At 76.0% G+C, this 227938-nt stretch carries 212 protein-coding genes, 5 tRNA genes, 1 pseudogene and 1 riboswitch (2 of these 219 running past the window's edge); of the genes and pseudogenes, 128 read left to right on the forward strand and 90 right to left on the reverse strand.

What is annotated here, in order from left to right; genetic code table 11:
* Window positions 1-202: the 5' portion of a hypothetical protein gene (locus tag AC2TDM_RS08115; RefSeq protein WP_484636322.1), read on the reverse strand. 38 nt of this gene lie to the left of the window's left edge; the window shows 202 of its 240 coding nt (coding positions 1-202); its start codon is at window positions 200-202; the stop codon falls past the left edge of the window.
* Between the two features lie 63 nt (window positions 203-265).
* Window positions 266-1594: a hypothetical protein gene (locus AC2TDM_RS08120; protein ID WP_090030829.1), complete on the reverse strand. Its 1329-nt coding sequence runs from the start codon at window positions 1592-1594 to the stop codon at window positions 266-268.
* Between the two features lie 161 nt (window positions 1595-1755).
* Between AC2TDM_RS08120 and AC2TDM_RS08125 the strand changes: the two genes are divergently transcribed.
* A complete protein-coding gene (locus AC2TDM_RS08125) occupies window positions 1756-2574 on the forward strand; it encodes a hemerythrin domain-containing protein (protein WP_484636323.1) in 819 nt (272 codons plus the stop codon).
* A gap of 111 nt (window positions 2575-2685) precedes the next feature.
* Entirely contained in the window at window positions 2686-4590 is a 1905-nt protein-coding gene (locus AC2TDM_RS08130) for an adenylyl cyclase (protein ID WP_484636324.1), read from the forward strand.
* Window positions 4591-4690: 100 nt separating this feature from the next.
* On the opposite strand, the gene AC2TDM_RS08135 is transcribed toward AC2TDM_RS08130, so the two are convergent.
* Together AC2TDM_RS08135 and AC2TDM_RS08140 are read right to left on the reverse strand one after the other, a co-directional pair.
* Window positions 4691-5683 (reverse strand): LacI family DNA-binding transcriptional regulator, encoded by a 993-nt coding sequence (locus AC2TDM_RS08135; RefSeq protein ID WP_484636325.1) that lies wholly within the window; start codon window positions 5681-5683, stop codon window positions 4691-4693.
* Between the two features lie 170 nt (window positions 5684-5853).
* Window positions 5854-6507, reverse strand: coding sequence for an LON peptidase substrate-binding domain-containing protein (locus AC2TDM_RS08140; protein ID WP_484636326.1), 654 nt, complete (start codon window positions 6505-6507; stop codon window positions 5854-5856).
* Window positions 6508-6606: 99 nt separating this feature from the next.
* Between AC2TDM_RS08140 and ligD (AC2TDM_RS08145) the strand changes: the two genes are divergently transcribed.
* Window positions 6607-7575: a non-homologous end-joining DNA ligase gene (gene ligD, locus AC2TDM_RS08145; RefSeq protein WP_484636327.1), complete on the forward strand. Its 969-nt coding sequence runs from the start codon at window positions 6607-6609 to the stop codon at window positions 7573-7575.
* Window positions 7576-7604: 29 nt separating this feature from the next.
* Here ligD (AC2TDM_RS08145) and AC2TDM_RS08150 read toward each other — a convergent pair whose 3' ends face one another.
* On the reverse strand, window positions 7605-8852 hold the full coding sequence (locus AC2TDM_RS08150; protein WP_484636417.1) for a glycosyltransferase: 1248 nt from the start codon (window positions 8850-8852) through the stop codon (window positions 7605-7607).
* 279 nt (window positions 8853-9131) lie between these two features.
* Between AC2TDM_RS08150 and AC2TDM_RS08155 the strand changes: the two genes are divergently transcribed.
* The 3 genes from AC2TDM_RS08155 to AC2TDM_RS08165 all read left to right on the forward strand — a co-directional run bounded on the left by AC2TDM_RS08155 (window position 9132) and on the right by AC2TDM_RS08165 (window position 11778).
* Window positions 9132-9962 (forward strand): UbiA family prenyltransferase, encoded by an 831-nt coding sequence (locus AC2TDM_RS08155; RefSeq protein WP_484636418.1) that lies wholly within the window; start codon window positions 9132-9134, stop codon window positions 9960-9962.
* The gene (locus tag AC2TDM_RS08160; RefSeq protein WP_484636328.1) at window positions 9959-11392 is read left to right on the forward strand and encodes a phytoene desaturase family protein; all 1434 of its coding nucleotides are present in this window, start codon (window positions 9959-9961) and stop codon (window positions 11390-11392) included. Before AC2TDM_RS08155 ends, AC2TDM_RS08160 begins: the two co-directional genes overlap by 4 nt.
* Before the next feature lie 113 nt (window positions 11393-11505).
* Window positions 11506-11778 carry a hypothetical protein gene (locus AC2TDM_RS08165; protein ID WP_090030843.1) on the forward strand — a complete coding sequence of 91 codons (273 nt, stop codon included), beginning with the start codon at window positions 11506-11508 and terminating at the stop codon, window positions 11776-11778.
* A 96-nt stretch (window positions 11779-11874) separates the two neighbouring features.
* Here the strand turns inward: AC2TDM_RS08165 and AC2TDM_RS08170 are convergent.
* The 3 genes from AC2TDM_RS08170 to AC2TDM_RS08180 form a co-directional block, all read right to left on the reverse strand.
* A tRNA-Val gene (locus AC2TDM_RS08170) sits at window positions 11875-11949 on the reverse strand.
* A 24-nt stretch (window positions 11950-11973) separates the two neighbouring features.
* Window positions 11974-12044, reverse strand: a tRNA-Cys gene (locus tag AC2TDM_RS08175).
* A 51-nt stretch (window positions 12045-12095) separates the two neighbouring features.
* Window positions 12096-12167, reverse strand: a tRNA-Gly gene (locus AC2TDM_RS08180).
* A 132-nt stretch (window positions 12168-12299) separates the two neighbouring features.
* On the opposite strand from AC2TDM_RS08180, the gene AC2TDM_RS08185 reads away from it, so the two are divergent.
* Together AC2TDM_RS08185 and AC2TDM_RS08190 are read left to right on the forward strand one after the other, a co-directional pair.
* On the forward strand, window positions 12300-13475 hold the full coding sequence (locus AC2TDM_RS08185) for a chorismate-binding protein (RefSeq protein WP_484636329.1): 1176 nt from the start codon (window positions 12300-12302) through the stop codon (window positions 13473-13475).
* Window positions 13472-14341 (forward strand): aminotransferase class IV, encoded by an 870-nt coding sequence (locus tag AC2TDM_RS08190; protein ID WP_484636330.1) that lies wholly within the window; start codon window positions 13472-13474, stop codon window positions 14339-14341. Before AC2TDM_RS08185 ends, AC2TDM_RS08190 begins: the two co-directional genes overlap by 4 nt.
* Window positions 14342-14406: 65 nt before the next feature.
* On the opposite strand, the gene AC2TDM_RS08195 is transcribed toward AC2TDM_RS08190, so the two are convergent.
* Window positions 14407-14835 (reverse strand): SsgA family sporulation/cell division regulator, encoded by a 429-nt coding sequence (locus AC2TDM_RS08195; protein ID WP_090030850.1) that lies wholly within the window; start codon window positions 14833-14835, stop codon window positions 14407-14409.
* A gap of 363 nt (window positions 14836-15198) precedes the next feature.
* On the opposite strand from AC2TDM_RS08195, the gene AC2TDM_RS08200 reads away from it, so the two are divergent.
* The 10 genes from AC2TDM_RS08200 to AC2TDM_RS08245 all read left to right on the forward strand — a co-directional run bounded on the left by AC2TDM_RS08200 (window position 15199) and on the right by AC2TDM_RS08245 (window position 24617).
* Window positions 15199-15270, forward strand: a tRNA-Val gene (locus AC2TDM_RS08200).
* A gap of 178 nt (window positions 15271-15448) precedes the next feature.
* Window positions 15449-17461, forward strand: coding sequence for a threonine--tRNA ligase (gene thrS / locus AC2TDM_RS08205; protein WP_484636331.1), 2013 nt, complete (start codon window positions 15449-15451; stop codon window positions 17459-17461).
* A gap of 64 nt (window positions 17462-17525) precedes the next feature.
* On the forward strand, window positions 17526-18092 hold the full coding sequence (locus tag AC2TDM_RS08210; RefSeq protein ID WP_484636419.1) for an HIT family protein: 567 nt from the start codon (window positions 17526-17528) through the stop codon (window positions 18090-18092).
* Between the two features lie 5 nt (window positions 18093-18097).
* Window positions 18098-18712 (forward strand): phosphatidylinositol phosphate synthase, encoded by a 615-nt coding sequence (gene pgsA, locus AC2TDM_RS08215; protein ID WP_090030854.1) that lies wholly within the window; start codon window positions 18098-18100, stop codon window positions 18710-18712.
* Window positions 18709-19704: a phosphatidylinositol mannoside acyltransferase gene (locus tag AC2TDM_RS08220; protein ID WP_239079033.1), complete on the forward strand. Its 996-nt coding sequence runs from the start codon at window positions 18709-18711 to the stop codon at window positions 19702-19704. Before pgsA ends, AC2TDM_RS08220 begins: the two co-directional genes overlap by 4 nt.
* Before the next feature lie 29 nt (window positions 19705-19733).
* On the forward strand, window positions 19734-20951 hold the full coding sequence (locus AC2TDM_RS08225) for a glycosyltransferase family 4 protein (protein ID WP_484636420.1): 1218 nt from the start codon (window positions 19734-19736) through the stop codon (window positions 20949-20951).
* Window positions 20948-21643 (forward strand): hypothetical protein, encoded by a 696-nt coding sequence (locus AC2TDM_RS08230; RefSeq protein ID WP_090030856.1) that lies wholly within the window; start codon window positions 20948-20950, stop codon window positions 21641-21643. The genes AC2TDM_RS08225 and AC2TDM_RS08230 overlap by 4 nt, the downstream gene beginning before the upstream one ends.
* 122 nt (window positions 21644-21765) lie before the next feature.
* Window positions 21766-22695 (forward strand): pyridoxal 5'-phosphate synthase lyase subunit PdxS, encoded by a 930-nt coding sequence (gene pdxS, locus AC2TDM_RS08235; RefSeq protein ID WP_090030857.1) that lies wholly within the window; start codon window positions 21766-21768, stop codon window positions 22693-22695.
* On the forward strand, window positions 22692-23273 hold the full coding sequence (locus AC2TDM_RS08240) for an NUDIX hydrolase (protein WP_484636332.1): 582 nt from the start codon (window positions 22692-22694) through the stop codon (window positions 23271-23273). The genes pdxS and AC2TDM_RS08240 overlap by 4 nt, the downstream gene beginning before the upstream one ends.
* 108 nt (window positions 23274-23381) lie before the next feature.
* Window positions 23382-24617 carry a pyridoxal phosphate-dependent aminotransferase gene (locus AC2TDM_RS08245; RefSeq protein WP_484636333.1) on the forward strand — a complete coding sequence of 412 codons (1236 nt, stop codon included), beginning with the start codon at window positions 23382-23384 and terminating at the stop codon, window positions 24615-24617.
* A gap of 26 nt (window positions 24618-24643) precedes the next feature.
* Here the strand turns inward: AC2TDM_RS08245 and AC2TDM_RS08250 are convergent, their stop codons facing one another.
* The gene (locus tag AC2TDM_RS08250) at window positions 24644-25933 is read right to left on the reverse strand and encodes an aminotransferase class V-fold PLP-dependent enzyme (RefSeq protein WP_484636334.1); all 1290 of its coding nucleotides are present in this window, start codon (window positions 25931-25933) and stop codon (window positions 24644-24646) included.
* 32 nt (window positions 25934-25965) lie between these two features.
* On the reverse strand, window positions 25966-26433 hold the full coding sequence (locus tag AC2TDM_RS08255; protein ID WP_090030860.1) for a PPOX class F420-dependent oxidoreductase: 468 nt from the start codon (window positions 26431-26433) through the stop codon (window positions 25966-25968).
* 82 nt (window positions 26434-26515) lie between these two features.
* Here AC2TDM_RS08255 and AC2TDM_RS08260 point away from each other — a divergent pair, with 82 nt between their 5' ends.
* Window positions 26516-27346 (forward strand): DNA-formamidopyrimidine glycosylase family protein, encoded by an 831-nt coding sequence (locus AC2TDM_RS08260; protein WP_484636335.1) that lies wholly within the window; start codon window positions 26516-26518, stop codon window positions 27344-27346.
* Window positions 27347-27348: 2 nt separating this feature from the next.
* Here AC2TDM_RS08260 and AC2TDM_RS08265 read toward each other — a convergent pair whose 3' ends face one another.
* Both AC2TDM_RS08265 and AC2TDM_RS08270 read right to left on the reverse strand, forming a co-directional pair.
* Complete coding sequence (locus AC2TDM_RS08265; RefSeq protein WP_484636336.1) at window positions 27349-28074, reverse strand: alpha/beta fold hydrolase; 726 nt, start codon at window positions 28072-28074, stop codon at window positions 27349-27351.
* A 91-nt stretch (window positions 28075-28165) separates the two neighbouring features.
* Window positions 28166-28582, reverse strand: a complete 417-nt coding sequence (locus tag AC2TDM_RS08270; protein ID WP_484636337.1) for a DUF3253 domain-containing protein — start codon at window positions 28580-28582, stop codon at window positions 28166-28168.
* Between the two features lie 39 nt (window positions 28583-28621).
* Here AC2TDM_RS08270 and pdxT point away from each other — a divergent pair, with 39 nt between their 5' ends.
* From pdxT to AC2TDM_RS08320, 10 genes are all read left to right on the forward strand, one after another.
* Complete coding sequence (gene pdxT, locus AC2TDM_RS08275) at window positions 28622-29272, forward strand: pyridoxal 5'-phosphate synthase glutaminase subunit PdxT (protein ID WP_090030863.1); 651 nt, start codon at window positions 28622-28624, stop codon at window positions 29270-29272.
* A 14-nt stretch (window positions 29273-29286) separates the two neighbouring features.
* Window positions 29287-30045 carry a YebC/PmpR family DNA-binding transcriptional regulator gene (locus AC2TDM_RS08280; protein WP_090030864.1) on the forward strand — a complete coding sequence of 253 codons (759 nt, stop codon included), beginning with the start codon at window positions 29287-29289 and terminating at the stop codon, window positions 30043-30045.
* Window positions 30046-30141: 96 nt separating this feature from the next.
* Window positions 30142-30708, forward strand: a complete 567-nt coding sequence (gene ruvC / locus AC2TDM_RS08285) for a crossover junction endodeoxyribonuclease RuvC (RefSeq protein ID WP_090030985.1) — start codon at window positions 30142-30144, stop codon at window positions 30706-30708.
* A 182-nt stretch (window positions 30709-30890) separates the two neighbouring features.
* Window positions 30891-31505, forward strand: a complete 615-nt coding sequence (ruvA, locus tag AC2TDM_RS08290; protein WP_484636338.1) for a Holliday junction branch migration protein RuvA — start codon at window positions 30891-30893, stop codon at window positions 31503-31505.
* A 58-nt stretch (window positions 31506-31563) separates the two neighbouring features.
* Complete coding sequence (gene ruvB / locus AC2TDM_RS08295; protein WP_090030986.1) at window positions 31564-32607, forward strand: Holliday junction branch migration DNA helicase RuvB; 1044 nt, start codon at window positions 31564-31566, stop codon at window positions 32605-32607.
* Between the two features lie 154 nt (window positions 32608-32761).
* Window positions 32762-33253 carry a preprotein translocase subunit YajC gene (gene yajC, locus AC2TDM_RS08300; protein WP_484636339.1) on the forward strand — a complete coding sequence of 164 codons (492 nt, stop codon included), beginning with the start codon at window positions 32762-32764 and terminating at the stop codon, window positions 33251-33253.
* A 171-nt stretch (window positions 33254-33424) separates the two neighbouring features.
* Window positions 33425-35620, forward strand: coding sequence for a protein translocase subunit SecD (gene secD, locus AC2TDM_RS08305; protein ID WP_484636340.1), 2196 nt, complete (start codon window positions 33425-33427; stop codon window positions 35618-35620).
* Window positions 35620-36786 carry a protein translocase subunit SecF gene (gene secF / locus AC2TDM_RS08310; RefSeq protein ID WP_090030868.1) on the forward strand — a complete coding sequence of 389 codons (1167 nt, stop codon included), beginning with the start codon at window positions 35620-35622 and terminating at the stop codon, window positions 36784-36786. The genes secD and secF overlap by 1 nt, the downstream gene beginning before the upstream one ends.
* On the forward strand, window positions 36783-37316 hold the full coding sequence (locus AC2TDM_RS08315) for an adenine phosphoribosyltransferase (RefSeq protein ID WP_484636341.1): 534 nt from the start codon (window positions 36783-36785) through the stop codon (window positions 37314-37316). The genes secF and AC2TDM_RS08315 overlap by 4 nt, the downstream gene beginning before the upstream one ends.
* Window positions 37317-37423: 107 nt before the next feature.
* Window positions 37424-39778: a RelA/SpoT family protein gene (locus tag AC2TDM_RS08320; RefSeq protein ID WP_484636342.1), complete on the forward strand. Its 2355-nt coding sequence runs from the start codon at window positions 37424-37426 to the stop codon at window positions 39776-39778.
* A 14-nt stretch (window positions 39779-39792) separates the two neighbouring features.
* Here AC2TDM_RS08320 and AC2TDM_RS08325 read toward each other — a convergent pair whose 3' ends face one another.
* From AC2TDM_RS08325 to AC2TDM_RS08335, 3 genes are all read right to left on the reverse strand, one after another.
* Entirely contained in the window at window positions 39793-40431 is a 639-nt protein-coding gene (locus AC2TDM_RS08325; RefSeq protein ID WP_139224281.1) for a type IV toxin-antitoxin system AbiEi family antitoxin, read from the reverse strand.
* A gap of 91 nt (window positions 40432-40522) precedes the next feature.
* The gene (locus tag AC2TDM_RS08330) at window positions 40523-42430 is read right to left on the reverse strand and encodes a DUF349 domain-containing protein (protein WP_484636343.1); all 1908 of its coding nucleotides are present in this window, start codon (window positions 42428-42430) and stop codon (window positions 40523-40525) included.
* Window positions 42427-43203, reverse strand: a complete 777-nt coding sequence (locus AC2TDM_RS08335) for a peptidylprolyl isomerase (RefSeq protein WP_090030873.1) — start codon at window positions 43201-43203, stop codon at window positions 42427-42429. Before AC2TDM_RS08335 ends, AC2TDM_RS08330 begins: the two co-directional genes overlap by 4 nt.
* Before the next feature lie 121 nt (window positions 43204-43324).
* Between AC2TDM_RS08335 and AC2TDM_RS08340 the strand changes: the two genes are divergently transcribed.
* Together AC2TDM_RS08340 and hisS are read left to right on the forward strand one after the other, a co-directional pair.
* The gene (locus tag AC2TDM_RS08340; RefSeq protein WP_484636344.1) at window positions 43325-44170 is read left to right on the forward strand and encodes an MBL fold metallo-hydrolase; all 846 of its coding nucleotides are present in this window, start codon (window positions 43325-43327) and stop codon (window positions 44168-44170) included.
* Between the two features lie 87 nt (window positions 44171-44257).
* Window positions 44258-45640 (forward strand): histidine--tRNA ligase, encoded by a 1383-nt coding sequence (gene hisS, locus AC2TDM_RS08345; RefSeq protein ID WP_484636345.1) that lies wholly within the window; start codon window positions 44258-44260, stop codon window positions 45638-45640.
* Here hisS and AC2TDM_RS08350 read toward each other — a convergent pair.
* On the reverse strand, window positions 45633-46202 hold the full coding sequence (locus AC2TDM_RS08350; RefSeq protein ID WP_484636346.1) for a TspO/MBR family protein: 570 nt from the start codon (window positions 46200-46202) through the stop codon (window positions 45633-45635). The genes hisS and AC2TDM_RS08350 overlap by 8 nt on opposite strands.
* A 55-nt stretch (window positions 46203-46257) precedes the next feature.
* Here AC2TDM_RS08350 and AC2TDM_RS08355 point away from each other — a divergent pair, with 55 nt between their 5' ends.
* The 3 genes from AC2TDM_RS08355 to AC2TDM_RS08365 all read left to right on the forward strand — a co-directional run bounded on the left by AC2TDM_RS08355 (window position 46258) and on the right by AC2TDM_RS08365 (window position 49602).
* A complete protein-coding gene (locus tag AC2TDM_RS08355; RefSeq protein ID WP_484636347.1) occupies window positions 46258-46881 on the forward strand; it encodes a hypothetical protein in 624 nt (207 codons plus the stop codon).
* A gap of 97 nt (window positions 46882-46978) precedes the next feature.
* Window positions 46979-48820 carry an aspartate--tRNA ligase gene (gene aspS / locus AC2TDM_RS08360; RefSeq protein WP_090030876.1) on the forward strand — a complete coding sequence of 614 codons (1842 nt, stop codon included), beginning with the start codon at window positions 46979-46981 and terminating at the stop codon, window positions 48818-48820.
* Window positions 48817-49602: a GNAT family N-acetyltransferase gene (locus AC2TDM_RS08365; RefSeq protein ID WP_484636348.1), complete on the forward strand. Its 786-nt coding sequence runs from the start codon at window positions 48817-48819 to the stop codon at window positions 49600-49602. The genes aspS and AC2TDM_RS08365 overlap by 4 nt, the downstream gene beginning before the upstream one ends.
* A gap of 28 nt (window positions 49603-49630) precedes the next feature.
* Here the strand turns inward: AC2TDM_RS08365 and AC2TDM_RS08370 are convergent, their stop codons facing one another.
* A complete protein-coding gene (locus AC2TDM_RS08370) occupies window positions 49631-51874 on the reverse strand; it encodes an MMPL family transporter (protein ID WP_484636349.1) in 2244 nt (747 codons plus the stop codon).
* 88 nt (window positions 51875-51962) lie between these two features.
* On the opposite strand from AC2TDM_RS08370, the gene AC2TDM_RS08375 reads away from it, so the two are divergent.
* The 21 genes from AC2TDM_RS08375 (at window position 51963) to AC2TDM_RS08475 (ending at window position 76201) form a co-directional block, all read left to right on the forward strand.
* Complete coding sequence (locus tag AC2TDM_RS08375; protein WP_484636350.1) at window positions 51963-53390, forward strand: replication-associated recombination protein A; 1428 nt, start codon at window positions 51963-51965, stop codon at window positions 53388-53390.
* Between the two features lie 206 nt (window positions 53391-53596).
* Window positions 53597-54223, forward strand: coding sequence for a 30S ribosomal protein S4 (gene rpsD / locus AC2TDM_RS08380; protein ID WP_090030879.1), 627 nt, complete (start codon window positions 53597-53599; stop codon window positions 54221-54223).
* 143 nt (window positions 54224-54366) lie between these two features.
* Window positions 54367-54807: a DUF948 domain-containing protein gene (locus tag AC2TDM_RS08385; protein WP_484636351.1), complete on the forward strand. Its 441-nt coding sequence runs from the start codon at window positions 54367-54369 to the stop codon at window positions 54805-54807.
* A complete protein-coding gene (locus tag AC2TDM_RS08390) occupies window positions 54804-55163 on the forward strand; it encodes a hypothetical protein (RefSeq protein WP_484636352.1) in 360 nt (119 codons plus the stop codon). Before AC2TDM_RS08385 ends, AC2TDM_RS08390 begins: the two co-directional genes overlap by 4 nt.
* A 111-nt stretch (window positions 55164-55274) precedes the next feature.
* Window positions 55275-57989, forward strand: coding sequence for an alanine--tRNA ligase (gene alaS, locus AC2TDM_RS08395; protein WP_484636353.1), 2715 nt, complete (start codon window positions 55275-55277; stop codon window positions 57987-57989).
* A 104-nt stretch (window positions 57990-58093) separates the two neighbouring features.
* Entirely contained in the window at window positions 58094-58639 is a 546-nt protein-coding gene (gene ruvX, locus AC2TDM_RS08400; RefSeq protein ID WP_425319170.1) for a Holliday junction resolvase RuvX, read from the forward strand.
* Window positions 58602-59771 carry an endolytic transglycosylase MltG gene (mltG, locus tag AC2TDM_RS08405; protein WP_484636354.1) on the forward strand — a complete coding sequence of 390 codons (1170 nt, stop codon included), beginning with the start codon at window positions 58602-58604 and terminating at the stop codon, window positions 59769-59771. Before ruvX ends, mltG begins: the two co-directional genes overlap by 38 nt.
* 10 nt (window positions 59772-59781) lie before the next feature.
* The gene (locus tag AC2TDM_RS08410; protein WP_484636355.1) at window positions 59782-60663 is read left to right on the forward strand and encodes a shikimate dehydrogenase; all 882 of its coding nucleotides are present in this window, start codon (window positions 59782-59784) and stop codon (window positions 60661-60663) included.
* Window positions 60664-60766: 103 nt separating this feature from the next.
* Window positions 60767-62440, forward strand: coding sequence for a GspE/PulE family protein (locus AC2TDM_RS08415; protein ID WP_484636356.1), 1674 nt, complete (start codon window positions 60767-60769; stop codon window positions 62438-62440).
* A 149-nt stretch (window positions 62441-62589) separates the two neighbouring features.
* Window positions 62590-63879: a type IV pilus twitching motility protein PilT gene (locus AC2TDM_RS08420; RefSeq protein ID WP_239078832.1), complete on the forward strand. Its 1290-nt coding sequence runs from the start codon at window positions 62590-62592 to the stop codon at window positions 63877-63879.
* Complete coding sequence (locus tag AC2TDM_RS08425; protein ID WP_090030885.1) at window positions 63879-65117, forward strand: type II secretion system F family protein; 1239 nt, start codon at window positions 63879-63881, stop codon at window positions 65115-65117. Before AC2TDM_RS08420 ends, AC2TDM_RS08425 begins: the two co-directional genes overlap by 1 nt.
* A 167-nt stretch (window positions 65118-65284) precedes the next feature.
* Entirely contained in the window at window positions 65285-65746 is a 462-nt protein-coding gene (locus AC2TDM_RS08430; RefSeq protein ID WP_090030886.1) for a type IV pilin protein, read from the forward strand.
* Between the two features lie 112 nt (window positions 65747-65858).
* On the forward strand, window positions 65859-67655 hold the full coding sequence (locus AC2TDM_RS08435; protein WP_484636357.1) for an Ig-like domain-containing protein: 1797 nt from the start codon (window positions 65859-65861) through the stop codon (window positions 67653-67655).
* The gene (locus AC2TDM_RS08440) at window positions 67652-68341 is read left to right on the forward strand and encodes a prepilin-type N-terminal cleavage/methylation domain-containing protein (protein ID WP_175499241.1); all 690 of its coding nucleotides are present in this window, start codon (window positions 67652-67654) and stop codon (window positions 68339-68341) included. Before AC2TDM_RS08435 ends, AC2TDM_RS08440 begins: the two co-directional genes overlap by 4 nt.
* A gap of 83 nt (window positions 68342-68424) precedes the next feature.
* Window positions 68425-70080 carry an RICIN domain-containing protein gene (locus AC2TDM_RS08445; protein ID WP_090030889.1) on the forward strand — a complete coding sequence of 552 codons (1656 nt, stop codon included), beginning with the start codon at window positions 68425-68427 and terminating at the stop codon, window positions 70078-70080.
* 4 nt (window positions 70081-70084) lie between these two features.
* Window positions 70085-70906, forward strand: a complete 822-nt coding sequence (locus AC2TDM_RS08450; protein WP_308439511.1) for a prepilin peptidase — start codon at window positions 70085-70087, stop codon at window positions 70904-70906.
* A 104-nt stretch (window positions 70907-71010) separates the two neighbouring features.
* Complete coding sequence (gene pilM, locus AC2TDM_RS08455) at window positions 71011-72084, forward strand: type IV pilus assembly protein PilM (protein WP_090030891.1); 1074 nt, start codon at window positions 71011-71013, stop codon at window positions 72082-72084.
* On the forward strand, window positions 72081-72866 hold the full coding sequence (locus AC2TDM_RS08460; protein ID WP_090030892.1) for a hypothetical protein: 786 nt from the start codon (window positions 72081-72083) through the stop codon (window positions 72864-72866). The genes pilM and AC2TDM_RS08460 overlap by 4 nt, the downstream gene beginning before the upstream one ends.
* Window position 72867: 1 nt before the next feature.
* Window positions 72868-73737 (forward strand): hypothetical protein, encoded by an 870-nt coding sequence (locus AC2TDM_RS08465; protein ID WP_090030893.1) that lies wholly within the window; start codon window positions 72868-72870, stop codon window positions 73735-73737.
* A 79-nt stretch (window positions 73738-73816) separates the two neighbouring features.
* Entirely contained in the window at window positions 73817-75007 is a 1191-nt protein-coding gene (gene aroC, locus AC2TDM_RS08470) for a chorismate synthase (protein WP_090030894.1), read from the forward strand.
* Window positions 75008-75010: 3 nt separating this feature from the next.
* Entirely contained in the window at window positions 75011-76201 is a 1191-nt protein-coding gene (locus tag AC2TDM_RS08475; RefSeq protein WP_090030895.1) for a hypothetical protein, read from the forward strand.
* 8 nt (window positions 76202-76209) lie between these two features.
* On the opposite strand, the gene aroB is transcribed toward AC2TDM_RS08475, so the two are convergent.
* The 4 genes from aroB to AC2TDM_RS08495 all read right to left on the reverse strand — a co-directional run bounded on the left by aroB (window position 76210) and on the right by AC2TDM_RS08495 (window position 79644).
* Window positions 76210-77406, reverse strand: a complete 1197-nt coding sequence (gene aroB / locus AC2TDM_RS08480; protein ID WP_090030896.1) for a 3-dehydroquinate synthase — start codon at window positions 77404-77406, stop codon at window positions 76210-76212.
* Window positions 77403-78029: a shikimate kinase gene (locus AC2TDM_RS08485; RefSeq protein WP_239078831.1), complete on the reverse strand. Its 627-nt coding sequence runs from the start codon at window positions 78027-78029 to the stop codon at window positions 77403-77405. The genes aroB and AC2TDM_RS08485 overlap by 4 nt, the downstream gene beginning before the upstream one ends.
* A 119-nt stretch (window positions 78030-78148) precedes the next feature.
* Window positions 78149-79081 (reverse strand): type I 3-dehydroquinate dehydratase, encoded by a 933-nt coding sequence (aroD, locus tag AC2TDM_RS08490; RefSeq protein ID WP_175499243.1) that lies wholly within the window; start codon window positions 79079-79081, stop codon window positions 78149-78151.
* Window positions 79078-79644, reverse strand: coding sequence for a shikimate kinase (locus AC2TDM_RS08495; protein ID WP_175499245.1), 567 nt, complete (start codon window positions 79642-79644; stop codon window positions 79078-79080). The genes aroD and AC2TDM_RS08495 overlap by 4 nt, the downstream gene beginning before the upstream one ends.
* A gap of 114 nt (window positions 79645-79758) precedes the next feature.
* Here AC2TDM_RS08495 and AC2TDM_RS08500 point away from each other — a divergent pair, with 114 nt between their 5' ends.
* From AC2TDM_RS08500 to nusB, 4 genes are all read left to right on the forward strand, one after another.
* Window positions 79759-80394 (forward strand): hypothetical protein, encoded by a 636-nt coding sequence (locus AC2TDM_RS08500; RefSeq protein WP_090030899.1) that lies wholly within the window; start codon window positions 79759-79761, stop codon window positions 80392-80394.
* A gap of 31 nt (window positions 80395-80425) precedes the next feature.
* Window positions 80426-80899: a hypothetical protein gene (locus AC2TDM_RS08505; protein WP_239078830.1), complete on the forward strand. Its 474-nt coding sequence runs from the start codon at window positions 80426-80428 to the stop codon at window positions 80897-80899.
* A 187-nt stretch (window positions 80900-81086) separates the two neighbouring features.
* Complete coding sequence (efp, locus tag AC2TDM_RS08510; RefSeq protein ID WP_090030900.1) at window positions 81087-81650, forward strand: elongation factor P; 564 nt, start codon at window positions 81087-81089, stop codon at window positions 81648-81650.
* A gap of 1 nt (window position 81651) precedes the next feature.
* Entirely contained in the window at window positions 81652-82068 is a 417-nt protein-coding gene (nusB, locus tag AC2TDM_RS08515) for a transcription antitermination factor NusB (RefSeq protein WP_484636358.1), read from the forward strand.
* On the opposite strand, the gene AC2TDM_RS08520 is transcribed toward nusB, so the two are convergent.
* Window positions 82016-83860 carry an EAL domain-containing protein gene (locus AC2TDM_RS08520; protein ID WP_484636359.1) on the reverse strand — a complete coding sequence of 615 codons (1845 nt, stop codon included), beginning with the start codon at window positions 83858-83860 and terminating at the stop codon, window positions 82016-82018. The two genes, nusB and AC2TDM_RS08520, sit on opposite strands and share 53 nt — an antisense overlap.
* A gap of 157 nt (window positions 83861-84017) precedes the next feature.
* Here AC2TDM_RS08520 and pyrR point away from each other — a divergent pair, with 157 nt between their 5' ends.
* The 23 genes from pyrR (at window position 84018) to AC2TDM_RS08635 (ending at window position 108780) form a co-directional block, all read left to right on the forward strand.
* Window positions 84018-84650: a bifunctional pyr operon transcriptional regulator/uracil phosphoribosyltransferase PyrR gene (pyrR, locus tag AC2TDM_RS08525; RefSeq protein WP_484636360.1), complete on the forward strand. Its 633-nt coding sequence runs from the start codon at window positions 84018-84020 to the stop codon at window positions 84648-84650.
* Window positions 84647-85735, forward strand: coding sequence for an aspartate carbamoyltransferase catalytic subunit (locus tag AC2TDM_RS08530; protein ID WP_484636361.1), 1089 nt, complete (start codon window positions 84647-84649; stop codon window positions 85733-85735). The genes pyrR and AC2TDM_RS08530 overlap by 4 nt, the downstream gene beginning before the upstream one ends.
* The gene (locus AC2TDM_RS08535) at window positions 85732-87069 is read left to right on the forward strand and encodes a dihydroorotase (protein ID WP_484636362.1); all 1338 of its coding nucleotides are present in this window, start codon (window positions 85732-85734) and stop codon (window positions 87067-87069) included. Before AC2TDM_RS08530 ends, AC2TDM_RS08535 begins: the two co-directional genes overlap by 4 nt.
* The gene (locus AC2TDM_RS08540; protein WP_175499247.1) at window positions 87066-87677 is read left to right on the forward strand and encodes a PH-like domain-containing protein; all 612 of its coding nucleotides are present in this window, start codon (window positions 87066-87068) and stop codon (window positions 87675-87677) included. Before AC2TDM_RS08535 ends, AC2TDM_RS08540 begins: the two co-directional genes overlap by 4 nt.
* Window positions 87674-88924, forward strand: coding sequence for a glutamine-hydrolyzing carbamoyl-phosphate synthase small subunit (carA, locus tag AC2TDM_RS08545; RefSeq protein WP_090030905.1), 1251 nt, complete (start codon window positions 87674-87676; stop codon window positions 88922-88924). Before AC2TDM_RS08540 ends, carA begins: the two co-directional genes overlap by 4 nt.
* Window positions 88924-92325, forward strand: a complete 3402-nt coding sequence (carB, locus tag AC2TDM_RS08550) for a carbamoyl-phosphate synthase large subunit (RefSeq protein ID WP_484636363.1) — start codon at window positions 88924-88926, stop codon at window positions 92323-92325. The genes carA and carB overlap by 1 nt, the downstream gene beginning before the upstream one ends.
* 41 nt (window positions 92326-92366) lie before the next feature.
* Window positions 92367-93242, forward strand: coding sequence for an orotidine-5'-phosphate decarboxylase (pyrF, locus tag AC2TDM_RS08555; RefSeq protein WP_484636421.1), 876 nt, complete (start codon window positions 92367-92369; stop codon window positions 93240-93242).
* A gap of 166 nt (window positions 93243-93408) precedes the next feature.
* Complete coding sequence (gene mihF / locus AC2TDM_RS08560; protein ID WP_090030907.1) at window positions 93409-93720, forward strand: integration host factor, actinobacterial type; 312 nt, start codon at window positions 93409-93411, stop codon at window positions 93718-93720.
* A 111-nt stretch (window positions 93721-93831) separates the two neighbouring features.
* Complete coding sequence (gene gmk / locus AC2TDM_RS08565; RefSeq protein ID WP_175499249.1) at window positions 93832-94458, forward strand: guanylate kinase; 627 nt, start codon at window positions 93832-93834, stop codon at window positions 94456-94458.
* Window positions 94459-94498: 40 nt separating this feature from the next.
* Complete coding sequence (rpoZ, locus tag AC2TDM_RS08570) at window positions 94499-94798, forward strand: DNA-directed RNA polymerase subunit omega (protein ID WP_090030908.1); 300 nt, start codon at window positions 94499-94501, stop codon at window positions 94796-94798.
* Window positions 94799-94847: 49 nt separating this feature from the next.
* The gene (gene coaBC / locus AC2TDM_RS08575) at window positions 94848-96065 is read left to right on the forward strand and encodes a bifunctional phosphopantothenoylcysteine decarboxylase/phosphopantothenate--cysteine ligase CoaBC (protein WP_484634393.1); all 1218 of its coding nucleotides are present in this window, start codon (window positions 94848-94850) and stop codon (window positions 96063-96065) included.
* Between the two features lie 10 nt (window positions 96066-96075).
* Entirely contained in the window at window positions 96076-97281 is a 1206-nt protein-coding gene (gene metK, locus AC2TDM_RS08580) for a methionine adenosyltransferase (RefSeq protein ID WP_484634394.1), read from the forward strand.
* Window positions 97282-97387: 106 nt separating this feature from the next.
* Window positions 97388-99541, forward strand: a complete 2154-nt coding sequence (locus AC2TDM_RS08585) for a primosomal protein N' (RefSeq protein ID WP_090030998.1) — start codon at window positions 97388-97390, stop codon at window positions 99539-99541.
* 84 nt (window positions 99542-99625) lie between these two features.
* Window positions 99626-100588 (forward strand): methionyl-tRNA formyltransferase, encoded by a 963-nt coding sequence (gene fmt / locus AC2TDM_RS08590; protein ID WP_090030910.1) that lies wholly within the window; start codon window positions 99626-99628, stop codon window positions 100586-100588.
* A complete protein-coding gene (locus tag AC2TDM_RS08595) occupies window positions 100585-102222 on the forward strand; it encodes an RsmB/NOP family class I SAM-dependent RNA methyltransferase (protein WP_090030911.1) in 1638 nt (545 codons plus the stop codon). The genes fmt and AC2TDM_RS08595 overlap by 4 nt, the downstream gene beginning before the upstream one ends.
* A gap of 17 nt (window positions 102223-102239) precedes the next feature.
* Window positions 102240-102896 (forward strand): ribulose-phosphate 3-epimerase, encoded by a 657-nt coding sequence (gene rpe, locus AC2TDM_RS08600; RefSeq protein WP_090030912.1) that lies wholly within the window; start codon window positions 102240-102242, stop codon window positions 102894-102896.
* A 67-nt stretch (window positions 102897-102963) separates the two neighbouring features.
* Window positions 102964-103096: riboswitch (FMN riboswitch) on the forward strand.
* Between the two features lie 210 nt (window positions 103097-103306).
* Complete coding sequence (ribD, locus tag AC2TDM_RS08605) at window positions 103307-104377, forward strand: bifunctional diaminohydroxyphosphoribosylaminopyrimidine deaminase/5-amino-6-(5-phosphoribosylamino)uracil reductase RibD (RefSeq protein ID WP_090030999.1); 1071 nt, start codon at window positions 103307-103309, stop codon at window positions 104375-104377.
* Entirely contained in the window at window positions 104377-105042 is a 666-nt protein-coding gene (locus tag AC2TDM_RS08610) for a riboflavin synthase (protein ID WP_090030913.1), read from the forward strand. Before ribD ends, AC2TDM_RS08610 begins: the two co-directional genes overlap by 1 nt.
* Window positions 105043-105173: 131 nt before the next feature.
* The gene (gene ribA, locus AC2TDM_RS08615; RefSeq protein ID WP_484636422.1) at window positions 105174-106499 is read left to right on the forward strand and encodes a GTP cyclohydrolase II; all 1326 of its coding nucleotides are present in this window, start codon (window positions 105174-105176) and stop codon (window positions 106497-106499) included.
* On the forward strand, window positions 106496-106978 hold the full coding sequence (ribH, locus tag AC2TDM_RS08620) for a 6,7-dimethyl-8-ribityllumazine synthase (RefSeq protein ID WP_484634395.1): 483 nt from the start codon (window positions 106496-106498) through the stop codon (window positions 106976-106978). Before ribA ends, ribH begins: the two co-directional genes overlap by 4 nt.
* Before the next feature lie 108 nt (window positions 106979-107086).
* Entirely contained in the window at window positions 107087-107350 is a 264-nt protein-coding gene (locus tag AC2TDM_RS08625; RefSeq protein WP_090030915.1) for a phosphoribosyl-ATP diphosphatase, read from the forward strand.
* Between the two features lie 74 nt (window positions 107351-107424).
* The gene (gene hisG / locus AC2TDM_RS08630) at window positions 107425-108279 is read left to right on the forward strand and encodes an ATP phosphoribosyltransferase (protein ID WP_090030916.1); all 855 of its coding nucleotides are present in this window, start codon (window positions 107425-107427) and stop codon (window positions 108277-108279) included.
* Between the two features lie 6 nt (window positions 108280-108285).
* The gene (locus AC2TDM_RS08635; protein ID WP_239078828.1) at window positions 108286-108780 is read left to right on the forward strand and encodes a PH domain-containing protein; all 495 of its coding nucleotides are present in this window, start codon (window positions 108286-108288) and stop codon (window positions 108778-108780) included.
* 8 nt (window positions 108781-108788) lie between these two features.
* Here AC2TDM_RS08635 and AC2TDM_RS08640 read toward each other — a convergent pair whose 3' ends face one another.
* Complete coding sequence (locus AC2TDM_RS08640) at window positions 108789-109931, reverse strand: DUF3866 family protein (RefSeq protein WP_090031002.1); 1143 nt, start codon at window positions 109929-109931, stop codon at window positions 108789-108791.
* A gap of 84 nt (window positions 109932-110015) precedes the next feature.
* On the opposite strand from AC2TDM_RS08640, the gene AC2TDM_RS08645 reads away from it, so the two are divergent.
* The 3 genes from AC2TDM_RS08645 to AC2TDM_RS08655 all read left to right on the forward strand — a co-directional run bounded on the left by AC2TDM_RS08645 (window position 110016) and on the right by AC2TDM_RS08655 (window position 113017).
* Window positions 110016-110918 carry an alcohol dehydrogenase catalytic domain-containing protein gene (locus AC2TDM_RS08645; protein ID WP_090031003.1) on the forward strand — a complete coding sequence of 301 codons (903 nt, stop codon included), beginning with the start codon at window positions 110016-110018 and terminating at the stop codon, window positions 110916-110918.
* Between the two features lie 90 nt (window positions 110919-111008).
* Complete coding sequence (locus AC2TDM_RS08650; RefSeq protein WP_090030917.1) at window positions 111009-112475, forward strand: hypothetical protein; 1467 nt, start codon at window positions 111009-111011, stop codon at window positions 112473-112475.
* Between the two features lie 77 nt (window positions 112476-112552).
* Entirely contained in the window at window positions 112553-113017 is a 465-nt protein-coding gene (locus AC2TDM_RS08655; protein ID WP_090030918.1) for a DUF3817 domain-containing protein, read from the forward strand.
* A gap of 79 nt (window positions 113018-113096) precedes the next feature.
* Here the strand turns inward: AC2TDM_RS08655 and AC2TDM_RS08660 are convergent, their stop codons facing one another.
* The 4 genes from AC2TDM_RS08660 to AC2TDM_RS08675 all read right to left on the reverse strand — a co-directional run bounded on the left by AC2TDM_RS08660 (window position 113097) and on the right by AC2TDM_RS08675 (window position 116912).
* Complete coding sequence (locus AC2TDM_RS08660) at window positions 113097-113582, reverse strand: GNAT family N-acetyltransferase (protein ID WP_484634396.1); 486 nt, start codon at window positions 113580-113582, stop codon at window positions 113097-113099.
* 313 nt (window positions 113583-113895) lie between these two features.
* Window positions 113896-115113 (reverse strand): spore photoproduct lyase family protein, encoded by a 1218-nt coding sequence (locus AC2TDM_RS08665; RefSeq protein ID WP_484634397.1) that lies wholly within the window; start codon window positions 115111-115113, stop codon window positions 113896-113898.
* 222 nt (window positions 115114-115335) lie between these two features.
* The gene (locus tag AC2TDM_RS08670) at window positions 115336-116763 is read right to left on the reverse strand and encodes an outer membrane protein assembly factor BamB family protein (protein WP_484634398.1); all 1428 of its coding nucleotides are present in this window, start codon (window positions 116761-116763) and stop codon (window positions 115336-115338) included.
* Window positions 116760-116912: a hypothetical protein gene (locus AC2TDM_RS08675; RefSeq protein ID WP_484634399.1), complete on the reverse strand. Its 153-nt coding sequence runs from the start codon at window positions 116910-116912 to the stop codon at window positions 116760-116762. The genes AC2TDM_RS08670 and AC2TDM_RS08675 overlap by 4 nt, the downstream gene beginning before the upstream one ends.
* A gap of 172 nt (window positions 116913-117084) precedes the next feature.
* Here AC2TDM_RS08675 and AC2TDM_RS08680 point away from each other — a divergent pair, with 172 nt between their 5' ends.
* The 9 genes from AC2TDM_RS08680 to lnt all read left to right on the forward strand — a co-directional run bounded on the left by AC2TDM_RS08680 (window position 117085) and on the right by lnt (window position 128537).
* Entirely contained in the window at window positions 117085-118185 is a 1101-nt protein-coding gene (locus AC2TDM_RS08680) for a helix-turn-helix transcriptional regulator (protein WP_484634400.1), read from the forward strand.
* Window positions 118178-119236: a helix-turn-helix transcriptional regulator gene (locus AC2TDM_RS08685; protein WP_484634401.1), complete on the forward strand. Its 1059-nt coding sequence runs from the start codon at window positions 118178-118180 to the stop codon at window positions 119234-119236. The genes AC2TDM_RS08680 and AC2TDM_RS08685 overlap by 8 nt, the downstream gene beginning before the upstream one ends.
* Window positions 119237-119246: 10 nt before the next feature.
* Window positions 119247-119576: a hypothetical protein gene (locus AC2TDM_RS08690; protein ID WP_484634402.1), complete on the forward strand. Its 330-nt coding sequence runs from the start codon at window positions 119247-119249 to the stop codon at window positions 119574-119576.
* A 158-nt stretch (window positions 119577-119734) separates the two neighbouring features.
* A complete protein-coding gene (gene tatA, locus AC2TDM_RS08695) occupies window positions 119735-120049 on the forward strand; it encodes a Sec-independent protein translocase subunit TatA (RefSeq protein ID WP_090030923.1) in 315 nt (104 codons plus the stop codon).
* Window positions 120050-120103: 54 nt separating this feature from the next.
* Window positions 120104-120889, forward strand: a complete 786-nt coding sequence (gene tatC, locus AC2TDM_RS08700) for a twin-arginine translocase subunit TatC (RefSeq protein ID WP_484634403.1) — start codon at window positions 120104-120106, stop codon at window positions 120887-120889.
* Between the two features lie 28 nt (window positions 120890-120917).
* Entirely contained in the window at window positions 120918-121883 is a 966-nt protein-coding gene (locus tag AC2TDM_RS08705; RefSeq protein ID WP_484634404.1) for a diacylglycerol/lipid kinase family protein, read from the forward strand.
* Between the two features lie 87 nt (window positions 121884-121970).
* A complete protein-coding gene (locus AC2TDM_RS08710; protein WP_484634405.1) occupies window positions 121971-124943 on the forward strand; it encodes a DEAD/DEAH box helicase in 2973 nt (990 codons plus the stop codon).
* A gap of 46 nt (window positions 124944-124989) precedes the next feature.
* The gene (locus AC2TDM_RS08715) at window positions 124990-126630 is read left to right on the forward strand and encodes an amidohydrolase (protein WP_484634406.1); all 1641 of its coding nucleotides are present in this window, start codon (window positions 124990-124992) and stop codon (window positions 126628-126630) included.
* A 344-nt stretch (window positions 126631-126974) separates the two neighbouring features.
* Window positions 126975-128537 carry an apolipoprotein N-acyltransferase gene (gene lnt / locus AC2TDM_RS08720; protein ID WP_484634407.1) on the forward strand — a complete coding sequence of 521 codons (1563 nt, stop codon included), beginning with the start codon at window positions 126975-126977 and terminating at the stop codon, window positions 128535-128537.
* A 103-nt stretch (window positions 128538-128640) separates the two neighbouring features.
* Here the strand turns inward: lnt and AC2TDM_RS08725 are convergent, their stop codons facing one another.
* From AC2TDM_RS08725 to AC2TDM_RS08740, 4 genes are all read right to left on the reverse strand, one after another.
* The gene (locus AC2TDM_RS08725) at window positions 128641-128985 is read right to left on the reverse strand and encodes an RNA polymerase-binding protein RbpA (protein WP_090030927.1); all 345 of its coding nucleotides are present in this window, start codon (window positions 128983-128985) and stop codon (window positions 128641-128643) included.
* Between the two features lie 197 nt (window positions 128986-129182).
* Complete coding sequence (locus AC2TDM_RS08730) at window positions 129183-129668, reverse strand: heme-degrading domain-containing protein (protein ID WP_484634408.1); 486 nt, start codon at window positions 129666-129668, stop codon at window positions 129183-129185.
* Between the two features lie 146 nt (window positions 129669-129814).
* Window positions 129815-130966 (reverse strand): glutathione-independent formaldehyde dehydrogenase, encoded by a 1152-nt coding sequence (locus tag AC2TDM_RS08735; RefSeq protein ID WP_484634409.1) that lies wholly within the window; start codon window positions 130964-130966, stop codon window positions 129815-129817.
* 111 nt (window positions 130967-131077) lie between these two features.
* Entirely contained in the window at window positions 131078-131686 is a 609-nt protein-coding gene (locus AC2TDM_RS08740) for a PH domain-containing protein (protein ID WP_090030930.1), read from the reverse strand.
* Between AC2TDM_RS08740 and AC2TDM_RS08745 the strand changes: the two genes are divergently transcribed.
* The 3 genes from AC2TDM_RS08745 (at window position 131612) to AC2TDM_RS08755 (ending at window position 133433) form a co-directional block, all read left to right on the forward strand.
* Complete coding sequence (locus tag AC2TDM_RS08745; protein WP_425319168.1) at window positions 131612-132031, forward strand: GNAT family N-acetyltransferase; 420 nt, start codon at window positions 131612-131614, stop codon at window positions 132029-132031. The genes AC2TDM_RS08740 and AC2TDM_RS08745 overlap by 75 nt on opposite strands.
* A gap of 129 nt (window positions 132032-132160) precedes the next feature.
* Entirely contained in the window at window positions 132161-132751 is a 591-nt protein-coding gene (locus AC2TDM_RS08750) for a GAF domain-containing protein (protein WP_090030931.1), read from the forward strand.
* Between the two features lie 145 nt (window positions 132752-132896).
* A complete protein-coding gene (locus tag AC2TDM_RS08755; protein ID WP_484634410.1) occupies window positions 132897-133433 on the forward strand; it encodes a septum formation family protein in 537 nt (178 codons plus the stop codon).
* 45 nt (window positions 133434-133478) lie between these two features.
* Here the strand turns inward: AC2TDM_RS08755 and AC2TDM_RS08760 are convergent, their stop codons facing one another.
* Window positions 133479-134360, reverse strand: coding sequence for an aminoglycoside phosphotransferase family protein (locus AC2TDM_RS08760; RefSeq protein ID WP_484634411.1), 882 nt, complete (start codon window positions 134358-134360; stop codon window positions 133479-133481).
* 149 nt (window positions 134361-134509) lie between these two features.
* Between AC2TDM_RS08760 and AC2TDM_RS08765 the strand changes: the two genes are divergently transcribed.
* The gene (locus AC2TDM_RS08765) at window positions 134510-137782 is read left to right on the forward strand and encodes an efflux RND transporter permease subunit (RefSeq protein WP_484634412.1); all 3273 of its coding nucleotides are present in this window, start codon (window positions 134510-134512) and stop codon (window positions 137780-137782) included.
* 80 nt (window positions 137783-137862) lie between these two features.
* On the opposite strand, the gene AC2TDM_RS08770 is transcribed toward AC2TDM_RS08765, so the two are convergent.
* The 4 genes from AC2TDM_RS08770 to AC2TDM_RS08785 all read right to left on the reverse strand — a co-directional run bounded on the left by AC2TDM_RS08770 (window position 137863) and on the right by AC2TDM_RS08785 (window position 141888).
* A complete protein-coding gene (locus tag AC2TDM_RS08770) occupies window positions 137863-138543 on the reverse strand; it encodes a hypothetical protein (protein ID WP_484634413.1) in 681 nt (226 codons plus the stop codon).
* Complete coding sequence (locus tag AC2TDM_RS08775) at window positions 138540-139022, reverse strand: hypothetical protein (protein WP_484634414.1); 483 nt, start codon at window positions 139020-139022, stop codon at window positions 138540-138542. The genes AC2TDM_RS08770 and AC2TDM_RS08775 overlap by 4 nt, the downstream gene beginning before the upstream one ends.
* A complete protein-coding gene (locus AC2TDM_RS08780; RefSeq protein ID WP_484634415.1) occupies window positions 139019-141520 on the reverse strand; it encodes a molybdopterin oxidoreductase family protein in 2502 nt (833 codons plus the stop codon). The genes AC2TDM_RS08775 and AC2TDM_RS08780 overlap by 4 nt, the downstream gene beginning before the upstream one ends.
* Before the next feature lie 164 nt (window positions 141521-141684).
* A complete protein-coding gene (locus tag AC2TDM_RS08785) occupies window positions 141685-141888 on the reverse strand; it encodes a hypothetical protein (protein WP_484634416.1) in 204 nt (67 codons plus the stop codon).
* A 335-nt stretch (window positions 141889-142223) separates the two neighbouring features.
* Between AC2TDM_RS08785 and AC2TDM_RS08790 the strand changes: the two genes are divergently transcribed.
* Window positions 142224-143936, forward strand: a complete 1713-nt coding sequence (locus AC2TDM_RS08790) for an HNH endonuclease signature motif containing protein (protein WP_484634417.1) — start codon at window positions 142224-142226, stop codon at window positions 143934-143936.
* Window positions 143937-144045: 109 nt separating this feature from the next.
* Here the strand turns inward: AC2TDM_RS08790 and AC2TDM_RS08795 are convergent, their stop codons facing one another.
* The 12 genes from AC2TDM_RS08795 to clsA form a co-directional block, all read right to left on the reverse strand.
* Window positions 144046-144447 (reverse strand): hypothetical protein, encoded by a 402-nt coding sequence (locus AC2TDM_RS08795; protein WP_090033855.1) that lies wholly within the window; start codon window positions 144445-144447, stop codon window positions 144046-144048.
* A 198-nt stretch (window positions 144448-144645) separates the two neighbouring features.
* Complete coding sequence (locus AC2TDM_RS08800; protein ID WP_090033856.1) at window positions 144646-145077, reverse strand: VOC family protein; 432 nt, start codon at window positions 145075-145077, stop codon at window positions 144646-144648.
* Complete coding sequence (locus AC2TDM_RS08805; protein ID WP_175499553.1) at window positions 145074-145214, reverse strand: hypothetical protein; 141 nt, start codon at window positions 145212-145214, stop codon at window positions 145074-145076. Before AC2TDM_RS08805 ends, AC2TDM_RS08800 begins: the two co-directional genes overlap by 4 nt.
* A gap of 96 nt (window positions 145215-145310) precedes the next feature.
* Window positions 145311-145976, reverse strand: a complete 666-nt coding sequence (locus AC2TDM_RS08810; protein ID WP_484634418.1) for an MBL fold metallo-hydrolase — start codon at window positions 145974-145976, stop codon at window positions 145311-145313.
* A 138-nt stretch (window positions 145977-146114) separates the two neighbouring features.
* On the reverse strand, window positions 146115-146696 hold the full coding sequence (locus AC2TDM_RS08815) for a MerR family transcriptional regulator (RefSeq protein ID WP_484634419.1): 582 nt from the start codon (window positions 146694-146696) through the stop codon (window positions 146115-146117).
* A 179-nt stretch (window positions 146697-146875) separates the two neighbouring features.
* Window positions 146876-147373 carry a bifunctional nuclease family protein gene (locus AC2TDM_RS08820; protein WP_090033979.1) on the reverse strand — a complete coding sequence of 166 codons (498 nt, stop codon included), beginning with the start codon at window positions 147371-147373 and terminating at the stop codon, window positions 146876-146878.
* A 127-nt stretch (window positions 147374-147500) separates the two neighbouring features.
* A complete protein-coding gene (ftsR, locus tag AC2TDM_RS08825) occupies window positions 147501-148166 on the reverse strand; it encodes a transcriptional regulator FtsR (protein ID WP_090033861.1) in 666 nt (221 codons plus the stop codon).
* Between the two features lie 224 nt (window positions 148167-148390).
* On the reverse strand, window positions 148391-148849 hold the full coding sequence (locus AC2TDM_RS08830; RefSeq protein ID WP_484636423.1) for an FHA domain-containing protein: 459 nt from the start codon (window positions 148847-148849) through the stop codon (window positions 148391-148393).
* Window positions 148850-149104: 255 nt separating this feature from the next.
* A complete protein-coding gene (locus AC2TDM_RS08835; RefSeq protein ID WP_090033864.1) occupies window positions 149105-149902 on the reverse strand; it encodes a DUF881 domain-containing protein in 798 nt (265 codons plus the stop codon).
* Complete coding sequence (locus tag AC2TDM_RS08840) at window positions 149899-150231, reverse strand: small basic family protein (RefSeq protein WP_090033865.1); 333 nt, start codon at window positions 150229-150231, stop codon at window positions 149899-149901. Before AC2TDM_RS08840 ends, AC2TDM_RS08835 begins: the two co-directional genes overlap by 4 nt.
* Window positions 150228-151181, reverse strand: a complete 954-nt coding sequence (locus AC2TDM_RS08845) for a DUF881 domain-containing protein (protein ID WP_090033866.1) — start codon at window positions 151179-151181, stop codon at window positions 150228-150230. Before AC2TDM_RS08845 ends, AC2TDM_RS08840 begins: the two co-directional genes overlap by 4 nt.
* A gap of 46 nt (window positions 151182-151227) precedes the next feature.
* A complete protein-coding gene (clsA, locus tag AC2TDM_RS08850; protein ID WP_090033982.1) occupies window positions 151228-151848 on the reverse strand; it encodes a cardiolipin synthase ClsA in 621 nt (206 codons plus the stop codon).
* A gap of 408 nt (window positions 151849-152256) precedes the next feature.
* Here clsA and AC2TDM_RS08855 point away from each other — a divergent pair, with 408 nt between their 5' ends.
* A complete protein-coding gene (locus AC2TDM_RS08855; protein ID WP_373308469.1) occupies window positions 152257-154143 on the forward strand; it encodes a DEAD/DEAH box helicase in 1887 nt (628 codons plus the stop codon).
* A gap of 96 nt (window positions 154144-154239) precedes the next feature.
* Here the strand turns inward: AC2TDM_RS08855 and AC2TDM_RS08860 are convergent, their stop codons facing one another.
* The gene (locus AC2TDM_RS08860; RefSeq protein WP_090033984.1) at window positions 154240-155334 is read right to left on the reverse strand and encodes a threonine aldolase family protein; all 1095 of its coding nucleotides are present in this window, start codon (window positions 155332-155334) and stop codon (window positions 154240-154242) included.
* A 125-nt stretch (window positions 155335-155459) separates the two neighbouring features.
* Between AC2TDM_RS08860 and AC2TDM_RS08865 the strand changes: the two genes are divergently transcribed.
* Window positions 155460-156005 carry a DUF6328 family protein gene (locus AC2TDM_RS08865; RefSeq protein WP_239079039.1) on the forward strand — a complete coding sequence of 182 codons (546 nt, stop codon included), beginning with the start codon at window positions 155460-155462 and terminating at the stop codon, window positions 156003-156005.
* Here the strand turns inward: AC2TDM_RS08865 and AC2TDM_RS08870 are convergent.
* The 3 genes from AC2TDM_RS08870 to ku form a co-directional block, all read right to left on the reverse strand.
* Window positions 155962-156417 (reverse strand): Fur family transcriptional regulator, encoded by a 456-nt coding sequence (locus tag AC2TDM_RS08870; RefSeq protein ID WP_090033869.1) that lies wholly within the window; start codon window positions 156415-156417, stop codon window positions 155962-155964. The two genes, AC2TDM_RS08865 and AC2TDM_RS08870, sit on opposite strands and share 44 nt — an antisense overlap.
* 95 nt (window positions 156418-156512) lie before the next feature.
* A complete protein-coding gene (locus AC2TDM_RS08875; protein WP_308439555.1) occupies window positions 156513-157550 on the reverse strand; it encodes a PHP domain-containing protein in 1038 nt (345 codons plus the stop codon).
* 126 nt (window positions 157551-157676) lie between these two features.
* Window positions 157677-158816 carry a non-homologous end joining protein Ku gene (gene ku / locus AC2TDM_RS08880; protein WP_090033871.1) on the reverse strand — a complete coding sequence of 380 codons (1140 nt, stop codon included), beginning with the start codon at window positions 158814-158816 and terminating at the stop codon, window positions 157677-157679.
* Between the two features lie 105 nt (window positions 158817-158921).
* Here ku and ligD (AC2TDM_RS08885) point away from each other — a divergent pair, with 105 nt between their 5' ends.
* The 4 genes from ligD (AC2TDM_RS08885) (at window position 158922) to AC2TDM_RS08900 (ending at window position 162742) form a co-directional block, all read left to right on the forward strand.
* Complete coding sequence (gene ligD / locus AC2TDM_RS08885; protein ID WP_090033988.1) at window positions 158922-159872, forward strand: non-homologous end-joining DNA ligase; 951 nt, start codon at window positions 158922-158924, stop codon at window positions 159870-159872.
* A complete protein-coding gene (gene ligD / locus AC2TDM_RS08890; RefSeq protein ID WP_090033989.1) occupies window positions 159869-160882 on the forward strand; it encodes a non-homologous end-joining DNA ligase LigD in 1014 nt (337 codons plus the stop codon). The genes ligD (AC2TDM_RS08885) and ligD (AC2TDM_RS08890) overlap by 4 nt, the downstream gene beginning before the upstream one ends.
* A 119-nt stretch (window positions 160883-161001) precedes the next feature.
* Window positions 161002-161577, forward strand: coding sequence for a Dps family protein (locus AC2TDM_RS08895; RefSeq protein WP_090033872.1), 576 nt, complete (start codon window positions 161002-161004; stop codon window positions 161575-161577).
* Between the two features lie 31 nt (window positions 161578-161608).
* Window positions 161609-162742 (forward strand): App1 family protein phosphatidate phosphatase, encoded by a 1134-nt coding sequence (locus AC2TDM_RS08900; protein ID WP_090033874.1) that lies wholly within the window; start codon window positions 161609-161611, stop codon window positions 162740-162742.
* Window positions 162743-162759: 17 nt separating this feature from the next.
* On the opposite strand, the gene AC2TDM_RS08905 is transcribed toward AC2TDM_RS08900, so the two are convergent.
* Window positions 162760-162957 (reverse strand): hypothetical protein, encoded by a 198-nt coding sequence (locus AC2TDM_RS08905; RefSeq protein ID WP_090033875.1) that lies wholly within the window; start codon window positions 162955-162957, stop codon window positions 162760-162762.
* 101 nt (window positions 162958-163058) lie between these two features.
* On the opposite strand from AC2TDM_RS08905, the gene mqo reads away from it, so the two are divergent.
* Together mqo and AC2TDM_RS08915 are read left to right on the forward strand one after the other, a co-directional pair.
* Window positions 163059-164594 carry a malate dehydrogenase (quinone) gene (mqo, locus tag AC2TDM_RS08910; RefSeq protein WP_484634420.1) on the forward strand — a complete coding sequence of 512 codons (1536 nt, stop codon included), beginning with the start codon at window positions 163059-163061 and terminating at the stop codon, window positions 164592-164594.
* Window positions 164595-164605: 11 nt separating this feature from the next.
* Complete coding sequence (locus tag AC2TDM_RS08915; RefSeq protein ID WP_308439554.1) at window positions 164606-164902, forward strand: hypothetical protein; 297 nt, start codon at window positions 164606-164608, stop codon at window positions 164900-164902.
* 49 nt (window positions 164903-164951) lie between these two features.
* Here AC2TDM_RS08915 and AC2TDM_RS08920 read toward each other — a convergent pair whose 3' ends face one another.
* Entirely contained in the window at window positions 164952-165233 is a 282-nt protein-coding gene (locus AC2TDM_RS08920; protein WP_090033878.1) for a DUF2277 domain-containing protein, read from the reverse strand.
* Between the two features lie 74 nt (window positions 165234-165307).
* Window positions 165308-166078, reverse strand: a complete 771-nt coding sequence (locus AC2TDM_RS08925) for an HAD-IIB family hydrolase (RefSeq protein WP_090033880.1) — start codon at window positions 166076-166078, stop codon at window positions 165308-165310.
* Window positions 166079-166371: 293 nt separating this feature from the next.
* Between AC2TDM_RS08925 and AC2TDM_RS08930 the strand changes: the two genes are divergently transcribed.
* The 3 genes from AC2TDM_RS08930 (at window position 166372) to AC2TDM_RS08940 (ending at window position 170171) form a co-directional block, all read left to right on the forward strand.
* Complete coding sequence (locus AC2TDM_RS08930) at window positions 166372-168609, forward strand: glycoside hydrolase domain-containing protein (RefSeq protein WP_090033881.1); 2238 nt, start codon at window positions 166372-166374, stop codon at window positions 168607-168609.
* Between the two features lie 103 nt (window positions 168610-168712).
* Window positions 168713-170047, forward strand: a complete 1335-nt coding sequence (locus tag AC2TDM_RS08935; RefSeq protein ID WP_484634421.1) for a glycosyltransferase — start codon at window positions 168713-168715, stop codon at window positions 170045-170047.
* Window positions 170048-170094: 47 nt separating this feature from the next.
* Window positions 170095-170171: transfer RNA gene (locus tag AC2TDM_RS08940), tRNA-Pro, on the forward strand.
* Window positions 170172-170212: 41 nt separating this feature from the next.
* On the opposite strand, the gene AC2TDM_RS08945 is transcribed toward AC2TDM_RS08940, so the two are convergent.
* The 4 genes from AC2TDM_RS08945 to AC2TDM_RS08960 all read right to left on the reverse strand — a co-directional run bounded on the left by AC2TDM_RS08945 (window position 170213) and on the right by AC2TDM_RS08960 (window position 174675).
* Window positions 170213-170494: a site-specific integrase gene (locus AC2TDM_RS08945; RefSeq protein WP_090033885.1), complete on the reverse strand. Its 282-nt coding sequence runs from the start codon at window positions 170492-170494 to the stop codon at window positions 170213-170215.
* A gap of 88 nt (window positions 170495-170582) precedes the next feature.
* Complete coding sequence (locus AC2TDM_RS08950; protein ID WP_139224459.1) at window positions 170583-172484, reverse strand: hypothetical protein; 1902 nt, start codon at window positions 172482-172484, stop codon at window positions 170583-170585.
* Window positions 172485-172747: 263 nt separating this feature from the next.
* Complete coding sequence (locus AC2TDM_RS08955; protein ID WP_139224460.1) at window positions 172748-173668, reverse strand: PIN domain-containing protein; 921 nt, start codon at window positions 173666-173668, stop codon at window positions 172748-172750.
* Window positions 173665-174675 carry a ParA family protein gene (locus tag AC2TDM_RS08960; RefSeq protein WP_090033890.1) on the reverse strand — a complete coding sequence of 337 codons (1011 nt, stop codon included), beginning with the start codon at window positions 174673-174675 and terminating at the stop codon, window positions 173665-173667. The genes AC2TDM_RS08955 and AC2TDM_RS08960 overlap by 4 nt, the downstream gene beginning before the upstream one ends.
* 637 nt (window positions 174676-175312) lie before the next feature.
* Here AC2TDM_RS08960 and AC2TDM_RS08965 point away from each other — a divergent pair.
* The 3 genes from AC2TDM_RS08965 to AC2TDM_RS08975 all read left to right on the forward strand — a co-directional run bounded on the left by AC2TDM_RS08965 (window position 175313) and on the right by AC2TDM_RS08975 (window position 177882).
* Window positions 175313-175582, forward strand: a complete 270-nt coding sequence (locus tag AC2TDM_RS08965) for a hypothetical protein (protein ID WP_090033891.1) — start codon at window positions 175313-175315, stop codon at window positions 175580-175582.
* 171 nt (window positions 175583-175753) lie between these two features.
* The gene (locus tag AC2TDM_RS08970) at window positions 175754-176773 is read left to right on the forward strand and encodes a glutamate--cysteine ligase (RefSeq protein WP_239078863.1); all 1020 of its coding nucleotides are present in this window, start codon (window positions 175754-175756) and stop codon (window positions 176771-176773) included.
* Window positions 176774-176895: 122 nt separating this feature from the next.
* Window positions 176896-177882: a M20/M25/M40 family metallo-hydrolase gene (locus tag AC2TDM_RS08975; RefSeq protein ID WP_090033892.1), complete on the forward strand. Its 987-nt coding sequence runs from the start codon at window positions 176896-176898 to the stop codon at window positions 177880-177882.
* 1 nt (window position 177883) lies between these two features.
* Here AC2TDM_RS08975 and AC2TDM_RS08980 read toward each other — a convergent pair whose 3' ends face one another.
* Window positions 177884-179143, reverse strand: a complete 1260-nt coding sequence (locus AC2TDM_RS08980) for a BaiN/RdsA family NAD(P)/FAD-dependent oxidoreductase (protein WP_090033894.1) — start codon at window positions 179141-179143, stop codon at window positions 177884-177886.
* A gap of 9 nt (window positions 179144-179152) precedes the next feature.
* The gene (locus AC2TDM_RS08985; RefSeq protein WP_139224461.1) at window positions 179153-179299 is read right to left on the reverse strand and encodes a chromosome partitioning protein; all 147 of its coding nucleotides are present in this window, start codon (window positions 179297-179299) and stop codon (window positions 179153-179155) included.
* A 144-nt stretch (window positions 179300-179443) separates the two neighbouring features.
* Here AC2TDM_RS08985 and AC2TDM_RS08990 point away from each other — a divergent pair, with 144 nt between their 5' ends.
* The 4 genes from AC2TDM_RS08990 to AC2TDM_RS09005 are packed head-to-tail and all read left to right on the forward strand — an operon-like array spanning window position 179444 to window position 182497.
* Complete coding sequence (locus tag AC2TDM_RS08990) at window positions 179444-180406, forward strand: universal stress protein (protein ID WP_175499556.1); 963 nt, start codon at window positions 179444-179446, stop codon at window positions 180404-180406.
* A gap of 34 nt (window positions 180407-180440) precedes the next feature.
* Window positions 180441-181160, forward strand: coding sequence for an MSMEG_4193 family putative phosphomutase (locus tag AC2TDM_RS08995; protein ID WP_090033897.1), 720 nt, complete (start codon window positions 180441-180443; stop codon window positions 181158-181160).
* Between the two features lie 9 nt (window positions 181161-181169).
* A complete protein-coding gene (locus tag AC2TDM_RS09000; RefSeq protein WP_090033899.1) occupies window positions 181170-181718 on the forward strand; it encodes a DUF3090 domain-containing protein in 549 nt (182 codons plus the stop codon).
* On the forward strand, window positions 181715-182497 hold the full coding sequence (locus AC2TDM_RS09005) for an SCO1664 family protein (protein ID WP_090033900.1): 783 nt from the start codon (window positions 181715-181717) through the stop codon (window positions 182495-182497). Before AC2TDM_RS09000 ends, AC2TDM_RS09005 begins: the two co-directional genes overlap by 4 nt.
* Before the next feature lie 31 nt (window positions 182498-182528).
* On the opposite strand, the gene AC2TDM_RS09010 is transcribed toward AC2TDM_RS09005, so the two are convergent.
* Entirely contained in the window at window positions 182529-184583 is a 2055-nt protein-coding gene (locus AC2TDM_RS09010; RefSeq protein ID WP_090033902.1) for a vWA domain-containing protein, read from the reverse strand.
* Window positions 184584-184594: 11 nt separating this feature from the next.
* Window positions 184595-185980 (reverse strand): magnesium chelatase ATPase subunit I, encoded by a 1386-nt coding sequence (locus AC2TDM_RS09015; RefSeq protein ID WP_484634422.1) that lies wholly within the window; start codon window positions 185978-185980, stop codon window positions 184595-184597.
* A gap of 158 nt (window positions 185981-186138) precedes the next feature.
* Between AC2TDM_RS09015 and AC2TDM_RS09020 the strand changes: the two genes are divergently transcribed.
* Both AC2TDM_RS09020 and AC2TDM_RS09025 read left to right on the forward strand, forming a co-directional pair.
* The gene (locus tag AC2TDM_RS09020; RefSeq protein ID WP_090033905.1) at window positions 186139-187692 is read left to right on the forward strand and encodes a GAF domain-containing protein; all 1554 of its coding nucleotides are present in this window, start codon (window positions 186139-186141) and stop codon (window positions 187690-187692) included.
* 58 nt (window positions 187693-187750) lie between these two features.
* Window positions 187751-188089, forward strand: a complete 339-nt coding sequence (locus tag AC2TDM_RS09025; RefSeq protein ID WP_090033907.1) for an STAS domain-containing protein — start codon at window positions 187751-187753, stop codon at window positions 188087-188089.
* A 31-nt stretch (window positions 188090-188120) separates the two neighbouring features.
* Here the strand turns inward: AC2TDM_RS09025 and AC2TDM_RS09030 are convergent, their stop codons facing one another.
* Window positions 188121-188948, reverse strand: a complete 828-nt coding sequence (locus AC2TDM_RS09030; protein ID WP_090033908.1) for an alpha/beta fold hydrolase — start codon at window positions 188946-188948, stop codon at window positions 188121-188123.
* Between the two features lie 39 nt (window positions 188949-188987).
* Window positions 188988-189410 carry an isoamylase early set domain-containing protein gene (locus AC2TDM_RS09035; RefSeq protein WP_239078865.1) on the reverse strand — a complete coding sequence of 141 codons (423 nt, stop codon included), beginning with the start codon at window positions 189408-189410 and terminating at the stop codon, window positions 188988-188990.
* Window positions 189411-189520: 110 nt separating this feature from the next.
* Between AC2TDM_RS09035 and AC2TDM_RS09040 the strand changes: the two genes are divergently transcribed.
* Entirely contained in the window at window positions 189521-190834 is a 1314-nt protein-coding gene (locus tag AC2TDM_RS09040) for a malectin domain-containing carbohydrate-binding protein (RefSeq protein WP_090033910.1), read from the forward strand.
* Window positions 190835-190858: 24 nt separating this feature from the next.
* On the opposite strand, the gene AC2TDM_RS09045 is transcribed toward AC2TDM_RS09040, so the two are convergent.
* Both AC2TDM_RS09045 and AC2TDM_RS09050 read right to left on the reverse strand, forming a co-directional pair.
* Window positions 190859-191440, reverse strand: coding sequence for a DUF885 domain-containing protein (locus AC2TDM_RS09045; RefSeq protein ID WP_203708870.1), 582 nt, complete (start codon window positions 191438-191440; stop codon window positions 190859-190861).
* 85 nt (window positions 191441-191525) lie between these two features.
* Window positions 191526-192602: pseudogene (locus tag AC2TDM_RS09050) on the reverse strand (DUF885 family protein); the annotation flags it as partial.
* Between the two features lie 120 nt (window positions 192603-192722).
* Between AC2TDM_RS09050 and AC2TDM_RS09055 the strand changes: the two are divergent.
* Entirely contained in the window at window positions 192723-193598 is an 876-nt protein-coding gene (locus AC2TDM_RS09055; protein WP_090033912.1) for a hypothetical protein, read from the forward strand.
* Window positions 193599-193660: 62 nt separating this feature from the next.
* Here AC2TDM_RS09055 and AC2TDM_RS09060 read toward each other — a convergent pair whose 3' ends face one another.
* From AC2TDM_RS09060 to AC2TDM_RS09110, 11 genes are all read right to left on the reverse strand, one after another.
* Complete coding sequence (locus AC2TDM_RS09060; protein ID WP_484634423.1) at window positions 193661-194062, reverse strand: hypothetical protein; 402 nt, start codon at window positions 194060-194062, stop codon at window positions 193661-193663.
* A 69-nt stretch (window positions 194063-194131) separates the two neighbouring features.
* Window positions 194132-195616 (reverse strand): ribosome biogenesis GTPase Der, encoded by a 1485-nt coding sequence (der, locus tag AC2TDM_RS09065; protein ID WP_090033914.1) that lies wholly within the window; start codon window positions 195614-195616, stop codon window positions 194132-194134.
* 183 nt (window positions 195617-195799) lie between these two features.
* Window positions 195800-196540: a lysophospholipid acyltransferase family protein gene (locus tag AC2TDM_RS09070; RefSeq protein ID WP_484634424.1), complete on the reverse strand. Its 741-nt coding sequence runs from the start codon at window positions 196538-196540 to the stop codon at window positions 195800-195802.
* Window positions 196537-197310 carry a (d)CMP kinase gene (gene cmk / locus AC2TDM_RS09075; protein ID WP_484634425.1) on the reverse strand — a complete coding sequence of 258 codons (774 nt, stop codon included), beginning with the start codon at window positions 197308-197310 and terminating at the stop codon, window positions 196537-196539. The genes AC2TDM_RS09070 and cmk overlap by 4 nt, the downstream gene beginning before the upstream one ends.
* Window positions 197307-198452: a prephenate dehydrogenase gene (locus AC2TDM_RS09080; protein ID WP_239078867.1), complete on the reverse strand. Its 1146-nt coding sequence runs from the start codon at window positions 198450-198452 to the stop codon at window positions 197307-197309. The genes cmk and AC2TDM_RS09080 overlap by 4 nt, the downstream gene beginning before the upstream one ends.
* Window positions 198449-199183, reverse strand: a complete 735-nt coding sequence (locus tag AC2TDM_RS09085) for a pseudouridine synthase (RefSeq protein WP_373308431.1) — start codon at window positions 199181-199183, stop codon at window positions 198449-198451. Before AC2TDM_RS09085 ends, AC2TDM_RS09080 begins: the two co-directional genes overlap by 4 nt.
* A gap of 724 nt (window positions 199184-199907) precedes the next feature.
* Window positions 199908-200678, reverse strand: coding sequence for an SMC-Scp complex subunit ScpB (gene scpB / locus AC2TDM_RS09090; protein WP_484634426.1), 771 nt, complete (start codon window positions 200676-200678; stop codon window positions 199908-199910).
* Complete coding sequence (locus tag AC2TDM_RS09095) at window positions 200675-201556, reverse strand: segregation and condensation protein A (RefSeq protein WP_484634427.1); 882 nt, start codon at window positions 201554-201556, stop codon at window positions 200675-200677. Before AC2TDM_RS09095 ends, scpB begins: the two co-directional genes overlap by 4 nt.
* A complete protein-coding gene (locus tag AC2TDM_RS09100) occupies window positions 201540-202424 on the reverse strand; it encodes a ParA family protein (protein WP_090033921.1) in 885 nt (294 codons plus the stop codon). The genes AC2TDM_RS09095 and AC2TDM_RS09100 overlap by 17 nt, the downstream gene beginning before the upstream one ends.
* Window positions 202425-202474: 50 nt before the next feature.
* Window positions 202475-203443 (reverse strand): site-specific tyrosine recombinase XerD, encoded by a 969-nt coding sequence (locus AC2TDM_RS09105; protein WP_484636424.1) that lies wholly within the window; start codon window positions 203441-203443, stop codon window positions 202475-202477.
* Window positions 203440-204417, reverse strand: coding sequence for a heme o synthase (locus tag AC2TDM_RS09110; protein WP_373308435.1), 978 nt, complete (start codon window positions 204415-204417; stop codon window positions 203440-203442). Before AC2TDM_RS09110 ends, AC2TDM_RS09105 begins: the two co-directional genes overlap by 4 nt.
* 518 nt (window positions 204418-204935) lie before the next feature.
* Between AC2TDM_RS09110 and tkt the strand changes: the two genes are divergently transcribed.
* The 5 genes from tkt to pgl all read left to right on the forward strand — a co-directional run bounded on the left by tkt (window position 204936) and on the right by pgl (window position 211745).
* Complete coding sequence (gene tkt / locus AC2TDM_RS09115) at window positions 204936-207107, forward strand: transketolase (protein WP_090033923.1); 2172 nt, start codon at window positions 204936-204938, stop codon at window positions 207105-207107.
* Window positions 207108-207286: 179 nt separating this feature from the next.
* Window positions 207287-208492: a transaldolase gene (gene tal, locus AC2TDM_RS09120; protein ID WP_090033925.1), complete on the forward strand. Its 1206-nt coding sequence runs from the start codon at window positions 207287-207289 to the stop codon at window positions 208490-208492.
* The gene (zwf, locus tag AC2TDM_RS09125; RefSeq protein ID WP_090033926.1) at window positions 208489-210030 is read left to right on the forward strand and encodes a glucose-6-phosphate dehydrogenase; all 1542 of its coding nucleotides are present in this window, start codon (window positions 208489-208491) and stop codon (window positions 210028-210030) included. The genes tal and zwf overlap by 4 nt, the downstream gene beginning before the upstream one ends.
* Window positions 210027-210944: a glucose-6-phosphate dehydrogenase assembly protein OpcA gene (locus AC2TDM_RS09130; RefSeq protein ID WP_090033999.1), complete on the forward strand. Its 918-nt coding sequence runs from the start codon at window positions 210027-210029 to the stop codon at window positions 210942-210944. Before zwf ends, AC2TDM_RS09130 begins: the two co-directional genes overlap by 4 nt.
* 12 nt (window positions 210945-210956) lie before the next feature.
* A complete protein-coding gene (gene pgl / locus AC2TDM_RS09135; RefSeq protein WP_090033927.1) occupies window positions 210957-211745 on the forward strand; it encodes a 6-phosphogluconolactonase in 789 nt (262 codons plus the stop codon).
* Window positions 211746-211836: 91 nt separating this feature from the next.
* Here the strand turns inward: pgl and AC2TDM_RS09140 are convergent, their stop codons facing one another.
* The 10 genes from AC2TDM_RS09140 to uvrA form a co-directional block, all read right to left on the reverse strand.
* On the reverse strand, window positions 211837-212184 hold the full coding sequence (locus tag AC2TDM_RS09140; RefSeq protein WP_090033929.1) for an RNA polymerase-binding protein RbpA: 348 nt from the start codon (window positions 212182-212184) through the stop codon (window positions 211837-211839).
* A gap of 10 nt (window positions 212185-212194) precedes the next feature.
* Window positions 212195-212437: a preprotein translocase subunit SecG gene (gene secG, locus AC2TDM_RS09145; RefSeq protein WP_090033931.1), complete on the reverse strand. Its 243-nt coding sequence runs from the start codon at window positions 212435-212437 to the stop codon at window positions 212195-212197.
* A gap of 124 nt (window positions 212438-212561) precedes the next feature.
* Complete coding sequence (gene tpiA, locus AC2TDM_RS09150; protein ID WP_090033932.1) at window positions 212562-213350, reverse strand: triose-phosphate isomerase; 789 nt, start codon at window positions 213348-213350, stop codon at window positions 212562-212564.
* Window positions 213351-213353: 3 nt separating this feature from the next.
* Window positions 213354-214553: a phosphoglycerate kinase gene (locus tag AC2TDM_RS09155; RefSeq protein WP_090033934.1), complete on the reverse strand. Its 1200-nt coding sequence runs from the start codon at window positions 214551-214553 to the stop codon at window positions 213354-213356.
* A 196-nt stretch (window positions 214554-214749) separates the two neighbouring features.
* Window positions 214750-215754, reverse strand: a complete 1005-nt coding sequence (gene gap / locus AC2TDM_RS09160; RefSeq protein ID WP_090033938.1) for a type I glyceraldehyde-3-phosphate dehydrogenase — start codon at window positions 215752-215754, stop codon at window positions 214750-214752.
* A 287-nt stretch (window positions 215755-216041) separates the two neighbouring features.
* Complete coding sequence (gene whiA, locus AC2TDM_RS09165) at window positions 216042-217022, reverse strand: DNA-binding protein WhiA (RefSeq protein ID WP_090033939.1); 981 nt, start codon at window positions 217020-217022, stop codon at window positions 216042-216044.
* A 109-nt stretch (window positions 217023-217131) separates the two neighbouring features.
* Complete coding sequence (locus AC2TDM_RS09170; RefSeq protein WP_373308432.1) at window positions 217132-218124, reverse strand: gluconeogenesis factor YvcK family protein; 993 nt, start codon at window positions 218122-218124, stop codon at window positions 217132-217134.
* 8 nt (window positions 218125-218132) lie between these two features.
* The gene (gene rapZ / locus AC2TDM_RS09175; RefSeq protein WP_090033943.1) at window positions 218133-219101 is read right to left on the reverse strand and encodes an RNase adapter RapZ; all 969 of its coding nucleotides are present in this window, start codon (window positions 219099-219101) and stop codon (window positions 218133-218135) included.
* Window positions 219098-221236 (reverse strand): excinuclease ABC subunit UvrC, encoded by a 2139-nt coding sequence (gene uvrC / locus AC2TDM_RS09180; RefSeq protein ID WP_484634428.1) that lies wholly within the window; start codon window positions 221234-221236, stop codon window positions 219098-219100. The genes rapZ and uvrC overlap by 4 nt, the downstream gene beginning before the upstream one ends.
* 3 nt (window positions 221237-221239) lie before the next feature.
* Window positions 221240-224101, reverse strand: coding sequence for an excinuclease ABC subunit UvrA (gene uvrA / locus AC2TDM_RS09185; RefSeq protein ID WP_090033946.1), 2862 nt, complete (start codon window positions 224099-224101; stop codon window positions 221240-221242).
* 122 nt (window positions 224102-224223) lie between these two features.
* Here uvrA and AC2TDM_RS09190 point away from each other — a divergent pair, with 122 nt between their 5' ends.
* Window positions 224224-226185, forward strand: coding sequence for a glycoside hydrolase family 15 protein (locus tag AC2TDM_RS09190; protein WP_090033948.1), 1962 nt, complete (start codon window positions 224224-224226; stop codon window positions 226183-226185).
* Window positions 226182-226919 (forward strand): MBL fold metallo-hydrolase, encoded by a 738-nt coding sequence (locus AC2TDM_RS09195; RefSeq protein ID WP_239078868.1) that lies wholly within the window; start codon window positions 226182-226184, stop codon window positions 226917-226919. The genes AC2TDM_RS09190 and AC2TDM_RS09195 overlap by 4 nt, the downstream gene beginning before the upstream one ends.
* 24 nt (window positions 226920-226943) lie before the next feature.
* Here AC2TDM_RS09195 and AC2TDM_RS09200 read toward each other — a convergent pair whose 3' ends face one another.
* Window positions 226944-227938, reverse strand: the 3' portion of a protein-coding gene (locus tag AC2TDM_RS09200) for an acyl-CoA dehydrogenase family protein (protein WP_090033949.1). 244 nt of this gene lie beyond the right edge of the window; only the last 995 of its 1239 coding nucleotides appear in the window; its start codon lies beyond the right edge, outside the window — the gene reads right to left on this strand; it ends in the stop codon at window positions 226944-226946.

Here is a 227938-nt window from a genome sequence, read left to right on the forward strand (position 1 = left end):
GCTGCTGCCGCACGTGCGCCAGGAGCAGCGCCACCACCGGGACGACGAGCCCCGGTGCGGCCCACGCGACCTCCCCGGTGAGGACGAGCGCGGCATCGGCGGCGGTGCCGCCCGTGAGCGCGCCGAGGGTGAGCACGGGCGCGACGCGTGCCCGGGCCCCGGTGAGGGGCGCGGCGACGCCCGTCGTCACGTCCGTCGTCACGCCCGGCCCATCGGCGGCGGTCAGGGCCCGCCGAGCGGTCGGCGTCCGGGCGACCCGGTCGGCTCAGTCGGTCGGGCCCACGACGTCACGCAGCTGGGGGACGCTGAGCGGGGAGGTGCTGGCCCCGGCGCGCAGCGCGGTGGCCAGCGTCCCGGGGCTCGAGCGCAGCTCCGCCAGCGCGGCGCGCACGTCGGGGTCCCCGAGCAGGACGTCCGCCAGCAGCCACAGGCCCGTGCCCGTCCCGGTGTCGGCGCCGGCCGCCTCGGCCAGCTCGGTGAGGGGACGCATCGCCAGGGCGGCGGGCTCGTCGAGCAGGAGCGCCGCGACGCGGGCCGTCGCGGGGGCGCCGGGGGCGGTGGCCGCCTCGCGCAGCACCGCACGGGCGGTCTCGGCCTCGGGCTCCTCGCGCCCGCGCAGGTGCGCGGCCAGGACGAGGACGAGGTCCTTGCCCTGGTCCCCGGTGCGACCGCCGGCCAGCCCGGCGACGGCGGCGCGGACGAGGTCCGGCAGCGCCGCTGCGGGGGGCCGGGCACCGAGCACGACGAGGTGCGCCGGCCCCGGCGTGCCGTCGGCGAGGGCGCGCAGCGCCAGGTCCCACCAGCCCGGGCGCGTGGAGGGGTGGTCGTGGCAGGCGCGCGCGGCCACCGCCGCCGGGACGTCGTGCACGGGCGTGCCGAGCTCGACCGGCGTGAGGACGCCGTGCAGCACGTCGGGGTCCAGCCGGCCGTCCAGCGCGTCGACGACGGCGGCGAGGACGGGGGTCCCGCCCGCCACCTGCTCCCGCGCGCCGCGCACGATGCCGGGCACGTCTGCGACGTCGGCGAGCTCCAGCGCAGCGGTGAGCTGCTGCAGGGTGTAGTCGGCGGTGCTGGTGCGCGCGGCGTCGACCGTGAGCGCGACCTGGATGCGCTCGCGCAGCCGCCGCGCGGTGCCGGGGTCGCGCGCCTCACCGGCCAGGTCGCGCGTCATCTGGGCGTGCTGGGGGCGCAGCGTCGGCGCGTCGAGCAGCGAGACGGCGGTCGCGCCGACGAGGAGCGCGTCGCGGTGCTCCGTGTTCATGACCCACCGCACCAGCGGCGCGGGCACGGGGTCGGCGTGCTTGAGCAGGTAGGTCAGCGCGCCGGGGTCCGCCCGCTCGAGCAGGGCGGCCGCGAGGGACGAGCGCCGCGAGCGGACCAGCGCGGCGTGGACGGGCAGGGCGCGGTCGTAGGGCACCGCCGTGATGTCGACGGCGTCGACGACCTCGCGCACGCGGGCCGGGTCCGCGGCGGCGTGCACCTGCCACACGGCGGTGGCGACCGCCCCCGGGAGGTGCTCGCCCAGCGCGGACCACGTCTCCGTGTCCGTGTCCGGGTCGGCGAGCAGCAGGGCGACGAGCGGGTGGTTGTCCACCGGCCCAGTGTGCCGGAGGGTGTGCCGGAGGGCGTGCCGACCGGGCGCGTCGGGCGCGGCCCGGCACGTCGGCGTACCGACGCGACGTGCCCTGGCGCCGGTGGACCGGCGCCGCGCTCGGCACGGTCCAGAGGTGGGCGGACCCCGGGAGGAGACCCACCATGGCCGGACCCGACCCGCACGTCGGCACGCAGACCAGCACGCCCAGCAGCACGCCCAGCAGCACGCACGTCCACCCGCACGTGCCCGTCCCCGACGTCCCGCCACCGGCGGGCACGTCGATCGGCGAGCAGTCCCTCGCCGCGCTCGGCGGTCGGCTCAGCGTGCTCGCGCGGCAGCGCGCGGACCACGAGCACCTCGACGCGCTGCTCGCGGAGCTCGACGCGACCGACAGCCGGGCGCAGGAGGACGTGCTGCGGCGGCTGTACCGCCTCGTCTTCCCGCACGCCTTCGCCGAGGAGTCGGTGCTGTGGCCCGTCGTGCGGCGGGCGCTGCCCGACGGGGACGCGATCACCCTCGACGTGGAGCGGGAGCACCAGGAGGTCAACGAGCTGGTGACCCGTCTGGAGTCCCTCCCGCCGGGGCACCCGGAGCGCCCCGCCGTCCTGGGCCGGCTCGCCGCGGTGCTGCGCGAGGACGTGCGTGACGAGGAGGACGTCCTGTTCCCGCGGCTGCAGTCCGTCACCGACCGGCGCGAGCTGCGCCGGCTGGGCCTGCTGTGGGAGGTCGTCCGCCGCGTCGCGCCGACCCGGGCGCACCCCCTGGTCGCGCGGCGCCCGCCCGGCAACGTCCTGGCCGCCCTGCCCCTGGCTCTCGTCGACCGGACGCGCGACGTCGTCGACCTGCTGGTCCAGCGCGGACCGCGGGCCTGGGCGCCCGTGCTCGGCACGGCGGGAGCCGGTCTGGCGCGGCTCGGGCACCTCGTCGAGCACCTGCCGCCCCTGCGCCGCGGCGACGACCCCTCGACGCACCGGGGCTGACCGCTGGTCGTGACACAGGCCTGACGAGCCCGTAGTGTCAGCTGCTGGTGACACGAGTCACCGCCGGCCGGTCCCCGGCCGAGCCGTCCTCGATGGAGAGGGTCGCCCCGCATGCCGCTCACCACCCCACCGCCTCGCCGACGCCTGCCGCGCGTCCTGGCCGCCGCCGGCGCCGTCGCCGTGCTCGGTCTGCCCGCGCTGACCACGCCGGTCGCGGCGGCCCCTGCCCGCCCCGCCCCCGTCGACCTCGGCGCGCGCGTGGTGGTCCTCGACCCCTCGATGCCCGTGCAGCAGATCGAGGACACGGTCAACACGATCGCCGCCCAGCAGGTCGACGCCGAGATGGGCACGGCCCGCTGGAGCGTGCTGCTGCGCCCCGGCACCTACGGCTCGGCCGCCGACCCGCTGCAGCTGCGCGTCGGCTACTACACGGAGGTCGCCGGCCTCGGCGCCTCGCCGGGCGACGTCGTCGTCCACGGCAAGATCGAGAGCTACAACCGCTGCCTCGGCGACGGCGGCACGACGAACTGCATCGCCCTCAACACGTTCTGGCGCACGCTGTCGAACCTCACGCTGCGGATCGACGGCGGCGGCCAGGACGGGTGCCGGCAGAGCGCGAACTTCTGGGCCGTCTCGCAGGCGGTGTCGGTCCGGCGGCTGGACGTGCAGGGCTCCGTGCCGTTCTCGCTCATGGACTACTGCACCGCCGGCCCGCAGTACGCGTCGGGCGGCTTCATCGCCGACTCCCGCTTCGGTGCCGTGGTCAACGGGTCGCAGCAGCAGTGGCTCACGCGCGACAGCGTCGTGGGGTCCTGGTCGAACGGCGTGTGGAACCAGGTGTTCTCGGGCGTCGAGGGCGCGCCCTCCGACGAGGACTTCCCGACGCCGCCCTACACCACCCTCGACACGACGCCCGTGAGCCGGGAGAAGCCGTACCTCTTCGTCGACGGCCCCGGCCGCTACGCCGTGCGCGTCCCGGCGGCGCAGACCGCCAGCCGTGGCGTCACGTGGGCCGACGGCACCACGCCGGGCCGGACGGTGCCGCTGACGGACTTCTTCGTCGCGCGGCCCGGAGACTCGGTCCAGCGCATCAACGCGGCGCTCGCCTCCGGCAAGCACCTGCTGCTGACGCCGGGCGTCTACGACGTCGACCGGTCGATCCGCGTGACCCGTCCCGGCACGGTGGTGCTGGGGATGGGGCACGCCACGCTCACCGCCGTCGGCGGGTCGGTGCCGCTGACGGTGTCCGACGTGCCGGGCATCGTGGTCGCCGGCGTGACCGTCGACGCGGGCACGGTCGAGTCGCCCGTCCTGCTGCAGGTCGGCGCGACGCACCCCGGGGTCGGCCACGGCAGGTTCTCCGACGCGGACCGCGCCGCCGACCCGATCACGCTGTCCGACGTCTACTTCCGCGTCGGCGGCCCGCACGTCGGGCGCACGGACACGGCGCTGCGCATCGACGCGGACCACGTCCTCGTCGACCACACGTGGGTGTGGCGTGCCGACCACGGGGTCGAGGGCTTCACCGCCGGCGTGAACGGCGACACCGACCGCTGGCGCACCAACACCGGCCGCACCGGCGTCGTGGTCACGGGCGACGACGTCACGGCGACGGGGCTGTTCGTCGAGCACTTCCAGCAGCGCAACCTCGTGTGGGAGGGGGAGCACGGGCAGGTGGTGCTCTTCCAGAACGAGCTGCCCTACGACCCGCCGACGCAGGCGGACTGGCAGCAGCCCGACGGCACGCTCGGCTGGCCCGGGTACACCGTCGCGCCGGACGTCACGCAGCACCGGCTGTGGGGCGGCGGGGTGTACGTGTTCAACCAGAACGACCCGTCGATCGTCACGGAGGACGGGTTCTCCGTGCCGGACGCGCCGGGGGTCGTGCTCGAGCACGTCATGACGGTCCACCTCGGCGCCGGCACGGTCGAGCACGTCGTCAACGGCGTGGGCGCGCGCTCCGACGCCGGCACCACCGGGGTCCCGAGCTACGTGGTGCGGTACCCGGCCCCGTGAGGCGCGGCGCGCCGGCGGCCCCTGCCGCCGGCGCGCCGACCACGTCCGCCTCGCCCGCCCGGCTCGCCCTGCCCGGCCCGGCCCGCCCGGCCCGACCCGGCTAGCTCGACCCCCGCACGACGAGGCGCACCGACGTGGGCGGGTGCGGCGGCACGGCGCGCCCGTCGAGCGTCGCGAGCGTGACGGCGGCCAGGTGGTCCGCCTCCACCTCGATCTCCTGCTGGACCGTGCTCAGCGGCGGCACGGCCAGGCGCGCGGCGGGCTCGTCGTCGACGCCCACGACGGCCACGTCCTCCGGCACCCGGGCGCCGACGGCGCGCAGCCCGGCCAGGACCGCGAGGGCGACCTCGTCGTTGTAGGCGAGCACGCCGTCCACCCCCGCCGCCGCCCAGACCCGGCACACCTCCGCGGCGGCGTCGGGGTCGGGCGGGACCTCCGCGACGAGCGGGTGGGCCGCGCCGACCGCCGCGCACGCCGCGCGCACGCCCGCCAGGCGCTGCGCGGCGAACCCGGCCAGGCGCTCGTCGGCGGGTGCCGCGTACGCCAGCCGGCTGCGCCCGCGTCCCAGCAGGTGCTCGGCCTGCAGCCGCCCGATGCCCTCCTGCGCGCCGGCGTAGGCGGCGGGGTCCGGGGCGGGGTCGCGGCCGTCCCGCCCGACGAGCGCGCCGACCGGGGTGATGCCCGCCCGACGCATGGCGTCGAGCTCGGCCGGGTCAAAAGGCGCCAGCCCCACGACCGCCCGCGGCGACACGTGCCGCCACAGGTCCGCGAGCGGCCGACGCCCCCGCCCGTGGTGCACGAGCACGGACAGCCCGCGCTCGGCGAGGTCGGTGGTGAGGCGGTCGAGGAGCGCGTCGACGACCGGCCCGATCGGCCAGTGCGGCAGCACGACGACGACGAGGTCGCTGCGGCCGCGGCGCAGGGTCCGGGCGGCCGCCGAGGGGGCGTAGCCGAGGCGCTCGGCCGCCTCGAGGACGCGGGCGCGGGTCGCGGCGGAGATCGTCGTGCCGGGCGTGCCGTTGAGGACGTAGCTGACGGTCGTGCGGGAGACCCCGCTCGCGCGCGCGACGTCCGCGCTCGTCACCACCGCCACCGCGCCCCGCCTCCCGTCGTGCGTCGTCCGTCCCTCACGGGGGCGGACGTGCACCCGCCCGCTCCCGTCCTGTGGCGCCGAGGGTAGTGCGGGCGCCCGGGGCGGCGGCGTCCGTCCCGGCCGTGGTGCCCGGTCGTCGTGCCAGGCCCTCGGGCCGTCAGCGCTGGTCGTCAGCGCGGGTCGTCCTCGTCGCCCTCGCCGTCGTCGAGCCACCCGGCCTCGAGCGTCGGCAGCACCGCCCGCGTCTCCTCCACCAGCCGCGCCAGCAGCGCCGCCGCCGTCGTCGAGCGCAGGAGCGCGAGGGTGTCGAGCGCGCCGAGCGGCGCGATGCCCGCGAGCTGCCACATCCGGGCGGCGGGGTCGTCGGCGAGCGCCACGTCCGCGGGCCACCGCAGCTCCACGAACTCCGCGGCCCGCACGAGCGTCTCGCGCACCACCCGCTCGGCCTCCGCCAGCGCGGCGGGGTCCTCGGGCACGAGCGCCGGCAGCATGCGGACCTCCGCGCGCGGGTAGGGGTCGTCGTCGAGCCAGCGCACCACCTCGAACCGCTCGGTGCCGCGGGCGACGAGGACGACGAGGCCCTCGCCGACCTCCACCTGCACGATCCTCGCCACCGTGCCGGTGCCGAACCGGACGTCCCCGCCGCCGACCTCCGAGCCGCGCTCGATGAGCACGACGCCGAACTCGCGCTCGTCGGCACCGAGCACGTCCGACAGGAGGGCGACGTAGCGCGGCTCGAAGACCCGCAGCGGCAGCGGCATCCCCGGCAGCAGGACGGAGCCGAGCGGGAAGACGGGGAGCACGCGGGTGGGCTCGTCGGGCACGACCCGATCCTGCCCCGTCCTCGCACGCGTGTCCTCGGACGCGTGTCGCCGGGCGCGGTCCCCGGTGCGCGGGCGGGGACGGCTGCGCTTGGATGGGGCATGGCCAGCACCCGGACGCCGGCGGTCGAGCTCGAGGTCGGCGGGCGCACGGTCCGCCTGTCCAGCCCGGACCGCGTGATGTTCCCCGCGACGGGCGCGACGAAGCTCGACCTGGCGCGGTACTACCTCGCGGTGGGCGACGGCATCGTCGCCGCGCTGCGGGAGCGCCCCTGCATGCTGCACCGGTTCCCGGACGGGCTGGCGGGGGAGAAGGTCCACCAGAAGCGCCTCCCCGCCGGCGCGCCGCCGTGGATGGAGACGGTCGAGGTCTTCTTCCCGCGGTACCGCCGCACCGCCGACGAGCTGTGCGTCACCGAGCTCGCGCACGTGCTGTGGGCCGTGCAGATGTCGACGGTGGAGTTCCACCCCTGGAACAGCCGCCGCGCGGACACCGAGAGCCCGGACGAGTGGCGGATCGACCTCGACCCCATGCCGGACTGCCCCTTCGACCGCGTGCAGCGGGTGGCGGGGGTCGTCCACGAGGTGCTCGACGACCTCGGGGCGGTCGGTTGGCCCAAGACGTCGGGCGGCAACGGGCTGCACGTCTACGTGCGCGTCCGCCCCGATCACGGGTTCGCCGACGTGCGCCGGGCGGCCCTCGCCTTCGCGCGCGAGGTCGAGCGGCGGGCGCCCGACGACGTGACGACGACGTGGTGGCGCAAGGACCGCGACCCGGCGCTCGTGTTCGTCGACTACAACCAGAACGCGCGCGACCACACGATCGCCTCCGCGTACTCCGTGCGCGGCACGCCCACCGCGACGGTGTCCACGCCCCTGCGGTGGGACGAGGTCGACGACGTCGACCCCCGGGACTGCACCATCGCGACCGTCCCTGCGCGCTACGCCGCCCTCGGCGACCTGCACGCCGGCATGGACGACGCCGTCTTCGACCTCGCGCCCCTGCTCGCGTGGGCCGAGCGCGACGAGGCGGCCGGGGCGCCGGAGCCGCCGGCACCGGACGTCGCCTGAGCCGGCGCCTGAGCCGGCGCCGCCCGCCGTCAGAGCGCGGTGAGCACGTCCAGCGCGGCGGCCAACCCGTCCTCCTGCCGGACGAGCCGTCCGACCTCCGCGGCCGCCTCGCGTCGACCGAGCGCATCGGCGACCGCGGGCAGGAGCGTCGCCGCCGACAGCCGACGCAGCGGCACGGGCGCCGCGGCGATACCGCGCCGGTGCAGCCGCGCCGCCCAGAAGGGCTGGTCCGCCGTGACGGGCACGACCACCGAGGGCACGCCGGCCCGGGCGACGGCGTGCGTGGTGCCCGCCCCGCCGTGGTGGACGACGAGCGCGGCCCCCGGCAGCACGCTCCCGAAGGGCGCGGCCGGCGCCGCCAGCACGTCGGGCCCGCGGAGGTCGTCGGGCAGCGCGAGGCCGCCCCACCCGGTGAGCAGCAGCGCGCGCAGCCCGTGGGCGCGGGCGGCGGTGATGACGCCGCGCGCCCGGTGCTCGGCACGGTCGCGGGCACGGTCGCGGGCACGGTCGCGGGCGCGCTGCTCGCCCCTCCGCCCGGCGGCGCCCGCCGCCATGGAGCCGAACGACGCGACGAGGTGCCCCCCACCCGCGACGAAGGCCGCCACCGCCGGGTCGACGTCGGCGGACGCGTCGTCGTGCCAGTGCCCCGTGAGGTGGACGCGCGCCGGCCAGTCCCGCGGCCGCGGCAGGAGCTGCGGGCTGACGGCCATGAGCGTCGCCCGGGACGGCGTGCGCCGGGCCGGTCGGCTCCCCGTCGGGAGCTGCGCCGCCGCCCGCGCCACCTCGGCGTCGAAGACCCGGGCCGCAGCACGCGGCACCGCGTAGGTCGCCCGGTTCCAGCGTCCGAGCTCGCGGGTCGCGGTCGGGCCCCCGGCGGCGGGCAGCTCGGCCGACGGCGTCGCGACCGGCGCGAGCTCCACCAGCACCCGCGGGACGCCCAGCGCGTCGGCCGCCAGGGGCGCGGTGAGCACGAGGGCGTGATGCACGACGACGTCGGGCGCGAACGCCACCGTCTCGCGTACGGCGGCGGACAGCATCCCCGCCATCGCCGGCCGCACCTCGTCGCGCAGGTGCCGGGCGAGCGCCCACGGCGTGGCACCGGGCGCGGGCAGCACCCGCCGCGCGTCGAGGTCGAAGCGCACGACGTCCAGCCCGTCCGGCACGTCGGCACCGGTGGGCACCGCGAGCCGCACCTCGTGCGCGCGTGAGGCCACGTACCGAGCGAGGGCGACGAACGGCTCCACGTCGCCGCGCGTCCCGGCTGTCAGCAGCATCATGCGCACGCGACCAGTGTGCGCTGAGGGGACCGGGTCCCCGTGCGCTGGCGGCGCGCTCCGCGCCGCGGCTATGTTCGCCGTGCCCGCGGGGCCCCGACGGGTCGCTCACCTGCGGCGGGGGTCCGGCGGACCCCGTGACGACGACGATCTCGAGGAGCCACGGCATGCGACCGCGTCGTACGTGCCCGGTTCCCTCGTGCGGCGGGCACGGCGATCGCTGAGCGGGCCGGGCGCACCGCGGGCGCCACCGCCCGCGGGCCCGGGGCGGTCGTGGCCCGGCTGGTGCACATCTCGCGGCCGGTCCTCTGGATCAACACGATCGGCGGCGGCGTCGTCGGGATGTGGCTGACGGGCACGTTCCTGGACCTGCGGGCCGTGCCGGTGCTGCTGTGGCTCGCCCTGCCGTTCAACCTGCTCATCTACGGCGTCAACGACGTGTACGACCAGGAGACGGACGCGGCCAACCCGCGCAAGGGGTCGCTGGAGGGCGCGCGGATCGAGCCCTCGGAGGTGCGGCTCATCGCCTGGGGCGTGGCCGCGACGAACCTGCCGTTCCTCGCCTGGTTCGTGCTCGCGCTGCCCTGGCAGGCCACCGCGGTCGCCCTGCTCTACGCCGGCGTCTTCGTCTACTACTCCGCCGAGCCGCTGCGCTTCAAGGCCCGGCCGTTCCTCGACTCCCTCAGCAACGCGGCGTACGCCCTGCCGCTGGTCCTCGTCCCGGCGGCGCTCGACGAGACGCCCGTCTGGCCCGCGGCGCTCGGCCTCATGGCCTGGAGCGTGGCGAAGCACCCGTTCGACGCCGTGCAGGACATCGTCGAGGACCGTGAGGCCGGCATCACGACGACCGCGGTGCGCCTCGGCCCCCGCGGCACCGCGCTGTGGAGCGGCGCGTGGTGGACGCTGTCGTCGGTCCTGTTCGCCCTCGTCAGCGTGCCCGTGGCGGTGGTGAACCTCCTCATCGCCGGCACCCTCGTCGTGCGGCTGCTGCGGGACCCCACGCCCGCGACGGGGCACCGCCTGTACCCGGCGTCGGTGGCGTTCCCCTACGTCGCGGGGGCGTTCGCCGGCGTGCTGCTCACCGTCGCGATCTTCCTCGGGCGCTGGCCGTGAGCCGCGTCGTCGTCCTCGGCGGCGGGCTGGGCGGGCTCGCCGCCGCCGCCCTGCTGGGCCGGGCCGGCCACCGGGTCACGCTGCTCGAGGCCTCCGACGCGCTGGGCGGCAAGAGCCGCCGCCTCGAGCTGGGCGGCGCCCGCGTCGACACCGGCCCGTCGCTGGTGACGTTCCCCGCGGTGTGGGACGAGCTGCTGCGCCGGCTCGACGACGGCCACGGGTCCGCCGAGCGCGTCGGCGGGCTGGACCTCGTCCGCATGCCGGAGGTCGGCCGGTACCACCACCGGGGCGACGTGACGGACCTGCCCGTCGCACCCGACCACCCCTGGTACCCCGCGTGGCGCCGGTTCAGCGACCTGCACTCCCCGCTGGCCGATGACGTGTCGGCGCTCCTGCTCGCCGACCCGCTCGACCGGGCGTCGCTGCCGGCCCTGCGGCGCCTGCTCGACGTGTACGGCCGGCGCCTGACGACGGCCGCCTACCTCGACGGCCTGCCGTGGCTGCCCGCCGGGCTCCGCGACGTCCTCGCCATCCACACGCTCAACGCCGGCGTCTCCCCGGCCCGCACGCCCGCCCTCTACGCGAGCATGCCCGCGATCATGGCCGCGACGGGGGTCTGGGTGCCCCGCGGCGGGGTGCACGAGGTGGTGCTGGCGCTCGCGCGCCTGGCCGAGGCCGCCGGCGTGGAGGTCCGCCTGGGCGAGCCCGTCACCCGCGTCGAGCGCGGGCTGGTCACCACGGTGACGGCGCGGCACCGGGCCGACCTCGTCGTCAGCGGCCTCGACGCCGACCGGCTGGCGACGCTCACGGCCGGGGGGCCGCCGCTCGCCGTCCTCCGGCGCCCGCGGCGACGCCGTCGCCCGCTCTCGTGCTCCGCGGTCGCCGTCTACGGCGCGCTCCGCGAGGAGCTGCCGGCCGGGCTGCCCGCGCACAGCGTCGTCCTGCCCACGCGGCCGGAGGCGCTGTACCGCAGCCTCGAGGCGGGCGACGAGCCGGCCGACACCATGGTGTTCGTCAACCACTACCGCGCCGGCCAGGTGTACCCGAACCGGCGCAGCACCCTCGGCGTCCTGCTGACCGCGCCGGCCGACGGGGGCCGGTACACGATCGAGCACCCCTTCGTGCGCCGCGAGGTGGACCGGGTGTCCGCCGCCCTGGGGCTGTCGACCCCCCTCACCGACCACCTCGAGGACGCCGTCGTCCTCGACCCGCAGCACTACGGCGCCGCCGGCGAGCCCCACGGCGCGCTGTACGGCGCCGCGCGCCCGCCGTGGCAGAGCGGACCGTTCCACCGCCCCGCCTACCGCGACCCCCTGCGCCCCTGGCTCTGGCGCGTCGGCGCCTCGGTGCACCCGGGCGGCGGCATCCCGGCCGTCCTCGGCGGCGCGATGATCGCGGTCCGACGCCTGCTCCGCTCGGCCCCCGCCTGAGCCGCCCTCCCACGTCGGCAGCCCGTGCCCTCGACACGTCCCCCGTCACCCGGCACGCTGGGGACCGCACCGCGACAGCGGCCGCCTCCTGCAGACCGACGAGAGGCCTCACCATGACGAGCACGGAAGCAGCCACGATCGTGTCGGGGGTGCCGTACGGCATCACCGTCGTCGGAGGACGGGCGCCCACCGCGCTGACCGACTTCGTCGGCCCCGTGAGCATCGAGGTGAGGGGTGCGACGGGGAGCCACGAGGTGCACGGCACCGGGGTCGCCCACGACGGCGGCGTGGTCCGGCTCTACCAGAAGGACCACGCCGGCACCGGCAAGGACGTCCGGGTCTGGAGCATCTCGTCCGGTGCCGACGGCTTCGTCGCCGTCGGCTGAGACGGGGAGGGACGTCACGTCCCGTTCCCGCAGCGACCGGCACGACGACGCAGGCCCGACCGGAGCGATCCGGTCGGGCCTGCGTCGTCGTGCGGGTGGTGGGCGATACTGGGATCGAACCAGTGACCTCTTCCGTGTCAGGGAAGCGCGCTACCGCTGCGCCAATCGCCCGGGGGTGGTGCTCGTCGTGCTGCGAGGTGGAGACGGGATTCGAACCCGTGTAAACGGCTTTGCAGGCCGGTGCCTCGCCTCTCGGCCACTCCACCCTGAGACCGCAGTCCACAGCGACCCGCAGGGGTCGATGGGGAGAGCCTCCGAGCGGACGACGGGATTCGAACCCGCGACCCTCACCTTGGCAAGGTGATGCTCTACCACTGAGCCACGTCCGCACAGCACGTCCGCCGGTCTTCACCGGCTTGCCGTGTGCGGGGATGACTCTAACCGCATCGCGGGGTGGAGTCCAAACCCGCTCCGGGGCGGCCGCCGGCGCCGCCGGGCCACCTGCTCGGTACGGTCGGCGCATGGCCCACGCCCGCGTCGTCCCTGGTGCCGGCCCCGTCGCGGGCGCGCGGGCGGGCCGGCCGGGGGAGGGGGAGGCGTCCTTCGGCGGCCTCGTCGCCCGGCGTGTCGTGGAGCACGTCGACGTGACGGCGCGTCCCGAGGACCTGGTGATCCCGGGGGTCTGGGCTCTCGTCGGGACGTTCGAGGGCGCGGTGCACGCGTGGCGGTTCGACGAGGTCGTCGAGCGGTCGCCGGCCTCCGGCCCGTCGGCGGCCGCGCCGGGCGTGCGCCTGCCCTGGCGCGGTCCCGGGCCGGACGCGTGGACCTCCTCGCTCGACGAGACCGCGTACCGCCACGCCGTCGAGCGGGTGCGCCACCACGTCCGCACGGGCCGGGTCTACCAGGCCAACCTCTGCCGGGTCCTGCGGGCGCCCCTGCCGGCGCCGTACGAGGGCACCGCACCGGACGCCGCCGCCCTCGCGGGCGTGCTGGCCGCCGGCAACCCCGCCCCCTACGCCGGGTGGGTGCACGTCCCGCGGGCGGCGTGCGGCCCGGACGACCCCGGCGCCTGGGTCGTGACCGCGTCGCCGGAGCTGTTCCTGCGCGTCGAGGGCGACGGCGTCACCTCCGCGCCCATCAAGGGCACGGCCGCGACCGCCGCCGGCCTGAGCGACAAGGACCGCGCCGAGAACGTCATGATCACCGACCTCGTCCGCAACGACCTGCAGCGGGTCTGCCGACCAGGGACGGTCGCGGTCGACGGCCTCCTGCGCGTCGAGCGGCACCCGGGCCTGGTGCACCTCGTGTCGACGGTGACGGGCCGGCTCGACCCGGCGCTCACGGCCGCCGGCCGCCTCTGGGGACCGCTGCTGGCGGCGGCCTACCCCCCGGGCTCGGTCTCCGGCGCACCCAAGCGCAGCGCGCTGGACGTCATCGCCGAGCTCGAACCCGTGCCGCGCGGCCCGTACTGCGGCGCGGTGGGCTGGGTGCGGGTGGGGGAGGACGGCGCGGTCCGCGCCGAGCTCGCCGTGGGCATCCGGACGTTCTGGTGGACGCCCGACGACGGCGGCACCCTCCGCTTCGGCACGGGCGCGGGCATCACCTGGGGGAGCGACCCGGCCGCCGAGTGGGCCGAGACCGAGCTCAAGGCGGCCCGGCTGGTCGCGCTGGCCTCCGGTGCCAGGATGGCCCTGTGAGCGTCGTCGTGTGGTCCGCCGGCCGGCTCGTCGACCCGGCGGCGCCGCTGCTCACGCCCGTCGACCACGGAGTGACGGTGGGCGACGGCGTGTTCGAGACGTGCGCGGTGCGCCACGGGCAGGTCTTCGCGCTCACGCGGCACCTGCGGCGGCTCGCGCTCTCGGCGGCGGGCCTCGGCCTGCCCGTGCCCGACGAGGCGGAGGTGCGGGCCGGCGTGGCCGCCGTCCTCGCGGCGGCGCCCGACGCCGGGCGGCTGCGCATCACCGTGACGGCCGGACCCTCGCCGCTGGGGCCGGCGCGTGCCCCCGACGACGAGATCGCGCCGACGCTGCTCGTCGCCGCCGCCCCTGCCGGGCACGGCGGGGCCACGACCGCCCGCGCGGTGACCGTCCCGTGGGTGCGCAACGAGCGCAGCTCCATCGCCGGCCTGAAGACCACGTCCTACGCGGAGCAGGTGGCGATCCTGCGGCACGCGCGGGCCGAGGGCGCCGACGAGGCGCTCGTCGCCAACACGGTGGGCGACCTGTGCGAGGGCGCGGCGTCGAACGTCTTCGTCGCGCGGGGCGGGGAGGTCCTCACGCCGCCGCTGAGCAGCGGGTGCCTCGCGGGCGTCACGCGCGACCTCGTGCTCGAGTGGTCGGCGGACGCGGGGCTGCCGGTGCGGGCGGCGGCGCCGGGGGAGCTGCGGTACGACGCGGTGGTCCACGAGGTGCTGACGGGGACGGCGGCGCTGGCGCTGTCGGGGTCGGTCCGCGGCCTGACGCCGGTCGTGGAGCTCGACGGCACGCCCGTCGAGCCCGGGGACGCCTTCGAGGCCGTGCGCGCGCTGTACGTGCGCCGGTCGGCGGAGGACCTGGACCCGTAGGCGGCGTCGTGCTGCCGCGCCGGGGACGCCCGGGCGGGCGGGCGGGAGCGGCCGGGGCGCGTCCGTCAGGCGGTGAGCAGCGCCGCGATGAGGGCGGAGATCTCCGACTCCATGCGCTCGCCCTCGCGGCCGAGCGGGACGAGCCGCTCCGTGGCGTCGAGGAACCGCAGGATGGGCTCCGTGGGGGCGGCCAGGAGGGCGCTGCCCTCGACGCCGCTGAGCGAGACGAGCGTGAACTCCGGGTCCTCGTCGCGCCAGACCTGGACGTCGCCGTTGCCGGCGGGGGCCTCGGCGGAGGCGTGGACGCCCTGCGCGAGCAGCTCGCGGCCCAGGAGCCACGTCGACATGGAGGCGGCGCCGGTGAAGACGGCGCGGACGGTGTACGGGTCGGAGGCGCGGAACGACAGCTCCGTCGCCACCGGCACCACGCTCGCGTCGGACCCGATGAGCTGCATCGCGACCACCTCGACGACGTCGAACGCCGGGTTCGTCATCGCGGTCCTCCTGTCTCGCACGGGCTCTGGAGTGCCCATCATGGCAGCCGGGGGGTCCCGGCGTCCGTGTGACCTGCCCCCGTTCACCCGGTAGGACCTGTCGAGGACCTGTCGGGGTGGTCTGCGCCACCGGGGGGTGACGCCCGCGTGACGCGGAGGGGCGGACGGGCGGTGTGGCCGCCCGTCGCACCCATCGGGTGGGCCGGGACGGGACTGAGGTGTCCCGGGCGGTGCGCCGGGTGTCGTCGGGCGGTGCGGGCGGGGGGTGGGCCGGGCGTCGGCGGGCGGCTTAGGAGTTCGCCCGGATGTCGGCTAGAGTTCCGGACCGACGCACCCCGCGGGGGCGTCCCGGGTCCCGGGTCCGGGCGATTGGCTCAGTGGTAGAGCGCCTCGTTCACACCGAGGAGGTCACTGGTTCGAACCCAGTATCGCCCACCGCACCGGCGCAGGGCCGGCACCGTCACGGTGCCGGCCCTCCGTCGTTCTCCGGCGCGTGACCGGGTGCGCGGCCGGGCGCACACGGGTGTGTGCGTGTGCCGACCGGGTGAGGCCCCGCCGGTAGCATCGGGGCCGGTCCGCCGCCCGGGTGGACCGCGCAGAGGAGGCAGCACCGGTGCCCGAGCCCATCACCCTCACCGTCGACGGCACGGCCACCACGGTGGAGCCGGGGACGACGGGCACCGACCTGTTCGGGTCGCGCAAGGACGTCGTCGTCGTCCGCGTCGACGGGGAGCTGCGCGACCTGCACCGCGAGCTGCCGGCGGGTGCCGTCGTCGAGGCCGTCACCATCGGGTCCCCCGAAGGTCTCGAGGTGCTACGCCACTCCGCCGCGCACGTGCTCGCCCAGGCCGTGCAGGAGGTGAACCCGGCGGCGCGCCTCGGCATCGGCCCGCCCATCACCGACGGCTTCTACTACGACTTCGACGTCGAGACCCCCTTCACGCCGGAGGACCTGCGCGCCCTGGAGAAGGTCATGGCGCGCATCGTCAAGGAGGGCCAGACCTTCCGCCGCGTCGACGTCACGGAGGACGAGGCGCGCGCGCTGGAGAAGGAGGAGCCCTACAAGCTCGAGCTCATCGGCCTCAAGGGCGCGGCGGGCGACGAGGACGGCGCGTCGGTGGAGGTCGGCCTCGGCGGGCTGACCGTCTACCAGAACGTCCGCGGGGCCGGCCGCGAGAGCGAGCAGGTCGTCTGGCAGGACCTGTGCCGCGGGCCGCACGTGCCCAGCACCCGGGTCCTGGGCAACGGCTTCCAGCTCACCCGCTCGGCCGCGGCGTACTGGCGGGGCAGCGAGAAGAACCCGCAGCTCCAGCGCGTCTACGGCACCGCCTGGCCGACGAAGGACGAGCTCAAGGCCCACCTCGACCGGCTGGCCGAGGCCGAGCGCCGCGACCACCGCCGGCTGGGCACCGAGCTCGACCTGTTCTCCTTCCCCGACGAGATCGGCTCCGGCCTCGCGGTCTTCCACCCGCGCGGCGGGATCGTGCGCATGGAGATGGAGGAGTACTCCCGGCGCCGGCACGTCCAGGCGGGCTACTCCTTCGTCAACACCCCGCACATCACGAAGGAGCACCTGTTCCAGGTGTCGGGGCACCTCGACTGGTACGCCGAGGGCATGTACCCGCCCATGAAGCTCGACGAGGAGCGCGACGCCGACGGCACCGTGCGCAAGCAGGGGCAGAACTACTACCTCAAGCCCATGAACTGCCCCATGCACAACCTCGTCTTCGCCGCGCGGGGGCGCTCGTACCGCGAGCTGCCGCTGCGGCTGTTCGAGTTCGGGACGGTGTACCGGTACGAGAAGTCGGGCGTCGTGCACGGCATGACCCGCGCGCGCGGCTTCACCCAGGACGACGCGCACATCTACTGCACCCGCGAGCAGATGGCCGGTGAGCTCACGAGCCTGCTGACCTTCGTCCTCGACCTGCTCAAGGACTACGGCCTCGAGGACTTCTACCTCGAGCTGTCCACCCGCAACCCCGAGAAGTCGGTGGGGTCCGACGAGGCGTGGGAGGAGGCGACGGAGACGCTGCGCTCCGTCGCGGAGGCGTCGGGCCTGCAGCTCGTGCCGGACCCCGGCGGCGCCGCGTTCTACGGCCCGAAGATCTCCGTGCAGGCCAAGGACGCCATCGGCCGGACCTGGCAGATGTCGACGATCCAGCTCGACTTCAACCTGCCCGAGCGGTTCGAGCTCGAGTACACCGCCCCCGACGGCACCCGGCAGCGGCCCGTCATGATCCACCGCGCGCTGTTCGGCTCCATCGAGCGGTTCTTCGCCGTGCTGACCGAGCACTACGCCGGCGCGTTCCCCGCCTGGCTCGCGCCGGTCCAGGTGCTGGCCATCCCCGTCGCGGAGCCCTTCGAGGGCTACCTCGCGGAGCTCGTCGAGCGCCTGCGCGCCGAGGGGATCCGCGCCGAGGTCGACCGCTCGGACGACCGGTTCGGCAAGAAGATCCGCAACGCCGCCAAGGAGAAGGTGCCGTTCGTGCTCATCGCCGGCGGCGAGGACGTCGAGGCCGGCGCCGTGTCGTTCCGCTTCCGGGACGGGCGCCAGGAGAACGGCGTGCCCGTCGACGAGGCGGTCGCGCGCGTGCTGGCCGCCGTGCGGGACCGGGTCCAGGTCTGACGTGACGGGGACGGGCGCGCAGGGGGCGGCGGACGGAGAGACGGACGGACGGGCGGGCGGACAGGTGGACGGGGACGGCGGCGACGTCGTCGTCGAGCGGCCGGAGGACCGGCCCGGCGTGCCCGACGGGTTCGGCCGGCTCTGGGTGCCGCACCGGATGGCCTACATCGGCGGGGAGGGCAAGCCCGAGGACGACGCCGCCGGCTCCGGCTGCCCGTTCTGCCGGGTGCCGAGCCTGCCCGACGAGGAGGGGCTCGTCGTCGCGCGGGGCGAGGTCGCGTTCGTCGTCCTCAACCTCTACCCGTACAACAGCGGTCACCTGCTCGTCTGCCCCGACCGGCATGTCGCCGACTACACCGACCTGACGCCGGAGGAGATCGACGAGGTGGCCCGGCTGACCCAGACGGCGATGCGAGTCGTGCGCGCGGTGTCGCACCCGGCCGGCTTCAACCTCGGCATGAACCAGGGCGACGTCGCGGGCGCCGGCATCGCCGCGCACCTGCACCAGCACGTCGTGCCGCGCTGGGCCGGGGACGCGAACTTCCTGCCCATCGTCGGCCGCAGCCGCGCCCTGCCCGAGCTGCTCGCCGACACCCGCGACCGGCTCGCCGCCGCCTGGCCCCGGGGCTGACCGCCGTGCTCGACCGTCTGCGCGGCCTCATGACCGCGCTGTTCACGCCGCTGGCCCGCACGCTGCTCCGCGCGGGCGTGTCGCCGGACGCCGTCACCGTGACCGGCACGCTGGTCGTCGTCGTCACCGCGCTCGTCGCGTTCCCCACCGGCCATCTCCTGCTCGGGGCCGTCGTCATCGGCGTCTTCGTCCTCACCGACTCCCTCGACGGGGTGATGGCGCGCCTGCAGGGCCGCTCCGGACCCTGGGGGGCGTTCCTCGACTCGACGCTCGACCGGTTCGGCGACGGCGCCATCTTCGCCGGGCTGCTGCTGTGGGCCCTGGGCCGCGACGACGACGCCACCGCCGTGGCGGCCCTCGCGTGCCTCGTGCTCGGCTCGGTCGTGCCCTACGCGCGGGCGCGCGCCGAGGGCCTGGGCATGACGGCGGCCGTCGGCATCGCCGAGCGGGCGGACCGGCTCCTGGTGACGCTGCTGGCCACGGCCCTGGTCGGGCTCGGGCTGCCGCACGCGGTGCTGACGGTCGTGCTCGCCCTGCTCGCGGTGGCCTCGGCCGTGACCGTCGGCCAGCGCATGGCGACCGTGCGCCGGCAGGCCGTCGGGACGGCGGGGCGGCGGTGAGCCGGCCGCGGCTGCCCGTCGGTCGCGCGTTCGCGCTCGCGTGGCGGTGGGCGGGCCGCGTGCCGGGACCGGTGCTGCGCGGGGTGTGCGCGCTCGTCGCCGACGTCACCTGGCTGCGCCACGGCGCCGGGGTGCGGCGGCTGGAGGCCAACCTCGCGCGGGTGCGGCCCGACCTGGACGGGCCCGCGGTCCGGCGGCTGAGCCGGCGCGGCATGCGGTCCTACCTGCGCTACTACGGGGAGGCCTTCGCGGTCGCCGCCTGGCCGGCCGACGTCCTCGCCGCGCGCGTCCGCGCGGAGGGGCGCGAGCACCTCCAGCGCCACCTCGACGCCGGCCGGTCCCCGGTCCTGGCGCTGGGGCACATGGGCAACTGGGACCTCGCGGGCGCGTGGGCCACGACGCACCTGGCGCCGGTGACGACCGTCGCGGAGCGGCTGGAGCCCGAGGAGGTCTTCACCGAGTTCCTGCGCTTCCGCGAGGGCCTCGGCATGCAGATCCTGCCGCTGACGGGCGGGGAGGACGTCTTCCGCGGGCTGGTGCGGGCGGTGCGGTCACCGGGCCGGGTGGTGCCGCTCCTCGCCGACCGGGACCTCACCGCGCGGGGCGTCGAGGTGCGGCTCGCCGGCCGGCCCGCCCGGGTCGCGGCCGGCCCGGCCGCGCTGGCGCTCGGCACGGGCGCGCCCCTGCACGCGGTGGTGCTGCACTACGAGCGGCTGCACGGCGCGCGCCGCCGCGCCGCCCGGTCGCCGTGGGGTCTCGTCGTCCGGTTCTCCCCGGAGCTGCCGGTGCCGACCGGGATGCCCCGCGCGGCCGCCGTCGCCGTGCTCACGCAGACCTGGGTCGACGTGCTCGAGGCGGGCGTGCGGGAGCACCCCGAGGACTGGCACATGCTGCAGCGGGTCTTCGTCGAGGACCTCGACCCCGCGCGCGACGCGGCGGTCCGCGCGACGACGGTACCGACGCCGGCGCCGACGACGGCGGTCGGGCCGTGAGCGTCGCGGACCGGGCGCCGGTGCGGCCGTTGCGCGTCGGGATCGTCTGCCCGTACTCCTTCGACGTGCCCGGGGGGGTCCAGTTCCACGTCCGCGACCTGGCGGAGGCCCTGCTCGCGCGCGGCCACGAGGTGTCGGTGCTGGCGCCCGCCGACGAGGACACCCCCGTCCCGCCCTGGATGGTGGCGGCCGGGCGCGCGGTCCCGGTCCGGTACAACGGGTCGGTCGCGCGCCTCACGTTCGGCCCCGTGACCGCGGCCCGCGTCCGCCGATGGGTGGGGTCGGGGGAGTTCGACGTGCTGCACCTGCACGAGCCCGTGACCCCGAGCCTGTCGCTGCTGGCGCTGTGGATCGCGGACGGGCCCGTCGTGGCGACGTTCCACACCGCGCTGCAGCGGTCCCGGTCGCTGCAGATGGCCTACCCGCTCGTGCGCCAGTCGCTGGAGAAGATCTCGGCCCGCGTCGCCGTGTCCGAGGACGCGCGGCGCACCCTCGTCGAGCACCTGGGCGGCGACGCGGTCGTCATCCCCAACGGCGTCTGGACGGGCACCTTCGCCGCCGCGCGGCCCGACCCGCGCTGGACCGGCACGCCCGAGCGGCCCACGGTGGCGTTCCTCGGCCGGCTCGACGAGCCCCGCAAGGGCCTGGGCGTGCTCCTCGCGGCGGTGCCGCGCGTGCTCGCGGCGCACCCCGGCGCGCGGTTCCTCGTCGCCGGCCGGGGGGAGACGGACGCCGACGACGTCCGGGAGCTGCTCGGCGACGCGGCGGCTGCGGTCGAGCTGCTCGGCGGCGTCAGCGACGAGGAGAAGGCGGCCCTCCTGTCCTCCGTCGACGTGTACTGCGCGCCGCAGACGGGCGGGGAGAGCTTCGGCATCGTCCTCGTCGAGGCGATGGCCGCGGGGGCGACGGTCGTCGCCAGCGACCTCGGCGCCTTCTCGCGCGTGCTCGACGACGGTGCCGCCGGGGTCCTGTTCCGCACGGGCGACGCCGACGACCTCGGGGCGACGCTCGTGCGGGTGCTCGGGGACCCGGCGCTGCGGGACCGCGTCCGCGAGGCCGCGGACCGGACGGTGCCGCGCTACGACTGGTCCGTGGTGACCGACCGGGTCCTGGCGGTGTACGAGATGGTCGTCGAGGGCCGGGACGCACCCGTGGGGGAGGACCCGGCCTCACTGCGGGGGGCGCGCCTGCGCCGGCTCACCCGCACCTGGGGCGAGGAGCGCGTGCGGCTGCGGGGTGACGCGTGACGACGGACGTGGGCGTGATCGTCCTCGGGGTGGGCGCCCTGCTGGTGTGGGTCGTGTGGGTCGCCGCGTCGCGGCTCGACCGGCTCCACCGCAAGGTCGGCGCCTCGCGCGCGGTGCTGGACACCCAGCTCGTCCGGCGCGCCACGGCCGCCGCCGAGCTGGCGACGTCCGGGCTGCTCGACCCGGTGAGCTCGGTGCTCGTCGGCGAGGCGGCGCTGGCGGCGCTGGCCTGCGGCGGGACCGACGCCGAGACGGAGGTCGTGCTACCGGAGGAGCTGCGTGCGCTGCTGGTCGAGGCCGGTACCCCGCCGCCGGCCGGTCCCCGGCCGCTGCGGCCGACGAGCGGCGCGCCGCGCCTCCCGCTGCGCGAGGAGCGCGCCCGGGAGCGCGCCCGCGCCGAGAGCGAGCTGACGAACACGCTGCGCACCGTGCTCGACGAGCCCGAGGAGGTCGCCGCGCTGCGGGCGGAGCCCGGCGGGGACGAGCTGCTCGACGACCTCGCGGCCGCCTGGTACCGGGTGCAGCTCGCGCGGCGGTTCCACAACGAGGCCGTCGCGCAGACGCAGCGGCTGCGGCGCGGCGTGCTCGTGCGGGCGCTGCGCCTGGCCGGGCACGCGCCGATGCCCCGGACGCTGGAGCTCGACGACTCCTGGCCGGCGGCCTTCGCCGACCCGTCGCCGGCGGCGCGCTGACGCCGGACGACCGCGCGCGGGGGACCTGAGACGTCGCCCCGGCGCCCGCGGGGCCGGGCCTACCATGGGCGCATCCACCACCGCCGCGCCGGCGACCCCGGCCTGGACCAGCGAGGCATGCCGTGACCGAGAACGCCCAGCCCACCGTCCCCGCCGCCGAGTCCTCGGCCCGTGCCGTCGGCACCGCGCGGGTCAAGCGGGGCATGGCGGAGATGCTCAAGGGCGGCGTCATCATGGACGTCGTCACCGCCGAGCAGGCCCGGATCGCCGAGGACGCCGGTGCCGTGGCGGTCATGGCGCTCGAGCGCGTGCCGGCCGACATCCGCGCGCAGGGCGGCGTCGCCCGCATGAGCGACCCGGACCTCATCGACTCGATCATCGCCGAGGTCTCCATCCCCGTGATGGCCAAGGCGCGCATCGGCCACTTCGTCGAGGCGCAGGTGCTGCAGTCGCTCGGCGTGGACTACATCGACGAGTCCGAGGTCCTGACGCCGGCGGACTACGCGCACCACATCGACAAGTGGGCGTTCACGGCGCCCTTCGTCTGCGGCGCGACGAACCTCGGCGAGGCGCTGCGGCGCATCACCGAGGGCGCGGCCATGATCCGCTCGAAGGGTGAGGCGGGCACCGGCGACGTCTCCAACGCCACGACGCACATGCGCACGATCCGCGCGGAGATCCGCCGCCTGACCTCGCTCCCGGAGGACGAGCTGTTCGTCGCCGCTAAGGAGCTGCAGGCGCCGTACGAGCTCGTCAAGGAGGTGGCCGAGGCCGGCAAGCTCCCCGTCGTGCTCTTCACCGCCGGCGGCATCGCCACCCCCGCCGACGCCGCGATGATGATGCAGCTCGGCGCCGAGGGCGTCTTCGTCGGCTCGGGCATCTTCAAGTCCGGCAACCCGGCCCAGCGCGCCGCCGCGATCGTCAAGGCCACGACCTTCCACGACGACCCCGACGTCATCGCCAAGGTCTCGCGCGGGCTCGGCGAGGCGATGGTCGGCATCAACGTCGAGGACGTCCCGGAGCCCCACCGCCTGGCCGAGCGCGGCTGGTGAGCGACGCGCCCTCCGGCGCGCGCAGCCACCTCGAGGGCGGCGGCCCAGTGCACGGCCCCGGCAGCCACTGGCAGCCGGGGCCGGACGGCGTCCTGCGGCGGCGCGCCGCGCGCGTGATCCTCGTCGACGCCCAGGACCGGGTCCTGCTCCTGCGCGGGCACGACGTCGACCAGCCCGAGCGGTCGTGGTGGTTCACCGTCGGCGGCGGGCTGGACCCCGACGAGAGCAGCCGGGCCGCGGCCGTGCGGGAGGTCCGGGAGGAGACGGGCCTCGTCGTCGACGACGCCGACCTCGTCGGGCCGGTGCTCACGCGGTCGGCCGTGTTCGACTTCGCCGCCGCCCACCTGTGGCAGGACGAGGAGTTCTTCCTCGCCCGCGTCGACGACGCCGCCGCGCTCAGCCGCGAGGGCTGGACCGCGATGGAGCTGGACGTCATCGACGAGGTGCGGTGGTGGGACCTCGACGACCTCGCGCGGGTCGAGATCGAGGTGTTCCCGGCGGACCTCGTCGCGCTCGTGCGGCCGCTGCTGGCGGGCTGGGACGGGGTGACACGGCACCTGGGGCTCGTCGAGGAGTAGGGCCCGCCGTCGCGGCCGGGTGTGACGGCCTGGTGTGACGTACGGGTGTGACGTCGTCGTCGTACCGGGTGGTAACACCGACCGGCGGCGCGGCGCTAGGGTCCGGTCGTGCCCACGACGTCCCGCGCCGCCGCCGCCGTCCCGCGCTCGGGGATCCGCCTGCTCATGGAGCTCGCGCTGCGCGACCCCGGCGCGATCCACCTCGAGATCGGCGAGCCGGACCTGCGCACGCCGGCGCACGTCGTCGAGGCGGCCGCGGCCGCGGCGCGGGCCGGGCACACCGGCTACACCTCGTCCGTCGGCACCGACGCGGTGCGGGCGGTGCTCGCGGACGTCGTGACGCGGTCCACGGGACGGAGCACGTCCGCCGACGAGGTCGTCGTCACGCACGGCGCCATGAACGGGCTCGCGCTGGCGTTCGCGGCGCTGCTCAGCCCGGGCGAGACGCTGCTCCTGCCCGACCCCGAGTTCCCGAACTGGCGCATGGCCGCCGTCGCGGCGGGACTGGACGTCGCCACCTACCCGTGCCTGCCCGAGCACGGGTTCGTGCCGCGGCCCGAGGACGTCGAGGCGGCCCTCACGCCGACGACCCGCGCGATCCTGCTGAACTCGCCGAACAACCCGACCGGGGCGGTCTACCCGCGCGAGGTCGTCGAGGCGTTCGTCGACCTCGCCCGTCGGCACGACCTGTGGCTGCTGTCCGACGAGTGCTACGACGCGATCACGTTCGACGCGGAGCACGTCAGCCCGCTGTCCCTCGACACGGACGGCCGCGTGGTGGTGTTCCGGACGATGTCGAAGACCTACGCGATGACCGGCTGGCGGCTGGGCTACGCGGTCGTGCCCGACGGCCACGCGCTCGACCTCATGGGTCACCTCGCGGAGGCCACCGTCGCGTGCCCGTCGAGCGTCTCCCAGCAGGCCGCGGTCGCCGCGGTGACGGGCCCGCAGGACGCGGTGGCCGACGCCGTGGCGTCCTACCGCTCCCGGCGTGACGCCGCCGTGGACCTGCTGACGCGGCGCGGGATCGCGTGCGTCCGTCCCGACGGCGCGTTCTACCTCATGGTCGACGTGGGTGTCGCCGACACGGACGCGTTCGCGCTGCGGCTCCTGCGCGAGCGGCACGTCGCGGTGGCGCCGGGCGCGACCTTCGGGTCCGCGGCCGCCGGCATGGTCAGGGTGAGCCTGGCCGCCGCCCCGGCCGACCTCCTGGAGGGGCTCGGGCGGCTCGCCGACCAGGTCGACGCGGACCGGGCGGCGGGGGTGGCGCGGGTCGCTCCCGTCGCAGACGCGGCCGGGGGACGGGTCGGCGTCGGCGCTCCCGTCACCGCTCCCGTCGGCTGAGCCGGCGGCTGACCGCGCCGGTCACGTCACCGTCGCGCGCCGGGACCAGCGCTCGTCGAGGTGCTCGCCGGCGGCGAGCACGGCCGCCAGCTCCCGCGCCGCGACCAGCATCTCCGCGTGGGTGAGGTAGGGCGCGCCACGCCGAGCCGGACGACGTCCGGCTCGCGGAAGTCGCCGACGACCCCGCGCGCGACGAGGGCCTGGACGACCCCGTAGGCGTCCGGGTGCCGTACGCCGACCTGCGAGCCGCGGCGGTCGTCGTCGTCGGGGGACACGAACGCCGCGCCCGGGACCAGTGCCGCCACGCAGCGGCGCAGGAAGCGCGTGAGGGACAGCGACCGGGCGCGGACCGCCTCCACCGGGACGCCGTCGAACGCGCGCAGCGCCGCCTCGAGCGCCAGCAGCGACAGGACGGGCGGCGTGCCGATGCGCAGCCGGGCGGCACCGTCGACCGGTTCGTGGTCCGGCGCCATGGCGAACGGGCGGGCGTGCGAGTGCCAGCCCGGGACGACGTTGCGGACGTGCGGCAGATGGCGGGCGGCGGCGTAGACGTACGCCGGGGCCCCGGGCCCGCCGTTGAGGTACTTGTAGCCGCACCCCACGGCCAGGTCGACCCCGTGGTCGTCGAGGTCGACCGGCACGGCCCCCGCCGAGTGGCACAGGTCCCACAGCGCGAGGGCGCCGGCGTCGTGGGCGGCGCGGGTCAGCCCCGGCAGGTCCCACAGCCGGCCCGTGCGGTAGTCGACGTGCGAGAGGGACACCACCGCGACGCGACGGCCCGTGGCGGCCAGGTCGGCCAGGGTGCGCGGGACCTCGTCGGGGTCGGCGAGGACCACGTCCCACCCGACCTGGTCCGCGACCCCGCGCGTGACGTACAGGTCCGTGGGGAACGAGCCCGGGTCGGTGACGACGACGTCCGCCCCGGGTCGCAGCGCCGCGGCGGCGTGCAGCGCCTGGTGCAGCCGGACGGTCGTGGAGTCGCCGGCGACGACCTGCCCGGGTGCGGCGCCGACGAGGCGCCCGATCGCGTCGCCGACGCGCGTCGGGGCCTCCCACCAGCCGTGCGTGTTCCACGAGGCGACGAGGTCGCGGCCCCACTGCACGCGCACGGCGTCCGTCACCGCCTCGGCGACGCCGACCGGCAGCGCCCCCAGCGAGTTGCCGTCGAGGTAGACGACGTCCTCGGGCAGGTCGAACCGGCGACGTAGGTCGGTGGCCGCATGGGCGAGGTCCAGCGCGACGGCCCGCGCGGCGAGGGTGTCGCCCGTGCCGCTACCCGTGTGAAGGACGTCCGGACCGGGGGGAGCGGTGCTCATGGCCGTCGACCCTACGGGGCGGTGCGCTGCCCTCAGGCCTCGGCGAGGCGCGCCGGGAACCCGCCGGTCGCGACGGGTCCCCAGCGCGTGGGCGTCACGCGGAGGAGGACCTTGCCCTGCGCGACCATGGCCCGGCGGTACTCGTCCCAGTCGGGGTGCTCGCCGGCGATGACGCGGAAGTAGTCGACGAGGGGCTCGAGCGCCTCGGGCAGGTCGAGCACCTCGGCCTCCCCGTCGACCTGCACCCACGCGCCGCCGAAGTCGTCGGAGAGCACCAGCAGGCTCACCTGCGGGTCGCGGCGCGCGTTGTGCACCTTGGCCCGCTCGGGATACGTGGACACGACGAACCGGCCCTGCTCGTCCACGCCGGCCGTGACGGGCGACGCCTGCGGCGACCCGTCGCGCCGGCGGGTCATGAGGACGACGTGGTGCCTGCCGCGGGCGAAGTCGAGGAGGCCCTCGCGGTCGACGGTGGTGGAGGTCGCGATCGTGCGTGCCATGGCGAGGAGGCTACGTCGGCGGCACCATCGCGGCACGGACCGGCCGGGCCTGGGCGGACGAGGACGAGGACGAGGAGGCGCGGTGCCGGAGGGGGACAGCGTGCACCGGCTGGCCCGGCGGCTGGACCGCGCGCTGCGCGGTCAGCCCGTCGTGCGCTCGGACCTGCGGGTGCCGCAGCTGGCGACGACGGTGCTCGCGGGGACGACCGTCCTCGAGCACGCCACGCACGGCAAGCACCTGCTCACCCGGTTCGACGACGGCCGCACGCTGCACAGCCACCTGCACATGGACGGGGAATGGACCGTGACGGCCCCGGGGAAGCGGCTGCCGACGCGGGTCGCGCACGAGGTCCGCCTCGTGCTCGTGCTCGGCACCGGCGCCACCGCGTGGGGGCTGCGCCTGCACGACCTGCGCGTCGTGCCGACCGCGCGTGAGCCCGACCTCGTCGGGCACCTCGGGCCGGACCCGCTGCGCGACGACTGGGACGCGGAGGAGGCCGTGCGGCGCCTGGGTGCCGACCCCGCGCGTCCCCTCGCGGCCGCCCTGCTCGACCAGCGGCTCGTCGCCGGGCTCGGGAACCTGTGGGCGAACGAGCTCGCCTTCCTCATCGGGGCGAGCCCGTGGACGCCCGTCGGCGAGGTCGACCTGCCGGCGCTCGTCGACCGCGCCGCCCGAGCCCTACGCCGGTCGGCCACCGTGCCCGGCGCGTACCAGGTCACGGTGCCGCCCGTGCTGCCGGGCCGTCCGCGGCGCGGCGAGGAGCACTGGGTCGCGGGGCGCGCCGGCCGGTCCTGCCTGCGCTGCGGCACGACCGTCCGCGTCGTGGCCGAGCGTCCCGGCGACCCCGAGCGCCGGCGGACCTGGTGGTGCCCGACGTGCCAGCCGGGACCGGGCCCCGAGCCGGGCCGCTGAGGTCAGGGCGCGCCGGCCCGCGTGCGTGCGGCCCCTCCCACCGCCGCCACGACCGCGGCCGCCAGGTCCTCGGGCCGGGAGAGCTGCGGCCAGTGGCCCGTCGGCAGCTCGACCACCTCGACGTCGTGCACGCGACCCAGCTCGGCGACGTACGGGTGCCCCTCCGCGACGAGGGCGCGCAGCACGGGCTCGGGCATCGTGCAGCTGATGACGGTGACGGGGACGTCGTACCGTCGCTCGTCGTGCAGCCGTTGCGGGCCGGCCGCCACGAGCGGCGGCACCGTGAGGGCGGCGCCCTCCAACCGGTCGCGGAGCTCGGGCGTCAGGCCCTCGAGCTCCTCGGGGCCGAACGCGTCCCACCCGGGGAACGGCACCACGCCGTCCACCACGGGCAGCTCCGCGTTGACGACGTCCCCGTCGCCGAGCGGCCCGCTGTCGACGTAGACCACCCGCGCGGCGCGGTCCGGGCGGGCGTCCGCGACGGCGTGGGCCACCGCGCCGCCGCCGCTGTGCCCGACGACCACCACGGGTCCGGGCAGCGTGTCGACGAGTGCGACCACGTCGGCGGCCTGGTCGGCCAGGGTGGTGGCCGCCACCTCGGCCGCCGGTCGGCCGGTGCCCAGCGGTGTGACGGGGTGGGGCGTGTGACCGGCGGCGGCCAGCGCCGCGGTGACGGGCGCCCACGAGGACGCCTCCAACCAGAACCCGGGGATCAGCACGACGTCCATGCGGCGACCGTAGGACGAGGCACCGACACGCGACAGGCACCCGTCCGGGAACCCGTGGGCGGATCCGCCCAGAGACCCGTCCAGCGACCGCTCAGACGCGGCGGATCCGGATCGGGCCGCGGGCCGTCGACGGGTCGACCACCGCACCACCCTGCGTGATCTCGACCTCGCCGGCGGCGACGAGCCGCCGGGCCGCCTGCCGTGCCGGCTCCATGAGGTCGCGCCAGTCGTCGCCGCCGACGCGCCGGGCCGCCTCCGACGGGCAGATGGTCGCCCCGCGGGCACGCGCCGCGAGCAGGGCGCGCACCGCGTCCTCGAGCGCCGCGTCCTGCGGCGTCAGCCCGTGCGAGCGGCAGGCCGCGGAGCAGTAGCGGACCTGCTCCCAGTCGCGCTCCCACTTCTTGCGCCACGTGATCGTGCGGCCGCAGACGGCGCAGGGCCGCGTCGGCAGATCCGCGCGTGCCGGAGTCCGTGCCGGCGTCCGTGCCGCCTTCGTCGCGTGCGCCACGCCCACCTCCACCGACCCGCCCGAACATAGGATGACCCGGTGCCCCAGGACCCCTCCAGCGTCGCACCGACCGCCTCAGCACGCCCGCGGATCGGGGTGCTGGCGCTGCAGGGCGACGTGCGCGAGCACCTGCACGCCCTCGAGGCGGTGGGCGCGCAGGGCGTGCCCGTGCGCCGCGAGCGGGAGCTGGCGTCCGTCGACGGCCTCGTCCTGCCGGGCGGGGAGTCGACGACGATGGACAAGCTCCTGCGCGCCTTCGACCTCGCCGAGCCCGTGCGGGCCCGCATCGCCGACGGCATGCCGGCCTACGGGTCCTGCGCGGGGATGATCCTGCTCGCGGACCGTGTGCTGGGCGGGATCGAGGGGCAGCGCACCCTCGGCGGCATGGACGTCACGGTCCGCCGCAACGCCTTCGGCCGGCAGGTGGACTCCTTCGAGACGGACCTGACGATCGAGGGCATCGACGACTCCCACGACGACCCGCTGCACGCCGTGTTCATCCGTGCGCCCTGGGTCGAGGAGGTCGGGCCGTCGGCCCAGGTCCTCGGCCGCGTCGAGGGCGGGCCGGCCGCCGGTAGGATCGTCGCGGTACGCCAGGGCCCCCTGCTCGTCACCTCGTTCCACCCGGAGGTCACGGGCGACACGCGGGTGCACCGGCTGTTCGTCCAGATCGTCGGCGAGAGCCGCTGAAGGGGTAGCGAGTCATGTCCGGTCACTCCAAGTGGGCCACGACCAAGCACAAGAAGGCCGTGGTCGACGCCAAGCGCGCGAAGTCGTTCGCCAAGCTCATCAAGAACATCGAGGTCGCGGCCCGCACGGGCGGCGGTGACCTGTCGGGCAACCCCACGCTCGTCGACGCGGTGCAGAAGGCGAAGAAGTCCTCCGTTCCGAACGACAACATCGACCGCGCCATCAAGCGCGGGTCCGGCCAGGAGGCCGGCGGCGCGGACTACCAGGGCATCACGTACGAGGGGTACGGCCCCGGCGGCATCGCGGTCCTCGTCGAGTGCCTCACCGACAACCGCAACCGCGCCGCCTCCGACGTGCGCGTCGCCTTCACCCGCAACGGCGGCCAGATGGCCGACCCGGGCTCGGTGGCGTACCTCTTCTCCCGCAAGGGCGTCGTCGTCGTGCCCAAGGAGGGCACGGACGAGGACGCCGTGATGGAGGCGGTCCTCGACGCGGGCGGCGAGGAGGTCAACGACCTCGGCGACTCCTTCGAGGTGCTGACGGAGGCCACGGACCTCGTCCCGGTGCGCACCGCGCTGCAGGAGGCCGGCATCGAGTACGACTCCGCCGACGTCGTCTTCCACCCGGCCACGCAGATCGAGGTCGACGCCGAGGGCGCGCGGAAGATCCTGCGGCTCATCGACGCGCTCGAGGACTCCGACGACGTGCAGAACGTCTACGCCAACTTCGACGCCTCCGACGAGGTGCTGGCGGAGCTCGACGAGGACGACTGACCCCAGCACGCGCCCGGTCGACGACCTGACCGCTCCCGCGGCGGGCCGCGGCGCGCCCCACGTCCCCACGGCGCCCGTGCTGCGAGCATGGGCGCCGTGCGCGTCCTCGGAGTCGACCCCGGCCTCACCCGGTGCGGGCTCGGCGTCGTCGACGGGCTCCCCGGCCGCCGGCTCGCGGTGGTCGCGGTCGGCGTCGCGACGTCCCCGCCGGACGCGGACATCGACCAGCGGCTGCTGCGGATCGAGCGGTCCGTCGAGGAGTGGCTCGAGGAGCACGCGCCCGACACCGTCGCCATCGAGCGCGTGTTCGCCAACCACCAGGTGTCGACGGTGATGGGCACCGCGCAGGTAGCCGGCCTGGCCATGGTCGCGGCCGCCCGGCGGCGCATCCCCGTCGCGCTGCACACCCCCAGCGAGGTCAAGGCCGCGGTCACGGGCAACGGGCGCGCGGACAAGGCGCAGGTGCAGACGATGGTGACCCGCCTCCTGCGGCTCGACGAACGCCCCCGCCCGGCCGACGCCGCGGACGCGCTGGCCCTCGCGATCTGCCACCTCTGGCGTCCCGCGGGCGCGGTCGGTGCGCCGCAGCGGCCCCCGTCGTCGCTCACCGCGGCGCAGCGCGCCTGGGCGGCCGCCGAGCAGGCGGCCCGCCGGCGCGCCTGAACCACCGCGCGGCGGTGGTCCGGGGCCTCGTCGCCCGCGGGCGCCGCCCAGCACGGTGCTTCCGCGCCGTCCCCAGCACCGCGTGGCGTTCGTACGCGTGTTCGTCGTCCTGTGGCACGCTGTGCGCCGGTGGCGCGGTGCGGCGCCGGCCGGACGAGGGGTCGACAGAGGGGCGGGACGGCGTGATCGCGTCGGTGCACGGGACGGTGCTGGCGGTGCGGCTGGACGCCGCGGTCATCGAGGTGGGGGGCGTCGGCATGCTCGTGCAGGCGACGCCCGCGACGCTCGCTGGCCTGCGTGTGGGGTGCACGGCACGGCTGCACACGTCGCTCGTCGTGCGGGAGGACTCACTGACGCTGTTCGGGTTCGCCGAGGCGGACGAGCGCGAGGTCTTCGAGGTCGTGCAGACCGTCTCCGGGGTCGGGCCGCGCCTGGCCCTGGCGATGCTGGCCGTGCACACGCCGGAGGGGCTGCGGCGCGCGGTGGCGGACGAGGACCTCACGGCCCTCATGCGGGTACCGGGCATCGGACGCAAGGGCGCGCAGCGCATCGTCCTCGAGCTGGCGGACCGCCTGGGCGCGCCGACGGGGGCGACCACGGGCGTGCCCGCCCCGCCGGCGGGTCCTGACGGGCGCGACCAGGTGGTCGAGGCGCTCGTCGGGCTGGGCTGGAACGCGAAGGCCGCCGGCGATGCGGTCGCCGCCGTGCTCGAGGGCAGCGAGGGCCCGGTGGCCCCGGAGGAGGTGGCCGGGCTCCTGCGGGGTGCGCTGCGGCTGCTCGGCGGCCAGCGTGGCTGACGGGCGCGGGCTGGCGGACGACGGGCCCGGCGCGCTCGAGGACGGTCTCCCGCGCGGTCTGCTCGACGACGCGCCCGCGGCGCCCTCGCTCGTGCGACCGGGCGCGGACGACCTCGAGCGCGCCGCCGAGGCGGCGCTGCGGCCGCGGCGGCTGGACGAGTTCGTGGGGCAGCGGGTCGTGCGCGACCAGCTCTCCCTCGTGCTGCAGGCAGCGCGGCAGCGGGACCGCGCGCCGGACCACGTGCTGCTGTCGGGCCCGCCCGGCCTGGGCAAGACGACGCTGGCGATGATCATCGCGGCCGAGCTCGGCACGTCGCTGCGCATCACGAGCGGGCCGGCCATCCAGCACGCCGGCGACCTGGCGGCGGTCCTGTCCTCCCTCGAGGAGGGCGAGGTGCTGTTCCTCGACGAGATCCACCGCCTCGCGCGGCCGGCCGAGGAGCTGCTCTACGTCGCCATGGAGGACTTCCGCGTGGACGTGGTCGTCGGGAAGGGCGCGGGCGCCAGCGCGATCCCGCTGGCCCTGCCGCCCTTCACGGTCGTCGGTGCCACGACGCGCGCGGGCCTGCTGCCGGCGCCCCTGCGGGACCGCTTCGGCTTCACGGGCCACCTCGACTTCTACGACGCCGGCGAGCTCGAGCAGGTCCTCACGCGGTCGGCAGGCCTGCTGGGGGTGGTCCTGGCACCCGAGGCCGCGGCGGAGATCGCCGGCCGCAGCCGGGGCACGCCCCGCATCGCCAACCGGCTGCTGCGGCGCGTGCGCGACTGGGCCGAGGTGCGCGGGGACGGCTCGCTGGACCTCGCGGCGGCGCGCGCGGCGCTGGCGGTCTTCGAGGTCGACGAGCGCGGGCTGGACCGGCTGGACCGCTCGGTGCTGGAGGCGCTGTGCCTGCGGTTCGGCGGGGGGCCGGTCGGGCTCACGACGCTGGCCGTCGCGGTGGGGGAGGAGCCGGAGACGGTGGAGACCGTCGCCGAGCCGTTCCTCGTCCGGGAGGGCCTCGTCGGCCGCACCCCGCGGGGCCGGGTGGCTCTCGCCCCGGCCTGGACGCACCTCGGCCTGCCGGTCCCGCCGTCGGCGGGCGGCGACACGCTCTTCGGCTGAGCATCCGGTGCCCGCGCACCCCTCGACGTGGCGGTGACGGGCGTGCGTCGTCGTCGTCGGGGGAACCGGGCGCGGCGCCGGGTCGTTGGGAGCGCGGGTCCGCAGCGCCTAGACTGCGGGCCGACCACGTCGACCCTGATCGGAGCACCACCTCGTGGAACTGATCCTCCTGGCCGTCCTCATGGGCGGTGTGCTGTGGTTCATGAGCCGCGGCACCCGCAAGCAGCAGAAGGAGGCGGCGAACTTCCGGTCCAACCTGGCGCCGGGCGACGAGGTCATGACCGGGTCGGGCTTCTTCGGCACGGTCGTCGCCGTCGAGGACGACGTCATCACGCTCGAGTCCACGCCCGGCCAGGAGTCGCGCTGGCTGCGCGCCGCGATCGCCAAGCGCGTCGACCCGCCGGTCGCCACGGACGACGCCGACGAGTACGAGGACGAGTACGACGACGACGAGTACGACGACGCCGACGCGACGGACCCGGTGCTCGACGGCGCGACGGGGGGCCGCCGCACCGGCGGAGCCACCGCGGCCACGCCGCCCCCGCCCCCGGGCACGCTCGGTGGCACGGTCGGTGGCACGGTCGGGGGCACGCTCGGCGGCACCGCCGGCACCACGCCCACCGGGGGCGACGACACCCGCCGCTGATCGACCCGGGCGCCCCTCGGGGCGCCCGCCGGTCGGCACCGCTCACGTGGCTGCCGCGCCGGACCGAGAGAGAGACAGACCACCGTCCGGCCGACCACCGGCCGGAACCCTCCGGTGTCCACCGGAGCCCTCCCGCCGCCTCGTGCGGCGGCGCACGAGAGAAGAACTCCGTTGGCCCCTCCCCGTCGTCGGCGCCGCCCGGCCCGCACCCTCGTCACCCTCGCGGTGCTGGTCGTGGCCCTGCTCGGCACCGTCCTGGCCGGTTCCCGCTGGTCGGACGCCACGCTCACGCCGCAGCTCGCGCTCGATCTCGAGGGCGGTACGCAGATCATCCTGCAGCCGGTCACCACCGACGGATCGGAGGTGACCTCGGAGGACATCCAGCAGGCCATCGGCGTCATCCGGCAGCGCGTCGACGCGTCCGGCGTGGCGGAGGCGGAGATCACCAGCCAGGGCAGCAACAACATCGTCGTGGCCCTCCCGGGGCGTCCCGACGACGCGACGCTCGACCTGGTGAAGACCTCCGCGCAGATGCAGTTCCGGCCGGTCCTCACCTACGGCGCCCCGACGCCGGTGACGGCGACGGAGACCCCTGCGGCGACGCCGACGCCCGGGTCGTCCGTGGACGCCGGCGACGGCACGGCCGAGGGGACCGACCCGGCGGCGACCGAGGGTGCCGCGACCGAGGGTGCCGCGCCGGAGGGTGCCGCGACGGAGGGTGCCGCGACGGAAGGTGCGGGCGCGCCCGTCGTCGAGACGACGCAGGCCGCCGAGGGCACGACGCTGTCCTCCGAGGCCGTCGCCACGGCGACCGAGCCCGCGCCGGACCCGGCGGCGACCGACCCCGCGACCGACCCCGCGACCGACCCTGCCGCTTCCGACCCCGCGGTCGACCCGTCGGCGGCGGCCACCCCGCCCGCGACGGACGCCGGCCCGACCTCGCCCAGCGACGCCGCCTTCTACCTGACCCCCGAGGTCCAGGCCGCCTACGAGGCGCTCGACTGCACGCTGCCTGAGAACCTCACGGGCGGCGTCAACGGCGCCGCCGACGCCGCGGTCGTCACCTGTGCCCAGGACGGCACGGTGAAGTACGTGCTCGGCCCCGTCGAGGTCGAGGGCACGGAGATCGACTCCGCCAGCTCGGGCCTGCGCACGACCAGCACCGGCGCGACGACGAACGAGTGGGTCGTCACCCTCGACTTCACGGGTCAGGGGACGCGGGAGTTCGCGGCGACGACGGAGCGCCTCGTCTCGCTGACCCCGCCGCAGAACCAGTTCGCCATCGTGCTCGACGGCCTCGTCGTGCAGGCGCCCTCGATCAACGAGCCCATCCCCAACGGGCAGGCCGAGATCTCCGGCGGTTTCACCCGCGAGAGCGCGGCGACGCTGGCCAACCAGCTCAACTTCGGCGCCCTGCCGCTGACCTTCGAGGTGCAGAGCCAGGAGCAGATCTCGGCCACGCTCGGTTCCGAGCAGCTGCAGCGCGGCCTGCTCGCCGGTCTCATCGGCCTCGTGCTCGTCGTCGTGTACTCCCTCGTGCAGTACCGGGCGCTGGGCCTGCTGACGGTCGGGTCCCTCGTCGTCGCCGCGGTCCTCACCTACGGGGTCATCACCCTGCTGTCGTGGACGCAGGGCTACCGCCTGTCGCTCCCGGGCGTCGCCGGTCTCATCGTGGCGATCGGCATCACGGCCGACTCCTTCATCGTCTACTTCGAGCGCATCCGCGACGAGCTGCGCGAGGGCCGCACCCTCGAGGCCGCCGTGGACCGCGCGTGGGACCGCGCCAAGCGCACGATCCTCGCCTCCGACGCGGTGAACTTCCTCGCCGCCGTCGTGCTCTACCTGCTCGCGGTGGGCGGCGTCCGCGGCTTCGCCTTCACGCTCGGCCTCACGACGCTCATCGACCTGCTCGTCGTGTTCGTCTTCACGCACCCGGCGCTCGTGCTCATGAGCCGGCTGCGCTTCTTCTCCTCGGGGCACCCGCTGTCGGGGCTGGACCCGCGGCGCCTCGGAGCCCCCGGGCCGCGCTACGCGGGCCGCGGGCGGGTGGTCCGCCCCGCCGTCGGCGTGCCGGACGACGCCTCCTCCCTGGGCGACGAGCGCGCCCCCGTCGCGGCGGGCGCCCGCCGCGGCGGCGCCACCGCGGTGAGCGCGGAGGGCCTGACGATCGCGCAGCGTCGCGCCGCGCAGCGGGCCGCGCAGCAGGCGGCGACCGACGACGACGGCCCGTCGACGAGCACGTCGACGACGAGCACGGCAGCGTCCAGCACCTCGGCGCCGGGCACCTCGACGGGGACGGCGGCGCAGGACGCGGCGACGCAGGACACGGGCCTGACCGGCCGCGACGAGCAGGGGAGCACCCGCTGATGGCCATCGACCTCGCCCGGTGGGGCAACGACCTGTACGCGGGCCGGCGCTCCTACGACATCGTCGGGCGGCGCAGGTACTTCTTCGGCGCGAGCCTGCTGCTGTCGGTCGTGTCGGCCGTGCTGCTCGTGGCCCCCGGCCTCAACCCCGGCATCGAGTTCCGCGGCGGCTCGGAGTTCGTGGTCACCGGGCCCGCCTCGCTGGAGCAGCAGACGGCGATCGACGCGGTGCAGGGGATCTCCCCCGAGGAGTCCCCGCGGGTGACGACGATCGGCGGCGACTCCCTCCGGGTGCAGACCGCCCGCCTGTCGGACACCGAGGTCGCGGAGGTGCGCGACGCCCTGGCGGAGGCCTACGACGTCACGGCGGACGACGTCACCAGCTCCTTCATCGGTCCGACCTGGGGCCAGGACGTGTCCCAGCGCGCGATCATCGGCATCGTCGTGTTCCTCGCGCTCGTGTCGCTGGTCATGACGGCGTACTTCCGCAACTGGCGGATGGCGGTCGCGGCGCTCGTCGCGCTGTTCCACGACCTGCTCATCACCGTCGGGATCTACGCGGCGGTCGGCTGGGAGGTCACGCCGGCCACGGTCATCGGGTTCCTCACGATCCTCGGGTACTCCATCTACGACACCGTCGTCGTCTTCGACAAGGTGCGCGAGAACACCGCGGACACGCTCGACCAGTCCCGGTACACCTACGGGGAGAAGGCGAACCTCGCGGTGAACCAGACCCTCGTGCGCTCCATCAACACGTCGGTGGTCGCGCTGCTGCCGGTGGCGGCGATCCTCTTCGTCGGCGCGTTCATCCTCGGCGCCGGGACGCTCCGCGACATCGCGCTCGCGCTCTTCGTCGGCATGCTCGTCGGCACGTACTCGTCGATCTTCCTCGCCACGCCGCTGGAGGTGGCTCTGCGGGAACGGGAGCCGCAGCAGCAGCGTCAGCGCGAGCGCGTGCTGGCGGCGCGTGCCGCCGCGTCGGGTGCACGCCCCGAGGGTGCGACGGTCCCGACCACGTCCGCGGACCCGTCCGCGTCCGCGACCGACGGGTCCGACGCGCTGCCCGTGGGTCGCAGCGCGCGTCCGGTGGCGCCGACCGTGGGGGCCCTGCGTCCCGGTCAGCACCGGGGGACCACGGCCCAGCCTCGCCGCAAGGGCCGCCGGTGACGGCGGAACCGGCTCTCGTCGCCCGCGTCGAGGCGCTCGTCCGCCTCGTCCCGGACTTCCCGCAGCCGGGGGTGCTGTTCCGCGACATCACGCCGCTGCTGGCCGACGCCGCGACCTTCGCCGACGTCGTGGCCGCGATGGCGGCGGCGGCCGGCGAGGTCGACCTCGTCGCCGGCATGGAGGCGCGCGGCTTCCTGCTCGCCGCACCGCTCGCGACGGCCCTCGGCGCGGGGCTCGTCCCGGTGCGCAAGGCCGGCAAGCTGCCGGGGCCCTCGCTCGCCGAGACCTACGACCTCGAGTACGGGACGGCGACCCTGGAGGTGCACCCCGACACGGTGCCCGCCGGCGCCCGGGTCCTCGTGGTCGACGACGTCCTCGCCACCGGGGGGACGGCCGCGGCGACCGTCCGGCTGCTCGAGCGCGCCGGTGCCGACGTCGTGGGTCTCAGCGTGCTCGTCGAGCTGACGGCCCTGGGCGGACGCGCCCGGCTGGGCGGGCACCGGGTGGACGCCCTGCTGACGCCCGCCTGACCGGGCGGTCGTAGACTCACGCGGACGGGCGGCGCCGCGCCGGCCCGGGCGCCGACGGCGTGGACCCCGCGCGGCACGAGCGGTCGCGGACGAGGGGAGGGACGCCGGTGGTCGAGGACCTGCGCACGACCGGGACGGTCGCGGGCGCCGCGGCGGGGTCGTCGTCGGGCTCGTCGTCCGGGGCGGCGGGCGGCGACGGTGCCGGCGTACCCTCGCGCGTCCGGTCCCGCCTCGGCCGCCTGACCGCCCGCGGCGCGACGTACCCCGCGCTCGAGCCGGTCCTGCAGGCCGTGCGCACCAACCACCCGAAGGCGGACCTGTCCGTCGTCGAGCGTGCCTACGTCGTCGCCGAGCGGGCGCACCGCGGCCAGCTGCGCAAGAGCGGCGATCCCTACATCACGCACCCCGTCGCCGTGGCGACGATCCTGGCCGAGCTCGGGATGACGCCCTCGACCCTGGCCGCCGCCCTCCTGCACGACACGGTCGAGGACACGGAGTACTCGCTCGACCAGCTCCGCCGGGAGTTCGGCCCCGAGGTCGCCATGCTCGTCGACGGGGTGACCAAGCTCGACAAGGTCACCTACGGCGACGCGGCGCAGGCCGAGACCGTGCGCAAGATGGTCGTCGCGATGTCGCGCGACATCCGCGTGCTCGTCATCAAGCTCGCCGACCGCCTGCACAACGCCCGCACGTGGAAGTTCGTCGCCTCGTCCTCGGCGGAGCGCAAGGCGCGCGAGACGCTCGAGATCTACGCGCCCCTCGCGCACCGCCTCGGGATGAACACCATCAAGTGGGAGCTCGAGGACCTGTCCTTCGCCACGCTCTACCCCAAGGTGTACGACGAGATCGTGCACCTCGTCGCCGAGCGGGCGCCCGCGCGCGAGGAGTACCTCGGGACCGTCCGCGAGCAGGTGTCCGCGGACCTGCGCGCCGCGAAGATCCGGGCGACGGTCACGGGCCGGCCCAAGCACTACTACTCGATCTACCAGAAGATGATCGTCCGGGGGCGCGACTTCACGGACATCTACGACCTCGTCGGCGTGCGCGTCCTGGTGGACACGCTGCGCGACTGCTACGCGGCGCTCGGTGCGCTGCACGCACGGTGGAACCCGGTCCCCGGCCGGTTCAAGGACTACATCGCGATGCCCAAGTTCAACCTGTACCAGTCGTTGCACACGACCGTCATCGGGCCCGAGGGCAAGCCCGTCGAGATCCAGATCCGCACGCACGACATGCACCGCCGCGCGGAGTACGGCGTGGCCGCGCACTGGAAGTACAAGGAGAACGCCAAGAGCGGCCAGGACGAGCCGGCCGGCAACGACATGACGTGGCTGCGTCAGCTCGTCGACTGGCAGAAGGAGACGGCCGACCCCACGGAGTTCCTCGACTCCCTGCGGTTCGAGATCGCCGGCTCCGAGGTCTACGTCTTCACGCCCAAGGGCGACGTCATGGCGCTGCCCTCGGGGTCGACCCCCGTGGACTTCGCCTACGCGGTGCACACCCAGGTGGGCCACCGGACGATGGGCGCCCGCGTCAACGGTCGCCTCGTGCCGCTGGACTCGGCGCTGGAGAACGGCGACGTCGTCGAGGTCTTCACGTCCAAGTCCGAGACGGCCGGCCCGTCCCGTGACTGGCTGGGCTTCGTCAAGAGCCCCCGGGCGCGCAACAAGATCCGTCAGTGGTTCTCCAAGGAGCGCCGCGAGGAGGCCATCGAGCTCGGCAAGGACGGCATCGCCAAGGCGATGCGCAAGCAGAACCTGCCGATCCAGCGGCTCCTGTCGCACGAGTCGCTCGTCGCGCTCGCCGCCGAGATGCGCTACCCCGACGTGGCGGCCCTCTACGCCGCCATCGGCGAGGGCCAGGTCTCCGCGGTCAGCGTCGTGCAGCGCCTCGTGCACTCCCTCGGCGGGGAGACGGCGAACGAGGAGGACCTCGCCGAGGCGACGCGGCCCGGGACGCAGACGCGGCGGGTGCGCACCGGCGACCCGGGGGTCGTCGTCAAGGGCGTCGGGGACGTCTGGGTCAAGCTGGCCAAGTGCTGCACGCCCGTCCCGGGCGACGACATCGTCGGGTTCGTCACGCGCGGCGCCGGCGTCAGCGTGCACCGGTCGGACTGCGTGAACGTGAACGCGCTGCGGTCCGAGCCGGAGCGGCTGGTGGACGTGGCGTGGAGCCAGCACGGGTCGGGGGTGTTCCTCGTCCAGATCCAGGTCGAGGCCCTGGACCGTGCGCGCCTGCTGTCCGACGTCACCCGCGTCCTGTCGGACCACCACGTCAACATCCTGTCGGCGTCGGTCTCGACGTCGCGCGAGCGGCTGGCGCTGTCCCGCTTCGTCTTCGAGATGGCCGAGCCCTCCCACCTGGCCTCCGTGCTCGCCGCGGTCCGCAAGGTCGAGGGCGTCTTCGACGTCTACCGCATCACGGGGTCCCGCGCCGCCGAGGAGCCCGCCATCCGCGCCTGACGACCGGTCGCGGGTCACCGGTCGGCACCGTCCGCCAGGTGGGCGGCGAGGACGGCGCGCGCCTGGCGGACGCCGCGGCCGCCGGGCCGGTCGCCGAGCCGCGCGAGGACCGCGCCGAGGTCGACGCCCGCGCGGGCGAGCGCGCTGAGCAGCCGGTGCACCGCCGGTGCGGTGCACGTGCGCGCCACGTCGAGCGCCGTGCGGGCCGGGGTCGTCACGGGCACGCCGGCCACCGTCACGACGTCCTCGGGCCGCAGCTCCGCCTCGTGCCCGACCACCCCCGCCCGCGCCCGCGGCCGCGCGGTGCCGGTCGGCACGAGCACCTCGAGCGGCACCGCCGCCGGACCGCCGGCGTGCACCCATGCCGCAGATGCGCGCCCCACCACGCCGCGCGGCGGCACGAGGTGCGCCACGGCCCGGGCCCGCACCACCGGCAGGTGCGCCACGGCGGGCGCCGCCGTCACCTCGTCCCGGACGACGACGAGGGCCCCGGAGCGCACGAGCGTGGCGAGCGCCGCCCGTCCGCCCACGTGCTCGGGGCCCACGAGCCCCGGCAGGCCGCGCCGCGCGTCCGCCCACGACAGGGCGCCGTCGCGACGAGCGCAGGACGCGGGGGCGGCGGGACCGGTCGGGCGGCCGGGCGAGGAGGGCACGACGGCAGCCTGCCGTCCCACCGGGCCGACGACGGCGACGGCCCCCGTGCCTGTGGACACGGGGGCCGTCGCAGTGGCCGGGGACGGGTCGTCAGCCCCGGGCGTCCCGGGCCGCGCGCTCGACCTGCTCGAGCCAGGACCGGCGCGCGTCCAGTGCCGCCTGCGCCTCGCGGACCTTGCGCGCGTCGCCCTTGGCCTGCGCCGCCGCGAGCTCGTCCTCGAGGCCGGCGATGGCGGCCTCGAGCTGCGCCGCCGCCCCCTCCGCGCGGGCGCGCGTCTCGGGGTTCGTCCGGCGCCACTGCGACTGCTCCGCCTCGCGCACCGCCGTCTCGACGGCCCGCAGCCGCCCCTCGACGCGCTGGAGGTCGCCGCGGGGCACCTTGCCGGCCGCCTCCCAGCGCTCCTGGACCGACCGCAGCGCCGACTTCGCGGCGTTGAGGTCGCGCACCGGGACGAGCGCCTCGGCCTCGACGAGCAGCGCCTCCTTGACCTGCAGGTTGCCGCGGAACTCCTCGTCGGTCTGCGCGTTCTGCGCGTCCCGGGCGGCGAAGAACGCGTCCTGGGCGGCGCGGAAGCGGGCCCACAGCGCGTCGTCGTCGGAGCGGCTGGCGCGGCCGGCCGCCTTCCAGCGGGTCATGAGGTCGCGGTACGCGGCGGCCGTGGCGCCCCAGTCCGTGCTCGAGCTCAGGCGCTCGGCCTCGGAGACCAGGCCCTCCTTCGCCGTCTTCGCCGACGTGTTGCGCTGCTCGAGCTCGGCGAAGAAGTGGCGCCGCTCGCGGTCGAACGCCGTGCGGGCGTGGGAGAACCGCTTCCAGAGCTGCTCCTCCGTCGCGCGGTCCAGCCGGGCGCCCCCGCGCTGGCTCTCCTTCCAGCGGTCGAGGAGCTGGCGCAGCTGCTCGCCAGCCGGACGCCACTGCATGCGCGAGGGGTCGGTGGCGGCGATCTTCTCGGCCGCCTCGACGATGGCCGTGCGGGCCTCCAGCGCCGCGGCGCGGGCGGCGGCGCGCTCGGCCTCGACGGTGGCGCGCCGCGCGGAGGCCAGCTCACGCAGCGGGGCGAGCCGGGCCCGCAGGGCGTCGAGGTGACCCACGGCCGACGGCTCGGCGAGGTCCTCGGTGATGCCCGCGAGCTGGGCGTCGATCTCCTTGACCGGCAGGTCCGTGCCCGCGATCCGCGCCTCGACGAGGGTCAGCTTGGCGACGAGGTCCAGGTAGCGGCGGACGTAGAGCGCGAGCGCGTCCTCGGCCGACCCCTCGAACTGCCCCACGGCCCGCTCGCCCTCGCCCTCGCGGACGTACACGGTGCCGTCGGCGTCGACGCGGCCGAACGCGGCCGCCTCGATCGCCAGCTGCGGGTCAACCGGCGGAGCGACCGGCGCGGCCGCCGCGGCGGGCGCCGGGCGCGGGGCCCCCGGACGCGGCGGACGGGGCCGCACGCCGCCGGGCGTCGGCCGCGGGCCGGGCGCGGGGCGCCGTGGGGCCGGTGCGGGGGCACCGGCGGCGGGCGCCTCCGACGTCCCCTCGTCGACGGTCCCGGCGGCCTCGGGCTCGGCGGCGTCGAGCGCGGTCCCCGCGTCGAGCGCCGTCCCGCCGTCGGTCGCGGTCTCGCCCTCGGTCGCGGTCTCGGTCCCGGCGTCGGGCGCGGTCCCGCCCGCAGGAGCGGTCTCGACCTCGGTGGCGGCTGCCGCCTCCGCCGCGGACCCCGCGTCGGGCGCCGGCGCGTCCTCGGCGGCGTCGAGGGTCGCGCTGCCCTCGTCCGTCCCCGTGCTGGCCGGTGCCGTCACCGCGTCCTCGGACCCCGTGGTGGTGCCGGCCTCGACGACGTCGGGCGCCACGCTGTCCGTGACGTCCTCGACGACCTCCTCGGTGGCGTCCCCGGTGGCGTCCCCGGTGACGTCCACGGTCGCGTCGACCGTCACGTCGCTCGAGGCCGCCTCCGGGGCCGTGCCGTCCGCCGCGTCGTCGCGGCCCGTGGGTACGGGGGCAGGGGTCTCGGTCACTGGGTCTCCACCTTCTGGATGATGACGTCGGACACCGGGGACTCGGTCCCCTCCGTGGTGCCCGCGTCGGCGATGGCCTGCACGACGTCCAGACCGGACGTGATGCGGCCGAACACGGTGTAACCACCCGCCGCGTCGGACGGGATCTGCGAGTCCTCGTACACGAGGAAGAACTGGCTGCCCATGGACGCGGCGTCGCCACCGACGCGGGCCATGGCGATGGTGCCGGCCGGGTAGACGTCATCGGCGGGGGCGTTCTCGATCGGGCCCCACGAGTAGCCCGGGCCGCCCGAGCCGGTGGCGGTGGGGTCCCCGCACTGCAGGACGTGGATGCCCGACGTCACGAGGCGGTGGCACCGCGTCCCGTCGAAGAAGCCCTGCTGCGCGAGCGTGACGAAGTTGGCGACGGCCTGGGGCGCCTCGGCCCCGTACAGCTCGACGTCGACGGTGCCCTGCGTCAGCGCGATCGAGCCCGTCCAGGTGCGGTTCTCGGCGAGCGCCGGGTCGGGGACGGCGGCGGACGACGTGGCGCCGGGGTCGGCCGGCGCGCTGGCGGCGGGGTCGGTCGGGACGGTGCCCGGGTCCGCGGTCGTCGCGTCCTCGCGGTTGAGCACGAGGACGGTGGCGACCAGCGCGGCGAGCACGAGGACGCCGACGCCCCCGAGGGCGATGCCCTGCTGCAGCCGCCGACGGCGGGCCTGGGCCGCCGACCGGCGGCGCTGCCACTCCTCGTACCGGCGGCGCTCGTACGCCCGCTCACGCTCCCTGGACACGCACCCTCTCCTCGCGTCGGCGTGCGTCAGCGTCCCGGGGGCCCGGGCCACCCGCACGGGCGAACCGGCGACAGTCTAGGCAGAGGGCGGGGGCCGCACCCCTCCGGGTAGCGTGCGGTGCGTGCCGGGTCTGCGCCTCCTCGAGCTCGTCGCCCCCGTGCTCGGCGCCCGCTGCGTGCTGCTCGTCGCCGAGGACGGGAGCTGCGTCGCGGTGGACGTCGGCGCGGGCGTCGCGGACCGGGTGGCGCGGGTCGTCGCGGACCGGGGCTGGACGCCGCAGGCGGTGCTGGCCACCCACGGGCACGTGGACCACACCTGGGGCGCGGGTGAGCTGTCCCGCACCTGGGACGTGCCCGTCGTCCTGCACGCCGCCGACGCCTACCGGCTCGACGACCCCTTCGGCACCCTGGGCGTCCTCGGGCACGCGGCGCACGCCGGCGACGGCCCGCTCGCCGGCGCCCTGCGCGCCGCGGGCGTCGACCCCGCCGACTACCGCCGCCCGGAGCGCGTGGAGACGTTCGGAACGGCCGGCGGCGTGAGGTCGCCGGTCACCGCGCCCGCCACCGCGCCGGACCTCGCGCTCGCCACCGCGCCGGACCTCGCGCTCGCCTTCGGCGGCGTGCACCTCGTCGCCCGCCACGCGCCGGGTCACACGCAGGGGTCGACGCTCCTGCTGCTCGACGCGCTCGTCGGGCGGGGCGACCGGGTGAACGACGGGGTCGGGGGCGACAGGAGCCCGACGACCGTCCCTGTCGCGCTCACCGGCGACGTCCTCTTCGCGGGGTCCGTGGGCCGCACGGACCTGCCGGGCGGCGACGGGGCGACGATGGCACGCACGCTGCGCGAGGTCGTCGCGACGCTCGACCCGGCGACGCTCGTCGTGCCCGGGCACGGCCCGACGAGCACGGTGGCGGCCGAGCTCGCGACCAACCCCTACCTGGCGCCCTCCCCGGCGCCCCCGCGCTGAGCCCCGGCCGCAGGTCGGCTGCGGACGACGGGTCGCCGGGCCGACGCCGGTCACGGGCGTCGCGGCGCGTCTGCCACGATGTCCGCCATGGCCCGCCCCACCCCTCTGTCCGGCTTCCCCGAGTGGCTCCCGCAGGACCGCGTCGTCGAGCAGCACGTCCTCGCCACCCTGCGCCGGACCTTCGAGCTGCACGGGTTCGCGGGCATCGAGACCCGCGCGGTCGAGCCGCTGGAGCAGCTCCTGCGCAAGGGGGAGACCTCGAAGGAGGTCTACGTGCTGGGCCGGCTGCAGGAGACCGACGCCGACGCCGCCGCGTCGCGGGAGGGCCGCCTCGGCCTGCACTTCGACCTCACCGTCCCCTTCGCGCGGTACGTGCTGGAGAACGCCGGGAAGCTCGCCTTCCCGTTCCGCCGGTACCAGGTGCAGAAGGTGTGGCGCGGGGAGCGTCCCCAGGACGGCCGCTTCCGGGAGTTCGTCCAGGCGGACATCGACGTCGTCGGCGCCGGGTCACTGCCGTACCACTACGAGGTGGAGCTGCCGCTGGTCATCGCGGCGGCGTTCGCGGCGCTCGCCGAGGTCGGCGTGCCGCCCGTGCGCATCCTCGTCAACAACCGCAAGGTCGCCGAGGGCTTCTACCGAGGGCTGGGCCTGGACGACGTCGAGGCCGTCCTGCGCAGCATCGACAAGCTGGACAAGATCGGCCCCGACGCGGTGGCCGCGCTGCTCGTCGCGGAGGCGGGGGCCGACGAGGTGCAGGCGCGCGCGTGCCTGGAGCTCGCGGCGGTGCACGGCTCCGACGCGGGCGTGGTCGACGAGGTGCGCGCGCTGGCGGCCCGGCACGGCGTCGTCTCGGAGCTGCTCGACGAGGGCCTCGCAGAGCTGGGCGCGCTCGTCACCGCCGCGGCCCGGCGCGCACCCGGCGTCGTGGTGGCGGACCTCAAGATCGCGCGCGGGCTCGACTACTACACCGGGTCGGTCTACGAGACGGTGCTCGTCGGCCACGAGGCGCTGGGGTCCGTGTGCTCGGGCGGCCGCTACGACACCCTCGCCTCCGACGGGGCGACGACCTATCCCGGCGTCGGGCTGTCGGTCGGCGTCTCGCGGCTGGTGAGCCGACTGCTGTCGGCCGGGCTGGTGCGCGCGACGCGCGGGGTGCCGACGGCCGTGCTCGTCGCGGTGGCGGAGGAGGAGCAGCGGGAGCGCTCCGAGACCGTGGCGGGCGCGCTGCGCGCCCGCGGCATCCCGGTCGAGGTGGCCCCGAGCGCCGCGAAGTTCGGCAAGCAGATCCGGCACGCCGACCGGAGGGGCATCCCCTTCGTCTGGTTCCCGGGCACCGGGGGCGCCGCCGACGAGGTCAAGGACATCCGCTCGGGGGAGCAGGTCCCCGCGGACGCCGCCGTGTGGTCGCCGCCGGCGGAGGACCTGCACCCGCGCGTGGTGCCGGCCGGTCCGGCGCCTGACGTCAGTTGAGGACGGCGATGCCCGCGTTGAGGGTCGTGGCGTAGGCGACCCACGCCAGGTACGGCACGAGCAGCCAGGCGGCCGGCGTGCTGTGCCGACGGAACGCGGCGATGGTCGCGGCGATGAGCACGGTCAGCGCCACGATGATCGCCAGCGCGACCCACGGCAAGCGGCCGTTGAAGAACACGGGCGTCCACGCGGCGTTGAGGGCGAGCTGCGCGCCGTAGAGCGTCCACGCGCCCTTCGCGTCCGCGAAGCCCGACCGCCGCCACACGAGCCACGCCGCCACGGCCATCGAGACGTACAGGAAGGACCACACCGGCCCGAAGACCTCGTTCGGCGGGTTCCAGGCCACCTTCTGGGCGTCGGCGTACCAGCCGTCGACGGCACCCTGCGTCGAGGCGCCGCCGAGGCCCCCGACGAGGAGGTTGAGGGCGATCAGGCCGCCGAGCACGCCCCACGACCCCGGGCCGGACCGCGCCTCGCCCGAGCGCCCTCTCGCAGGACGGGCGGCGCGGGCACGGGCGGCGAGGGGGACGGCGCGGGCTGGACCGTCGGCGGTGGTGTGCATGCACCGACCGTGGCCCGGGGCGTGCCCGTCGGCAACCGGGGCTAGCCTCGCGCGGGTGGACGCATCCGAGGGTCGCCGGCGGTTCGCCGGGCACATCGCCGGGATGGGCAGCACGTCGGGCGTGCGCGTCGTCGTCGGCCGCTGGCTGCGCACGCCGCTGGGGTCCTTCGCCGACGCGATGGTCGAGGACGCCGCCGGGCGGCGGACCCTCGTCGTGCCGCGGGACGACGTGCGCGAGGTCGTCGCGGGCGTCTACGGGTTCGACGAGGTCGTCCGCACGCCCGTGCGCGTCCGGACGGACCCGGTCCGCCGCACGTGGACCCTCGACGCCGGACCCCTGCAGCTCGCGCTGACCGTGGGGGAGAGGACCGCGCTGGGCACGCTGCTGCGCCTCGTCCCGCCGGCCGTCGCGGCCTCGACGGCGTTCGCGACGGCGGTCGACCCCGTCGCCCGGCGTGTGCTGCCCGGGGTGCGGACGCGCGGCGTGTCCGGCGGGCGCACCGAGTGGTACGGCGCCCTCGACCAGCACGCCCTCGTCGCGCTCGACGGGTCCTGGGAGGGCGTCCCTCTCGGGCGGCTCGCGGACGTCGACCCGCCCGTGCGGTTCGGCTTCTCGTCCACGCCGCGCCGGCCGAGCGTCACGCGCGTCGTCACGACGATCGGCCCGCCGCACCGCTGACCGGCGCGCCCGGGCCGCACCGCCACGCCGATACGATCGACGCCGACGCGTCCCTGCGAGGACGTGCCAGCCCCCCGCACCGACCGAAGGACCTCCCGTGCTGCGCACCCACACCGCCGGCTCCCTGCGCGCCGAGCACATCGGCACCACCGTGACCCTCACCGGGTGGGTGGACCGCCGGCGCGACCACGGGGGCGTGGCCTTCGTCGACCTGCGGGACGCCTCCGGCATCGCGCAGGTCGTGATCCGCGACGAGGCCGTCGCCCACGGGCTGCGCGCGGAGTACGTCCTGCAGGTCACGGGCGAGGTCGGCCGCCGCCCCGCGGGCAACGAGAACCCGCACCTGGCCACGGGCGAGGTCGAGGTGACGGCGACCGAGGTCGTCGTGCTCAACGAGTCGGCCTCGCTCCCGTTCCAGGTGTCGACCGCGCTCGACGAGCCCGTCGGCGAGGAGGCGCGCCTGCGCCACCGCTACCTCGACCTGCGCCGGCCCGCCCCGGCGCGCGCCCTGCGCCTGCGCGCGAAGGCCAACGCCGCCGCCCGCGCGGTGCTGGACGCGCAGGACTTCGTCGAGGTCGAGACGCCGACCCTCACCCGGTCCACGCCGGAGGGCGCCCGCGACTTCGTCGTGCCCGCCCGCCTCGCGCCGGGCTCCTGGTACGCCCTGCCGCAGTCGCCGCAGCTGTTCAAGCAGCTGCTCATGGTGGCCGGCATGGAGCGCTACTACCAGATCGCGCGCTGCTACCGCGACGAGGACTTCCGCGCCGACCGCCAGCCCGAGTTCACGCAGCTCGACGTGGAGATGAGCTTCGTCGACCAGGACGACGTCATCGCGCTCGGCGAGCAGGTGCTCGTCGCGCTGTGGAAGCTCATCGACGTCGAGATCCCGACGCCCATCGCCCGCATGACCTACGCCGACGCGATGGCGCGGTACGGCAGCGACAAGCCCGACCTGCGCTTCGGCCTCGAGCTGACGGACCTCACGTCCTACTTCGCGGGCACGCCCTTCCGCGTCTTCCAGGCGCCCTACGTCGGCGCGGTGGTGCAGCCCGGCGGCGCCGCGACCCCGCGCCGCGGCTTCGACGCGTGGCAGGAGTGGGCCAAGCAGCGCGGGGCCAAGGGCCTGGCGTACGTGACGATCGCCGAGGACGGCACGCTGGCCGGTCCCGTCGCCAAGAACATCACCGAGGAGGAGCGGGCCGGGCTCGCGGCCGCCGTCGGCGCCTCGCCCGGGGACGCGGTGTTCTTCGCCGCCGGGTCGGCGTCCTCGGCCCGGGCGCTGCTCGGCGCCGCGCGCCTCGAGATCGGGCGGCGCGGCGGGCTGCTCGACGAGAGCGCGTGGTCCTTCGTGTGGGTCGTCGACGCGCCGCTGTTCAAGCCCACGGGCGAGGACGACGACGTCGCGGTCGGCGCCGGTGCGTGGACCGCGGTCCACCACGCCTTCACCTCCCCGACCCCGGAGTGGGTCGACCGCTTCGAGGAGTCGCCGGGCGAGGCCCTGGCGTACGCCTACGACATCGTCTGCAACGGCAACGAGATCGGCGGCGGGTCCATCCGTATCCACCGCCGAGACGTCCAGACCCGCGTCTTCGAGGTCATGGGCATCGGCCCGGAGGAGGCGCAGGAGAAGTTCGGCTTCCTGCTCGACGCGTTCGCCTTCGGCGCCCCGCCGCACGGCGGCATCGCCTTCGGCTGGGACCGCATCGTCGCGCTGCTGGCGGGCTCGGAGTCGATCCGCGACGTCATCGCCTTCCCCAAGTCCGGCGGCGGCTACGACCCGCTGACCGGCGCGCCGGCGCCCATCACGGCCCAGCAGCGCAAGGAGGCGGGGGTCGACGCGCGTCCGCCGGCGCCGGGCGGCGGCCGGGCGGGCAGCACGGACGGCAGCACGGACGACAGCACCGACGGCGGGGCGGCGGGCGGCGCCCCGGCGGCGTGAGCGTGCGGTCCGGGACGGGGCCGGACCTGCTCGACGAGGTGCCGGCCGCCTGGCGGGCCGACCCGATGCTCGTGCAGCGCCGCCAGGAGTGGCTCGGCAGCCGGGTGACGGGTGACGACGCCGCGGTGGTGGTGACGTCGCCGGCGCCGCACCGCGTGACGGCGCTGGGCGACCCGGCGGCGGTGGCGGTGCTGGCGCCCGCGGCCCTGGCGGACCTCGCGCCGGGCTCGGTCGCCGTGCTGACGGTCCCGCGCGGGACGGAGCTGCCGGCGGCCGCGCTCGAGCGGGCGGGCGTGGGCCCGTCGTCGACCTGGGACTGGATGCTCACCGACGGTCCGGCGCCCGCACCGCCCGCGCACGTCGCCGTCCGTCCCCTCGACCCGGCCGCCGACGCCGACGCCGTCCGCGCGTGCCTGCAGGAGGCGAACCCGCGCAGCACGGCCGACCCGCTGGCGCCCGGCACGGCCGGCTGGTGGGGCGTCGAGGGGCCCGAGGGCACGCTCGACGCCGTGGTCGGCGCCGAGCGCCGCCCCGGGCCCGGGGCCCGCGAGACGTGGCACCTGCATGGGCTCGGCGTGCGGCCGCACCGGCGCCGGGGCGGCCTGGGCAGCGCGCTCACGGCGGCCGCCACGCGCGACGCCCTCGCCGCGGGCGCCGCGTTCGTCTCGCTGGGCCTGTACGCCGACAACGACGCCGCCCGGCGCGTCTACGAGCGGCTCGGCTTCCGCACGCACGCGCGCTTCGCGAGCCTGCGGCCGGTGCCCGCTCCGGGCTGCGCCTGACGGGCCTCTCGTCGCCCGTCCACCGCCATCAGTCCCGCAGCCCCAGCCGGGCGTGCAGGCGCTGCAGCGGGCGCGGCGCCCACCAGTTCCACCGGTCGAGCAGCGTCATCGTGGCCGGCACCAGCAGCAGCCGCACCACCGTGGCGTCGACGAGCACGGCGACGGCCAGGGCGAAGCCCACCTGCTTGATGACGACGAGCTGCCCCGCGACGAACCCCGCGAAGACGACGACGATGATGGCGGCGGCCGACGTGATGATCCGCCCGGAGCGCTGCAGGCCGCGCCGGACGGCCTCGTCGGTGGGCACGCCCTCGTCGTGCAGCTCCGCGACGCGCGAGAGCAGGAAGACCTCGTAGTCCATCGCCAGCCCGAAGGCGAACGCGATGACCAGCGCCAGCACGTAGGTCTCGACGCCGCCCGTCGGGGTGAAGCCGAGCAGGTCGGCCCCGTGCCCCTCGCCGAAGACCCAGACGAGGACGCCGAGCGACGCCGCGATCGACAGCGCGTTGGTCAGCAGCGCCTTGACCGGGATGACGACGGACCCGGTCATGAGGAACAGCAGCACGAGCGTGGCCAGCGCGACGACGAGCGCGGCCGCCCCCGCCCGCTCGGCCAGCGCCGCCGTGAAGTCCACCTGCGCCGCGGCCTGCCCGAGCGTCCACGTCTCGAAGGGCGCCTCGACGGCGCGCACCTCGCGCACCACCTCGACGGCAGCCGGCCCGCCCGGGTCCGCCGCCTCCGGCCGCACGCCGACGAGCACGAGCGAGCCCGAGGGGACGGGCGGGTCGACGGAGGCGACCCCGGGCAGGTCGGCCAGCCCCTCGGCCCACGGCTGCGCCTCCTCCAGCGTGGCCCGGGCGACGACGGTCACGGCGGGGGAGCTCGACCCCGGGTACTCCTCCGCCAGCGTCTCGACGAAGGTGCGCTGCGTGCTCGACGCGGGCAGCAGCTCGGTGCCGGAGATGCGCAGCTGCAGGCCGAGCACGGGCAGGGCGAGCACGACGAGCAGCGCGAGCGACCCCAGCAGGACGAGCAGGGGCCGGCGCTGCACCCGCCGGGCCAGCGCGGAGAAGCCGCCCTCGTCGCGCTGCACGTCCGAGGCGCGCGCGAGCACGGCACGCAGCACCGGCACGCGCGTGAGCGGCCCGGGCCGCGCCAGCCGCCGCCCCGACAGCGCGAGCAGCGCCGGGACCAGCGTGAGCGCCGTGGCCACGGCGACGACCACCACGGCGACGCCCGCGACGCCGATGGCGCGCAGGATCGTCGGACGGAACAGCAGCAGGCCGCTGATCGCGATCGCGACGGTCAGCGCCGAGAACGCGACCGTGCGACCCGCCGTGGCCATCGTCCGCTCGACCGCCGCGGCGACGAGCGCGTCGTGCCGCCGCCGGCGTCCCGCGCCCGCGGACGCGCCGTCGAGCCGCCGGTGCAGCTCCTCGCGGTACCGCGACACGACGAGCAGCCCGTAGTCGATGGACAGCCCGAGGCCCATGACGGTCACGACGTTGACGACGGAGGCGTCGACGTCGAGCACGTAGGAGAAGGCGAGCAGCGTCCCGAGCCCGCCCGCGATGGCCGCCAGCGCGCCCGCCATGGGCATCGCCGCGGCCAGGAACCCCCCGAAGACGAGGACCATGACGACGAGCGCGACCGGCAGCGCGACGGCCTCGCCCGTGCGCAGGTCCTCCTCGACCTGGTCCGTGATGTCCTCCACCACGAGGCTCGGCCCGCCCACGAGGCCCGTCGCCCCCGGGGCGGCGTCCCCGAGCTGCGCAGGCACCGCCGCGAGCCGGTCGGCGACCGTGTCGAGGGCCGCCTCGCGCCGGTCGTCGGTCAGGCCGGGCTCGAGCTCGACGACGACGAGGAACCCGTCGCCCGCCTGCGACAGCAGGGGTGCGGCCGCCGGGTCCGCCGCCCCGCCGGGCAGCACGAACGGGTCGATGACGCCCGCGACGCCGGGCACCGCCACGAGGCCCTCGCGCACGGGCGCGAGCGCGGCCGCCAGGCCCGGGGCGGCGGGGTCGACGTCCTGCACGACGAGCGTGAGGGAGGCGGCGTCCGGGGACGACGCCGCGAGGACCTCCTCACCCGCCGTGCTCTCGCTGCCCGGCACGCCGGGCGAACCCGTGGAGAGCCGGTCGAAGAGCGTCTCGCCGTGGACGCCGCCGACGGCGAGGGCCGCGGCCAGCGCGGTCAGCACCACCCAGACGACGACCGTCGTGCGCGGGTGGTGGGCGACGGCGCGGCCGAGGCGGGCGAACACGGCGGTCATGCTGCCACGGGGCTGCGCGGCGGGCGCCGGGACGTCGGCGCCGGCTGTCCCGGCGGGGATGTCGGCGGCCCTGCGTAGGCTCGCCCGCGTGGACCTCTTCGACGCGCTGGCGACGAGCGCCGTGGGCGTGCCCGCGCCCTCGGCGGCCGCGCCCCTCGCGGTCCGCATGCGTCCCCGCACGCTCGACGAGGTGGCCGGCCAGGACCACCTGCTCGTCCCCGGCTCGCCGTTGCGCCGGCTCGTGGAGCCCGCGGCGCCGGGCCGGGCGCAGCCCTCGTCGGTGGTGCTGTGGGGTCCGCCGGGCACGGGCAAGACGACGCTGGCCTACCTCGTCGCCGCGACGTCGGGCCGTCGCTTCGTCGAGCTGTCGGCCGTCACCGCGGGCGTCAAGGACGTGCGCGGCGTGGTCGAGGACGCCCGGCGCCGCCTGACCGCGGACGGGTCCGAGACCGTGCTGTTCGTCGACGAGGTGCACCGCTTCACCAAGAGCCAGCAGGACGCGCTGCTGCCCAGCGTCGAGAACCGGTGGGTGACCCTCGTGGCCGCCACGACGGAGAACCCGTCGTTCTCCGTCAACGCCCCGCTGCTGTCGCGGTCGCTGCTGCTGACCCTGCGCCCCCTCGACGACGAGCAGGTCCGTCGGCTCGTGCGCCGGGCCGTGGCCGACGAGCGCGGGCTGGGCGGGGCCGTGGCGCTCACGGACGAGGCGGAGGCCCAGCTGCTGCGCATGGCGGGCGGCGACGCGCGCAAGGCCCTCACGGTGCTGGAGGCCGCCGCCGGCGCGGTCCTGGCCGACGCGCCGGCGCCGGTGACGGAGGCCGACGACGGCCGGGGCGCCGACCGGACCGGCGACGCGCCGCGGCCGGTCGAGGTGGACCTGGCCGCGGTGGAGCGCGCCGTGGACGTGGCCGCCGTGCGCTACGACCGCGACGGCGACCAGCACTACGACGTCATCAGCGCCTTCATCAAGTCGATGCGCGGCTCGGACGTCGACGCCGCGCTGCACTACCTGGCGCGCATGGTCGCCGCGGGGGAGGACCCCCGGTTCATCGCCCGGCGCATCGTCATCGCGGCCTCGGAGGAGGTGGCCATGGCCGACCCGAGCGCCCTGCAGACGGCTGTCGCCGCCGCCCAGGCGGTCCAGCTCATCGGCATGCCGGAGGGGGCCATCGTGCTGGCCCAGGCCGTCGTCCACGTCGCGACCGCGCCCAAGTCGAACGCCTCCTACCAGGGGCTGAACCGCGCGCTGGCGGACGTGCGCGCGGGACGGATCGGACCCGTGCCGCCGCGCCTGCGCGACGCCCACTACGCCGGGGCCCGCGCGCTGGGCCACGGGCAGGGCTACGTCTACGCCCACGACGAGCCGCACGCCGTCGCCCGGCAGACCTACCTGCCCGAGGTGCTCGACGGCGCGCGGTACTACGAGCCGAGCGACCGGGGGTACGAGCGGCAGGTGTCCGACCGCCTCGCGCGCATCCGGCAGATCCTGGCGGGGGGCACCCCGGGCACCGTGTAGTCCCAGGCACCGTGTAGTCTTGACCGGTTCGTGCGGCGGGTCCTGCCCGCCCACGGCCCCTGGGGTCTCAGCCCGCGCACGGTCCCACCTCCCGCCCTCCGTTCCACGTCGGACGGGGACGGGTGTGCGCGCACGGTCGGCCCCACGCCCGCGTCCCTCGGACGGCCGCGGGTGTGACGTCCCACGACAGGAAGAGCAGCACACCCATGAGCAGCGTCACCCGCTCGCGCCGCCAGGTCCGCCTGAGCCGCGCCCTCGGCCTGGCCCTCACGCCGAAGGCCGTCAAGCACTTCGAGAAGCGCCCCTACCCGCCCGGGGAGCACGGCCGCGCGCGTCGTCGCACCGAGTCCGACTACGCCGTCCGGCTGCGCGAGAAGCAGCGCCTGCGCGCGCAGTACGCGCTGCGCGAGAAGCAGCTCGCCCGTGCGTACGAGGCCGCCCGCAAGGCCCCGGGCCTGACCGGTGAGGCGCTCGTCGAGGACCTCGAGACGCGCCTGGACGCCCTGGTGCTGCGCGCCGGCTTCGCCCGCACGATCCTCCAGGCCCGCCAGGTCGTCGTGCACCGCCACGTGCTCGTCGACGGCAAGATCGTCGACCGCCCGTCCTTCCGCGTGACGGAGGGCCAGACCCTCCAGATCAAGCCGAAGAGCCAGACGACGACGCCGTTCCAGGTCGCCGCCGCCGGCGCGCACCGCGACGTGCTGCCGACGCTCCCCGGCTACCTCGACGTCCAGCTCGAGAAGCTCACCGCCACGCTGGTGCGCCGCCCGAAGCGCGCCGAGGTCCCCGTGACCTGCGAGGTCCAGCTCGTCGTCGAGTACTACGCCCGCTGACGCGAGCCGTCCCGGCACCTCCGACGCCCCGTCCGCGCGCTGCGCGGGCGGGGCGTCGTCGTGCGTCCGCCGCCCGGCCGCCGGGTAGGGTCGGTCCGTCGCAGCCTGAGCACCACCACCAGCACCACCAGGAGGAGCACGTCATGTCGGTCGGGGACATCGCAGGCCTGCTGGCGGCGATCGCGTTCGTCGTGCTCGTCGCCATGCTCGGCATGGTCCTCACGAAGGTCGGCCGCGTCGTCGACGGGCTGCGCGACTCCCTGCGCGAGATGACCGACCACGCCCTGCCCGTCATCGACGAGGCCGCGGGCGTCATCGCGTCGACCAACGCCCAGCTCGGCAAGGTCGACACCGTCACGACGTCGGCGGCCCAGGTCTCGGAGAACGTCTCGGCGCTCACCGCGCTCGTCGCGGCGACGGTCGGCACGCCGCTCATCAAGGTCGCCTCCTTCTCGTACGCCGCACGGCGCGCGCTGGCCACGCTGCTCGAGCGCGCAGGTGGCCCTGCCGTCGGTGGGCCCGCCGCCGCGCCGCGACCGGCCGCCGGTGGTGCCACCGCGGCCACTGCGGGGACGCGGTCGTGATCCGCGGCCTGCTGTGGGCCGGGGCCGGCGCCGTGGCGACCGTCGTGGTCGCGCGCCGCACCCGCGCTGCCGTCGACGCCCACGTCCCGCCGGCCGCGCGCGACGTGCTGCGCGACGTCAGCCGCTGGTCCGCGGCCCTCGAGCTGGCTCGCGAGGACTTCGCGGTCGCCCTCGCCGAGCGCGAGGAGGAGCTCAAGGCCCGGCTCCTCGGCGACACGCACGTCGACGCCCTGCGCCGGCAGCGCCGCGACCGGCAGGCCGTCGGCGCCGGGGCGCCCGGGCGGCGCGGTCGCGCCGGCTGGTCCGACGCCCCGACCGACGACCCCGACGACGACGACCGGTACCCCTTCTTCTGACCGTCCCGCGTCGACCGGCCACCGCCACGACGACGCCGCGACGACGCCCCGCCGTCACGCCGACGGCTGATGACGCCCCGCCACGCCCGACCCCTGACGACGAGGACCCCCATGCGCACCGCCGACGTCCGCCAGCGCTGGCTCGACTACTTCGCGAGCAAGGAGCACGCCGTCGTGCCCTCCGTGCCGCTCATCTCGCCCGACCCGTCGATCCTCTTCACGATCGCCGGCATGGTGCCGTTCATCCCCTACATCCTCGGCACCCAGCAGGCACCCTGGCCGCGGGCCGCGAGCGTGCAGAAGTGCATCCGCACGAACGACATCGAGAACGTCGGCCGCACGACCCGGCACGGCACGTTCTTCCAGATGAACGGCAACTTCTCCTTCGGCGACTACTTCAAGCAGGGCGCTGTCGAGCTCGCGTGGGAGCTCATCACGACGCCGGTCGAGCGCGGCGGCTACGGTCTCGACGGCGACCGCATCTGGGTGACGACGTGGGACCAGGACGCCGAGGCGTGGGACGCCCTCGCGAGCGTCGGGGTCGACCCGAAGCACGTCGTGCGGCTACCGCGCGAGCAGATCTTCTGGGACACCGGCCAGCCCGGCCCCGCCGGCCCCTGCGCGGAGTTCCACTACGACCGCGGCCCCGAGTACGGGCCCGAGGCGGTGGGCGGCACCGTCGACCCGGGCGGCGACCGCTACCTCGAGTTCTGGAACCTCGTCTTCGACCAGTACGTCCGCGGCGAGGGGACCGGCAAGGACTACCCGCTCCTGGGGGAGCTCGACCAGAAGGCGATCGACACCGGCGCCGGGCTCGAGCGGCTGGCGTTCCTGCTGCAGGGCAAGCAGAACATCTACGAGATCGACGAGGTCTTCCCCGTCATCGAGCGGGTGCAGGAGATCACGGGCCGTCGCTACGGCGCCGACGAGGAGCAGGACGTGCGCATGCGCGTCGTGGCTGACCACGTGCGCTCGAGCCTCATGCTCGTCGGCGACGGCGTGCGCCCGTCGAACGAGGGCCGCGGGTACGTGCTGCGCCGCCTGCTGCGCCGCACGGTCCGCTCCATGCGCCTCCTCGGCGTCGACGAGGCGGTGCTGCCCTCGCTGCTGCCCGTCAGCCGGGACGCGATGAGCCCGTCCTACCCCGAGGTGGCGACGGACTTCGACCGGATCTCCGGCGTCGTCTACGGGGAGGAGGACGCCTTCCTGCGCACGCTGACCTCCGGCACGACGATCCTCGAGGGCGCCGTGCGGAAGGCTCAGGAGGCGCCGGCGGCGACCGGTCCGCTGCTGTCGGGCGAGCAGGCCTTCGCGCTGCACGACACGTACGGCTTCCCGATCGACCTCACGCTGGAGATGGCCTCCGAGCACGGCGTCGCGGTCGACGAGACCGCGTTCCGCACGCTCATGGCGGAGCAGCGGTCCCGGGCGCGCGCGGACGCGCTCGCGAAGAAGACCGGCCACGCGGACACCTCCGCCTACCGCGACCTGCACGGCGAGCTGTCCGCGGCGGCGGGGGCGGACGGCGCGCCCGTGCGCTTCGTCGGGTACACCGACGCGACCGCGAGCTCCACGGTCGTGGGCCTGCTCGTCGACGGCGTCCCGGCGCCGACCGCGACGGCCCCCGCCGACGTGGAGGTCGTGCTCGACGTGACGCCGTTCTACGCGGAGTCCGGCGGCCAGCTCGCCGACCAGGGCACCATCGCGCTCGAGGGTGGCGCCCTCGTCGAGGTCGACGACGTGCAGGCGCCGATCAAGGGCCTGTCCGTGCACCGCGGGCGGCTGGTCGACGGCACGCTGACGCTCGGCGAGCGCGGTGTGGCCCAGATCGACACGGCCCGCCGCGGCGCGATCGCGCGCGCGCACACGGCCACGCACATGGTCCACAAGGCGCTGCGCGAGGCGCTGGGCGACCAGGCGACGCAGGCGGGGTCCGAGAACGCGCCCAGCCGCGTCCGCTTCGACTTCCGCTCGGGCGCAGCCGTGCCGGCCGGGGCGCTGGCGGAGATCGAGGAGCGGGTCAACAGCCGGCTCCAGGACGACCTCGAGGTCACCGACGCCGTCATGCCGATCGACGAGGCGCGCGCGCTCGGCGCGATGGCGCTCTTCGGCGAGAAGTACGGCAACCGGGTCCGCGTCGTGTCCGTGGGCGGGGACTGGTCGCGCGAGCTCTGCGCGGGCACGCACGTCGGCCGCTCGGGCGAGATCGGGCTGGTGACGCTGCTCGGCGAGTCCTCGATCGGGTCGGGCGTGCGTCGCGTCGACGCGCTCGTCGGGGCGGGTGCCTACGGCTACCAGGCGAAGGAGCGGGCGCTCGTCGGGCAGCTCTCGGGCCTGCTCGGCGCGCGGCCGGACGACCTGGCCGACCGGGTCTCGTCCCTCGTCACGCGGCTGAAGGACGCGGAGAAGGAGCTCGCGGCGCTGCGCCAGGCGCAGGTGCTGGCCCAGGCCGGCGCCCTGGCGGCGGGGGCGGTCGAGGTCGGGGGCCTGCGCGTCGTCACGCACGACGCGGGCGAGGTCTCCGGTGCCGACGACCTGCGCACCCTCGCGCTCGACGTGCGCTCGCGCCTCGGCGAGGCGGCGGGGACGGTCGTGGCCGTGGGCGGCGCCGCGAAGGGCCGGCCCGTGGTCGTCGTGGCGACGAACGCGGCCGCCCGGGCGGCCGGCGTGCGTGCCGGCGCGCTGGTGAAGGTCGCATCAGGCGTGCTCGGCGGCGGCGGTGGCGGCAAGGACGACGTGGCGCAGGGCGGTGGCCAGGACACCTCGGCGCTGCCCGGCGCGCTGGTCGCCGTCGTCGACGCCGTGTCGGCGGGAGCCCGCTCCTGACGCCGACGCCCGCCGGGCCGGGGGAGGGCCTGCCCCGCGCCGCCCGGCTGGCCGTCGACGTCGGCACCGTCCGCGTCGGCCTGGCCGCGTCCGACCCCGACGGCATCGTCGCGACCCCGGTCGCGACGCTGCCGCGGGACGAGCGGGGCGCGGCCGACGTCGCCGCGGTCGTGGCCGAGGTGCGCGAGCGGGGTGCAGAGGTCGTGTACGTCGGGCTGCCGCGCCACCTGAACGGGTCGGAGGGTTCGTCGTCCGGCATGGCGCGCGCGTACGCTGAGGTGTTGGCGAGCGCCGTGGCCCCCGTGGCGGTGCGTCTCGTCGACGAGCGCATGAGCACCGTCTCGGCGCACCGGGCCCTGCGCGAGGCCGGCCGACCGGGCCGGCGGCAGCGGCAGGTGGTCGACCAGGCCGCCGCCGTGGTCATCCTCACGGGGGCCCTCGACACGGAACGTGCGACGGGACGGCGCGCCGGGCAGGCGGTCCGGCCGCGGCAGGGCAGCATCAGGACCGGCAGCACCGGGACGGGGAGCAGCAGCACCAGCACAGCCAGCACGAGCAGGCAGGGGGACGGGCCCGGGGCCCGGAGCAGCGCGGACGACCGGGAGACGCACGGTGGACGACGGCACGCAGGGCACGACGGTACGCAGTGACCCCAGGGACGGCTTCTTCGAGGCGGAGGAGCCGCTCGGGGAGCGGCGCAGCCGTGCCCGCGCGCGGGCGCAGGAGGCGCAGCGGCGCCGGCGTCGGCGGCGCTCGCTCGTGGTGGTCCTCGTCGTGCTGCTGCTCGTCGGCGGTGGCGCCTACGGCGTCTGGACGGTGCTGTCCGACGTCCGCGACGGCGGCACGACGACCGCGGCGGTCGAGGACTACCCGGGTCCCGGCCGTCCGTCGGCGCAGGTGACGATCCCGGAGGGCGCCACCGGTGCGGACATGGGCCAGGTGCTGGCCGACGCCGGCGTGGTCGCCACGTCCCGCGCCTTCTCCACGGCGTACGCGGCGAACCCCGACGCGCAGGGCATCCAGCCCGGCACGTACAACCTCCTGCTCGAGATGCGGGCGACCGACGCCGTCGTCGCCCTGCTCAACCCGGCCAGCCGAGCGACGACACGGGTGACCGTGCCGGAGGGGCTCACGGTGCAGCAGGTGCTCACGCGGGTCTCCGAGATCACGACGATCCCGCTGGCCGACCTGCAGGCCGCCGCCGCCGACCCCGCCGCGATCGGTCTGCCGGCGGAGGCGGGCGGCGCCGTGGAGGGCTGGCTCTTCCCCGCGACCTACGAGGTGGCGCCGGACGCGACCGCCGCCGAGGTCCTCACGCAGATGGTCGGCAAGACGGTCTCGGTGCTCGACGGCCTCGGCGTCGCGGCGACCGACCGGCAGCGGGTCCTCACGATGGCCTCCGTCGCCGAGAAGGAGGTCAGCGACGTCGACGACTACGGCCGAGTGGCCCGGGTCATCCAGAACCGGCTCGACCGCGGCTGGCCGCTGGGCATGGACACGATCAACGCCTACGGCCTGGGCAAGTCGGCGATGGACCTCACGACCGCCGACTTCGAGAGCGACGACCCGTACAACTCCCGCCGGGTGCTCGGGCTGCCGCCGACCCCGATCTCCAACCCCGGCCAGGCCGCGATCGAGGCCGCGATCACGCCCGCCGAGGGTCCGTGGCTGTTCTTCATCACGGTGGACCTGGACACGGGCGAGACGATCTTCACCGACAGCAACGACGAGTTCCTGGCCGGCAAGGCGCAGTACCAGCAGTGGCTCGCCGAGAACAGCTGACGACGCCCGCATGACCGCACCGTCCGCGAACGCCCCCCGCCGGGCCGCGGTCGTCGGCCACCCCGTCGCGCACTCCCTGTCCCCGCTCCTGCACGGGGCGGCGTACGCGGCCCTGGGCCTCGACGGCTGGCGCTACGACCGGCTCGACGTGCTGCCCGAGGACCTGCCGGCGCTGCTGACCTCGCTCGACGACGGCTGGGCCGGCCTGTCCGTGACGATGCCCCACAAGCACGCGCTCCTCGACCTCGTCGACCACGTCGACCCGCTCGCGCGCGTGGTGGGCGCGGCCAACACGGTGCTGCTGCAGCCGGGTCGGACGCGCCCGCAGCTCGTCGCCCTCAACACCGACGTGCACGGGCTCGTGACGGCACTGGCCGAGGGCCTCGGGACGGCTGACCGGGCCGACGGCCGCCGCGGTGTCGTGCTCGGCGGCGGCGCCACCGCCGCGTCGGCCCTGGCCGGGCTGGCGCAGCTCGGCGTCACGGAGGCGGACGTCGTCGTGCGCTCGCCCGGGCGCGCCGGAGCCCTGCTCCGGGCGGCCGAGCGGATGGGGCTGCACCCCCACCTGCGGGCCTGGAGCACGGCGACCGACCTGCTCCCGGCGGCGGACGTCGTCGTCTCGACGCTGCCCGCGCACGGCGCCGACGAGCTGGCCCAGGCCCTGGCGGCCGCCGCGGTCCCGTGCCGGGGGGTGCTGCTCGACTGCGCGTACGACCCGCGGCCGACGGCGCTCGGCACGGCCTGGAGCGCCGTGGGCGGCACCGCCGTGGGCGGGGAGCGCATGCTGCTGCACCAGGCGGTGGAGCAGGTACGGCTCATGACGGGCCGCCCGGCCCCGCTCGCGGTGATGGACGACGCCCTGACGCGTCACCTGGTCGGCACCGGCGCCTGATCTCGGCACCTCCGGCGGCACCGGTCCCTCAGGGACCGGGCCGTGCTGCCGATCGGCCGGACGGGTGGTCCGGAGCGGGCCGCGGGAGCGGCGAGGAGCGGACGTGAAGCAGCTCGGGGAGATCCTTCTCGAGGAAGGCCTCATCACCGAGGAGCAGCTGCTGCGTGCGCTCGACGAGCAGCTCGTGCGCGGCACGTCGCTCGGGCGCTCGCTCGTCGCGCAGGGTGTGCTGTCCGAGGGCGGGCTGACGCGGGCGCTGGCGCTGCAGGTCGGCATGACGTTCGTCGACCTCGACGGCTACCCGGTCGACCGCACGGCGGTGACCCTCGTGCCGGCCGCGCTGTGCCGGCGCTACACCGTGCTGCCGGTGGCGCTCGACGGGCTCTCGCTCGTGCTCGCCACCGCCGACCCCGGCAACGTCCTGGCCGTCGACGACGTCCGCGCGGTGTCCGGCCGTCCCGTCGTCACCGTCGTCGCCACCTACGACGACCTCGTCCGGGCGATCGACCGGTTCTGCCGCGCCGACGACGAGATCGAGGACCTCTCGTCGGCGTTCGAGGAGAGCCAGCGCGACCCGCAGGCCGACCTGTCGACGCTCGGGGACATGGTCGACGACGACGCGCCGATCGTCCGCTACGTCAACCTCCTCGTCACGCAGGCGATCACCGACCGCGCCTCCGACATCCACATCGAGCCGACCGAGCACGACCTGCGGGTGCGGTACCGCATCGACGGGGTGCTGCACGAGACGCAGCGCTCGCCGAAGTCGATCCAGGGCGGCGTCGTCTCGCGCGTGAAGATCATGGCCGACATCGACATCGCCGAGAAGCGCCGCCCCCAGGACGGGCGCATGTCGGTCACGCACCAGGGCCGGACCATCGACCTGCGCGTGGCGACGCTGCCCACCGTCTGGGGCGAGAAGATCGTCCTGCGGATCCTCGACAACTCCACGGCGAGCCTGGACCTGCGCGAGCTGTCCTTCCTCGACGACAACCTGCGGACCTACCGCTCGGCGTACACGAAGCCGTACGGGATGATCCTCGTCACCGGGCCGACCGGGTCCGGCAAGTCGACCACCCTCTACGCCACGCTCAACGCGGTCTCGCGGCCCGAGGTCAACGTCATCACCGTCGAGGACCCCGTGGAGTACCGGCTGCCGGGCATCAGCCAGGTGCAGGTGAACCCCAAGGCCGGCCTGACCTTCGCCGGTGCCCTGCGGTCCATCCTGCGGTCCGACCCGGACATCGTCCTGCTCGGCGAGATCCGCGACCACGAGACCGCGCAGATCGCGGTGGAGGCGGCGCTCACCGGCCACATGGTGCTCTCCACGCTGCACACGAACGACGCGCCGTCCGCCGTCGTCCGGCTCACGGAGATGGGCATCGAGCCCTTCCTCGTCGGGTCGGCGCTCGACGCCGTCGTCGCGCAGCGGCTCGCCCGGCGCCTCTGCGAGCGGTGCAAGGTGCCCTACGAGCCGACCGAGGCCGAGCTCGACGGCGCGCGCTTCCCGTGGTTGCCGGGCGAGCCGGTGCCGCTGCTGCACCGACCCGTCGGCTGCCCTGCGTGCTCCCGCACCGGGTACCGCGGGCGCATCGCGCTGCACGAGGTGATGACCGTCTCCGAGCGGATCGAGCTGCTGGCGGTGGCCCGCGCCTCGTCGGCGGAGATCACCGCCGCGGCGATGGCGGAGGGCATGCGGCCGCTGCGCGAGGACGGCTGGGAGAAGGTCGTGCGGGGGCTGACCTCGCTCGAGGAGATCCTGCGCGTCGTCGCCTGAGGCGTCCTCGGTGGGCCGGACGGTGACATCCCGACGGTGACACCCCGACGGCTCAGGAGCGCCCGCGCCGGGCCGATGGGCCGGGGGACGCGTGCCGGGCCGCCGGTCGCGCACCGCCGCGGTGCGGCACCAGGCCAGGAGGAGATGCCGTGAGCGACCACCGCGACGACGCCCCGTTCGCGACCTGGAGCCCGCTGCCGGACCGGCCCCCGGCGGCCGCGACCTCGTCCGCCGTGCCCGCCCTCGCCCCGGCACCCGTGCCGACCGTGCCGGCCCTCGTGCCCACCCTCTCCCCGACGCCCGCGGGCGTCCCCGGCGGGCGTGTCGCGCTCGGGCAGGGGAGCGCCGAGGACGACGTGCCCGTCGAGGCCGTCCTGCGCGAGACGGTCCGCCGGGGGGGCTCCGACCTGCACCTCACGGCCGGCGCACCGCCGATGATCCGCCTGTCGGGGGACCTGCAGCCCCTGGAGGGCTACGGGCCGCTGCGGCCGGAGGGCCTGCGGCGGAGCCTCTTCGGCCTGCTGACCCAGCGGCAGCGCGAGACGTTCGAGGCCGACCTCGAGCTCGACCTGTCCCACCAGGTGCGCGACCTGGCCCGGTTCCGGCTCAACCTCTTCCAGCAGCGCGAGTCCGTCGGGGCGGTGTTCCGGCTCATCCCCTTCGAGGTGACGCCGCTCGAGGCGCTGGGCGTGCCGGCCGTCGTCGGCACCTTCGCCGGCCTGCCGCGCGGGCTCGTGCTCGTCACCGGGCCCACCGGCTCGGGCAAGTCCACGACGCTGGCCGCGGTCGTCGACCTGGCCAACCGCACGCGCGAGGACCACATCATGACGGTGGAGGACCCCATCGAGTTCCTCCACCGGCACAAGCGCTGCCTGGTCAACCAGCGCGAGGTCGGCACGGACACCCACTCCTTCGCCGCGGCGCTCAAGCACGTGCTGCGCCAGGACCCCGACATCATCCTCGTCGGCGAGCTGCGCGACCTCGAGACGATCCAGGTGGCGCTGACCGCCGCCGAGACCGGCCACCTCGTGCTCGCGACCCTCCACACCCAGGACGCCGCGCAGACGGTCGACCGCATCGTCGACGTGTTCCCGACGGCCCAGCAGGCGCAGGTGCGCACGCAGCTCGCCGGCGCCCTCCAGGGCGTGGTCAGCCAGACGCTGTGCCGCCGCGCCGACCACCCGGGCCGCGCCGTGGCGACCGAGGTCATGGTCGCCACCCCCGCCATCCGCAACCTCATCCGCGAGGGCAAGACCCACCAGATCTACTCCGCGCTCCAGGCCGGCGCGCAGCAGGGGATGCACACCATGGACCAGCACCTCGCCCAGCTCGTCCGGGCGGGCACCATCACGTACGAGACGGGCCTGGCCGCGTGCCACCACGTCGAGGACTACGGGCGCCTGACCGGCCGCACCTCCGCGCCGCTGGTCGGCGCCTGATGGCCGCGCCGGCGGGTGGGACCCGCACCTTCGCCTACACCGTCCGCGACGCCCGCGGGAAGCTCGTCAAGGGCCGGGTCGACGCCCCGAACCAGGTGGTCGTCGCGACCCGGCTGCGGGAGATGGGCCTCGCGGCGGTCTCCGTCGAGGAGGTCCGCACCGGCGGCCTGCACGCGGAGCTCCACCTGCCGGGGCTCGGGGACCGCATCCGGCTGAAGGACGTCGCGGTGCTGTCGCGGCAGCTCGCCACCATGATCAGCGCCGGCCTGTCGCTCCTGCGCGCCCTCAGCATCCTCGCCGAGCAGACCGAGTCCCGGCCGCTGGCCAAGGTCGTCGCGCAGGTGCGGGCCGACGTCGAGGCGGGGGTGGCGCTGTCGACGGCGCTCGGCCGCCGCCCGGCGGTCTTCCCGCCGCTCATGGTCAACATGGTGCGGGCGGGGGAGGTCGGCGGGTTCCTCGACCGGTCCCTGCAGTCCGTCGCCGCGACCTTCGAGCGAGACCTGACGCTGCGCGCCAAGGTCCGCTCGGCGATGACGTACCCGGCCGTGGTGCTCGCGATCGCCGTGCTCGCCGTCGTCGGCATGCTGCTGTTCATCGTCCCCGTGTTCGCGGGGATCTTCTCCTCCCTCGGCGGGGAGCTGCCGGTCGTCACGCAGGCGCTGGTCGGGCTGTCCGGGGTCGTGAAGGTGGGAGCCGCCCCGGGTGCCGTCGTCGCCGGTCTGGGGGCGGCCTGGTACCACCGGCACCGCCACGACCGCGCCGTGCGGGACCGGGTGGAGCCCCTCGTCCTGCGGGTGCCGGTGTTCGGGCTGCTCACGCGCAAGATCGCGATCGCGCGGTTCTGCCGCAACCTCGGCGTCATGCTCGCCAGCGGCGTGCCGCTGCTGCAGGCGCTGGAGATCGTGGGGGAGACGAGCGGCAACGTCGTCGTCGAGCGTGCCGCCCGCGCCGTGCAGGACTCCGTCCGCAGCGGGCGCACGCTCGCCGGGCCGCTGTCGCAGCACCGGGTGTTCCCGCCGATGGTCGTCCAGATGATCGCGGTCGGCGAGGACACCGGTGCCCTCGACACGATGCTGGAGAAGGTCGCCGACTTCTACGACGCGGAGGTCGAGACGACGACGGAACAGCTCACGAGCCTCATCGAGCCGATCATGATCGTCGTCATGGGCGGCCTCATCGGCGGCATGATCGTCGCCCTCTACATGCCCATCTTCGGCGTCTTCGACCTCGTCGGCTGAGCGTCGCCGGCGCGCGGCCGCGGTGGCGGCTGGACGGCGGGTGAACGCGTCCGCTTCCGGGCGGAATGCCTCAGGTCCGTCGCCCCCGCGCCGATGGGGACGGTGGGCGCGCGCACAGCCGTCGCCCACCGACCCAGGCCAGGCACGCTCAAGAATCGAGGACGGGCATGATCGCTCGCGTTCGCAGGTCTCTGGACGAGAAGGACAAGGGCTTCACGCTCATCGAGCTCCTCGTCGTCGTCATCATCATCGGCATCCTCTCGGCCATTGCCATCCCGGTGTTCATGAACCAGCGCAAGAAGGCCGTCGACGCCGCGATCAAGGGCGACCTCAAGAACGTCGCCACCGTGATCGAGAGCTACTACACCGACAACGGCAAGTACCCGACCGCCCTCAACGTCAGCGGCACCACCGTCACGCTGACGGACGGCGCGGCCACGGGCGCCATCACCGACACCGCCCGGATCAGCCAGGGCAACGGCCTGAACTCCTACGCCGTGTCGACGACGACGGGCGGCTTCTGCTTCCGCGTCACCAACGCCTCCAGCACCGAGCCGACGAACGGCTTCTTCTACGCCAGCTCGGCCGGCGGCGTCATGGCCAAGGGCACCTCCGCCTGCCCGGCCTGATGCGCCCGGCCTGATCGGTCGCACCACCCGCGCGGCACGGGCTCCGGACCACACCGGGGCCCGTGCCGCGTCCGGCACACCCGACGACACCACCAGCGAGAGGCAGGTGCCCGTGCGCGACGACCCCGCCCCGGCACCCGTGCCGGGAGCGCCCCGCAGCACGCGCGACGAGGGCTTCAGCCTCGTCGAGGTCGTCGTCGCCCTCGCCCTCCTCGCCGTCGTCGCGACGGCGGCGCTGCAGCTCTTCGTCAACGGCACCCGCACGGCCCGCCACCAGGCGCAGGGGCTGACGGCGGTCACCGTCGCCAACGACGGCATGGAGGCCGCCCTCGCGGTGGCCCCGCTCGAGGTGTCGGGCGTCTCGGGCCTCGTCCGGGGCCGGACGCAGGCGGCGGTCACCGCGGCGGTCACCGCGGCCCAGTCGCTCGGGGTCGAGGGGCTCGGCGCGGGCTACCCCGTGTGGGACCCGGCCGCCACGGCGTCCTCCGTGCCGGCCGTCCCCGTGTCCCGCACGACGGTCGTCGAGGGCCTGACCTACACCGTGCGCACGCTCGTCGCCGCGTGCTACCGGCCGACCGCGGTGGCGTCCGCCGCCTGCGGCGCCGTCGCCGGGCAGACCGCCGACCCCGTGACGCAGCCCGCGGGCACCACGCGGCTGCTGCGCGTCACGGTCGTCGTGAGCTGGGACCCGGTCGGCGGGACGTGCACCGCGAGCGCGCCCTGCCGCTACCAGACCTCGTCCCTCGTCGACGGCCACGCCGACCTGCCGTGGAACGACATCACGCGGCCCATCGCCGTCGACGACCAGGCCGCGGCCGACCTCGGCACGTCGGTCGTGCTGGACGTGCTGGGCAACGACCTCATCGGACCCGTGAGCAACAACCCCGTGACGTCGCTGATGATGGCCGCCGGCAGCGGGACCGTGGCGCTGCAGGCCGACGGGAAGGTCAAGTACACCGCGCCGACGAACGCCGCCGGTGTCATGACCTTCACCTACGTCCTGCGGGACCAGGCCGGCCGGCTGTCGAACACCGGCACGGGCCGGGTGTCGGTGCGTCCGCGGGCCGTGGCCGACTCTGCCTCGACCGTGCAGGCGACCGCCGTGACGATCCCGGTGACGGCCAACGACGTCGCGACGCCCGCCTCCGTGCAGGTGGTCTCCGGCCCGACGGGCGGGACCGCGACGGTCCAGGGGACGTCGGTCGTGCTCACGCCGCCCGGGACCACCGGCACCGTGACGTTCCAGTACACGGTGACCGACACGGCGGGGCTCGTCTCCGCCCCCGCCACCGTCACCGTCGCCGTGACCGCGTACCCCGAGCCGCTGGTGCAGGACCTGACGATCGACGCGCCAGCCGGCTCGCCCGCCGCGGACCTGGCCCTGGTGACGCGCACGGGCAACCCTGCGGGTTACCTGTTCGAGGTCCTGTCGATGACCGTGCCGACCGGGCAGCTGACCGTCGGCGGCGCCCCGGCGACCTCCGGCGCGATCGGCACGGCGGTCGGCTTCACGCCGTCGACGACCGCGGTGGGTACCTCGACCTTCACCTACCGCGTGAGGACGCCCGACGGCGTCCGCGTGTCGCAGACCAGGACGGTGACGCTCCGCGTGCTGCCCGCGCCCGCGCCGGACACGTTCACGGTGCCGGTCGGGTCCACGTCCCTGCTGGGCGTCGGGACCAACGACGTCCCGAACGCCTACGACACCGTGGTGACGCTCGCCGGCGCGTCGGCCCCGTCGTGCGGGACCTTCGCCGCGTCGCAGCCGAACCCGTCCGCCGGCCGCATCGCGTTCACGGCGCCGGCTACGACCGCGACCTGCACCTTCACCTACACGGCCAAGGGTGCGGGGACCACCGGTGCGCTCGTCTCCCCGCCGGTCACCGTCACCGTCCAGGTGGGCTCGTGACGGCGGGGCCGGGCGCCCGCCGGCGGGCACGGGCGGCCCGGGACCGCGGGAGGAGACCCGACGCCGGGCTGACCCTCGTCGAGGCGGTCGTCGCCATGGCGGTGTTCGCGATCGTCCTCGCCGTGGCGATGTCGGCCACCGTGTCGATGACCCGCGAGACCGTGCGGACGGAGGTGCTCGGGACCGCGCAGGACACCGCCCGGGTCGCCTTCCAGCGGCTCGACCACCAGGTGCGCTACGCGGAGGCGCTCAACCTGCCCGGCCCAGGGACGGGCGGTGCGGTCTACGTCGAGCTGCGCGTCAGCGCTGCCGCGTCGGTCACCGGGCAGGCCCAGTGCTCCCAGTGGCGCTACGACCCGGCGGCCGGCACGCTCGCCCGCCGCACCTGGACCGACACGACGAACCCGGTGGTCCCCGGCTGGCACGTCGTCGCGACGAAGGTGCTGCGACCCGCCGGAGCGTCCGCCACCTACCCGTTCACCGTCCGTCTCGCGTCCGGCGCCCTCGTGCACCAGGTGCTCGACGTCGCGCTGACCGTCGGCGACCCCCGCGTCGGCGTCGAGGTCGCGACCGCCTCGTCGTTCGTCGCCCGCAACAGCTCCCCGACGTCGCTGTCGAACACCGACGCCAACGGCGACGGGAGCAGCGACCTCGCCGTCTGCCTCTCGGCCGTCGGGCGGCCATGACCGCCCCCACGTCCGCCTCCACGCCCGCCACCACTGCCGTCTCCGCTGCCGCCACCACGAGCCCGTCCCAGGAGGACCCGCGCATGCCCCGCCCCCCGCGCCCGCGCCGCACCGGCGTCCTGCGCCCGGTCGCCCGTGCGCTGGCGCTCCGCCGGGAGGCCCTCGTCGGACGGGGCGCGCCGCCGGACGCCGGCGTGGCGATGCTCAGCGCCCTGCTCGTCATCCTCCTCATGACGGCCCTCAGCGTCGTCGTCATGGGCGTCGTCCTGCAGGCCGCGCTGCCGGGCCAGTACCAGCGCAAGTCCACACGCAGCGTGTTCGCCGCGGAGGCCGGGATCGAGGCGGCCGTGAGCCGCATCCGGTCCGCCGGGAGCGCGGCGGACTTCACGGGGACCGTGTACGGCGACCTCGCGCAGCTGCCGTGCTCCGTGCAGGGGACGGTGGCCGCCGCCGTGCCCGGGACGTCGGCGGGGGCCGGTGCCGCCGGCGCAGCGGGCCTCGGGTACACCGCCTCGATCGCGTACTACAAGGACGACCCGGCGGGCCGGGACGCGGCGTGGCTGGCGGCGAACGCCATGCCGTGCGCCGCGGGCGGCGGGGTCGCGACCCAGCCGCGCTACGCGCGCATCGCCTCCGCGGGCGTCGTCCCGGGCGGGCCCCTGCTCGAGGCGGGGGAGGGCGACCGCACGATCGTCTCGGTCTACCGCTTCCGCACGACGAACACGAACGTGGCCGGTGGCCGCATCTGGACGCTCGGCCACAGCTACTGCCTGCGCGCGACGTCGGACACCGCCGGCTCGGCGGTGACGTACGCCGCGGCGGACACCTGCGGCGCCGACGACGTCCGCGAGCTGTGGATCTGGGACAGCACGTACGGCATCAAGCTCGCCGTCACCACGTCGCCGGGCCAGACGCCGCTGTGCGTCACCGGGCCGCCGACCGCCTCGTCGCCCACCGTCGACGCCCTGCTGCAGCCGTGCCGCAGCGACGCCGGACGGTGGAACCAGCTCTGGAGCTGGCAGGGCGGCGCGCGGTGGCAGGGGGAGAACCAGGCCATCACGAACTACTCGGCGTACTGCCTGTCCGCCGGCACGACGTCGACGACGATCGCGGACCTGCGCGACCGGCGCCTGAGCATCGGCACGTCGTGCGCCTCGAACGCCGAGTGGGGCTCGTTCGACCCCGACCCCGCCGTCGGCCCCGGTGCCGCGAGCGTCAGCACCCGCCAGGTGGTCAGCTACCTCGAGTTCGGGCGCTGCTTCGACGTCACCAACGAGCAGGTCGGCTTCGCGTACATGATCGTCTACCCGTGCAAGCAGGACCCCAGCGGCGGCAGCCTGCTCAAGTGGAACCACAAGTGGTACTACGAGGAGCCCGTCGCGCCCGCGGTGTCGCGCACGCAGCAGATCTCCGTCCTGCGGGACAACAGCACGGCCCAGCGCTACTGCCTGCAGACCCCGGCGCCGGGCTCCGGCTCGTCGTACCCGACCCTCACGTCCGCCTGCAGCGCCACGGCCGCCGACCAGCAGTGGACCCGCTTCGCCGACACCGGCGACTACCGGACCAGCTGGACCTTCGTCGACCATCTCGGCCGCTGCATCGACCTGGGAGAGCGCGGCGCGACGAGCTGGTCGCGACTCGTCGTCACCTCGTGCACGGGCGGCCCCGGCCAGAAGTGGAACGCCCTGCCGGAGCAGATCAGCGCCACCCTCGGCAACTACCTCGAGCCGGCCGGGTGATCGCGTGAGCGCACTGGTGCCCGCCGCCGACCCGTCCGTCCCGCAGGCCGTCCTCGTCCCGGCCGTCGCGCTGCTGGGGCTGCTCGTCGGGTCCTTCCTCAACGTCGTCGTCTGGCGGGTGCCACGCGGCCTGTCGGTCGTGCGGCCGCCCAGCGCGTGCCCCGGGTGCGGTGCGCCCGTGCGCCCGCGCGACAACGTGCCGGTCGTGTCGTGGCTGCTCCTGCGCGGCCGGTGCCGGGACTGCCGACGGCCCGTCTCCGTGCGGTACCCGCTCGTCGAGGCGGGGACGGCGGTGGCGTTCGGGGCCGTCGCGGCCTGGGTCGGCGCGTCCTGGGCGCTGCCCGCGCTCCTGCACCTCGCGGCGGTGAGCATCGTCCTCGCGCTGGTCGACCTCGACCTGCACCGCCTGCCCGATGCGATCGTCGGGCCGGCGTCCGTCGTCGGCGTCGTGCTCGTCGCCCTGGCGTGCCTCGCCCCCGGCGGGCAGGGCGACCTCGCCCCGCTCGTGCGGGGCCTCGTGGGCGCCGCGGTGCTCCTCGGCCTCTACCTCGTCATCTGGCTCGTCGCGCCCGGTGGCATGGGGCTCGGCGACGTCAAGCTCGCGGGCGTGCTGGGCCTGCACCTCGCGTGGGCCGGCTGGGGCGCGCTCGTCGTCGGGGGGTTCGCGGCGTTCGTGCTGGGCGGTGCCTTCGGGGCGCTGCTGCTGCTGTCGCGCCGCGCGGACCGCCGCACGGGCATCCCGTTCGGGCCGTGGATGCTCGCGGGCGCCTGGGTCGGCCTCGTCGCCGGGCCGTCGCTGTGGTCGGGGTACCTCGGCCTGCTCTGAGTCCTCACACCCGCCGCCGGACCGCCGATGGTCCGGACGGCGGCGCCCCGCCCGCACGCAGGCGCGGGCCGCCGAACCCTCCCCGGACGGACGGAAGGACCACCGTGGCCAGCAGGCACGTCATCGGCCTCGACATCGGCACCACCGCCGTGCGCGCGGCCGAGGTCGCGCCCGCGGGGTCCTCGCGACGTCCGCGACCCACGCTCGTCCGCTACGGCGAGCACCGGCTGCCGGCGGGCGCCGTGCGCGAGGGCGAGGTCGTCGACGCCCTCGTCGTCTCGCAGGCGCTGCGCGAGCTGTGGTCCCGCACGGGCTTCAGCCACAAGGACGTCGTCATCGGCGTCGGCAACCAGCGCGTCGTCGTGCGCGAGCTCGACCTGCCGTGGCTGCCGCTCGCCCAGCTCAAGGCGTCCCTGCCGCTCCAGGTGCAGGAGCTGCTGCCCGTCGGGGCGGCCGACGCGATCCTCGACTTCCACCCCACCGACGAGACGGAGGGGGAGACCGGCCGGACGGTGCACGGGATGCTCGTGGCCGCCCAGCGCGACACCGTCTCCGCCAACCTGCGCGCCGTCGAGGACGCGGGGCTCCGGCCGACGATGGTCGACCTCAACGCGTTCGCGCTCCTGCGGGCCCTGGCGCGCGGCGAGCACGCCGAGCGCACCGTCGCCCTCGTGGACGTCGGTGCGCGGCTGACGAACGTCGTCGTCGCGACCGGCGGACGTCCCCGCCTCGTCCGCGTCATCCCCTCCGGCGGCCAGCACGTCACCGATGCGGTGGCGGCGGCGCTCGAGGTGCCGCCGGCCGAGGCCGAGGTCGCCAAGCGTCGCCTCGGCACGGGCGCCGGGGCGGTCCCCGGGGCGGTGCCGCCCGAGCTGGCCGCCGCCGCCGAGGCGGTCGACCGCACGTGCCGGGCCCTCGTCGAGTCCGTGCGCAACACGCTCGTCTACTACGCCGGCCAGCACACCGGCGCACGCGTCGAGCTCGTCGTGCTCACCGGCGGCGGGGTGCACCTGGCCGGTCTCGGGCAGCTCCTGTCGAGCACGACGCGGCTGCCCGCGGTGCTCGGCGACGCGCTCGCGGGGTACGACCTCGGCCGTGCGGTGGACCGGACGGCCCTCGACGGCGCCGGCTCGCTCGTCGCCCTGCCCGTCGGGCTGGCGTCGGGGGTGGCGGCATGACGACGACCCCGACGAGCCCGACGGCCTCCGCCCAGGCCGGGGTCCCGCTCGCCCCGGCGCCCTCGGGGGCCGGTCGCCCCGGCGCGCGGTTCGGGGGGCTCGGCGTGCGACGGGGCACCGCGGCCGCCACCGTGCTCGGCGGTCCCGTCCAGGTGGACCTCCTGCCCGCCGACATCCGTGCCGGGCGTGCCCTCGCCGTCGTCAAGCGCCGGCTGCTGGGCGGCGTCGCGTGCGTCGTCGTGCTCGTCGCCGCGGGGTACGCGGGCGCGATCACGACGCAGGCGCGCGCCGACGCCGAGCTCACCGAGGTGGCCGCGCAGGCCGCGGAGCTCACCCGGCAGGCCGAGGGCTACGCGCAGGTGCCGCAGGTGCTCGGCGAGGTCGCGCAGGTCGAGCAGGCCCGTGCCGCCGCGACCTCGACGGAGGTGCTCTGGCAGCCCTACGTCGACGCGATCGCCGCCGTGCTCCCGGCGGGCACCAGCATCGCCACCCTCACCGCGAGCGGGCCCGACCCCCTGGGCCTGACCCCGCCCGCCGCCGCGACCCCGCTGCAGGCCGCCGGGATCGGCAGCATCGCGCTCTCGCTGGAGTCGCGCACCGTCCCGGCCGTCGCGGACCTGCAGGACGCCCTCGACGCCCTGCCGGGTCTCGACGGCGTCTGGTTCTCCGGCGTGACCCGGACGAGCACCGACGCCGCCGGCGACCACTACACCGTCACCGTGACGGCCCAGCTGACGGGCGACGCGCTCGCCGGCCGGTACGCCGGGCAGCAGGAGGGCTGACATGACCACGTCCCGCACGTCCTCGTGGGTGCTCGGCACCGCGCTGCTGGTGGCCGCGCTCCTCGCCGCGTCGTGGCTGCTGCTCGTCGGGCCCGTCCTGACGTCGGCCGCCGAGGTGCGCACCCAGGCGCAGGACGCCCGGGCCGCCAACGACGTGCAGCGCGCCCGCATCGCCCAGCTCGGGGAGCAGTTCGCGCGGCTGGGGGAGTACCAGGGGCAGCTCGCGGCCCTGCGCGCGCAGGTGCCCGACGACGCCGGCCTCGCCGACTACCTGCGCCAGGTCGACGACCTCGCCTCCGCCGCGGGCGTCACCCTCACCTCGGCCGGTCCCGGCACGCCCGTCCTCGTGGGCACGGGCGCCGCCGCCGGGACGACGACGAGCGCCCCCGCAGCCGCGACGGCCACGACCGACGGCACGGCCTCCACGACGACGGGCGCGGCGACCGCCACGACGACGACCACGGCGACCACGGCGACCACGACCGCGACCACGACCGCGACCGCGACCGCGACGACGACGGCGGCGGCCGTCACGGCGCCGCCCGGGACGGTCGCGGTCCCGCTGACCCTGAGCGTCATCGGGGCCTACGCCGACGCCCTCGCCTTCGTCGACGACCTCCAGCGCGACGAGCGCCGGCTCACCGTCGTCAGCTCGGTGACGGCCACCGCGGTGACCGACGCACCCGCCGCCGGCGGCCGCCCGGCCACCACGGTCGGCGACGTCGAGCTCACCCTCGGGGCCACCGTCTGGGCGCTGCCCGCGACGACGGGCACGGGGACCTCACCGGCCCCGGCGTCCGGTGCCGCGTCGTCCACCGACGCCCTCCCGCCGGCGGTGCCGGGCAAGAACCCGCTCGTCCCGCTCGGCTGAGACGCGCCACCGGCACCACCCCGTCCGCAGCCCGGGCTCGTGGGACGACCGTGCCGGACCGCGTGGGAGGATCGGCCCCATGCTGCGCTGGTTGACCTCCGGGGAGTCGCACGGACCGGCCCTCGTCGGGCTGATCGAGGGCGTCCCCGCCGGGGTGGCGCTGCGGACCGACGACGTCCGCGCCGCCCTCGCCCGCCGCCGCCTCGGCTACGGCCGGGGCGCGCGGATGTCCTTCGAGCAGGACGAGGTCCGCATCCTGGCCGGGCTGCGGCACGGCCTCACGCAGGGTGGCCCCCTGGCGGTGGAGATCGGCAACACCGAGTGGCCCAAGTGGGTCGACGTCATGGCCGCGGACCCGGTGGACGACCCCGCGCTGCTGCAGCGGGCGCGCAACGCGCCGCTGACGCGTCCGCGCCCCGGTCACGCCGACCTCGTCGGCATGCGCAAGTACGGGTTCGACGACGCGCGCCCCGTCCTCGAGCGGGCGTCCGCCCGCGAGACGGCGACCCGCGTGGCCCTCGGCACCGTGGCGGCGGCGCTCCTCGAGCAGGCCGCCGGCGTCCGCCTCGTGTCGCACGTCGTGGCGATCGGCCCGGTCGCCGTGCCGGAGGACGCCCCGCTCCCGCTGCCCGACGACGTCGCCCGGCTCGACGCCGACCCCGTGCGCTGCGCGGACCCGGCCACGTCGGCCGCGATGGTCGCCGAGATCGACGACTGCCACAAGGCGGGGGACACCCTCGGTGGTGTGGTCGAGGTGCTCGCCTACGGCGTGCCCTCCGGGCTGGGGTCCTACGTGCAGGGCGACCGCCGGTTGGACGCCCGGCTCGCGGCGGCGCTCATGGGCATCCAGGCCATCAAGGGCGTGGAGGTCGGCGACGGCTTCCGCACGGCTGCCCGCCGCGGCTCGGCCGCCCACGACGAGATCGAGCCCGGCCCCGACGGCCGCATCCGCCGCACGAGCAACCGCGCCGGCGGCGTCGAGGGCGGGATGTCCAACGGCGAGGTCCTGCGGGTACGGGCCGCTATGAAGCCGATCTCGACCGTGCCGCGGGCGCTGCGGACCATCGACACCGCCACGGGCGAGGTCGCGGCGGCGCAGCACCAGCGCTCGGACGTGTGCGCCGTCCCGCCCGCCGCGGTCGTGGCCGAGGCCATGGTGGCCCTGGTCCTGGCCGACGCCCTGCTGGAGAAGACCGGCGGGGACTCGGTGCCGGAGGTCCGGCGCAACCTCGAGGCCTACCTCGAGGCCGTGCCCGCCACCCTGCGCTGAGCGGTGCCGCAGCCGCCGGCACGGGTGCGGTCGGGGCTGCTGCTCGCCCTGCTGCCCGTGGCCTGCGGGCTGCTCGCCTCGCTCACCGCGGCCCGGTCGGGGGCCCAGGACCAGCCGGAGTTCGTCGCCGCGGGGCTGCGGCTGCTCGCTGACGGGCGCTGGGACGTCTACGACGACCCCTGGTATCAGATCGGTCCGCTGCACCTGCTGCTGGTCGGTCTCGTCGCCCGCGTCGCGGGTGCCGTCGGCGCCGACCCCGTCGTGGTGTCGGTCGGGGCCGCGTGGGCGGCGCTGACCGTCCTGGCGGTCCTCGTCGCGCGGCTGCTGGTGCACCGGGCGTCGCCCGTGTCGCGCGCGGGTGCCGCCGGGGTCGCCGCCGGCGGGGTGGTCGTCGCCGTGGTCGCCACCGCGCGACCCGTGACCCTCGCGCACCCGGAGGAGCTCGCGATCGCCCTCCTGTGGTGCCTGTCCGCCGCCGCCGCCCGTGACCGCCGGGTGGTCGCGGCGGCCGTGCTCGTCGTGGTCGCGGCCGCGCTGAAGCCGACCGGGGCGCTGGGCGCGGCGGTCCTCCTGCAGCTGCCCGCCCGGACCCTCCTCGTCGCGGGCGTCGCGACCGCGGCCGGCAGTTTCGCCACCTACGCGCCCTTCGTCCTGCTGGGCACCTTCCGCATGCTGCACCAGGAGTGGGCGGTGACGCCGTGGACGCTCCCGTGGCTCCTGGACCCGGCCGCCACGCACGCGGGCTGGGTCGTCCGGCTGGCGCAGGCGGGGGCGGTGGTGGTCGCCGTGGGCGTGACGGCCGTCGTCCTGCGTCCGCCGCCGGCAGCCCTGGTCGCGGTGCTCGTCGCGGTCCGGCTGCTCCTCGACCCGGTCTACCTCGTCTACTACGCGGCACCCCTGCTGCTCGTCGTCGTGCTCGCGGCGCACGAGCGCCCCACCCCCAGGCTCGGCCGCCACCGCCTGCTCGTCGCGGTGCCGTTGGTGCTGGTCGTCCTCGCCCACGCCGCGGCCGAGCCGCGCACGGTCCTCCGGTACGCCGTCGTGCTGACGGTCCTCGCCGCGGTGGTCGCGGTGTGGCGACCCCGCCGCCGGGCCGGGCAGGTGCCGGCGACACCCCAGGCCTCCGTCGACCGGGAGGCGCGCCCCGAGCGGACGCTCACCCCGTCCGGCACGGGGCAGGCGCCTCCCGGCTGACCGTCGGTCTAGAGGGCGATGGCACGGCCCGGCGCCGGCGCGCCCTCCGCGACCTCGGCGTACGCCGCGACGAGCAGGGTCGGGTCGGGCCCCTCGAGGCGGGTCGGCTTGCCGACGTCCTCGAGCACGACGAAGCGCAGCAGGTCGCCCCGTGTCTTCTTGTCGCGCCGCATGGCGGCGACCAGCTGCTCCCAGCGGTCGCCCCGGTACGTCGTCGGCAGCCCGACGGCGCGGAGCACGCGACGGTGGCGCTCGACGACCGCCTCGTCGAGCCGGCCGGCCAGCCGCGCGAGCTCGGCGACGAACACCATCCCGACGGAGACGGCCGCCCCGTGCCGCCACTGGTAGCGCTCCACGTGCTCCACGGCGTGCCCGAACGTGTGCCCGTAGTTGAGGATCTCGCGCAGCCCCGCCTCCCGGAGGTCCTCCCCGACGACGCGCGCCTTCACGCGGACGGCGCGCTCGACGAGCTCGGCCAGCACCGGGGACGCCGCGGCCCGCTCCGGGTCGGTGATCTCCGCCGCGTGCTGCTCGACGAGGTCGAGGATGACCGGGTCGGCGATGAAGCCGCACTTGATGACCTCGGCGAGCCCGGCCACGAGGTCGTTGCGGGGCAGGCTCGCCAGGGCGGCGAGGTCGGCCAGCACCCCGGCGGGCGGGTGGAAGGCGCCGACGAGGTTCTTGCCCTCCGTCGTGTTGATCCCCGTCTTGCCGCCGACGGCCGCGTCGACCATGCCGAGCAGCGTCGTCGGCACCTGGACCACGCGGATGCCACGCAGCCACGTCGCGGCCACGAAGCCCGCCAGGTCCGTCGTCGCCCCGCCGCCGAGCCCGACGACGACGTCGGAGCGGGTGACGTCCGCCTGGCCGAGCACGCCCCAGAGGAAGGCCGCGACCTGCGCGGTCTTCTGCGCCTCCGCGTCCGGCACCTCCGCCAGGAGCACCGTGCGGCCCGTCCGGGCGAGGTCGTCGCGCACCGCCTCTGCCGTCGTGGCCATCGCGGTCGGGTGCACGACGAGGACCGTGCGCGCGTCGGGCCCCACGAGCCCGTCGAGTGCACCGAGGAGGTGCCGCCCGATGACGACGTCGTAGGGCGCCTGCCCGGCGACGGTCACGCGCACGGGTGCGTCGCCCGCGCCGGGCTCGGTGGCGGGCTCGGTAGCGGGCTCGGTGGCGGGCTCGGTGGCGGGGACCTGCTCGGTCATGGGGAGTCCTCCGGGGTGCTGACGGTGGCCGTGCCGTCGGCAGGTCTGTCGTGGGGCTGGTCGTGCGGTCGGTCGTGGAACTGGTCGTGGGGGACGCCGTCGGGGACGGTGTGGGGGCCGTCGCTCTGGACGGCCTGCTCGACGAGGGCGGCGACCTCCGCGGGCGTACGGCCGTCGGTGACGACCCGGTGGGTCGCGAGGGCGGTGTAGACGGGACGACGGCTCTCCGCGATCTCCGTCCACCGCGCCCGCGCGTCACCGGCAAGCAGGGGCCGCGTCGTGTCGCCGAGCACCCGGTCGGCGACGGCGTCCGCGCCGACGTCGAGGAACACGACGGCACCACCCGCACCGGCGTACCGCTCGAGCGCCGCCCGGCTGCGCGGGTGCAGCACGGCTCCGCCGCCGAGGGCCAGGACGCCGGCGTGCTCCGCGAGCGCCCGCCCGACCGCGGCGTGCTCGAGCGCGCGGAACGCCTCCTCGCCGCTCTCGGCGAAGACCTCCGCCACCGTCCTGCCGGCCGCCACCTCGACGTCCCGGTCGCTGTCGCGCAGCGTGACGCCCCAGCGCCGGGCCAGCTCCGTCCCGACCGACGTCTTGCCCGAGCCCATGGGACCGCACAGCACGACGAGCGGACCCGCAGGCCGCGCACGCCCTCCCGTGCCCGGCTCGGTGCCCGGCTCGGTGCCCGGATCGGTGCCCGGATCGGTGCCCGGTCCGGCCGTCGGACGGGTCGTCGGACCGGTCACCGGGCACGCCCCGGCGCGTGGTCGGCCCCGGCCACGACGCCCTCGTCGTCCGCGCCGTGCACGACCGCCAGCGCCGCCCGCAGCGGCGCCACCGCGACCTGGCCCGGGGCCGACGCGCGTCCCACCCGGCCGAACGTCGCGCACGACCCGAACACCCCGCCGCCGAGCCGCGTCAGGACCCCGAGCGGACCCATCGCCATGGTCACCAGGGGCCGGTCCGTGCGCAGCGACGCCGCCCGCGTCGCCCCGAGCAGCGCGAGCACGTCCTCCGGGGCCTGCGGCATCACGGCGATCTTGAGGACGTCCGCACCGGTGGCGCCCAGCGCGAGGAGGCGCTCGGTGAGCACGTCCTGCGGCGGCGTCGACCGCACCTCGTGCCGGGAGGCGACCACGGGGACGCCGGCGTGCCGCGCGGCGGCGACCACGCGCGCGACCGCGTCCGCCCCCCGTGCGCCCTCGACGTCCACCGCGTCGGCGAGACCCTCCGCCACCGCCGCCTCCAGCGCGGCGGCCCAGGTCGTGTCGTCCGGGTCGGCCGCACCGCCCTCGGCCGCGGTCCGCACGGTCACGAGCAGCGGGAGACCCTCCAGGGCGGCGACGAGCGCGCGCCCGGCCGCCACCACCTCCCGCGGCGCCAGCCCCGCCCGGAGGTGGTCCACGCGCCACTCGACGAGGTCGGGGTGCGCGCCCCGGGCGGCCCGCGCCTCCTCGACCAGCCCGGCGGTGTCGGCGGCCGTGAGCGGGACGACGACCTTCGGCCGCCCCGCACCGAGCTCGACCGTGCCCACCCGCACGACGCGGACGCGGGGGGCGTCGGACTCGCCCGATGACGTGACCGACGGTGTGACCGACGATGTGCCCGACGGCGTGAGGGGCGGCGCGGCGGACGGCGCGCCCGTGGGCGTCGCGGGGGACGGGACCGTGCTCACAGCACCCCATCCTGGGGCCCGGCCGCCGAGGGGGGCGTCGTCGCCCACCTGGCGAGCGCCGCGAGCACGGCCTCCGCGACGACCTCCGGGTCCTCGGCGGAGGCGTCGACCCCGAGGTCCGCCACGTCGGCCAGGACCGCGGTGCGCTCGGCGTGCAGCGCCCGCCAGCGGGCCCGCGTCGCCCCGAGCGCGACCGCGCCCGGCGCGTTGAGGCCTGCGCGCCGCGCGGAGGCCGCCGCGTCCAGCTCGAGGTGCACGACGACCGGCGCCCCGGCTCCCGTGGCGACGAGCTCCGCCCGCGTCGCGGGGTGCAGGACGGCGCCCGACCCGAGCGCGACGACCGCGTCGAGCGCCAGCGCCGGGGCGACGACCGTCCGCTCGCGCGACCGCAGCACCTCCTCGCCGTCCTCGACGAGCTGCTCGGTCACGGACCTGCCCGTCGCGGCGACGAGGGCCTCGTCCGTGTCCACCAGCGTCCGCCCGACCCGCGTCGCCACCGCGCGCGCGACGGCCGCGACGGGCACGCCCGGCGGGCCGACGAGGACGAGCGGGGGGCGGTTCACGGCGCGATCGTCGCACGGGGCACCGACACGGCCGTACCGGGGAGCACCCGCTCGCAACGGGCCGGACAGGTCCGCAGGCTTGTGCTGACGCGTACAAGGCTGCAGCATGGGGCCGTGCTCGTCCTCACGATCGACCAGAAGGGCAGCCGCCGCACGGGCGACCGCGTGGAGGAGCTCCTGGCGCGGCTGGCCGACGTCCCCGCCGTGCGTCCGTTCGAGCGCACGGTGGGCGACGAGGTGCAGGCCGTCGTCGCGGACGCGTCGACGGCCGTCCGCACCGCCCTCGACGTGCTGCGCGGGGGCGGCTGGAGCGTGGGGATCGGCGCCGGGGGCGTGGAGGTCCTGGCGAGCTCGTCGAGGGCCTCGTCGGGCCGCGCCTTCGTGCACGCCCGTGACGCGGTGACGGCGGCCAAGGGCCGCCAGCGGCCGGTCGCCCTGGCCGTGCGGGGCGACGACCCGACCGCGGCCGAGGACGCCGAGGCCGTGCTCGTCCTGCTCGGGGCCCTGCGGGCCCGGCGCAGCGACGCCGGCTGGCAGGCCGTCGACGCCCTCCTCACCGACGGGCCGGGGCAGGACCGCGTCGCGCGACGGCTGGGCGTCACGCAGCAGGCCGTCAGCCAGCGCCTGCGCGCCGCGCTGTGGGCGGAGGAGCAGGCCGCGCTGCCGACGGCCGCCCGGCTCCTCGAGCGCGCGCAGGGCGGTACGGGCCACCAGGACGAGGGCCCCGGGGACGCCGCGGGCCGCGGTTGACAGCCGGCCCGGTGCCGACGACCGTCGGCGCGTGACCCCCGCCCTGCCGTCGGCCGCGCCCCTCGCCGTCACCCTCGTCGTGGTCGGGGCGCTCGTCCTGTCCGTCGTCGGCGGCTGGCTCTTCACCGTCGGGATGCTGCGAGCGGCGTCCCGCACGGGCCTGCGGTCGCCGCGCACGGGTCCGCAGGCGCTCCCCGAGGACCCCGAGGAGCGCGCGCGCCGCATCGAGGCGCAGGCCGCGGACGCCCCCGACGGACCGCGCGCGAGGACCGTGCTGCGCGGCGGCACCTGGATCGGCGTGCTGGAGCGGCTGGCCGTCACCGGCTCGCTGCTGCTCGGCCAGCCCGAGGGCGTCGCGGTCGTCGTCGCCGTCAAGGGCCTGGGCCGCTACCCGGAGCTGCAGCAGAACCCCGTGGCGTCCGAGCGGTTCGTCATCGGCACGCTGGCCTCGCTCGTCTGGTCCGCCGCCGTCGGCATCGGCGTGCGGGCGCTGCTCGTCGGCTGAGGCACGGCGTCGGCGGAGGCACCGCTACGATGGTCGGCGGTCTGCCGCGCCGCGGGCCCGCCGACCGGCTCTCACCGGTCCCGACCGTGCCCGCGGGCCCGGCCCGCGCGCGGCACCGGACGACCGCCGGCCGGAGGCGGGGCACCGGGATGGCACCGAGGCGACGAGACGACGGAGAGCGACGACTGTGGCGACGACGAACGACCTGAAGAACGGCACCGTGCTGAAGATCGACGGCCAGCTCTGGACCGTCGTGGAGTTCCAGCACGTGAAGCCCGGCAAGGGTGGTGCGTTCGTGCGCACCAAGCTCAAGAACGTCCTGTCCGGCAAGGTCGTGGACCGCACGTTCAACGCCGGCCTGAAGGTCGAGACGGCCAACGTCGACAAGCGCGACATGCAGTACCTGTACAAGGACGGCACGGACTACGTCTTCATGGACACCGTGACGTACGACCAGCTGCCGGTCGCCGAGGCCACGGTGGGCGACGCCGCGAACTTCCTGCTCGAGAACCAGAGCGTCATGGTCGCCACCAACGAGGGCGTCCCGCTCTACGTGGAGCTGCCGCCGTCGGTCGTCCTCGAGATCACCTACACGGAGCCGGGCCTGCAGGGCGACCGCTCCACCGGCGGCACGAAGCCCGCCACCCTCGAGACGGGCTACGAGATCCAGGTGCCCCTGTTCCTCGAGGCCAGCACGAAGGTCAAGGTGGACACCCGTGACGGGAGCTACCTCGGCCGCGTGAACGACTGACGTGGCGGCCCGCAGCAAGGCGCGGCGCCGGGCGCTGGACATCCTCTTCGAGGCGGACCAGCGCGGCGTCGCGCCCGCGGACCTGCTCGCGCAGCGCATCGTCGACCCGGGCCGCGAGACGGCGGTCCCGCAGTACTCGGTGGACCTCGTCGAGGGCGTCGTCGCGCACCGCGAGCGCATCGACGAGCTGCTCGCGACCTACGCGCACGGCTGGACGATCGAGCGCATGCCCTCGGTGGACCGGGCGGCGCTGCGCCTCGGCGCGTGGGAGATCCTCTGGAACGACGACGTGCCGGACGCCGTCGCGATGGACGAGGCGGTCGCGCTCGTGGCCGCGCTGTCCACGGACGAGTCGCCGTCCTTCGTCAACGGGCTGCTCGCGCGCCTGTCGGAGCTGAAGCCGACGCTGCTGCCCTGACGTGGGCGGCCCACCGGCGGCGGTGGGGCTCCGGCAGCTCGACCACGGCCCGCGCCGGCGGCTCGGGGGACGGGCGGCCGAGCAGGTAGCCCTGCACGTGGTCCACGCCGAGCCCCGCGAGGGCCGCGAGCTGGTCCGGCGTCTCGACGCCCTCGGCGACGACCGCGAGGTCGTGCGCACGCGCCAGCTCGACGACCGCCGCCAGCACCGCCCGCCCGCGCCCCGTGCCCAGCGCCTGCACGAAGCTCCGGTCGATCTTGAGCTCGTCGACGGGCAGGTCGACGAGCCGTGCGAGCGAGCTGAAGCCCGTCCCGAAGTCGTCGAGGGAGATGCGCGCGCCCCGGGCGCGCAGGGCCACCAGCGCCGGCAGCACCTCCTCGGTGACGAGGAGCGCGCCCTCGGTGATCTCCAGCGTGAGCGCCGACCACGGGCGTGCGCCCCAGGACTGCTCCACCGTCGCGACGAAGCCCGGGTCGGTCAGCTGCTGCGGCGCGACGTTGACGGAGACCGCCAGGCCGTGCCGGTCGTGCACGAGCCCCGCCTGGCGCAGCATGTCCGCCCCGATGGGCACGATGAGGCCCGACTCCTCGGCCAGGGGCAGCCACGCCGCGGGCGACAGGACCTCGTCGCCGCGCTCCCAGCGCGCCAGCGCCTCCACCCCGGCCACGGCCAGCGTCCGCACGTCGACGATGGGCTGCAGGTGGGCGACGAACCGCTGGTCCGCGACCCCGGCGAGCATCGCCGCGCGCCGCCGGTGCTCCCCGGCGCGCCGCTCCTCCATCGCCGCGTCGAAGGCGAGCCAGCCGGCGCCGGTGGCACGGGCCTCCTCCAGCGCCGCCTCCGCGCGCTGCAGCAGGGGGACCGGCCGCCGCTCGCCCGCCGACCGCGACGCCAGCCCGGCCGACAGCCGCACCGCCACCCCCGTGCCGCCGGGCAGCTCCCCGGCGACCCGCTCGGCGAGGTCCGCGAGGCTCCCGGCCGCGTCGACCCCGTGGTCGCGCCGGGTGTCGTGCGCGGTGTCGTGCGCGGTGTCGTGCGCGATGTCTTGCCCGGCCTCGCGCCCGGCCTCGCGCCCGGCCTCGTGCCCGGCCTCGTGCCCGGCCCCGCGCCCGGCCTCGTCGCCCCCGGGGAGCACCACGAACTGGTCGGCACCCAGCCGGGCGACGAACGCGCCGCCCGCCGCGCGCCGGAGGTGCCCCGCCACGTCGCGCAGCACGGCGTCGCCCGTCGCGTGGCCGTGCACGTCGTTGACCGCCCGGAACGTGTCCACGTCGACCAGCAGCAGCGCGTCGTCGGTGGCGGGGTCGAGCCGCGCGTCCAGCGCCATGCGGTTCGCGAGGCCCGTCAGCGGGTCGGTGCGGACGGTGCGGTCGAGACGCTCGCGCAGCCACGCCCGCTCGACGAGCGCGTCGACGACGAGACCCACCTCCTGCACGAACGCCGCCCCCCGCACGTCCAGCGGCGGCGCGCCCGGTGCGACGGCGACGTGCGCCTCGGCGCGGTCCTCCGCCGGCCGGTGCAGCCGCACCTCGACGTCGTCCCTCCAGAGCGCGGCGCGCACCAGGTCCGTGGCCCGCTCGACGACGGCGTCCGCGTCCGCGTCCTGGACCTGGAGCAGCGCGGCGCGCGCCGCCTCGTGCCCGGCCGTGCGCTCCACCTCGTCCCCCGCCTGCCGGGCCCGTCGCCGCGCGAGCACGCGGGGCAGCAGGGCGGGGAGCACGCCGAGCAGCACGCCGGCGGCGACGAGGCCGAGCGCGGCGCTCCAGCCCTGGTCGACGGCGAGGGTGTGCACGTCCCCCCGATCGGCAGCCGCGCCGCCGGGATGACCGGTCCGGACGCGTGCCCGTGGCGTGGACGCCTGCCGCCGGGCCCGGGACGGACGGGTAGGGTCGGCCCGACACCTGCCCGGTCCTTCAAGACCGTCCCGTGAGGCGGACAAGGAGATGCGGATGCGTGCTGGACCTGCTGTGCCCCCGGACCTGCCCCCCGATGTGCCGCTCGACCACCCCGACGACGAGTCCGGCGTCCCCGGACCCGCCGCCGTCGAGGTCCTCGGCGCCGCCGACGTCGGTCGCGCGCTGACCCGGATCGCCCACGAGATCCTCGAGCGCAACCGGGGCGCCGCCGACCTCGTCCTGCTGGGGATCCCCACCCGGGGGCTCCCGCTGGCGCGCCGGCTCGCCGAGCGCATCGCCGCGGTCGAGCCGGGCACCGATCCCGCCGCGCTCGTCGGGTCGCTGGACGTGACGATGCACCGCGACGACCTGGCCCAGCACCCGACCCGGCCGATCGGGTCGACGGAGCTGCCGCCGGGCGGCGTCGACGGCCGCGTGGTGGTGCTCGTCGACGACGTGCTCTTCTCCGGCCGGACCATCCGGGCCGCGCTGGACGCGCTGAGCGACCTGGGCCGGCCGCGCGCCGTGCAGCTGGCGGCCCTCGTCGACCGGGGTCACCGGGAGCTGCCGATCCGCGCGGACTACGTGGGCAAGAACCTCCCGACGGCCGCCTCCGAGCGGGTGCGCGTCCTGCTGGCGGGCACCGACGGCCGCGACGCCGTCCTCATCGAGGGAGGTGCCCGGTGAGGCACCTGCTCTCCGCCGCGGACCTCACGCGCGACGAGGCGGTGCGCATCCTCGACACCGCCGCACAGATGGCCGCCACCCAGGCGCGCGAGATCAAGAAGCTGCCCACGCTGCGCGGGCGCACGGTCGTCAACCTCTTCTTCGAGGACTCGACGCGGACGCGGCTGTCGTTCGAGACGGCGGCCAAGCGGCTGTCGGCGGACGTCATCACCTTCTCCGCCAAGGGGTCGAGCGTCTCCAAGGGCGAGTCGCTGAAGGACACCGCCCTCACCCTGCAGGCCATGGGAGCCGACGCCGTCGTCATCCGGCACGCCGCGTCCGGCGCCCCGCACACGCTCGCCTCGGCCGGCTGGACGAGCGGCGCCGTGGTGAACGCCGGCGACGGGATGCACCAGCACCCGACGCAGGCGCTGCTGGACGCGTACACGCTGCGGCGGCACCTCGTCGGCGACGGCGGGCGCGCCGACGCGACCGGGCGGGACCTGGCCGGGTGCCGCGTCGTCCTCGTCGGGGACGTGCTGCACAGCCGGGTCGCGCGCTCGAACGTGCAGCTCCTGCACACGCTGGGCGCGGAGGTGACCCTCGTCGCGCCCCCGACGCTCGTGCCGGTCGGGGTCGGCGCGTGGCCCGCCCGCGTGGGCTACCACCTCGACGAGGTCCTCGCGGACGTGCAGCCCGACGCGGTGATGATGCTGCGCGTGCAGCGGGAGCGGATGTCGTCCGCGGGCGGCGGGTTCTTCCCCAGCCCCCTGGAGTACAGCCGGCGGTACGGCCTCGACGCCCGGCGCCTGGCGGCGCTGCCGGACCACGCGGTCGTCCTGCACCCGGGGCCGATGAACCGGGGGCTGGAGATCACGGCCGACGCGGCGGACTCCCCGCGCGCGGTGATCGTCGAGCAGGTGGCCAACGGCGTCGCGGTCCGCATGGCGGTGCTGTACCTGCTGCTGGCGGGCACGACGACGGGGACGACGACGGGTACGACGACGGGTACGACGACGGGTACGACGACGGCTGCCGGCACGGGCGGGCCCGCCGCGGGCGCCCCCGCAGGCGTGTCGGTGGCGGGCGAGAGGGTGGACGCATGAGCACGAGGTACCTGCTGCGGGGCGTGTCGCCGCTGGGCGGGGCCGTCACGGACGTCCTCCTGGCCGACGGCGTCGTCGCCCAGGTCGGCGACCTCGGGGCGGCGGCCGACGAGGGGACCGTCGTCGTGGACGGCACCGGCACGGACGGCGTGCCGATGGTGCTGCTCCCGGGCCTCGTCGACCTGCACACGCACCTGCGCGAGCCGGGCCGCGAGGACACGGAGACCGTCGCCAGCGGCACCCGGGCCGCGGCGCTCGGCGGCTTCACGGCGGTCCACGCGATGGCCAACACGACCCCGGTGCAGGACACGGCCGGCGTGGTCGAGCAGGTGTGGCGGCTCGGCCGCGACGCGCGCTGGTGCGACGTGCACCCCGTGGGCGCCGTGACGGTCGGGCTGGCGGGGGAGCGGCTGGCGGAGCTGGGCGCGATGGCGGACAGCGCCGCGCGCGTGCGCGTCTTCTCCGACGACGGCCGCTGCGTCGACGACCCCGTCGTCATGCGGCGCGCCCTGGAGTACGTCAAGGCGTTCGACGGGGTCGTCGCGCAGCACGCGCAGGAGCCGCGCCTCACGGAGGGCGCGCAGATGCACGAGGGGGTCGTCTCGGCGGAGCTGGGGCTGACCGGGTGGCCCGCCGTCGCGGAGGAGGCCGTCGTCGCGCGGGACGTGCTGCTCGCCGAGCACGTCGGCTCCCGGCTGCACGTGTGCCACCTGTCCACCGCCGGCTCGGTGGAGATCGTGCGCTGGGCCAAGTCGCGCGGCATCGACGTCACCGCCGAGGTGACGCCGCACCACCTGCTCCTCACGGACGAGAGCGCGCGCGGCTACGACCCGGTCTTCAAGGTCAACCCGCCCCTGCGCACGCAGGCCGACGTCGACGCCGTGCGCGCCGGGCTGGCCGACGGGACGATCGACGTCGTCGCCACCGACCACGCCCCGCACGCCCGCGAGGACAAGGACTGCGAGTGGGCCGCGGCGCTGCCCGGCATGACGGGGCTGGAGACCGTGCTGTCCGTCGTGCAGGAGACGATGGTGGACACCGGCCGGCTGACGTGGGCGGACGTGGCCCGGGTGCTGTCGGAGGCCCCGGCGCGCATCGGCCGGGTGCCCGACCAGGGCCGTCCGGTCGCGGTCGGGGAGCCGGCGAACCTCGTGCTCGTCGACCCCGCGGCGCGGCGCGTGGTCGTCGCCGCCGAGCAGGTCACCGCCAGCGCGAACACGCCGCTGGCGGGCCGCACGCTGCCGGGGCGGGTCGTCGCGACCTTCCTGCGGGGGCAGCCGACGGTCCTCGACGGGGCCCCCGTCGCCGCCACGGCGGACGGGCACCGCGCGTGACGCGGGCCGTCGTCGCGGTCGCGCTGCTGCTGCTCGCGCTGCTCGCGCTCCGGATGATGCGTGCCGGGTGGAAGGCGCGGGCCGCCCGCACCGCCGCGCTCGGCATCGACCCCGTGGCCCCGCCGGCGGACCTCGGCGCGGTCCGGGTCCCGCCGGTGCCGGCCGTCTACGTCTCCACGACCCGGGCCGAGGAGTGGCTCGAGCGCGTCGTGGCGCACGGCCTCGGCGTGCGCAGCCCCGCCGAGGTGTCCGTGCACGACGCGGGCGTCCTCGTCGAGCGCCGGGGCGCCCCGGACCTCTTCCTGCCGCGCGGCCGCCTCACCGCCGTCGGGGCCGGGCCCGCGATCGCCGGCAAGGCGGTCGGCGGCGACGGGCTGCTCCTGCTCGACTGGCGGGGCGACGACACCGGCGTGGCGCCCCTGCTGCGGTCCGGCCTGCGGCTGCGACGACGGGCCGACCAGTCCACGGTCGTCGCCGCGGTCGAGGCGCTGCTGGCGCCCTCGACGGCGGACCCGGCCACCTCGACCGCCGCCCCGCCGGCACCACCCACCGACCCCACCCGCGCGGCCCCGCCCGCGCCGGACGACCACCGGGAGGACCCCCGATGACCGACGCGCTGCTCGTCCTCGAGGACGGCCGCACCTTCCGCGGCGACGCCTACGGCGCCACCGGCGCGACCGTGGGGGAGATCGTCTTCAACACCGGCATGACGGGCTACCAGGAGACGCTGACCGACCCCTCGTACCACCGGCAGATCGTCGTCATGACGGCGCCGCACGTCGGCAACACGGGCGTGAACGACGAGGACCCCGAGTCGGGCCGCATCTGGGTGGCCGGGTACGTCGTGCGCGACCCCACCCGCCGCCCCTCGAGCTGGCGCTCGCGCCGCACGCTGGACGCGGAGCTGGCGGGCCAGGGCGTCGTCGGGATCAGCGGCATCGACACCCGCGCGCTCACCCGGCACCTGCGCGAGCGCGGGGTCATGCGCGCGGGCGTGTTCTCCGGCGAGGCACTCGTCGCGCCCGACGGCGGGCGGGTCGAGGCGAGCGAGCTGCTGGCCCGGGTGCTGGCCGCGCCGGCGATGGCCGGGGCCGACCTCGCGGCGGAGGTCAGCACGCAGGGCGCGTACGTGGTGGAACCCCTGGGCGCGGACGGCGGACCGGCCGACGAGCCCGTCGCGACCGTGGCGGCCCTCGACCTGGGCATCAAGTCGATGACCCCGCACCGCCTGGCCGAGCGGGGCGTCCGGGTGCACGTGCTGCCGGCGACCTCCTCCCTCGAGGACGTCCTCGCGGTCGCGCCCGACGGCGTCTTCTTCTCCAACGGCCCGGGGGACCCGAGCGCCGCGGTGCACGAGGTCGAGGTCCTGCGCGGGGTCCTCGACCGCCGCATCCCGTTCTTCGGCATCTGCTACGGCAACCAGCTCTTCGGGCGCGCGCTCGGCTTCGGCACCTACAAGCTGGGCTACGGGCACCGCGGCGTGAACCAGCCCGTCATGGACCGCACCACCGGCAAGGTGGAGATCACCGCGCACAACCACGGCTTCGCGGTCGACGCGCCCCTCGACGCCGAGACCCTCGCCCCGCACGGCGACGGGCGCTACGGGCGGGTCCGCGTCAGCCACGTCGACCTCAACGACGACGTCGTCGAGGGGCTCGAGGCGCTCGACCTGCCGGCCTTCTCGGTGCAGTACCACCCGGAGGCGGCGGCGGGCCCGCACGACGCGGCCTACCTGTTCGACCGCTTCGTCGACCTCATGGCGCGCGCCCGCGCCGGTGGAGGCCCGACCGGCGACGAGGTCGCCCACCACCCCCGCCCCGACGCCCCCACCGCCGACACGAAGGGTGACGCCTGATGCCGCGGCGCACTGACATCTCCAGCGTCCTGGTCATCGGGTCCGGCCCGATCGTCATCGGCCAGGCCGCCGAGTTCGACTACTCCGGCACGCAGGCCTGCCGCGTGCTGAAGGAGGAGGGCCTGCGGGTCGTCCTGGTCAACTCGAACCCGGCCACGATCATGACCGACCCGGAGTTCGCCGACGCCACCTACGTCGAGCCCATCACCACCGAGACGCTCACCGCGATCATCGCCAAGGAGCGCCCGGACGCGCTCCTGCCGACGCTCGGCGGGCAGACCGCGCTCAACGCCGCGATCGCGCTCGACGCCGCGGGCGTCCTCGAGCAGTACGGCGTCGAGCTCATCGGCGCCAACATCCCCGCGATCCAGAAGGGCGAGGACCGCGAGCAGTTCAAGCAGGTCGTCGCGGTGTGCGGCGGCGAGAGCGCGCGCTCCGCGATCGCGCACCGGATCGAGGAGGCGCTGGCCGCCGTCGAGGACCTCGGCTACCCCGTGGTCGTGCGCCCGTCCTTCACCATGGGCGGCCTCGGCTCCGGCATCGCCTACGACGAGACCGACCTGCGCCGCATCGTCGGGCAGGGCCTGCACTACTCGCCGACCACCGAGGTGCTCCTGGAGGAGTCCATCCTCGGCTGGAAGGAGTACGAGCTCGAGCTCATGCGCGACCGGAACGACAACGTCGTGGTCGTGTGCTCGATCGAGAACGTCGACCCCGTCGGCGTGCACACGGGCGACTCCGTGACGGTCGCACCGGCCCTGACCCTCACCGACCGCGAGTACCAGCGCATGCGCGACATCGGCATCGCGGTCATCCGCGAGGTCGGGGTGGACACGGGCGGCTGCAACATCCAGTTCGCGGTCGACCCGGCCACGGGCCGGATCATCGTCATCGAGATGAACCCGCGCGTGTCGCGCTCGTCGGCCCTCGCCTCGAAGGCGACCGGCTTCCCGATCGCCAAGATCGCCGCGCGCCTGGCGGTGGGCTACACGCTCGACGAGATCCCCAACGACATCACGGGCTCCACGCCGGCGTCGTTCGAGCCGACGCTGGACTACGTCGTCGTCAAGGTGCCGCGGTTCGCCTTCGAGAAGTTCCCGGCGGCCGACGACACGCTGACCACCACGATGAAGTCCGTCGGCGAGGCCATGGCCCTCGGCCGCAACTTCACCGAGGCGCTCGGCAAGGCGATGCGGTCCATCGACCGCAAGGGCGCGACGTTCCACTGGGCGGGCCGCCCGGTCTCCGGGGACGAGCTGTCGGCGCTGGTGGAGTCCATCGCGGTCCCCACCGAGCACCGCCTCCTCGACGTGCAGCAGGTGCTGCGTGCCGGGGTCGACGTGGAGACCGTCCACGAGCGGACCGGGATCGACCCCTGGTTCCTCGACCAGGTGGCTCTCGTCAACGAGGTCGCCGAGGCCACGGCCGCCGCTGACGCCCTCACCCGCGACGTCCTGGCCCGCGCCAAGCGGCACGGCCTGTCCGACGCGCAGATCGCCCAGCTCCGCGGCACCACCGAGGACTCCGTACGGGCCGCGCGGCACGGCGTGGGCCTCCTGCCCGTGTACAAGACGGTCGACACCTGCGCGGCGGAGTTCGCCGCCCGCACGCCGTACCACTACTCCACCTACGACGAGGAGACGGAGGTCGTCCCGCGCGAGCGGCCGGCGGTCCTCATCCTCGGGTCCGGCCCGAACCGCATCGGCCAGGGCATCGAGTTCGACTACTCCTGCGTCCACGCGGCGCTGGCGCTCAAGGGCGAGTACGAGACCGTCATGGTCAACTGCAACCCCGAGACGGTGTCCACCGACTACGACACGGCCGACCGGCTCTACTTCGAGCCGCTGACCTTCGAGGACGTCCTCGAGGTCTACACGGCCGAGCTCGCCGCCGGACCGGTGGCCGGGCTCATCGTCACGCTCGGCGGGCAGACGCCGCTGTCCCTGGCGCACCGCCTGGCCGACGCGGGGCTGCCGATCCTCGGCACCCCACCCGCCGCGATCGACGCCGCCGAGGACCGCGGCGCCTTCGGCCGGGTCCTGGCCGCGGCGGGCCTGCCCGCGCCGGCCTTCGGGACGGCGACGACCCTGGCCGGGGCGCGGGAGACCGCGCGCGGCATCGGCTACCCCGTGCTCGTGCGGCCCAGCTACGTGCTGGGCGGCCGCGGCATGGAGATCGTCTACGACGAGCAGCAGCTGTCGGAGTACGTGCAGCGCGCGCTGGACGAGCTGGCCGACGGCGGCCGCGCCGGGACGCTCCCGCCGCTGCTCATCGACCGGTTCCTCGACGACGCCATCGAGATCGACGTCGACGCCCTGTTCGACGGGGAGGAGCTCTTCCTCGGCGGCGTCATGGAGCACATCGAGGAGGCCGGCATCCACTCCGGCGACTCCGCGTGCACGCTGCCGCCCGTCACGATCTCGGCGGGGGAGATCGAGCGCATCCGCCTGTCGACGGAGGCGATCGCCCGCGGCGTGGGCGTGCGGGGGCTGCTCAACATCCAGTTCGCGCTGGTCTCGGACGTGCTCTACGTGCTCGAGGCCAACCCGCGCGCGTCCCGGACCGTGCCGTTCGTCGCCAAGGCGACGGGGGTGCCCCTCGCCCGGGCCGCGGCGCTCGTCATGGCGGGCCACACCATCGCCGACCTGCGGGCCTCCGGCGTGCTGCCGACGACCGACGCGCGCGTGCTCGACCTCGGCGCGCCCATCGCGGTGAAGGAGGCCGTGCTGCCCTTCAAGCGGTTCCGCACCGCGGACGGCACGGTGGTCGACACCGTGCTCGGCCCCGAGATGCGCTCGACGGGCGAGGTCATGGGCTTCGACGTCGACTTCCCGACGGCCTTCGCCAAGTCGCAGGAGGCCGCCTTCGGGGGGCTGCCCCGCGGCGGGCGGGCCTTCATCTCCGTCGCCGACCGGGACAAGCGCTCCATCGTCTTCCCGGCGGCGAAGCTGGCGGAGCTCGGGTTCGAGATCCTCGCGACCGAGGGCACGGCGACCGTGCTGTCCCGCAGCGGCATCCGGTCGACCGTGGTGCGCAAGCACTCGTCGGGACGTGGGCCGGCGGGGGAGCCGACCATCGTCGACCTCGTCGTGTCCGGCGACGTGGACCTCGTCGTCAACACGCCCTCCGGCCAGGGCGCGCGCGCCGACGGCTACGAGATCCGCGCCGCGACGACCGCTGCCGACACCTGCATCATCACGACCGTGCAGCAGCTCGGCGCCGCGGTGCAGGCCATCTCGGCGCGGCGCTCCGGGCCGCCCGCGGTGCGCAGCCTCCAGGAGCACGCCGCCGACGCCCGCGCACGCCGCGAGGGCCGTGCCGACGCCGGCCAGGCGGGTGCCGGTCGGCACCACGACGGCACCGGTCCGGCGGCGGAGCTGGCGGAGGTGGGCCGCTCGTGACCCCGACGCGCCCGCGCTTCGGCGCCCGCCTCGCGGCGGCGATGTCGGCGCACGGGCCGCTGTGCGTCGGCATCGACCCGCACCCCGCGCTGCTGGCGGCGTGGGGGCTGCCCGACGACGCCGACGGCCTGCGGCGGTTCGCGCTGACGACGCTCGAGGCCGTCGCGGGCCGGGTCGCGGCGGTCAAGCCGCAGTCGGCGCTGTTCGAGCGGCACGGCTCGCGGGGCGTGGCGGTGCTCGAGGAGGTCGTCGCGGCCGGCCGCGGCACGGGCACGCTCGTCGTCGTGGACGCCAAGCGCGGGGACATCGGCTCCACGATGGCGGCGTACGCGGACGCGTACCTGCGGGACGGGTCGCCGCTGGCCGGCGACGCGCTCACCGTCTCCCCGTTCCTCGGCGTCAGGTCGCTGGCGCCGGCGGTGGAGGCGGCGGCCGCGACGGGGCGGGGGCTGTTCGTCCTCGCCCTCACGTCGAACCCGGAGGGCGCCTCCGTGCAGCACGCCGTCGCACCCGACGGGCGCAGCGTCGCTGCGGGGGTGGCGGCGTACGCGGCCACCCGGAACGCCGCCGAGCTCGCCGCGGCGACGGCCGACGACGGGCGCGCCGGCGCGCCGCGGGTGGACGGTCGGGACGGCGTCGTCGCGCTCGGGTCCGTGGGGCTCGTCGTGGGCGCGACGGTCGGCGACGCGGCGGCCCGGACCGGCGTCGACCTCGCCGCGGTGCGGGGGCCGCTCCTCGCCCCGGGCGTCGGGGCGCAGGGCGCCGGTCCGGCCGAGCTGGCGGCGGTGTTCGCGGGTGCCCGCGGGGCCGTGCTGGCCTCGTCGTCGCGGGGGGTGCTGGCCGCGGGCCCGGCGGTGCCGGCGCTGCGGGAGGCCGCCGCGCGGGCCGCGGGGGAGGCGGCAGCCGCGCTGGCCTAGGCGGCACGCGGTGGGCCCGTCGGGGGACGGGCACCCACCGTCCGGGTGGTGCATGCGCCATGACCTGCGGTTGCGTTGTGCTGGGCAGTCCGGATCGCTACGTTCGTCCCACACGACCCGCAGCACCCCCGCGGATCGCCGGCCCGACGACGAGAAGGTGACGCGAGTGGCTCTCCCTCCGCTGACTCCCGAGCAGCGCGCCGATGCGCTGAAGAAGGCTGCCGCCGCCCGGCAGCAGCGAGCCGAGGTCAAGAACCGGCTGAAGTACTCCCAGGGCGCCCTCTCCGAGGTCATCGCCCAGGGGCAGCAGGACGAGACGATCGGCAAGATCAAGGTCCTCGCGCTCCTCGAGTCCCTGCCGGGTGTCGGCAAGGTCAAGGCGCGTGCGATCATCTCCGAGATCGGCATCTCCGAGACCCGGCGCGTCCGCGGCCTCGGCCCGCACCAGGTGAAGGCGCTCGTCGACCGCTTCGGCTGACGGAGGGCCGGCGCCCCGGCGCCACCCGACCGGGCACGCGGCGGGGCGGTCGGCACCGGTGCCGACCGCCCCGCCGGTCCGTCCGGCCACGACCCCGAGAGGCAGCACAGCGTGCACAGCGACACCCCGGCCCCGACGACGACGGCCGGGGAGACGGGCGCCGGCGGTCCCGCCCGCCTCACCGTGCTGGCCGGCCCGACCGCCGTCGGCAAGGGCACGGTCTCGGCCGACGTGCGCGAGCGCTACCCCGACGTGTGGCTCTCGGTCTCCGCGACGACGCGGCAGCCGCGTCCGGGTGAGGTCGACGGCGTGCACTACCACTTCGTCGGGCCCGAGCGGTTCGACGACATGGTCGCCGCGGGGGAGCTCCTCGAGTGGGCGGTCGTGCACGGGCGCAACCGGTACGGCACGCCCCGCCGGGCCGTCGAGGAGCAGCTCGCGGCCGGGCGGCCCGCGCTCCTCGAGATCGACCTGCAGGGCGCGCGCCAGGTCCGGGCGACGATGCCGGGCGCGCGCTTCGTGTTCCTCGCCCCGCCGTCGTGGGAGGAGCTCGAGCGACGCCTCGTCGGACGCGGGACGGAGGGTCCCGAGGAGCGCGAGCGCCGGCTGGCGACGGCCCGGGTGGAGCTCGCCGCGGAGCCCGAGTTCGACGTCGTCATCGTCAACGACGACGTGCACCGCGCGACCGACGAGCTCGTGCGGGTCATGGGCATCGAGCCGGCGCCGGCCGACCGGTAGGATCAGCGGGAACCCCTCCGTCGATCACCGGGAGACCACCGTGTCCGGAACCGTCGCCGCCCCCACGGGCATCACCGACCCCCCCATCGACCGCCTGCTCGAGCGTGCGGACTCCAAGTACGCCCTCGTCCTGTACGCGGCCCAGCGCGCGCGGCAGATCAACGCCTACTACGCCCAGCTCAACGAGGGCCTGCTGGAGTACGTCGGCCCGCTCGTCGACGTGCGTCCCCAGGAGAAGCCGCTGTCCATCGCCATGCGCGAGATCGACGGCGGCCTGCTGAGCATCGAGCCCACCGAGGGCACCCCCGTGGAGCCGGCCCCGGAGCAGGACCGGTTCTGACGCGACGCCGACGCAGGTCGAGGAGCAGGGAGAGGGGTCCGGGGCGCCCGTGCACGTCGTCCTCGGCGTCGGCGGCGGCATCGCCGCCTACAAGGCCGTCCTGCTGCTGCGCCTCCTGAAGGAGGCGGGCCACGACGTCCGCGTCGTGCCCACCCGCACGGCGCTGGAGTTCGTCGGGCGGCCGACGTGGGAGGCGTTGTCCGGCCGGCCCGTGACGGCCGACCTCCTCGACGACGTCGACCAGGTGGCGCACGTGGCGGTCGGCCGCGACGCGGAGCTCGTCGTCGTGGCGCCGGCGACGGCCGACCTGCTCTCCCGCGCCGCCACCGGCCGCGCGGACGACCTGCTCACCGCGACGCTGCTCGTCGCGCGGTGCCCGGTGCTCCTCGCCCCGGCCATGCACACGGAGATGTGGGAGCACCCCTCGGTCGTCGCCAACGTGGCCACCCTGCGGGCCCGCGGCGTGCACGTCCTCGATCCCGCCTCCGGGCGGCTGACGGGCGCCGACACCGGTCCGGGCCGTCTGCCGGAGCCCGCTGACATCGCGGCGGCTGCCCTGGCACTCGTCGCGCCGCCGGACCTCGCCGGCCGGCACGTCGTCGTGTCCGCGGGCGGCACGCGGGAGCCCGTCGACCCCGTGCGCTTCCTCGGCAACCGGTCGTCGGGCAAGCAGGGCGTCGCCCTGGCGCGCCGGGCGGCCGCCCGCGGCGCGCGCGTCACGCTCGTGGCGGCGCACCTGCAGGTCGCGCCGCCGACGGGCGTGGAGGTCGTGCCCGTGGGGACGGCGGAGGAGCTGCGCGCGGCCGTGCGTTCCGCCGCGGCGGACGCGGACGCCGTCGTCATGGCGGCCGCGGTCGCCGACTTCCGGCCCGTCGCGCCCGCCGCGGCGAAGATCAAGAAGGACCCGGCGGCGACCGCGGCCCCGGTCATCCCCCTCGAGCAGACCGTCGACGTCCTCGCCGAGCTCGTCGCGGACCCGCCGCGGCCGGGGCAGCGCGTGGTCGGCTTCGCGGCCGAGACCGGCGACGAGCGCGGGTCCGTCCTCGAGCACGGCCGGGCGAAGGCCCGCCGCAAGGGGGCCGACCTCCTGGTGCTCAACGCGGTCGGCGCCGGCGTCGGGTTCGGCACCGACGACAACGCCGTCACGCTCCTGGACCGCGGGGGCGAGGTGGTGGGCACGGCCTCGGGCAGCAAGGACGCCGTGGCCGACGCCGTGTGGGACGCGGTCGTCCCGCTGCTGCGCGAGGGGCCCGCCGCCCGCGGCTAGGGTGGCCCCCATGCCCGCCGTCACGCGCCTGTTCACCTCGGAGTCCGTCACCGAGGGGCACCCCGACAAGATCTGCGACCAGATCTCGGACGCGATCCTCGACGCGATGCTCGAGCAGGACCCGGCGGCCCGCGTCGCCGTCGAGACGATGGTGACGACCGGCCTCGTGCACGTCGCCGGCGAGGTCACCACGAGCGCCTACGTCGAGATCCCGCAGGTGGTCCGCGAGGTGGTCACCGGCATCGGCTACACGTCCTCAGACATCGGCTTCGACGGCAAGAGCTGCGGGGTCTCGGTGTCCATCGGGCAGCAGTCGCCGGACATCGCGGCGGGCGTGGACAAGGCGATCGAGCTGCGCGAGGACGCATCCGACGACGACCCGCTCGACCAGCAGGGCGCCGGCGACCAGGGCCTCATGTTCGGGTTCGCCTGCGACGACACGCCCTCCCTCATGCCCCTGCCGGTCTGGCTCGCGCACCGGCTGTCGGAGCGGCTGGCGGGGGTGCGCAAGGAGGGCGTCGTGCCCGGCCTGCGGCCCGACGGCAAGACGCAGGTGACCATCGGCTACGAGGGCGACCGTGCGGTCAGCCTCGACACGGTCGTCGTGTCGACCCAGCACGAGCCCGGCGTCCGCCTCGACGACGAGCTGCGGCCGGCGGTGCGGGACCTCGTCCTCGCCCCGGTCCTCGAGGCGGCCGGCCTGGACCTCGACACCGCCGGGCTGCGGCTGCTCGTCAACCCGACCGGGCAGTTCGTCGTCGGCGGGCCGCAGGGCGACGCCGGCCTGACCGGGCGCAAGATCATCGTCGACACCTACGGCGGGTACGCGCGCCACGGCGGTGGCGCCTTCTCGGGCAAGGACCCCTCGAAGGTGGACCGGTCCGCCGCGTACGCCATGCGCTGGGTCGCCAAGAACGTCGTCGCCGCGGGGCTGGCTCGGCGTTGCGAGGTGCAGGTCGCGTACGCCATCGGCAAGGCGCACCCGGTGGGGCTGTACGTGGAGACCTTCGGCACGGGCACGGTCCCCGACGAGGTCCTCACCGGCGCCATCCGCGAGGTCTTCGACCTGCGCCCGGCCGCGATCGTCCGGGACCTGGACCTGCTGCGCCCCGTCTACCGCCGCACGGCCGCCTACGGCCACTTCGGTCGGGAGCACGCCGACTTCACGTGGGAGCGCACGGACCGGGTCGACGACCTGCGCGCCGCGGTCGGCTGACCGTCCGCGCCGGCGTGTCGGCGCCGCGTGGTGGGATCACGCGGTGAACCAGCCGGTCCCGGAGCCCGCCACGGCCGAGCGGCGCACCCCGGCCGGGCAGCCGGCCGTGGTCGAGCAGCCGGCCCTGCCCGGCCTGCCCGCCGCGCGCCGCCGGCGGCGCCCCTCGGCCGGTCCCGTGCCCGTCGCCGAGGTCCTGCCGGTGGCGCGCGTGGTCGTGGACCTCGCTCCGGCGCACCTCGACCGCGCGTTCGAGTACGCGGTGCCGGCCGCGCTCGACGACGTCGCCGGCCCTGGCGTGCGCGTGCGCGTGCGGTTCGGCGGGCAGGACGTCGACGGGTTCCTGCTCGAGCGTGTCGGCGAGGCCGAGCACGCGGGGGAGCTGGCTCCGCTGCGGCGCGTCGTGTCCGCCGAGCCCGTGCTGACGCCGGAGGTGCTGCGCCTGGCCCGGGCGGTCGCCGACCGGTACGCCGGCACGCTCCCGGACGTTCTCCGGCTGGCCGTCCCGGCGCGGCACGCGCGCACCGAGGGGGAGGTGCCCGACGAGGACGGCCCGACGGCAGACGGACCCGGCGACCCCGCGCCGACCGCCGGGCCCCTGCCGCCCCTGCCGCCCCTGCCGGCCTGGGAGGCGTACCGCGGCGGGCCCGCGTTCTGCCGTCACGTGCACGCCGGGGGCGCGCCGCGCGCCGTGTGGACAGCGCTGCCCGGCGGCCCGGGCGAGGACTGGCCCTCGGCCGTCGCGCAGGCCGTCGCCGCGTGCCGGGCGGGTGGCCGCACGGCCCTCGTCGTCGTCCCCGACGCCCGCGACGTCGACCGCGTGCTGGCCGCGCTCGACCATGAGCGCCCCGACGCCGCGGGCGACGTCGTCCGGCTGGTCGCCGACGACGGTCCGGCCGCCCGCTACCGGGCGTTCCTCGCCGCCCGGCGCGGTCGGGCCGGCGTCGTCGTGGGGACGCGGGCGTCGGCGTTCGCGCCGCTGCCCGACCTGGGCCTCGCCGTCGTGTGGGACGACGGCGACGGCCTGCACGCCGAACCCCGCGCGCCCTACCCGCACGTCCGCGAGGTGCTCGCCCTGCGCAGCGAGCTCGAGGGCGCCGCCCTGCTCGTCGGGTCGATGGGCCGCAGCGTCGAGGCGCAGGCCCTCGTCGCCGCGGGCTGGGCCCACGAGGTCGCGGCCGACCGGCCGACCGTCCGCCGCCGCACGCCACGGGTGCAGGCGCTGACGTCCGCCGAGCTGGCCCGGGAAGGGCCTGCCGCCGCCGCTCGCCTGCCGACGCCGGCCTGGCGCACGCTGCGCGACGCCCTCGCGCGCGGTCCGGTGCTGGTGGGCGTGCCGCGCGCCGGCTACGTCCCGGCCGTCGCGTGCGCCCGCTGCCGCGCGCTGGCCCGGTGCACGGCCTGCCACGGCCCGCTCGGGCTCGACGGCCCCGACGGCACCCCCGCGTGCCGGTGGTGCGGCCGCCTGGCCACGGACTGGCGCTGCGGCACGTGCGGGCACGACGTCCTGCGCTCGGTCCGCGTGGGCTCGGAGCGCACCGCGGAGGAGCTCGGCCGGGCGTTCCCCGGCGTGCCCGTGCGCGTCTCCGGGGCGCGGTCCGCGGGCGGGGTGCTCGCCCGCGTGCCCGACCGGCCGGCCCTCGTCGTCAGCACCCCCGGCGCGGAGCCCGTCGCCGACGGCGGGTACGCGGCGGCGGTGCTCCTCGACGCGGCCGTGCTCACCTCGTGGCCCGGGCTGCGGTCCGCGGAGGAGGCGGTCCGCCGCTGGCTCTCGGCGGCCGCGCTGGTCCGGCCGGCGTCGGCCGGCGGGGTCGTGCAGCTCGTGGGCGACGCCGCCGAGCGCCCGACGCAGGCGCTCGTGCGCTGGGACCCGGCCGGTCTGGCGGCGCGTGAGCTCGACGAGCGCAGCGCCCTCGCGCTGCCCCCGGCCGTGCGGACCGCGCTCGTGGAGGGCTCGCGCGACGCCGTCGCGGCGGTGCTCGCGCGGCTGGCGCTCCCCGCCTCGGCGGAGGTGCTGGGCCCGGTGCCGGTGACGCCCGCGGAGGACCGGCACCCCGACGTGCGCGCGGGCGGCGCGTCCGCCACGGCCGCGGGCGGGCTCCTGGACGACTGGGTCGACGGGTCCGTCCGCGCGCTCGTGCGCGTCCCGCGCGGTGACGGCCCCGCGCTGACGCGGACCGTGGCCGCGTCGCTCGCCGTGCGCAGCGCCCGGCGCGAGAGCGGCACGGTCCGCGTGCAGGTGGACGCAGCGGAGGTGCTCTGAGGCCGGCCGCGCGCACGCACGGCGCCGCCCGGACCACGCCCCCGCCCGCGGACGCTCCGGCCGCGGCACCTAGGATCGGGTCCCATGCGCCTGCTCTTCGCCGGGACCCCGGAGCCCGCGGTCCCGTCCCTGCGGGCGCTGCTCGCCTCGCACCACGAGGTGGTGGCGGTGCTCACCCGGCCCGACGCCCCGGCCGGCCGCGGCCGCACCCTGCGGCCCAGCCCGGTCCGCGAGGTCGCGGACGAGGCGGGCGTGCCCGTGCTGACCCCGCGCCGCCTGCGCGACCCGGGGGTGGCGGAGGAGCTCGCGGCGCTGGCCGTCGACGCGGCGCCCGTCGTCGCGTACGGCGCCCTCGTCCCGCCGGACCTGCTGGACGTGCCCCGCTACGGCTGGGTCAACCTGCACTTCTCCGTCCTGCCCGCCTGGCGCGGCGCCGCCCCCGTGCAGCGCGCGGTGCTGGCGGGCGACGAGGTCACCGGCGCGACCACCTTCCGCCTCGACGAGGGGCTCGACACCGGCCCCGTGCTCGGGACCCTGACGGAGACGGTGCGGCCGCGGGACACCAGTGGCGACCTGCTGGAGCGCCTCGCCGTGGCGGGGGCCGACCTCCTGGTCCGCACCCTCGACGCCCTCGAGGCCGGCGTGCTCGTCCCGCAGCCCCAGCCGGGCGAGGGCGTCAGCCACGCGCCCAAGCTCGAGGTGGCCGACGCCGCGGTGCGGTGGGACCGACCCGCCCTCGCGGTGGACCGCCAGGTGCGGGCGTGCACCCCGGCACCCGGCGCGTGGACGGTGCTGCCCGACGGCACCCGGCTCCGTCTCGGCCCGGTGCGGCCGCGGCCGGAGGTGACCGACCTGGCGCCGGGCGAGCTGCGCTCGGGGCGGCGCGAGGTCCTCGTCGGGACCGCCGCCGGCGCCGTGGAGCTGGGCACGGTCGCCCCGGCCGGACGTAGGCCCATGGCCGCCGCGGACTGGGCCCGCGGGGCGCGCCTCGGCGCGGACGGCCCCGTCCGGCTCGGTGCCGGTACGGCCGTCGGGGCCGACGCGTGAGCCCCGCCGACGACCGCCGGCGCCCTCCGCGCCGCGAGCCGGGTGGCGGCCACGGCGACGCCCGTCGCGACGACGGACGACGCGACGACACCCGTCGCGACGCCCCGCGACGCGACGACGCACGCCGCGACGCGGCCGGACGTCAGCGCGGCGCCGCCCGCGCCGAGGGCCGGGGCCACCGCTCCGCCGCCGCCCCCGGTGAGCGCCGCCGCACCACCGACCCCGCCCGCGACGCGGCGTTCGACGTCCTGCGCGCGGTGGACGGCTCGGACTCCTACGCCAACCTCGTGCTCCCGCCGCTGCTCGCCGAGCGCGGCCTGCACGGGCGGGACGCCGCGTTCGCCACCGAGCTCGCCTACGGCACCCTGCGCCTGCGCGGGCGGTACGACGCGGTGCTGGCGCTGGCGTCGGGGCGCGACCCCGGCGCCCTGGACGCGCCGCTGCTCGACGTCCTGCGGCTGGGCGCCCACCAGGTGCTCGGGATGCGGGTGCCCCCGCACGCCGCGGTGTCCGAGACCGTCGGCCTCGCCCGCGCACGGGTCGGGGCCGGTCCCGCGCAGCTCGTGAACGCGGTGCTGCGGCGCGTGACCGAGGCCGGGCCCGAGGAGTGGACCACGCGCGTCGCGCAGGCCGCCGACCCCACCGGTGACGACACCGTCGCCCGGCTCGCCGTCACCGAGAGCCACCCCGCGTGGGTCGTGCGGGCGCTGCGCGAGGCGCTCGTCGGGCACGGCCGCCGTGCGGAGGAGCTGCCCGACCTGCTGGCGGCGGACAACGTCGCGCCGCGCGTGACCCTCGTCGCGCGGCCCGGCCTCGTCGCACGTCAGGAGCTGCTCGACGAGCTGCCGCACGCACGCGCCGCCGCCCTCACCCCGTCGGCCGTCGTGCTCGACGGCGGGGACCCCGCGGACGTCCGGGCCGTGGCCGACGGCCGCGCCGGGGTGCAGGACGAGGGCAGCCAGCTCGTCGCGCTGGCCCTCCTCGCGGCAGGTGTCGAGGGGACCGACGCGCGCTGGCTCGACCTGTGCGCGGGACCCGGCGGCAAGGCGGCGCTGCTGGCCGCCGCGGCGGCCGGACGCGGCGCGCGGCTCGTCGCCACCGAGGTCCAGCCCCACCGCACCCGGCTGGTGGAGCGGGCGCTGCGGGCCGTGCCGCGTCGGGCCGTCGAGGCGGTGCGGACCGGTGACGGCCGCGCGGTCGGGGCCGACGAGCCGGGCGCGTTCGACCGCGTCCTGGTCGACGCCCCGTGCACGGGCCTCGGGGCGCTGCGGCGGCGGCCGGAGTCGCGCTGGCGCCGCACGCCCGCCGACGTCGCGGGCCTCGGCACGCTGCAGCGCGAGCTCCTGTCGTCCGCGCTGGACGCCGTGCGACCCGGCGGCGTCGTGGCCTACGTGACGTGCTCGCCGCACCTGGCCGAGACATCCCTCGTCGTGCGCGACGTCGTCCGCGCCCGGGCGCGCGCCGGGGTGGTCGTCACCCCGCTCGACGCGCGCGCCGTGGTCCGCGGCCTGGCGCCGGACGTGGACCTCGGCGACGACCGGACGCCCGGCGGGGAGCCGCGGCTCGACGTCCAGCTCTGGCCGCACGTGCACGGCACGGACGCGATGTACCTGGCGCTGCTGCGCCGGGACTAACGCCCTAGCCTGGTCGGGTGCCCGCCCCGCAGATCCACCCCAGCATCCTGTCCGCCGACTTCGCGAACCTCGAGCGCGACCTGCAGGCGATCGCGACCGCCGACGCCGCGCACGTCGACGTCATGGACCTGCACTTCGTGCCCAACCTGACGCTCGGGCTGCCCGTCGTGCAGCGCCTCGCCGAGGTCTCGCCGGTGCCGCTGGACGTGCACCTCATGATCGAGGACGCCGACCGGTGGGCGCCGACGTACGCCGAGGCCGGGGCGGCGTCGGTGACGTTCCACGCGGAGGCGACGCAGGCGCCCGTGCGGCTGGCGCGCGAGCTGCGCTCCGGCGGCACGCGGGCGTGCGTGGCGCTGCGGCCGGCGAGCCCGGTCGAGCCGTTCCTCGACCTCCTCGGCGAGGTGGACATGGTCCTCGTCATGACCGTCGAGCCCGGGTTCGGGGGCCAGTCCTTCATCGAGGGCACGCTGCCGAAGATCCGACGGCTGCGCGCGGCCGTCGACGCGGCGGGCACGGGCACGCGGATCCAGGTCGACGGCGGGGTGTCCCGCACGACGATCGCGCGGATCGCCGAGGCCGGGGCGGACGTCTTCGTCGCCGGGTCCGCCGTCTACGGCGCCGACGACGTGGCCGCGGAGATCGCCGAGCTGCGCCGGCTCGCCGCCGGCTGAGGGCTCGCCGGGCGGCGGGTCGACCGAGGGGCCCCACACGGCCGCTGTGGCATGATGCCGGTCAAGCACACGTGCTCCGGGGTCGGTGCAAGTCCGAGCCGGCGGTGACAGTCCGCGACCCGCACGGTCCTCGTGACCGGGCGGTTGACCTGGTGGAACTCCAGGACCGACGGTGAGAGTCCGGATGGGAGGAGCCGTGGCGGTGCGCGGGACCCCTGGGTCCCGGGTGCCGTGGCTGCGTGCACCCTGCCCGCGGCCGTCCCCGGAGCCCACTCGAGGCGAGGGGAGCGGGACGCATGACCGCCAGTGAGGCCGGGTCCGGCACGACCGGCGCCGGCGCGCCGCGCACGGGCGCCCTGCCCGTGGTGCCCGCACCCGAGCGGCTCGTGCAGCCCGCCGAGCTGGTCGCGATGCGCCGCGCCTTCGCCCTGGCGCGCGGCGGCCCCGCCGGCGGGCCGAACCCGCAGGTCGGATGCGTGCTGCTGGCCCCCGACGGCAGGACGCTGGGGGAGGGGCGGCACGAGGGCGCCGGGACCGCGCACGCCGAGGTCGCCGCGCTGGCCGACGCCGCCGCGCGCGGGGCCGACGTCCGCGGCGCCACCGCCGTCGTCTCCCTCGAGCCCTGCGACCACACCGGGCGCACGGGCCCCTGCTCCCTCGCCCTGCTGACCGCCGGGATCGGCCGGGTCGTCTTCGCGGTGAGCGACCCGAACCCCGTCGCGGCCGGCGGCGCGGCGCGCCTGCGCGCGGCCGGCGTGGACGTCGTCGGGGACGTGCTGCACGACGAGGGCGTCGCCGTGCTGGGCGACTGGTGGCCGGGCACGGCGCGCCAGCGGCCCGTCGTCACCCTCAAGCTCGCCACCACGCTCGACGGCCGCGTCGCGGCGGCCGACGGCACGAGCCGCTGGATCACCTCCGACGTCGCGCGGGCCCACGCCCACGAGCTGCGTGGACGCGTCGGCGCGGTGGTCGTCGGGACGGGCACGGCGCTCACCGACGACCCGTCGCTGACCGCCCGCAGCGCCGACGGGACCCTGCACCGCGCCCAGCCGCTGCGCGTGGTCGTCGGGCACCGGGAGGTACCGGCCGACGCGCGCCTGCGCGGCCCGGGCGGCGAGCTCGTGCACCTGCGCACCCACGACCCGCACGCGGTCCTCGACGCGCTGGCGGCCCGCGGCGTCACGCACGTCCTCGTCGAGGGGGGACCGACGCTCGCCGCCGCGTTCCTCGTCGCGGGCGTCGTCGACGAGGTGCAGGCCTACGTCGCCCCCGTCCTGCTGGGCGCCGGTCGGCAGGCGCTCGCCGACGTGGGCATCACCACGATCGCCGACGCGTTACGCCTCGAGCCGGTGAGCGTGCGCCCGCTCGGGTCCGACGTCCTCGTCGTGGCCGTGCCGCGCGCAGCCGCACCGGCACCCGCACCCGCGCGAGCGCCGGACGCGTCCGGCGCCCCCTCGTCCCGCACCACCCAGGAGGTCTGATGTTCACCGGCATCATCGAGGAGGTCGGCCGCGTCGTCGCCCTCGAGCACCCGGGCGCCGACGCAGACGCACGCACGGCGGGCACGACGACGGGCACGACGACGGGCACCGCCGAGCCCGACGCCCGCCTGCGCGTGCACGGCCCGCTCGTCGTCTCCGACGCCCACCTCGGCGACTCCATCGCCGTGTCGGGGGTGTGCCTGACCGTCACGGAGCTGCCGGGCGACGGCACCTTCGTCGCCGACGTCATGCCCGAGACGCTGCGGCGCAGCGCGCTGGGCGGGCTCACGCCCGGCGCGCCCGTCAACCTCGAGCGGGCCCTGGCCGCCGGGGGCCGGTACGGCGGGCACGTCGTGCAGGGCCACGTCGACGGCGTGGGCCGCATCCTGTCGCGCACGCCCGGACCGCGCTGGGACGAGGTCGAGATCGGCCTGCCGGACGGCCTGTCCCGGTACGTCGCCGAGAAGGGCTCCATCGCCGTCTCGGGGGTCAGCCTCACCGTCACCCACGTGCGCGACGACGCCTTCGGCGTCTCGCTCATCCCGACGACGCTCGCCGGCACGACGCTGGGCGGGCTCGCGCCGGGGGACGCCGTCAACCTCGAGGTCGACGCCCTGGCCAAGTACGTGGAGCGGCTGCTGGCCGCGACGGGGGCGCTGCGGTGAGCGCCCGCACGGAGCACGTCACCGAGCCCACCACCGAGCCCACCACCGAGCCCACCACCGAGCCCACCACCGAGCCCACCACCGGACCGACCAGCGGGCCCGACCGGCAGCTCGGCACGGTCGAGGAGGCGCTGGAGGCGCTGCGGGCGGGCCGGCCCGTCCTCGTCGCCGACTCGCACGACCGCGAGGACGAGGTCGACGTCGTCCTGGCGGCGCAGTCCGCCGCGACCGACTGGGTCGCCTGGACGATCCGGCACTCGTCGGGCTACCTGTGCGCGCCCATGACCGCCGGACGGGCGGACGCCCTGGACCTGCCGCTCATGGTCCCGCACAGCCAGGACCCGCGCCGCACGGCCTACACGGTCACGGTGGACGCGGCGACGGGTGTCGGCACCGGCATCTCCGCCGCGGACCGGGCCCGCACGCTGCACGTCCTCGCCGACCGGGCCTCGGGCCCGGCCGACCTCATCCGCCCCGGGCACGTCCTGCCGCTGCGCGCCGTGCCCGGCGGCGTCCTGCACCGCCCCGGCCACACCGAGGCCGCCGTCGACCTCTGCCGCCTCGCGGGACTGGAGCCCGTCGGTGCCATCGCCGAGCTGGTCAACGACGACGGGTCGATGATGCGCCTGGGCGACGCGACCGGGCTGGCCGCGCGCGAGGGCCTCGTCGTCGTGACGATCGAGGCGCTCGTGCGGTGGCGCCGGGAGCACGGCGACGAGCCGACGGCCGACCTCGGGGGCCCGGGTCCGCTGCAGCCGCGCGTGCACGCCACGCACACCGCCTGGCTGCCCACCCGGCACGGGGAGTTCCGCATCCACGGCTACCGCGACCTGCGCACGGGCGACGAGCACGTCGCCCTCGTGCCCGTCACCGGGCTGGCCGACGAGCCGGTCGTGCGCGTGCACTCGGAGTGCCTCACCGGCGACGCGTTCGGCTCGGCCCGGTGCGACTGCGGCCCCCAGCTGCAGGCGGCGCTGGAGCTGGCCGCCCGAGACGGCGGGGCGGTCGTCTACCTGCGCGGTCACGAGGGCCGCGGCATCGGCCTGCTGGCCAAGGTCGCGGCGTACGCCCTCCAGGACGCGGGCCGCGACACCGTCGAGGCGAACCTCGACCTCGGCTTCCCGGCCGACCGGCGCGAGTACGGCGCGGCGGCCGCGATCCTGGCGGACCTCGGCGTCTCGCGGCTCACGCTGCTGACCAACAACCCCGCCAAGGTGGCGGGGCTGCGCGCCCACGGGCTGGACGTCGCGCAGGTGCGTGGCCTCGAGGTCGGTCGCACGCCCCAGAACGCGGCCTATCTGGCGACGAAGGCCCACCAGATGGGCCACCTCCTGCACCTCGACGACCTGGCGCCCGACGGCGGGGCCCTGCACGTCGAGCCCGTGCGCGCCGCCGCCACCCACCCCGGTGCCGACACCACCGACCACCCGATCGACCCCCTGGAGGAGCTGGCATGAGCGGCGCGGGAGCACCGGACCTGACCGTCGACGGGAGCGGGCTGCGCGTCGCCGTGCTCGCCTCGAGCTGGCACACCGTCGTCATGGACGGCCTCGTCGGGGGAGCGCAGCGCGCGCTCGACGAGGCGGGCGTGACGGACGTGACCCTCGTGCGCGTGCCCGGCTCGTTCGAGCTGTCCGTGGCCGCGTCGCACGCGGCGGAGCAGGGCTTCGACGCGATCGTCGCGCTCGGCGTCATCATCCGCGGCGGGACCCCGCACTTCGACTACGTCTGCCAGGCCGCGACCGTCGGGCTGACCGACGTCGCCGTGCGGACGCGGGTGCCCGTCGGGTTCGGCGTGCTGACCTGCGACATCGAGGCACAGGCGCTCGCCCGCGCGGGCCTGCCGGGCTCGCACGAGGACAAGGGGCACGAGGCCGCCACGGCGGCGGTGGCGACGGCGGTCGCGCTGCGGCAGCTCACGCCCCGTCCCGCCTGAGGCCGCCGGCCCGACCGGGCGCGAGGAGGGCGCGGGCAGGGCGCGCGTGGGCGTCCACGCCCAGCACCCCGCGTCAGGGCGCGTCGCCCGCCCGTCTAGAGTCGCCGCGTGAAGACGTTCGAGGAGCTGTTCGCGGAGCTGGCCGAGAAGGCCGCGACCCGGCCGGAGGGGTCCGGCACGGTCGCCGAGCTGGACCGCGGCGTGCACGCCATCGGCAAGAAGATCGTCGAGGAGGCGGCCGAGGTCTGGATGGCCGCCGAGCACGAGTCGGGGGAGCGCACGGCCGAGGAGGTCTCGCAGCTGCTCTACCACCTGCAGGTCCTGCTGCTGGCGCGCGGGCTGACGCTCGACGACGTCTACGCCCACCTCTGACCCACCCTCCGGCGCCGGGTCGACCGCTCGCCGCCGGGACCACCCGCCGCACCACCCCACGACCAGGAAGTCCCGTGCTGAGGATCGCCGTCCCGAACAAGGGCTCGCTCTCCGAGCCCGCCGTCGAGCTGCTCCGCGAGGCGGGCTACCGCCAGCGCCGCGACAGCCGCGAGCTCGTCCTGCCCGACCCCGACAACGACGTGGAGTTCTTCTTCCTGCGCCCGCGCGACATCGCGGTGTACGTGGGGTCGGGCACCGTCGACGCCGGCATCACCGGTCGCGACCTCCTGCTGGACTCCGGCTCGCCCGCGGTCGAGCACCTGCCGCTGGGGTTCGCACGCTCCACCTTCCGGTTCGCGACGACGGCCGGGCAGGCGACGTCCGTGCAGGACGTCGAGGGCCGGCGCGTGGCCACGTCCTACCCCGTCCTCGTCGCCGCGCACCTGCGCGAGCAGGGCGTGACCCCGGCGGGCGTGGTCCGCCTGGACGGTGCGGTGGAGACCGCCATCCGGCTCGGCGTCGCGGACGTCATCGCGGACGTCGTCGAGACGGGGTCCACGTTGCGTGCCGCCGGCCTCGAGGTGTTCGCCGACCCGATCCTGCGCTCGGAGGCCGTCCTCGTCCGCCGCGGCGACGAGGGCGCCGGCGTCCCGGCCGGGCTCGACGTCCTCACGCGCCGCATCCAGGGCGTCCTGACCGCGCGCGAGTACGTCCTCATGGACTACGACGTGCCGCAGGACCTGGTGGACGCGGCCGTCGCCGTGACGCCCGGGTTCGAGTCGCCGACGGTCTCGCCCCTGCACGACGGGGGCTGGGCCGCGGTGCGCGTGATGGTCCCGCGCCGCGAGACGAACCGGATCATGGACGCCCTGTACGACATCGGCGCCCGCGCCATCCTCGTCACGTCCATCCACGCCTGCCGGGTCTGAGGACCGGTGCGCGAGCCGGGGGAGCGGGCGGGTGACGGCACAGGCCGGGCGCCCGACGCGCTGCACGCCCCGTTCCGCCCGTGGCTCGCGCGGTACGTGGCGACGGGTCTGGCGGTGCTCGTGCTCGTCGCGACGGCCGCGCTGACGTTCCTCACGCCGGGCGACGGGACGCTGGAGATCTCGCTCGCCGACCGCGTCGGGTTCGCCCTCGTCGGGCTGGCGATCGTCTGGTTCTGCTGGCGGCAGGCCTCCGTGCGCGCCGTGCCCGACGACGAGGGCGTGACCGTGCGCAACCTCGTCATCACCACACGGGTGCCGTGGGCGCAGGTCGTCTCGGTGCGCTTCGGCCAGGGCCGGCCGTGGGTGCAGCTCGACCTCGCCGACGGCGACACCCTGGCCGTCATGGGGATCCAGCGCGCCGACGGCGAGCGGGCCACCGCGGAGGCGCGCCGGCTGGCGACCCTCGTCGCCCGGCACACCGCCACCGCGCGGGACGACTGACCGGGGCCTCAGCGCAGGAGCGAGGCCGCGTGCAGCCCGGCCGCGGCCGAGGCGAGGAACGCCGCCGGGTCCGCGTCCAGCCCGCGGCCCATGGTCGACAGGCCGACCGGCACCTCGCGCAGCACCGCGAGCTCGGCGTCCCCGACCGGCACCTCCACCGCGCGGTGCCGGCCCGCCGGCGCCACGAGGCGGCCCGCCTGCTCGCGGACCCGTGCCCCGAGCGCGGCCAGGGCGTGCTCGGCCCCGTCGTCGAGCACGGGTACGACGACGTCGCACGGGACGAGCGCGACCCGGCCGTAGGCGGTCAGCGAGTGGTGCGAGACGCCGAGGTGGCGCTCGCGCGCGTCGGCACCGGACACGCGCAGCGCGGCGACGGGACGCCCGCCCAGGACCCCGGCGGCGTTGAGCGCCTCCCCGGCCGCGACGCCGGAGAACCCCCATCGCGTACCGGTCCCGAGGTTGCCGGGTCCCTGCGCGACGACGACGACGTCCGCCCCGACCACCTCCTGCGCCGCGAGCAGGGCCGTGTGCACGGTGACCGCCTCGAGGTCGCCGCCGAAGGACTGCCCGGCGGTCACGCTGGCCGCCACCCACCCCGCCTCCCGCAGGCCCGCGACCGTGCGGGAGAACCACGCCGGCAACGCGCCGCCGTCGGTCATCACGTAGGCCACGCGCGGCTCGTGCCGCCCGGCCCGCCGAGCTCCCAGTCGCAGCCCGGCGACGACCGCCGGCAGCGCCGAGTGCAGGTCCGCGACGACCACCGGCATCCCGGCGAGGTCGTCGGCGTCCGCGAGCGCGGCGTGGTGCTCCGACTCCTGGTCGTCGACCCCGAGCACGGTGGCCTGCAGCGGCGTGTAGCGCGCCTTGACCAGGTGCCCGGGCCCGGCGGCCGGGTCCGGCACGGCGTCGTCCGTCCGGGCGACGACGAGCGCGTACCCGCCGGTCCCCAGTCCCTTGGCGAGCGCCGTGACGTTGAGCAGGACCCGCGCCCCGACGGGCGTCGGCCCGACGAGCGCCGGGTAGGCCAGGGCCCGGACGGTGCCCTCGGGCCCGGCCACGCCGTCCGACTCGCCGAGCGCCACCGCGAGCTCCTGCGCCCCGGGCCAGCCGCGCCCGGTCCCCACCACCGTCCCGGCCCGCCACGTGATCACGCCCGTCACGGTACCGGCGCGGATCCCGGTCTACTGTCGACGGGCCGCGGCGGGCCCTCGCCGCGCCGACTTGAGGAGATGCCCGTGCGCGCAGCGCGCTACCACCGCTACGGCGAGCCCGACGTGCTCGTCGTCGAGGAGGCGCCCGAGCCCCACGCCGGGCCGGGCGCGGTCCGCATCGCGGTGCACGCCGTCAGCGTCAACCCCATCGACGTGCTGCTGCGGGCCGGCCGCCTGGCGCAGGTGCTGCCCCTGCCGCTGCCGGCGGTCCCCGGCCGGGACGCCGTCGGCGTGGTCGACGAGGTCGGCCACGGCGTCGAGGGCGTCGGCGTCGGGGACCGGGTGTTCGGCCTGGGCGGGATCAGCGACACCACAGCCGACCGCGCGGTGCTGACCGCCTGGGCGGCGGTCCCCTCCGTCTGGACGACGGAGCAGGCGGCCGCCGCCGGGCTGGCCTCCGCGACCGCGGCCCGCGCGGTCGCCGCCCTCGGCGAGCTGGAGGGCCGGACGCTGCTCGTCGAGGGCGCCTCGGGTGCGGTCGGCGGCGCCGTCGCCGCCCTCGCCCTCGCCGCGGGTGCGCGGGTCATCGGCACCGCGCGACCGGCGAACCACGCGCACCTCGTCGCGTCGGGGGTCGACGCCACGACCTACGGCGACGGGTTGGCCGAACGGGTCGCCGCGCTGGCCCCGGGAGGCGTCGACGCCGCCGTCCACGCGGCGCCCTCGCCGTCGCTGGCGGAGCTGGTCGCGATCGTCGGCGACCCGGACCGCGTCGTCACGGTCATCGACACCGCGGGGGCTGCACGGCTGGGCGCACGCAAGGTGGACGCGGCCAACGACTCGGCCCTGCTCCGACGGGCCGCTGACCTCGGCGAACGGGGGCTGTATGTCCCCCGCGTCGAGCACGTCCTGCCGCTCGACGCGATCGTGGAGGCGCACGCCCGCGCCGAGAGGGAGAGCGGCAAGGTCGTCGTCACCCTCTCCTGAGCCCGGGCCCGGTGTCGGGCGCCGGAGCGGGGCAGGACGTGAAGGCGGGTGCTCGATGGGGGACAGTGGCGCCATGGCGACGGGGTGCGTGTGATCGGGCGGCTGGTGGTGCTGGGGGCGACGGGGGACCTCGCGGGGCGGTTCCTGCTGCCCGCACTGGCCCGGCTGCTCGCGGCCAGCGGGGTCCCGGCGGACCTGCGGGTCGTGGGGGGCGGGCACCAGGGCTGGACCGAGGCCGAGTTCCAGGCGCACGTGGACGCGCGCCTGCGTGCCCACGCGGGGGACCTGGCCGACGCGGCGCGCGAGGACCTCGTCGCCCGGCTCGGGTACGGGCAGGTGGACGTGTCCGACGAGGACGGGGTGGCCCGGCTCGTCGACCGCGTCCGTGGCGAGGACACGCCGATCGACCCCGCCGTGGCGGTCTACCTCGCGCTGCCGGCCGTCGCGTTCCCGCCGGCGCTGAGGTCGTTGGTCGCGGTGGGGCTGCCGGCCGGCAGCCGGGTCGCCGTGGAGAAGCCGTTCGGCGACGACCGCGCCGGTGCCGTCGCCCTCGACCGCCTGCTCGCGGCGGCTGCGGGTGACGGCGAGGCGTCGCGGTTCCGCGTGGACCACATCCTCGCGATGCCGCAGGTGGAGGAGCTCGTGCGGCTGCGCGCCCCCGGCGGCCCGCTCGCGCCGATCTGGGACGCGGAGCACGTTGCGCGCATCGAGGTCGTGTGGGAGGAGACGCTCGGCCTGGAGACGCGCGGCGCGTTCTACGACGGGACCGGCGCCGTGCGCGACGTCATGCAGAACCACCTGCTGCAGGTCCTCGTGCTCGCGCTGATGGAGCCGCCGCAGGGGGACGGCGACGAGGCCCTGCACGCCGCGAAGCTCGCGTTGCTGCGGGCGGTGCGCGAGCCGGATGCCCCGCAGATGGCCGACCGCACGCGTCGGGCACGGTACGGCGCCGGCGTGCTCGTCGACGCGGCCGAGCCGCAGGGCCGGCCGGTCCCGGGGTACGCCGCGGTGAGCGGGGTCGACCCCGCGCGGGGGACGGAGACCTGGGCGGAGGTCACGCTCGAGGTCGCGACCCCGCGATGGACGGGCGTGCCGGTCGTGCTACGGACGGGCAAGGGGATGGGGGCGCCGCGCAAGGGCGTGCTGGTGCACCTGCGGCACGACGTCGACGTCCCGCTGCCCGCCGAGGTCCGCACGCCCACGCCGCGCACGCTGTGGGTGGAGCTCGACAGCCCCGGCGGCGCGGTGCACGCGCCGGGCGAGCTGGTCGCGTACGCGGCGGTGCTCACCGACGTGCTGGGCGGCGGGAGCCGGACCTCGGTGACCGGCGCCGAGGCCGTCGAGGCATGGCGGGTGTTCGAGCCCGTGCTCCGGGCGTGGGCCGACGGGGTCGTGCCTCTGGAGGAGTACGCGGCCGGGTCGACCGGGCCGTCGGCCGACTACGGGCGTCGGCCCGGCGCGGAGGGAGGCCGCGTGGGGGAGCAGCCGGACGTCCGCACCACGCGTGCGCGCCCGACTGATGGCCGCGCGGTCGGCGGCCTCCCTGGGCACCCGTGACGTGGCTGCGGGACGATGGACGCGTGCGGGCGTCGATGGTGCCCGCCCCGCCGAGGGACCAGATCGCGAGGAGGACCGTGGCCCGTACCCCGCTCGCACTGTTCAGCGGTGTCGCGATCGCCGAGGCGGTGTCGTGGACGCTGCTGCTCGCCGGGCTCGTGCTGCGCGGGACACTCGAACTCGCCATCGCCGTGACCATCGGCGGCGCGGTGCACGGACTCGTGTTCCTCGCCTTCGTCACCAGCACGATCGTCGTCGCCTTGAACCAACGCTGGGGCGCCGGCACGACCGCCGTCGCGGTCACGAGCGCTGTGATCCCGTACGCGACCATCCCGGTCGAGCTGTGGCTGCGCCGCAACGGGCGGTTGCACGGGAGCTGGCGGCGCGAGGAGAGCCGCCACCCGCGGGATCGCACGTGGCACGACCGGGCGCTGAGGGCGCTCCTGCGCCACCCGGTGGCCTCAACCGCCGTGCTCGCGGTCGTCGTGGTCGGGATGTTCGTGGTCCTGATCGCCGTCGGCCCGTCCGGCGGTCGTGGGTGACAGCTCCACGTGGTGGCCATCCTGAGGATGCGTCGTGAGAGCCGACAGCAGCACGACCGCGCGTCCGACGGACGCGCGGTCAGCGCACCAGACGCACGATCGGTGCTGGACCCCACGGCTGGTGCACGCGGCGGGCACCGTCGGGGGCGAAGCCGTTGCGGGCGTAGAAGGCGTGAGCTCGCGGGTTGTCCTGCCACACCCACACGGAGGCCGGGGCGTCGTGAACAGCAGCGTCCAGGAGAGCCTGGCCAGCACCGGTGCCGTGCGCGGCGGCCAGGACGTAGATCGCCCACAGCTCGACCTCCCTCACCGGAGGCTGGTCCTGGCTGGGGCGGGCGACGGCGAAGCCGACGAGCTCGCCGGCGCTCTCGGCGACCACCGCCGCGACGGGTGTGATCGCGGAGGTGCCACCGAGCATGGCCACGAAGCCAGCCGCGGCGCGCTCGACGTCCATGGCGGCGAGCACCTCAGGGCGCACGACGTGGCTGTAGCTCTCGTGCCAGGAGGCGACGTTGACCCGCGCGACGCCTGTGGCGTCGTCGACGGTCATGGGACGGACAACCACGTCTCCAGCGTGGCACCTGGCACACCCGAGTGCTCACGTCCCGCCGCGCGCCTCCGCCGGGTCGGCCACCACGGCCGTCGCGCGAGCACGAGTGCGTAGGCCGGCACGCCGACGCCCGACCTGCGGCTATGAGCGTGCATTGCAACCGGCCCCTCAGCGAGCCGATGCTCACCTGCGAGGGCGTCACCGAGTTCGCCCATGGCTCGGCTCGTCTGCTCTCCGGACTCGGTGGACGTGATGACCGCTGACCGGTCGGACCGAGGCTCTCCCTGCTACCCGGCCCCGGCTGTCCGCCGCGCCCGCCGAGCACGTCTCACGTGAAGTAGAGCAGCCGCGCCGTCGGGAGCCGGCGCTCGAGTTCACGCTCGAACCAGGCGCGCACCTCGGCCATGACGGGCGGGGTGTACACGTGCTTGATGCTCGCGTACTTCCCGCGCTTCGTGGCGCGCTGAGCGGGGTCCATCTCGAGCTGCGTCCGTGGGTACCAGCCCAGCAGCACCTCCCGGCTCTTCGGCGTGAACCGGTGCGTGATGACCTCGGCGGTCAGGTCCGGGTCGGGGACGTCGCGCAAGGCGGACGCCACGTCGTCGAGCAGCGCACCGTACGCGTCCTGCCAGCCCGGTCCGAGGATGACCGGGGCGATCGTCAGGCCGACCGGGTACCCCGCGAGCGCGAGCCGCCGCAGCGCGCCGAGCCGCTCGCGCACACGGGCCGTGCCGCCCTCGAACCGCTCCGCGCCGGCGGGCCCGGCGGAGTTCACGCTGAACCGCACCCGGGTGCGCCCGGCGTGCGGCAGGTCCAGCAGAGGGGCCACGTCGTCGAACTTCGTCGTGAACCGCAGGCCCACGGGGCTCGGCCAGTCGCGCGTGCCGACGTGCGCGATCGTCGCCGCGAGGGACCCCGTGAGGTGCTCGATCCCGAGCGGGTCGGTGTAGCACGACACCTCGAAGGTCGTGCCCTCGCCGGCACGGTGGCGCGAGGTGGAGGTGACGCCACCGCGGCCGACGTGCGTGTCCATGGCCGAGAGCACGTCGGGCAGGTCGGCGAAGACCCGCGTCGCGGGCGGCCCCGCCAGCGAGCCCGCCAGGTAGCAGTACTGGCAGTGCGCGGGGCAGCCGACGGCCAGGTCCAGGCGCCAGTCGGCGCTCGGCGGGATGGGCGCGAGCCTCCGGGCCGAGGGGGCGGAGGTCACGACGGCCAACGTGGCCTTCGCCAGCGCGTACGTCGCGCGCTCGTCGCCCCCGCGCAGCGGGGGCAGCCGGTCGGCCCGCAGCAGCTCGATGCGGTCGATGCCGGCGGCCTCGCACCGCGCCACGATCGCCCGCCCGTGCGGGGTGTCGGCGGCGGAGGCCGTCACGAGCACCTGCTTCGGCTGCCACCGCCGTGGTGAGCGCAGCGAGTCCTCGATCGCCTCGACCGCACCGGCGGCCGGCGCCGATGCGGGGAGGCCGGGGGCGGACGGGCCGTCCAGGAGGGGGGCGAAGGGGGCGAGCGACCCGGCGGCCGACGCGGCGGGGAGCGTGGGAGTCATCAGGAACATCAACACCGCTCGACGGCCCTGCCGTCCCGCGGATGGCCGTCGACAGGACGCGTGCACTCAGCCGCTCCTCAAGCGACGGCGGTCGGGCATGGCACGCACGTCCGAGAGGCGTCGCGGCGGACCTCGCGGGAGCCGCCCGGGTCGACGTCGACGAGCGGTGGATCTCGTAGCAGCCCTGCTGGCGTGAGGACGTCGCTCCTCGTCGTGCGTCCCTCACCTCTCCGGCACGACGAGCCTCGTCACCCGACCGCCGCCGGTGACCAGGACGGAGCCGTCCGGCAGGACGGACGTGGTCAGGGGCGCGGACGGCGCATCGGACGGCGCAGGGGCGGCCGTCCACACGACCGTGCCGTCGCGGACGTCGCGGGCGACGAGCAGCGGGCGGCCGCCCGGGTCCGGCTCGACCTGCAGCACGCGACGGCCGTCGGTGGCCATCCCGTCGACCTGCCCGGGGCCGGCCGTCGTCGGGAGGGCCCACGCCGTGGCACCGGTCGCCGCGTCGAGGGCGACGACACCGCGCAGCGTCGGGACGAGCACGCGGCCGTCCAGCACCGCCGGTGGCGACGGCGTCATCGCCGGCGGGGCGGCGGTCCACCGCACGTCACCGGTGCCGGCGTCGACCGTGGTGAGGACGAGGCCGTCGGAGTCCGGGGACCGGCGGACGGTGTGCAGCACCTGGCCGCCCGTGCCGTCGTCGACGGTGACCGCCAGCACCGTGCCCGGGACGACGAACCGCGGGGCGCCCTCGTCGTCGAGCACCGTCGTCGTCACCGCGGCGCCGTCCTGGTCGGGCCGGGCGAGACCGCCGGTGGGCAGCGGCCGCGCGCCGCGCAGGCCCGGGACCGGGCGCCCCGTCCGGACGTCCAGGGACACCGTGCCCGTCGGCGTCAGGAGCGGGATCGTGGACCCCGCGGCGGGCGCGACCCCCGCCGATCCCGGCGTCGTGGTGCCGGCCAGCACGAAGGACCACCGCGGCTCACCCGTGCGGACCGAGGAGGCCGTCACCGTGGTCTGGCCCGCGGGCTCGGGGAGCACGGCGACGAGCAGACCGGCGGTGGCGACGACGGGGGAGCGGGCGTCCCAGGCGACGTCCCTGACGAGCGCGCCCGTGCGCGCCTCCCGGACGGTGACGGTCGTCCCTCCGACCCGTGACGTCGGTCCCTGCACGCAGACGACGAGCGCAGGCCCGCCTGCCGCGTCGGCCTCCACGGCTGCAGCCTCCTCGCCGTCGGGGAACCGGCAGCGCGCCCTCTCGGTGAACAGCACCTCGCCCGTGCGGAGGTCGACGGCCGTCGTCGCGCCGTCGGACCGGGCGGCGAGCAGCACCACCCCGTCGCCCGACCCCGCCACCACGTCGCCCGGCACCTGCCACGCCGGGACCAGCGGCGCCGCCAGCGTCACCGACAACCCGTCGACGGCCGCCAGCCGCGCAGCCTCCCGGCGCTCCTCGACGCGGTCGACGACGGCCCAGGTGCCCACCGCCAGCACCGTCGCGACGACCAGAAGCCGACGTCCCCACGTGCCGGGCCACCGCCGGCGGGCCCCGCGGGCCGCCGTCCCCGTCGCCGCCTCGTCGTCCGGCCCGAGGTCCTCGTCCTCCCACACCACCTCGTGGTGGACCCGTCGGTCGCGCGCGCTCACCCGGGCCGGTCCCCGACGGGCGTCGACGCCCGCCGCAGCCCGACGAGCGCCGCCCGCGCGCCGAGCGGGGCCGCGGCGGTGGCGCCGACGAGCCCGGCCGTCCCGCCTCCGACCACGAGCAGGTCCCAGGGGCGGTGCCGCGTGCTCATCGGTCCTCCGTCGTCGTGTCGTCGTCCCGGTGTCGTCGACCGCGCCCGAGCGGTCGACCGTCGGGTGCGACCCTCGCACGGGACGGCTGTGGGCACCGCGCGACGAGCGCGACGGACCGTCCCCGTCGGCCCCGCACCGCCCCGGACCTGGGCGCCCGCTACGGTGAGCGCGATGGCCGACCCCACCCCCGCCGCGGAGCGCCTGCTCAACCTCGTCATCGCCCTGGTCAACACCTCGCGGCGGATGACGAAGGAGCAGGTGCGTCGCAGCGTCGCCGGGTACGCGGACGCGGCCTCCGACGAGGCCTTCGAGCGGATGTTCGAGCGCGACAAGGACACGCTGCGCGAGCTCGGCGTCCCCCTGGTCGCCGTCACGGGCCAGGCGCACGGCGACGACGTCGGCTACCGGGTCGACACCGACGCCTGGTCGCTGCCCCCGGTGGAGCTGACGTCGGCCGAGCTCGGCGTGCTCGGCCTGGCCGCGGGGCTGTGGCAGGACCGCGCGCTGCGGGCCGACACGGACCGCGCCCTCACGAAGCTGCGCGCAGTGGGGGAGGGACCGGGGTCCGCCGACCTCCTCCAAGGGCTGGCCCCGCGGGTCCGTGCCGGTGGAGCCGCCCTCGCCCCGCTCGTCGACGCGGTGCAGGAGCGCCAGGTCGTCCAGTTCGCCTACCGCGCGGCCAGCACCGGCGAGCGCCGGACCCGCACCGTCGAGCCGTGGCAGCTGCTCACCCGCACCGGCGGCTGGGTGCTCATCGGCCACGACCGCGACCGTGGGGCCACCCGCTCGTTCCGGCTCAGCCGCGTGGAGGGCGGGGTGCGACGGGTGGGGGAGCCGGGTGCATTCCCGCCGCCCTCCCGCGCCGCGCTGGACGAGGCGCTGGCCGCATGGGGCGAGGGGGAGGAGCGGCGCGCCCGCCTGGCGGTGCTGCCCGAGCGCGCCGCCGTGCTGCGCGCTCGCGCGGTCCCGGAAACGGCCGCGGGCCAGGTCGAGGGCCAGGTCGAGGGCCAGGTCGCAGGCCAGGGGACGGACCGGCCCACCGTCGCCCCCGACGGCCGCGACGTCGTCGTCGTCCCCTACCGCAGCCCCTGGGAGCTCGCGGAGGAGGTCGTCGGGCAGGGGGACGCCGTCCTGGTGCTGGACCCGCCGGAGCTGCGGCGCGCCGTCCTGCGTCTCCTCGGCGCCGCCGCGCGCCTCGACGAGCTCCCGGCGTCGGTGCCGGCCGGGCCCGCGACGAGCACCGACGCGTCGGCCGGGGAAGACCGTGGCTGAGCGCGCGAGCGACCGGCTGCTGCGGCTACTCGGGCTCGTCGCCTACCTCGAGGGGCGCGGCGCCGTCCCGGTCGAGGACGTGGCGCGCCAGTTCGACGTGAGCACCCGGCAGGTGCTCGCCGACATCGACACCCTGTGGGTGACGGGCACGCCCGGCTACTTCCCGTACGACCTCATCGACTTCGACGCCGACTCCTACGAGCACGGGCTGGTGCGGCTGACGGAGGGCCGCAGCATCACGCGGCCGCTGCGCCTCGGTCCCCGGGAGGCGTCCGTGCTGCTCACGGCCCTGCGGGCGCTGCGGGACGCGCTGGGCCCCGGCCTCGACGACGAGCGCGCCGCCGTCCTGGCGTCGGCCACGGAGAAGCTCGCCGCCGCCACGGGCGGCGCGCAGCAGGACGCCCTCGACGTCCGCCTCGCGGTCCCCGGCCGCCCCGAGGTCCTCGCGACGGTGGAGCGGGCGCTCCGGGAGCGACGCCGCCTGCACCTGCGCTACGTCGACGCGGCGGACGTCGTCACCGAGCGCGACGTCGACCCGCTGCGGCTCGAGGCGGGCGAGGCGCGCAGCTACCTGCTGGCGTGGTGCCGGCTGGTCGAGGGGGAGCGGCTGTTCCGGCTCGACCGCGTGCTGGCGGTGACGCCGCTCGACGAGCCCGCGGAGGACCACGCCGTCGCCGACCGCACCGACTTCCGCCCGTCGGAGGGGGACGTCGTCACGCTGCACCTGCGCAGCCGGGGACGGTGGGTGGCCGAGAGCAGCCCGACCGAGGACGTCCGCACGCTGCCCGACGGGACGCTCGAGCTCGACGTGCGCGTCCAGCACCCCGCGTGGCTCACCCGGGTGCTCCTCGCCGCGGCCGCCGACGTCCTCGCCGTCCGGCCCGCGGGCGCCGCGCACGAGGCCGCCGCCGCCGCCCGTGCCGCCCTCGCGGCGTACGCGGCTGCGGGCCTCGTCGACGACGACGAGGGGCGCACCGACGCGGCGCCCACCAGCGGGGCGCCCACCGACGGGCAGCCGGCCGACGGACGTGCCGACGCCGGGCGCGGCTAGGGTGTCCGGCGTGCTGTGGGCCGTGGTGTGGACCGTCCTGGTGCTGGCGGCCGTCGCCGGCGCCGTCGTCCTGGGGCGGCGCCTGTGGCGCTCGGTGCGCGCGCTGCTCGACGAGCTGCGCCGCGCGTCGGAGGTCGCGGCCCGGCTCGGGGAGCAGGCCGAGCGGCTCGAGGCCGCGGCGCGGGCGTCCGCCGCGCCGACCCGCCCGACCCTGTTCGACGACCCCGCCGAGGTGCACGGCCGCTGGCAGGCGGTGCGTGCCGCGGCAGCGACCCGGCGCGAGGCCCGGGCGGAGCGTCACCGCCGCACCTACGCCGCCTGGCAGCGCGACTGGACCTGAGGACCACCGCGCCGACGGGGCGAGTGGACACCTGTCGTTTCCCTCCCGGTCGCCCGGGTGCGCCGTACCATGGACGCGTCCACCGACGACGTCCCACGGCGACCCGCCCGCGGTCCGGCAGCCCTGCCGGCGCCGTCCGGAAGACCAAGGAGCCCCGCATGCGCCCCACGGCAACCCACCTGATCATCCTGCTGCTGGTGGTCGTGCTCCTGTTCGGGGCCAACCGGCTGCCGGGCCTGGCCCGCAGCGTCGGCCAGAGCCTCAAGATCTTCAAGAGCGAGGTCAAGGACCTGCGCACCGACGACGAGGCCACCCCGCCCGCGCAGCACGGCGCGACGTCGACGACCGCGGCCCCCGCACCCACCGCCTACACCGGCCCGGTGAACCCCGGCCCGACGGCCGGCACGTCCCCGGTCCCGCCGCAGGGCACCACCACCGCCCCCGCGCCGGGCGGCCACGCGCCCCAGGCCTGACCCGTGGCCCTGCGTCGGGCGCGCGCCTCGGTCCCCGCGTCCGACGACGGGCGCATGCCGCTGCGCGCCCACCTGCGCGAGCTGCGGCGCCGCGTCGTGCTGGCGGCCGTCGGCCTCGTCGTCGGGGCGGTCGTGGGCTGGTTCCTCTACGAGCCGGTCATCCAGCTGCTGTCGGCGCCGTTGAACCAGGCCGCCGAGGCGCGGGGCGGGCTCTTCATCCTCAACTACGCCGGCGTGGCGACGTCCGTCGACGTCGCGGTGAAGGTGTCCCTCTTCCTCGGCGTGCTGCTGTCCAGCCCCTGGTGGATCTACCAGCTCTGGGCGTTCGTCACGCCGGGCCTGACCCGGACCGAGAAGCGCTACGCCATCGGGTTCGTCGCCGCCGCCGTCCCGCTCTTCCTGGCCGGCGCGGCGACCGCGGCGTGGGCGCTGCCCAACGCGGTGCGGATCCTCACGGACTTCACGCCCGACGGTGCGGGCAACGTCATCGACGCGCAGCTGTACCTCAGCTTCGTCATGCGCCTCATCCTCGCGTTCGGGCTGGCCTTCCTGCTGCCCGTGGTGCTCACGGGGCTCAACCTCGCGAACCTCCTGCAGGGTCGCTCCATGCTCAAGGGCTGGCGGTGGGCGATCATGCTCGCCTTCACGTTCTCGGCGGTCATGACCCCGACGCCGGACGCCATCACGATGATCGTGCTGGCGCTGCCGATCTGCGGCCTGTACTTCGCGGCCGTGGGCCTGGCGCTGCTGCACGACCGCCGCGTCGACCGGCGCCGCCTCGCCGAGGGACTGCCCCGCCTGGACGGCACGGTGCCCGACGAGGTGCCGGCCGGCCGCTGAGCCCGCGCGCGCAGGCGGACCGATCCGCATGAGCCGCCTCGTCCTCGTCGTCAACGGCGCTGCCGGCAGCGGCCGCGCACGCCGCGCCGGCCGGCACGTGCAGGACGCCCTCGTCGCCGCGGGGCACGAGGTCACCGACGCCTCGGGCGGCACCGCGCCCGACGGCACGCCCGACGAGACGCCCGGCGACACGCGCGATCGCGCACGGGCCGCGCTCGACGACACGCGCGCCGACGCCCTCGTCGTCGTCGGCGGCGACGGTGCCGTCCACCTCGGCGTCGGGCTCGTCGCCGGCACGGACGTCGCGCTCGGGGTCGTCGCGCAGGGGTCCGGCGACGACGTCGCGCGCGCGCTCGGCCTGCCGCGCCACGACACCGCGGCCGCCGTCGCACGAATCGACGCCGGCCTGCGCACCGGTGCCCGCCGCGTGGACGCGACCCTCCTCGACCGTGCCGACGGCGGCCACGAGTGGGCGGTCGGGGTCGTGTCCTGCGGCCTGGACGCCGCCGTCAACGCGCGGGCCAACGCGCAGCGCTGGCCACCGGGGCCGGCCCGCTACCTGCGGGCCCTCGCGGGCGAGCTCGGCGGCTTCCGGCCCTACGGCTACCGGCTCACGGCACTCGACCCGACGGGCGCCCGGGCCGGCACCCTCCACGAGGGACCCGCGACCCTCGTCGCCCTCGCCGGGACGCCGTGGTTCGGCGGCGGGCTGCACGTCGCGCCGGGCGCGGACCTCACCGACGGCCTCGTCGACGTCCTCGTGGCCGGGCCGTTGACGCGGCGGCAGGTCGTCGCCGTCTTCCCACGCCTTTACCGCGGCAGCCACCTGGGGCACCCGGCCGTCCGGGTGCACCGGGTCGCCGGCGTCCTCGTCGAGCCCCTGCCCGGGCCGGGCACGCCGGCGCCGCCCCCGGCGTTCGCAGACGGGGAGCCGGTCGGGCCGCTGCCCCTGCGGGCGCGGGTCGTGCCGGGCGCCCTCCGCGTCCTCGCGTGACCTCCGCCTGACGCCCCCGCGTCCCCGGCGGCGCGTCCGGGCCCCGCCCACGCGCGGGCCGGGCTCACGCCTGCCTAGGGTGGGCGGGTGCCCTCCCAGAAGCGTCGGACGGCGGGTCGCACCGTCGTCACCACCGAACCCTCGCCCGCGGAGCGGTACGCCGCGGCACGCCGCCGCAGCGTGGGCACCCGCCTCGACGCGTTCCGCGCGGGCCTGGACTTCCCGCTCGACGACTTCCAGCTCGAGGCGTGCGCGGCCCTCGAGCGGGGCGCGGGCGTCCTCGTCGCCGCGCCGACCGGCGCCGGGAAGACGGTCGTCGGGGAGTTCGCCGTGCACCTGGCGGTCGAGGGCGGTTTCAAGGCGTTCTACACGACGCCCATCAAGGCGCTGTCGAACCAGAAGTACACCGACCTCGTGCGCCGCTACGGGCCCGAGAGGGTCGGCCTGCTCACGGGTGACACGACGGTCAACGGCGAGGCGCCGGTCGTCGTCATGACCACCGAGGTCCTGCGCAACATGCTCTACGCCGGCTCCGCGACGCTCGAGGGCCTGCGCTACGTCGTCATGGACGAGGTGCACTACCTGGCCGACCGCTTCCGGGGACCCGTGTGGGAGGAGGTGATCATCCACCTGCCCGACGACGTGCAGCTCGTCTCGCTGTCCGCGACCGTGTCCAACGCGGAGGAGTTCGGCGACTGGCTGGCCACCGTCCGCGGCGACACGGAGGTGGTGGTCAGCGAGCACCGCCCGGTCCCGCTCGGCCAGCACGTCCTCGTCCAGCGCCAGCTGCTCGACCTGTACGCCGGGCACGTCGACCCGACGGACCCCGGTGTCGACCCGCCCATCAACCCCGACCTCGTCCGGCTCCTGCGCGGGCGCCGCGACGACGGCTCCCGGCAGCGACCGGGCGGCGGCCCGGGACGTGGTCGCGGGCGGCGCGACGACGACGGCCCCCGCGGTGCCGGCGCGTTCCGCCGGCCGACCCCGCGCCCGGCGGTCGTCGAGCTGCTCGACGAGGAGGGCCTCCTGCCCGCCATCGTCTTCATCTTCTCGCGGGCCGGCTGCGAGGGAGCCGTCGCGCAGTGCCTCACCTCGGGCGTGCGGCTCACCCGCCCCGCGGAGCAGGCCGAGATCCGGCAGGTCGTCGAGCAGCGCTGCGCCGGCATCCCGCCGGAGGACCTCGACGTCCTGGGCTACTGGGCCTTCGTCGACGCCGCCAGCCGCGGCGTCGCCGCCCACCACGCCGGCATGCTGCCGCTGTTCAAGGAGACGGTCGAGCACCTGTTCGCCCGCGGGCTCATCAAGGTCGTCTTCGCCACGGAGACCCTCGCGCTCGGCATCAACATGCCGGCGCGGTCGGTCGTGCTCGAGAAGCTCGTCAAGTGGGACGGGTCGAGCCACGTCGACGTGACCCCGGGGGAGTACACCCAGCTCACCGGCCGGGCCGGCCGCCGCGGCATCGACACGGAGGGCCACGCCGTCGTCGTCGACCACCAGGGGCTCGACCCCGTGGCGCTGGCCGGTCTCGCGTCCCGGCGGCTGTACCCGCTGCGCTCGAGCTTCCGTCCCACGTACAACATGGCGGTCAACCTCGTGGCCCAGGTCGGCCGCGAGCGGGCGCGCGAGGTGCTGGAGACGTCGTTCGCGCAGTTCCAGGCGGACCGCGGCGTCGTCGGGCTGGCGCGGCAGGCGCAGGGCCACGCCGAGGCGCTCGAGGGGTACGCGGAGGCGATGCGGTGCCACCTCGGCGACTTCGCGGAGTACCAGGGCCTGCGGGACGCGATCTCCTCGCGCGAGAAGGAGCTGGTCCGAGCCGAGGCGGGTGCCCGCCGTGCCGACGTGGCCCGGACCCTCGAGGGCCTGCGGGTCGGCGACGTGCTCGCCGTGCCGTCGGGGCGGCGGCGCACGCTGCACGCGGTCGTCGTCGACCCCGGCGGCGCACCCGGCTTCGACGGGCCGCAGCCCACCGTGCTGCTGCCCGACCGGCAGGTCCGGCGTCTGTCCGTCGCGGACGTCGGCAGCGGCGCCCGCACCGTGGGCCACCTGGCCGTCCCCCGGTCCTTCAGCGTCCGCGCCCCGGCCGCCCGTCGGGACCTCGCCGCCGCGCTGCGCCGGTTCGCCGACGCGGAGCCGCCCGCCGAGGCGGAGGCGCCGCGGGGCCGCGGTCGCCGGGGTCGCGGCGGCCCCGACGTGACGGCGGGCGACGAGGACCTGGCGGCCCTGCGCCGGCAGCTGCGCGCGCACCCGTGCCACGGCTGCCCCGACCGCGAGGAGCACGCGCGCTGGGCGCAGCGCTGGAGCCGGCTGCGCGCCGAGCACGCGGCGCTCGTGCAGCGCATCGCCGGCCGGACCGGGTCGATCGCCGCCGTGTTCGACCGGATCTGCGACGTCCTCGTCCGGCTCGGCTACCTCGCCGACCCCGCGGACCTCCCCGCGGACCTCCCGGCGGACGGCACCGGGAATGGCACGGAGGACGGCGCGGCGCCCGACGAGAGGGCGCGCCACGACGACGCGGGCCGCCCCGCCGTCGGCGGCCGCCGCGACCTCGTCGTCACCGCCGACGGCCGGTGGCTGCGGCGGCTGTACGCCGAGAACGACCTGCTCCTCGCCGAGTGCCTGCGCCGCGGCCTGTGGGAGGACCTCGACGCCCCCGCGCTGGCCGCCGCGGTGTCCACGCTCGTGTACCGCTCGCGGCGCGACGACGCCGCCGAGCCGCACGTGCCGGGAGGGCCCACGGGCCGGCTCGGCACCGCGCTGGAGGAGACCGTGCGGGCGTGGTCGGAGCTCGAGGACCTCGAGGCCGCGCACCGGCTCGAGACGGTGCAGCCCCTCGACCTCGGCCTCGTCCAGGCCGTGCACCGCTGGGCCTCCGGGCGCAGCCTCGACGTGGTGCTGCGGGGGTCGGACCTGGCCGCCGGCGACTTCGTGCGCTGGTGCAAGCAGGTCGTCGACGTGCTGGACCAGCTCGCCCAGGCGGCGCCGGAGCCGACGACGCGCCGGACGGCGGTCAAGGCGATCGACGCGGTGCGACGCGGGGTCGTCGCCTACTCCTCGGTGTGAGCGCGTCCCCGCGGTCGGCTCCCGGCGGACCTCCTAGGGTGACCGCGTGAGCGCCACCCTGTACCGCAACGGCACCGTCCACTCCTCGGCCGACCCCTTCGCCGAGGCCCTGCTCGAGGTCGACGGCGTGGTGGCGTGGGTGGGCGCCGACGACACGGCCGCCGGCATGGCGGCGTCCGCGGACAGCGTGGTCGACCTCGACGGCGCGCTGCTGACCGCGGCGTTCGTCGACGCGCACGTGCACGTCCTGGAGACGGCGCTGGCGGCCGAGGGCCTGGACCTGTCGGCCCGCGCCTGCCCGACGATGGCCGACGCGCTGGCCTCCGTCGCCGCGGCCCACGCCGCCCTGCCGCCGGACGCGGTGCTGCTGGGCAGCGGCTGGGACGAGCGCACGTGGCCCGAGGGCCGGCCGCCCACCGCCGCCGAGCTCGACGCCGCCGCCGGCGGCCGCCCGGTGTACCTCGCGCGGGTGGACGTCCACTCGGCCGTCGTCTCGACGACCTTGGCGACGACGAGCGGGGCGGACCGGCTGCCGGGCTGGCACCTCGACGGCCGCGTCGAGCTGGGCGCGCACCTCGCCGCCCGCACGGCGGCCCGGGCCGTCGACGCCGCACGCCGCGACCGGCTGTGCCGCGCCGCCCTCCGCGACGCCGCCGCCCACGGGATCGTCGCGGTGCACGAGCACAGCGCCCCCGGCGTCGACACCCGCGACGGCCTCGCCGCGCTGCTCGCCGCCACGGCGGACCCGGCCTCGGGCCTCCCGCTCGTCGTCGGGTACCGGGCCGAGCGCTGTCGGACGCCCGCGGAGGTGGCCGCCCTCGTCGAGGCCCTGCCCGGCCTGACCGGGGTCGGCGGGGACCTCAACGTCGACGGGTCGCTCGGCTCGCGCACCGCCGCCCTGCGCGAGCCCTACGTGGACCTGCCCCCGGGCGCCGCGCACCCGCGCGGGACGCTCCAGCTCACCGCCGACGAGGTCGCCGAGCACCTCGTCGCCACCACCCTGGCCGGCGTGCAGGCCGCCTTCCACGTCATCGGCGACGCCGGCGCCGACACGGTGCTCGCCGGCCTGCGGGCGGCCGCCGCTGAGGTCGGGGCGCCCGCCCTGGCGCGCCTGGGCCACCGGCTCGAGCACGCGGAGATGGTCGACGACGCGACCCTGGCCGCCCTGCTGCCGCTCGGGGTGCGGCTCAGCGTCCAGCCGGCCTTCGACGCCGTCTGGGGCGGGGACGCGGGCATGTACGCGGCTCGGCTCGGCGCGGGGCGCGCGGCGACGCTCAACCCGCTGGCCGCGTACGCCGCCGCCGGCGCACCGCTCGCGTTCGGGTCGGACAGCCCCGTCACGCCGTGGCGGCCCTGGGCCGGGGTCGCGGCGGCGCTGCACCACCACCGCCCGGAGCACCGGCTCTCGGCCCGGGCGGCGTTCCGCGCCCACACCCGCGGCGGGTGGCGGGCGGCCGGGGCCGACGCCGACGGGTCGGGGGAGCTGCGGGTGGGGTCGCCGGCGCACCTGGCCGTGTGGCAGGCCGAGGACCTGTCCGTGCAGACGGCTCCCGGGCGCTTCTCGTCGTGGGCGACGGACGCGCGCGCGGGGACCCCGCTCCTGCCCGCGCTCGAGCCCGACGACGCCGGCCCGCGCTGCCTGCGCACCGTCCGCGCCGGGCACGTCCTGCACGACGAGCTGGTCTGAGACCACGCCGGGGCGACACGCCACGCAGACACGCCGGGGCGGAAACCTGCTCGGCACGGGGCCGGCTGCACGCCCCTGACCAGGCGTTCTGTCCGTGAGCAGGACCTCCGGCCCCTTGACACCCCGGCTCACGCCGGTAGGTTCGGGGGCGGCTCGAGCGGCCGGTCCACGTGCCGGCCGCCCCGCGGGTCCACCGGCTCCGGCCTGGTCCGCGCACTCATCAGAGAACGGTCGTGGTCGACCGGTACGAAGGGTGCGCGGGCCGGCCGGTCGCCGGCCGGCTCCGGCCGGCACCCGCCGACTCCGCTCAGGGACCGCCCATCTCGGTGACGTACCCTCTGCCGGTGCCCGCGCCGACCCCTTCCCGCCGGGTCACGGTCCTGCTGGCCCTCGTCGGGGGCGTCCTGACGCGGCTCGCGTTCCCCGACCCCGGCTGGTGGGGGCTGGCACCCGTCGGCGTGGCGCTGCTGTGGTGGGCGCTGCGTCGTGACTCCGCGCGGTGGAACTGCCTCGTCGGGCTCCTGTGGGGCCTCACCTTCTTCCTCCCGCTCATCACCTGGGCCGACGACGCGGTCGGCCCCGTGCCCTGGGTGGCGCTCTCCGTGGCCGAGGCCGGGTTCGTCGGGCTGCTGGGCGCCGCGTGGAGCTGGGCGCGGCGCGGCGAGGCCGTGTGGCGCTCGGGCGGGCTCCAGGTGGTGGTGTTCGCGCTCCTGTGGGTCGCCGTGGAGGAGCTGCGGTCGGCGTGGCCGTTCGGCGGGTTCCCGTGGGGGAGGCTCGCGTTCTCGCAGGCGTCATCGCCGCTCGTCGCCTACGCCTCCTGGGCGGGCACGCCGCTCGTGTCCGGGGTGGTCGTCGCCGGGGGCGTGCTCCTGGGGCTCGTGGGGCTGCGGCTGCGGCGGGGGCAGCTGCTCCGGGCGCCCGTGGGGCTCGCGGTGGCGGCGGCGCTGCTCGCCGTCGGCTGGCAGATCCCGCTCGACGCCCGGGCGCAGGACGGCGAGCTGCGCGTGGGCGCCGTGCAGGGAAACGTCCCCGGCACGGGTCTCGCGGCCTTCGGACGTGCTCGGCAGGTGCTCGACAACCACCTGGCCGGGACGCGCGAGCTGGCGGAGCGCGCCGGCCGGGGCACGCTCGACGTCGTCCTGTGGCCGGAGAACGGCTCGGACATCGACCCGCAGGTCGACCTCCAGGCCGCGGCCGGCATCGACGCGGCCGCCCGAGCCCTCGACGCGCCGATCCTCGTCGGAGCGGTCGAGTACCCCGAGACGGGGGGGCGCTACAACGTCTCCCTCTTGTGGCAGCCCGGACAAGGCGTGACGGATCGCTACGCCAAGCAGCACCCCGCACCGTTCGCGGAGTACATCCCGTTACGCGAGCTGGTCCGCCCGTTCTCCTCGGCGGTCGACCTCGTCGTCAACGACATGCTGCCGGGCACGACGACCGGGGTCGTCGCCTTCGACTCACCTCGCCTGGGCCGGACCGTGCGGATGGCCGACGCCATCTGCTTCGAGGTTGCCTACGACGCCCTCGTGCGGGACGGCGTGCGAGCCGGCGGCGAGATCATCGTCGTCCCGACGAACAACGCGTCCTTCGGCTTCTCCGACGAGGCGGTGCAGCAGCTCGCCATGTCCCAGCTGCGTGCGGTGGAGCACGGCCGCGCGACCGTGCAGATCTCGACCGTGGGCGTCAGCGCCGTCATCCTGCCCGACGGCGTGATCACCCACCGCACCGGTCTGTTCACCACCGAGCAGCTCGTCGCGGACCTGCCGCTGCGCCAGTCGCTGACGTGGGCCACACGACTGGGCCCCTGGCCGGCGTGGGTGGTCGACGCCCTGGCGGTGCTGACGGTGCTCGCCGGCGCCGTCGGCGCACGTCGGACGCGACGCGCCGACCGCGTCGACGGCCTCTGAGCGGACACGCCGGGACCGGCCGGGATCAGCACAGGACGAGCCGGGGACGACGACGGGCGCCGGACCCGGAGGTCCGACGCCCGTCGTGAGGGAGAGGCGCTCATCAGGCCGAGCGGCGCAGCTTGCCCGACCGGAGCAGGTCGAGGCGCTCGTCGAGCAGCTCCTGCAGCTCACCGATGGTGCGGCGCTCGAGGAGCATGTCCCAGTGCGTGCGCGGCGGCTTGCCGGCCTTCGCCTCGGGCTTCACGCCGTCGCGCAGCAGCGCCTCGGCGCCGCAGCGGCACTCCCAGACCACCGGGACGTCGGCCTCGACCGAGAACGGCAGGATGATGGTGTGGCCGTTGGGGCAGTCGTAGAACGCCTGCGCCCGGGGGGCCAGGTCGACCCCCTCGTCGCTCTCCATGCTGTTGGATCCGATGCGCATGCCGCGCAGCGAGCGATTCGCCATGGGGACCTCCGTACCTCGACGCGTCTGTAGACGACTGTTCCAGATGACCCAACGGACGGCGACCGGACGGTGTTCCGGTGGCCCGTGAAGGTCGTGTGAAGCGCACAGGTGTGCCCGTGCGTGCAGAGCTGCTGTGACCGCTGGGGGTGCGGGCCGCGGTCCTGGCCCTCGTCGCGCCTGCGCCCGACGCCGTCCCGTCAGGCTCCGGCGAGGTGCTCCCGCAGCGCGGCGACGACGAACGCGTGGTCCTCGGCCTGGGGGAGCCCGGAGACGGTCACGACGCCGACGATGCCTGCGCCCTCGACGTGCACGGGGAACGCCCCGCCGTGCGCCGCGTATTCCGCGGTGGCCAGCCCCTGCTGCTCCAGCGATCCGCCGGACCGGGCCAGCCGTCGCCCGACGAGGTACGACGAGGCGCCGAAGCGCAGCACCGTGCGGACCTTGCGCTCCACCCACCGGTCGTTGTCGGGGACGGTGCCCGGACGCGCGGCGTGGAACTCCTGCTGCTCGCCGCGCCGGATGTCGATCGTCAGGGGCAGGTCCTGCTCCCGCGCCCGCTCGACGAGGAGCGACCCGAGCCGCCACGCGTCGTCGTGCGTGAAGGAGGTGAACCGCAGCTCCCGCTCCTGCGCCTCGACCTTCGCGATGGTGCGCGCGAGGTCGGCGTCGTCCGGGGTCGGCACCCGGGCATCCTGCCACGGACGGTGCCCGTGCCGCACCGCCGGCCCGCACCGTGGGGCCGCCGTCCGGGTGACCCGGCGGCGGCCCCGGGCGGCAGTCCCGGGCGATCGTGGGGACGGTCGTCGGGGGGCGGCAGGGACGGCGTGCGTCAGGAGGCGAGGGCCTCGGGGCGCAGCAGCACCTTCGTCCAGCCGTCCTCGCGCCGGTCGAAGCGGGCGTACCCCTCCGCGGCGTCGTCGAGGGGCAGCTCGTGGGACACGATGAAGCCGGGCGTCGCGCGGCCGGCGACGATGAGGTCGCGCAGCTGGCGGTTGTAGCGCATGACGGGCGCCTGGCCGGTGCCCATGCTCTGGCCCTTGGTGAAGAAGGTGCCGTAGTCGAAGCCGATGCGGCCCTGCTGGGCGGCCTCGGTCCGCGCGCCCGGGTCCTGCGGCATGTAGACCCCGACGACGCCGATGCCGCCGGTCGCGCGGACGACCGAGACGAGGTTGTCCAGGACGAGCTCGGGGTGCTCCTCGCCCGACGGGTCGTGCGCCTGGTACCCGACCGCCTCGACGCCGCGGTCGGTGCCGCGGCCCTGCGTGGCGTCCATGATCTGCTCGACGGGGTCGCCGGCCGAGAAGTCGACACCGATCGCGCCGATGCTCTCGGCCAGCCGCAGGCGGTCGGCCTGCTGGTCGACGACGAACACGCGTGCCGCGCCCTTGATCAGCGCGGAGTGCGCTGCCATGAGGCCGACGGGTCCGGCACCGAAGACGGCCACGTCGTCGCCCGGCACCACGCCCGCGAGCTCCGTGCCGTGCCAGCCGGTCGGGAAGATGTCGGACAGCATCGTGAAGTCGTTCTCGTGCTCGGTGCCCTCGGGCAGCGTCAGCAGGTTGACGTCCCCGAACGGGACGCGCAGGTACTCGGCCTGGCCGCCGTCGTACGGGCCCATGTTCGCGTAGCCGTAGGCGGCGCCGACCATGCCCTCGATCGGGTTGGTCCGCAGGCAGAAGGACGTCCAGCCGTGCAGGCAGTTGCGGCACGTGCCGCACGCGATGTTGAACGGCACGCTGACGCGGTCCCCGACCTTCACGCGCGAGACGGCGGGGCCGACCTCCACGACGACGCCCATGTTCTCGTGGCCGAGGACCTTGCCCTCCTCCACGGAGGTCCGCCCCTCGTACATGTGCAGGTCCGACCCGCAGATGTTCGTCGTCGTGATCTTCACGAGGACGTCCGTGGGGTCCTGGACGGTGGCGTCGGGGACGTCGGTGACCTCGACGTCGTTCGGTCCGCGGTAGACGACGGCTCGCATGGGTTCTCCTGGGGTGCTCAGGGCGAAGGGGGCACCCGCAGGGCACCCGGGTCGCGGCGTGTCGGTGCCTCCACTGTCACCCCGTCGGGCGACGGCCGCATCCCGGGCCGTTCACCCGTGCGAGGGATGGGGCTCCTGCTCGGGGCGCCGGCCGCCGGCGCCCGCCGAGCTCGTCCCGCCCGCCGGGCCCGTCCTGCCCGCCGCACGCGCCCGGTCGTCGAGCACCCGCTCGACGAGGAGCGCGTGCAGGTCCGGCACCGCGAGCCCGAGGGGCGGCAGCACGAGCGGCCTGGCGTCCCGGCGCTCGACGACCAGCCGCGTGCCGGCGGCCCGTCCGCCGGGTGCGTCGCCGTGCACGGCCGTGACGTCGCCCCACGGGCAGCGCCTCGTCCGCAGGGGGCCACGCAGCGCGAGGCCCTCGTCGTCCAGCACGAGGCGGCGACCCGGGCGCTGCCCCAGCGCCGCGACGGCCTGCAGCGCGGCCTGCACGAGGAGCCCGGCCTGCAGCACGCGCACGGCCCCGGGCACCGGCAACGCGAACAGCACGAGCGCGTACCCGCCCACGACCACGGCCGCGGTCCACCGGAACCAGCCCTCGACCTGACAGGTCTGACCGACCCCTCGGTGACCCTCTTCGCCGGGCGCGTGGGCGACGAGGTCGTCTGCGTCGGCGCCCTGCGCACCCTCGACGCCGACCACGTCGAGCTGAAGTCGATGCATACCGCCGCGGAGGCTCGCGGGCAGGGGTACGGCCGGGGCATGCTGACGCACCTGCTCGACGAGGCGGCGCGCCGCGGGGCACGGAGTTACGCCGATAATGTGCATTATGTCACCTGCTCGGTGGCTGGCCGTATAGCCGTGACGCCTTGGCACTTCCCCGGCGCCGGTGTCCGGCGGCTACCTGCAGGGTGTAGCAGGCAGCCGGCTCCTACGCGAGCGACTGACGGCGGAGCGGTCGACGCAGGCCGTGCGGGGGTGGAGTTCAGCAGATGTACGCAGACAACCGCACCCGCTTCGCGCCCGTCGAGGACGGCGCGACCTTCAGAGGGGACCCTGCGGCAGTGACGAACCCTCAGACGGTGACGGGACGACCACCGCTCACCCGGTAGGCGTACGGGTGGGCGCGCCTGCTCCGGATGGGCGGACCCGCCGTCGGACGGTCAAGACGTAGGACGAAAGGCCGTTGTGGCAGGGGTGAGCACCACCACCGCACCGCCGACCACCACATCGACCACCGCGCCGACGACCACGCCGGCCACCACGCCGACCCGGTCACCCGCGCCCTCGCGCCCCGACGACGAGGCGCGGCTCGCCGGCCTGGTACGGCTGGCCGCCCTCGTCGCCTGCGTGCCGACCGCGGTCGTCAACCTCTTCGTCGGCGAGTGGCAGTGCCCGGCGTTCGCGGCCGGGTTCACCCCGAGCGACACCGCGCTCGCGGAGTCGATGTGCTGGACGGCCACCGGGGAGGACGCGGGCCGCACGCTGCACCACGTGCCCGACGCCTCCCTCGACCCCCGGTTCGCGCGCAACCCCTGGGTGGACGGGCGCCGGGCCTCCGTGCGCTTCTACGCCTCGGTGCCGCTGCGCAGCGGCAACGGCCGGCTCGTCGGGACGCTCTGCGTGTTCGACGAGACGCCGGGCCACCTGGCGCCGCAGCAGCGCGCGGCGCTGCTCGACCTCGCGCTGAGCATCGGAGCGCTCGTCGAGCACCGGGAGTACGCGGCGCAGTGGGAGCGCCTCGGCGAGGAGGCGGACGCGGAGCGGGTCCTGGTGCCCCGCGGGTGAGGCGCATGCGGACCTCGGGCCGGACGGATGGGTCCGATCCGGCGGACGGGTGACATCCGGGCGATCCAGGCACCGGCGCGTCGGGCGGCGGCTAGCGTCCCGCCGTCGGCGACCGCCGGCCGTCCCTGCGCCGAGAGGTCCCGCCGTGCCCAGCTCCCTCGTCCGTCCGGTCGTGAGCCGCGCCCTGGTGGCGGGCACCGCCCTGACCGCCGTGACCCTGCTGGCCGGGTGCTCCGCGGTGCAGTCCCTCGTCGGCGGGGTGGAGCCGGAGCGCGACGAGGAGACCGGCGAGGTCATGGCGGCGGTCGAGGCGAACGCCTTCGCCCTGCGGGTGGGCGACTGCATCGACGCGGACGAGGAGTTCACCGAGGAGGTCCAGGACGTCGCCTCGGTGCCGACCGTGCCCTGCGACCAGGCGCACGACAGCGAGATCTACGCCGCCACCGAGATGACGGACGAGACGTACCCGGGTGACGAGGCGGTCGCCAGCGCCGCCGACGAGTTCTGCTACGGCGAGTTCGAGTCCTTCGTCGGGCTGCCGTACGAGGACTCGCTCCTGTACTTCTCGGCGATGTACCCGAGCCCGGAGAGCTGGGAGCTCGGGGACGACCGGGAGATCCTGTGCGTCGTCGTCGACGAGGCCGGCGGGCGCACCGCCACCATGGCGGACGCCGGCGTCTGACCGGCCCCGCGGCGCGGTTCCGCCACCGCGTCGGGACCGGCTCCCCTACACGCCGGCGAACAGCTCGTCGAGGACGTGCCGGGCGAGCTCGGCCTGCCCGGGCGGCGTGTTCGTCAGCATGATGAGCGCCTTCCACAGCGCCCAGCCGCGTCCCCGCGCCCACGTACCCTCGTCGAGCGCCAGCCCCTCGCGGTACGCCCGGCGCGCCGCGCCCTGCAGCCGGGTCCAGACGAGCACCGTGTCGCACGCCGGGTCCCCGACGCCGGAGCAGCCGAAGTCGACGACCGCCGCCAGCCGCCCGTCCCGCACGAGCAGGTTGTGGAACGACACGTCGCCGTGGAACCAGCGGGGCCGGACCGTGGACGGCGCGGCGAGCGCGTCGCGCCACAGGCCCGCCGCCCGGTCCCGCTCGCGTCCCTCCAGGCGGCCGAGGATGTCGCCCACCTCGTCGTCCCAGTGCTCCAGCGGTCCCCCGCGCCACGCGCTGTGCTCCCCGGGCGCGGGCGCGCCGTCCGTCGGTGCCTCCCCCAAGGCGACGAGGAACGCGGCCAGCTCCGTGGCCAGCGCGACGGGGTCGTCGGGCGGCGCGGCCACGGCCTGCTCCCCCGGCAGCCAGCCGTACACGGACCACGGCGCCCCGAACAGCGCGGACGGGCGTCCGACCCCGTGCACCGCCGGCACCGGCAGCGGCAGCAACGACCCCAGGACCGGCAGCCACGCCTGCTCCTTGGCCACCTGCGGCACGTACCAAAAGGCGCTCGGCAGCCGGACGCTCAGGTCCTCCCCCAGCCGGAAGGTGCGGTGGTCGTTGCCGCCGGGCACGACGGGTCGCACGGGCAGCGACGCCCACGCCGGGAACTGCTCGCGCAGCAGCGCCCGCACCAGGGCGGCGTCGATGCGCCGCGCGTCCACGGTGTCGATGCCCACCGCGACGACGCTACAGCGGGCCGGCGCCGGACTCAGGCCCTCCGCCCCTGAGAGCCGCTCACAGGCGGCCTCGGGCGCCATCGTCCGGGCACTAGCCTCAGCAGCGCGCGGCCGGTGCCGTCCCGGTCGGCACAGCAGACGGAGGACCCGTGCAGCTCCTGGCCCGCCTCTCCCTCGGCCGTCGCGCCCTGACCGCGCTGGTGACGGTCGCGATCGCGGTCCTCGGGGTGGTGAGCCTGGGGTCGCTCAAGCAGGAGCTCATCCCGTCGGTGACGCTGCCCGCCGCGGCCGTCGTCGCCACGTACCCCGGCTCGTCGCCCGACGTCGTCGAGGACCAGGTCACGGCCGTGCTCGAGGGGGCGGCGCGCGGCATCAGCGGCGTCGAGCAGGTGACGTCCACCTCGTCGACGAACCTGTCGGTCACCACCGTCACGTTCGTCTACGGCACCGACATCGGCGCCGCCCGCCAGGAGCTGCAGACCGGCATCGACAACGTCAGCGGGTTCCTGCCCGAGGACGTCGAGGCGCAGGTGCTCACCGGCAGCATCGACGACCTGCCGGTGGTGCAGCTCGCCGCGGCGGGGGCCGGCGGCGGGCCGGCGCTCACCGACGCCGTGGACACGGTCCTGGTGCCGGAGCTCGAGCAGCTGCCCGGCGTGCGGACGGTGGCCGTGACGGGCCAGGCCGAGCGGCAGGTCGTCCTCGACGTCGACCTCGCCGCGGTCGTCGCCGCCGGGCTCACGCCGGACGCGGTGACGGGCGTGCTCGAGCAGAACGGCCTGCGCCTGCCCGCCGGCGCCCTCACCGAGGGCGACCAGACCCTGTCCGTGCAGGCCGGCTCGGCCGTCACGAGCCTCGACGAGCTGCGCGCGCTCCCCCTGCTGCCGGGGGCGGGCGGGGGCGCCGGCGCGGGTACGCCCGTGCCGCTGGGGGACGTCGCTACCGTCGTCGACGAGGAGGCCGCCGCCACCTCCATCGCCCGGCTCGACGGCGACCCCTCGCTCGGGGTGGCGATCACCAAGACCCCGGACGCCAACACCGTCGAGGTGTCCGACGCCGTCGCGGACGTGCTCGCCGACCTCGAGGAGGGGCTGGCCGCGCAGGACGTGCGCGTCGCCGTCGTCTTCGACCAGGCGCCGTTCATCACCGAGTCCATCGAGGGGCTGGCCACCGAGGGCCTGCTCGGGCTGGTCTTCGCGGTCGTCGTGATCCTGCTGTTCCTGGCCTCGCTGCGCTCGACGCTGGTGTCCGCGGTGTCGATCCCGCTGTCGCTGCTGGTGGCGTTCACGATCATGAACGTCACGGGGTACACGCTGAACCTGCTGACGCTGGCGGCACTGACAATCGCGATCGGCCGGGTCGTCGACGACGCCATCGTCGTCATCGAGAACATCAAGCGGCACCTGTCCTACGGCGAGGCGCGGCTGCCGGCGATCCTCACCGCGGTGCGCGAGGTGGGTGGCGCCATCACCGCCTCGACGCTGGCGACGGTCGCGGTGTTCCTGCCGATCGCGCTCGTCGGCGGGCTCGTCGGCGAGCTGTTCCGGCCCTTCGCCGTGACGGTGGCCATCGCCATGGGCGCCTCGCTCCTCGTCGCCCTCACCATCGTGCCTGTCCTGGCCTTCTGGTTCGTCCGGGCTCCCGAGAGCGTCGACCCCGAGGAGGCCGCCCGCGTCCGCGCGCAGGCCGAGGCCGCCGAGCGCCGCGGCGTGTGGCAGCGCGGCTACCTGCCCCTGCTCGCCGCGGCGCTGCGCCGGCCCGTCGTCACGCTGCTCGTGTCGGTGGGGGTCCTCGGCGGGACGGTCGCGCTCGTGCCGCTGCTCGAGACGAACCTGCTCGGCGACTCCGGGCAGGACACGCTCACGGTGACGCAGTCCTTCGAGCCCGGCACGTCGCTGGCGGCACAGGACGCGGCCGCGCAGGAGGTGGAGGCGGCGCTGGCGGGCACGGAGGGCGTCACGACGATCCAGACGTCGATCGGCACCGACCCCACCACGGCCGCGTTCACCGGGGGCGGGGGCACGCAGGCCACGTTCGCCCTCACGCTCGACGAGGACGCCGACGGCGTGGCGGTGCAGGGCGCGGTCCGGGACGCCGTGGCGGACCTCGTCCAGGCGCCGGCGACGGCGATCGACGTGAGCGGCGGCGCCGCCGCGTTCGGCAGCTCGACGGTCGACCTCGTCGTGACCGCCGACGACCTCGAGGTGCTCACCGACGTCGCGGCCCAGGTCGAGGACGCCGTCGCGGGCACGGAGGGCGCCGCCGAGATCACGAACAACCTCAGCCAGGCGCAGCAGGTGCTGCAGGTGCAGGTCGACCGGGACGCCGCCGCCGCGCTCGGCCTGACGGAGACGGCGGTCGCCGGGACCGTGGCCGGCGTCATGTCGCCGCAGCAGGTCGGCACCGTCGACCTCGGCGAGGGCCCGGTCCCGGTGCTGGCGGCGCTGGGCACGGCCCCGGCCACCGCCGACGAGCTCGCTGCGCTGCCGGTGGGCAGCGGCCCCGGCGGCACGCCGGTGCTGCTCGGCCAGGTCGCGCAGGTCGCGGCCGTCGACACACCGGCGAGCATCACGCGCGTCGACGGCCGGCGCAGCGCCACCGTGGCGGTCACGCCCGCCGGCGACGACGTCGGGTCCCTGACCTCCGCCCTGACCGCCGCGGTCGAGGACCTGGACCTGCCGGCCGGTGCCGACGTCACGGTGGGCGGCGTCGCGGCCGACCAGTCCGACGCGTTCTCCGACCTCGGCCTCGCGCTGGTCCTGGCCGTGGCGATCGTCTACATCGTCATGGTGGCGACCTTCAACAGCCTGGCGCAGCCGCTCATCCTGCTCGTGTCGGTGCCGTTCGCCGCGACGGGCGCCCTCGTCGCGCTGCTCGTGACGGGGACGCCGCTGGGGGTTCCCGCGCTCATCGGGCTGCTCATGCTCGTCGGCGTCGTCGTGTCCAACGCGATCGTCCTCATCGACCTCGTCAACCAGTACCGCGACCGCGGCCGCCCGCTCGACGAGGCCGTCACCGAGGGCGCGCGCAAGCGCCTGCGGCCCATCGTCATGACGGCGGCGGCGACGATCTTCGCGCTGCTGCCGATGGCGCTGGGCATCACGGGCGGCGGCGCGTTCATCTCCCGGCCGCTGGCGCTCGTCGTCATCGGCGGGCTCGTCAGCTCCACGCTGCTGACGCTCGTCGTCGTGCCGGTGCTCTACACGCTGCAGCAGCGCGGGATCGAGCGGCGGGCGGAGCGCCGCCGTGCCCGTCGCGCTGCGCGCGGGGACGACGGCGGCGCGGGAGACGGCTCCGCGGGGACCGAGGGCAGCGCCGACGCCGCGGGTGCGCCCGGGCCCGACGAGGACGCCGACCGCCGGGCACGCCGGGGACGGCACGCCGCACCGGGCAGCACGGAGGGCGCGCCGTGGCCGGCCTGACCGCCCTCCCCCAGAGCTGCCCCCTCCGAGCTGCCCCCTCGGAGCTGACCCCTCGGAGCTGATCCCTCGGAGCTGCCCCCTCAGAGCTGCCGGCGCACGCCGGCCTCGTGCGCGAGCGACCCCAGCTCCTCGTCGAGGGAGCCGGTCATGACGTCCGCGCCGGCGCCCCGCCGCAGCACGGGCAGCACGGTCCGGTGGTGGGCGTCCTCGAGCTCGAAGGCCACGGCCGCGTAGAGCGCGACGACGGCCAGCACGAGCCCGACGACGCCCGCCGCGGTCAACCAGCCGGGGTCGCCGGTCAGCTGCGCGACGCCCGTCACCGCGAACCGCACCGCCGCCAGGCCCATGACGGCCGCGGCGACGAGCTTCGTCGTCGCCGCCGCCACCGGCACGAGCATCGCGGCCGCCGCCGCGAGCAGCAGCACGCCCAGCCCCGGGCTCGTCGCCCCGGGCGGGGAGGTGAGCGTCGCCAGCGCCACCGCGCCCCAGGTGCCGGCGAGCACCCCCATGCCCGTCCCGGCGACGGGGTCGCGCGCGAGGAACCCCAGGACGCAGGCGACGAACTGCGTCGGCACGGTCGCCGCGAGGACGCCCAGCGCCACCGCGCGGCCCTGGTCCGCCGGGACCCAGCCGAGCTGCAGGGCGGCGAAGCCCGTCGTCGCCACGAGGAGACCGAGGAACCCGAGCGGGAGCGGCGTGCCCAGCGGGCGGACGACGACGCGGGCGGCGGGGGCTGGGCCAGGGCCGGCGGGGCCGGTCACGAGACCAGGACCTGGGTCGCGGACTCCTTGAGCTTGGCGTTGGCCCACCGCGCCTGGCGCAGGTTCTCCGGGTGGCAGTGCTGGGTGAGGTCGAGCAGGTCGTGGTGGCGGATGCCCTGGGCGGCCTGCGCGAGCAGCTCCCAGTCGACGGAGACGCCCTGCGCCATGGTGTAGACCGTCCGCAGGTCGCGCAGGAGCGCCATGCCGGGCGGCGCGCTCCGGCCGAGCGCGTCGCTGACCCGCTCCCGCACGCGCATGGCGGTGCCGCTCTCCCCCACCGCGTCCGGGTCGAGGTCCTCGCCGTAGCGGCCGGCGATCTCCGCGATGCGACGTACGTGGTCCGCAGACCACCCCGCCAGGTCGCGGGCCAGGTGGTACACCTCGTGGTCGACGGCGTGCCGCTCGGAGAGGTGGAGCAGCTCGTCGGCCAGCTCCGTCTCGTCGCGGTGCAGCTCGCGCAGCGCCAGACCGATCCTCATCGCGCACCTCCGTCGGACGGCAGGTCGTCGGTGGGCAGATCGTCGGACGGCAGCAGCTCGTCGGACATCGATGCCTCACCCCCGCGGGTGGGCGGGACGGACGCCGCGCCCGTGCCGACCGGGGCCGAACCCGTCGTCGTCGGCGCGGGCGAGGGCGTGCCGTCCGAGGCGGCCAGCCGCCGCAGGCGGGCGGCCGCGGTCTTGAACACCGGCTGCTTGGAGCACGGGTCCCAGTCGGTCAGCGTGAGCTCGTTGGCGGCGCGGGAGTGGCCGTCGGGCGCGTGCCCACCCGGCATGTCCCAGTAGCCGTAGTGGAAGGGCAGGAACAGGACGCCGGGGCGGATCCCGCTGATGCGCACCCGGCCCTCGACGCGCCCGCGCGGCGTCGTCACCTCCGCCAGGTCGCCCTCGGCGAGCCCGTGGGTCCCGGCGTCGTGCTGCGAGACCTCCACCCACACGTCGGGTGCCGCGTCGTGGAGCTGCCGCGCCCGGCCCGTCCGGGTGCGCGTGTGGAAGTGGTAGAGCGTGCGCCCGGTGACGAGCTGCAGCGGGAACCTCTCGCTCGGCAGCTCGTGGGGCGGGACGTAGCGCGCGGCCTTGAGCACCGCCCTGCCCTGCGGGTTCATCGCGCGGTACTCGGTCTCCTCCAGGGGCGCACCGGTGATGAGGTCTCGGCCGTAGCTCTCCGCGACGTCGGGCGCGGCGAAGAAGCGCCCGCCCTCGTACAGGCGCTCGGTGCCCTCCGGGTGCTCCTCGTCGCACGGCCACTGGATGCCGCTGCCGCCGCGGAGCTTGTCGTAGGTGAGCGCCGTGTAGTCGCAGGGGCGGCCGCGGCTGCACTCCTTCCACACCGCGAAGGCCGACTCCGGGTCGTGCCAGTGCACCAGCGGGCCGCCGTCCTTGTCGCGGAACCCCATGCGGCGGGCGAAGTCGAGGAAGATGTCGAGGTCGGGACGGGCCTGCCCCGGTGGCTCCACGGCCTTCTCGGACAGGTGCACCGTGCGGTCGACGTTCGTGAAGGTCCCCGTCTTCTCGCCCGTCGTCGCCGCCGGCAGCACGAGGTCCGCGACCTGCGCCGTCTCGGACAGGAAGATGTCCTGCACGACGAGGAACACGCGCTCCTGCGTGAGCACCGACCGGATGCGGTTCAGCTCCGGCAGGGACACCAGCGGGTTGGTGCCCTGCACCCAGAGCATGCGCATCGAGCCGTCCTCGAGGTAGCGCATCATCTGCATCGCGTGCGTCGGCGGGGACCAGTGCGGGATGGCGTCCGGCTCGACGTTCCACACGCGCGCGAGGTCGGCCACGTGCGCGGCGTTCGACCAGTTCCGGAAGCCGGCCAGGTCCCCGTCGGCGCCGCACTCCCGGGTGTTCTCGGCGCTGGGCTGGCCGTTCATCTGCAGCAGCCCGCGCCCGGGCGCCCCGAGCATGCCCCGCACGAGGTGCAGGTTGTTGACCTGGACGGCCGAGGCCGTGCCCTGGTGCGACTGGTAGAAGCCCTGCAGCACGGTCGACAGCAGCCGGTCGGCCGTCCCGACGAGCCGCGCCGCCGCCCGCAGGTCCTCCTCGGGCACGTCGCAGATGCGCGCGACCACCTCCGGCGTGTACTCGCGCACCTGGCGCTCGAGCTCGGAGAACCCGACGGTGTGCGCGGCGACGTAGTCCTCGTCGACCCAGCCGTGCGCGATCACCTCGTGCAGCAGCCCGTTCATGAGCGCGACGTTCGTGCCCGGGCGCGGGGCCAGGTGCACCGTCGCGGCGCGGGCCACCGGCGTGAGGCGCGGGTCGACGCACAGGACGCGGGGCGGACGGGGGCCGGCGAGCCGGTCGAGGATCCGCGTCCACAGGACCGTCTGCGTCTCCGCCATGTTGTGCCCGAACAGGGCGACGACGTCGGCGTGGTCGACGTCCGTGTAGGACCCGGGCTGGCCGTCGCAGCCGAAGGACTCCTTGAGTGCGGCCGCCGCCGTCGCGGTGCACAGACGCGTGTTGCCGTCGACGTGGTTGGTGCCGATGCCCGCGTGGGCCATGACCGCGAGCGTGTAGTACTCCTCGAGGAAGAGCTGGCCCGTGGTGTAGAAGCCGACCGCGCTGGCCCCGCGCTCGGCCAGGAGCTCCTGCGTGCGCCCGACGAGGAGCTCCATCGCCTCGTCCCACGTCGTCTCGACGAGGCGGCCGTCCCGGCGGACGAGGGGCTGCGTCAGCCGGTCGGGCGACCCGACGGACTGCCAGCCGAAGAGGTCCTTCGGTCCCAGCCGGCCGTGGTTGACGCGGTCCTGCGCGCGCCCCCGGACGCCGACGAGCCGCCCGTCCTTGACGGCCAGGTCGAGGCCGTCGCCGTTGCTGTGCAGGGTCGACGCGCTCTGCACCCAGCGGTCGACGTCCGCCTCGGTCAGCCCCTCCTCGAGGTGCTGGTCGACCCGGACGGGCCACCGCTCCCCCGGGCCGTACGGCGTCCGCGTCCCCCACGGCTCGGCGATGCGGTCGGTCCTCGCCATGCGGCTCCCCTCGGCGGCGTCGGCCCCCGCGCCCGCGCGGCGACAGGTGCCAGACAAGACCCGGAAGGTGAGGGCTGCAAGCGGAGGAGAGGCCCGTCGGACCGCGAGCCGAGGCGGAGCGCCCTGTCGCATCGTCGGCCGGAGCGCCGTCGGCCGGAGCGACGTCAGCCGGACCGTCGTCGGCGGACGGACCACACCGCCAGCACGACCCCAGTCAGGGCCACCAGCAGCCCCAGCCCGCCGAGCCCCGGCGAGTCGTCGGCCTGCCCGGCCACGAGCGCGGCGGCGCCGACGAGCGCGGCGAGCACGGCACCGACGACCGGTCCGACGAGGGAGCGGCCGCGAGGCTCTGCCGAGGGGCGGGTCATGGGGCCATCCTGCGTCATCCGCCCTCCCTCCGGCTGAGTCGACGTCACCGGCGCCGTGCCGCCTCAGAAGCACACGGGGGGCGGTCGGATCCGGATGGGACGCGCCGCAGGGGGTGGACGACCGGCGCCCCATCGAGCACGGTGCTGTGCCCACTTGCGTGCTGCCCTCCCGCCCGAAGCCGCGTGTCAGTGGTCGGTGGTGGGATGGGCCCATGGCCGACCGGGGTACGTCCGCGCAGGTGGGACGCTCGCAGCGAGCGGGCTCGTCGCACGGTGCGTCGAGGCCAGGGGCGCCGACGCCCGTTGCACCGACAGCGGCGGCACCACCAGCAGAGGTGCTGTCGTTCGCCGAGCGTCTCGTCGCCGCTGACGCCTCGCGGTCGCAGGGCCAGCCGTGGTGGACCTCGCCGCTGCATCCCGCGGTCCTGGAGCTGCCGGCCGGTCGGGCGTGGCCGGCGTTGCCCGACGAGGCGCCCGGCGCGCGGGAGGTGTCCGTGCAGGACGTGCTCTCCCTCCTGCCCGGCCGCGCCCACACCATGGGCACGGGCGGATCGCGGGCCGTCCTGGGGCCGGAGGTCCCGGCCGCGCTGCTGCAGCTGGGTGTGCCCGTAGAGGTGGTCAAGCGTGTGCCTGGTGCGCGGGCGCGCCTGGAGGCGCAGGCCGAGTCGGTGCTGACCGCGCTGGAGAACGTCGAGCGGATGTGGCGCTCGGTGTCCGCCGCCCGGGCCGAGCTGATCGCGCAGGCCTTCGCCTGGCAGATGCTGCAGGGCCGCCTGGTCGAGGGGTCCCTGGCCGACGACGGCATGATGCACCGGCGCATCGCGCTGACCGAGATCGCCGGGGTCCTGGGCGTGTCCGAGCAGGGCGTGGCCGGGCTGGTCCCCGACGCGGTGGCCATGACGTTCGACCGCCCGATCCTGGCCGCCGCCGCCCACGAGGGCACCCTGTCGCAGGCGCACGTGCAGGTCCTGCTCGAGCACACCAGGGACCTGCCCTCCGAAGCCCAGCAGGACGCCGACCGGGCCCTGGTCCCCCGTGCTGCCGGGACCAACCGGGCCCGGTTCGGCGCCGCGGTACGACGCTGGCGCGAACGGCACCACCCCCGCCCGATCCAGGAACGCCACGAGCAGGCCCGCGCCGACCGGCACGTGCAGCTGTGCCCGGCCCCCGACGGCATGGCCTGGCTGAGCGCGTACCTGCCCGCGGTCCAGGCCCACACCATCTACACCGGCCTGGACACCGCCGCCCGCGCCGTCGCCGGCCCCGCCGCCAGGCGCGAGGCCTTCACCCTGGACCAGCTGCGCGCCGACGCCCTCGTCGACCGGCTCCTGTCACGGGTCCCCGCCCAGCCCGAACCCGACGAGGACACCCCCTCAGCCGCGGGGGTGCCGCGGTTCCCGTGGCCGCAGGTGCAGGTGCAGGTCGTGCTCACCGTGCCCGCCGCCACCGCCCTGGGCGGGTCCGCGCCCGGCCACCTGGTCGGGTACGGCGACCTCGACGCCGTCACCACCCGCCAGCTCCTGGCCGGCGCGACGTGCTTGACCCGCGTCCTGACCGACCCGGTCACCGGGGACGTGCGCGCGGTGGACGGCACGTCCTACCGGCCCCCGGCAGCCCTGCGACGGTTCCTGCAGGCCCGCGACGGCACCTGCCGCTTCCCCGGCTGCGGACGCGTCGTGACCGGGTGCGACAACGACCACGTCCAGGACTGGGCCCGCCGCGGCCCCACCACCGCCGGCAACCTGCTGAACCTGTGCCGCCACCACCACCGCCTCAAGCACCTCGGCGGCTGGTCGGCCACCCTGCACCCCGACGGCCGCGCCACCTGGCGCTCACCCCGAGCACGCACCTACACCACCGAACCAGCCTGGACACCACCACCGACCCCACCACCCACCCCGGCGGGCACCACGAGCAGCACCCGGACGGCCGGATCAGACTTCCGGGACGGGGAGACGTCGGCGGACGGATCAGACGCGCTTGCACCCCTGCCGGGACGGGGCCTGCCGTCGTCCCTGCCCGGGCCGGACGACCCACCGCCCTTCTGACCAGCACCGCCACCGTGCCGCCGCCAGGCCCCCGGGACGTCCCGCCATGCCCTCTGGGTGTCACGGTGCTCGCGGCTTCACCCCCACGAGAGGGACCGCGGTGACGCGGTCAGCCGGCGACGCGGACGCGTGCAGCCGGGCGGAGCGCGACGAGGTGGTCGTGCGCGGCCCGCGCGGCCGCGAGGACCGCCTCGCGCTGGGCGGGCGTGAAGCCGCGGCGGGGCGTCGCCGCCGCGAGCACGGCCGTCACGAGTCCGTCGACCCGTACGGCCGCGACCACGACGTCCGGCCGCAGCGGACCCGTAGCCCGGCCGTGCAGGACGTCCTCCGCGGTGTCGAGCAGCCCCGAGCCGGCGGCGTGCACCGGGCCCCACAGATGGGCGGCGTCGAGACCCGTGGCGCCCCCGGCGACCACGAGGACCGCGGAGGCCGCCTCGGCCGCGAGAGCCGCCTGCCGAGGCAGGTCGGCGAGCTGGCGGTGACGTCGGGCGGCGGTGTCCTGGTCGAGCACGATGACCTCCTACGGGACGGGATGCTCTCCCCGGCCGATCGGCCCTCCGGGTGAGGTCCTGAGGCGTCCGGTGTGAGGTGTGCCGCTTGTCCTCAGGCCCGAGCCGGCGCCCTGCAGCAGTCGCGCCGCGGCCCGGACCGACCGGGGGGCAGCGCGCACACGGGCTGCACCCCTCGTTACAGCACCGCGGCGGGGTCCTCAGGCGACGAAGACGCAGAACGGGTGGCCCGCCGGATCCGCCAGGACGAACAGGGGCTCTTCGGGGTCGTCCGACCGGTCGTGCAGCTCGCGGGCGCCCAGGGCGAGAGCTCGGCGGCGGACCTCCAGCAGATCGGCGACCGACCCCACGGCGGTGTCCAGGTGCAGCATCTGCGGCACACCCGGCTCGGGCCACGTCGACCGCGGCTGCTCGTCGACCTGCTGGAACGCCAGGCGCACGTCGCCGTCGCCCTGCAGCACGAGCCAGTCCTGGTCGGGCCGGCCGTCCGTCGGCGGCTCGTCACCCTCCCGGTAGGTCAGCCCGAGCAGTACCCGGTAGAACTCCGCCAGCCCGCGGACGTCCGTCGTGTCCAGCACCACGGACACGAGACGGGGGACGACGGCGACCGCGTCGCCCCCCGGTGTGGTCATCCCTGCCCGCCGTGCCCGGCGGGGTCGGGCGTCGCGCGCAGGGCGTCGGCGACCTCCTCCTCCGGGCGCGGGGCCACGGTCTCGTCGTCCTCCAGCAGCGGGACCTCCGCGGTCCCGGGCGGCAGGCTCTCGGTCATCGGCCCTTCCTCTCCTCGTCGTACCGGTCGTGCTGTCGGCTCGTGGGTGTCGCGCCGGCGCACCCGTGTGGGCTGACGCGTCGTGCGGCACCGGTGTCACAGGTCCGTGGACTCGCCCATCTCCAGCACCACGGGCTCGCCCGCGCCGCCGAGGTTCGTCAGCAGGGTCGACGCGAGCTGGCGGCCGGCGCCGCTGAGGACGGCCTCGTGGATCGGCACGACGCGCCGCGGCGCGACCGAGCGCACCCAGTCGATCGTGTCGGCCAGCTTGAGCCAGGGCGCGCCGACCGGCACGAGCAGCGTGTCGACCGTGACCCCCTCGGGCGCCGCGACGAAGGCGTCCCCGGGGTGCAGGACCGTCCTCCCCTCCACCTCCAGGAGGAACCCGACGTTCGCGATCCCCGGGATGTCGGGGTGGATCACCGCGTGGTCGCCGCCCACGGCGGTGAAGGTGCCCCCCGCGAGGTCCAGCCGGTCGCCGGGCGACACGGCGTGCGCCCGCTCGGCGGGCAGGCCGGCCTCGACGAGCGCGTCCACGACCGCCTGCGGGGCGTGCACCTCGGTCGACGACCCGAGCCCCGCGAGGTGCGCGACGAGGTCCGCCGGCACGACGTGGTCCTGGTGCTCGTGCGTCACGAGAACCGCGACGGCCCCGGGCAACGAGCGGTCGAGGTCCGAGAACGCGCCGGGATCGACGACGACGGCGCCCCCGGGCAGCTCGAACCGGACGCAGGAGTGTCCCCAGTGGGTGAGTGTGCTCATGGGGGTCAGCATGCCGCGAGGCCCTGAGGACGGCACGCGCAGGCGCACCGCTCGCCGCAGGCGTCGGTGGCCCTCCGACGTGCGGCGGAGCAGACGCCCGAAGGTCAGCCGGCGCGGCAGGTCGGCCGGCGCGGCAGGTCAGCCGGCGCTGCGTGCCCGGCGGCGGGCGGCGAGCTCGTCGCCCGGGGCGGGCTCGGCGGTCGCGTCGTCCTCGGCGCGCTCGGTCGGCAGCTCGGCCAGCGTGCCCTCCACCTCGCGCCACACGCGGCCGACGGCGATGCCGAACACGCCCTGCCCGCCCTGCACGAGGTCGATCACCTCGTCCGCCGACGTGCACTCGTACACCGACGCCCCGTCGGACATGAGCGTGATCTGGGCGAGGTCGTCGACGCCGCGCTCGCGCAGGTGCGCCACGGCCGTGCGGATCTGCTGCAGCGAGACCCCGGTGTCGAGCAGCCGCTTGACCACCTTGAGCACGAGGATGTCGCGGAAGGAGTACAGGCGCTGCGTGCCGGACCCGGTCGCGGGCCGGATCGACGGCTCCACCAGCCCGGTGCGCGCCCAGTAGTCGAGCTGGCGGTAGGAGATGCCCGCCGCGCGGCAGGCCGTCGGGCCGCGGTATCCGGTCGCCTCGTCGAGGTCGGGCAGCGCGTCGTCGAAGAGCAGACCCTGCGCGCGTTGCGGGACGCCCGTCGTCTCCGCGCCGTCTGTGCTGGCCACTGGTCCTCCTCGGTCCGGACGCGGCCGCTGCCTCGCCGTCGTGGTCACGCTAGGGGTGCGGGCACCCCGGCGCAACGACGTGCCCCCCGAGCGGCCCCCGGCGTGTCGCGCCCAGGCGGGCGCGGTGCTCCTCCGCTGCGCACGCTGTGCGCCGCCCCGGGGGGCACGACCCGCGACGGTCAGCCCTCGTCCTCGGGCTCGAAGTCGTCGGCGGTCACGTCGTCGAGGAAGGCGCGGAATCGCGCGACCTCGTCCTCCGGCGTGGTGCGCCGCACCTCCACGCCGGCCCGCTCGACGACCGCCCGGGCGCAGAGCACGGGGCAGCCGAAGCGCAGCGCGACGGCGATCGCGTCGGAGGCGCGGGCGTCGACCCGTGCGCCGCCCAGCAGGAGCAGCTCGGCGTGGAAGACGCCGGCGGTCAGCGCCGTCACAGCGACGCGCACGACAGGCTCCCCCGCGGCGACGAGCGCGTGGTGCAGCAGGTCGTGCGTCATGGGCCGCGGCGGCGTCTCCCCCGCCATGGCGGCGACGATGGCGGCACCCTCCGGTCGACCGACGACGATGGGGACGACGAGATCCGTCCCCGGCTCGAGCAGGAGGACGAGCACGGCCTCCTCCTCCGGCTGCTGCCGGACGCCGACCACCTCGACGGGGACGAGCCCGGGGTCCTCACCCATGCCGCCCACGGTACGACCCGGGGGCGCGTCCGGCAGCGGGGCCGTCGGTCCGCCGGCAGCGTCCGTCAGACCGACCGCAGCACCACCGCAGACCGGCCGGACCAGGTCCAGCGGCGGGAGGTGAGGCTCAGGGCGTGAGGTCGGCGACCGCCGCGCGCAGGACCGCCGTGTGCACCTGGCCGCAGAGCTCCCCGAGCTCCGCCGCGAGCCCGGCCGCCCGGGCCCGGGCCGACGCGCTGCGCTGCCCACGGATGGGTGCGACCGCCTGGGCGACGAGCTCGACCTGCCGCTCGGCCGCGACGCGGATCTGCCGCAGGTGCCGCGCGTCGATGCCGTGCTGCGCCAGCGTGGCCGCCGCCCGCACCAGCTCCGCGTCCGCCGGGGCGTACGTCCCGCGCGCGTCGGCCCGCAGCACGCCCGCCGCGGCGAGCTCGGCGACGAGGGCCGCGCCCACGCCGGCCTCCTGCGCGAGGCGCGGAGCCGTCCACCGGGCCGTCGTCGGCACACGGTCGCCGTCCCGGGTCGCCAGGCGCGCACGCGGGGTCGGCTCGTCCTCCAGGCCTGCGTCGAGCGCGGCGAGGCGTTCGGCGATCACCTTCAGCGGCAGGTACCGGTCGCGCTGCTGCGCCAGCACGTAGCGCAGCCGCTCGACGTCCGCCGGGGAGTACTGGCGGTACCCCGCCGGGGTCCGCACGGGCGTGACGAGCCCGTGCTCCTCCCAGAACCGCAGCTTGGACGTCGTCACCGCGGGGAACTCGACCTGGAGGGCCGCCAGCACGTCCGATATGCGCATGGAGGCGCGTCGCGAGATGCCCCGCGGCCAGGGCTCGTCCGCGGCACCGGGACCGGCGGTGGCCGACCCGGCCGTCGCCGACGCAGCCGTGGAGGACCCGGCCGAGGATGCTCCCGCCGACGACGGTCCTGCCGACGACGGTCCTGCCGACGACGGTCCTGCCGACGACGGTCCTGCCGACGACGCCTCCGCCGACGCCCGTGCCCCGCCCCGAGCGGCCGCGCTCACCCCTGGCCCTGGCCCCGGGCGGGGCTCGGGTGGAAGGTCAGGCGGTACTTGCCGATCTGCACCTCGTCGCCAGCGCGCAGGACGGCCTCGTCGATGCGCGTGCGGTTGACGTAGGTGCCGTTGAGGGAGCCCACGTCCCGCACGGTGAAGGAGGTGGCCTGCCGGACGAACTCCGCGTGCTTGCGCGAGACCGTCACGTCGTCGAGGAAGATGTCGGCGTGGGTGCTGCGACCCGCGACGGTGCGGTCCGCGTCGAGGAGGAACCGCGCCCCGGCGGACGGCCCCCGCTGGACGACGAGCAGCGCCGACGTCGGCGGCAGCGCCTGCACCGCGGCGACGTCCTCGGCGCCGAGCCCCACGGGGGCCAGCGCGTCCACATCGCCGACGTCGACGGCGCCGAACTGGATCGTCGTCTCCGGGACCGCGGGGCGCGGAGCGGGGGTGCTCCCCGGCAGGCCCTCCACCTGGTCCTCCGGCTGGCCCTCCGGGAGGTCCTGACGCTCGCTCACCCTTCGCCTCCCGACGTCGTCGCAGCCACGCCGCACACCCTACGCACACCGGCCCGGCGGGCGCACCGACCTGGCCGCACGGCCCGGCGGCCCGTCCCTGCCGCCCGTGCAGGTCGCCGGTGCGGGTCGCCGGTGCAGGTCGCCGGTGCAGGTCGCCGGTGCAGGGTCGCCGGTGCAGGTCGGTTCAGGCCGTCCGGGCCCTCAGCCGTCCTCGGCCGGCAGCGGGGTCGCCCAGGTCGGCGGTGCGGGGGTCGCGAGCGCCGTGACCTCCACCTCCTCGCGCCGCAGCACGCCGCCGTCGCCGCCGTCACGGCGCACCGCGGCCAGCGCACCGCCGGGGATCTCGAGCGCGGTGGCGATCGTGTCCGGGTCCCCGATGACCACCCACCGGTACGGCGCCTGCAGCGGCTGCCCGTCCAGCAGCACCTCGCCCGCACCGCCCGTGAAGGCGCTCGAGGCCGTGAGCCGCACGTCGCCGACCTGCATGGCCTCGGCGCCCGCGTTGCGCAGCTCCTCGAGCAGGTTGAGCAGGGTCGCCGGCTTCACGCGGCCGTCGGGGTCGGCGACGGTCACGACGACCCCCGGCCCGACGGCCGGCAGGCGCCCGGTGAGGATCCCCTGCGTCTCGGCGGACCGCCGGGCGGCGTCCTGCGCTGCCTGCCGGGAGCTGTCGTCGGAGAGCAGCTCGTCGCGCTCGGCCTCGAGGCGGGTGAGCTCGCGCGCCAGCTCGTCGCCGCGCGTGGTGGTCTCGTCGAGCAGGCGCACGAGGTCGTCCTGCCGCAGCGTGCTCAGCGTGGCCGTCGACGCCTGGCGCACCTGCGTCACGACGGCGAACCCGAGCAGCGCGCACAGCACCCCCGTCACGACCTGCGCGCGGGAGACCCGCGGGCGCAGCGCGTGCGCGAGCACGGACCACCCGGACGGCGCGCGCTCCTCGCGCGCGGCGTGCCGGTGGTGCCCGCCCGGAGCGGGGCCGCGGCCCCCGTCGGCCGTGCTCACGCGTGGAAGAGGTGCCGCCGGATGGAGGCGGCGTTGGAGAAGATGCGGATGCCGAGGACGACGACGACGGCCGTCGAGAGCTGGGAGCCGACGCCGAGCTGGTCGCCGATGAAGACGATGAGCGCGGCGACCACGACGTTGGACAGGAACGAGACGACGAAGACCTTGTCGTCGAAGATGCCGTCGAGCAGCGCGCGCACGCCGCCGAACAGCGCGTCCAGCGCCGCGACCACCGCGATGGGCAGGTACGGCTGCAGCTCGACCGGCACCTCCGGCCGTACGGCCAGGCCGACGACGACCCCCAGCACGAGCCCGATCGCCGCGATCATCCGTCCGTCCCCTCCGACGCCGGTGCCCCGCCCGACCCCTCGTCCCGTCCCTGCGACCCGTCCTGCAGGCCGTCCTGCACGTCGTCCTGCGCGACGCCGGCCGCCGACGGTCCACCCGTCACGGGATCCACGCCCTCCGGCAGCCGCGACTCGCGCAGCGCCGGCGCGCGCCCGGCCGGCAGGGTCAGTGTGCCCTGCCGGGAGGTCTGCACGCCGATGCCCCACACCGAGCGCAGGGCCGCCAGGTGGTCGGCGGCCGACGAGCGCGCGAGCCCCGTCTCCAGCCCGGCGGGGTCCCCCACCGCCTCGACGACGTACGGCCCGACGACCGGCACGAGGTCGACGAGCACCGCGCCCGCCCGGTTGCGGATCTCCGCGGTCGCCGTCAGCCGCTGCCCGCCGACGGCCACCGCCTCCGCCCCGGCCGCCCACAGGGCGTTGACGAGCAGCTGCAGGTCACCGTCCCGCACGGCCGACTCCGGCTCGCTGCCGTCGGCGGCGCCGGGGCCGTCGGTCAGCACCACCCGCAGGCCGGGCCCGCGCACCGGCGCGGACCCGGCCGCGACGACGTCGGCGGCCAGCACGTCGGCCAGCGCCGGGTCCAGCCCGGCCAGCGCCTCGTCCTGCAGCTCGCGCACCTGCGCGCCGAGCTCGGCCGCCCGGGCGTTGCGCTCCACGACCCGCGACGAGCGCTCCTCGATCTGCTCGACGAGCAGCGCCCGCGCCCGTTCCGCCGACCCCGCGGGCCGGCGCAGCTGCAGGACGGCGGCCGACGTGATGAGCCCGAGGACGAGCGCCGTGGCGACCAGCAACGCGGTCGCGCGCCGGGAGCGCCGCGGCGCCGGTGCCCCCGCGCGCGCCGCTGCCGCTTCACGCTCGGCGCGCCGGGCCGCGGCCAGCGCGTACCCGGGGTCGAGCGGGCGCTCCTGCGCCTCGACCAGCAGCGTCATCGACGCGTCGGGCCGCGGGGTCCCGCGCGCTCCTGCGTCGGGCCGCTCAGGCACCGGACCGGCGGGCGCCGACGAGCACGCGCGTCGCCTGGAGGAGGTACGCGGCGCCGGCGACCCAGTAGAGGGCCAGCCCCCACAGGGCGAAGGCCCACCCGACGACCGTGGCGGCGTGCCCGACCACGGAGGACCACTCCGACAGGAGCAGCAGCGGGAACGCGTAGAGCAGCGCGAACGTGCCGGCCTTGCCGGCCATGTGCACGGGCAGCGGCGCGTACCCGGCGCGCGCCAGCACGAGGAGGACGACGAGCAGCACCACGTCCCGCGCCACCAGCACGGCCACGAGCCACCACGGCACGACCCCGCGCCACGCCAGGCCGAGCAGGGTCACGAGGATGAACAGCCGGTCGGCCGCCGGGTCCAGCATCTGCCCGAGCCGGCTCACCTGGTGCAGCGACCGCGCGAGCACGCCGTCCAGCCAGTCGCTGAACCCCGACACCGCCAGGACGAGGACCGCCCAGCCGTCGTGGCCCTGCGCGATGAGCACGGCGAAGACGGGCACGAGGGCGAGCCGGGCCGCGGAGATCGCGTTGGGGACGGTCCACACGCGGCGGGTGACCGGCTCGTCGGCGCCGGGGACGGGCGTGCCGCGGCGCTCCTGCGCCGTCATGCGCCCCGCGTCCGTCGTCACCCCGTCGCCACCCTCCACCGGTCGTCGCGCCCGATCCTAGGGGGTCGGTCCCCCGGACCGGCGAGGGCGCCACCCCATCCGCAGCCCCGCCCGCCACCCGTGCCCCGCCGTATTCCCGTCGCGGCCCCCACGGGCGCGTCGTGCAGGACACAGGCCCCCTCCCCGCCCGGCGCGGGCCCGCTCCGGTAGGCTCTCCGGTGATCCAGGAGTTCGTCGCTTCCCCCGTGGGTGCGCCGGGACCGTCCCCGTCCGGGGCCGGTGGCGCGCGAGCAGTCAGGCACCGGCCGTCGCCGGTGGTCCTCAGGGTGTCGGGGCCGCGACCACCGCCCACCGTCCCGGTGCGCGGTCGGGGCTCCTCCCGCACGAACGGTTCGCCTCTTGAGCACTGTGCTGCCCGCTTCCCCCCACCACGACCTCCTCCCCGACGACGAGGCCCGCGCGGCCGACGTCACCGGCACCGACGAGGCCCCGGCGACGCCCGCCGCCGCCGGCCCGGCCGGGTCCGCCGCCCCGAGCGCCCCCGTCGCCGGCGGCTTCGACGCGCTGGGGCTGCCCCCGGTGCTGCTCGACGCCGTGCTGGATCTCGGCTTCGTCACGCCCTCCGCCATCCAGGCCCAGGCGCTGCCGGCCCTCCTCGACGGCCGCGACGTCGTCGGCGTGGCGCAGACCGGCACCGGCAAGACCGCCGCGTTCGGCCTGCCGCTGCTCGCGGCCGTCGACCCCGAGGTCGGCGCCGTCCAGGCCGTCGTCCTGACCCCGACGCGCGAGCTCGCGATGCAGGTGGCCGACGCCATCTCCTCCTTCGCCTCGCGGCTGCGCGGCCTGTCAGTGGTGCCCGTCTACGGCGGTGCGCCCTTCCTGCCGCAGAAGCGCGCCCTCGAGCGCGGCGCCCAGGTCGTCGTCGGCACCCCCGGCCGCGTCCTGGACCACCTCGACCGCGGCTCGCTGCACCTGGAGGACGTCCGCTTCCTCGTGCTCGACGAGGCCGACGAGATGCTGCGCATGGGCTTCGCGGAGGACGTCGAGCGCGTGCTGTCCTCGGCACCCGTCGAGCGCCAGGTCGCCCTCTTCTCGGCGACGATGCCGCCGGCCATCCGCCGCGTCGCGAACGAGCACCTGCGCGACCCGCTGGAGATCACGGTCGCCCGGCAGTCCTCGACGGTCACGGCGGTCCGGCAGACCTACGCCGTCGTCCCGCACCGGCACAAGACCGGCGCCCTCGCGCGCGTCCTGCAGGTCACGGACGCCGACGCCACGATCGTCTTCGTCCGCACCCGCGGCGCGGCCGAGGAGGTCGGCACGGCCCTCGTCGCGCAGGGCATCCCCGCGGCCCACATCTCCGGCGACGTCGCCCAGGCCGACCGCGAGAAGATCGTCGAGCGCCTGCGCAGCGGTGCCCTCGACGTCCTCGTCGCCACCGACGTCGCCGCCCGCGGGCTCGACGTGGACCGCATCGGCCTCGTCGTGAACTTCGACGTGCCGCGCGAGCCCGAGACGTACGTGCACCGCATCGGCCGCACGGGCCGCGCCGGCCGCACGGGCGAGGCCCTGTCGTTCGTCACCCCGGCGGAGCAGTCGCGCCTCAAGCAGATCGAGCGCACGACGCGCAGCCCGCTGCACCTCGTCACGATCCCGAGCCCGGCCGAGGTGTCGGGCCACCGGGCGGCGCGCCTGCTCGAGCGGGTCGCGGACCGGCGGGAGCGGGGCCGTCTTGAGGCCGCCCGCACGGCGGTCGAGACGTACCTGGCCGCGCACCCGGGCACGGACCCCGTCGAGCTGCTCGCCGTCGTCACCGCCCTCGCGGTCGGCGACGAGGGGCCCTCGCCGCGGCCCACCGAGGGCGACGACCTCGACGACGCGCTCAGCCGGGCACGCCTCGTGCCCGAGCGCGGGGGCGACCGCGGCGACGCGCGCGACCGCGGCCCGCGCGACAGCCGTCCGGGCCACCGCACGGAGAACCGCCGCTCGGGCGGCACCGGCACGCGCTACCGCGTGGCGGTCGGGCACAAGGACGGCCTCCAGCCGGGGGCGCTCGTCGGCGCGCTGACCGGGGAGGGCGGCCTGACGGGCAAGGACGTCGGCAAGATCGACATCTTCGCCGGGTTCTCGCTCGTCGACATCGACAACCTCACGCCGGAGGCGGTGGACCGGCTGGCGCGCACGCGCGTCGCCGGCCGGCCGCTGCACCTGCGCCCCGACACGGGTCCGCGGGCGCCGCAGGGCGCCTCGCGCCCGACCGGCGGCCCCGGCCACCACCGGCGCCCGCGCCCCTGACGCCGAGGCCCGTCCGGCGGCTGCTGCACCGACACGGCTCCGACCCGGCCCCGTCACCGCCCGCCGCGGTGACGGGGCCTCGTCGTCTCCCGGTGGTCAGACCCGACCGGCCGGCGCCGGTGCGCGCACGGCGTCGGCCGGCACGCGGGCGGCCTCCTGCGCCAGCTGCGCCACGAAGGCGTCGACGTCCTCCGGACGGGTGTCGAAGGCGCACATGAGGCGCACCTCGCCCGTGGCGGCGTTCCAGTCGTAGAACCGGGTCCGCTCCCGCAGACGGTCGGCGACCCCCGGGGGCAGGACCGCGAAGACCGCGTTCGCGTCCGTCGCCCGGGTGACGCGCACGCCCGGGACGTCCTCGATCCCGGCGCGCAGCCGGGCCGCCATCGCGTTCGCGTGGGCCGCCGACCGCCGCCACAGGTCGCCGTCGTACAGCGCGAGGAGCTGCGCGGAGACGAACCGCATCTTCGAGGCGAGCTGCATGCCCATCTTGCGCAGGAAGTCCAGGCCGGGGGCGGACCCCGGCGTGAGGACCACGACCGCCTCCGCGAACAGCACCCCGTTCTTCGTCCCGCCGAGGCTCACCACGTCCACGCCGGCGTCGGTCGTCAGCGCCCGCAGCGGGACGTCGAGGGCCGCCGCCGCGTTGCCCAGGCGCGCGCCGTCCAGGTGCAGCCGCATGCCGAGCGCGTGGACGTGGTCGGCCAGGGCACGGATCTCCTCGACGGAGTACGCGGTCCCCAGCTCGGTGGTCTGGGTGATCGACACCACCCCCGGCTGCGCACGGTGCTGGTCGCCGAACCCCCACGCCTGCCGGTCCACGAGCTCGGGGGTCAGCTTGCCGTCCGGGGTCGGCACCGTGAGCAGCTTCAGGCCCGCCACGCGCTCCGGCGCGGCGTTCTCGTCCGTGTTGACGTGCGCCGTCTCCGCGCACACGACCGCCCCCCAGCGCGGCAGCACCGCCTGCAGCGACAGGACGTTCGCCCCGGTGCCGTTGAAGACGGGGAAGGTCTCCGCGTCCGGGCCGAGGTGCCCGCGCACGACCTCCTGCAGGCGGGCGGTGTAGACGTCGGCGCCGTACGCGGGCTGGTGGCCCCCGTTCGCGGCGGCGAGGGCGGCCAGCACCTCGGGGTGGACGCCGGCGTAGTTGTCGGAGGCGAAGTCGCGCCGGTCCGTGTCGTGGAGAGGGTGCACGGGACCATCATGCGACGTCGGCACGGGTGCCCCGTCGGCGCGGGCGTCGTCGACCGGCCGGGCGCCGGCGCCGGCGCCGGACGTGTGCACGTGCACGTGACGGGTCGCTCGGCCACGATGCCGCCATGACGCACGTGGCACCCACCCCGGCCGACCCGCAGGCCGTCGACGCACCGGCCGCCGGCCCCCGGGACCGGGACGAGACACCCACCGAGCGCGCCGACCGCAACTGGAACGAGCTCCTCCAGGAGCTGCGGGTGGTCCAGACGGGCGCGCAGATCCTCGTCGGGTTCCTGCTCACCATCCCGTTCCAGAGCCGCTTCGCCGACCTCGACACCCAGGAGCGGACGACCTACCTGACGCTGCTCGTGCTGGCGACGGTGGCGACGACGCTCATCGTCGCCCCCGTCTCGCTGCACCGCGCGCTGTTCCGCCGCGGCCGCAAGCCGCAGCTCGTCACGAGCGCCGACCGCCTGGCCCGGACGGGCCTCGTGGTGCTGGCCGCCGTGCTCGCCGGGGTGCCGCTGTTCCTGTTCGACGTGGTCGTGTCGCGGACAGCCGGCTACGTGGTCGGCGGCGCCGTGGCGGTGCTGCTGCTGCTCGTCTGGTGGCTGCTGCCGCAGGTGCTCATCCAACGGGCGGAACGGTCCCGTCCGTCGGACCCGCGCTGAGCCCCGCCTCGTGGTTGGCCTCCCGGCACGCGGCGCAGGTGCCCACGAGCTCGATGGTGTGGTCCACCTCCGCGAAGCCGTGCGCGGCGGCCACCGACTCGGCCCAGGACTCCGCGGCCGGTCCGTCGATCTCCACGGTCCGGCCGCAAACCCGGCACACGAGGTGGTGGTGGTGGCTGCCGCGGCGCTCGCACCGTCGGTAGACCGACTCCCCGTCGGCCGAGCGCAGCACGTCGACCTCCCCCGCGTCGGCGAGGGTCTGCACGGCCCGGTAGACCGTCGCGAGCCCGACGCCGGAGCCGCGCGCCCGCAGGAGCTCGTGGAGCTGCTGGGCGCTGCGGAACTCGTCCACCTCGTCGAGCAGCCCGAGGATCTCGGCGCGCTGCTTCGTCCGGCGGGCGACGACGGCCATGCGGGACCTCCTGCGGGCGGGACGTGCGGGACGGACGGGCGGGACGTGCGGGACGGCGGGCGGCCGCGCCGGACGGACCAGTCTAGGCGCGCACCTCAGCGCCGGAACCCGGCCAGCAGGTCCTCGGCCGTGCGGGTGGTGACCACCCGCTCCGGCCCGATGCCGTGCTGCACGGCCCGCACGCACCCGGCCATGAGCCAGTCGAGCTGGCCGGGCGCGTGGGCGTCGGTGTCGATGCTGAACAGGCAGCCGGCCTCCACCGCGACGTCCAGCAGGGCGTGCGGCGGGTCCAGGCGGTCCGGGCGACAGCTGATCTCCACCGCCACGCCGTGCTCGGCGCACGCCTCGAACACGGCCCGGGCGTCGAAGGTGCTCTCCGGCCGGCCGCGTCCGGTCACCTGCCGCCCGGTGCAGTGGCCGAGCACGTCCGTGCGCGGGTCCGCGACCGCGGTCAGCATGCGCCGCGTCATCGCCCGCTCGTCCATGCGCAGCTTGCTGTGCACGGAGGCGACGACGACGTCCAGCGCGTCGAGGAGCTCCGGCTCCTGGTCCAGCGACCCGTCGTCGAGGACGTCGACCTCGATCCCCCGCAGCACCCGGAACGGCGCGACCGCCCGGCCCAGCGCCTCCAGCGCCGCCATCTGCGCGCGGAGCCGCTCGGGGGACAGGCCGCGGGCCACCGTCAACCGCGGCGAGTGGTCCGTGATCGCGACGTAGTCGTGCCCCAGCTCGAGCGCCGCCAGCACCATCTCCTGGACGGGGGTCGCGCCGTCGCTCGCCTCCGTGTGCGCGTGCAGGTCGCCACGCAGGCGCTCGCGCAGCGCGCGGGCTGCGGCGACGGTGGCCTCGTCCGGCTCCGGCGACCCCGGCACCTGCGACGGCGGCAGCGTCTCCGCCTCGGCCTCCAGCCGCTCGAGGTAGGCGACCGGCTCCCCCCGCGCGGCCTGCGCGGCGACCTCCGCGGTGCGCGGGCCGACCCCGGCCAGCTCCGTCAGCGCGTCCCGCCCGACGAGGTCTCGGACCGCCGCGGGGCTCTCGGCCTCGACCGCCCGCGCCGCGGTGCGGAACGCGGCCGGCCGGTAGGACGTCGCCCGGCCGCGCTCGAGGAGGAACGCCACCCGGCGCAGCGCCACGACGGCGGCGTCGCGCGCTGTGTCGTCCCGCGACGTGTCGTCCCGCGATGTGTCGCCGCGCACGACGTCGCCGTGGCCGACCTCCTCCTGCGCCGAGCCGGCCGGGTGCTCGCCGGGTGCCACGCCTCAGGAGGCCTTGCGGCGCGTGCGTCGCGCCGGCGTCTTCTCGCCCGTGTCCTCCGCGGACTCGTCGGTTGGTGCGGCCGCCGCCTTCGTGCTGCGGCTGCGCCGTGCGGGTGCCGGTGCCTCGTCCTCGTCGGCCGCTGCGCGCGTGCGCGACCGGGACCGTGCGGGGGCCGGCTCGTCGCCGTCCTCCGTCCTCTTCCGCGAGCGCGTGGCGCGCGTCGGCTTCGCGGGTGCGGCGTCCTGGGCGTCGTCGTCGGCACCGGCCTCGGCGGCCGTCGCGGTCCCCGCCGACGACGACGTGCCCGACGACGCGCCCGACGAGGTCCCGTCCGCGCCCGCGTCGCCCGCCGGACGACCGGCGCGCGCGCGCTCGACGCTGCGCTGCAGCGCCGCGAGCAGGTCGACGACCTCGCCGCCCCCGCCGCCCGCGGGCTCCTCGACGGCGGGCACGGCCTGGGTGCGGCCCGCGCTGATCTTCTGCTCGATGAGGGCCGTCAGCGCGGCCTCGTAACGGTCGTGGAACTCGGAGGTGTCGAAGTCGGCGGCCAGGGACTCGACCAGCGAGGACGCCATGGTCAGCTCCTGGGGTCGAACGTTCACCTCCGCGTCGAGGACGGGGAAGTCGGCGGCGCGCACCTCGTCGGGCCACAGCAGGGTCTGGAGGCAGATGACCTTGCCGCGCACCCGCAGCACGGCCATGGACTCGCGCTGGCGCAGCGCCACCTTGACCACCGCCATGCGTTCCGACTGCTCCAGGGCACCGCGCAGCAGCGCGTAGGGCTTGGCCGCCGTCTTGTCGGGCTCGAGGTAGTACGTCTTGCCGAGCAGGATGGGGTCGACCTGCTCCGCCGGCACGAACTCGAGCACCTCGATCTCGCGGCTCGTCGTCAGCGGGAGGTTCGCCAGGTCGTCGTCGGTGAGCACGACGAGCTCGCCGTCGGCCGTCTCGTAGCCCTTGGCGATCTGCGCCATCTCGACGGGCTCGCCGTCGATGCTGCAGACCTTCTTGTAGCGGATCCGCCCCCCGTCGGCACGGTGCACCTGGTGCAGGGACACCTCGTGCTCGCCGGTCGCGCCGTAGAGCTTGACCGGGACGTTGACGAGCCCGAAGGCCACGGCGCCCTTCCAGATCGGTCGCATCGGTGCATCCTCTCGCCTGGGCGGCCCGTCGGCGGCACGTCCGTGCAGGCCAACACCGGCGCGCCCCGCGGGCGCACCCACGGGCAGGATGGACCCGTGGACCCCATGCTCGCCACCCCGGCGCCCGACCGGGCTGCCGGGCGCGACGACCTCGGCCCCGCCTTCCCGCGCGGCGAGGGCTGGCTGTACGAGGTGAAGTGGGACGGCGTGCGGGTCCTGGGCGACACCCGCGGGCCCGTCCCGCGGCTCCTGAGCCGCAACGGGCTGGAGGTCACGACGGCGTACCCCGAGCTCGCGGGCCTTGCCGGGCTGCCCGGCGTGCTGCTCGACGGGGAGGTCGTCGCGCTCGACGCCGGCGTGCCGTCCTTCGCCGCGCTCGCCGAGCGCATGCACGTGCGCGACGCGCGCCGCGCGGCGCAGCTCGCCGCCGCGCGTCCGGTGACCTACCTCGTGTTCGACCTCCTCGCCGCGGGCGACGAGGACCTGACGGCACGGCCCCTCGTCGAGCGGCGGGCGGCGCTGGCCGACCTCCCGCTGCCGGAGCACGTCGAGCTGTCCCCGGCCTACCCGGACGTCGACGAGCTGTGGGCGGTCACGCGCGCGCACGGCCTGGAGGGGGTCGTGGCCAAGCGGCGGGACTCCCCCTACCGGGCGGGGCGGCGGTCGGGGGACTGGGTGAAGGCGGCGCACCGGCACGGCCGCACCGCGCTCGTCGGCGGGTGGCGGGAGGAGAGCACGGGCTCCGGGCGGCTGGGGGCGCTGCTGCTCGGCGCGCCCGACGCGACCGGCGCGCTGCGGTTCCTCGGTCGTGCGGGCAGCGGGCTGACCGGGGCGGTGGCGGCCGACCTCCGGGCGGCGCTGGAGCCGCTGGCCCGGGCGACGAGCCCGTTCGACGAGCCCGTCCCGGCGGTGGACGCGCGCGGGGCGCACTGGTGCGAGCCGGTGCTCGTCGTCGAGCTGGCCTACCTCACGCGCATGCCGACGGGGCGCCTGCGGCAGCCCGTCGTGCGCGGCCGGCGCACGGACGCCGCCGCCGACCCGTGGGAGCGGACGTGACGCCGGCCCCGCCGCAGCGCCTGCGCGTCGACGGACGCGACGTCCGGGTCACCCACCTGGACAAGGTGCTCTACCCGGCCACGGGCACGACGAAGGCCGACGTCCTGTCCTACGTCGTGCACGCCGCCGACGCCCTCCTCCCCCAGCTCCGCGGGCGTCCGGTGACGCGGGTGCGCTGGCCCGAGGGCGTGGCGGACGAGCGGTTCTTCGAGAAGAACGTCCCCCGCGGCGCCCCCGACTGGGTGCGGCACCTGCGGCTCCCGGCGGCACCCGGCGCCGGCGGCGGTCGTGGTGGCGGCGGTGGTGGCGGCGGTGGCCGCGGTGGTGGGCGTGGCCGCCGGGACGACGACGAGGGGACGGTGCTGGACCTGCCGTTCCTCGACGACGCCGCCGGCCTCGTGTGGGCGGCCAATGGCGGGGCGCTCGAGCTGCACACGCCGCAGTGGCGTGTGGGGCCGCGCGGCGGTGTGCGTCCGCCGGACCGGCTCGTCGTCGACCTCGACCCGGGTGCGCCGGCGGGCCTGGCCGAGTGCGCGGAGGTCGCGCACCTCGTCGCCGAGCGGCTGCGGGCGGACGGGCTGGAGCCGGTGCCGGTCACGTCGGGCAGCAAGGGGCTGCAGCTCTACGCGCCGCTGCCGTCCCACCGTGCCGACCTGCGCGGCGACCTGCGCGGCGCCATGGACGTGCACGCGTACGCCAAGGACCTCGCGCAGGCGGTCGCCGCGGACCACCCCGACCTCGTCACCTGGGTCATGCGCAAGGACGTGCGCGGCGGCAAGGTCCTCCTCGACTGGTCCCAGAACCACCCCGCGAAGACGACGATCACGCCGTACTCCCTGCGGGGGCGCGAGCGGCCGCACGTCGCCGCGCCCCGGACGTGGGACGAGATCGGGCCCGGGCTCACGCAGCTGACGCCCGACGAGGTGCTCGCGCGGCTCGACGCCGGGACGGACCCGTTCGCCGGCACGGACGTGGCCCGCGGTGCCGGGATGCGGGCGCCGGACGGCTAGGGCACGGTGGTCGACGGCGGCGCGACCGGGGCCGGGAGCGGCCGCGCCAGCGTGACGCCCTCCCGGCGCACGACCCCAGACGAGGCGGACCGCAGGTCCGCGACGAAGGAGCGCACACCATGGCACGGCAGCTGCCCCGCTACACGGTCCCGACGATGTCCCCGGAGGACGGCGCGAAGGTCGCCGAGATCCTCCAGGACCGGCTCAACGCCCTCAACGACCTGGCGCTCACGCTCAAGCACGTGCACTGGAACGTCGTCGGCCCGCACTTCATCTCCGTGCACCAGATGCTCGACCCGCAGGTGGACGCCGTCCGCGAGATGGTGGACCAGGTGGCCGAGCGCATCGCCACCCTGGGCGGCTCGCCGCTCGGGACGCCGGGGGCGATCGTCGCCGGCCGCACGTGGGACGACTACTCGCTCGGCCGTGAGGGCGCCATCGCCCACCTCGGCGCGCTCGATCTCGTCTACACCGGCGTCATCAGCGACCACCGCAAGGCGGCCGAGGAGACCGAGGGCGTCGACGACGTCACCAACGACATGCTCATCGGGCACCTGCACGAGCTCGAGCTGTTCCACTGGTTCGTGCGCGCGCACCTCGAGAACGCCGGCGGCTCGCTGACGACGCAGGACGCGAGCTCGGAGAAGCAGGCCGCGGCGGACGCCCAGGCCGCCCACGGCTCCGCCGACCACTGACGCGGACGCGACCGGCGCGGGGGCACGCGGCGTGACGACGACGAGCGCGGGTGGGGCCGTCTCCCGACGGCCCCACGCGGCCGCGCGCTGGGAGGACCGGCTCAACCGCCGCGTCGTCGCGGTGCTGCGGCGGCGCGGGTGGACCGAGCGGGTCGAGGCGTACGCCGGCTACGGCGGGCCCGGGTGGGTGCGGGTGCTCGCCCGCGTCGTCCTGGCCGCGCCCGCCGTGGCCGACGCCGACCTGCCGGGCGCGGGCGGCGCCGAGCAGGCGGGCGCCCCCGAGGACGCGCCCGCCGTCCGCGGCTGGCGGTCGTTCGCCACCGCCCAGGTGCCCGGCGGCCGGCTGCACGCCCGCATCGGCACGGTCGAGCACGACCTGCCGGCGGACCGCGGCGGCTACGTCGACGTCGTCGTCTCCTCGGACCTGCCACCGGGCTGGCACGACGTCGTCCTCACCTCGGTCGACGGCCGGTCGAGCACCGCGCGCATCCACGTCGTCGGCGCGGAGGAGCAGGTGGGCCTCGTCAGCGACATCGACGACACGGTCATGGTGACCCGGCTCCCGCGACCCCTCGTCGCCGCCTGGAACGTCCTGGTCCGGTCCGAGAGCGCGCGCGAGCCGGTGCCGGGGATGTCGCGGCTCTACGCCGCTCTGACGGGCGGGCAGGAGCGCTTCCCCGTCGTCTACCTCTCGACCGGGGCCTGGAACGCCGGGCCCGCGATCGCGCGCTTCCTGCACCGGCACCGGTACCCGGGCGGCCCGCTGCTGCTCACCGACTGGGGACCGACGAACACCGGCTGGTTCCGCAGCGGCCGTGAGCACAAGCGCGCCCAGCTCGAGCGGCTCGTGACCGAGCTCCCGCAGGTGCGCTGGCTGCTCGTGGGCGACGACGGCCAGCGCGACCCCGAGGTCTACGCCGAGGTGGTCCGCCGGCACCCGGACCGCGTGCGTGCGGTCCTGCTGCGCCAGCTCACCTTCGCCGAGCACGTGCTGGCCCACGGGGCCCCCGTGCCGGTGCCGCAGCGCCCGGCGGACAGGGGCGGGCCCGCGGCCGGCACGGGCACCGGGGCCGAGGACCAGCTGCCCGTCGAGGTCCTGCAGGGCCCCGACGGCGACGCTCTGCTCGACGAGGCACGCCGGCGCGGGCTGCTGCCCGACGCCTGACGCGCTCGCCCTGTCGGCTACAGCCGGTCCGGGTCGTCCCACTCGTCGCCCGCGGCGAGCTGCTCGTCGTCGGCGGCGAGCTCCGCGGCGTTCAGCGAGCGCGGGCCGCGGCGCGGGTCGCCGCCGGAGCGGACGTCCGTGCCCTCGGTCGGCGGCTCCGGCAGGGCGATGCCCTCGGCCGACGGGTCGGAGGTGAGGTCGCGGTGCTGGCGCATGCGCCGATCATCCCCCGGACGTGACCGGGACGACACCGTTCGGCGGTTCTTCTGCGCGACCCGCGTGTCGCTCCTCAGGTGGGGGCACCTACCATCGAGGGGTGACACAGCACGAAGTGGTGGACGTCGCGCTCGTCGGGGGCGGCATCATGAGCGCCACCCTGGCCGCGATCCTCAGCTCCGTCGAGCCCACCTGGACCATCCGGGTGCTCGAGCGCGAGGGCGAGCCGGCGACGGAGAGCTCCAACGCCTGGAACAACGCCGGCACGGGCCACGCCGCCCTGTGCGAGCTCAACTACACCCCCGAGCGCGCCGACGGCAGCATCGACATCTCGAAGGCCGTCGTCATCAACGACGAGTACCGCCTCTCGCGCGAGCTGTGGGACCACCTCGAGCGCTCGGGCCGGCTGCCCGCCGGGTCCCCCTTCCTCTCGGTCACCCCTCACATGACCTTCGTGCGGGGCGCGCAGAACGTCGACTACCTGCGCCGGCGCCACCGCGCCCTGGCCGCCCACCCGTCCTTCGCGGGCATGCAGTTCTCCGACGACCCGGCGCAGATCGCGCGCTGGGCGCCCCTCGTCATGGAGGGGCGCGGGACCCGTGAGCCCGTCGCCGCCACGTACGCGCCGGAGGGGACGGACGTCGACTACGGCGCCCTCACGCTCCTGCTGCTCGACGACGCGCGCCGGCGCGGTGCGGAGGTCCGCACGCACGCCGAGGTGACCCGGCTCAAGCGGCGCCGCGAGGGCGGCTGGCGGCTGACAGTGAAGGACCGGCGGTGGAACGGCGGGGAGGGCAGCACGCTCGACGCCCGCTTCGTCTTCGTCGGCGCGGGCGGCGGGGCCCTGCGCCTGCTGCAGCGCTCGGGGATCCGCGAGGCGAAGGGCTACGCCGGGTTCCCCATCAGCGGGCAGTTCCTGCGCGCCACCGACCCGGCGCTGACCGCCCGGCACCAGGCCAAGGTCTACGGCAAGGCCGAGATCGGCGCTCCGCCCATGTCGGTCCCGCACCTCGACACCCGCGTCGTCGACGGGCGGGCCTCCATCATGTTCGGCCCGTACGCCGGGTGGAGCATGAAGTTCCTCAAGAGCGGCTCGTGGACCGACCTCATCCGCTCGGTGCGGCCCGACAACCTGTGGCCGATGGTGCTCGTCGGGCTCCGGAACGTCGGGCTGCTCAAGTACCTCATCAGCGAGGTGACGGCCGGCCGGACCGCGCGGCTGCGCGCCCTGCAGGCCTTCATGCCCACGGCGCGGGACCGGGACTGGGAGCTCATCACCGCCGGGCAGCGCGTCCAGGTCATCGCCCCGGACGGCGTGCTGAAGTTCGGCACGGAGCTCATCACCGCCGCCGACGGCTCCATCGGCGGGCTCCTGGGGGCCTCCCCCGGCGCCTCCACCGCGGTGGCGACGATGGTCGACCTGCTCCAGCGGTGCTTCCCGGACCGCCTGTCGGCGTGGACGCCGACGCTGCTCGAGCTCATGCCGACGCTCGCGGGGCAGCTGCCCGGCACGCGGGCGCCGCGGGGGGGCGTCCCGGCCGGCGGACCGGCGACGGCAGCCGGCGAGGGCGACCTGCTGACGTCCGGCGACCCCGACGTCTCCCTGCACGCGCCCGACGCCGCCGTGCGTCGCTGAGGTCCCGATCCGTGTCCCCGGAGTCGCTGCCCACCGCGGCCGACGACGTCACGGAGGCCGTCAGCGCCGGCATGCGCCGGGCGAAGGTCCGCGCGGCGACCGAGCACACCACGGTCGGCAGCCTGCAGACGCTGCCCGACGGGCGCACGAGCATCGCGTGCGCCTGCGGGATGGCCCTCGTCAACGGCCCGACGTGGTCGCTCGACGAGCACATCCGCCTGCACCGGGCCGAGGCGCGGTACCTCGCGCTGTCCGCGGCGGCGCCGGCGGGCATCCCGCGCCTCGTCGAGCCGGCCCGGGTGCTGTAACCGCCCTGCCCTGAGCGCAGCGGGACAGGCCGCCGGCGCGCGCGAGGGGTCAGACGCTCGCGGCCCGGCGGGCCTCGATGCGCGCGACGACCTCCGGCCGGCGCAGCGGCGGGACGGTGGCCGGCGGGCGGCGCCGCTCGGGCAGGGTGTCGAGCAGCTCCGTCGTCGCGGCGACGATCCGCGCGACGGCCGCCTCGACCGCCGGGCGCGTCGTCTCGCTGATCGCCGTGACGCCCGAGACCTTCCGGACGTACTGGAGGGCGGCCGCCTCGATCTCGGCGGGCGTCGCCCCGGGCTCGAGCCCGCGCAGGGTCGTGATGTTCCGGCACATGCTGCCGACGCTAGGACGCCCCCGGCCGTCTGTCGACGGTCGGGGGCGTCCGGTGCTGCGTGGTGCGCCTGGGGTCAGGCCTGCGCGGCCAGGCGCGGGATGAGGTCGTCGAGGTAGGCGGCCGTGTCCTCCCAGCCCTCGACCGCGTGGCACGGCACGCCCAGCGCCTTGACGGGGTAGTCGTTGCCGGCCTCGTCGAGCCGGTCCCCGACGAACAGCATCTCCTGCAGGTCGATGCCCGTGAGCTCTGCCAGCCGGCTCATGCCGTACGCCTTGTCGATGCCCTTGCGGGTGATGTCGACCGAGGTGGACCCGCCGGAGCGGACCTCGAGGTCGGGCAGGTCCGCCTGGACCGCCGCGCGCAGGGTCGACTTCTTCTCCCCCGTCGGGTCCCACGCGGACTTCGCGGCGACGGGCGCCGCCTGGCCGAGGGCCGAGAAGGTGATCTGGCTGCCGCGGTCCTCGAGGATCGGGCCCCAGGTCTCGCTCTCCCAGAGGCCCAGCTCCTTCGCGCGGGCCTCGACGGAGGCCAGCGCCCGCGCCTTCTCGTCGTCGGTGAGGTTCTCCGCGTACTGCTGCTGCCACGTGCCGTCGACGAACAGCCAGTACTGCGTGCCGCACGTCGGCATGAGGTGCAGGCGGGAGAACGACGCGGCCGCCTCCGCCGGGAGGTTCTGCACGACCTGCATGTCGAACTGCCCGAACTGGCCGCCGCTGATGATGCAGACCTCGACCTGGTCCAGCAGCGCCACGAGCAGGTCCGCCATGCGCGGGTCGAGCGGGGACTTCGACGGCGCGAGGGTGTCGTCGAGGTCGAACGCGACCAGGCGGGGACGGGACGGCACGGCAGACACGGTGGGCGGACCTCCGGGGTCGGGACGACGACCGCTGCAGCCGTCGGCGCCCGACCCTAACGGCTGCCGCACCCGCCACGGTGGCGACCGCGGGCGCCGACGGCGTGACGTGCGTCCCGTCGTGCTCGTCCCCACCGTCACCGCCCGGCAACCTGCCGGACACACACGGGCCGTAGCGTCGCCGGACCGGTGCGCACGCCCGGTGCGCGACGACGTCGTCGGGAGCAGGTCCCGCCCACCCGCCGCGCGACGGGACGGCAGGTCGGCACGACGACGGAGGTGCGGTGTACGAGGACGTCGATCCGTTCATCGGGACGCAGGTCACCGACCTGCCGCCGCCCACGGGCTTGGCGGCGACGTGGTGGTGGCCCAAGCCGCAGGTGGGCAACACGCACCCCGGCGCGACGTACCCGTTCGGCATGGTCTCGGCGTGCGCCTACTCGGGGGCCTACCCCACGGGCTACGGGCTGTACGACCTCAGCCTCGAGGGCATCCCCGCGTCCCTCCACGACCGGCCGGTCGCCTCCGGCTTCACGCACTTCCAGCAGTCCGGCACCGGCGCCATCCGCAAGTACTACAACTACGTCCGCACGACGCCGATGCTCCAGCCGCTCGACGACCTCGGGCAGCTGTGGGACGTCGTCGACGAGGAGGCCGAGCCGGGCTGGTACGCCGCCACGCTCTCGTCGGGCATCCGCTGTGAGCTCACCGTCGGGCCGAAGAGCGCCGTGCACCGCTACACCTTCCCGGCGCACCGCGACGCCCGGGTCGTCATCGACCTGTCGATGGGCGGCCTGGTGATCCCGTACGGGAGGACGGTGCCCCTGCGCGCGCACCTCGACCTCGTCGGGCCCGGGCAGGCGCAGGGCGAGATCGCGGTGGAGGGCGCGCCGCTGGCCGTGCACGTGGAGTGCGACGCGTTCCGCTGGCGCCAGATGCTCTGGTACGACCGGCGCCTCATGCCCGGCGGGACGCGCCTGGACTTCGACCGCATCCGCCCGACGACCCTGCGCCCGTTCGGCCTCATGTGGGCGGGTCCGTCGGAGCCGGGGCAGACCGTGGAGCTGCGGTTCGGGTTCTCGCTGCGCGGCGTCGAGCAGGCGCGGGCCAACCTCGAGGCGGACTGCGGGCCGCGCGAGGGCAGCTTCGTGCGCCGCCGTGCCGCGACCGCGGAGACGTGGCGGGAGCACGTGGAGACGGTCACGGTCGACACGCCCTCGTCGGCGAAGCAGGCCGTGCTGTCCACCGCGGTGTATCACTCGCTCATCAAGCCGTGCCTCGCCCGCGACGAGAGCCCGTTCTGGCCGACGCCCGGCCCCTTCGCCTTCGACCTCGCGACGATGTGGGACGTCTACCGCACGCAGCTGCCGCTGGTGACGACGCTGTTCCCCGAGCGCGCGGTGGAGCTGGGCGAGGCGCTGCTGCACATCGCCGAGGAGGAGGGCAACCTGCCCATCGGCTACCGGATGGCTCGCGGCGCCGACCGCTTCTCCCGGCAGGGCAGCGCGCTCGCGCACACCTTCTTCTCCGATCTGTGCCAGCTCGGCCTGCCCGGCATGGACTGGGACTGGGCGCTGGTGCACATGGTGATGGACCTGCGGCGCGGGTACGGCGAGGACTTCCTGCTGCGCGGGCGCGCCCACCCCATCAGCCACACGCTGGACCTGGCGTTCGGCTACTGGTGCACCGCCCAGGTGGCGGCGCACGTCGGCGACCGCGCGCTTGTCGAGCAGCTCGTCCCCCTGGCCGCCCGCTGGGCCAACGCCTACGACGAGCGCACGGGCCTGCTCCGGGACTCCGAGTTCTACGAGGGCGGCCGGTGGAACTACTCCTTCCGCCTGCAGCACGACATGGCGTCCCGCATCGCGCTGGCGGGGGGCGACGAGGCCTTCGTCGGCCTGCTGGACCGGTTCTTCGGGCACGGCGCGGGGCCGGTCGTGCAGCCGGGGCCGGCCCCGACGCTGGAGGAGATGGCCGCCGGGTACGCGCTCGACCGGTTCGAGGGGCTCAACAACGAGCCCGACATGGAGGCCCCGTGGGCCTACCAGTACGCCGGCCGGCCGGACCGCACGGCGGAGGTCGTGCACGCCGTCGTCCAGCACCAGTTCGGCACGGGCCGCGGCGGCCTGCCGGGCAACGACGACTCCGGCGGGCTGAGCTCCTGGTACGTCTGGGCCTCGCTGGGCCTGTTCCCCGTCGCCGGGCAGAACCTGTTCCTGCTCAACGCACCGGCGTGGCGGCACGCCCGCCTCGCGCTCGGCACCGGGCGGGAGCTGGAGATCGACACCGTCGGGTTCGTCGAACCCGAGCCGGGCGGCCCGGCGCAGTACGTGCAGGCGGTGCAGGTGGACGGCATCCCGCTCGAGCGTCCGTGGCTGTCCGGCACCGAGGTGCACCGCGGCGGGCACGTCGTCGTCGAGCTGGGGCCGCAGCCGTCCGGCTGGGGCACGACGGTCCGGCCGCCGTCCGCGACCGGTCCCGCCCCGCGCAGCGTCGGGACCGTGCCGACGACGAAACGCTGACCCCACCCGGCGGCCGGTACGACGCGCGGTCACCCGCGCGACCCGGCCGCCGCACCCGCGGCCCCGCCGCCCTCCCCCGACCCCCCGCACCCCGAGGACCGACATGACCACCACGCCGACCGCCGCCCGCCGTCCCGACCGACGCCTCGTCGTCGTCGTGCGCGCCGACCCGGTGATCTGCGGCCACTCGGGCGAGGCGCGCAACCTCGCCGAGGCCGCGCTGGACCGCGGGTTCGACGAGGTGCGGATCCTCACCTGGCCGCTGGACGTCCTCGAGCGCTCCGGCCTGCCGCTCAAGCCGCTGGACCGCGTGCTGCCCTACCGCGAGGGGGTCGTCGTCGAGCGTCCCGCCCCGGTCGGGGACTACAAGGTGCCCGACGGTCGCTGGCTGGCCGGGCTGACCGGGCGGCTCGTCGAGCTGTTCACCGACGGGGTGCCCACGGTCGCCGTGTCGCTGTACCTGAGCCCGCACGCCGTGGCCGTGGCGGACGCGGCGAGGATCGCGCGCGGCACCGGCCTGCCGGTCGACCTCGTGACCGTGGCGGAGGCCGTCGGGTCCGACGTCACGAACGTCGTGCGCGCCGCCGTGGCGGAGGACCGGTTCGGCGCGGCCGCGCACGTGCTCACGGCGTACCTCGACCACGACGTCGTCCTCGCGGTGTCCCGGTACACCGCCGAGCTCGTCGTCGCCGAGGCCGCGGCCGTCGACGCCCGGCACGGCACCACCTTCGCCGCCCGGCTGTCCGAGCGGGTCCAGGTCTCGTACCCCGCCATCGACGTCCGGCCGTACCTCGAGCTGGACCCGGCGCGCACGGACGAGGTGCTGGCCGCCCGTGGGCTGCAGCGGGACGGGTACGTCCTGTTCCTCTCGCGGCTCATGCCCGCCAAGGGCGTGGAGGACCTCATCGAGGCGTTCGGGCTGTCGCGCGCGACGCAGGGCGTCGAGCTCGTCGTCGCCGGCACGGGGCCGCAGGCGGGGCTGTACCGGGAGCTGGCGGCCGCGTCCCCGCGCGCCGCGCACATCCGCTTCCTCGACGACGTCGACGACGAGGAGAAGCGCCACCTCATGGCTGCCTGCGCCGCCTACGCGCTGCCCAGCAAGCCGCTGCCGGAGTTCGTCGAGACGTTCGGCATCGCGCTGGCCGAGGTCATGCTGGCCGGCGGTGGCCCCGTCATCACGACGACGACGGGCGGTATCGGCGAGGCCGTGGGCGACCACGCGATCCTCGTCCCCGTCTCCGACCCCCCGGCGCTGGCCGCGGCGCTGGACCGCGCGGTGACGATGCCCGGCCTCGAGCGGGAGGCGCTGCTGGCCGGAGCCCGCGAGCACGCCCGCCAGTTCGACCGCGAGCCGGTCCTGGACGCGATCCTCGAGGCCGTCGACGCCGTGCGTCCGTCCGCGGCGCCCGCCGCGCCGCTGGCGGTGCCCGTGCTCTAGGGCCGGTGCGCGTGCGGTAGAGTCGTCGCGCTCCCTGCGGGGAGCGGCGGGCTGTAGCGCAGCTTGGTAGCGCACTTGACTGGGGGTCAAGGGGTCGCAGGTTCAAATCCTGTCAGCCCGACCACAGGGCCTCGATCTGCTTACGCAGGTCGGGGCCCTATTGGTTCACGGCACGAGGAAGCGCGACGCCGCCTGCACCGAACTTCTGGTCCCCATTGAGTCCCACCAGGCCGAGAACGCCCCGCCGGCGTCCCTAACGGCGCCGTGATCGGGGTACAGGTAGCGCGCCGTGGCAGCCGGATCGTGGTGGCCCGCGACGCGCTGCAACACGTAGAGCTGCACGCCGCTGTCCGCCATCCACGTGAACGCGGTGTGCCGCAGACCGTGGCGGACGAGCGCCGGGTAGCCGAGCCGGCTCACGAGCTCGCTCCAGCTCGTCGCGAGCATCGGTGGAGAAACTGCCACGTACTCCTAGCAGTCACCGAAACCGATCTAGTGGGCGATCTCTTACTTGCCGCCTGATCGAATGACTGGTTTACGAAAGCGTCGGTGCAATACCGATATCGACCGGATGACGGTGGTCAGAGCCGTCCACCATGACTCCGGTTAGTGGAACGTGGTGGTAGTCCTCGACCCAGATTGCCTTGGGTCGCGGGCTCGTCCTTGCGCGATGCTCGACCGCTATCGAGACTGGCAAAGTGTAGCCATGCGAATGGTGAGCAACATCTGCGATTCCGTGCAAGCGATCTACGAAACCCGCGGGCAGGTCGCCGGTCTCCACGTCTACCTCGATTGCGAGGTGCTGACTCCGGTCGTGTCGAACCCACAGGAGCAAGCCATCGGGATGACGCACCGCGATTAGCCACGCGCCTCGATCGTCCGGCACCCGAACCCGCGCCGTTTGATCCCGTCTGGTACGCCTCCATGACTCGCGCCAACGTTGGAAAGTCTCAGTCCACGCGACCTCAGACGCATCATTTTGCAGATTGCGAACACGGTTCGTGTACGCATTGCGTTTCCGCAAGCCCGTCTCACCGGCCAGGGCCAGCGCTGTTCGCGGATACTTCTTCAGGATTTCCGGGCTGGCCAGACGATCACAGAAGAACGCCACAAGCTCGTTGACACCAAAGAAGGATTGGCGACTCTCATCGAGATTAGGCCTGTACGCGGCATGAGCCACCCGGTGCCGGAGGGCGGCTACGTCTTGTGCCCAGACTCCGATCGGGTTCCGAGCCTTAACGTCCCACGGTCTGAGAAGACGAGCCGGCAAAAACGCGCGAGCTCGCGCGTCGAGACCCTCAAGCCAATCCCTTGCTACGTACTCAGGGAGCTGACCTTCCTCCCACATAAGGTGCAGAATGAGTTCGTCGATCAGCGACTCAGCGGATATTCCAAGGAGCAGCGCGGCGAGCCGGTAGTCCCCGAGCCGCGTCAGCGCGACGTGCGCTTCTCGGTGCACGTCCAAGTGAGCAGCAAAAGGCCCATCGTCGATTCTATGCCGCGCGTCGTTTACCGTCTGCATCTCATCATCAGTGAAGGGCTCTGGCACGTGGAGATGCTCCGTGTTGGGATGTGTCGCGAGAAGGACCGTATGCGCCCCGCCATCCGGACGGCCGATCCCACCCGCAAAACGAATCACTACGGGCACGACAAGCGGGAGGCGCTCAAGGGAAGCGATAACAGTAGGCGATCGCCGGACAGCCTGTGCGGCACGCTGTATCGTTCGCAGTTCTGTCAGCGCAATATCCAACGCCGCTCGAAGGCGTCGCTCTACGAGTTCACTGTCGGGCGCCATCCCTTCCGGGAACTTGCGCCATTGCCACATAGAAATCTCATCTGGAAATATCCGATCCGACTCCAGCGGCCCGAAAGGCGCATCTCCGCCCGTGCCGCGTGTGAGTGGGCTTTCGAGATCCGGCAACTCTCCGATGATGCGCAGCCCCACGCGGCATTCGGCGACCGTTACTGCGCCCAACCCGATATCCCGGAGGCCAGGCGCGCCGGCGCTTCCCTCAACGTCGAACTGGTCGAGAGCGTTCCTCTTCTCCTCCGTTGTGAGCCGCGGCCCGGCGACAACATGAGCTAGCCTCATGGCCGGTTCAAGGCCGAGCCGTAGGCCGGCGTCACTGAAGGTCTGGTGAAACTGAATCGACGTTACAAGTGCGTACTTGTTCGACCAGTTGACCGGTCCATTTTCGGCGTCATCCGCAGCGAATGCGTCACGGCACATCATGATCGCCGACTGGTCTGCGCGTTGCAACCACAACTCGTCCAGCCACGGCTCGAGAATGCGAATCGCCGCTTGTTCAAGCCGCCTGTAGGTCGGGAGAATGCTCGAGTCTGGAAGTGGGATCGGGTCGGGAAGCGGGACAAGAAAGGTCGCAACGAGTTCGCACGGATGGACCACGGTCCACTCGCTGTCGTCAGCCTCGTTCACGAAGCCATCCTCACATAACGGCTACCAGCACGCCACCTACCTGGGTGATAATGTGCAACTTGATTGCGCATTATCGAGTCGTTGCGTCGAGTTGCTGCATCTGTTGCTGCATCCGGCTGCCGATTTCGGCTCTCGTGTATCAAGGCGCCGGTTTCGCCGGCGCGCGCCTGCGGGCGCCGCTTACGCGCCGTCCTCGGCCCCGCGCAGTCTGCCGGGAGCGCGGGTGAGAATCCTCCAACTGAGTGGTTTCCTCCCGGTGAGGCTCAGCTCGCGTCATCCGCGTTCGCTTCCTTGATCCAGTCGAAGTCGGACAGGTCGACCGCGAGCGCTGTGCCAGTTGCAGGGTCGAATGTTATCCACCCCTGCACGGTGCTAGTCGCCGCGAATCCAGCTGCTTCCAGGCGAGTCGCTGCATGGAAGTTGAGCAACCCCTTGCCATCAACCTCGTACGCCGCGCCCACCGAAGGGGACAACAACTCCGGTGTCGTTTCCACGTCGTCGGCCGACTCTCCCTCTAGAACTACGAACAGTAGCGCTTCTGAGAGGAGTTGCGATGCGGCTAGGCCGTTCACCATACCCCAGTTCATCTCCGGCGCCACGATGCTGGGAGCGATTTGATCCAGAAGGGCCTTCATGGTTGGGACGTAGAGGACGGAACCGGCCAAACCGTCGAGCTCAGCCTCCAGATCTGGAAGGAGGCTAGTCTTCCCGAAGTCATTGGAATTCTGTGTAACGAGGTATACCGTTGCGCCAGCCCGCGCAAGCCGTACCGCCGACAGCCAGATGGCAGAGTCCCGAGCTCCGACTCCTCTTCTCGCGGGTGGGAGCCTAGCTGCCTCTCGCCGTAACGCTTCCTTAGCGTCATCACCATGGAGCTCCAAGACCGAGAATTTCGCTTCCAGCTCACGGGCGAAAGCAGCGACCAGGTCTTCCACATCTGGGATGTAGAGCGGCTCCAGTTCAGTCAAGCGAGAAACTGCGGCGTGTCCCTTTCGGAGTGCCTCTACCGCCTCGGCGGCCGCCTCGCGCCGCCGGTTAAGCACTTCGTGCCGGATAACTTCCGTAATGGCCAACTCGATGCCCTTCGCCCGACAGATGCGGGTGACAGCCCGCCAGTAGGCGCTGTCTGGTGACCCCTGTGTCGGCAGTACGTTCGTGTCGCAGATGACAACACTGCGACTCATGCGACGGACTCTGGCGATTGCACTTCACCTAGCCGCGCCATAATGGTCAGCGCCAGTTGCTGGAAGTCAGATTCAGTGTCACGCGCGCGTGTGTATTGTGACCCGCGCGCTTCTGAACCGCTCAGTTCGAAGATGGCTGCATTCGCTTCTTGCGCCATGGGAACCAGGCTCGACAAGTTTCGCACTGTGCCGATTTCGCCTGGGCCGCTCGGGGTCGCAACGCCTTCAGCTCGCAGTTTTTCGACGACACTATCATGGTAGGCGGTGGGTATGTCGTCGAGCCATCTCTGAAAAGCGGCCGCGGGAGCGCTGCGGTAACTGGCGAACTGTTGGCTGACGTAACCAAGTGGCGACGGGGTCCCTGTGAAGAGGCCTTCCGGGAAGGCTTCAAGTACCCCAGTGCGCTGGCCCTGTGAGAGCGCAACCTTCCACTCTGCAATCCAGTCGGCCAGGCTCCTGCCCACGCTTGGCAGTGCCGTGAGGGAAAACAAGTCTGGGGCGAGGGGGAGCACAAATCCACTAGAGCCAAGAAGCACCACCCGATTGAGAGGCCCAACGCTTGGGCCTACGTCAACGAAGGCGACATCCGCTTCTACGCTGCTAGCCACCTGCAAAATCATGCGTTGCAGCGCCGTTGTCCGCTGAAATCCTTGATAGCGTCCGGCGAGGCTGTCGGTCCACGCTTGCGACAACGTTTCCTCATACTCGCTGAGTCTGATGTGTCCAGGTAGGATCCACACGTTGTCTCGAATCTCCGCCGGCGTCAGTTCACGCGGCTCCCCGGATCCTTGGATGACCGGCACCAGGGCATGGTAGCTAGTGCTCTGTCTTTCGACGATGTCCTCATACGTGACCGCATCGATAGCAGTGCCTGTGAGATTTGTTTGGGCGTCAGCATCGACGAGCAGAACACGCTTCCCCGTCCGCCCCAAGGCGATAGCAACGTTGAACAGCAGTGTTGTCTTGCCCACGCCGCCCTTGTGATTGAAGAACGAGATGATGTCCACGTAACAGTCCTTCGCCCGCCGATGGAATCACGCCACCGTGCAAGCTCTTGCGCGGGGCGCGTGTGTGCTCGGCTGCACCCTACAGGCGCCACCGTTCGCGTTCGCGCAAGCAAAGGTTCACGCGGGCAGAACCGGGCCGCTGGCGATGGCGCCCTGCTTGGGGGGCAGCTCCATGCCGGTGTGCCGTCTCACGCCGCCGGCCCTCCGCCGAGCATCCGCGCGACTCCGGCCAACCCCAAGGGCGTCTACGGCGTCGCTCCGCGATGGCCTTCGGCCACCCTTGCCCCTGCCCTGCGTCGTGCTCTTGGGCTCCGCTACGGGTCGGTGGCTCAGCCTGGCCACAGTTGCCCGCCATCCGGATGGGTCTCCGAAAAGGCCCCGACGGCGTGCCCGCCACGCGTGCGGAGGTGACCACCGGGCGCGCCGTACATTCGACCGCGAATGGGCGGGGGAGGCCCCGCCGATCTAGGAGTCAAGGGGTCGCAGGTTCAAATGCTGTCAGCCCGACACCGTGTCTACGACATCAGAGGCCATCGCACCGTCGGTTGCGGCGGCCTCTACCGTCCTCGTCCGAGCTGTCGCCCCGCGGCCAGGCCACGACAGGGCCGACAGGGTGACACCGGGCTAGGTTGACGGGGTGAGCGAGCAGCCCGAGGTCATCCGCGACGTCGCGCCGCCGAGCCCGCTGGGGTGGTGCGCGCGGCACCTGGACCAGGGGACCCTGCGGGCGGCGCTGACGCTGCTCGACGGGACGGCGCTGTGCCGCGAGTGCAACCGCGAGGCGCACGACGCGCTGCGGGCGGGCGCCGCCGGTGCGGAGCGGATGCTCGGCCAGGTGCAGGAGGCCGTGTTCGGTCAGCTCCAGCCGCCGGGCGGCGCCCCACGACGCACGGGCTTCGGGCTCTGACGAGGACGCGTCCGCGCGCGGGGTGCTGGGCGCGGACGCTCCCGTCGTCGTCGTCGTGGTGCGGCGGAGGCGGGCCGGTGCGACGCTTGTCCGGCCCCGCCGGCAGAGGTGCCGGTCGCGGCCCGCCGGTGCAGAGCCTGCCGGCCTCGCCGTCGAGCGACGGAGACCACCATGCTGCCGACCACCCGGCGCCGTGCTGCCACGGCGACGCCTCTGCTGCGACCGGGCACCGCGCCCACCGCACCCGCGTCCCCCTCCCCCCTCGTGGCCGACGCCCTGGCGCTCGCCGCGTTCGGAGCGGCCCCGGTCGCCGCCCCGACGGGACTGCGCACCATGGGCGTCGAGGAGGAGCTGCTCCTCGTCGACCCGCGCACGGGACGTCCCGTGCCCCGCGCCCCCCAGGCCCTCGCGGCCGCGGCGCTGCTCGCCGCGAGCACGTCGGGCACGGACGCGGGCTCCGGGACCCCCGTCGTCGCGCCGCCGCTCGGGGCCGAGCTCCAGCAGGAGCAGGTGGAGACCGCCACGCCGCCCCGCACCTCCCCCGACGACCTGCTCGACGACCTCCGCCGGCTGCGAGCGGCGGCCGACGAGGCGGCGCGCGCCGTCGGTGCCCGGGCCGCGGCCCTGGCCTGCTCGCCGCTGCCGGTCGTCCCCACCCGTGCCCCCGGCGACCGGTACGACGCCATCGCCCGCGCCTTCGGCATCACGTGCAGCGAGCAGCTGACCTCGGGCTGCCACGTGCACGTGGCCGTCGCCTCGCCGCACGAGGGCGTCGCCGTCCTCGACCGCATCCGGCCGTGGCTCCCGGTGCTGCTGGCGCTGTCGGCCAACTCGCCCTACCGCGACGGCCAGGACACGGGCTACGCCAGCTATCGCACGCAGGCCTGGGTCCGGTGGCCGGGCGCCGGCCCGACCGACCTCTTCGGCTCGCCGGAGCGGTACCGCGCGGAGGTCGCGGCGCTGCTGGCGACCGGCGTGCCGCTCGACGAGGGGATGGTCTACTTCGACGCCCGGCTGTCCGCGCGCTACCCGACCGTCGAGGTCCGGGTGGCGGACGTCTGCCTCGACCCGGCCGATGTGGCGCTGCTGGCCGTCCTGTGCCGGGCGCTCGTCGAGACCGCGGCCGCGGAGTGGCGGGCCGGGGAACCCGCCCCCGACGTGCCGACGACGATCCTGCGCATGGCCGCCTAGCGGGCCAGCCGGTCCGGGCTCGACGACGTGCTGGTGCACCCGCTCGGGCTCGCGCCCGTACCGGCCGTGGAGGCCGTCGCGGCGCTCCTCGCGCACGTGCGACCGGCGCTGGCCGGTGGGCCGTGCGCGCCCACCTGGCGGCCACGGGACGCGACGTGCCCGCCGTGAACCTCAAGCTGCTCGTCGAGGGCGAGGAGGAGCAGAGCTCCCCGCACCTGGCCGGGCTCGTCGAGAGGTTCCGGCCCCGTCTGGACGCGGACCTCGTCGTGCTCTCCGACACCCTGCTGTGGCGCGCCGACGCCCCGGCCGTGTGCCTGGGGATCCGCGGCGTCCTCAGCGCCGAGCTCGAGGTGTACGGCCCGGAACGGGACGCGCACAGCGGGGCGGTGTCCGGGCCGGCACCGAGCGCGGTCCTCGCGCTCTGCCGGCTCGTGGCCGCGCTGGTCGGGCCCGACGGACGGATCGCCCTGCCCCGCTTCTACGACGACGTCCTGCCGCCGGACGAGTCCGAGCGGGCGGCGATCGCGGCCCTGCCCTACTCCGACGAGGACTGGCTCGCGCGCAGCGAGACGCGCAGCGTCGGCGGGGAGGAGGGGTACTCCGTCCTCGAGCGGCTCTGGCTGCGACCGGCGCTGGAGGTCACCTCGGTGGTCGCCGGCGACGTGGAGGGCCCGCTGCGCGCGGTCACCCCCGCGGTGGCGCGTGCGGCGATGAGCATCCGCACGGTGCCGGGTCAGCGCGTCGAGCGGGTGGCCGAGGCGCTGCGCACCTTCGTCGCCGACACGCTCGGGCCGTCCGTGCCGCACGCGCTGCAGATCGCGCTGGAGACCGCCCAGGAGGCGTACCGGACGCCCGACGACGTGCCGGCCGTCGCGGCCCTCCGGCAGGCTATTGCCGAGGGGTTCGGGCGCGAGGTCGGGCAGATGCGCAACGGCGGCGGTGCACCGGCGGACCTGCTGGCCTCGTCCCTCGGCGCGCCGGTGGTGTTCTTCGGGACCGGGCTCGTCGAGGACCACTGGCACGACAGCGACGAGAGCGTGCGGGTCGACCTGCTGCACGCCGGCACCGCCACCCTCGCGCTGCTGTCGAGCCGGCTGGCGGAGGGCTGAGTCAGACGTCGGGTCCGCCAGCCGACGGCTCCGACGTGCCCAGCCACTTCAGGACCCCGCGGGCCGCCGCCACGCCGGTGCTGAAGGACGCCTGCAGGAGGTAGCCGCCCGTCGGCGCCTCCCAGTCGAGCATCTCCCCCGCGACGAAGGTGCCCGGCAGCCGGTGGAGCATGAAGGAGGGGTCGACGTCCGACCACGCCACGCCGCCGGCCGTCGAGATGGCCCGCGCGATCGGCATGGTGCCGGTGACGACCACCGGCACGGCGCGCACGAGCGCGGCGACGGCATCCGGGTCGTCCGGCAGGCGGCCGCCGCCGGCCTCGCGCAGGAGGCCTACGGACACGGGGTCGAGCCCCAGCGCGCGCCGCAGCCAGCTCGAGGCGGAGTCCTTCGGCCGGCGGCGCCGCAGCCGCTCGACGAGCTCGTCCGTCGAGCGGTCGGGGCGCAGGTCCAGCTCGAGGACGCAGCGGCCGTCGGCGTCGAGGGCCTCGCGCACCGCGACCCCGAGGGCGTACAGGGGACCCCCCTCGAGGCCGGCGGCCGTGACCATCGCGTCGCCGCGGACGGCCGGCACCGGGGCACCGCCGACGGGCGGACGCACGGAGACCGCCACGTGCTTCAGCGGCGTGCCCGCGAAGCGCTCCGCGAACACGTCCGACCAGCCGACCCGGACCCCGACGTTCGCCGGCCGCAGCGCTGCGACCTCCACGCCCCGCGCGGCGAGGACCGGCACCCAGCCGCCGTCCGACCCGAGCCGCGGCCAGGACGCACCGCCGAGCGCGAGGACGGTGGCGTCGGCGCGGACCTCGCTCGTCGTGCCGTCCTCGGCCCGGAACCGCAGCGCGCCGTCGTCGCCCCAGCCCTCCCAGCGCTGCCGCCGCTCGAGCCGGACGCCGAGCCCGGCGAGGCGTGCCAGCCACGCGCGGGCCAGCGGCGTCGCGCGGAAGGACGCGGGGAACACCCGGCGGCTCGACCCGACGAACGTCGGCTCGCCGAGGTCGGCGCACCAGGCGCGCAGGTCGTCGGGACCGAAGGCCGCGAGCGCGGGGGCCAGCCGCTCGGCGGACGCGCCGTAGCGCTCGAGCATCCGCCCGACGTCCTCGCTGTGCGTGATGTTGAGGCCGCCGTGGCCCGCCAGCAGGAACTTGCGCGGCACGGACGGCATGCGGTCGTGGACCGTCACCCCGATGCCGGCACCGGCGAGCACCTCGGCGGCGATCAGGCCGGCCGGGCCGCCGCCGACGACAGCGACCCGGGTCATGCGCCCACCCTACGGGCGGGCGGAGCCGTCCTCGTCGAGCGGCTGCAGGCTCGTGTCCTGCGGCTCCTCGGGCGTGCCGTCTGGGTCGGGGTCGACCGCCAGGCTCGGCAGGTCGGGCTGCTGCGGGTCGAAGCTGCGGGGGGCGTCCTCGGTCATCGCCCCACCGTGCCCCCGCCCCGACCACCCCGCCACCGGACGTGCAGGACCTCCGTCCCACCTGGACGCCGTGCGATGTGCCCAGGCTGGAGGAGGCGTTCGACGACGACCCGACGAGCGCCGGCCCCGACGGAGGGAGTCGCGATGCGCACCGACGGTCCGGTCCTGATCGCACTGGCCGGGTCGGCCGGCAGCGCGCAGGTGCTCGCGTGGGGGCTGCGCGAGGCGGAGCTGCGCGGAGCGCCGGCCGTCCTCGTGCGCGCCTACCAGGAGCCGCAGGACATGCCGACCTGGAGCTGGTACCCGCTCGTCGAGGACGCGGGCCTGGGGCGGGCCGCGAAGGAGTACCTCGAGGCGCAGCTCGCCGAGGTGCTCCGCGGGCGTCCGCTCGTGACCGTGTCGACGCACCTCGTGCACGGACCGACCGTGCCCGGGCTGCGCGCGCTGTCCGCGTCGGCGCAGCTGCTCGTCGTCGGGGCCGGGCGTGCGCAGGGAGTCGGCAGGGTCGCCGCCCACCTCGCGGCGCACGCGCGGTGCCCGGTCGCCGTCGTGCGGGACACGGCCTCGGAGACGGCGGCGGCGGCGTCGGCGACCGCGGGTGCAGTGACCGCGGCGTCGGCGACGAGCGCTCCGCCGACGACGACGTCACCGACGACGCGGGCCGCCGGCGCGCCCGTCGTCGTGGGCGTCGACGGGTCTCGCGCGTCGCTGGCGGCCGCCGCGCTCGCGGCGGAGGCCGCGCAGCGGTACGAGGCACCGCTGCTCGTGCTGCACGCCCGCCCCGCGGCCCCTACACCAGGCCGGCTGCCACCGGTCGTCGGGCCGGCCGACGGCGACGCGCCCGCCCGCCGGGCCCTCGCCGACGCGGTGGCGGAGCTGTCCGCCGGCAGGCCGGGGGTGACGATCCGCGCCGAGGTCGTCGACCGGGACCCGGTGCCCGCGCTCGTCGGGCGGGCGGCCGGTGCACGGCTGCTCGTCGTCGGGTCGCGCGGGTTCGGGGCCTTCCGCGGGCTGCTGCTCGGGTCGGTGAGCCACGCGGTCGTGCGCGACGCGCCGGGGACGGTCCTCGTCGTGCACGCCGACGAGGACGAGGAACGCGAGGCCTGAGGCCCCGCCGGACGGCGGGCCGTAGGGTCGCGGGGTGGCCACCGTCCTCCTCGTCCGGCACGGACGCACCACCGCCAACGTCGACGGGGTGCTCGCCGGCCGGACCGCCGGGGTCCTCCTCGACGCCACCGGCACGACGCAGGCGGAGCGGACGGGCGAGCGGCTCGCGCCCGTGCCGCTGGCCCGCGTCGTCACCAGCCCGCTCGAGCGCTGCCGGCAGACCGCCGACGCCCTGCTCGCGCGGCAGGGCGGCACGCCCGAGGTCGTGGTCGACGAGGACCTCACGGAGTGCGGCTACGGCACGTGGCAGGGCCGGCTGCTCAAGGACCTCGCGCAGGAGCCGCTGTGGTCGGCGGTCCAGTCGCAGCCGTCCGCCGTGGTGTTCCCCGACGGGGAGGCGATGGCGGCGATGCAGGCCCGGGCGGTGGCGGCCGTGCGCCGGCACGACGCCGCGGTGGAGGCCGCGCACGGGCCGGCGGCCGTGTGGGCCGCGGTGAGCCACGGCGACGTCATCAAGGCCGTCCTCGCCGACGCCCTCGGCATGCACCTGGACCTGTTCCAGCGCATCGCCGTCGGCCCGGCGTCGGTGTCGGTCGTCCGCTACGGCACGGGCCGCCGGGAGGTCGTCAGCACCAACACGGACGGGGGCGACCTGTCCTGGCTGGCGGCCCCGGCACCCGTCGCGGACGCACCTGTGGGCGGCGGCGCGGGCCCGGCCGCCCCCGGGGACGACGGCGGCGCCCCCCGCTCCTAGAGTGGCCCCATGCCGACCCTCGTCCACGAGTTCGACTGGCCCGACCGCGTCGTCGTCGGGACCGTCGGGCGCCCCGGGTCCCGCACCTTCTACCTGCAGGTCCGCAGCGGTCCGCGGATCGCCAGCGTGGCGCTGGAGAAGGAGCAGTCCGCCCTGCTGGCGGAGAAGCTCGACGAGCTGCTCGACCAGCTCATGGCCGACGAGGGCAACCGCCACAGCGTCCCGTCCGGCACCCCGGCGGAGCTCCTCGACGACGAGCCGCTCGACCAGCCGGTGGAGGAGGACTTCCGCACGGGCGCGATGCGCCTGAGCTTCGACCCCCGCACGGCCCAGGTGGTGCTGGAGGCGTTCCCGGTCGTCGGCGGCTCCGACGACGAGGAGGAGACCGAGCTCCCCGAGCCGAGCGAGGTCCTCCTCGTGCGGATCCCGGTGGGGACGGCGCGCGCGTTCGCCGACCGCACCCGGCGTGTCGTCCGCGCGGGCCGGCCGCCGTGCCCCCGCTGCGGCCGGCCGGTGGACGAGGACGGGCACGACTGCGCGGCTCCCGACGGCCCGTGACGCTCGACGTCCCCCCCGACGCCGACCTCGACCACGGGGAGCTGGAGCTCCTCGGGCGGATCACCGTCGCGTCGAACGCGACCTTCCTCGGCCGGGTCGACGGGGTCGCCGTCGTCTACAAGCCGGTCTCCGGCGAGCGGCCGCTGTGGGACTTCCCCGACGGGACGCTCGCGCAGCGCGAGGTCGCGGCGCACCTCGTCTCCGAGGCCACGGGCTGGGGCGTCGTCCCGCTGACCTGGCTGCGCGACGGGCCGCACGGGCCCGGCATGGTGCAGCTCTGGCAGGAGCAGGACCCGGCGCAGGACCCCGTGGACGTCGTCCCGGTCGAGGCCGTCCCGGCCGAGGGCTGGCGGACCGTCATGGAGGGGACCGACGAGGACGACCGCGCGGTGGCCGTCGTCCACGAGGACTCCCCGGCGATGCGCCGGATGGCCGTCCTCGACGTGGTGCTCAACAACGCCGACCGCAAGGGCGGGCACGTCCTGCCCATGGCCGACGGCCGGCGCCTCGGCGTGGACCACGGCGTCACGCTGCACGAGGGGCACAAGCTGCGCACGGTGCTGTGGGGCTGGGTCGGCGAGCGCCTCGACGACGAGGAGCTGGCGGGCGTCGAGCGCGTCCGGGCCGCGCTCGACGACGACCTCGGCCTGCGGCTCGCGGAGCTGCTCACGGGGCGCGAGCTGACGGCGCTCGTCGGCCGGTGCGACCGGCTGCTGCGGGTCGGCCGCTTCCCGCGGCCGCGCGGCGACATGCCCGCCGTCCCCTGGCCGCTGTTCTGACGCCCCTCCCCTCGTCCCGGCCGGTCCGGCTCTAGCGGGACCAGCGGCCGCCACGTCCGCGCAGCGCGTCGTCGGGGCCGTCGCCGCGTCCGCCGCGCCCGTCCTCGGACCGGGAGCCGAGGTAGGAGCCGATGACCGCCGCGCCGAGGTCCTCCGCGCGCGGCGCGACGACGGTGCCGCCGACCCGGCGGGCGATGCCGTCGACGAAGCGGGCCAGCCCCGGGTCGTCACCGAGCCGGAACACGGTCGTGCGGGCGCCGAGGCGGGCCGCGGCGTCCAGCTCGTGCACCGCCAGGGCGATGGTCCGCGGGTCCGGGGGGTACTGGAAGACCGCCTCGCCGTCGGGCTGCAGGTGCGCCGTGGGCTCCCCGTCCGTCACGACGAGCAGGACCGGGCGGGCGTCCGGGTGCCGGCGGAAGTGCCGGTTGGCCAGCAGCAGCGCGTGGTGCAGGTTCGTGCCCTGCTCCCACTGCGCGTCGAGCCCGACGAGGGCCTCCACGGGCATGACCGCCGCGGTGCGGCCGAACCCGACGAGCTGCAGCGCGTCGCCGCGGAACCGGCTCGACACGAGCGTGTGCAGCGCCAGGGCGGTGCGCTTCATCGGCACCCAGCGGCCCTCCATCGCCATGGAGAACGACGTGTCGACCAGCAGCGCCACGCACGCCCGCGTCCGGGCCTCGGTCTCCTGCACCTCCACGTCGCGCACGTCGATCCGCAGGCGACCGTCCGCCGGCCCGCCCTCGCCGGCCCGGCGCAGCACGGCGTTGGTCAGCGTCCGCGTGACGTCCCACGGCTCGGTGTCGCCGAAGGCCCACTCCCGCGTCGACCCGGACCGCTCCCCCGCGGCTCCCGCCCGGTCGAGGTCGTGGGCACCGGCGCGCGCCGACAGCGTCCCCGTCAGGTCCCGGAGGATGCCCTTGCCCAGCAGGCGCATGGCCTTCGGCGACAGCGCCAGCCGGCCGTCGGCGCCGCGGCGCAGCGCCCCCGACGAGCGCAGGGCCTCCTCGAGGCGCTGCAGGGCGCGCGCGTCGACCGCGACGTCGGGGCCCAGCTGGCGCGCCAGCGTCTCCAGGTCCAGGTCGTCCAGGCTCGCCCCGGGGTGGGCCTGCGCGAGCTGCTCGGCCAGCGCGTCGAGGTCCGCGAGGTCCGACAGCACGCCGACGCCCTCGCCCAGGCCGACGCCCTCGTCGCCGTCGAGCCGCTCCGACCCCGACCAGTCCTCGCCCGGTCGCAGGGACCGCAGCGTGCCGTCCAGGCGCGCGAGCCGCTCGGCCAGGCCCGGGGAGCCGAACGCGCCCTGCGCCAGCGCGTCGAGCTCGCGGCGCTGCTCCCGCGTGAGCGAGTTGCGCAGCCGCCCGGCCGCGGCGGCGCGCTGCGCGAGGGTGTCGAGCAGCTCGTCGACGGACCCGGGACGCTCCGGGAAGTGCTCCCCGTGCCGGTCGAGGAACCTCTCCAGCGCCCCGGTCGTGTCCTCGCCGCGCGCGTGGGCCGCCAGCAGGTCGTCGAGGTCGTCGAGCATCTGCTCGAGGTCGGCGCGGTCGGCGTCCGTCGCGCCCTCGAGGGCCTGCTTCATGCCGGCGAAGCGCTGGTCGAGCATCTCGCGGCCGAGCAGGTCGGCGATCCGCTCGTACTCCGCCCGCGCCTCGGCGCTGCGCCACGGGTAGGACGCCAGCTCCCGGACCGCGCCGGCGGGCGACGGCGGCAGCGCGTCGAGCTGCATCTGTGCCAGCGCCCGGTCGCCCTCGTCCATGTCGACGTCGCGGGCGAGCTGCCCGCGCTCGGCGCGCAGGGCCCGTTCGAGGATCTGCCGGACCTCCTCCAGCGTGCCGTCCAGGCGGTGCCGCCCGACCAGCTCGCGGCGGCGCTCGGCCACCCGCCGGGCGAGGTCGTCCAGGCCCGGCCCGTCACCGGCGCCCCGCCGCAGCAGCTCGCGCAGCGCCCCCTCGGCGGACGACCCCGCCATGACGTCCTCGCCGATCGCGTCGAGGGCGGCGCGCAGGTCCACGGGCGGTGCCAGCGGGTCCGGGCCGTCGGTGTACGGCCGGTACCGCGAGAACCGCGTCAGCCGCCGGTTCGCCCGCACCATGTCAACCCGCCCTACCCGTAGACCGTCTCGCCGTCACCGGTCTCCTTGCTGATCCGGCGCGACAGGTACAGCCCCTCGAGGGCCAGCTCGACCGCCCCGGCGCGACGCCCCGGGGTGTCGCCGCCCTTGCGGTCGGCGATCTCGTCGTACAGCGGGAGCTCCCCGAGGTCGGGCAGACCGGCCAGGAACGCCGCGGCCGCGACCTGCTCGCCCGTGCTCACCAGGGCGCCACCCGTGATGGCGGCGACGAGGGGCGTCAGGTCCAGGCCGCGCAGGTGCTCGCGGACCGTCTCGGCCGTCGCCATCCGGAGGAGGTGGTCGAGCACCTCGTCCTCGCGACCCTCCTCGCCCTGCTCGAACTCGATCTTGCCGCCGAGCACCTCCACGGCGGTCTCGAGGTCGACGGGCCGGGCCACGGCCTCGTCCTCGCCCTGCCGGGCCGCCCGGTGCAGCGCGGCCGCGGCCACGGTCTCGGCGCCGGCGATCGCGAACCGCGCGCTGACGCCGCTGCGCTGGTCGACCGCGCTGGACTCGCGCAGCGCCCGGGTGAACCGGGCCAGGACCTCGAGCAGGTGGTCGGGCACGTCGGCGACGAGGGTCGCCTCCTGCCGGACCACCGCGACCTCGTCGGCCAGCGAGAGGGGGTAGTGCGTGCGGATCTCCGCGCCGAACCGGTCCTTCAGCGGCGTGATGATGCGCCCGCGGTTGGTGTAGTCCTCGGGGTTCGCGCTCGCGACGACGAGGACGTCGAGGGGCAGGCGCAGCACGTAGCCGCGGACCTGCACGTCGCGCTCCTCCATGACGTTGAGCATCGCGACCTGGATGCGCTCGGCGAGGTCGGGGAGCTCGTTGATGGCGACGATGCCGCGGTGGCTGCGCGGGACGAGGCCGAAGTGGATCGTCTCCGGGTCGCCCAGCGTGCGGCCCTCGGCGACCTTGACGGGGTCCACGTCGCCGATCAGGTCGGCCACCGAGGTGTCCGGCGTCGCCAGCTTCTCCACGTACCGCTCCTCGCGGTGCCGCCACGTGATGGGCAGGTCGTCGCCGAGCTCGTCGGCGCGGCGCCGGCTCGCCGCCGTGATGGGGTCGAACGGGTGCTCGCCGATCTCGGAGCCCTCGATCACCGGCGACCACTCGTCGAGCAGCCCGACGAGCGTGCGCAGCAGCCGGGTCTTGCCCTGCCCCCGCTCGCCGAGGAGCACCACGTCGTGCCCCGCGAGCAGGGCGCGCTCGAGCTGGGGGACGACGGTGTGCTCGAAGCCGTGGATGCCCGGCCAGGGGTCCCGCCCCTCGCGCAGCGCAGCCAGGAGGTTCTCGCGGAGCTCGGCCCGGACCGTGCGCAGCTCGTGGCCCGAGGCCCGCAGCTCGCCGACGGTCGTCGCAGGGGGACGCATCATCGCGACGAGCCTAACCCCGGGTCCACGGCGTGCGCCGACGCCAGGTCGACGACGGTGCCGCCGATCCCTCAGCGACGCCGATCCCCGGACGATCGGGACCGCGACGACCACGCCGCGTCCCGAGCGCTGCGCGACCCCACGTCGACGAGAGGTTCGCCATGTTCCTGCGCCGCACGCCGGCCGCGCCCGCCGCCGCCCTGCCGTTCCCGCGCGACGTCGAGGCCCTCGAGCAGGCCCTGCTGGCCTTCGACGACGGGGTGCGCGACGCGCAGGACGCCCGCGTGAAGCTCACCGACGCGATGGTCCGCACCCTCGGCCTGGCGTACGGGGCCCGGTGGGTGCCGGCCCGGGACGGGTCGCTGACCCTCGCGTACGAGACCGGACGGCTGACCTCGGTGCTCGGCGCCGGGGCGGGCGCGACGTCCGCCGACGGCGGCATCCTCCAGCGCGCCGCGCGGGGGCGGCGCCCCGTGCTCGTCCGGGCGGACGAGGCCGCCGACCGCGGGGCCTGCCCCCGGTGGGCCGCGGCCGCCGCCGCCGGCATGGTGGCGGGCGCGGCCGTGCCCATGATGGACGAGGGCGACGTCGTCGGCGTCATGGAGTTCTACGGCGAGGACCCGCTGCCGCGCTTCGCGGACGACAAGTGGTCGGCGATCAGCCGGATCGCGACGCTGGCCCGGCGGCAGGCGCTCGCGGCCTCCGAGATGCAGGAGACCCTGGCCGACCGCGAGGCGGTGACCACGGTCGTCGGCCAGGTCAGCGCGGCGACCGACGAGGCGTCGGCCGTGCGTGCGGCGCTGGAGTCCGTCCGCACCGCCTTCGGGTGGGCCTACGGCTCGTTCTGGGCGCTGGACCCGGAGGCGGCCGTCCTGCGCTTCGCCCTGGAGTCGGGGACCGCCGGCGCGGAGTTCCGCCGCGTGACCGAGCAGGCCTCCTTCGCGGAGGGCGTCGGCCTGTCCGGCCGGGCGTGGCGTGCGCGGGACCTGGTGTTCGTCCCGGACCTGGCCGACGTCTCCGACTGCGTGCGGGCGCCGGCCGCCCGGCGGGCCGGGGTGCGCTCGGGGGTCTGCTTCCCCATCACCGACGGCGACGTCGTCGTGGGGACCATGGACTTCTTCACGACGGAGTCCATCGCGCTGTCCGCGTCGCGCACGGCGGCGCTGCGCAACGTCGCCCAGCTCGTGTCGCAGCGCCTGTCGGTGCTGCGGCGGTCCTCGGCCGACGCCCGCAACGCGGAGGTGCTGCTGCAGACGGTGTCGCAGCTGCGCGCGGCGGCCCGCGACGCCGGGACGGTCGCGCAGGAGGCCGTCGGGCGCAGCGCGGCCATGCGCACCGAGGTCGAGGCCCTCGGGGCCGCCTCCGCGGCGATCGGCGACGTCATCAAGGTCATCACCACCATCGCCGCCCAGACGAACCTGCTCGCCCTCAACGCGACGATCGAGGCGGCCCGGGCCGGCGACGTCGGGCGCGGGTTCGCCGTCGTCGCGGGCGAGGTGAAGGCGCTGGCCAGCGAGACCGCGGCCGCCACCCAGCGCGTCGCCGCCCAGATCGCGGGCATCCAGGGCAGCAGCCGGGCCGTCGCGGCGGGCATCCACGCGACGAGCGAGATCGTCGGGCAGCTCGACACCGTGCAGGCGCGCATCACCGAGGTGCTCGAGGAGCAGGCCCGCATGGCCACCGTCTTCCGGCAGGACGGCGCGGCCGCCCGCTGAGGGACCGGCCGCCCCGGCTGGCGCTGCCGATCCCGGGCCCGTGCCGCACCATGGCGTGATGGGCCACGACGACGCGGCAGCCGCGACCGAGGAGGGGACGATCAGCGTGTCCTTCTTCGAGGGCCACGCCTACGTCGTCATGCGCGGGGCCGTCGACGTGGAGACGGTCCTGCGGCACGCGACGATCCCGCCCATCGTCGCCCGCGACGGCACGAGCGCCAGCGTCGACCTGCGCGGGCTGACGTTCATCGACTCCTCGGGCCTGTCGTTCCTCATCCGGCTGGCCCGGCCCTTCCTGCCGCGTCGCCTGCGGCTGGAGCACCACCGGCACACCGAGCTGGGGACGCTCGTGTCGATGATGGCGCTCGAGGAGCTGTTCGAGCTCGTCGACGACTGAGGACGAGGACGACCGGCTCGACCGTCACGCGCTACCGCGCGCCGGCGAGCTCGACGACGGCCGCGGCCACGGCCGCGGGGTGGCCCTCCGGGACCCAGTGGCCACCGGGCACCCGCACCGAGCGGAACGGCGCGCGCACGAACCGGGCGGTCGCCACCACGCCGGCGGGCGCGAAGAACGGGTCGTCCTCGCCGTACAGGTACGTCGTCGGCACGCGCGTCGGTCCCCCGCCGCCGCCACCGGGCAGCGGCAGCGCGCGGTACCAGGCCAGCGCGGCGGTGAGGGCGCCCGGCTCCCGCATCCGCGCGACGTAGCGGTCGGCGCGCGCGGGCTCCAGGCCCGACGCGACGAGCGCGCGCCGCAGCCGCGCGCCGTCGTGCGCGAGGAGCGCCCGCTCGGGCAGGGCGGGCACCTGGAACGCGGCCATGTACGACGAGCGCAGCGCCTGGGTGCTGCGCGTCAGCGCCGCGACCATCGCCGCGGGGTGCGGGGTCGACAGCGCCACGAGGCCGCGCACGCGTGCGGGGTGCCGCCCCGCCAGGTCCCAGGCGACGGCGCCGCCCCAGTCGTGCCCGGCGACGACGGCCCGGTCCACGCCCGCCGCGTCGAGCAGCGCCACGACGTCGCCGACGAGGCGGTCGAGCCGGTACGGCGCCCGCCCCCGCGGCCGCGCGCCCGGGGAGTACCCGCGCTGGTCGGGCGCGAGCACGCGCAGCCCGTGCCCGACCAGGAGCGGCACGACCGCGTCGTACGCCGAGCCGTCCTGCGGGAACCCGTGCAGCAGCACGACCGCCGCGCCCGCGGGGTCGCCCGCGTCCCGCACCCGGAAGGTCAGCCCGTCGTGCGCGTAGCCGTCCACCCGAGCAGCGTGCCCCCGGCCCGGGCCGCGCACCAGCGGTCAGACGTGGACGACGCTCCCGTCGGCGGTCACCACGTCGGCGGCGTGGTCGTCGAACCAGCGCCCGTGCTCCGCGAGGTAGCGGAACCGGACCGTCGTGCCGCCGGGGACGACGACGGACGCGCTCGCCGTGCCGTTCGACCGGCGCTTGAGCACGTGCTGCCCCGGCGTCCAGTCGTTGAAGGTGCCGACGACGCTGACGGCCCCGGTCACCTCCTCCGCGGGGAGGGCGAACGTCAGGGTGCACGTGCCGGCCTGGCGGGAGCGGGTCTGCTTGATCACTGCGGGTCCTTCGACGGTCCTGTCGTCGCCGCGCCGGTCGGCGGCGGCCAGCGAGAGGGTGCCCGACGAGCGGCGCCCCGGGCGGGCGGCGCGCCGGGCGACGGCGCCGGACGCGGCGAGGATCACACCTGTACCCGTCACCCGACCGGGCGTACGGCCCGTTCACGCGACCGTGTGAACCGTGCGCCGTCCGCCCTGCTCGGGGGCGCGGGTCCCTCAAGGGCACCACCCGGTCGCGCCGACATGGTGGCATGGCCACCCGACGCTCCCTGACGACCTTGCTCACCGGCGCCGCCCTCGGTACCGCCACCCTGCTGACCGCCGTCCTCGGAGCCGCCCCCGCGACCGCCGCCGCCGCGCTGCCGGCGGTGCCCGCCGCGACCGCCTCGGACACGGCCGCCGGCACGACGACCGCCGTGCGCGTGCGGGCGGGGTCCGACCAGGCGTACACGGACACCGCGGGCCGCCGGTGGGACCCCGAGCGCGGCACGGTCGGGGGCCGCTGGACGTCGGTCACCCCGGGGCCGGTCGCCGGGACGGACGACGACGCCCTCTACCAGCGCCTGCGGGCGGGCCTGGGGTCGTGGTCGCTGGCGCTGCCGACGGGCGGCGTCTACCGGGTCACGCTGCACCTGCAGGAGAACTGGTACGCCACCGCCGGGTCCCGGGTGTTCTCCGTGGCGGCCGAGGGGACGCCGTTCGTCACCGACCTCGACCTCGTCGCCACCGCCGGGGCGCGGACGGCGCACACCGTCAGCCGCACGGTGCTCGTCGAGGACGGCCGGCTCGACCTGGGGTTCACCGCGCGCAAGGGGGAGGCGACCGTCTCGGCGGTCGAGGCGGTGCTCGTGCGTCCGACGCCGGCGCCCGTCCGCGTGACCGCCGGGCAGAGCACGCCCTTCGTCGACGGCGCGGGCCGCACGTGGGAGGCCGAGCGCGGCACCGTGGGCGGGCGCTGGACGACGAGCGCCGACCGCCCGGTCGCCGGCACGACCGACGACGTCCTCTACTCGCGCCTGCGCATCGGCCTGTCCGCGCTGCGCCTGCCGGTGGGCGAGGCCGGGACCTACCGCGTCACCCTGCACATGCTCGAGAACTGGTACGACGCCCCGGGCCGGCGCGTCTTCTCGGTCGCGGCGGAGGGTGCGCCCGTCGTGCAGGACCTCGACCTCGTCGCCGCGGTCGGCAAGGACACCGCCTACAGCGTCACGCGGGACGTGCCGGTCACGGACGGCGAGCTGACCGTCGCCTTCACGGCGACGAAGGACCTGGCCACGCTCTCGGCGGTCGAGGTGCAGCTCCTGCTCGACCCCACGACCGCGGTCGCGCCCGTGCCCGGCCCGGCGCCGACGCCCAGCCCGACCGCGACCGCGAGCCCGACCCCCAGCCCGACCCTCAGCCCGACCCCGGCGCCCACCGTCGCGCCGACCGTCGCGCCCACGGCGTCGCCCAAGCCCACGCCGACGCCCACGCCCACCCCGACGCCCACCCCGACGCCCACGCCCACGCCCACGCCCACCGTCGCGCCTGCGGACCCGTCCCCCTGGTCCTGCGTCGCGCCCTGACGCAGCCGGCGCGGCCGGCCGTCGTCACAGCCGGGCGAGCTCGCCCTCCAGGTCGTCGAGGCCCAGGGACCCCAGCCCGAGCGCGGCCGTGTGCCACGCGCGCAGGTCGAGGTCCCGGCCCTCGGCGGCGTGGCGCGCGCGGGCCGCGTCGCGGCCCCGCAGCCAGGCGCGCTCGCCGAGCTTGTAGCTGATGGCCTGCCCCGGCCAGCCGAGGTAGCGCGTCACCTCGCTGTCGACGAAGGCCGCCGGGGAGCCGCTCCGGGCGCCGAAGAACGCGCGTCCGAGCTCCGGCGTCCAGGTCGCGCCCGCGTGCCCGGTCCCCGCGGGCAGGCGCAGCCCGAGGTGCATGCCGATGTCCACCACGACGCGCACGGCCCGCATGCGCTGCCCGTCGAGGTAGCCGAGCCGCTCCCCCGGCGTCCGCAGGTGGCCGAGCTCGTCCATGAGCCGCTCGGCGTACAGGGCCCACCCCTCGGTCGTCGCCGACACCGACCCGATGCTCACCTGGTAGCGCGAGAGCTGCGCCGCCCGGTGCGCCCAGGCGCCGAGCTGCAGGTGGTGCCCCGGGACGCCCTCGTGGTACCAGGTGCTCACCAGGTCCCACACGGGGAACCGGGTGCGGCCGAGGGGGCAGCCACGTGCGCCCCGGCCGGCTGAAGTCGAGCGACGGGCGGGTGTAGTACGGCGCGGCGGCGGCGCCGGGCGGCGCGATCATCGCCTCCGCGTGCCGCACCGGCCCGGGCACGTCCACGACGGTGCCGTCGAGCTCGGCGACCGCGCGGTCCATGAGCCCCTGCAGGTACCGCCGGACCTCCTCGACGCCCTCGACGGCCTCCCCCTCGGCCTCGAGCAGGGCCAGTGCCTCGGGCACGCCCGCTCCCGGGCGCACGCGGCCGGCCTCCGCGGCCATCTCGGCCTCGATGCGCGCCAGCTCCTCCCAGCCCCAGGCGTAGGCCTCCTCGAGGTCCACGTCGGCGCCCAGGTGCAGACGCGCGGACAGCCGGTACCGGTCCGCGCCCACGCCGTCCGGGACGCCCGCCGCCCGCGGCGCGTAGTGCTCGGCCAGCCAGGTGCGCAGCCCGGCCACCGCGTCCGTCGCCGCGTCGGCACCGGCGCGCAGGTCGTCGGCCAGCGCCGGCGGCGCCCCGTCGACGAGCTCGTGGTACCAGCCCGGGGACCCCGCCGTCGGCAGCCAGGCCCCGAGCTGGTCGACGACGGCGGCCACCTGGCGCGGCGCGCTCACGTGCCCGGAGGCCAGCCCGTGCGCGAGGGCGTCACGGACCGACCCCGCGGCGGCGCGCACGTGCCCCAGCCGGCCGGCCACCGCCGCCCAGTCCTCCTCCGTGGTCCGGGGCATGAGCAGGAAGATGCCCTGCAGCACCTGCACGGGCGACCCGATCGGCCGCAGCGCCACGAGGTCCTCGCCGGCCTCGTGCACCGCGAGCTGCGCGGTGAGCCGCTCGCGCAGCAGCGCGGCGCACCGGCGGTCGTCGTCGTCGCGGACGGCGGCCCCCTCGAGCTCGGCCAGGGCCGCCCGCGCCGCCGCCGCGCGCTCCGCGAGCCCGGCGGCGGACAGGTCCGGCATCCGGTCGTCCCCGGGGCGGATCCCCAGCCCGGTGCCGACCGCCGGGTCGAGGTCGGCGAGCCGCTCGACCCAGCGGTCGGCGACCTCCCGGGCGGTGGGGGCGTCGGACGGGGTGCTCGTCGTCGGCGGGGTCGTCGGCGGGGTCGTCGGCGGGGTCGTCGGCGCGGTCGTCGGCGGGGTCATCCTCGCGACCCTACGGGCGTGTCGTCGCAGGGCGCACGGCGACGAGGCCGCGCCCGCGCGCGGGTCGACCGGAGGTGAGCCGACCGGGCGGACGTGGGTGGGGCGGGTGAGGATGGCCCGGTGGGGCCCGCCGTCGAGACGTACCGCTTCCTCCGCCTCGGCGTCGCAGGCCTGGTCCTGCTCCTGCTGCTCGCGCTCGTGCTGCTGCGGGTGACGGGCGCGGGCGCTCACGGCGGCACGGTCGTCCTCGACTCCATCAGCGCCGCCTACTGGACGCCCGTCCGGGACGTCCTGGTCGGCGTGCTCGTCGCCACCGGGACGGCGCTGCTGGCCATCCGGGGACGGCGCGGCACGGAGGACGGGCTGCTCAACCTGGCCGGTCTTCTGGCGCCCGTCGTCGGGCTGGCGCCGACCCCGCTGGCCGCCGACGACCCCCGCTGCGCGGGCCGCCGGTGCCTCCCGCCGGGCGCCGCGGAGGCCGTCGGCGTGCAGGTCGCGGCGCTGCTCGTCGTCGGCACGGTCCTGCTGGTCGTCACGGCGCTCGTGCAGCGCCGACGGCGGGGCTCGCCGGGACGCACGCAGGAGCTGCGCTGGACGGCGGTCGCCGCGCTCGTCTGGGCCGCCCTGACGGTCTGGTTCGTGCTGGGCCGGCCCTCGTTCCTGCTCCTCGCGCACTGGGTGGCCGCGGTCGCGCTGTTCGGCCTCGTCGCCGGAGTCGCGGCGCTCAACGCGCGCGCCGTCCGCACCCGCGTCTCGGTGCGCGCCCTGCGTCCCGGGCAGTACGCGGGTGCCTACGCCGCCATCGCGGTCGGGATGGCCGGCACGGTGGTGGCCGCGGCCCTGCTCGCAGGGGCGCAGGCGGTGGGACTGGTCGACCCCCCGCGCGGCACGGTGCTCGTCGTCGAGCTCGTGCTGCTGCTGCTCTTCGCCGCGTTCTGGGTGCTGCAGACGGCCGAGAACTGGGAGGAGGGCGTCCCGCCGGGTGCGGCCGGCTGACGCCCTCCTCCTCGCGCCCGCCGGGCGCGGGCCCTTCGTCGCGCTCTCTCGGGCGCGGTCCCTCAGTCGCGGTCGAGCAGCAGGTTGGCCGCGATGCCGACGAGGAACACGTCCTTCGCCACGCCGATGCCGTCGGGGCTCGGCCGCAGGTCGTACCCCTCGCCGTGCAGAGCCGGCGTCCGGGCGTACATGCCGACGAGGCCGCCGGAGAAGGCACCGAGGGCCAGCGCGGCCAGCTTCGTCGGCACCGCGGGGAGCAGCAGGGCCGCCCCCAGCGCGATCTCGGCGGCGGACAGGGCCCGCAGGAACGTGCGCGGCTCGACGTCCTCGAGGAACGGGTAGGCGTTGGCCGCCATCGCGCGCAGCGCCTGGGCCGTGCCCTCGTCGCCGCCGCGCTTGGACAGCCCGGAGTTGAGGATGTACGCACCGGCGGCGAGGCGGGGCGGGACGTGGCGGAGCTTCACGGGTCCTCCTGGGAGACGACGACGGGTGTCCCCGGCACGGTACGGCCTGCCCGCCCCGCCCGCCGGACGTCAGCGCTTGCGCTTCTCCCGCACGCGGACGGCGACCTGGATCGGGGTGCCCTCGAACCCGAACGCCTCCCGCAGCCGCCGCTCGATGAACCGGCGGTACTGGGGCTCGAGGAACCCGGTCGCGAACACCACGAACCGCGGCGGCCGCGTGGCGGCCTGGGTGGCGAAGAGGATGCGCGGCTGCTTGCCGCCCCGCAGGGGGTGCGGGTGCGCGGCGACGAGCTCACCCAGGAAGGCGTTGAGCCGGCCGGTGGGGATGCGGGTGTCCCACGAGTCCAGGGACCGCTCGAGCGCGGGCACGAGCCGGTCCGTGTGCCAGCCCGTGCGCGCGGAGACGTTGACGCGGGGCGCCCAGCGGATCTGCACGAGCTCCTTCTCGATCTCGCGCTCGAGGTAGGGCCGGCGGTCCTCGTCCATGAGGTCCCACTTGTTGTAGGCGATGACGAGCGCGCGCCCGGCGTCGACGACCTGCTGGATGACGCGGGTGTCCTGCTCCGTCATCGGCTCCGAGGCGTCGAGCAGCACGACCGCCACCTCGGCCTTCTCGATGGCGGCCTGCGTGCGCAGCGAGGCGTAGAAGTCGGCCCCCGAGGTCTGGTGGACGCGGCGCCGGATGCCGGCCGTGTCGACGAAGACGTAGGGGACGCCCTTGAGCTCGACGAGCTCGTCCACCGGGTCCCGGGTGGTGCCCGCGGTGGCGTCGACGACGACCCGCTCGGCGCCCAGCACCTTGTTGAGCAGCGAGGACTTGCCGACGTTCGGCCGCCCGACGAGGGCCACCCGCCGCGGGCCGCGCACGGGTGCCCGGCCGTGCGCGGTGACCTCGGGCAGCGCGTCCATCGCGGCGTCGAGGAGGTCCCCGGTCCCGCGCCCGTGCAGCGCCGAGACGGGGTACGGCTGCCCGAGGCCGAGGCTCCACAGCTCCGCCGCCTCCGCCTCACCCCGGGGGCCGTCGACCTTGTTGGCCGCGAGCACGACGGGCTTGCCCGAGCGGCGCAGCAGGCGGACGACGCGCTCGTCGGTGTCCGTCGAGCCGACCGTCGCGTCGACGACGAAGACGACGGCGTCCGCCAGGGAGATGGCCACCTCGGCCTGCTCGGCCACGCGCGCGTCGATCCCGGCGACGTCGACCTCCCAGCCGCCGGTGTCCACGAGCGTGAACTCGCGGCCCGCCCACTCCGCGGGGTAGCTCACGCGGTCCCGGGTGACGCCGGGCTTGTCCTCGACGACCGCCTCGCGCCGGCCGAGGATGCGGTTGACCAGGGTCGACTTGCCGACGTTCGGCCGCCCGACGACGGCCAGCACGGGCCAGGCCGCGTCGGCGCCGCCGTGCTCGTCGTCGTCGTCGCCGCCCTCGAGGAGGGCGAGGTCGGCCTCGTCGAGCTCGTAGTCGGCGAGGCCGGCGCGCAGGGCGCGCTCGCGCTCCGCGTCGTCCACCGGGTCCGGGGCGTCGGGGCCGGGGGCGTCGCTCGCGTCGAGGGTCATGGGGCCATCATCCCAGGCGCCCGGCCCCCGCCGCGCACCGGCGGGCGTACGAGGTGGCAGGGCACCGAGCGAGGGCGCCGGACGGCCCCGTCCCGAGTGCCGTGCCGAGTGCCGTGCCGAGTGCCGTGCCGAGTGCCGTGCCGAGTGCCGTGCCGAGTGCCGTGCCGGGGGTCGCGTCGGGCGTCAGGGGGCGCGCCGCGCGCCGGGGTCGTCGAGCGGCAGGGGCAGCCCGGAGCGCTCCGACGCGGCGACGACGAGCGCGGCCAGGGCGGTCCGGACCTCCTCCGCGGCGCGGCCGACCGCGTCGCGGCTCGTCTCGCCGGGGCGCCGACCGACGTCCAGCGGCTCGCCGAGCTCGAGCAGCAGCCGGCGCCGCGGCGGCGGCACGTGCCCGGAGGACTCCCCCGTGCGCCGGGTGCCGAGGATCGCGACGGGGACGACGGGCGCCCCGGCGTTGACGGCGAGCCAGGCGACACCTGCGCGCGCGCTGGCGACCGCCCCGCTGCCGCGGGTGCCCTCCGGGAAGACGCCGACAGCGCCGCCCCGGCGCAGCACCGCCAGCCCCGTGGCGAGCGCCGGCCGCCCGTTGGTGCGGTCGACGCTGATCTGCCCGGCCAGGCGCAGGACGGTCCCCACCGGGCCGCGGAACATCTCCTGCTTGACGAGGATGTGCAGCGGCCGTGGCGACAGCCCGACGAGCAGCGGCCCGTCGGCCACGCCCGTGTGGTTGGCGGCGAGGATCACGGGACCGGTGCGCGGCACGCGTTCCGCGCCGACCACCTCCGTCGCCCACCAGCCGCGGGACAGCGCCCGCCCGACCTGCCGGGCCCACACCGGCCCCCACGCGGCGGGCGCCGCGGGTGCGCCGGACGCACCGGGCGCGTCGGGCGCGCCGGACACCGCCGCCGGCGGCCCGCCGCTCACGCCCGGCCCGCGGCGCGCACGACCGCGAGCAGCGCGTCCACCGTCTCCTCGAAGGAGAGGTCCGAGCTGTCGACGGTGACGACGCCGTCGGCCGCGGTGCGGAACTCGACGACGGTGGAGTCCTGCGCGTCGCGCCGGACCACCTGGTCGTGCGTCGCCGCGACGGCCGCCGCGTCGGCGGTCCCGTGCACCTCGAGCGAGCGGCGGCGCAGGCGCGCCTCCTCGCTGGCGGTGAGGAGGACGCGGACCGGGGCGTCGGGTGCGATGGCGGTGGTGATGTCGCGCCCCTCGGCGACGACGCCGCGCCCGCCCGACCAGCCGCCGGTGCGCTCGGCCGCGATGACGGCCCGCTGGCGGTCGCCGAGCGCGGCGCGCGCGTCGAGGTTGGTGGCGACCGCGCTGACGGCGGCGGAGACCTCCGTCGTGCGGATCGCCGCAGTCACGTCGTCGCCGTCGAGGAGCACGGTCGGCGCCTCGGGGTCCAGGCCCTGCTCGAGCGGCAGCGCGCGCACGGCCGCCGTGACGGCGGGGGCGTCGTCGAGCGCGACCCCCTGCCGGACGCACCACAGGGTGGCCGCGCGGTACATCGCGCCCGTGTCGAGGTACGCGAGCCCCAGCGCGCGGGCGACCGCCCGCGACACGCTCGACTTGCCCGAGCCCGAGGGCCCGTCGACCGCGACGACGAGCCCGTCGTCGGTGCTGACGTCGCCGGTGCTGACGTCGCCGGTGCTGACGTCGCCGTGGCCCCGCGGGCCGCCTGCCGTGCTCATCGGACCAGTCTCCAACCGCGGCGCGTCAGCTCCGCCTCCAGGTGCTCGGCGCTGCCGGGCAGCACCGAGATGACGGCGACGCCGACCGGGCGGCCGGCGGCGTGCTCGAGCTCGAGGTCCTCGAGGTTGACCCCCGCCTCGCCCACGTCGGTGAGCAGCCGCGCGAGCTCGCCCGGCGCGTCCGGCACCAGCACGGGCACGAGCGCGTAGGGGCGCGAGGCACCGCCGTGCTTGCCCGGGACGCGCGCGACGCCGGCGTTGCCGGCCGCGACGGCGCCCGCCAGCGCAGCCAGCGCGCCGAGTCGGACCGTCTCCGGCCCGCTCGCGGCGTCGGCCGCGGCGAGCGCGTCGAGCACGCGGTCGAGGTCCTCGCGCACCCCGAGCAGGACCGCGCGCACGGCGCCCGCGTTGGCGGCGAGGATCGAGGTCCACAGCGCCGGGTCGGACGCCGCGATGCGGGTGACGTCCCGCAGGCCCTGCCCGGCGAGCTGCAGCGCCGCGTCGTCGGCCTCCCGCAGCCGCCCCGCGACGAGGCTCGCCGCGACCTGCGGCACGTGGGAGACGAGGGCGACGGCGGCGTCGTGCTCGTCGGCGGACATGCCGACCGGCACCGCGCCGAGGTCCACCGCCAGCGCGCGTACGGCCGCCAGGGCCTCGGGCCGCGACCGGCCCGAGCCGACGACGACCCACGGCCGCCCGAGGAACAGCTCGGGCACGGCCGCCGCGGGTCCGGAGCGCTCGCGCCCCGCCATCGGGTGGGACCCGACGTAGCGCTCGAGGTCCGCGCCGGCCTCGCGCAGCTCCGCGAGCACGTGCCCCTTGACGCTCGCGACGTCCGTGACGACCGCGTGCGGGTGGGCGGCGAGCTCCGCGGCCACGACGTCGGACGTGACGTCCGGCGGCGCGGCGACGACGACGAGCGCCGGCTCCGCGTCGTCGGGCGCCGCGGGCCGGCCGGCCCCCACGTCGCGGGCGAGGGCGAGCGCGGTGCGGCTCGGGTCGTGCAGCACGACGTCGACGCCCAGGCGCACGAGGGCCAGCCCGACGGACGCGCCGAGCAGCCCTGTGCCCACGACGCGGACAGGACCGGCCGTCGCCGGGGCCGGCACGCCGGCGGTGTGCGCCGCGGCGGGGGCCGTCACAGCCCCACCGACGTCATGAGCGAGCCCACCTCCGTGCGGCTGAGCACGCGCGTCCGGCCGGGCTTGAGGTCGCCGAGCCGGATGGGGCCGACCTGGGTGCGCACGAGCTTCGTCACCGGGTGCCCCACCTCCTCCAGGAGGCGACGCACGACGCGGTTGCGCCCCTCGTGCAGCACGACCTCGACGAGCGACGCGCCCGCCACCTGCTGCACGAGGCGGACCTTGTCGGGGTGCACCGGGCCGTCCTCGAGCTCGACGCCGGCCTGCAGGCGCGCGAGCGTGCCGGGCGTGACGCGGCCCTCGACCTCCGCGAGGTACGTCTTGGGCACGCCGTGCGCCGGGTGCGCGAGCCGGTTGGCGAGCTCGCCGTCGTTCGTCAGCAGGAGCAGGCCCTCCGTCTCGGCGTCGAGGCGCCCGACGTGGAACAGCCGCTCGGGGCGGTCGGCGACGAGGTCGGCCAGCGACGGCCGGCCGTTCTCGTCGTGCATCGTCGAGACGACGCCGCGGGGCTTGTTCAGGGCGATCGTCACCGCCGACTCGTCGAGCTGCACGCGCATGCCGTCGAGGTGGATGACGGCGGTCCGCGGGTCGACCCGCACGCCGAGCTCGGTGACGACGCTGCCGTCCACCGTCACGCGGCCGGAGGCGATGAGGTTCTCGCACGCGCGGCGCGAGCCGAGGCCCGCCGCCGCCAGGACCTTCTGCAGGCGCGTGCCGTCCGGGTCGTGCACGTCGATCTCCGGCAGCGCCGCCGGGCGGGGACCGCGCGGCGCGCCGGCGACGCGCGCCGCCGGGCGACGCGCACCGGCGCCCGCACCAGCACCAGCAGCACCGCGCTGGCCTCGGGCGCCCGGGCCGGGGCCGCCCTTGCCCGGCACCCGGCCGCCGGCACGCGCCGGGGCGCGCGACGCTGCCCGCGGACCCGCGGACGACGACCGGTCCTCGCGCTCCGGCCGTCCCTCCCGCTCGGACCGGGACGCAGGGGCCCGGTCGTCACGCCGGGTGTCACGGCGGTCGTCGCGCCGGTCGTCACGAGCCCCGTACCCCGCGCGCGAGGCGCCCGGACGGCGGTCGTCACGGCGGTCGTCACGCCGGTCATCACGCCTGTTGTCACGGCGGTCGTCACGCCGGTCGTCACGCCTGTCGTCACGCCGGTCGTCACGAGCGCCGTACGACGCGCGGGGTGCGCCCGGGCGGCGGTCGTCGCGCGGGCCGCCACCACGCTCGTCGCCGCGGCCGGTGCCCCGGCCGCCGGACGGACCGGCGCCGCGCGCGCCGCCCTGACCACCGTCACGACCGCCGCGGCCACGGCCCTGACCGCTGCCCCGTGCGCCGCCCTGGCCGGCACCACGTCCGGCGCCCTGCCCCGGTCGGCCGCCGCCGCGGGTACCGCCGCCCGCGCCGCCGCGTCCGCCGCCACCCGTGCCGGGGCCGCGGCCGCGGCCGCCTCGTGCGTCACTCATCGTCGTCGTCCGTCCTGTCGTCGTCGGACCCGTCCCGGGCCCGGTCGTGCGCGTCGTGCCGTCCGCCCTGCTCGTCCCCCGGCGGCGGGCCCGAGGCGCCGCCGCGCGCGGTGGCGCCCGCCGTCCCGGCCGTGCGGAGCCCGCGCGACCCGGAACCGGCCTCGTCGAGGTCCCCCACCTCCGGCAGGTAGGGGGCGAGCGGCGGCAGGTCGTCCAGGGTGCCGAGCCCCAGCCGCTCGAGGAAGTATCCCGTGGTCCCGTAGAGCACCGCACCGGTGGTCGCGTCCTGACCCACCTCGGCGACGAGCCCGCGGGTCGTCAGCGTCCGCATGACGCCGTCCACGCTCACGCCACGGACGGCCGAGACCTGCCCCCGCGTCACCGGCTGCCGGTACGCGACGACGGCCAGCGTCTCCAGGGCCGCCTGCGTCAGGCGCGCCTGCTGCCCGTCGAGCACGAACCGCCCGACGACGTCGCCGTGGGCCGCCGAGGACCAGATCCGCCAGCCACCCGCCACCTCACGGAGCTCGAAGCCGCGGGGCCGGCCGCCGCCGGCGCCGGCGTACTCGTCGGCCAGCTCGGCCAGGAGCGCGCGGACCTGCGGCACCGGCAGCCCCAGCACCGCGGCGAGCCGCACGGCGGGCACGGGCTCGTCGGCGACGACGAGCACCGCCTCCAGCGCGGCCGCCGCCCCACCCGGCAGGGACGCGACGTCGGGGCCCTCCTCGGCGCCCAGGTCGGCACCCGCGTCCGGCGTGCTCACGCCGGCCCCTCCCCGCCGGCACGCGGCGCGAGGTCCTCCGCGTCGAAGTCCCCGGCCACGCGGACGCCACCGGCGGCGCTGCCCGTCCACCGCACGGTCAGCTCGCCCAGAGGCTGCACCTGCTCGAACGCCACCGCGCCCTCGCGGAACAGCTCGAGCAGGGCGAGGAACCGGGCGACGACCACGAGCGTGCCGTCGGCGTCGCCCACCAGCGTGCGGAACGAGGCGCTGCCGCTGCGTCGCAGCCGGGCGACGAGGACGTCGGCCTGCTCGCGGACGCTGACGGGCGGCGCGTGCAGGTGCGCCAGGTCGACGCCCGGCGGTGCCGGGCGCGGCGCCAGGGCCCGGGCCGCCAGGGCCGCGAGCTGCTCGGGGCCGATGCTCAGGACGAGCTCGGGCAGGAGGGCGGCGAGCTGCGGCTCGAGCGCGACCTGCCGCGGGAACCGCCGGGACTCGCGCAGGAGGCGCTCCTCCAGGTCGGCCGCGACCTGCTTGTACGCCCGGTACTGCAGCAGCCGCGCGAACAGCAGGTCCCGCGCCTCGAGCAGCTCGAGGTCCTCGGCGTCCTCGACCTCCGCGCTCGGCAGCAGGCGCGCGGCCTTGAGGTCCAGCAGCGTGGCCGCGACGAGGAGGAACTCGCTGACCTGTCCCAGGTCCCAGTCCCCCGCGCTCTCCCGGGCGCGCAGGTGGGCGATGAAGTCGTCGGTCACCCGCGCGAGCGCCACCTCGGTGATGTCGAGCTTGTGCCGGGCGATGAGGCCCAGCAGCAGGTCGAACGGGCCCTCGAAGTTGTCGAGGCGGACGGCGAAACCGGTCCCGCCCGCCGGGGCGTCGGCGGCGGGACCCGGCCGGACGGTGGCCTCAGGCGGCGTCGCCACGGGCCACGAGCTCGCGCGCGAGCTGGCGGTAGGCGGCGGCGCCGGGGTGGTTCGGGGCGTAGGACGTGATGGGTTCCGCGGCCACCGTCGCGTCCGGGAACTTCACCGTCCGCCCGATGACGGTGTGCAGGAGCGTGTCGCCGAACGCCTCGTGCACGCGGGCGACGACCTCGCGGGCGTGCAGCGTCCGCGAGTCGAACATCGTCGCGAGGATCCCGTCGACCTGCAGCCGCGGGTTCAGCCGGTCGCGCACCTTCTCGATCGTCTCGACGAGGAGGGCCACGCCGCGCAGCGCGAAGAACTCGCACTCGAGCGGGATGAGCACCCCGTGCGCGGCCGTGAGCGCGTTGACGGTCAGCAGCCCGAGCGAGGGCTGGCAGTCGACGAGCACCACGTCGTACTCGTCCATGACGGGGCGCAGCACGCGGGACAGGACCGACTCGCGCGCCACCTCCCCGACGAGCTGCACCTCGGCCGCGGACAGGTCGATGTTCGCCGGGAGCAGGTCGAGGTTCTCGACGGCGGTGCTGCGCAGCACCTCCCGCACGTCGAGGCCGCGCTCCATCAGCAGGTTGTAGATCGTCGTGTCGAGCTCGTGCGGGCTGGTGCCCAGCCCGACGGACGCGGCGCCCTGCGGGTCGAAGTCGACGACGAGCACCCGTCGGCCGTACTCGGCCAGCGCGGCGCCGAGGTTGATCGTCGTCGTCGTCTTGCCGACGCCGCCCTTCTGGTTGCACATCGCGATGACCCGGGCCGGGCCGTGCGCCGCCAGGGGCGCGGGGACCGGGAAGTCGGGGACGGGACGGCCCGCCGGGTCCAGGCGCTGCTCGCCGGGACCTGCCGTGACCTGCTCGCTCGTGCCGCTCATGCGCTCGTCCCGCTCACCACCCGGACAACCTACCGGAGCCCAACCCCGCGTCAGCGCGCCCGGGGGTGCGCCGTCGTGTAGACCTCGCGCAGCGTGTCCCGGGTCACCAGGGTGTACACCTGCGTCGTCGTGACCGAGGCGTGGCCGAGCAGCTCCTGCACCACCCGCACGTCGGCGCCGCCCGCCAGCAGGTGCGTGGCGAACGAGTGCCGGAGCGTGTGCGGGGACAGGTGCGGGGCCTGGGCGAGCCCGGCGCGGCCGGCCGCCGCGCGCAGCGCCGCCCACGCGCTCTGGCGGCTCAGCCGTGCGCCGCGCGTGTTGCAGAACACCGCCGGCGTGCCGCGGCCGGCGGCCACCAGCGCCGGCCGTCCCCGGACGAGGTACGCCTCGAGCGCGCCGAGCGCGAAGGACCCGACGGGTACGACGCGCTCCTTGCCCCCCTTGCCGCGCAGCAGCACGGACGCGCGCCCCGGCGAGGTGTCGATGTCGTCGAGGTCGAGGCCGACGGCCTCCGAGATCCGGGCACCGGTTGCGTAGAGCAGCTCGAGCAGCGCGCGGTCGCGCAGCGGACCCGGGCCCTCCCCCGTCCCCGCCGCCTCGAGCAGGCGCTCGACGTCCTCGACCGGCACGGCCTTGGGCAGGCGCCGGGGCTGCGCGGGCGGACGGACCGCCCGCGCGGCGTCGGCGGGGACGGCGCCCTCCAGGAGCCAGAACCGGTGCCAGCCGCGGACGGCCACGACGGCGCGGGCCGCCGAGGACGCGGAGAGCGCCGCACGGCCGTCGGACCCGGACCGCAGGACGCGGACGTAGGCCGTCACGTCGGCCTCCGCGACCTGGTCCGGCGCCGTGCGCCCGGATGCCGTCAGGTGCCGGGCGTACCGCGCGAGGTCCCGCCGGTAGGCGGCCAGGGTGTTGGCCGACAGGCCGCGCTCGACCTGCAGGTGGGCCAGGTACTGCTCCAGCGACGCGCGGAGCGCCGGTGCGACGTCCTCGTCGCCGGCTGCCGCCACCTCCGTCAGAAGGGCAGGAACACGTCGACGACCACGGCCACCGAGAGAGCGGTGAGGTAGGTGATCGACGCGTGGAACACGGTCATCTCCTTGAGCCGCCCAGCCTGCGGGTCGCGCGCGCGCCGCAGCAGGCCCAGGCACAGCGCGAGGAACCACACGCCGAGCCCCAGGGCGACCACGCCGTAGACCCAGGTCATCCCGGCGACCGGCACGAGCAGCAGGCTGCACGCGATCATCGCCAGGGTGTGCCCGACCATCTCGCGGGCGACCCGCGTGTCCGCCGCCACGACGGGCAGCATCGGCACGCCCGCCGCCGCGTAGTCGCGGCGGAACTTCATCGACAGCGGCCAGTAGTGCGGCGGCGTCCAGAAGAAGACGACGCCGAACAGCACGAGCGGCGCCCAGCCGACACCGCCGGTGACCGCCGACCACCCGATGAGCACCGGCATGCAGCCGGCCGAGCCGCCCCAGACGATGTTCTGCGACGTCCGCCGCTTGAGGATCATCGTGTAGCCGACGACGTAGATGAGCACGGCCGCGGCGGCGAGCAGCGCGGAGACCGGGTTGACGAGCGTCCAGAGCCACACGAGGGACACGACGCCCAGCACGAGCCCGAAGACGAGCGTCTCGCGCGGCGTGACCGCGCCCGTGATGGTCGGCCGCCGGCGGGTGCGGTGCATGACGGCGTCGATGTCGCGGTCGAGGTAGCAGTTGAGGACGTTCGCGGCGCCCGCGGCCATGGCCCCGCCGACGAGGGTCGCCAGCACCAGCCCGAGCGGGGGCAGGCCGCCGGCGGCCAGCACCATGGTGGGGACGGTGGTGATGAGCAGCAGCTCGATCACCCGCGGCTTCGTCAGCGCGACGTACGCACCGACCTTGCCCCGCAGCCGCCCGCGTCCCGCGGCGGGCTGCCGGCCGTCACCGGCGCGCTGCGGCCCCGCGGTGACGGGCACGGCCTCGACGGCCTCGACGGCGTCGCCGATGACGGGTGCGGGAGCCCCCGCGGGCAGGGACGACGCCGGAGCGGCCTCGGTCGTCAGGGTTCTGCGTGGACGCACGCGGTGCGGCTCCGTTCCTCGTCCGGGGCACCGGGGTGCCGGGTCGACGTCCTGCACGACCGCCGGGTGCCGCACGCGGCGGTCCGGGCCCGCGGGCGTGCGGGCAGGTCGGGGGGTGCTGGGACCCCGCCATGGTACGCCCGCGGCGCGCCGCCACGGGCGTGCGGGCGCACGTCACGTCGCGGCCCGGCCACAGGTCGGCGCACCGGCCCGGGGCAGATCGGACCGATCCGGCGTCCCACCCCCTGGACGGCTCGGTCGGCGGGGCCGGGGGCGGGAGGTCTAGGCTCGCGGCGGGGACGGCAGCGGCGCGCCCGTGGTGCCGCGGCAGCCTGCCGTCGTGCCATCTGCGCACCGTCCCGTGCCCGTCGTACGCCCGTCGTCCCGGCACCCGGTGCCGGAGCCCCCTGACGCCCGCCGGTCGCGGGCGGGAATGAGGACATGTGAACGTCCAGGCCCCTGCTGCTCCGTCGGTCGGGTGGACCGACCTCGACCGCAAGGCGGTCGACACGGTCCGCGTCCTCGCCGCCGACGCCGTCGAGAAGGTCGGCAACGGCCACCCCGGCACCGCGATCAGCCTGGCCCCGGCCGCGTACCTCCTCTACCAGAACGTCATGCGGCACGACCCCGCGGACCCGCACTGGACGGGCCGGGACCGCTTCGTCCTGTCCTGCGGCCACTCGAGCCTGACGCAGTACATCCAGCTCTACCTGGGCGGCTGGGGCCTGGAGCTCGAGGACCTGGAGGCCCTGCGCACCTGGGACTCCAAGACCCCGGGCCACCCGGAGTTCCGCCACACCACCGGCATCGAGATCACCACCGGCCCCCTGGGCCAGGGGCTCGCCTCGGCCGTGGGCTTCGCGATGGCGGCCCGCCGGGAGCGCGGCCTGCTCGACCCCGACGCGGCACCGGGTACCAGCCCGTTCGACCACTTCGTCTACGTGCTGGCCTCCGACGGCGACCTGCAGGAGGGCGTCACCTCCGAGGCCTCGTCGGTCGCGGGCACCCAGCAGCTGGGCAACCTCGTCGTCGTCTGGGACGACAACCGCATCTCCATCGAGGGCGACACGCAGATCGCGTTCACCGAGGACGTCGCCGCGCGCTACGGCGCGTACGGCTGGCACGTGCAGACGGTGGACTGGCTGACCGGGCCCGACGGCTACCACGAGGACGTCGACGCCCTCTACGCCGCGATCGAGGCGGCCAAGGCGGTCACGGACCAGCCCTCCTTCATCCAGCTCCGCACGATCATCGCCTGGCCCTCGCCGAAGAAGCAGGGCACGCACGGCGCGCACGGCTCGAAGCTGGGCACGGACGAGGTCAAGGGCCTCAAGGAGGTCCTCGGCTTCGACCCGGAGAAGAGCTTCGACGTCGCGCCGGAGGTCATCGAGCACACGCGCGGCCTGTCGCAGCGCACCGCCGAGGCCAAGGCCCGCTGGCAGGAGTCGTACGACGCGTGGCGCAGCGCGAACCCCGAGCGGGCGGCGCTGCACGACCGGCTCGAGGCCGGCACCCTGCCCGAGGGCTGGGCGGACGCCCTGCCGACGTTCGAGGCCGGCAAGGCCGTCGCGACGCGCCAGGCGTCCGGCGAGGTGCTCTCCGCGCTCGCGCCCGTCCTGCCCGAGCTGTGGGGCGGCTCCGCCGACCTCGCGGGCTCCAACAACACGACGATGAAGGGCGAGCCGTCCTTCATCCCCGCCAAGTACTCCACGAAGGAGTTCTCGGGCGACGAGTACGGCCGCACGCTGCACTTCGGCATCCGCGAGCACGCGATGGGCGCGATCCTGTCCGGCATCCGGCTGCACGGGAACACCCGGCCGTACGGCGGCACGTTCTTCACCTTCTCGGACTACATGCGCGGCTCCGTCCGCCTCGCCGCCCTCATGGGCGTGCCGGTCACGTACGTGTGGACGCACGACTCCATCGGCCTGGGTGAGGACGGCCCGACGCACCAGCCGGTCGAGCACCTCGCGGCGTGCCGCGCCATCCCCGGCCTGGCCGTGGTGCGCCCGGCCGACGCCAACGAGACGGCCGCTGCCTGGAAGGCGCTGCTCGAGCGCACCGACGGCCCGGTCGGCCTCGTGCTGACCCGGCAGAACGTGCCGACGTTCCCCCGCGGCGAGGACGGCTTCACGTCCGCCGACGGCGTGGCCCGCGGCGCGTACGTGCTGCTCGACGCCTCGTCGGGCACGCCGGACGTCATCCTCCTGGCGACGGGCTCCGAGGTGCAGCTCGCCGTCGAGGCGCGCACCACCCTCGAGGCGGCGGGCGTCGCCACGCGCGTGGTGTCCGCGCCGTCGCTGGAGTGGTTCGCCGAGCAGGACGCGGAGTACCGCGAGCAGGTGCTGCCGAAGGCCGTGCGCGCCCGCGTGTCGGTCGAGGCGGGGCTGGCCCTGTCCTGGCACAAGCTCGTCGGCGACGCCGGCCGCAGCGTGTCGCTCGAGCACTACGGGGCGTCCGCCGACTACGAGACGCTGTACCGCGAGTTCGGCATCACGGCCGAGGCCGTCGTGGCCGCGGCGCACGAGTCGCTGGCCGCCGCCCGCGGCGACGCCGACCCGTCGTCCGACTCCGGCACGCCCGACCGCAGCGGCACGGGCGACCAGCAGGCCTGACCCGCGGTGCCGGGCGCGCCCGGCACCCGACCGCCGGGCCCCGCCCGGCACGGACCCACCCCTCGGCGGGGCGTCGCACCTGACGACGCACACGTCGCCACCGCGACGCCCCGCCCCGCGGACCCCACCGGCCGCGCACCCCACGGGCGCGCCGACCGCAGACGCAAGGAGGACCACCGATGTCCGAGCAGAGCACGCAGGAGACCACCGGCCAGGGCACGCCGAAGGCCGAGGACCGCGGTGCGCGCAGCGCGCCGCTCGACCGCCTCGTGCAGGAGGGCGTCGCCGTCTGGCTCGACGACCTGTCCCGGGAGCGGCTGCGCACCGGCAACCTCGCCGACCTCGTGGCCCACCACGGCGTCGTCGGGGTGACGACGAACCCCTCGATCTTCGCCTCGGCGCTCGCCAAGGGCGACGCCTACGACGAGCAGCTGCGCGAGCTGGCCGCCCAGGGCGCCGACGTCGAGGACGCGGTCTTCCGCATCACCACGGACGACGTCCGCGAGGCGGCCGACGTCCTGCGCCCGGTGTACGACGCCACGGACGGCGTCGACGGCCGCGTGTCCATCGAGGTCGACCCGCGGCTCGCCCGTGACACGGAGAAGACGGTCGCGTCCGCGAAGGCGCTGTGGTCGACGGTGGACCGCCCCAACGTCTTCATCAAGATCCCCGCGACGATCGAGGGCCTGCCGGCCATCACCGCGGTCCTGGCCGAGGGCATCAGCGTCAACGTCACGCTCATCTTCTCCCTCGAGCGCTACCGCGCCGTGCTCGACGCGTTCCTCACGGGTCTCGAGCAGGCGAAGGAGAAGGGCATCGACCTCGCGCCCGTCGCCTCCGTCGCCTCGTTCTTCGTCAGCCGGGTCGACGCGGCGATCGACAAGAGGCTCGACGAGCTCGGCACCGAGGAGGCCGCCGCGCTGCGCGGCAAGGCCGCCCTGGCCAACGCCCGCCTCGCCTACGGCGCGTACCAGGAGGTCGCCGCCTCCGACCGGTGGAAGGCCCTGGCCGCCGCCGGCGCCAAGCCGCAGCGACCGCTGTGGGCGTCGACCGGCGTCAAGGACCCGGCGTACCCCGACACGCTGTACGTGCAGGAGCTCGTCGTCGCCGGCGTCGTCAACACGATGCCCGCCGGCACGCTCGAGGCGACGGAGGACCACGCGGAGATCACCGGCGACACGGTCACCGGTCGGACCGAGGAGTCGCAGGAGGTCGTCGACCGGCTCGCGGCCCTCGGCGTCTCCCTCGACGAGGTGACGGAGGCCCTCGAGGTCGACGGCCTGCAGAAGTTCGACCAGGCCTGGGAGCAGCTCCTCGGCACGGTGCGCGACGGGCTCGGCGGCGCCCAGGAGGCGGTGGCCAGCGGGTCCGGGGCGTCCCGGTGAGGCCCGCCAAGGTCGCACCCGGCCGCAACCCGCTGCGGGACCCGCGGGACCGGCGCCTGCCGCGCATCGCCGGCCCCTGCGGGCTCGTCATCTTCGGCGTCACCGGCGACCTGGCGCGCAAGAAGCTCATGCCGGCCGTCTACGACCTCACCAACCGCGGCCTGCTCCCGCCCGGGTTCGCCCTGACGGGCTTCGCCCGGCGGGACTGGGAGACGCAGGACTTCGCGCAGATCGTCCACGACTCCGTCCGCGAGCACGCCCGCACGCCGTTCCACGAGGCGACGTGGCGCCAGCTCGCGGAGGGCATCCGCTTCGTCCAGGGCTCCTTCGACGACGACGCCGCGTTCGACCAGCTGGCCGCGACGGTCGAGGAGCTCGACGTGAAGCGCGGCACCGGCGGCAACCACGCGTTCTACCTGTCGGTGCCGCCGAGCCAGTTCCCCGTCGTCTGCGAGCAGCTGTCCCGGTCGGGCCTGTCGCAGCCGAAGGAGGGCACCTGGCGCCGCGTGGTCATCGAGAAGCCCTTCGGGCACGACCTCAAGAGCGCGCAGGAGCTGGACCGCGTCGTCTCCTCGGTCTTCCGACCGGACGACGTGTTCCGGATCGACCACTACCTGGGCAAGGAGACGGTCCAGAACCTCCTGGCCCTGCGGTTCGCGAACCAGCTCTTCGAGCCGATCTGGAACGCCAACTACGTCGACCACGTGCAGATCACGATGGCCGAGGACATCGGCATCGGCGGGCGCGCGGGGTACTACGACGGCATCGGCGCGGCGCGCGACGTCATCCAGAACCACCTCCTGCAGCTCCTGGCGCTCACCGCCATGGAGGAGCCCGTCTCCTTCGAGGCGGCGGACCTGCGGGCGGAGAAGATCAAGGTCCTCTCGGCGGTCCGGCTCCCGCGCGACCTCGGCCGGCACACCTCGCGCGGGCAGTACGCCGCGGGGTGGCAGGGCGGCGAGCAGGTCGTCGGGTACCTGGAGGAGGAGGGGTTCAACCCCGCCTCCACCACGGAGACCTTCGCGGCCGTGCGCCTGGACATCGACACCCGCCGCTGGGCCGGCGTGCCGTTCTACCTGCGCACCGGGAAGCGCCTCGGCCGCCGCGTCACCGAGATCGCGGTCGTGTTCAAGCGCGCGCCGCACCTGCCCTTCGAGTCGACCGCCACGGAGGAGCTGGGCAAGAACGCCCTGGTCATCCGCGTGCAGCCCGACGAGGGCGTCACGCTGCGGTTCGGCGCCAAGGTGCCCGGCACCGCCATGGAGGTGCGCGACGTCACGATGGACTTCGGGTACGGGCACTCGTTCACCGAGTCCTCGCCGGAGGCCTACGAGCGCCTCATCCTCGACGTGCTCCTCGGCGACCCGCCGCTGTTCCCGCGCCAGGAGGAGGTCGAGCTGTCCTGGAAGGTCCTCGACCCGATCACGGCGTACTGGGCCTCGAAGGGCAAGCCCGACCAGTACCGCGCCGGCACCTGGGGACCGGCGTCGGCCGACGCGATGATGGCCCGTGACGGCCGCCAGTGGAGGAGACCGTGATCATCCACCTGCCGGGCACCACGACCCGGGCGATCAACAAGCGCCTCATCGAGGAGCGCGACGAGGGCGGCGCCGTCGCCCTCGGGCGCGTGCTGACCCTCGTGATCGACGCCGAGGACCAGGACCCCGAGGTCGCCATCGCGGCGGCCAACGAGGCGAGCCGGGAGCACCCCTGCCGCGTCATCGTCCTGGCCCGCAGCGCCGAGCCCGCCGAGAGCACCCTCGACGCGGAGATCCGGCTGGGCGGTGACGCCGGCGCGAGCGAGGTCGTCATCCTGCGGCCGTCCCGCGCGATCGCGGCGGACGACGACACCCTCGTCATGCCCCTGCTCCTGCCGGACGCCCCCATCGTCACGTGGTGGCCGTTCGAGGTGCCGGACAACCCCGCGGCGCACCCGCTGGGCCGCATGGCGCAGCGCCGGATCACGGACACGTCCGCCACCTCGCAGCCCGGGCCGGCCCTGCGCCGCCTGGCGACGGTCCACGCGGAGGGCGACACGGACATCGCCTGGGCGCGGACCACCCTGTGGCGGGGGCTCATCGCGGCGACGCTGGAGCAGCCGCCGTTCGAGCCCGTGCTCGAGGCGTCGGTCTCCGGCGAGAGCACGCACCCGTCCGTCGACCTCATGGCCGGCTGGCTGGCGTGGTCGCTCAAGTGCCCCGTGCGCGTCGAGCGCATCGAGGGCGCGCCGGCGATCACGCAGGTGCGGCTGCACCGGGCGTCCGGGGACATCGTGCTCGACCGTCCCGACGGCAAGACGGCCGCGCTCATCAAGCCGGACCAGCCGGAGCACCGGATCGCCCTGCCCATCCGTCAGCTCCGCGAGTGCCTGGCCGAGGAGCTGCGCCGCCTCGACGCCGACGAGGTGTACGGCGAGACCCTCACGCGCGGCCTCGCCCTCATCGACGCCTGACCCGGAGGACGCATGACCACGCCCCACCCGCTGCGCGACGTCGTCGTGCACCCCGACGCCGCGACGCTCGCGGAGGCGACGGCCGCCCGGCTGCTCACCGCGGTCCTCGACGCCCAGTCCCACCACCGGCCCGTGCACCTCGTGCTCACCGGCGGCACGGTCGGGATCAGGACGCTCGCGGCCGTCGCCGCCAACCCCGTGCGGGACGCCGTCGACTGGACGGGCGTGCACCTGTGGTGGGGCGACGAGCGGTTCGTGCCCGCCGGGGACCCCGACCGCAACGAGACGCAGGCGCGGGAGGCGCTGCTCGACACACTCGGCGACGCCCTCCCGGCCGCCAACGTCCACGCCGTGCCGGCCGCAGACGTGGTCGGCGACCCCGAGGCGGCGGCCGCCGCCTACGCGGAGGAGCTGGCGGCGCACGCCCCGGAGGGCGCCGCCCTGCCGGAGCTGGACGTCCTCCTGCTCGGCATGGGGCCCGACGGCCACGTGGCCTCGCTGTTCCCGGACCATCCCGGGCTCGACGTGGTCGGGCGCACGACCACGGGGGTGCACGACTCCCCCAAGCCGCCCCCGCTGCGGGTCTCGCTCACCTTCGAGGCGATCCGCAGCGCGCGGGAGGTGTGGGTCGTCGCCGCCGGCGAGGAGAAGGCCGACGCCGTGGCCGCCGCCCTCGGGGACGGACCGGTCGCCCAGGTGCCGGCGGCAGGCGCGGTCGGCCGTGAGCGGACGCGCTGGCTGCTGGACGTGGCCGCAGCGTCACGCTCGGCGTCGGACGCCGGCACGCCCGCGGCGGGCTGACCCGGCTGGCGTGCGACGAGGGGGCCCCGAACGGTCATCCGGTCGGAACCCCCTCGTCGCATCGGTCGTGCGCGGCGTGGGCGCCGGGCGGTCAGCGACCCCGGCGGGCCCGCAGCGCGGCCAGCGCCTCGTCGAGGATGGCCGCGCCGTCCTCGTCGGAACGCCGCTCCTTCACGTACGCCAGGTGCGTCTTGTACGGCTCGGTCCGCGACGGGCTCGGCGGGTTCGCCTGGTCCTGCCCCGCCGGGAAGCCGCAGCGCGGGCAGTCCCAGGTCACGGGCGCCTCGGCGGACGCCTCCTCCGCGAAGGACGGCCGCGTCTCGTGGCCGTTCGCGCACCAGTAGGAGATCCAGACGCGAGGGGCCGCGTCGCCGCGCTCCGCCTCGCCCATCGGGCCGGCTCCGACCCGCGACCCCCTGATCGCACTCCCGCTCGCCATGGCGTCCCCCTCAGCTGAAGCGCTCGACGAGGCCGAGCAGCACGATGACCACGGTCCACACGAGTGCGACCCCGACGGTGATGCGGTTGAGGTTGCGCTCGGCGACCCCGGAGCTCGCGGCGCCGGACGTGACGCCGCCGCCGAACATGTCGGACAACCCGCCGCCGCGGCCCTTGTGCAGGAGCACGAGGGGGACCAGCAGCAGGCTGGAGAGGACGAGCAGCACCTGGAGGGTGATGCGGAGTGCGTTCACGAGGTGGCTTTCCTGTCGTCCGACGGTGAGGCGGGCACAAGGGTAGGCGACGATCCCGCGGGCGGGCCAGCAGCCCGCCCGCGGGTCGTCACCCGGTCGGGCGATCGTCCGTGCGGTCGACCGGTCAGGCCGCGGCGGCCCGGAAGCTGGCGATCCGCGCGAACTCCTCGGGGTCGAGGCTCGCGCCGCCGACGAGCGCGCCGTCGACGTCGGGCTTGGCCATGATCGAGGCGACGTTCGAGGACTTCACGGAGCCGCCGTAGAGCACGCGGACGGCGTCGGCGGTGCCGGCGTCGTAGAGCTCGGCGATGCGCGCGCGGATGGCGCCGCACAGCTCCTGCGCGTCCTCCGGCGTCGCCGTCTCGCCCGTGCCGATGGCCCAGACGGGCTCGTAGGCGACGACGACCTGACGCACCTGCTCGGCCGTCAGGCCCTCGAGGCCACCGTCGAGCTGAGCCAGCGTGTGCGGGACGTGCTGCCCCGCCTTGCGGACCTCGAGCTCCTCGCCGACGCAGAGGATCGGCGCGAGGCCGTGCGCCAGGGCGTTCTTCACCTTGGCGTTCGTCACCGCCTCGTCCTCGCCGTGGTACTGCCGGCGCTCGGAGTGGCCGACGGCCACGTAGGTGCAGCCCAGCTTGGCGAGGAACACCGGCGAGACCTCGCCCGTGTAGGCGCCCGACACGTGGGCGGACAGGTCCTGCGCGCCGTAGCCGAGCTCGAGGGAGTCGGCGTCCACGAGCGTCTGCACCGAGCGCAGGTCCGTGAACGGCGGCAGCACGACGACCTCGACGGCCGCGAAGTCGTGCTTCGCGTCCTTCAGGGTCCAGGCGAGCTTCTGCACCGTTTGGATCGCCTGCTGGTGGTCCAGGTTCATCTTCCAGTTGCCCGCCATGAGCGGGGTGCGGTCTGCCATGCGTCAGCCCTCCAGGACGGCGATGCCGGGGAGGGTCTTGCCCTCGAGGAACTCCAGCGACGCGCCGCCGCCGGTGGAGATGTGGCCGAAGCCGGCCTCGTCGAAGCCGAGCGTGCGCACGGCCGCGGCCGAGTCGCCGCCGCCGACGATGGTGAAGGCGCCGTTCGCGCCCGCGTCGACGAGCGCCTGGGCCACCGCGCGCGTGCCCGCGGAGAACGCCTCGAACTCGAACACGCCCGCCGGGCCGTTCCACACGATGGTCTTCGCGTCGAGCAGCTTCGACCGGAACAGCTCCTGGCTCTCCGGGCCGATGTCGAGGCCCATCTGGCCGTCGGGGATCGCGTCGGCGGCGACGACGGTGGCCGGCGCGTCGGCCGCGAACTGCGGCGCGACGACGACGTCGACCGGCAGGACGATCTCGACGCCGGACTCCTCCGCCTGCGCCAGGTAGCCCTTGACGGTGTCGACCTGGTCCTGCTCGAGCAGCGAGCTGCCCACGGAGTACCCCTTGGCGGCCAGGAACGTGAAGAGCATGCCGCCGCCGATGAGCAGGCGGTCCGCCTTCGTCAGCAGGTTGGCGATGACGCCGAGCTTGTCGGAGACCTTCGACCCGCCGAGCACGACCGCGTACGGCCGCTGCGGGTCGTCGGTCGCCTTGCGCAGGGAGTCGACCTCCTTGAGCACGAGATGCCCGACCGCGTGCGGCAGCACCTGCGCCACGTCGTAGACCGACGCCTGCTTGCGGTGCACGACGCCGAAGCCGTCGGAGACGAAGACGTCCGCGAGCCCCGCGAGCTCACCGGCGAGCTCGGCGCGCTCGGCCTCGACCTTGCTGGTCTCCCGCGGGTCGAAGCGGATGTTCTCGAGCAGCGCGATCTCGCCGTCGCCGAGCCCGGCGACGGTGGCCTTCGCCGACTCCCCCACGACGTCCTCGGCGAGCGCGACGGGCTGGCCGAGGAGCTCGGACAGCCGGGTCGCGACGGGCGCGAGCGAGTACTTCGCCTCGGGCGCGCCCTTGGGACGGCCGAGGTGCGCGGCCACGACGACGCGCGCGCCGGCGTGCAGGAGCGCCTGCAGCGTGGGCAGCGCCGCTCGGACGCGGCCGTCGTCGGTGATCGTCGTGCCGTCGAGGGGCACGTTGAAGTCGGAGCGGACGAGGACGCGCGTGCCGCGCAGGTCCCCCAGGTCCTCGATGGTCTTCATGGTCTCCTGCCGTGCTGGTGGGAGTGCTGGTGGGAGTGCTGGTGGGCGTGCTGGTGGGCGTGGTGGACGCACCGGCCACCGGCGTCGGGCCGGTGCCGGACAGCACTGCGTCCGCGGGCGCCGGGCCCCGAGGGGCGCCGGCGCGCGCGGACGCAGGGGTGCACCGGTGGTGCGGTGGTCGCGAGGACCCGTGAGGTCAGAGCCGCTCGCCGACGTAGGACGTCAGCGCGACGAGGCTGTTGGAGTAGCCCCACTCGTTGTCGTACCACGCGATGATCTTCACCAGGTCGCCGCTGACCTTCGTCAGCTTCGAGTCGAAGATGCTCTGGTGCGGGTTGGTGACGATGTCGCTGGAGACGATCTCGTCCTCGACGTACTCGAGGATGCCCTTGAGGGGGCCCTCGGCGGCGGCCTTCACCGCGGCGTTGACCTCCTCGACCGTGACCTCGCGCGAGGCGGTGAAGGTCAGGTCGGTGGCGGAGCCGGTGATCGTCGGCACGCGGAGCGCGAAGCCGTCGAGCTTGCCCTTGAGCTCGGGGAGCACGAGGGCCACGGCCTTGGCGGCACCCGTCGAGGTCGGGACGATGTTCTGCGCGGCGGCGCGGGCGCGGCGGAGGTCCTTGTGGGGGCCGTCCTGCAGGTTCTGGTCACCCGTGTAGGCGTGGATCGTGGTCATGAGGCCACGCTCGATGCCGATCGCGTCGTTGAGCGCCTTCGCCACCGGGGCGAGGCAGTTCGTCGTGCAGGACGCGTTGGAGATGATCGTGTGCGCGGCCGGGTCGTACTGCGTGTGGTTCACGCCGACGACGAAGGTCGCGTCCTCGTTCTTGGCCGGCGCGGAGATGATGACCTTCTTGGCACCGCCCGCGATGTGCGCCTTCGCCTTCTCGGCGTCCGTGAAGAAGCCCGTAGACTCGATGACGATGTCCGCGCCCAGCTCGCCCCAGGGGAGGTTGGCCGGGTCGCGCTCGGCGAGGGCCCGGATGTTCTTGCCGTCGACGACGATGTTGTTCTCGTCGTAGGACACGCTCAGCGGGAAGCGCCCGAGGACCGTGTCGTACTTCAGCAGGTGCGCGAGGGTCTTGTTGTCCGTGAGGTCGTTCACGCCGACGATCTCGATGTCGGCTCCCGAGGCGATGATCGCCCGGTAGAAGTTGCGTCCGATGCGGCCGAAGCCGTTGATGCCGACCTTGATGGTCACTTGCCCTCCTCGGCACGCGCCGACGGCGTCGGCGCACACAGTTGGTGTCGGAAGCACGCACGACGCTGTGCGTCGCCCGTGAGGATCCTCCCCCGCGCCGTGGTGCCACGCCACGCAGGTGTCCCCCCTCGGGACGGCACGAGACTACATGCGCGCCCGTCGTCGACAGGGGACGTAGGTCACGCCCTGAGACGCGACGACGGTGCGTGGGACGCGCCCGACGGGGGACGCGGGAGCCGTCCGGCCGACCCCGGTCGGCGCCGGCGCCGGCGCCCGCGGCCCGGCGGCTACAGGTCGAGCAGGTCGGGGGACAGCCCCGCCTCCGTGTCCGGGATGCCGAGGTCGGCCGCCTTGCGGTCGGCCGTGGCGAGCAGGCGCCGGATCCGCCCGGCCACGGCGTCCTTCGTCAGCGGCGGGTCCGCGAGGCGGCCGAGCTCCTCGAGCGACGCCTCCTTGTGCGCCAGGCGGAGCTCCCCCGCCTGCCGCAGGTGCTCGGGCAGGTCCTCGCCGAGGATCTCGAAGGCGCGCTCGACCCGGGCGCCCGCCGCCACCGCGGCGCGCGCCGAGCGGCGCAGGTTCGCGTCGTCGAAGTTCGCGAGCCGGTTCGCGGTGCCGCGCACCTCGCGCCGCACGCGCCGCTCCTCCCACACCAGCAGGGTCTGGTGGGCGCCGAGGCGCGCGAGCATCGCGCTGATGGCGTCCCCGTCGCGGATGACGACGCGGTCGACGCCGCGTACCTCCCGCGCCTTCGCCGGGATCTGCAGGCGTCGGGCCGCGCCGACGAGCGCGAGGGCTGCCTCGGGCCCCGGGCAGGTGACCTCGAGCGAGGCCGAGCGGCCCGGCTCGGTGAGGGACCCGTGCGCGAGGAACGCGCCCCGCCACGCCGCCTCCGCCTCCGCGACGCCCCCGGCGACGACCTGCGACGGCAGGCCCCGCACAGGGCGGCCGCGGCCGTCGAGCAGACCCGTCTGCCGGGCCAGCGCCTCGCCGTCGCGGACGACGCGCACGACGTACCGGCTGCCGCGCCGCAACCCCCCGGCGGAGACGACGATGATCTCGCTGTCGTGGCCGTAGACCTCGGCCAGCGCCTGCCGCAGCCGCCGCGCGGCCATGGACGTGTCGAGCTCGGCCTCGATGACGATGCGCCCGGAGATGATGTGCAGGCCGCCGGCGAACCGCAGCGTGGCCGCGACCTCCGCCTTGCGGGCCGACGTGCGGTCCACCGTCAGGCGGGCCAGCTCCTCCTTCACCTGCGCCGTCAGAGCCATGCGGTCATCCTGCCACCCCCCGCGGACCGTGCCGGCGCCGCCGGTGCCCCCGGCGGGGCCTCGGACACGCGGTGAGCGGGACGTCGCGCGCGGCCGTGCCGGATGTCGGTCAGGGCCCGGCGACGAACCCGTCGACGACGTCGTGGAACGCCGCGGCCAGCCGCAGGGCGTCGTGCCGGGGGGTCCCGTCACCCCGACCCACCGGCCGGATCACGAGCCGGGCACCCATCGCCTCCGCGCGCGCCCGCACGGCGTCGAGGTCCTCGACACCCGCGGCGTCGCCGATGACGGCGTGCAGCCGCAGGCCCGGGCAGTGGTCGCGCAGCACGTCGAGGTGCGCGGCCGCGTCCATGCCGGCCGTCTCCCCCTCCGGCGAGAGGTTGAGCACGAGGACCAGCCGTGCCGTGGTCCGCTCGAGGGCGTCGCGCAGCCCCGGGACCAGCAGGTGCGGGATCACCGAGGTGTACCAGGAGCCGGGGCCGAGGACGACCCAGTCCGCGCTCTCGACCGCCGCTACCGCCTCCGGGCTGGCCGGCGGGTCGGCCGGCTCCAGCCGCACCTGCCCGATGACCCCGGGGGCCGTGGCCACGCTGCTCTGCCCGCGCACCACGCGGGTGCCGTCCGCGTCCGTGACGTCGGCCTCGATCTGGAGCGGCACGGCCGCCATGGGCAGCACCCTGCCGCGCGCGCCGAGCAGCCGCCCGACCCAGTCCAGCCCCTCGACGGTGTCGCCCAGCAGCTCCCACAGCGCGACGATGAGGAGGTTGCCGACGGCGTGGCGGTCGAGGTCCCCGGCCGAGGTGAACCGGTGCTGCAGGACGTCGCGCCAGGTGCGGCCCCACTCGGAGTCGTCGCAGAGGGCCGCCAGCGCCATGCGCAGGTCCCCCGGCGGCAGCACCCCGAGCTCGGCGCGCAGCCGGCCCGAGGACCCGCCGTCGTCGGCGACCGTGACGACGGCCGTGATGCGCTCGGTCACGTGCCGCAGCGCGGTGAGCGAGGCGGACAGCCCGTGCCCGCCCCCGAGCGCCACGACCGCGGGGCCGAGCCGGTGCGGCGGGCGCGCGCCGCCCGGCTCGCGCCGGCCGCTCACCCCGCCGCTCACCCCGCCGCTCACTCCTTGCCCAGGTCGCGCGCCGCGACCTGGACGGCGTGACCGCGCTCGCGCAGCCGGTGCGCGATCGCCTCGCTCATCGCGACGGAGCGGTGCTTGCCGCCGGTGCACCCCACGGCGACCGTGACGTACCGCTTCTCCTCGTGCAGGTACCCCGCGAGGACCGGCTCCAGCGCGTCCACGTACCGCTCGACGAACGTGCGCGCGCCGGGCAGGCCGAGCACGTAGTCCCGCACCGGCGCGTCCCGGCCCGTGAGGTGCCGCAGCTCGGTCACCCAGTAGGGGTTCGACAGGAACCGCACGTCCGCCACGTGGTCGGCGTCGAGCGGCAGGCCGTACTTGAACCCGAACGACAGCACCGAGACGCGCAGCGCGTCCTCCGACGGGCCGGCCACCGCCGCACGCACGGCCCGCGCGAGGTCGTGCACGTTGAGCTCGGACGTGTCGATGAGGGTGTCGGCGCGCTCCCGCACGTCGGCGAGCATGACCCGCTCCGCGGCGATGCCGTCGAGGATCCGGCCCGAGCCCTGCAGCGGGTGCGGGCGGCGCACCTGCTCGAAGCGGCGCACGAGCACCTCGTCGGAGGCGTCGAGGAACAGCACGCGGTAGGCGACGCCCTGGTGGCGCAGCTGGTCGAGGACCTGGGCCAGGTCCGCGAAGAACCCGCGCCCCCGGACGTCGACCACGGCCGCCAGGCGCTGGGCCCCCGCCCCGGCGGAGCCCGCCGTCAGCATGCCGACGAGGTGCGTGAGCATCGACGCCGGCAGGTTGTCCACGACGTACCAGTCGAGGTCCTCCACGACGGCCGCCGCCCGCGATCGGCCCGCCCCCGACATGCCCGTGATGATGAGGACGTGGGGCTCGGCCGGCTGCGGCGCCTCGGCCGCCGCGTCGATCGCCGGGATGCCCCCCGGCACGGTCAGCGGCGAGGGTTCCCGCCCGGACGTCCCTGCAGGTCCGCTGGTCATGCGCCCAGCATGCCAGCCGGTTCCTGCACCGCGTCGTCCGTGCGCGGGTGCGCCGCCGGCTGCCCGGCCGGCCGCGCGGTCGGGTGCCCGGTCGGGTGCCCAATCGGCTGCCCGGTCGGCTGCCCGGTCTGCTGCTCCGCCGGCTGCTCGGTCGGGTGCAGGGCGGCGACGACCGCGGCGGCCGTCCGCTCCCCCATGCCCGGCACGGTGGCGATCTCCTCGGCGGAAGCCGCCCGCAGGCGCTTCACCGAGCCGAAGTGCCGCAGCAGCGCCGCCTGGCGCGCCGGGCCGAGGCCCGGCACGTCGTCGAGCACCGACGCGGTCATGCCCTTGCTGCGCCGCTTCCGGTGGGCGGTGATGGCGAAGCGGTGCGCCTCGTCGCGCAGGCGCTGCAGCAGGTACAGGCCCTCCGACGAGCGCTGCAGGATCACGGGGTAGTCGTCGCCCGGCACCCACACCTCCTCGAGCCGCTTGGCCAGCCCGCAGATGGCGACGTCGTCGATGCCCAGCTCGGCGAGCGCCGCCGCGGCGGCGGCGACCTGCGGCGGGCCGCCGTCCACGACGACGAGGTTCGGCGGGTAGGCGAAGCGCACGGGCCGCCCCGTCGCCTCGTCGACCGGCCCGGAGCGCGTGGGGACCGCGTGCCCCGGCCGGGCCACGCCGTCCTCGTCCTCGAGGTCGTCCCCGCCGAGCTCGGGGTCGCCCGCGTCCGCCCGGTCGGCGAGGTAGCGCCGGAACCGCCGGGTGAGGACCTCCTGCATGGCGGCGGTGTCGTCGCGCGCGCCCTGCCCCTCAGGGCCGCGGACGGTGAAGAGCCGGTACTCGCTCTTGCGCGCCATGCCGTCCTCGAACACCACCATCGATGCCGACTGGTAGGTGCCCTGGTTGTGCGAGACGTCGTAGCACTCGATCCGCAGGGGCGCCGTCGGCAGGTCCAGCGCCTCCTGGATCTCCCGCAGCGCCTGGCTGCGTGTCGTCAGGTCCCCCGCGCGGCGCGTGCGGTGCAGCGCCAGGGCGTGCTCGGCGTTCTTGCGCACGGTCTCGGCGAGCTCGCGCTTGTCGCCGCGCTGCGCCACCCGCACGCTCACCCGGCTGCCGCGCAGCCCCGACAGCCAGCCCTGCACGCCCTCCAGGTCCGGCGGCAGCACGGGCACGAGCACCTCGCGCGGGACGCCGCCCGCGGTGCCGCCCTCCGCCGTCTCGCCGCCGTAGACCTGCTGCAGGAGCCGCTCGACGAGGTCCCCGTCGTCGGCGTCCTCGACCTTCTCCACGACCCAGCCGCGCTGGCCGCGGATGCGCCCGTCGCGGACGTGGAACACCTGGACGGCGGCCTCGAGGTCGTCGCCGGCCAGCGCGAAGATGTCCGCGTCCGTGCCGTCGGCGAGCACCACCGCGTTCTTCTCCATCGCGCGCTGCAGGGCGCCGATGTCGTCGCGCAGGCGTGCCGCCTGCTCGTAGTCCATCTCGGCCGCGGCCTCCTTCATGCGCGCGGTCAGCCGACGCGTGAAGCGGGCGGTGTCCCCGGCCATGAAGTCGCAGAAGTCCTGCGCGAGCGCGTGGTGCTCCTCGGCGCTCACCCGCCCGACGCAGGGCGCCGAGCACTTGTCGATGTAGCCGAGCAGGCACGGCCGGCCCTGCTGACGCGCCCGTCGGAAGACCCCGCCCGAGCACGTGCGCACCGGGAACACCCGCAGCAGCAGGTCGACCGTCTCGCGGATCGCCCACGCGTGCGCGTACGGGCCGAAGTACCGGGTGCCCTTCCGCTTGGCCCCCCGCATGACCTGCACGCGCGGGTACTCGTCCGCCATCGTGACGGCCAGGTACGGGTAGGACTTGTCGTCGCGGTACTTGACGTTGAAGCGCGGGTCGAACTCCTTGATCCAGGAGTACTCGAGCGCGAGCGCCTCGACCTCGGTGCCCACGACCGTCCACTGCACCGACGCGGCCGTCGTGACCATCTGCCGCGTGCGCTGGTGCAGGTTCGCGACGTCCTGGAAGTAGCTGTTGAGGCGCTGCCGCAGCGACTTCGCCTTGCCGACGTAGATGACGCGGCCGTGCTCGTCGCGGAAGCGGTAGACCCCCGGCTGGTCCGGGATCTCCCCCGGGGCCGGGCGGTAGGTGGCGGGGTCGGCCATGCCCTACGCGCTCGCCCGCTGCTCGCCCAGACCCAGCACCTCCGCGAGGAAGGCCCCCGTGTGGCTGGCGGGCACGGACGCCACGTGCTCCGGCGTGCCCTGCGCGACGACCTGGCCGCCGCCGCTGCCGCCCTCCGGGCCCATGTCGACGACCCAGTCGGCGTTCTTGATGACGTCGAGGTTGTGCTCGATGACGAGGACGGTGTTGCCCTTGTCGACGAGGCCCTGCAGGACGAGCAGCAGCTTGCGGATGTCCTCGAAGTGCAGACCGGTCGTCGGCTCGTCGAGCACGTAGATCGTCCGGCCGTTCGAGCGCTTCTGCAGCTCCGCGGCGAGCTTGACGCGCTGCGCCTCACCGCCCGACAGCGTCGGCGCCGGCTGGCCCAGCCGCACGTAGCCCAGCCCGACGTCGGTGAGGGTGCGCAGGTGCCGCGCGATCGCCGGCACGGCGGCGAAGAAGTCCGCGGCCTCCTCGATCGGCATGTCGAGGACGTCCGCCACCGTCCTGCCCTTGAAGTGCACCTCGAGCGTCTCGCGGTTGTAGCGCGCGCCGTGGCAGACCTCGCACGGGACGTAGACGTCCGGGAGGAAGTTCATCTCGATCTTCAGCGTGCCGTCGCCCGAGCACGCCTCGCAGCGGCCGCCCTTGACGTTGAAGGAGAAGCGGCCCGGGCCGTAGCCGCGCACCTTGGCCTCCTGCGTCTCCGCGAAGAGCCGGCGGACGTGGTCCCACACGCCGGTGTACGTCGCGGGGTTGGAGCGGGGGGTGCGGCCGATCGGCCCCTGGTCGACGTGCACGACCTTGTCGAGGTGCTCGAGGCCGGTCACGCGCTTGTGCCGGCCGGGCACCTGGCGGGCGCCGTTCAGCTCGTTGGCGAGGACCGTGTAGAGGATGGAATTGACCAGCGTCGACTTGCCCGAGCCGGAGACGCCCGTGACCGCGGTGAGCACGCCGAGCGGGAACGAGACCGTGACGCCCCGCAGGTTGTGCTCCTTGGCGTCGACGACCGTGACCTGACGGCTCTTGTCGACGGGTCGACGCTGCGCGGGCGCCGCGATGGACCGCCGGCCGGACAGGTAGGCGCCGGTGAGCGACTCGGGGGTGGCCAGCAGCCCGGCCAGGTCGCCCGAGTGCACGACGTGCCCGCCGTGCTCCCCCGCGCCCGGGCCGATGTCGACGATCCAGTCCGCGGTGCGGATCGTGTCCTCGTCGTGCTCGACGACGATGAGGGTGTTGCCGAGGTCCCGCAGCCGGGTCAGCGTGTCGATGAGGCGCCGGTTGTCGCGCTGGTGCAGGCCGATCGACGGCTCGTCGAGCACGTAGAGCACCCCGACGAGGCCCGAGCCGATCTGCGTCGCCAGCCGGATGCGCTGCGCCTCGCCGCCGGACAGGGTCCCCGCCGGCCGCATGAGCGACAGGTAGTCGAGCCCCACGTCGAGCAGGAAGCCGAGCCGGGCCTGGATCTCCTTGAGCACCTGCGTGGCGATCGCGCGCTCGCGCTCCCCCAGCTCGAGGGTGTCGAGGAAGTCCCGGGCCTCCCGGATCGGCAGGCCGCAGACGTCGGCGATGGAGCGGCCGCCGACGCGCACGGCGAGCACCTCGGGCTTCAGACGGGCGCCCTTGCAGACGGGGCAGGGCACCTCCCGCATGTAGGCCTCGTACTTCTCCTTGCTCCACTCCGACTCGGTCTCGCCGTAGCGGCGCTCGAGGAAGGTGATGACGCCCTCGAAGCCGGTCGAGTACTGCCGCTCGCGGCCCCATCGGTTCTTGTAGCGGACGTGCACCTCGTGGTTCTGCCCGCGCAGGACGGCCTGGCGCGCCCGCTCGGGCAGCGCGCGCCAGGGCGTGTCCATGGAGAAGCCGAGGTCGTCGGCGAGCGCGGTGAGCACCCGCGTGAAGTACTCGCTCGACGTCTGCGCCCACGGCGCGACGGCGCCCTCGCCGAGGGACAGGTCCTCGTCGGGCACGACGAGCTCGGGGTCGACCTCGAGGCGCGACCCGATGCCGGTGCACTCGGGGCAGGCGCCGTAGGGCGCGTTGAAGGAGAACGTGCGCGGCTCGATCTCGTCGAGCGTGAGGACGTGGTCGTTGGGGCAGGCGCGGTGCTCGGAGAACCGCCGCTCGCGACCCGGGTCGTCCGCGTCGGCGTCGACGAGCTCGACGACGAGCAGCCCCGCCGCCAGCCCCAGCGCCGTCTCGACGGAGTCCGTGAGGCGGCGCTGCACCCCGTCCCGCGCCACGAGGCGGTCGACGACGACCTCGATGTCGTGCTTGAGCTTCTTCTCCAGCACGGGCGGCGTCGCGAGCTGGACGACCTCGCCGTCGACCCGCGCGCGGGAGAAGCCCTTGCCCTGCAGCTCGCGGAAGAGGTCGGCGTACTCGCCCTTGCGGCCGCGGACGACCGGGGCCAGGACCTGGTAGCGCGTGCCCTCGGGGAGCTCGAGCAGGCGGTCGACGATCTGCTGCGGCGTCTGCGCCGTCACCCGCTCCCCGCACACGGGGCAGTGCTGCGTGCCTGCGCGCGCGAAGAGCAGGCGCAGGTAGTCGTAGACCTCGGTGATGGTGCCCACCGTCGACCGCGGGTTGCGGTTCGTGGACTTCTGGTCGATGGAGACGGCCGGCGAGAGCCCCTCGATGAAGTCGACGTCGGGCTTGTCCATCTGCCCGAGGAACTGCCGCGCGTACGCGGACAGCGACTCGACGTACCGCCGCTGCCCCTCCGCGAAGATGGTGTCGAAGGCCATCGACGACTTGCCGGAGCCCGACAGCCCCGTGAACACGACGAGCGCGTCGCGCGGGAGGTCGAGGTCGACGTTGCGGAGGTTGTGCTCGCGGGCGCCCTTGACGACAAGCCGATCGTTCACCCGACGAGTCTACGTCGCCCCACCGACACGGGCGTACGCCTGTTCGACCACTGCCCCGCCCGCGTGGTCGGGGCGGCGACCCGGCGTGCCCGCGTGCCCCTACCCGGGCCGGGCACCATGCTGTGCGCGTGCCAGCGCCAGCCCCAGCCGCGACCGACCCCGGCGCACCCGTGCCCATCGAGGACTACGCCGTGCTCGGCGACGGCCGGACCGCGGCGCTCGTCTCCTCCCGGGGGTCGGTGGACTGGCTCTGCCTGCCGGGGTTCGACTCGGCGGCGTGCTTCGCCGCGGTGCTCGGCACCCCCGGGCACGGCCGGTGGCTGCTCACGGTGCCCGACGCGACGACCGTGGAGCGGCGGTACGAGGACGACTCCTTCGTGCTGGAGACGACGTACACGTCCCCGACCGGCACGGCGGTCGTGCGGGAGGCGATGCCGCTCGGCGACGGGCGCGCGGACCTCATCCGCGTGCTCACGTGCACCTCGGGCAGCGTCGCGGTGGAGCACGAGTGGGTCGTCCGCCTCGGGTACGGCTCCATCCGTCCCTGGGTCCACCACGTGCGCGACGAGGACGGCGAGGACACCATCCGCGCGATCGCCGGGCCCGACTCGCTCGTGCTCCGCGGCGACCGCCTGCCGTCCCCCGACGGCCACCGGCACCGCGACGCGTTCCGGCTCCAGGCGGGTGAGCACGTCGCCCTGACGCTCACGTGGACCCCCTCCTGGGAGCCCGTGCCCGCCCGGCTGCCGGCGCGCGAGCGGCTCGACCAGACCGCGGCCGCGTGGCGCGAGTGGCTGGCCTCGGGCCGGCCCGGCTCGGCGCACCGGGCCGCGGTCGTGAGGTCCCTGCTGGTCCTGCGGCTGCTCACGGACTCCGAGACGGGTGGCATCGTCGCCGCCGCCACGACGTCCCTGCCCGAGCACCTCGGCGGGGAGCGCAACTGGGACTACCGGTACTGCTGGCTGCGCGACGCCGCGATGACGCTGGAGGCGCTGCTCGAGGAGGGCTACGCCGAGGAGGCGACGCGCTGGCGCGACTGGCTGCTGCGCGCCGTCGCCGGGGACCCGTCCGACCTGCAGATCATGTACCGGGTCGACGGCGGGCGGGACCTCGTCGAGCGCGAGCTGGCGCACCTGCCGGGGTACGCCGGGTCCCGACCCGTGCGGGTCGGCAACGACGCGGTCGCGCAGCGCCAGCACGACGTCCTCGGCGAGGTCATGATGGCCCTGGAGGCGGCGCGCGAGGGCGGCCTGCAGGAGACCGACGAGTCCTGGTCGCTGCAGCGGCACCTCGTCGACGACCTCGTCGGGAACTGGCGCGAGCCCGACCGCGGCATCTGGGAGGTGCGGGGCGAGCCCCGCCACTTCGTGCACTCGAAGGTCATGGCGTGGACCGCCTTCGACTGCGCGGTCCGCGCGGTGGAGCGGCACGGGCTCGACGGTCCCGCCGACGTGTGGCGGGCCGAGCGCGACGCCGTCCGCGCGCAGGTCCTCGCGGAGGGGTACGACGCGGAGCGCGGCACCTTCGTCCAGCACTACGGCGCCGGGCACACCGACGCGGCGCTGCTGGCCATCGCCACGACGGGGTTCCTGCCGGCGTCCGACCCCCGGCTCCTCGGCACGGTCGCGGCCGTGCGCGCCGAGCTCGAGATCGCGCCCGGCCTCCTGCTGCGGTACCGCACCGAGCGGACCGACGACGGCCTGCACGGCGAGGAGCACGCCTTCCTCGCCTGCTCGTTCTGGTTGGCCGACGCGCTGGCCCGGGCGGGTGACGCGGTCGGCGCCGGACGGGTGCTCGACGCCCTGCTCCCGCTCGCCAACGACGTCGGCCTGCTGGCCGAGGAGTACGACCCGGTGACGGGCCGGATGATGGGCAACGTCCCGCAGGCGCTCTCGCACCTCGCGCTCGTCCGCGCCGTGCACCGCTACGAGCTGGCGCTCGCCGGACGGCACCCGGGCCGGACGCAGGAGCTGCCCGTCGTCGCGCGGTCGGCGGGCCGCGTCCACGTCCCGGACGACGTCGGGGCGCCGGCGGGCCCGGCGGTGGTCCCCGGCACCGACGGCGCCGCTGCGCACCTGCGGTGAGCGACCCCGTGCCCGATCTCGTGCCCGACCCCGTGCCCGACCCCGTGCCCGACCCCGTGCCCGATCTCGTGCCCGACGTCGTGCCCGGCGAGGTGCTGGGCCCGTGGACCCTGCGCAGCACCGTCGTCGGGCCGCTCGCGACGAACGCGTACGCGCTCACCCACGTCGCAGGCGCCCGGGTGCTCGTCGACCCCGGCGACGACGCGCCGGCCCTCCTGGCGCTGCTGGACGCCGGCACCGCCGCACGCCGGCTCGACCTCGTCGTCGTGACGCACCGGCACCCGGACCACCTGGGCGCGCTGGCGGAGGTCGTCGCGGCCACGGGGGCGCCGGTCGCCGCCGGGGCCGACGACGCGGACGCGGTCGCCGACGTCACGGGCGTCGCGGTCGCGCACCGGCTGGGCCACGGCGACCGGCTGCCGCTGCCCGCCGGTGCGGCATCGGACGCACCCGGGGTCGTCGCGCTGCGGGGCCACACGCCCGGGTCGGTCGCCCTGGTGCTCGGCTCCCCCACGGCCGGCGTGCACCTGCTCACCGGCGACTCGCTCTTCCCCGGCGGTGTCGGCGCCACCGGCGGTGAGCCGGCACGGTTCGCGTCGCTGCTCGCGGACGTCCGGACGCGGCTCTTCGACCGGTTCGACGACGCGACGACCGTCCGACCCGGGCACGGCGCGGCCACGACGCTGGGAGTCGAGCGCCCGTCGCTCGACGCGTGGGCGGCACGCGGCTGGTGAGCCGCCCCGGGGCTCGCCCCGACGTCAGCCGCGCGGCGGCCCCAGCAGCGAGGTCGCGACGGTCGCGTGCGCGGACTCGTCGTCCGACGGGTGGAACATCCCGGCGAGGACGTCCCGGTACAGCCGGGCGAGCTCGTCCGCGGCGCGGTACGAGCCGCCGCCCGCGACCCTGATCGCGCCGTCCACCACCGTGCGGGCCGTCTCCGTCGCCCGCACCTTGAGGCCGACGAGCTGGGCGAACCAGCGCGCGCCGTGGTCGGCGTCCTCGTCGACGTCGCGTGCGAGGGCGAGGAGCTGCAGCTCGGCACCGTCCTGGGCGAGCGCCGCGTCGGCGATCCGCCACCGGATGTCCGGGTCCTGGTCGTACGTCCGCCCGCCGGCCTTGAGCGAGGTGCGGCGGCGCGCGGCGGCCACCCCGAGCTCGAGCGCGCGGCGGCCGATTCCCGTGTAGACGGCGGCGAGCAGGACCTCGAAGACCGCGAAGAGCGCGAACACGAACGGGTCCGCGCTGGGGCCGGGGGGCAGCGACCGGTAGACCCGCTCGGGCCGGGCGAGCGCACCGTCGAGCACCGTCGACGCGGACGCGGTGGCGCGCATGCCGAGCGCGTCCCAGTCGTCGCGCGACGTCGTGCCGCCGTCCTCGCGGGCCACGACGCCGTGGACCAGCCGGGGGGCGTCCGGGTCGGCGTCGTCGAGCCCGAACGTCGCCAGCCGCGTCCACACCGGCGACAGCGTCGTGAAGATCTTCGTGCCCGTGTAGCGGTACCCGCCGTCGGGCTGCCGCTCGGCGCGCGTGCGGGAGCCGAACATGACGAGGTCGTTGCCCGCCTCGGAGTTCGCGAACGCGAAGACCTCCCCCGCGGCGGCCTCGCGCAGCACGAACAGGACCGACTCGTCGCCGTGCGCGACGAGGTGCGCCGCGAGGCCCGTCACGACGAGGTGCATGTTGACCGCCAGGGCCGTCGCCGGGGCCGCCGCCGCGAGGCGCACCTGCTCCCGCGCGACCTCCTCGAGGGTGA

This window comes from Cellulomonas sp. plas2, assembly GCF_057221735.1.

Excerpts from the sequence above, each read along its gene's own strand:
- AC2TDM_RS08870 (WP_090033869.1), bottom strand. The coding sequence starts at position 156,417 with ATGGCCGTCGTCGCCCGCCGGACGAAGCAGCGCGCCGAGATCCTCGGG.
- carA (WP_090030905.1), top strand. The coding sequence starts at position 87,674 with ATGACCGACGCGCTGCTCGTCCTCGAGGACGGCCGCACCTTCCGCGGC.
- uvrC (WP_484634428.1), bottom strand. The coding sequence starts at position 221,236 with ATGGCCGACCCCGCCACCTACCGCCCGGCCCCGGGGGAGATCCCGGAC.
- AC2TDM_RS08665 (WP_484634397.1), bottom strand. The coding sequence starts at position 115,113 with ATGACTCCCACGCTCCCCGCCGCGTCGGCCGCCGGGTCGCTCGCCCCC.
- clsA (WP_090033982.1), bottom strand. The coding sequence starts at position 151,848 with ATGACGGCGCAGGAGCGCCGCGGCACGCCCGTCCCCGGCGCCGACGAG.
- AC2TDM_RS08785 (WP_484634416.1), bottom strand. The coding sequence starts at position 141,888 with ATGACCCGCCCCTCGGCAGAGCCTCGCGGCCGCTCCCTCGTCGGACCG.
- AC2TDM_RS08250 (WP_484636334.1), bottom strand. The coding sequence starts at position 25,933 with ATGAGCACCGCTCCCCCCGGTCCGGACGTCCTTCACACGGGTAGCGGC.
- AC2TDM_RS08410 (WP_484636355.1), top strand. The coding sequence starts at position 59,782 with ATGACCGCACCGTCCGCGAACGCCCCCCGCCGGGCCGCGGTCGTCGGC.
- AC2TDM_RS09155 (WP_090033934.1), bottom strand. The coding sequence starts at position 214,553 with ATGAAGACCATCGAGGACCTGGGGGACCTGCGCGGCACGCGCGTCCTC.
- AC2TDM_RS08675 (WP_484634399.1), bottom strand. The coding sequence starts at position 116,912 with ATGAGCACGCGGCACCGCCCCTGGGACCTGCTCGTGGTCGGAGGCGGG.
- rapZ (WP_090033943.1), bottom strand. The coding sequence starts at position 219,101 with ATGACCAGCGGACCTGCAGGGACGTCCGGGCGGGAACCCTCGCCGCTG.
- AC2TDM_RS08840 (WP_090033865.1), bottom strand. The coding sequence starts at position 150,231 with ATGATCGCGGCGATCGGGCTCGTGCTGGGGGTCGTCGTCGGCCTGGCC.
- ribD (WP_090030999.1), top strand. The coding sequence starts at position 103,307 with ATGCGCCGCGCCTTCGCCCTGGCGCGCGGCGGCCCCGCCGGCGGGCCG.
- AC2TDM_RS08280 (WP_090030864.1), top strand. The coding sequence starts at position 29,287 with ATGTCCGGTCACTCCAAGTGGGCCACGACCAAGCACAAGAAGGCCGTG.
- AC2TDM_RS08805 (WP_175499553.1), bottom strand. The coding sequence starts at position 145,214 with ATGACCGAGAGCCTGCCGCCCGGGACCGCGGAGGTCCCGCTGCTGGAG.
- aroB (WP_090030896.1), bottom strand. The coding sequence starts at position 77,406 with ATGACCGAGCAGGTCCCCGCCACCGAGCCCGCCACCGAGCCCGCTACC.
- AC2TDM_RS08430 (WP_090030886.1), top strand. The coding sequence starts at position 65,285 with ATGATCGCTCGCGTTCGCAGGTCTCTGGACGAGAAGGACAAGGGCTTC.
- AC2TDM_RS08920 (WP_090033878.1), bottom strand. The coding sequence starts at position 165,233 with ATGTGCCGGAACATCACGACCCTGCGCGGGCTCGAGCCCGGGGCGACG.
- pgl (WP_090033927.1), top strand. The coding sequence starts at position 210,957 with ATGACCACGCCCCACCCGCTGCGCGACGTCGTCGTGCACCCCGACGCC.
- AC2TDM_RS08265 (WP_484636336.1), bottom strand. The coding sequence starts at position 28,074 with ATGGACGTCGTGCTGATCCCCGGGTTCTGGTTGGAGGCGTCCTCGTGG.
- AC2TDM_RS08800 (WP_090033856.1), bottom strand. The coding sequence starts at position 145,077 with ATGACCACACCGGGGGGCGACGCGGTCGCCGTCGTCCCCCGTCTCGTG.
- AC2TDM_RS08740 (WP_090030930.1), bottom strand. The coding sequence starts at position 131,686 with ATGCATCGACTTCAGCTCGACGTGGTCGGCGTCGAGGGTGCGCAGGGC.
- AC2TDM_RS09020 (WP_090033905.1), top strand. The coding sequence starts at position 186,139 with ATGTTCCTGCGCCGCACGCCGGCCGCGCCCGCCGCCGCCCTGCCGTTC.
- AC2TDM_RS08460 (WP_090030892.1), top strand. The coding sequence starts at position 72,081 with ATGACGACGACCCCGACGAGCCCGACGGCCTCCGCCCAGGCCGGGGTC.
- AC2TDM_RS08130 (WP_484636324.1), top strand. The coding sequence starts at position 2,686 with ATGCCGCTCACCACCCCACCGCCTCGCCGACGCCTGCCGCGCGTCCTG.
- fmt (WP_090030910.1), top strand. The coding sequence starts at position 99,626 with ATGCGCCTGCTCTTCGCCGGGACCCCGGAGCCCGCGGTCCCGTCCCTG.
- AC2TDM_RS08255 (WP_090030860.1), bottom strand. The coding sequence starts at position 26,433 with ATGGCACGCACGATCGCGACCTCCACCACCGTCGACCGCGAGGGCCTC.
- AC2TDM_RS09015 (WP_484634422.1), bottom strand. The coding sequence starts at position 185,980 with ATGATGCGTCCCCCTGCGACGACCGTCGGCGAGCTGCGGGCCTCGGGC.
- AC2TDM_RS08165 (WP_090030843.1), top strand. The coding sequence starts at position 11,506 with ATGACGAGCACGGAAGCAGCCACGATCGTGTCGGGGGTGCCGTACGGC.
- AC2TDM_RS08125 (WP_484636323.1), top strand. The coding sequence starts at position 1,756 with ATGGCCGGACCCGACCCGCACGTCGGCACGCAGACCAGCACGCCCAGC.
- AC2TDM_RS08935 (WP_484634421.1), top strand. The coding sequence starts at position 168,713 with ATGACCACCACGCCGACCGCCGCCCGCCGTCCCGACCGACGCCTCGTC.
- AC2TDM_RS08535 (WP_484636362.1), top strand. The coding sequence starts at position 85,732 with ATGAGCACGAGGTACCTGCTGCGGGGCGTGTCGCCGCTGGGCGGGGCC.
- AC2TDM_RS08970 (WP_239078863.1), top strand. The coding sequence starts at position 175,754 with ATGCTGCCGACCACCCGGCGCCGTGCTGCCACGGCGACGCCTCTGCTG.
- aroC (WP_090030894.1), top strand. The coding sequence starts at position 73,817 with ATGCTGCGCTGGTTGACCTCCGGGGAGTCGCACGGACCGGCCCTCGTC.
- pyrR (WP_484636360.1), top strand. The coding sequence starts at position 84,018 with ATGCGTGCTGGACCTGCTGTGCCCCCGGACCTGCCCCCCGATGTGCCG.
- AC2TDM_RS09140 (WP_090033929.1), bottom strand. The coding sequence starts at position 212,184 with ATGGCGAGCGGGAGTGCGATCAGGGGGTCGCGGGTCGGAGCCGGCCCG.
- tatC (WP_484634403.1), top strand. The coding sequence starts at position 120,104 with ATGCCGCTGCGCGCCCACCTGCGCGAGCTGCGGCGCCGCGTCGTGCTG.
- AC2TDM_RS09000 (WP_090033899.1), top strand. The coding sequence starts at position 181,170 with ATGCCGACCCTCGTCCACGAGTTCGACTGGCCCGACCGCGTCGTCGTC.
- ribH (WP_484634395.1), top strand. The coding sequence starts at position 106,496 with ATGAGCGGCGCGGGAGCACCGGACCTGACCGTCGACGGGAGCGGGCTG.
- AC2TDM_RS08895 (WP_090033872.1), top strand. The coding sequence starts at position 161,002 with ATGGCACGGCAGCTGCCCCGCTACACGGTCCCGACGATGTCCCCGGAG.
- tal (WP_090033925.1), top strand. The coding sequence starts at position 207,287 with ATGTCCGAGCAGAGCACGCAGGAGACCACCGGCCAGGGCACGCCGAAG.
- carB (WP_484636363.1), top strand. The coding sequence starts at position 88,924 with ATGCCGCGGCGCACTGACATCTCCAGCGTCCTGGTCATCGGGTCCGGC.
- ligD (WP_090033988.1), top strand. The coding sequence starts at position 158,922 with ATGCTCGCCACCCCGGCGCCCGACCGGGCTGCCGGGCGCGACGACCTC.
- ligD (WP_484636327.1), top strand. The coding sequence starts at position 6,607 with ATGGCCAGCACCCGGACGCCGGCGGTCGAGCTCGAGGTCGGCGGGCGC.
- AC2TDM_RS09010 (WP_090033902.1), bottom strand. The coding sequence starts at position 184,583 with ATGGTGCGGGCGAACCGGCGGCTGACGCGGTTCTCGCGGTACCGGCCG.
- AC2TDM_RS08980 (WP_090033894.1), bottom strand. The coding sequence starts at position 179,143 with ATGACCCGGGTCGCTGTCGTCGGCGGCGGCCCGGCCGGCCTGATCGCC.
- whiA (WP_090033939.1), bottom strand. The coding sequence starts at position 217,022 with ATGGCTCTGACGGCGCAGGTGAAGGAGGAGCTGGCCCGCCTGACGGTG.
- AC2TDM_RS08680 (WP_484634400.1), top strand. The coding sequence starts at position 117,085 with ATGGCCGACCCCACCCCCGCCGCGGAGCGCCTGCTCAACCTCGTCATC.
- AC2TDM_RS08350 (WP_484636346.1), bottom strand. The coding sequence starts at position 46,202 with ATGCACACCACCGCCGACGGTCCAGCCCGCGCCGTCCCCCTCGCCGCC.
- AC2TDM_RS08425 (WP_090030885.1), top strand. The coding sequence starts at position 63,879 with ATGGCCGCGCCGGCGGGTGGGACCCGCACCTTCGCCTACACCGTCCGC.
- AC2TDM_RS09100 (WP_090033921.1), bottom strand. The coding sequence starts at position 202,424 with ATGAGCGGCACGAGCGAGCAGGTCACGGCAGGTCCCGGCGAGCAGCGC.
- AC2TDM_RS08780 (WP_484634415.1), bottom strand. The coding sequence starts at position 141,520 with ATGGCGAGGACCGACCGCATCGCCGAGCCGTGGGGGACGCGGACGCCG.
- AC2TDM_RS08195 (WP_090030850.1), bottom strand. The coding sequence starts at position 14,835 with ATGACGAACCCGGCGTTCGACGTCGTCGAGGTGGTCGCGATGCAGCTC.
- der (WP_090033914.1), bottom strand. The coding sequence starts at position 195,616 with ATGACCCTCGACGCGAGCGACGCCCCCGGCCCCGACGCCCCGGACCCG.
- AC2TDM_RS08810 (WP_484634418.1), bottom strand. The coding sequence starts at position 145,976 with ATGAGCACACTCACCCACTGGGGACACTCCTGCGTCCGGTTCGAGCTG.
- AC2TDM_RS08865 (WP_239079039.1), top strand. The coding sequence starts at position 155,460 with ATGACGCACGTGGCACCCACCCCGGCCGACCCGCAGGCCGTCGACGCA.
- AC2TDM_RS08775 (WP_484634414.1), bottom strand. The coding sequence starts at position 139,022 with ATGAGGATCGGTCTGGCGCTGCGCGAGCTGCACCGCGACGAGACGGAG.
- AC2TDM_RS08985 (WP_139224461.1), bottom strand. The coding sequence starts at position 179,299 with ATGACCGAGGACGCCCCCCGCAGCTTCGACCCGCAGCAGCCCGACCTG.
- AC2TDM_RS08465 (WP_090030893.1), top strand. The coding sequence starts at position 72,868 with ATGACCACGTCCCGCACGTCCTCGTGGGTGCTCGGCACCGCGCTGCTG.
- rpsD (WP_090030879.1), top strand. The coding sequence starts at position 53,597 with ATGAGCAGCGTCACCCGCTCGCGCCGCCAGGTCCGCCTGAGCCGCGCC.
- AC2TDM_RS08905 (WP_090033875.1), bottom strand. The coding sequence starts at position 162,957 with ATGCGCCAGCACCGCGACCTCACCTCCGACCCGTCGGCCGAGGGCATC.
- AC2TDM_RS08385 (WP_484636351.1), top strand. The coding sequence starts at position 54,367 with ATGTCGGTCGGGGACATCGCAGGCCTGCTGGCGGCGATCGCGTTCGTC.
- AC2TDM_RS08705 (WP_484634404.1), top strand. The coding sequence starts at position 120,918 with ATGAGCCGCCTCGTCCTCGTCGTCAACGGCGCTGCCGGCAGCGGCCGC.
- pyrF (WP_484636421.1), top strand. The coding sequence starts at position 92,367 with ATGTCGGCGCACGGGCCGCTGTGCGTCGGCATCGACCCGCACCCCGCG.
- AC2TDM_RS08725 (WP_090030927.1), bottom strand. The coding sequence starts at position 128,985 with ATGGCGAATCGCTCGCTGCGCGGCATGCGCATCGGATCCAACAGCATG.
- ftsR (WP_090033861.1), bottom strand. The coding sequence starts at position 148,166 with ATGCGCATATCGGACGTGCTGGCGGCCCTCCAGGTCGAGTTCCCCGCG.
- AC2TDM_RS08945 (WP_090033885.1), bottom strand. The coding sequence starts at position 170,494 with ATGCTCGCGACGAGCTGGAGCGAGCTCGTGAGCCGGCTCGGCTACCCG.
- AC2TDM_RS08610 (WP_090030913.1), top strand. The coding sequence starts at position 104,377 with ATGTTCACCGGCATCATCGAGGAGGTCGGCCGCGTCGTCGCCCTCGAG.
- ku (WP_090033871.1), bottom strand. The coding sequence starts at position 158,816 with ATGCGACCGATCTGGAAGGGCGCCGTGGCCTTCGGGCTCGTCAACGTC.
- AC2TDM_RS08185 (WP_484636329.1), top strand. The coding sequence starts at position 12,300 with ATGGCCCACGCCCGCGTCGTCCCTGGTGCCGGCCCCGTCGCGGGCGCG.
- hisS (WP_484636345.1), top strand. The coding sequence starts at position 44,258 with ATGGCCCGCCCCACCCCTCTGTCCGGCTTCCCCGAGTGGCTCCCGCAG.
- AC2TDM_RS08735 (WP_484634409.1), bottom strand. The coding sequence starts at position 130,966 with ATGCGAGCCGTCGTCTACCGCGGACCGAACGACGTCGAGGTCACCGAC.
- AC2TDM_RS08150 (WP_484636417.1), bottom strand. The coding sequence starts at position 8,852 with ATGATGCTGCTGACAGCCGGGACGCGCGGCGACGTGGAGCCGTTCGTC.
- metK (WP_484634394.1), top strand. The coding sequence starts at position 96,076 with ATGCCCGCCGTCACGCGCCTGTTCACCTCGGAGTCCGTCACCGAGGGG.
- AC2TDM_RS08955 (WP_139224460.1), bottom strand. The coding sequence starts at position 173,668 with ATGAGTCGCAGTGTTGTCATCTGCGACACGAACGTACTGCCGACACAG.
- AC2TDM_RS08370 (WP_484636349.1), bottom strand. The coding sequence starts at position 51,874 with ATGACCGCCGTGTTCGCCCGCCTCGGCCGCGCCGTCGCCCACCACCCG.
- AC2TDM_RS08820 (WP_090033979.1), bottom strand. The coding sequence starts at position 147,373 with ATGGGTGAGGACCCCGGGCTCGTCCCCGTCGAGGTGGTCGGCGTCCGG.
- tpiA (WP_090033932.1), bottom strand. The coding sequence starts at position 213,350 with ATGGCAGACCGCACCCCGCTCATGGCGGGCAACTGGAAGATGAACCTG.
- AC2TDM_RS08990 (WP_175499556.1), top strand. The coding sequence starts at position 179,444 with ATGCGCACCGACGGTCCGGTCCTGATCGCACTGGCCGGGTCGGCCGGC.
- AC2TDM_RS09040 (WP_090033910.1), top strand. The coding sequence starts at position 189,521 with ATGGCCACCCGACGCTCCCTGACGACCTTGCTCACCGGCGCCGCCCTC.
- tatA (WP_090030923.1), top strand. The coding sequence starts at position 119,735 with ATGCGCCCCACGGCAACCCACCTGATCATCCTGCTGCTGGTGGTCGTG.
- AC2TDM_RS08445 (WP_090030889.1), top strand. The coding sequence starts at position 68,425 with ATGCCCCGCCCCCCGCGCCCGCGCCGCACCGGCGTCCTGCGCCCGGTC.
- AC2TDM_RS09025 (WP_090033907.1), top strand. The coding sequence starts at position 187,751 with ATGGGCCACGACGACGCGGCAGCCGCGACCGAGGAGGGGACGATCAGC.
- alaS (WP_484636353.1), top strand. The coding sequence starts at position 55,275 with ATGCGCACCGCCGACGTCCGCCAGCGCTGGCTCGACTACTTCGCGAGC.
- AC2TDM_RS08845 (WP_090033866.1), bottom strand. The coding sequence starts at position 151,181 with ATGACGCTGCTGGTCGAGGCGCAGGAGCGCCCGCTCGACCCCGGGTAC.
- secF (WP_090030868.1), top strand. The coding sequence starts at position 35,620 with ATGGCCATCGACCTCGCCCGGTGGGGCAACGACCTGTACGCGGGCCGG.
- cmk (WP_484634425.1), bottom strand. The coding sequence starts at position 197,310 with ATGAGCACGGCAGGCGGCCCGCGGGGCCACGGCGACGTCAGCACCGGC.